Below are 230,686 nucleotides of genomic sequence, written 5' to 3'. Positions count from 1 at the left end.
CACCAGATCGATGGCGGCGCAATCGTCCTTGTCCCATTGCAGGACGCTGCGACCGGGCATGCGCGCCCATTCCACCGGGCAGACGTCGGCGATCGGCCGGTCGCAGATCACCATGCCGCCGGAGTGGATGCCCAGATGCCGGGGCAGCCCCTCGATCTCGGCGGCCAGTTCCAGCACCTCGGCGGGGATGTCGGTGTTCGTCTCGGCGCCGACGCCCGTCCAGCGGCTCACCTGCTTGCTCCACGCGTCCTGCTGTCCGGGCGAGAACCCCAGCGCCCGTGCGGCATCGCGCACCGCGGACTTGCCGCGATAGGTGATCACGTTGGCCACCTGCGCGGCGTACTCGCGGCCGTACTTGCGGTAGACGTGCTGGATCGCTTCTTCGCGGCGGTCGGATTCGATGTCGACATCGATGTCCGGCGGCCCATCGCGCTCCGGGGAGAGGAAACGCTCGAACAGCAACTGGTTGCGTACCGGGTCGACATTGGTGATGCCGATCGCGTAGCAGACCGCCGAGTTGGCCGCCGAACCGCGGCCCTGGCAGAGGATGTCGTTGTCCTTGCAGAAACTGACGATGTCGTGCACCACCAGGAAGTAGCCGGGGAACTCCAGGTCGTTGATCACCGCGAGTTCGTGCTCGATCTGCCGGTAGGCCTCCGGGTTCCGCTCGGGGGAGCCGTAGCGCGCCGCGGCGCCGGTCAGGGTCAGTTCGCGCAGCCAGGACTGCTCGTCGTGCCCCGCCGGCACGTCGAACGGCGGCAGGTGGGGGGCGATCAGCTGCAGATCGAAGGCGCATTCGCGGGCCAGGGCCGCCGCGTTCGCCACCGCCTGCGGGCAGTCGGCGAACAACCGCGCCATCTCCGCCCCGGATCGCAGGTGCGCGCCGCCCGCGGGGGCCAGCCAGCCCGCCATCTCGTCCAGGCTCTGCCTGGCCCGGATCGCCGCGAGCGCCATGGCTCGGCGGCGCTGGCTCGGTGCGGCGAAGTGCGCTCCGGTGGTGGCGAGCACGGGCAGGCCGAGACGGTCGGCCAAGGTGATCAGGTGGGCGTTGCGCTCGTCGTCCTCCGGGACGCCGTGGTGGGTGAGTTCCACGCTCACCCGGTCGGCGCCGAAGCGGTCGGTCAGCTCGCGCAGCGCGGCCTCCGCCCGCTCCAGCCGGGCGCTCCCCGCGCGAAGGTCGAACTCGAGGGCCTGGCGCAGGTGTCCCTTCCGGCATCCGGTCAGGATCTGCCAGTGTCCTCCGGCCGCCGCGGTGAGCGCATCGAGGTCGTAGCGCAGGATGCCTTTCTCACCCGCGGCCAGGTGCGCGGCGGCGATCTCGCGCGACAGCCTGCGGTAGCCCTCCTGGCCGCGAGCCAGCACCAGCAGGTGCGGCCCGGCCGGGTCCGGCGCTCCGGTGCGCGGCGCCGAGTCGGGGGCGGCGGCGTGCCCGCGTTCGGTGCCGGGAACGCGCGGCTCGAGTGCCGTGCCGAGGGACAGTTCGGCGCCGAAGACGGTGGGCATCCCCCATTCCTTGGCCGCCTCGGCGAAGCGGACGGTGCCGTAGAAGCCGTCGTGGTCGGTGAGCGCGATCGCCGCCAAGCCCAGCCGCACCGCCTCCTCCACCAGTTCCTCCGGATGACTCGCCCCGTCCAGGAAGCTGTAGGCCGAGTGCGCGTGCAGCTCCGCGTACGGGACCGACGGTCCCTCGGCGCGGCGCACCGGCTCGGGCCGGTACTCCTCGCGTTTACGCGACCACGCCGGGCTGTCGCCGCCGTCGCCCGGATACCTCGCGTCGGGGTGCGTCCGCCCGGACAGCACCCGCTCCATCTCCGCCCAGCTGGGCGGACCGTCGCTCCAGCCCACGACTCACCTCCTCGCCTCGAACATACATTCGAATCCAGGGGATGTACAGGCAGGTCAGGACGCCCGAAGCCGTTCGACGGACCCCGCGGCCAGGGCGGCCTCGACGCCCTGCAGACGACCCCGGATGAGCGCGCCGTAGGCATCGGAAGCCAGGACGTCGAGATGCCCGCGGGCGATGGCCAATTGCATCCGGGCCACTTCGAACTCGCCGACCCGGCGATGACTGTCGGCCAGGTTCAGATAGAGCGCCGGCAGGAAGCCGCGCAGACCTTCGTCCAGCGGCACGCCGGGCCCGAACACCGCCGCCAGCGCGCGCTGATCCCAGCGCAGCGCCTCGGCCGCATTCTCCTGAAGGTCGGCGAGATGATGCGCGACCACGCAGCGTTGCAATGCTCCGCCGTGTTCGCCGAGTTCGTCCCAGAGCTTCTCCAACGCCCGTCGCCCCGCCGCGGGGTCGACGCCACCGAGCCGCACCGCGGCAAACACCTCCGCCATCCGATCGTCCGACATGCGCCGAGTATCGCACATATGTTCGAACGTTTCGAGAGTTGTTCGATGCGTTTCGCGCACCCGGAAAACCCCACGCCCGTGCGGTTCTCGAACATGCCCGCCACACCGGACGGCGCGCCGCGGCGGCGGGAGCGGGCATTCTCGACTGTGACCAGGACCACTTGGCAGTTAACTTACTTAGGAGTAAGTTTTTGGCCACAAGACCTGCAAAGGAGCAGCGATGACCGACGCAGCCGCGGAGCCCGCTCGGCGCCGCAACCGTGACCTCACCGGACGGCACGTCCTCATCACCGGAGCGTCCTCCGGCATCGGCCGGGCGGCGGCGGTGGCCGTCGCGGGCAAGGGCGCCACGGTGTTCCTGCTCGCGCGCCGCGGCGAAGAACTCGCCGCAGTGGTCGACGAGATCCGGGCCGCGGGCGGCTCGGCGTACGGGTATGCCTGCGACATCACCGATTCCGACTCCGTCGACCACGTCATCAAGACCATCCTGGACGAACACGGCCAGGTGGACATGCTGGTGAACAACGCGGGCCGCTCGATCCGCCGCGCCATCCACCGCTCCACCGACCGGCTGCACGACTTCGAACGCACCATGGCCGTCAACTACTTCGGCGCGCTGCGGCTGACGCTGGCCCTGCTGCCGCAGATGCGGGAACGCAAGTTCGGGCACATCGTCAACATCAGCAGCGCGGGGGTGCAGATGGCCACGCCGCGATTCTCGGCCTATCTGGCCAGCAAGGCGGCGCTGGACAAGTTCACCGAGGTGGCGGCCGTCGAGACCATGGCCGACGGCGTCACGTTCACCACCATCCACCTACCGCTGGTGCGGACGCCGATGATCGTCCCGAGCGGCGATCAGGGCCCCGCCGAGTCTCCCGAGTGGGCGGCGGCGACCATCGTGCGCGCGCTGATCGAACGGCCCAAACGCATCGACGTTCCGCTGGGCACCATCGCCGAGTACGGCGCCCTGCTCACCCCGAAGATCCGCGACCGCGTCCTGCACCGCTACTACCGCTCCCTGCCCGATTCCCCCGCGGCCAAGGGCGAGCAGACCGAGCCCGACGACGAACCGGCCGAATCCGCCGTTTCACTTCCCACGCGGCGGCCCCGGTCGGCCGCGCGGCGAGTCACGGGCACGGCCTTGCGGCGCGCTGCCCGGTGGGTGCCCGGCACGCATTGGTGACCTCGGCGGTGCCGAGAACCTGAGCCGAGCGGTCCGCTCGGAAGACCCCGCTAGGGCACAGGTGCTCTGGAGATGCGGACCTGACGTGACGACCGAGCCGCCGTCGGTGGACAGGCGTGGGAAGGCCGCACACCTCTCGTCGGCCGACTCAGGGAAGCGGCTGGATGTCGTCCGCGATCAGCGCGGTCACCGCCTTGGGCGCGGCGTTGCAGCTGGCCTGCCGCGGGGCGAGCGCCCGGGCGCGAACAATGACGCGCCAGCGGCGGCCGTCGCGGTGGGTGACGATCGCGGCGCCCGCGATCGTGCCCTCGGCCGGGTCCGGCTCGGATTCGACCGTGAGATCGGCGGCGCACGCGGAGATGCGTTCGCGAACGGCGACTTCCGCCACCTGCTCGACCGGCCGGTAGCAACTGCGGCCGCGTAGACCGGTCATCGCCACCGCCCCGCGGCGCGCCGCCTCGACCACCTCGGCAGCCGCCCGCGCGTCGAGGCGACCGTAGGTCAGACCGCTGGGCAGCAGCACCAGCGCGGGCGCGAACCGGTGGCCGCCGGTGTGCGAGCATTCCCAGACCTGCCCCGGGTATCTCCTGGCGAGGTCCGCGGCAATGGGGCGGCCGAGCAGCGCGCAGCACTGATCGCGCTTCCCGTGCGCGCACACCAGCACGAGCGGATCGTGCACGGGCGCACCGATTCCCGGCGGTGGGCCGTTCAGCAGTCCCAGGTCGAGTTCGAGCAGCTGGGTCAGGTCGGTGATCTCGATGCGCTCGCACCACGGGTCGGCTCGCCGCGAGCTCGCCAGCAACACCGTTCGGCCGCCGCTGAACTCACGGCGTCCCGGGCGGCGGATCAGCATCGGCCGGACGTGCGCCGCCGCCGTGCGGGCCGTCAGTCCGGCAGTGATCTCGGGGCCGAGCACCTCGTCGCCGAGCATGTCCCGGCCCCACGCGCCGGGGTGTTCCACACACAGCCATCCGGTCACCCGGGTAGCGGTGCCCGGCAGCGGAACGTCGACCGCGGCGGCGGCCGAACAGAGCATCCCCTCGAACCCGCTCACCAGCGACGACCTGCCGGTCGCGGCGCGTTGTCGCCCATCAGCCGGGCGCGCAGGGGCCGTTCGGCGAGGCAGAACAGAACCGGACGGCCGTGCGCGGACATTCCCTCACTCTAGATCCGGACGGCGCGCACCTCGTCAGCCCGCCAGGAACGGCCGGACGGCCGCGGCGAACTCCCGGTAGCGGTCGCGGTGGATGCTGTGGCCGCAGGTAAACGTGGTCACCGTGCAGTCGGGAAGACTGGCCTGTAGGACGGCGAGCTTGTCCGGATCCACCATGCCGCCCGGTCCGCCGCACAACACCAAGGTGGGTGCGGTGATGTCGGAGAGCCGGTCCCACCACTCCGGGTTCGGCTTGCGGAACTGCTCGAGCGCCGTCTTCGTCATGGAGCGGTCGAACGCGAGCACCGCGCGCGGGTGCCGGGCCAGGCTGGAGGTGGCGTGCCACAGCTCGGGCACGGTGGGAAAACGGCGGGTCAGGCGCAATTCCTCGGCGCCGGATTGCAACGGGAGCGGACACTCCTCGATGACCAGCTTGCGCGCCAGCTCCGGCCGCTCCTGCGCCACGCGCGACACCGCGTAGCCGCCGAGCGAATGCCCGACCAGGTCCACCGAGGGCAGCTCCAGTTGATCGCAGAGGCGCAGCAGATCGTCGCCGAAGTCGTCGAAGAGATAGGAATCGGTGTGCGAGCTACGGCCGTGTCCGCGGAGGTCGGGGATGATCACACGACGTCCGGATTGCACCAGGACACGCGCGAACCGGTCCCAGGTGTGCCCGTCGCCGCCCATGCCGTGCACCAGCAGCACGGGGATGTCGCTGACCGCGCCCACACCCGAATCCCGATAGGCGATCCGCACGTCGCCGAAAGCCACTTGGCCCACCCTCAGATCCACGACGAACGAGAATACCGGCTGTTATGCACTCGGCCTGTGCGGTGTAGCACGGATCACCTGCCGGTAAAAGTGTGGTACGAGTGGCGCTTGGGCCCGTAACTCGTGAACTCCCGCGCGGCCGAGGCTGTTTCGATCGGCTCGGTAAATGCCTGGCGCGGGAGTGAGCTCGGAACAATACTCGCGGCATGCCCTCCTTCGCCGATTTCGACCGCCGCGACTACCGCACCGTCGACGTTGCCACGGGGTACGACGGTTGGGCGCCCACCTACGAGCAGACGGTCCTGGACGAGATGGATCTCGCGCTGCTCGGGCGGCTGCGACTGGACCTCGCCCGAGTGCGGCGCGCTGCCGACCTCGGCTGCGGCACCGGGCGGACCGGAACTTGGTTGCGCGAGCGCGGAATCACGCACATCGACGGGGTCGACGTGAGCCGGGGAATGCTGGCGTTGGCCGCCGAACGCGGCGCCCACACCACGCTGACCCGCGCGGACGTGCGGGCCACCGGTCTGCCGGAAGGCACCTACGACCTGGTGATCGCCTCGCTGATCGATGAGCACCTCCCGGAGTTGGCGCCGTTCTACGCGGAGGCGTGGCGCCTGGCCGCACCTGGCGCCCGCTGCGTTCTGGTCAGCTATCACCCCCAATTCATCATGGTGTCCGGAATGCCGACGCACTACACCGATCCCTCCGGCGAACCGGTGGCGATCAGCACGCATCTGCACCTGATCAGCGAGCACCTGTCGGCGGGTCTCGCCGCCGGGTGGACCCTCACCGAAGTCGCCGAGGCAGTGGTGGACGACGCGTGGCTGGCGCGCAAGCCGAAATGGGCCGCCCTACGCGGACATCCGTTCACCTTGGCGACGGTGTGGTCACGTCAGGAGTGAATCCGGCGCCGATCACGACCCACTCGGCACTCCCGCATCTGATCGATGGATGCAGCCGAACAGAGCCGGCGCCTATCGATCACAGAGTTCTGCTGAGGCCGGTCAGTCGTAAAGTCCCTCGGCGCGCCAGGTTTCGTCGTGATAGATCAGCAGCAGGACTTTGTCGGCGGCGGGGGCGTCGTCGAGTTGGACTTGTGCGCGGGCGGTGAATTCCGTGTCGTCCGAATCGGGTGCCCACCAACGCTCGTCCACCGGCCACGGTCCCGCCCAGCCGGTCAGCCGCCACTGTCTGCTTCCCCAGCGCAGCAGGGCGGGGTCGGCATCGAACATGGCGCGATCGGTGACTTTGACAAGCGCGCCGTCGGCGGCTTCCAGCCGTACCGGTGGACGGTTCAGCAGGAGCACGGCGGGGGCGGGCTCGGGCAACCGGCCCGGCCAGGGCTGCGCGGGGTCGGCCGCGGGGACGAGTTCGTCACCCAGCGCGACCATGGTGATGCGTTCGGCGGGTCCGCGTCCGCCGCTGAGCACGCCGACCCGCACCGCTTCCCCGCCGAGCAGCCCTTGCACCCGGATCAGCGCCCGGCGGGCGCGATCGTCCTCCTCCCCCGCTCCGCCCCACAACCCGAGTTGCAGTGCGCCCGCCGTGACCACCTCGACAGGTTCCAGCCGCAGCACGGTGATCGGCGCGGTGGGCCGCGCGCCGTCACGCCGGGTGAGCCAGCCGTCCAGCTGCCAGCGCACCCGGTCCGCCGTGCCTTCCGGCGTGAGCGGCTCCGCACATCGCCAGATCCGCGAAAGGTCCTCCCCCGCCGCGGTTTCCGCGTGCACCGAGAGCCTGGTGCAGGCCAGCCCCGCGCCCGCCAGCGCGCTGTGCAGCCGGGTGGCGAGCAGGCGTCCGGCGAAGGCGGCCGCGTCGACCCGCTCGATCGGGGGATCACAGCGGTACTCCACCACCAGATCCGGCGGCGGCTGCCGCGCGGAGGGCGGGCGCTCCGGCTCGGCCCTGGCACAGCGATACGCCAGCACCGCATCGGTCCCGAACCGGGAAGCGACCTCCGTCGCGGAAAGAGCGGCGAAATCACCGATCCGGCGCAAGCCCAAGCGGTGCAGCAGGTCGACCAGGTCGGCGCGTTCCGGCGCGGCCAGGCTCGGCTCGACCGCGAGTTCCCCCACCGGCAGCGGTGCGAGAAACCGCGCTCCGGCGCCCGCGGGCACGACAGCGGCGCGCCGGGCCGCGATCACCGCCGTGGACAGCTCGTCGGCGATCCCGATCTGCGCTTCCGCCCCCGCCGCGGCCACCGCGTCGACCAGGCGCTCGGCCGCCGCCTCCTCGGACCCGAAGAATCGCGCCGCACCGCGCGCGCCGAGCACGAGCAACCCGGGACGCAGCACCTCCACGCCGGGCACCGTCGCGGCCACCGCCGCGACCACCGGTTCGAACAACCGCGCGTCCCGATCCGGGTCTTGTTGCGCGAGAAACAACTCCGGGCACCGCCCCTGCGCCTCTCTGCGCTTCAGGCCGCGCCGCACGCCTTCGGCTCGCGCGATCGCCGAACACGCCACCACCCGGTTGGCGAACAGCACCGCCACCGGCCGCGTCGCGGGCAGCCCCGCCATCGCCGCCGCGGCGACCGCGGGCCAGTCCGGGCACCACAGGGCCAGCACCCGCTTCGACCCCGGCCGGATCACGGCGACGCACTGCCTTCGTCCGCCACCACCCGCTGGTTCCCGCGATCGGCGAGTCCTCGAAGACGCGCCACCCCGGCGGAGCCGTGCGGGACATCGCACCAGAGACCCGGCTTCGCTATGCCGCGAGTCTCCGTGGCGCGTCCGAGACCGGCGGAACCAGCGATATCGAATCGCTCGATCGGCGAGCCGGTCAAGGCCCTCACGACACCGCCTCCTGGGTATCGATGGCTTCCACTGGCCGAGCCGCCTTTTCCCGCAGCACCCATTCCACGCGACCCGCGTTCGGGCACAGATCCAGCCGTCCGCGCCGGGGCGGGCCCGCCTTGCCCCGCACCTCGACGGTCAAGCCGAGCGAGCGCAAGCGTCCGCGCCCGCGGCCGAGACCGGTGTAACCCGCGACGCGGGCGTCGAGTTGGAGGGACGCGCCGGGCCAGCGACCGTCGGCGACCACGAGGGTGGCGCCCTTGTTGCGGGCGCGGGCTGCGATCACCCGGCTGCGGGCGGGGGCGACGGCGCCGCCCCCGAGCCCGAGCACGACCAGATCGAGCCCGTCGAGCAGCACCGCGGCCACCTCCACCGGGTCGGGGCCGGGGTCGCTGATCACGGCCAGCCGCCGCAGTTGCGCCCCCATTTCCACCGCGGCCAGCAGACCGAGCCGAGGCATGCCGACCACCGCGGCATGCCCACCCCTCTCGGTCACCGCGGCCAGCAGGCCGGCCAGCAGCGAACTCGCACCCGTGTACGCCACGACGGAACCCTTGACCAAGCCACCATCGGGCAACAGCGGAGCGAGCGCCGCGGGCACCGGCAACGCCGCTCTGGGCGCACCATTGTCGAGCGGGACGCGATGCGCTGCCGATTCACCGCGCCCCGGCACCGCTGCCATGCGTCTGCGCAGCTCATCAAGCGTAGGAGCACCCTGCCGCCCCGCACCGCGCGGCAGCGCGTCCCGATCCACCCCTCCCTGCGACATCGCATCCGAACCCATCTCAACCACCTACTTCCCACGATGGACCCGAGGCGAAGCATGCGGAGCAGCCCTCGCGATTCGAGCGGCAGCACCGATTCAGCTATCGATCGATATCGAATATACGTTCGATACGGACTCAGTAGAAACCGACCCCCGGGTTTCGTCAAGGGTTCAGTCCTCGTGTCGCGGCCGCGGCTCCTCTCGCGCAGTGGCATGGGCCGATGCGAGGCGCAACCGGGAACGCGGCGTGCACTCGGCTACGACGTCCGGCCCCCGTTTATCGGTATGGTGGGTGGCACGCATTCGAACCGAGAGTCCGAGGGCGGGCGCGGCGCGCGATTCGTGCTCATGTCCCTGGCATGCGCGAACACGAATCAGGCCAGCTAGCCCCATTTTCCGCTACCCTCGCACCGTGACCGAACGCGCTCGTCCCACTGTCGGCCCTCAATACCTCGTCGCAGGCCGCTACCGCCTCCAGTCGAAGCTGGGTGGCGGCGGCATGGGCGCGGTCTGGCTGGCCCACGACCGCCTGCTCGACCGGGACGTCGCGATCAAGCAGGTGCTCACCACGGCCGGGCTCGGCGAGGAGGAAGCCGAGGCGGTCCGCAACCAGATCATGCACGAGGGCCGGGTCGCCGCGAAGCTCTCGCACGACCACGCGATCGCCGTGTACGACGTGGTGCTCGAGGCCGGTGAGCCCTGGCTGGTGATGGAGCACCTACCCTCGCGCAGTGTCGCGAAGGCGCTCGCGCTGGTCGACACGCTGCCGCCGATCGAGGTCGCGCAGATCGGCGCCCAGGTCGCCGACGCGCTGGCCGCCGCACACGCGGTCGGCATCGTGCACCGGGACATCAAACCGGGCAACATCCTCGTCGCCGACCGCGGCCCCGGCGTTGGCATGGCGAAGCTCAGCGACTTCGGCATCTCTCGCGGTGCGGGCGAGGTGTCCGACGAACCGGACGGCGTGATCACCGGCACCCCTTCCTACCTGCCCCCCGAGGTGGCGCGCGGAGCGCAGCCGACCAAGGCCAGCGACGTGTTCTCCCTCGGCGCCACGCTCTACACCGCGATCGAAGGGCAACCGCCGTTCGGCTTCGACGAGGACAGCGACGTCATCGTGCACCGCGCCGCCATGGCGCAGATCATCCCGCCGACCCGCAGCGGCGTGCTCACCCAGGCACTGCTGCACATGATGGAACCGGCGCCGCAGCGGCGGCCCACCATGGCCGAGGCGCGGGACGAAATCCTCACCGCCGCTTTCGGTCCCGGCACCGGACCGTACATTCTCGGCGCGCCCGTCCGCACCGAGGACGGAACCATCCCGGCCTGGGCCGCGCGTAATTCGGCGTCCGGGATCCGCAGCCCCCACTCCACGCCGCTCCCCCGCCCGCACCGCAACCACGCCGGGGCGTCCGCGGCCCCACCCGCGCAGCGCGCCAAGAACCCGCAGCCGAGCAACGCCCCCTTGGCCATCGCCGTGGGTCTCCTGATCGGCCTGATCATCATCATCGCGATCATCGTCGCCGTGCTCTGACGTCCTCGCGCGTATGCGAAGCGCCGCGCGGCGTGGTCAGTCGATGCGGCGGCGGTGGGCCCAGCGGGTCAGTGCGTTGCGGTTGGACTGCTGGGTTTTGCGCAACACGTTGGAGGCGTGCGTTTCCACGGTCTTGACGGAGATGAAGAGGGATTCGGCGATCTCGCGGTAGGTGTAGCCGCGAGCGAGCAGGCGCAGCACCTCCAGCTCGCGCGGGGTCAGGGAGTCGAGTTCGGGGTCCAGGGGCGGTTCGGGTACCGGGGACTTCCCGGTGAACGAGTCCAGGACGAAGCCGGCCAGGCGCGGGCTGAAGACCGCGTCGCCACCCGCCACCCTGCGGATGCCGTCGGCCAGTTCGGCGCCCGAAATCGTCTTGGTCACATACCCTCTGGCTCCGGCCCGGATCACCGCGATCACGTCCTCGGCCGCGTCCGACACGCTCAACGCCAGGCACACCGGCCCCGGCTCGATACCGGCCAGCACCGCGACGCCACCACCGTCGGGCATGTGCACGTCGAGCAGGACGACGTCCGGACGCTCGGCGTTGATCCCGGCCACCGCCTCCGCCACCCCACCGGCCTCCCCGACCACCTCCATGTCCGCCTCCCGGCTGAGCTCGGCACGCACACCCGACCGGAAAACGGCGTGATCATCGACGAGAAAGACCCGCACGGCCACCTACTTCTCCTAACTGACCCTTGACCCCCCACCCGTACCACACCCATCCCCCACGCGCTCCCCAGCGCCGCGCGAACAAACAGAATCGGTAAGGAACCGACGACTAGCGAGCGGCTCGAGCCGGCTCTTCGTCCGGGAGCTGGCAACCGGAGTCCGTGCGCGGCATGGTGATCCGGACTTCGGTGCCGCGGCCCGGCGTCGACACGATGTCCACCTGACCGCCACGGCGTTCGATCCGGCCCCGGATGGATTTGGCCAGACCGCGGCGGTCTTCCGGCACCGACGCGAGATCGAAGCCCGAGCCGCGGTCGCGGACGAAGACGCTCACCTGGTGCGGCTCGGCCTCGGCGAACAGGTCGATCTCCGGAACGCCCGCATGTTTGGCGGCGTTGACCAGCGCTTCCCTGCTCGCGCCGAGCAGCGCGGTGAAGTGTTCCTTCGGCAGACCCGATCCGGAGCCCTCGACGTCCATCGATACGTCGCCGACGGTCACCGGCGTCACCTTCACGCCGTGCTGGTCCTCCACCTCGCCCGCGATGGTGCGCAGGGCCGCGGCCAGGCTCGACTGCGCCGGCCCGGAATCCTCGAACAACCACTTCCGCAGTTCCCGTTCCTGGCTGCGGGCCAGCCGCAGCACCTCCTGCGGGTCGTCGGCCTGGCGTTGGATGAGGGCGAGCGTCTGTAGCACGGAATCGTGCAGGTGCGAGGCGATCTCCTCGCGTTCCTCGTTGCGGATGCGGGCGGCGCGCTCGGCGTTCAGCGCGCGCATCATGCGCAGCCACAGCGGAACCGTCAGCAGTCCGGCGCCGATCAGCGTGACCGCCACCGCGAGCAGCGCCGACCCGAGCGAGCTCAGATCGATCCGCGCCAGCACCACCACGCCGAGGCCTGCCACGATCAGCGTCGCCCCGGCGACGATGCGCGACCAGGTCACCACCGAAGGCCGCGCGGGCAGCCCGAGCAGCGAACGCGGCCCGTCGACGTCGTACTCCCGCCACACCAGCGCCGCGCCGACCGCGACCACGATGATCGGCGCGATCACCTTCGCCGCGGTCCCGCTGAACACCCAGGACACAGCGACCGCGAGACCGAGACCGAGCATGGCGAGCCCGATCGCCTGCCGCCGCTCCGCACCCGAAGGCTTCACCTGGTCCGTGCCGCCGGGAGTGAATATCCAGAGCAGTCCATATGCCAGGATGCCCGCCCCGGCCAGCGCGGACAGCAGCACGAACGCCATCCGCACCTTGAACACGTCGACGCCGAGATGGTCGGCCAGACCGCCCGCCACCCCGCCGACGATCCGGCCACCGGAACGGCGGACCATCCGCACCTGCGGCGGCCCGGGAACCGGCGCGGGCGCGGATCCCAGACCGCGGGCAGCGTCGAACCCCCGAGTGTCGAACGCGGGAACAGACGGATACATGTCTTCGATACTGGCACGGTTTCGCAGCTGCCAGCCATCGGTAATCACCCTGATCTTGCTGGACGGCACCCGCCTCGACCAGGCCGAAACGACCGCGCGCCGCCATCCGCCGTGCATAGCTGAATGATTGCTACATCGGTGGATCGGTCCAAAGTGTTCAGGCTGTTTTTCAGGGTTCCCCCCGATGCGCCGACACGGGAATCGGGCACACCATGAGAAACATGACGAAAACGAGCTTCGGCGACCAGGTCCAGCAGATATGGCAGACCCGGCCGGTCCGATTGCCGCGGCAGGGACCCGTCGCGGGCGTCGCGGCGGGGTTCGCACGGCGCTACGAGATCGACCCGGTGCTGGTGCGCGTCGCGTTCGTGGTCTCGACGATCTTCGGCGGCGCGGGCATCGTGCTGTACCTGCTGGCCTGGCTGCTGCTGAGCGCGTCGGGCGACCAAGCGTCCGCGGCCGAGTCGCTGGTCGGCAAGGGCTCCAGCTCGCAGTCACAGACCAAGACCATCGTGCTGATCGTCGCGCTGGCCATCGCCGTGAGCACGATGGGCCCGGTCGGCGTCGGTCTCGGCGGATCCGGCCTGATCAGCCTCGCCCTGATGCTGGCGGGCTGGTGGATGCTGCACCTGCGCACGCCCAATCCGCCGCCCGGTACCGCCGAACTGTTCGGCGGATTCGTCCCCGACGGCGGGATCACCGCCACCGGCTACCCCGGAGCGGTCTTCCCGCCGGGAACGCCCCGGACCGTCGGCGACCTGTACGTGCCGCCGACCGCCGTCTACACGCCGTACACCAAGCTGCCGGATGCCTACGTCCCCGAGACGCCCGCGCATGCCGCGAACGGCGACGCGGCAACGGTCCCATTGAACAAGTTGAACAAGCCCGCGGCAGACGAGCAGGACCCGGCGACCGTGGTGCTGGACAAATCGGCAACCACCCCTGCTGGACCCGAACCGAGCGCGTCCGCCGACGGCAAGAGCGGATCGGACGCGGCTGTCCGCGGCCAGGCCGGTTCGCCCACCACGATCGGCGATCAAGCCGGGCCGCTCACGACCGACAGCGACCGTATCGATCCGTCCGGCAACCAGGCCGGATCGAACACGACCGACGGCGGCCGAGCCGATTCGGCCGCACACGAACCGGTGGCCGCGCCCATCGCGAGAACGTCGCCTGTCGCACTCGACAAAGACGCCGCCGACACACCGGGGCGCACTCCGAGCCCGTACCGCCCCGCGATCATCGGCGGCCCGACCCCACCGTCGTGGGACCCGCTCGGCGTCGCTCCGCTCGCCTGGGACCTCCCGGAACCCACCCCCGTCCGCACCGTCGTCACCCCACCGCAGAAGCGCCCGCGCTCGCGCCTGACGCCCGTGGTGATCGGCCTGGCCATCCTGGCGGCAGCAGGCGCGGGTGCGGCAGCGTCCTCGGGCGTGGAGTGGATGACACCCGGCCGGATCGCCGCGGCGGCGCTGGCCGTGATCGGTCTCGGCCTGGTGCTCGGGGCGTTCCTGCGGCGCGGCTACGGCTTGCTGGTGCTCACCGCGCCGCTCGCCGGGTTCGTGCTGCTCGCCTCCGCGGTCGGTCCGGTCGAGTTCGACCAGGCCGCGATGGGCGACCACACCTGGGCGCCGGCCTCCGCCGCCGAACTGGCGGCGAACTACAAGGTGACCATGGGCTCGGGCACGCTGGACCTGCGATCGGTGAAACTCACCGAGAACCGCACCGTGGACCTCGACGTCCGGATGGGCGAAGCCCGCATCCTGCTGCCCGCCGACATGACCGTCCGAACCAGCTGCACGGCGACCATGGCCGAGGCGCGCTGCGTCGACGGGATCAGCGGTCCGAATGCTCCCGGCGCGCCGGTGCTCGATCTCGACATCGACGTCCGCGCCGGAAACGTGGAGGTGCAGCGTGGCTGAAACCGAGAAGAACACGACCGAATCCCGTCGCGGTCCTGCCGCCTCGCTGCTCATCGCGGGTCTGCTGGCTCTCGCGGTCAGCGCGTGGGCCTTCGTCGGCCCCGCGTCCTGGCCCGCAACCAGCATGATTCCGATCGGTTGGATCGTCGTGCTCGCCGCGATCGTCATCGGCATCGTGCTGGTGATCTCCCCGCGCAAACGACCCTGATCACGCCGAACGGCCCGTCCATCCGGACGGGCCGTTCCACGTTCGTCCCCGAGGTGGAGCGATGGAAACCCGGACCACGCTCCCCTCGTCGTCGTACGACAGGAGAATCCGAATGAACCCCGGCGAACCCACCGATCAGGCGCCCCCGGACACGCGGACCACACCACCGGATCCTCGCCCCCGGCCCGCCACCACCCACGGCGCGCTGCTGGGCCATCTGATCCTGCACAGCGCCTTCCACCGCCCCCGCTGAGCTCGGTCACCCTCCCGCACGATGACGGTGGGCGGCTACCGACCGCCGTGCGGCCGGGAGATCACTCCCACTCGATGGTGCCCGGCGGCTTGCTGGTCACGTCCAGGACCACGCGGTTGACCTCCGCCACCTCGTTGGTGATGCGGGTGGAGATGCGTTCGAGCACCTCGTAGGGCAGCCGGGTCCAGTCGGCGGTCATGGCGTCCTCGCTGGAGACCGGGCGCAGCACGATCGGGTGGCCGTAGGTGCGGCCGTCGCCCTGCACGCCGACGCTGCGGACCTCCGCGAGCAGCACCACGGGGCACTGCCAGATCTGCCGGTCCAGACCCGCAGCGGTCAGTTCCTCGCGGGCGATGGCGTCGGCCCTGCGCAGCGTCTCCAGCCGATCCGCGGTGACCTCACCGACGATCCGGATGGCGAGGCCCGGACCCGGGAACGGTTGCCGGGCAACGATTTCCTCGGGCAGACCGAGCTCGCGGCCCACCGCGCGGACCTCGTCCTTGAACAGCAGCCGCAGCGGCTCGACGAGTTCGAATTCCAGGTCGTCGGGCAGGCCGCCGACATTGTGATGGCTCTTGATGTTCGCGGTGCCGGTGCCGCCGCCGGACTCGACGACGTCCGGGTACAGCGTGCCCTGCACCAGGAACTCGACCTTCGGCGCCGCGCCGTCGGCGTCGCCGTGCTCGAGCACCACCTCACCCACCGCGTCCTCGAAGGACCGGATGAATTCCCGCCCGATGATCTTGCGCTTCTCCTCGGGATCGGTCACGCCCTTCAGCTCACCGAGGAACTTCTCCACCGCGTCGACGGTCACCAGCTTGGCGCCGGTCGCGGCGACGAAATCCTGCTGCACCTGCTCGCGCTCCCCCGCCCTCAGCAGGCCGTGGTCGACGAACACGCAGGTCAGACGGTCGCCGATGGCACGCTGCACCAGCGCTGCGGCCACCGCGCTGTCCACCCCACCCGACAGCCCGCAGATCGCGTGCTTGTCGCCGACCTGCTCGCGTACCGAGGCGATCAGCGAATCCGCGATGTTCGCCGGGGTCCAGGTGGACGGGATGCCGGCCAGCTCGTGCAGGAACCGGCTCAGCACCTGCTGTCCGTGCGGCGAATGCAGCACCTCGGGGTGATACTGCACACCCGCGAGGCGGCGAGCGCGGTCCTCGAACGCGGCGACCGGAGCGCCCGCGGTGGTGCCCGTGACCTCGAAGCCCTCCGGCGCGTCGGTGACCGCGTCACCGTGGCTCATCCATACCGGCTGAATGGTCGGCAGGCCGCCGTGCAGCAAACCGCCGTCGATGTTGAGTTCGGTACGCCCGTACTCGCGGGTGCCGGTGTGCGCGACCGTGCCGCCCAGCGCCTGGGCCATCGCCTGGAATCCGTAGCAGATGCCGAAGACCGGCAGCCCCAGCTCGAACAAGCGCGGATCCAGCTGCGGCGCGCCCTCGGTGTACACGCTGGCCGGGCCGCCGGAGAGGATCACAGCGAGCGGCTGCTTCTCGGCGATCTCCTCCACCGTCGCGGTGTGGGGAACCACTTCGGAGTACACGCTCGACTCGCGAACCCGCCGTGCGATCAGCTGGGCGTACTGTGCTCCGAAGTCGACGACGAGGACCGGTCTCTGGGTTTGTGCCACCCACCCAGTTTAGTGAGCGGCGAAACGAGCGAATCATCGGCACAGCGGCCCCCGCGCGGGAGCCGAGCCGACCGCCCGAATCGTCACGCGCGGCCCGGCTCGCTGGTTATCCTTCTGCTCGTGCCCTTCGCCCGCGCGATCGATGCCGACATCCATTACGAGGACAGCGGCGGGGACGGCCCGGTGGTACTGCTGGCGCACGAGTTCTTCATGGACCGCACCATGTTCGCCGCCCAAACGGCCGCGCTCGCACCGGAATTCCGGATCGTCTCCTGGGATGCCCGCGGCCACGGCCGTACCAGGGACGAGGGCCTACCCTTCACCTACTGGACCGCGGCCAGGGACGCGCTGACCGTGCTCGATCATCTCGGCGCCGAACAGGCCGTCATCGGCGGCACCGCGCAGGGCGGCTTCACGGCGCTGCGCACCGCGCTGATCGCGCCGGAACGCGTCTCCGCGCTGATCTTGATCAGCACCGAGGCGCACGGCCCCACCCCCGAGCAGTCCACCGCCACGCAGAAGTTCCTCGAGCAGTGGTACGACGACGGTTCCCGCGAGCGCGCCGTGCACCAGCTGGCTTCCTGGTTGATCGGCGACGACGAGTGGTACCGCACGATCTGGACCCAGCGGTGGCTGGTGCGCGATCGCCGCGGCATCGAGGTCGCGGCGGGCTGCCTGCTGAGCCGGGACTCGGTACTCGATCGCCTCCGCGAAATCTCCTGCCCCGCTTTGGTGATCCACCCCACACACAGCGGCATGGACCGCGAGCGCGCCCAGGAACTGGCCCTCGGCCTGTCCGGCGCCACGTTCATCGAGATCGCGGACGCGCGCCTGGCGGTGACAATGACCCACCCCGAGCCGGTGAACCACGCGATCCAGCAGTTCCTGCGCGCCAGAACGAAACCGACCCGCGTCCGATGAACCCGCCCGCCACGCCCTCCCAGCCACCACTGGAGAAGCGAGTCTTACGAGCGCCGATCGCGACACATCCCAGCCACTCGGCGATCCCCGGAAAAGCGAGTCTTACGAGCGCCGTTCGCGGCCCGGCTCGCGTTCCAGCCGTCGAAGCGCATGCGCCACAGGCGCGAGTCTCGACCGCTGGAACGCGAGCCATCAAGGGGCCGCGAACACGCAGCGCCGCAGGCGCTGCAAATCAGACCCAGCGCAATCAAGCACGGACGCTCAGGCCGACCCTCTGGAATTCCTTCAGATCCGAGTATCCGGCCTTGGCCATCGAACGTCGCAGTCCGCCAACGAGATTCAGCGACCCGAACGGATCGTCGGACGGACCGAAGAGCACCCGCTCCAGGCTCGGGCGCACGGTGTCGCCGACCGTCTCGCCACCCAGATCCCACGGATCGTCGACGTGCAGCAGCGAACCGCGCGGCACCGACGGGTGCGCGGCCGCCGACGGCCAGTACCAGCCGCGACCCGGCGCCTCGGCCGCCAGGGCGAGCGGAACACCCAGCATGGCGGCATCCGCACCGCACGCGATCGCCTTGGCCAGCTGCCCGGAGGTGGCGACGTCACCGTCCGCGATGACGTGCACGTAACGGCCGCCGGTCTCGTCGAGGTAGTCGCGGCGGGCGGCGGCGGCATCCGCGATGGCCGTGGCCATCGGCACGCCGATGCCGAGCACCTCCCCTGTGGTGGTCGCACCGGGGTAGGAACCGTAGCCGACGATCACACCCGCCGCGCCCGTGCGCATCAGGTGCAGTGCGGTGCGGTGATCGCTCACGCCGCCCGCGACCACGGGCACGTCCAGCTCGGCGATGAAGGTCTTGAGGTTCAGCGGCTCACCGTCGCCGACGTGCTCGGCGGAGATGATCGTGCCGTGCACCACGAGCAGGTCGAGGCCCGCCTGCAGCAGCGCCGGGGTGAGCGTGCGCGCGTTCTGCGGGCTCACCCGCACCGCCACGGTGACACCGGCGGCGCGCACCTGTGCGACGGCGGCGGCGAGCAGATCCGGCTGCATCGGCGCGGCGTGCAGCTCCTGCAGCAGCGCCACGGCGCGCTCGTACCCGCCCTTGCCGACCAGCTCGAGCAACTGATCGATCTTCGCGCCGACATCCGCGTGCCGCGCCCACAGGCCCTCGCCGTTGATCACGCCGAGACCGCCGAGGCGGCCGAGTTCGATGGCGAACTCCGGCGACACCAGGGCATCGGTGGGATGCGCGAGGAACGGGATCTCGAAGCGGTAGGCGTCCAGCTGCCAGGCCAGCGAGACCTGCTTCGACGAGCGGGTCCGGCGCGAGGGGACGATGTCGACGTCGTCCAGCTCGTAGGTACGCCGGGCGGTCCGGCCCATGCCGATCTCCACCATGTCGCGCACGCGAAATCTCCTTAATTTCGGCAGCGCCTGCGGCGCTGCGTGTTCGCGGCCCCTTGATGGCTCGCGTTCCAGCGGTCGAGACTCGCGCCTATGGCGCATGCGCTTCGACCGCTGGAACGCGAGCCGGGCCGCGAACGGCGCTCGTAAGACTCGCGCCTCCAGTGGTTACGTTGTGGGGGGCAGGTGGGCAGCACAGGACGCGCCGCCAACTCCCGCGCGGCGTGCTCACCGCCACAGCCGGTGGGCAAGCTCAATCATGCACGGACCGGTTGGTCCTGTACATGAACCTAGCGGGCTAACCCCGTCCGGTGTAGTTAGGGGCCTCGACGGTCATGGTGATGTCGTGCGGGTGGCTCTCCTTGAGGCCGGCCGCGGTGATCTGCACGAACTGGGCCTCTTGCAGGTGCGCGATCGACTGCGAGCCGGTGTAGCCCATCGCCGCGCGCAGGCCGCCGACCAACTGGTGGATCACCTGGTTGACCGGGCCGCGGAACGGCACCCTGCCCTCGATGCCCTCGGGGACCAGCTTGTCCTCGGCCAGCACATCGTCCTGGAAGTAGCGGTCCTTCGAGAAGGACTTGGCCTGGCCGCGGCCCTGCATGGCGCCCAGCGAGCCCATGCCGCGGTAGCTCTTGAACTGCTTGCCGCCGACCAGGATCAGCTCGCCGGGGGACTCGGCGGTGCCCGCGAGCAACGAGCCGAGCATCACAGTGGACGCGCCCGCGGCGATGGCCTTGGCGATGTCGCCGGAGAACTGGATGCCGCCGTCGGCGATCACCGGGACGCCCGCGGGCTTGCACGCGGCGACCGCCTCCAGGATCGCGGTGATCTGCGGTGCGCCGACACCGGCGACGACACGGGTGGTGCAGATGGAGCCGGGGCCGACGCCCACCTTGACCGCGTCCGCACCCGCTTCGACCAGAGCCGCGGCGCCCGCGCGGGTCGCCACGTTGCCACCGACCACCTGGATCCGGTCGCCGACCTCGGCCTTGACCTTGGTCACCATCTGCAGCACCTGCGCCTGATGACCGTGCGCGGTGTCCACCACCAGCACGTCGACGCCCGCGTCGGCCAGCGTCATGGCACGCGACCACGCGTCCTCGCCGACACCGACCGCGGCGCCGACCAGCAGGCGGCCGTCGCGGTCCTTGGTGGCGTTGGGGTACTGATCGGTCTTGACGAAGTCCTTGACGGTGATCAGGCCGCGCAGGCGCCCGTTGCCGTCGACGATCGGCAGCTTCTCCACCTTGTGCCTGCGCAGCAGTCCCAGCGCGGCCTCGGCGGTCACGCCCTCCTGCGCGGTGATCAGGGGAGCCTTGGTCATCACGTCGGCGACGCGGCGGTCCTGATCCACCTCGAAACGCATGTCGCGGTTGGTGATGATGCCCACAAGCGCACCGGTCTCGTCCACCACCGGAAGCCCGGAGATGCGGAACCTGGCGCACATGGCGTCCACCTCGGCGAGCGTGTCGGTCGGACGACAGGTCACCGGGTCGGTGACCATGCCCGCCTCGGACCGCTTGACCGTCTCCACCTGGGAAGCCTGGTCGGCCGCCGAGAGGTTGCGGTGCAACACGCCCATACCGCCCGCGCGGGCCATGGCGATCGCCATCCGCGCCTCGGTCACCGTGTCCATGGCCGAGCTGACCAGTGGGGTGCGCAGGCGGATCTCCCTGGTCAGCAGGCTGGAGGTCTCCACAGAGCTGGGGATGAGATCCGAGGCGGCAGGCAGCAACAGCACATCGTCGAATGTGAGGCCGAGCATGGCGATCTTGTTCGGATCGTCGCCACCCGTAGGAGGGCGGACTGCGATTCGTTCGCCCGGTACGGGATTACTCATTCGGATCGACCCCTCCTGGACGTCGATAGCGACCGGCGCCGGCAGAACCGGCGCCGTGACGGCTGATGGGATGGACGGTGGTGTTCGGCGGCGATGCGGTGAAGACCCGCCGTAGCCTGTGCTCCATGGTATCTGTCCGGTGAACTCGCCGACGAAGTGAGCCCACCACCGAAACTGGCAGGCCGCATAGCTGGCGCAGACCACCCTGTTCTGCGTACCGTGGGGATGTGCGTGACCATCTACCACCTGGCTTGCCGCCGGATCCGTTCGCCGGAGACCCCTCCGACCCGTCCGCCGCGCTCGACGCCATCGAGCCCGGTGAACCGCTGGATCCCCACGAGCGCCTTGCGGTCGAGGAGGATCTCGCCGACCTCGCGGTCTACGAGGCGCTGCTGGCCCACCGCGGGATCCGCGGACTCGTGGTCAGCTGCGAAGACTGCAGGCAGGACCACTACCACGACTGGGACATGTTGCGCGCCAACTTGCTGCAACTGCTGGTCGACGGCACGGTCCGCCCGCACGAGCCCGCCTACGACCCGACGCCGGAAGCGTACGTCACCTGGGACTACTGCCGGGGATACGCGGACGCCTCGATGAACGAGGCCTTCCACGGCGACGGGTTCGACGGATTCGACGGCTGAGGCCTGCCCGACCTGAACGCACGCGGCCGATCCGAGGGCCGCGTATCGCTGCCGCTGTGATTTTCGACGCACACCATCACGGCGCCGATCGTTTGCCGAAACTTCGGCGCGCCGCCGAGTAACCCTCTGATGCGCGGATTCTCGAACCGTCCGGTCTGAGAAAGACAAAAGGTCTGAGAAAGACAAAAAAACCGATCGCCTGGCTGGCGATCGGTTCGTCTATTCGATATTCGGTCAGCGGCCGGGCGGCGTGAACGAGCCCGGGTTGGGAATCACCGGCACGCTGAAGGTCGGCGGCTGGTTGTTGTCCTGCGTCGGCGGCCGTGTGGCCGGCTGCGGCGGTGGCGGCGCCACCGTGGGATTGCCGGTATCCGCGGTGGGTTCACCCGTGGGCGGCTTGACCTCCGTGGTGGGCGGCTGCGCCGGCGGCGCGGGCTCCCCGGTCGCCGGCGGTGTGGTCGCCGCAGGCGGCGGCGTCGTCACCGGAGGCGCCGTGGTCGGCGTGCCGCCACCGTTCGTGGTGCCACCGCCGTTCGTGGTGCCACCGCCGTTCGGCGCGGTCGCGTCGGCCGATGGGGAGGGATTGTTCGTCGAGTCACCCGGCTGCTGCAGGATCGTCGTTCCCCCGCTGGTCGGGCTGGGCTTCGTCGTCGCGCTGGTGCCCGGGGTGGCACGCGGGTCGGTGGTCTTGGGCACCGTCGACCCGAGCTGGTCGGCCAGGTCCTTGTCCACCTTGCTCAGCTCCGCGAGCAACCGCTCCCACTCGGTCATCAGCTCGGCGCGCTTTTCCGGATCGCTGACCTGCGCGGCGCTCTCCTTCGCCCGCTCCAGGCGCACCTTCGCCTGCGTCGGATTCTGCGTGACCAGCGTCGAAGCCTCGTTCAGATCGTCGCCCGCCCGCTGCACGACGGTGGTCTGAGCCTGTTCGCTGAACACGACCTCCTTGACCCGCCACAGCGGATCACCCGGCTCGGCGTTGTACGAGAACGCCGTCATGCCGCCGATGACCAGGGCCAATGCGGCCGCAGTGCCCATGATCGGGCGTAGCAGCCGCAGTCGCCCGCCGCTGTGCGCCCCGATGCGAACCTGACGCGCGCCGATCTCCTGGTTGACCGCGGCCACGATCACGTCCAGGTCCGGTTCGGCCGGCATCGGAGCCGCGATCAGCTCCGCCCGCCAATCCGCGAGCAGCGTCGCGAGCTGATACTCCTCGGCGCTGTCGGTGTGCACCGGACCATCGCTGGCGATGGCGTCGATCAGAGCATCGTCGCGGCGTACCGCGGCGATGTCGACCGGGCCGGTGTCACCGGACGCCTCGGCGTAGGGACCGCTGTTCCGCGATCCAAGCCGCGCCTTCCAGTCACCCCGACCGCGCTCGCCATCCCTAGCCATACATTTCACCTGCCCTCGCCACTTGTGACTTGAGTTTCGCGAGTGCCCTGTGTTGGGCCACCCGTATCGCACCCGCCGTACTGCCCACGGCGACTGCGGTTTCTTCCGCTGACAAACCCATGACCAAGCGCAGGATCAAGATCTCCCGGTGCTTCTCGGGAAGCGTCGCGAGCAAACGGTTCATCTGTCTGCTCGTCTCGGACTCGAGAGCTCGTTGTTCCGGTCCCTGGTCGGTGGATATGACATCTGGTACTTCGGCCATCGCCTCCGCCTTGTTACGGGCGGCGTTGCGATGCGCGTCGGCGACCTTGTGCGAAGCGATTCCGTAAACGAAGGCCATGAAGGGCCTGCCCTGGTCTTGATACCTGGGCAAGGCTGTCATCACGGCCAGGCAAACCTCCTGCGCAACGTCGTCCGCGGAGAGCTGCCCACGCTCCGCGGCTCCGATCCGCGCGCGGCAGTAGCGCACCACCAGCGGGCGGATCATCTCCAGTACCTGAGCTAAAGCGGATCTGTCGCCCTGCGCAGCGGCAGCGACGGCGAGGTCCAACTCTTCGCCCGTGTGCGTCATCGTCAGAGATATTCCTGGCGTTACAAAGTGGCACGGTCCGGTGACGACCAGTGCTTCCACCGAAGGGGCGGAACGGATCTAACAATAGCGACCCGTTGCCGGGAACTGGGCAACACGGTGGTCTCCGGGATCACCTGCCCGCTACCAGGGGGCGCAATGTCCCGCCACCACGGGCGATTGCCGCTGCGCATTCGGCCGCCTCCGCCGCCGCGTTCTCCTCGCCCGATCCGGCGCGGAGCATGGCGCAAGCCCACTGCAGCGGCAGCAGCCCGTGCTCGCGGCACCGCTGGGCGACCTCCTCGGCCGACACGCCGGATCGCTCGCGCGCGCCACGCACCGTGTCGGCCGCGGCGACCAGCAGGCGTGACTTCACCTGGTGCCGCACCGAGGGGGATCGGTCGGCCAGCTCCAGCGCGGCCGCCGCGTGCGCCGCCGCCGACTCGGAATCGCCTGTCGCCAAGGCCATTTCCGCGGACACCCAGCACAGGCGAATCGCTGGACGCCAGCCGGCCTCGTACCGGCGCGCCGCCGCCGCGCTGCGCCGCAGCAGCCGATCCGCCAGGGCGAGCCGCCCGGCGCCCAGCGCGTCGGCGGCCAGCCCGGTGAGCGCGTCACAGATCGCGTCGGCACGGCCGGGTCGGTAGCCGCCCGCCTCGTTCGCCGCATCGCGGGCGGCGCCGGTCTGCGTCGCGACATCGGCGGTGAGGATCAGTGCGGCGGCACGGCCGTCGAACGCCGCCGCACGCTCGTGCCAGCCGAGCTGGCGGAGGAAAGAGGCCTCCGTACTTCTCGCCAGTGAGAGGAGTACGGGGTCGGAGCTGTGGTTGCATACCCTTCGCAATTCGGCGCGCGCCGCGGCGTAACGTCCCTGGCCACCGAGCACCACCGCGCGATACCACCGGCCGAGCGCGTCGGAAGCGGGCGGCAACTCGGCGGCGGCGCGACCCGGATCGGCGCCGAAGGCGGCCTCGGCGAGGACCGCGACGTGAGGATCTCCGAGCGGAGCGGGCGCGAACACGGGCGCACTCTATCCTGACCGCCGCGCGTGCCGGGACGACGAAAGGTGATCGACGACCCGATCGGCATCCGCTCCGCATTTCCGCGCCGAGCGGATGTTGCCATTAGGTAAATCTAGCCCCGGCAATCGCCCGGCTGCCGCGTCGGGAATTCATGCGCGTTTCGCGTTATTAACTTCCCGGCCCCGTTTCCGCCATCTTCGGATCCACGCGCCGCGAAGGCCGTCGGCGCCCTGGGTGACGGCCGCCATACGCCCGGCATCCCGGCCGAAGCGTCCCTACATCGCAGAAATCGCCGCTACCTGCGGAAACGCGCCGGTGCACGGCACAAGCAGGTCCGAGCCGCCTGCGGCCAACCGAACAGTATCGCCGGAACCGACACGAAAAGTAAACAGTTCGGAGGTTAAATTTGACAGCGCGAGATTTGGAAAAGTGCTGCGTCGAACTATTGACGGAATTTCGCGGCTGGACCTAACGTAGCTCATCGCCACGGACGGCGCCGCGCGAAATTGCAGCGACCGCGAAGGGCGAGCCCCCCGGGCACCCCCGCCGACACGGCGTCGTGGCCCACGAACTGTTGCAGAACAACTGCTCGACAACGCTGACGAGCTCGCACCACGAGGAGTTCACCATGCCCATGCCGACCCACCTCCCGGGACCCAACGCCGATGTCTGGGATTGGCAGATGCGAGGATCGTGCCGCGGGCAGGATTCCGCGGTGTTCTTCCATCCCGACGGCGAGCGTGGCCGAGCCCGCACCGCGCGCGAGATGCGCGCCAAGGAGATCTGCCGCACCTGCCCGGTGCTCATGCAGTGCCGCACCCACGCGCTGAAAGTCAGCGAGCCCTACGGCATCTGGGGCGGCATGTCGGAGACCGAGCGCGAGATGCACGCGCGGCGCAACCGCCGCCGCATGGCCGTCTGAACCAATCTCCTCCCATCCGCACGCCAACGGGCGTCGAATCCCTAGCAAATAACGGGCCACTGCAACAGTGCTTCGGCCGAGCCGCTCACGCGACACGGTGACCGGTTCCTCGCCGGAGGTCGGCGTGTGGGCTCCGATCGGTCACCATCGATCGGCCGGCCGCCGTAGCGGACGCCGGAAGCCGTGCACCCGCCGGTTCCGGCACAGTGCGACAGCGCTCGGCGTGTCACGGCGTGTCTCCTCCCGAGATCTCCGGCGTGTCGGCGCTTTTCGCCACGCGGCGCCGGCCCCTTGACGAGCTTGTGGGCACCCCACCGGAAGGGAGGTCATAGCGGCGCGCTACGGTAGTGACCGATGACACAGAATGGAGCGTTGTGACAACGCGGCCGCCAGCCGCAGAGGGCGACTCGTTCCGAAGAGAAGCCTTCCCACCCACGGTGGATTCTGCGGTTACGGCACGCGCAGCCGAAAGTATCGAGCTCGCCGCGCTTTTACATCGATGCGGCCGGGCCGACCAGGAAGCATTCGCCGAACTGTACGACCGGACGTCCGCGCGCGTCTTCGGTCTCGTTTTGCGCGTCCTGCACGATCCGGGATACGCGGAGGAAACCACACAAGAGGTCTATCTGCAGATCTGGCGGATGGCATCGAGTTTCGACCCGGCGAAGGGTTCCGCGGTGACCTGGTTGATGACGCTCGCGCACCGGCGCGCCGTCGACCGGGTGCGCGCCGAGCAAGCCCACACCCAGCGCGAGGTCGCGTACGGGATCCGGGTGCTCGGCAACGAATTCGACGAGGTCACCGAAGAGGTCGAGCGCAGGTTCGAACAACGGGCCGTCCTGGCTGGGCTCGCCACACTCACCGAGACCCAGCGGGAAGCCATCTCGCTCGCCTACTACGGCGGGCGCACCTATGCGGAGGTAGCCACCTACCTCGACGTAGGGTTACCTACGGTTAAGTCCCGGATTCGGGACGGATTGACACGACTGAAGAAAAGTTTGGGGGTGACGTGAGATGAACGAACGCCAGATCGATCTCGCGCACACCGTCGCGCTCGGATCGATCGACGACGAAGACCATCAGGAAGTGCAGGAATTGCTCGACAACGAGGACCCCGTGCTACGCGCGGAGTTCGTCAGGGAAGTCAGAGACACGAAAGAAGCACTCTCCGCTCTCGCCGCAGCCACGGCGGCCACTCCGCCGCCGTCGCTGCGTGCTCGTCTACTCGCGGCCATCGCCGCCGAACAGCCCCCGGTCGCCAGCTGAATCCGGCGCTCCGCCAGGCATTCCCGCTCCGCGCGTACGGGCCGAACCGCCCGGATCATCCCGTGATCCTCCGGTCCCGCGGCAGACAGCGCGTCGAGCTTCGGAAAACTCTCGCCTACCAGCGGTAGTCACGTCACGGCCCCGGCTTGTCGCCAGGACGGGCAAGGCCCCCGAACCACGTGGTTCGGGGGCCTTGTCGACGGTGTTGCCCCGCAGCGGCGCTCCGCTCAGTGCGCGTGGCCGTGGTGGCCGTGATCGTGCTGCTCCTCGGCGGGCTTGTCGACCACGGCGCTCTCGGTGGTGAGCACCATGCGCGCGACCGACGCCGCGTTCACGACGGCCGAACGGGTCACCTTGACCGGGTCGACCACGCCGTCGGTGAGCAGGTCGCCGTAGGTGAGCGTGGCGGCGTTGAAGCCCTCCTTGCCCTCGGCCACCTTGCTGACCACCACCGCGCCGTCCAGGCCCGCGTTGGTGGCGATCCAGTACAGCGGCGCCTGCAGCGCGGTGCGCACCACCTCGACGCCGACGGCCTCGTCACCGGACAGCGAGTCGCGCAGCTCGACGAGCTTGCCGCTCGCCTGCACCAGCGCGGTGCCGCCACCGGGCACGATGCCCTCTTCCACGGCGGCCTTGGCGGCGCTCACCGCGTCCTCGACGCGGTACTTGCGCTCCTTGAGCGCGGTCTCCGTGGCCGCGCCGACCTTGATCACCGCGACACCACCGGCCAGCTTGGCCAGCCGCTCCTCGAGCTTCTCGCGATCCCAATCGGAATCGGTGGACTCGATTTCGCGGCGCAGCTGCGCCACGCGCGCCTCCACGTCCGCCGCGGAACCGGCGCCGTCGATGATCGTGGTGTCGTCCTTGCTGACGACGACGCGACGTGCCTTGCCGAGCACGTCGAGGCCCGCTTCACGCAGGGTGATGCCCAGATCGGGGTTCACAACGGTGCCGCCGGTGACCACGGCCAGGTCGTCGAGGAACGCCTTGCGGCGGTCGCCGAAGAACGGGGCCTTCACGGCCACGGCCTTGATCGTCTTGCGGATGGCGTTGACCACCAGGGTCGACAGCGCCTCGCCCTCCACGTCCTCGGCGATGATCAGGACCGGCTTGCCGCTCTCGGCCACCTTCTCCAGCAGAGGCAGGAAGTCCGGCAGCGAGCTGATCTTCTCGCGGTGCAGCAGGACGAACACGTCCTCCAGGACGGCCTGCTGGCTGTCGGGATCGGTGATGAAGTAGGGCGAGAGGTAACCCTTGTCGAACTGCACGCCCTCGGTGACGACGAGTTCGGTCTGCAGCGTCGAGGACTCCTCGACGGTGACGACGCCGTCCTTGCCGACGGTGGTCAGCGCCTTGCCGACCATCTCGCCGATCTCCTCGTCACGCGAGGACACCGTCGCGACCTGCGCGATGGCCTGCTCGCCGGAGACCGGGGTGGCCAGCGCGAGCAGCGCCTCGGAGACCGCGTCGACGGCCTTGGCGATGCCGGAGCCGAGCACGATCGGATTCGCGCCGGCGGCAACGTTCTTCAGCCCGGCGCGGACCAGCGCCTGGGCCAGCACGGTGGCGGTGGTCGTACCGTCGCCCGCGACGTCGTTGGTCTTGGTGGCGACGCTCTTGACCAGCTGCGCGCCGAGGTTCTCGAACGGGTCTTCCAGCTCGATGTCGCGCGCGATGGTGACGCCGTCGTTGGTGACGGTCGGACCGCCGAAGGACTTCGCGAGCACGACATGCCGTCCGCGCGGGCCGAGAGTGACCTTCACCGCGTCGGCGAGCTTGTCGACGCCGCGTTCCAGAGCCCGGCGAGCCTTCTCGTCGAACTCGATCTGCTTTGCCATGAGGATTCGCTCCTGTAGTGGATTGCGGCGCTCCGGGCCGCCACGGGCCCGTCGCTCGCACCGCGTGTTTCAGTGCCGGGATGTCGGCGCCGAACGCGTTCCGCCCCGGGTCGCGAAAGACACCGGGGCGGAACGCATGCGTGCCCGATCGGCTACTTGGTGACGACGGCCAGCACGTCGCGCGCCGACAGGATGAGGTACTCCTCGCCCTGGTACTTGATCTCGGTGCCGCCGTACTTGCTGTAGATGACGGTGTCACCCTCCTGGACATCCAGCGGGATGCGCTTTTCGCCCTCGTCGTCCCACCGGCCGGGACCGACGGCGACAACGGTGCCCTCTTGCGGCTTTTCCTTCGCCGTGTCAGGGATGACCAGGCCGGAGGCCGTCGTCGTCTCGGCCTCGTTGGCCTGGACGAGGATCTTGTCCTCGAGCGGCTTGATGTTCACGCTCGCCACGTTGAGCCCTCCACTTTCAGGGGATTCGGTCGTCCGGGACTGTTGCCCCGGACTCATCGGTTGGTCACGGTGCTGACCCTGCGCATAGCCCCGTCGTCGCGGGTGCCGGGACCCCTGCCCAGTGGTCAAGCTGCTGGCACAAGCACTACACACAGTGCCGACTAGCACTCTATACATGAGAGTGCCAGCGCTCAAGGCTGGGCGGTGCCAACTTTGCGCGGCGCGCCGAAGACGCTCCGGCTTGGCGATAAGTTCGGAGAAACAGTAACGTTCGGATAACGGATTGTGACACTATTGACGACGGTCGCTGTCCGGCCGCCACGTTCGTCGCCCGCGGGCGGCGGCGAGGCCGCACACCGGTACCACAGCGCCGCCGAAACACGCAGCGTCGCAGCACGATCGTCGCACTACCAGCTTCACCAGAGAGCAATACACACGTGATCCATGGCCGGTCCCCGCGACCCACCCGGACGAGGGGCCGGTTCGTTTCCCGGTCCGGGTCGCGCGTCATCCACACGGCGGTCCGGCAGTCCATTCGAGATGGTCGGCGACACCATGACCATCCGCTCGAAGGGAGGTGAACATGCGAACATCCCTCGGCATCTCGGCCGGGGCGGAGGTGGTGTGCTCGGCGTTGGTCGCCACCGCGTCCAACGGCGCGCAGAGCTTCGATTACCGCGTCGTCTCCGCCGACGCGGCCCATTCCGATCTCGGTGACCTGGTGGCCTCCTCGATCGAGCTGATGACCACCCAGCTGCCGACCACACAGCCGCCGCGCGAGATCATCGGTCCGGTCGGCGGGCGGTTCGCCGGCGCGCCGCGCGATGCCGAACCGATGACCGGTCATCCGCCCACCAGTGTCGCGGTCGCCTACCGCACCAAGGAGCAGGCGCAGATAATCCGTTCGGCCACCGGCAAACAGCGCGACCTGCGGCTGATCCCGGAGGCCACCGCCGCCCTGACCTACCTGAAGCACACCGGCCTGCTGGACCGCTACGACACCGTCGCCATCGTCGACCTCGGCGCCTCCGGCCTCAGCGTCACCGTCGCCGACCGGACCGATGAATCGGTGCTCCGTTCCGATCGCACCGCGGTCGTCAGCGGCAAGGCGATCGACGACCTGATCTACCACCATCTGGTGGACATGCACTTCGCCCGGCGCGGCACCCGGCCCAACCGCGGCATGCTGACCAACCGGGGCCGCGCGGCGAAGGAGCACCTGTCCATCGCGCCCGCGGTCACCATCGACCACGTCGCCGGGCGTCCGCTGAAGCTGACCAGGGCCGACTTCGAAGAGTTGATCGCCGACCTGCTGCGCGACCTGGCGCTGTTCGTCACGGCGGCGTTCGCCCGCGCGCCCAGGCAACCGCAGGCGGTCGCGGTCATCGGCGGCGGCGCCAACATCCCGGCGGTGCTCGACACACTCACCGCCGCGCTGGAGGTCCCGGTGTTCACCGTGCCGGACCCCGAGGCGGTGACCGCGAAAGGCGCGGCGCTGGTCGCGGATTCGGTGCAGCCTTCGGTGTTCCCGGTGGGCGCGCTCGGCGGCGACGCGCCGGCGGGGACGGTCACCAAGGTGTTCGGCACCCTGGCCGGAGCTCTCGTGGTCGTCGGCCTGATCGTCGGTTACGGCGTGAAGACGTTCGCGCCCACCGCGGACGACGAGGTCTCACCCGCGGGCACCACGAGCAGCGCTTCGCACCTGCCGACCCCCACATCCGCACCGCCGTCGACCGCGGCGGCCACCACGCACGGCCACACCGCCGACAGCGCGGGCAGCGCAGACAGCGCGGGCAGCGCGCCGACGACCACCGAACGCGGGCCGCAGAGCGCGACCGGCGTTCCGCCGACCACGCAGGTGATCACGCCCACGCAACCCACGCTGCGGCCGGACCCGAACCTCCCGCCGATACCGTTCCCCGAACTGCTGGGTCCGCTGTTCGGCAATCCGAATGCGTCGCAGACCGCTTCGCCCGAGCCGCCGTCGAGCCGGACACTGTCGCCGACGGCGCCGAGCGCCGCGGCTCCCGGCGCGAACTCGGCACCGAATCAGGCGCCCGCGCGGTCGAGCCTGCCGCTTCCGCCGCAAGGGAACTCGGGGTCGGCGTCGAACCCGAGACTTTTCCTCCCGAACTGAGGCCGTAGTTCGCCTGCTCCGACAGCCCGGGATATGACGGGCGAGGGCCGCTCGCCGGGATCGAGCAGGTCAGCGGACCATGCTCACCGACACCGGTAGACCGGGATCGGTGGCTACCGTCAGCGGTGAAGGCGCCGCGCCGCCCGCGATGACATGCGCGCCCAGTGCGGCGATCATCACCCCGTTGTCCGTGCACAGCCGGGGCTTGGGCACCCGAAGGGTCAAACCGGCCGCCTCGCAACGCTCCTCGGCCATCGAGCGGATCCGGGAGTTGGCCGTCGCGCCTCCGCCGAGCACCAGCGTGCCGACACCGACGTCCTGGGCCGCGCGAACCGCCTTCATGGTGAGCACATCCGCGACCGACTCCTGAAACGAAGCCGCGATATCGGGGATGGGCAGATCCTCGGCGGCGACGCCGTCGCGCTGGGCCGCCTCCACGTAGCGGGCCACCGCGGTCTTGAGTCCCGAGAAGGAGAAGTCGTAGCGCGGATCGCGCGGCCCGGTCATGCCCCGGGGGAACGCGACGGCGCGCGGATCACCGCTCGCCGCGGCGGCATCCAGGGCCGGACCGCCGGGGAAGCCCAGCCCGAGCAGGCGCGCCACCTTGTCGAACGCCTCGCCCGCCGCGTCGTCGACGGTGCTGCCCAGCTCGACGATCGGCTCGGACAGATCCGTGACGTGCAGCAGGTGGGTGTGCCCGCCCGACACCAGCAGGGCGACGCACGGCGGCATCGGCCCGTGTTCCAGGGTGTCCACCGCGACGTGCCCGCCCAGATGGTTGAGCGCGTAGAAAGGCACGTCCCAGGCCGCCGCATACGCTTTCGCGGCGGCGACGCCGACCAGCAGCGCACCGGCCAAGCCGGGGCCGATGGTCACCGCCAGCGCGTCCGGCTTCGCGATTCCCGCCGCCGACAGCGCGCGGCGCATGGCGGGCACGATCGCCTCCAGATGAGCGCGCGAGGCGATCTCGGGGACGACGCCGCCGAAGCGCGCGTGCTGCTCCACGCTGGAGGCGACCTCGTCGGCGAGCAGCTCGCACGTGCCGTCCGGGTGGCGGCGGACGATGCCGACTCCGGTTTCGTCGCAGGAGCTCTCGATGCCCATGATGATCACGACAACACCTCGTCCGGCGTGCGCCACCGCCGGTCCTCGCTGCTCAGCGCGGGCCTGCGCATCGTGTACGCGTCCGCGCCACTGGGGTGGTAGTAGTTCTTGCGCAAGCCGATGATGTGGAAGCCGTGCTTGGCGTACAGCGCGATCGCGGCCGCGTTGTCGGTGCGGACCTCCAGGAACACCGGCCCGCCGCGCCTGCCCGCCTCGGCGAGCAGCGCCTCCAGCAGCAGGGTGCCCACGCCCGCGCGGTGGCAGCGGGGATCGACGCCGATGGTGTGCACCTCGGCCTCGGGGTGTTCGGCATCACCCAGCAGGGCGATACCCGCGTAGCCCACCATTCGCCCGTCGTCGTCGCGTGCGGTGATGTAGCGGTTGTGCCGGCCGGCCAGCTCGGACCGGAACGCCACGGCGGCCCACGGATCGTCCTCCGGGAACAGCAGCTGCTCCAGTTCGACGCAGCGGGTGATGTCGGCGGCCACCATCGGCTCGATGCGGAAAGCCACGGACGTCACGCTCCCGTCCGGTCGAGTCGGCGGTAGGCGTTCTCCACCGCGTCCGGCCTGCGCAAGTACAGCGGAACCAGTGGCTCGGGAACGCTGCGCGACAGCAGCTCGGCAGCCGCGACGCGCACCAATCCGACGGGCGACGGCGTCTCGGCGGGGACTACGGGAAGGTCGAAGAAGTCGACGTGCGAAGCAGATCCGGCGATGGCCGTGGCCTGGTCGGTGTCCAGGTCCGAGGGCTTGCACACCTCGGGTCCCGCCACCCGCACGCCTCGGCGGTAGCGCGCCCAGTACACCTCGCGCCGCCGCGCGTCGGTCACCACGAGCAGTTCGGCGTCGGCCGGGAGGTCGACCGTGGGCGGCACGGCAGGGTCGGCGGCAGCGTCGGCGGCGATCGCGTCGAGGCTGCACACGCCGTAGACCGGGATGCCGAGCGCGTCACCGAACGCGGCTGCGGTGGCCATGCCGACGCGCAGACCGGTGAACGGCCCCGGACCCACCCCGACGACGATCGCGTCGACTTCGGTCCTGGAACGGCCTGCCTCGGAGAGGCATTCGAGGATCTGCGGGGTGAGCACCTCGGCGTGGGCACGGGGGTCGACGCGCACCCGGGAGGCGACGGTCCGTACCCGGACGGGATCCGCCACGTCGGCGCCCGGCTCCAGCTCCACCAGTCCCGCTGTGACGGCGGGTGTCGCGGTGTCGACGGCTAGTACAAGCATGATTGGCCCAACGATACCGGGTGGTAAGCGTCACCGACGCATAGCTACCCGATAGCTAATCCACCCATTCCCAGATCGCGGTGCGCACATCCGAATCCGGCGTACGCGACAGCAGCACGCGCAGGTGGCGCTCCGCGAGGTGCTCCACCACGCCGCGGCCCCACTCCACCACGACCACCGCCTGATGCAGATCGGTGTCCAGGTCCAGTGCGTCGAGCTCGTCGAGGTCGCCGCCGAGCCGATAGGCGTCCACGTGCACCATGGGCACCGGCGGCCCGCCTTCGCGCTGCCCGGCGCGGTGCTGGCGGGCGATGATGAACGTCGGCGAGCTGACCCGCCCCTGCACGCCGAGCCCCGCCGCGATGCCACGGGTGAGCGCGGTCTTGCCCGCGCCGAGCGGCCCGTCCAGCACCACCAGATCACCGGCGCGCAGATCCGTGGCCAGTTCCCGGCCGAGCGCCTCGGTGTCGGCGACGGTGGGCAACACCCGATACCCCGGATCAGCCACCGGCCACCTCCGAAGCGTCCCCCGCCACCGGCTCGATCGCACCGGCACGTACCAGCAATCGCTCCAGCGCGGCGTTGACGATGTCCGGGTACTGCATGTGCGGCATGTGCGCCGCGCCTTCGAGCCGGATGAGTTCGCTGCCCGGCAGCGCCTCGGCCAGCGCGCGCGAATTGCGGAACGGGATCACCAGATCGCGGTCGCCGCCGAGCACCAGCACCGGTGTGCCCGCCAGAGCGGGCAACGCGGCCGACTCGTCGTGCAGCTCGATGGACTGGAGGAACTTCACGATGGTCTCCACCGGCGTCCGGTCGATCATCAGCGTCGTGAAACGCGACAGGGTCGGGCTCACCGGGCCGTGGAACGAGCTGACGTGCAGGATCGGCGCGATCACGTGCCGCGCGGTGACGCGTCCGGCCTGCACCAGCGCGGGCGCGGTGTGCACGGCCAGCCGGAAGCCGTCGATCGCGGGATTGCGCAGCAGCTGCCCGATGCCGGCCGCGGTGACCTCGGCGGCCGCGGTCGACAGCAGTGCGACCCCGATCACCCGCGCCGCGAACAAATCCGGGAACCGCGCGGCCGCGGCCAGGATCGCCATCCCGCCCAGCGAATGCCCGACCAGCACCACCGGCCCGTTCGGGGCAGTGGCGCGCAACACTGCCGCGAGGTCGCACCCGAGCTGGGCGATCGTGCAGCTCGCGGCGCTCGGCACGCCGGAGCGACCGTGCCCGCGCAGGTCGAACAAGACCATGCGAACCCGTGCGCCCCACCGCTTTTCCAGGTCACGCCGCTGAAAGTGGAACGACGCCATGCTGTTGCAGAAGCCGTGCACGAAGATCACCGTCACCGGCGCGTCGTCGGGGCCGCAGGTCCGGGTGGCCAAGGCGACGCCGTCATCGGCGAGCACCGTGCCCGCGCGGTCGGCATCGATCAGCCCGAAATCCTCGTCGCGATAGTCGTCGCGGCGCGCGGGCCACAGCACGCGCGCGCCGGCGCGGCGCAGCGCATGAGCGCCCGCCAGCGCACCGACGACGCCCACGGTGGCCAGCCCGCCACGCAGCGGGGTCACCCGGAAGCGGCTCATCGCACGTCACCGGTGAAGCGCCGGGTGACCCGGCCGCGCGGCGAGCACACCACTTCGTAGTGGATGGTGCCGAGCAGGTCCGCCCATTCCTGGGCATGCGGTCGTGCGCCGAAGAGGATCGCGGTGTCGCCTTCCCGGACACCGGCCGCGTTGTCGCCCAGGTCGACGACGAACTGGTCCATGCACACCCGGCCGACATTTCTGCGCCGCGCCCCGCCGAGCCAGACGTCGAATCGTCCGCTCAAGGGACGGAACACGCCGTCGGCGTAACCCGCTGGGATCAGCGCGACCGTGGTGTCGTGCGGCGCGATCCACTGGTGTCCGTAGGAAACGCCTTCACCTGCGGCCACCCGCTTGACCTGCACTACCGCGGCCTGGAACGTCATCGCGGGGCGCAGGCCGAAATCGTTGTCCGATATCGGCGACAGGCCGTACACCGCGATCCCCGGCCGGACAAGGTCGAAGGCCAGATCGGGCCGGGTCAGGGTGGCGGCGGAGTTGGCGATGTGCACCAGCTCCGGCTCCAAGCCGTGTTCCTTGGCGGTGGCGATCGCCTCCAGGAAGCGGGCGCGTTGCACGTCGTTGTTGGGATGCTCCGGCTCGTCGGCGTGCGCGAGATGGGAGAAGATCGCGCGGAAACGCACCGCCTGCTCGTCGACCAGCGGGCGCAGCGCGGCAAGCACCTCCGGGTACTCGACCGGCGACACGCCGTTGCGGTTCAGGCCGGTGTCCACCTTCACGGTCACCGTCGCCGTACGGCCCGCCGCACGCGCCGCGGCCTCGACCGCTCGCAAGTGGGCGAGCGAGGAGATGCCGATCTCCACATCGGCGGCCACCGCGGCCGCGAAGTCGGTGTCGGTGTTGTGCAGCCAGCACAGGATGGGCGCGGTGATCCCGGCCGCGCGCAACTGCACGGCCTCGGCCACCGTCGTGACGCCCAGCTCGGCCGCCCCCGCCGCGAGAGCGGCCCTGCCCACCTCGACCGCGCCGTGGTTGTAGCCGTCGGCCTTCACCACCGCCATCACCGCGGCATCACCTGCGTGTTCCCGCAGGATCCGCACGTTGTGGGCGATGGCATCCAGGTCGATGACCGTTTCCACTTGCGCATTCACGGCAGTGTGTTCCGCCTCTCTGTTCCGCCTCTCCGGGGATTCAGGTCGTACCGGTGGGTGGCGCGAGATTCGTGCTCGGGTCCTGCGTCCGGTGCCACCTGAGTTCTGGGTTTACCCGGCGAGTTACCCATGTGTTCTCGAGATCGGTCGTTGCGTCGGTTGCGGTCGAGTCTATTGGCGCGCTCGGTTCTGGTTCCAATCGGTTTGCGCGCCGGTCGGCACACGTGATCGGCGCCACCACCGGCGCCGATCACGACCGCGCGACACGCGGACCTCGGCACAACGGTTCGCTGGGTAACCGTCGATGCCCTTCGATCGCGCGCCGAACTCCGCCGGTGGACCTACTGACCGGCCGGCTGTGGTGTAGCGCCCGGCCGCCCCGATACTTCGGCGCGAGAGGCACACCACGTCGTTCCTCTCTGCGGAAAGAGCTGCGGGACAGGTCAGAAGGGGTGCGCGAGGCGACGCAGGACACCGATCGCGGGACGGACGTGAGCAGCTAGGGCGGTCGCGGAGATGGGGGCTCCCGAGGGCGCGTCGTCATGTGCGGCGAGGTTCGCGGCCAGCGCGTGCACCCGTGCGGCCGCGGCGGCGGACCAGGCAGGGTCGCGGCCCGCGGCGAGCAGCGTTCCGATGATGCCGGAGAGCACGTCACCCGCGCCCGCCGTCGCGGCCCACGAACCGCCCGCTTCGTTGACCAGCACGGGACGGCCGGGCGCGGCGACGAGCGTGGCACGGCCCTTGAGCAGCACCGTCACCTGCCAGGAATCTGAGAGCTCACGGACGGCAGCCACCCGGTCCGGGCCGGTTTCGCGCCCGGTGAGACGAGCGAACTCGCCCGCGTGCGGGGTCAGGACCGTCGGGGCCGCACGGCCGTGCACCAGTTCCGGTTCCGCGGCCAGGAGGGTCAGGCCGTCGGCGTCGACCACGACCGGGAGGTCGGTGGCGAGGATTTCGGAAAGGCGCTGCCGGGCGTCGGCGTCGGTGCCCGCGCCGGGTCCGAAGACCCAGGACTGGACGCGACCGGTATCGGCGATCCGCTGGGTGGCGATCACCTCGGGAAAGTGGTTCAGCACCTCGGCCGCCGCGGTTCCCGCATACCGCACCATGCCCGAAGTCGCGGCCACGGCGGCACCCGCGCACAGCACCGCGGCGCCGGGATACGTCGCGCTGCCCGCACAGATCCCCGTCACACCCTGTGTGTATTTGTCGTCGGACGGGCCGGGAACCGGCCACGCGGCGCCGATCGATGCCGGCTCCAGCGCGACGAGACTCGGCGCAGGCAGATCCAAACCGATGGGAACCAGCTCGATTCGGCCACACTGCGGCGCGGCGAGTGCGTGCACCGGCTTGTACGCGCCGAAGGCCACGGTGACCTCCGCACGGACGGCTGGGCCGTCGATCGCGCCGGTGCCCGGGTCGACGCCACTGGGCAGGTCGGCCGCGATGATCGGAGCGTGCAGCGCCGCAACGATTTCCGCCGCGCGCGGCCGCAGCGGGCCACGACCGGAGATGCCGACGATGCCGTCGACCGCCAGGTCCGGGTCGCCCGGGTCGTCGGCGATCCGTCCGCCCGCGTCGCGCAGCGCCGCAAGTCCTTTCGCGTGCGCGCGCTCCGGGTTCAGCAGGACCGCGGTGACCGCGACGCCGCGGCGGCGCAACTGCGCTCCGGCCCAGAGCGCGTCGCCGCCGTTGTCGCCGGACCCGACCAGCAAGGTGACCGCTCGTCCCGCGACGCCGCCGGTGCGCTCCCGGAGTTCGCCTGCCACCACCGTCGCCAGACCGTGCGCCGCACGCCGCATCGGTACGCCGTCCGGCACCCGGGTGAACAGCTCGGCTTCCGCCGCGCGCACCTCCTCGACCGTGAAATAGCCCCGCTGCGTGGACATCGCCGCTCCCTCCGTCGGTGTGGGCTACTACGCTTGGCCATCATGCCAAGCGTCCGTCACCGCACCGGGACCCTCCGCGCCATCACGGGAGCCGCCCTCGCCGGGGCGCTGCTGCTGTCCGGCTGCGGTGGCGACGAATCCGATTCGGCCGCCACCACCACGAGGAAACCGGCTCGGCCGACCACCACCGCCCAGCAGACCGGCGAGCGCAAGCCCGCCGCCGCCACCGTCGCGGTGGACGACATGAAATTCTCCCCGGCGGAAGTCACCATCAAGGTCGGCGACACGGTCACCTGGAAATTCGACGACAAGGTCCCGCACAGCGTGCAGGGCATCGGAGACAAGGCGATGGGCATCAACAGCCCGATCTTCGACCGAGGTGAGTGGAGCTACACCTTCACCACCCCGGGCAACTACCGCTACCTCTGCTCACTGCACCCGGAGATGCGCGGGTCGGTCACCGTCCAATAGCGCGCACGTGCCGAACGAACCGGAATCGCCGGTTCACACCGGGCGGTAGTCCCGAGGACGGGCGCCGCGGGCCGAGCTGGTGTTCAGGGCCTCGACCGCGGCTACGAGGGGAGCCAGTTCCGAGTTGGCGGCGGCTTGGCCGAGAGCACCGGCCAACGCGGCGTCGTGCGTGGGACGGGCCTGCTCGAGCAGTTCCAGGCCGGCCGGAGTGACGTCGGTGTAGATGCCACGGCGGTCGTCGGGGCAGAGGTAACGCTGGAGCAGGCCGCGATCCTCGAGCCGGGACACCAGGCGAGTGGTGGCGCTCTGGCTCAGCACCACGGCCTCGGCGACCTGATTCATCCGCAGGTGCCCGCCGGGTCCGTCGTGCTGCCTGCTCAGCACGAGCAGCAGCGAGTACTCCCTAACGCTCAGATCATGGCCGGATTGCAGCGCCCGTTCGATATGCGCCTCGATCCGGTCGTGCAGCAGCGAGAGTGCGTACCAACCATCGGCCAGGCCGGTCAGGGCGGCATCCGCGGTCATCGGCGTTCCTTCGCGTCGGGGATCGTGCCTCCAGGATAGACGGGTTTCACAATAGCCCGCGCTTGCAATTAATGTGCGTCTGCAATTATTGTTGCCGCTTGTAAAGTTTGGACGCAACGTTCCTGGAGGCTCCTACATGCCCCTCGCACTCCTCGCCCTCACCCTCGGGGCGTTCGGGATCGGGACGACGGAATTCGTCGTCGTCGGTCTGCTGCCCGACATCGCGGGCACCTACGCGGTATCCATCCCCACCGCGGGCCTGCTGGTCACCGGGTACGCGCTCGGCGTCGTGGCGGGTGCGCCGCTGATGACCGGGCTCGGCACCCGGGTATCGCGCAAGCGCATGCTGCTCGGCATGCTGGCGCTGCTCGTCCTCGGCAACGTCTTGTCCGCCGTCGCACCGACCTTCGGGCTGATGCTCACCGGGCGGATCGTGGCCTCGCTCGCCCACGGCGCGTTCTTCGGGATCGGCGCGGTCGTCGCGGGGACGCTGGTCAGACCCGACCGGCGCGCCGGTGCGATCGCGATCATGTTCACCGGGCTCACCGTGGCCACGATGGTGGGCGTGCCGCTGGGCACACTGCTCGGGCAGTATTTCGGCTGGCGGCTGACCTTCTTGTTCGTCGCGCTGGTCGGGCTGATCGGCCTGGTGGGCGTCGCCGCGCTGGTTCCGGAGCAACCCGCGCCCGCGGATGCCGCGCTGCGCACCGAACTCGCGGTGTTCCGCAATCCCCAGGTGCTGCTCGCCATGGCGATGACAGTGCTCGGCTTCGGCGGCGTGTTCGCCGCGATCACCTACCTGGCACCAATGATGACCGAGGTCACCGGCTATGCGGAAAGCTCGGTCACCTGGCTGCTCGTGCTGTTCGGCCTCGGCTTCTTCCTGGGCAACCTGATCGGCGGCAAGTTCGCCGACCGGCACCTGATGCCGATGCTGTACCTCACGCTCGGCGGGCTCGCGATCGTCCTCGCGCTGTTCACCGTCACCGCGCACAGCAAGGTCGGGGCCGCGGTCACGGTCGTGCTGATCGGCGCCCTCGGCTTCGCGACCGTCCCGCCGCTGCAGAAGCGCGTACTCGACCAGGCGGCGGGCGCGCCCACCCTGGCCTCCGCGGTCAACATCGGCGCGTTCAACCTCGGCAATGCCGTGTCCGCCTGGCTCGGTGGCGTGGTGATCGCCGCGGGTCTCGGCTACACCTCACCCAATTGGGTCGGTGTGGGCTTGGTCCTGGTCGCGTTGGTCCTCGCGGTCACATCCGGCTACTTGGAACGTCGCGACGCGCCAGCCGAGCCGGAGCGGCCTTTGGCCACCGTGGGCGCATAGACGCATGATCCGCGGAGCAGCGGCCGCGCACTCGAGGGTGCGCGGCCGCCGAACTATTCCACGGTGACGGATTTGGCCAGGTTGCGGGGCTTGTCGACGTCGTAGCCGCGCGCCTGGGCCACCTCGGCGGCGAAGATCTGCAGCGGGACCGTCGACAACAGCGGCTGGAACAGCGTCGGCGCGCTGGGGATCTCGATGAGATCGTCGGCGAACGGGCGTACCGTGTCGTCGCCTTCCTCCGCGATCACGATGGTGCGCGCGCCGCGCGCCTGGATCTCCCGGATATTGCTGAGCAGCTTCGAGTGCAGTACCGCGCGCCCCTTCGGCGACGGCATCACCACGATCACCGGGAGGCCGTCCTCGATCAGCGCGATCGGGCCGTGCTTGAGCTCGCCGGCCGCGAACCCCTCGGCGTGCATGTAGGCCAGCTCCTTGAGCTTGAGCGCGCCCTCCAACGCCACCGGGTAGCCGACGTGACGTCCGAGGAACAGCACCGTCGGCACCTGCGCGAGCTCCCGCGCGATCGCCCGCACCTGCGGGGCGGTCTCCAGTACGCGTTCGACCAGCTTCGGCATCGCCTCGAGTTCGGCGAACTCACGAGCGACCTCGTCCGGGTACTTGGTGCCGCGCGCCTGCGCCAAGGCGAGCCCGACCAGGTAATTCGCGGTCACCTGGGCCAGGAACGCCTTGGTGGAGGCGACGCCGATCTCCGGCCCGGCCCTGGTGTAGAGCACCGCGTCGGACTCGCGCGGGATCTGCGCGCCGTTCGTGTTGCAGATCGCGAGGACGCGCGCCTTCTGTTCCTTCGCGTGCCGCACCGCCTCCAGCGTGTCGGCGGTCTCGCCGGACTGGGAGATCGCCACCACCAGCGTGGAACGGTCCAGCACGGGATCGCGGTAGCGGAATTCGCTGGCCAGCTCGACCTCGACAGGCAGCCGCGTCCAATGCTCGATGGCGTACTTCGCGAGCAGACCCGAGTGATAGGCGCTGCCACACGCGACGACGAACACCTTGTCGAAATCGCGCAGCTCTTGGTCGGCGAGGCGCTGCTCGTCCAGCACGATCCGGCCCGCACTGTCGTGGTCGGTGCTGAAATGCCCCATCAGCGTGTCCGCGACCGCGGCGGGCTGCTCCTCGATCTCCTTGAGCATGAAGTAGTCGTGGCCGCCCTTCTCGGCGGCGGCCAGGTCCCAGTCGATGGTGAACGGGCGGGTGCGCGAAGCGGCGTCGTTGCCCGCGAAGTCGGTGACCCGGTAGCTGTCCAGGGTGATCACGACGGCTTGGTCCTGGCCCAGCTCGACCGCCTCGCGGGTGTGCTCGATGAACGCCGTGACGTCCGAGGCGATGAACATCTCCCCTTTACCGACGCCGACGACCAGCGGCGTGGACCGGCGCGCGGCCACGATCATGTCCGGGTGGTCGGCATGGGTGAAGACCAGGGTGAACGCACCCTCGAGTCGGCGCAGCACGGCCAGCGCGCTGGCCGCGAAGTCACCGGCGGTCGGGCCGTCGGCGTACGCACGGGCCACCAGGTGCACGGCGACCTCGGTGTCGGTGTCGCTGCTCAGCTCGACACCGGCGTCCTCCAGCTCGCGCCGCAGCGGAGCGAAGTTCTCGATGATGCCGTTGTGCACCACGGCGACCTTGCCGGTGTCGTCCCGGTGCGGATGCGCGTTGCGGTCGGTCGGCGCGCCGTGCGTGGCCCACCGGGTGTGTCCGATTCCCGTGGTGCCCACGTAACGGTCCATCCCGGATTGCGCGAGTTCGGCCTCCAGATTGGCCAGGCGACCCGCCTTGCGTTCCACCGCCAGCGCGCCCGCGCCGTCCAGGATCGCCACACCCGCGGAGTCGTATCCGCGATATTCCATGCGGCGCAACGCGTCAACGACGACGCCGAGCGCGTCTCGGTACCCGACGTACCCCACGATTCCGCACATGGCTCACCACACTACTTATCGGATAACGTTCACGTCGTGTCGGCGTCTGTGAAATCGCTACTGAGCACCCTGACCAGCCGTGGCCCGCACCGCGTGTTGCGTGGCAATCTAGCCATCGCGGGCCAGCCGGGGGTGGTGTTCACGCCTGAGTCGGGGCGGAATCTGCCTGCCGTCGCGTTCGCACACGGCTGGCTGACCGGCGCGAGCCACTACCGCACCCTGCTCGAGCACCTCGCTTCCTGGGGAATCGTGGCCGCGGCGCCGGACACCGAGCGCGGGCCGATTCCGTCACATCTGGGCCTGGCCGCCGATTTGCTCACCACGCTCGACATCTGCACCGGCGTGCGGCTCGGCGACGGCGAGATCAGCGTGCATCCGGAGCGCCTCGCCCTGGCCGGACACGGCATGGGCGCGGGCGCCGCCGTGATCGCCGCGGGCCGTCGCGACGTCGCCACGGTCGCGGCGCTGTTTCCCGCGCCGACGGCGCCCGCCGCCGAGGCCGGGGCGCCCGACCTCGACATTCCGGCGTTGATCCTGGCCGGCGCGACCGACATCACCTCGGTCAGCTCCAACGCCATCCCGCTGGCCACCGCGTGGGGCGGCAGCGCCATCCTGCGCGCCGTCGACAAGGCCTCGCACAACGGCATCATCGAGGGCCGGCGCGTGCTCGCCGCCGTGGGCGCGGGCAAGCACGAATCGAAGACCGCCCGCACCACCCGCGCGCTGCTGGCCGGTTACCTGCTCGCCACGCTGGCGGGCGACAAGACCTACCGCGCCTTCGCGGACCCGGACGAGGTCATCCCGCACACCACCGTCGTGGACCCGGACGCGCCCCAGGAGGAGGCGGCACCGAAGCTGAAGGTGGGGCAGCTCGCCGCACTGCTGCGGCGGTAGCGCAGACGCCGTGGTCCGCCGCGCCGGTCAGATCAGCCAGCTCTTGCGTCGGTAGAACTTGGCCTCTTCGTCCTCCTCGTCGACCGGGGCAACCGTCTGATTGGCCCGGCGGGCGGCCATCGACCGGGCGATGGCCTCGCGCTGCTCCCGCGCTTCGTCTTCCAGCCGTTGTTTCTCCTCCGCCTCGGCGGCGGCCTCGTCCGGATCGCCCGCCTGCGTAGCCCAGAATTCGTTCATGTCGGCGACCAGGCGGTCGGCGAACTCCCGGCCGGTCGCCGCGGTCTCCTCGTTGATCGTCTGGATCTCGTCGAGCAGCAGGGACATTCGGCGCTGGTTCTCGGCACCGAGTTGCCTGGCTTCCTCGGCGTAGTTCACCATGCCGCGCCTCCTCGCTCGTCCGGTGTGGCGGCAGTCATCCGGCCACGCTCACAGTGGGCCCGCCTCCGCGAGTTCCGCACCCAGCGGCCCCGCTTCGGCCAGTTCCGCGCCGCTGTCCCCCGGCGCGTCCGATTCCGGCTCACCCTGTCCCGGCATCGGCTTCGGGTAGTGCTCGCCGTCTTCTTCGCGCCGGGCGCTCGGCGGGGTTGCGCCCGGCAGACCGGGTTGCTCCGCATCGGTGTCCGGCGTCGGAGCCGAGCCGGGTGCCTTCTCCTCGGCCTCCGGTGTCTCGGCCTCCGGTGTCTCGGCCTCCGGTGTCTCAACCTCCGGTGTCTCAACCTCCGGCGCCTCGGCCTCCGGCGCCTCGGCCTCCGGTGCCGGAGGCTGCGCGTCCTCGGCCTCCGGTGCCGCGGGCTGCGCGTTCTCCTCTTCCAGCTCGGTCACCGAGATGATCGGCATCCCGTGCTCGTTCAGCTCGACGGTGAACTCCCGCACCTCGCCGGTCGCCTCGGAGAGGAGAAGTTTCACCTCGCCGTCCGGCCCCATCTCGAACTGCACGTGCTTGTCGCCGAGATCGAATTCCGCTGTCGGCCGGTGAGTTTCGTCCTTGCCGTCATCGATGTCGTCGTCGGCTCGGGCGCTGTTCGGATCCCCGCTCTGCATGAGCCTTTCGATCGCGTCGTCGACTCCGCTGGTGATGGCGCCGCTCAGCGCGGACAACCCCGAATTCAGCGCTTGGCCGAGACCCGTTGCCACCGAGGTGAACTCCCGCGCCACCTGACTGAGCGCCGCCAGTCCGTCCAGCGACGGCAGCCTGGACTCCGGGGTGGTGGGCATGCTCGGCGTCGCCGGTGTGCTGGGCGTGGCCGGAGCGCTGGGAGTGGCCGGAGTGGCCGGAGTGGGCACGCCGCTCGGTGCGGTGCTCGCCGGGGCCGTGGCGGCGGGCGCGCCGGGCGGCCCGGGAGATCCCGTGGCCTCGGGCTCGTCCTGGACGACGGGCGCCCCGGGCTGCGGTGTCGCCGGGACTTCCGGGCACGGGTAGGCCCGCTCGGCGACCTGCGCCAGCGCATCGGTCAGATTCTGGTACTGATCCTTGAACAGGCGGTCGACCTCGGCGCAGACGTCGACATAGGACGCCAGTTTCCGATCGAAGTCGGGTCGGAAGGTCTTGGTCAGCCACTCCTCGGTGACGCTGCGGACCCGGTCCCCGTACGCGCCGGTGAGCAGATTCCTGCTGTCGGAATTGATGAAGCCGAGCACGCTTTTGTTGATCTTGTCCTCCGGCACGGCCAGCGCCGGGAAGATGCGACCGAGTGCGCGGACCTGGTCCGCGTCGATCCACTCCCGCGCATTGTGCACATCCACAACGACTTTCACGTCCTCGGGAGTCTTGCCGTCGATCCGGACGACTTTGCTGCCGCCCACCGGGCCCTCCAGCAGCTCCCTGGTGGCGAACGCTTTCGCGGCGACCGCCGAGCGCAACGCAGCCGCCATGTCGGCGATCACGGCCATGGCCGCTCGGGCGTGCTGCCGGTCCTCGTCGGCCAGAACCGACTGTTTGCCGAGCATGTCCAGCGCGGCGGTGGCCGCCACCCCCTGCCACAACTCGGGCAGCCGACGGGCGTAGCCCTGCTGCGCATCCCATTGGCGATCGGCCTCGGACAGGGCGACTTTCAGCGCCTCGCCCGCCTGCTCCAGCTTCTCCAGCCGCATGCCGCGTTGCTCGTCGTACATCGCCAGCAGTTCGGCGACATTCCCGGGCGCGCCATTGCCGCCGAACGCCGCCTCGCCGAACGCCGCCTCGTACAGCGGCACGAACTCGATCCAGTACCGCAGTCCCGCGGTGCCCTCGTCCAAGAGGGTGTCGATCGACTTACCCTGCCAGGAAACCGTCATGATTCCGACTCCTCGAATGTGTGGCGTCGCCGGTGCGAACACGTGCCATTCGGCGGTCTCATGTCTTGTTCGTTTCGCCGGCGCGCTGCTGGTCGGTCTCGGCGTAGGCCACTACGGCGGCCCCGAGCGCGTCCGCGGTCGCGGTGGTGGCATCACTCCATGTGCGTAGCCACGTACTGATCCGTTCCAGTCCCTGGCGCACCGCGATTCCCTGCGGCGCGTAGTTGCGGCCCGCCTCGTCGCCGATGCCGAACGGATGGTCGTCGATTCGCTTTGCCTGGTCGCGGACCGCGTCCGCCGATCTCCGGTAGTCACTGCCCAGGGCACCGAGCTCCCCCGTCCGCACACCGACCGTCTCCGACCCGCCCACGATTCCCCTCCGTGCTCGTAGTGTCTTTGCGCCGACGCGAATCCCATTCGCGCCGGATGCCGCCGTACTTCCTTCGACGCACCACGCCGACACCCGGTTCCCCCGAATTCCGCTCCTGCGGCGAAGACTAGCTGCCGATCCTGCCCCGGTCGGTGCGAACCCACTCGGAGGTGCCGTCCGGGTGGCGATGGAATTCCCATGCGGCGTAGTCGCCGTCCTTCTCCACCACGGTGACGTGGTCGGCGAAGCCGTCGTGGTCGTAGTCGGTCCAGACCTGCATCGCCTCGTCACCCGTCGTGGTGATGGTGTCGAGGGTGCCGTCGCCGTCGATGTCCTGGGTCGGGTGGTGCAGTTCGATCGCACCCAGCCCGTCGAGTGACGAGGACGCGTCGATGCCGGGTATATCCAGTCCGGGGAATTCGCCCGAGGTGATCATGACTCCTCCTCAGCGGGACTCATACGGTGATGCGGTGCCGCTCGAGCGGCATCGTTCCATCCTGACACTCGCGCGAGCTCGACGCAGCCTCCCAGCTCACTTCTTCGGCATCAGCAACCACAGCACCAGGTAGATGACGAACTGCGGACCGGGCAGCAGGCACGACACCACGAACAGCAGACGGACGACGTTGGCGTTCCAGCCGAGGTACTCGGCGAGGCCACCGCAGACGCCTGCGATCCACTTGTCGTGGGTGGAGCGGGCGAAACGGCGTGTCGGTGCGGTCATTGGTCTTCCCTCTCTGGCGGTAATCGCTACGACCTCCACTGTGCGCCGCTCCGCGGGCCCCGCCATCGGCCCGGCGGCCGATACCGACCCTGATTTCTCCCGGGGGCGACCTCAGGGTGCGACCCCGAGCACGGCAGACTCGTGCAGGTGAGCACCACTCTGCATGCCCGCGGCCTGTCGGCCGGTCACGGCGAGCGCACGCTGTTCGCCGACCTCGATCTGACCCTCGCGCCGGGCGACGTGATCGGCCTGGTCGGCGTGAACGGCGCGGGCAAGTCGACCCTGTTGCGCATGCTCGCCGACCGGCACGCGCCAACGGGCAGCATCACGCTCAGCCCCCCGGACGCCACGGTCGGTTACCTGGCCCAGGAGGCACAGCGGGTCGACGGCGAAACCGTCTTCGAATTCCTCTGCCGCCGAACGGGGGTCGCCGAGGCGCAGCGAACGATGGACGCCGCGGCCGAACGCCTCGCCGAAGGCGGGCCGGACGAGTACTCCCCCGCCCTCGAGCGCTGGCTCGCTCTCGGCGGGGCCGACCTGGACCAGCGCGCCCACGAGGTCGCCGCCGACCTCGGCCTCACCGGCAGCCTGCCGGGCGGGCTGGACACCCCGATGACCGGGTTGTCCGGTGGCCAGGCCGCGCGCGCCGGACTCGCCTCCGTCCTGCTGTCCCGCTTCGACATCCTGCTGCTGGACGAGCCGACCAACGACTTGGACCTCGACGGGCTGGCCCGGCTGGAGCAGTTCGTCGCGGGCGTCCGGGTGCCGCTCATGGTGATCAGCCACGATCGGGAGTTCCTTGCGCGCACCGCGAATCGCATCGTGGAGCTCGACCTCGCCCAGCAGCAGGTCGGCCTGTACGACGGTGGGTACGAGTCGTACCTGATGGAGCGGGAGATCGCCCGGCAGCACGCGCGCGAGGCCTACGACGAGTACGCCGACACCAAAGCGGGCCTGGAGGCCCGCGCCCAGATGCAGCGCAACTGGCTCGAACACGGTGTCCGCAACGCACGCCGCAAGGCGCGTGACCCGAGGAAGCTGGACTCGGACAAGGCGGGCCGCAAGATGCGCGCCGAATCCACCGAGAAACAGGCCGCCAAGGCCAGGCAGACCCAGCGCCGCATCGAACGACTCGACGTGGTGGAGGAACCGCGCAAGGAATGGGAGCTACGCATGAGCATCGCCGCGGCCCCGCGCAGCGGCTCGGTGGTGGCGACGCTGTCCCAAGCCAGTGTCACCCGCGGCGACTTCACGCTGGGCCCGATCACCACCCAGGTCGACTGGGCCGACCGCATCGTGCTCACCGGGGCGAACGGCTCCGGAAAATCCACCCTGCTGGCGGTGCTGCTGGGAAAGATCCGGCCGGACAGCGGATCAGCGAGCCTCGGCTCCGGCGTCGAGATCGGCGAGGTGGACCAGGCGCGCGGACTCTTCCGCGGGAACACCGCGCTGGCCGACACTTTCAGCGCCGAACTGCCGGACCTGCCGGAGGCGGACATCCGCACGCTGCTGGCCAAATTCGGTCTGCGCGGCCCGCACGTGCTGCGCCCGTGCGACACCCTCTCCCCCGGTGAACGCACCCGCGCCGCCCTCGCCCTGCTCCAAGCCCGCGGGGTGAACCTGCTCGTGCTGGACGAGCCGACCAACCACCTGGACCTCCCCGCCATCGAGCAGCTGGAACAGGCCGTCGAATCCTTCGACGGCACACTCCTGCTCGTCACCCACGACCGCCGCATGCTCGACACCGTCCGCACAACCCGCCGCTGGCACATGACCGCGGGCGTACTCACCGAAACACTCTGACCGCAGCGCTCGCCCTCTGGCGAGACCGCCTGTGCGGCACAACCGAAGTCAGCATCCGCCCCCACCGGCGATAGCCGAGCCGCAGACCCGACGACTCACCAGCACCGTCAACCAGCCACTCCAACCGCGTGCACTAGATCCTGAGCCCAGAAACCAACGCGCCCCGCGCACCTCAACCCCAGGTTTCGAGCGAAGCGAGACCGAGCATCCGCCGTTCGCGCTGGAAAAATCACACAGCCGCGACCCGCTTGGCCAGGTCGTCCGCCAGTTGGCGCGCCTGGGCCGGGTCGGTGGCCTCCACCATCACTCGCACCAGTTGCTCGGTGCCGCTCGGCCGCAGCAGCACGCGCCCGGAGTCGCCGAGCGCCCGCTCCGCCTCCAGCACCGCGTCTCGGATCTCGGGTGCGCGCGCGACCACGGCTTTGTCGCTGACCGGGACGTTCACCAGGATCTGCGGCACGGGCTGCAACACGCTCGCCAGATCGGCCAGGGTGCGCCCGGTCTGCGCCATCCGCGCCATCAGGCGCAACCCGGTCAGGATGCCGTCGCCGGTGGTGCCGTAGCGCGGGAACACCACGTGCCCTGACTGCTCGCCGCCCAGCGTGAAGCCGCCGCGCCGCAACTCCTCGAGCACGTAGCGGTCGCCGACGGCGGTGGTGCGCAACGTGATTCCGGCCGCTCGCATGGCGATGTGCAAACCGAGGTTGCTCATCACCGTGGCGACCAAGGTGTCAGCGGTCAGTTCCCCCGCCTCGTGCATGGCGAGGGCGAGGATCGCCAGGATCGCGTCGCCGTCCACGACATTGCCGTAGGCGTCGACGGCCAGGCAGCGGTCGGCGTCGCCGTCGTGCGCGAGGCCGAGATCGGCGCCGTGCTCCACCACCGCGGCCCGCACCTGGTCGAGATGGGTCGAGCCGCAACCGTCGTTGATATTCAGTCCGTCCGGCTCGGCGTTGATGGCGATCACGGTGGCGCCGGCCTCGCGGTACGCGGCGGGCCCCACCTCCGAGGCCGCGCCGTGCGCGCAGTCGACCACGACGGTCAGCCCGGACAGATCCCGCCCGGTGGCCTCCACCAGGTGTTCCACATAGCGCTCATGGGTGCCCGCGAGGCTGTACTGGTCCGGGATGTCCGACCCGTGGTCCCGCGCGCCCGCCGCGTTGCGCACCCGTCCGATGCCGGCGCCGGTCGGGCGGAACGGCGTCTCCGCGGCGACGAGCGCCTCGATCCGGTCCTCGATCGCGTCATCGAGTTTGTGCCCGCCCGCGGCGAAGATCTTGATCCCGTTGTCGGGCATGGGGTTGTGCGAGGCGGAGATCATCACGCCGAGGCACGCGTCGTACAGGCCGGTGAGGTAGGCGACGGCCGGCGTCGGCAGCACCCCCACCGAGAGCACGTCCACACCCGCGGCGGTCAGCCCCGCGGTCACGGCGGCTTCGAGCATCTCGCCGCTGGCCCGTGGGTCGCGGCCGACCACTGCGAGCGCGCGCTTCTTGCCTCGGCTCAGGATCTGCGCGGCCGCGCCGGAGACGCGCAGCGCGAACTCCGGACTGAGCGACTCGTTGGCAAGCCCGCGGACTCCGTCGGTGCCGAACAACCGTCCCATACCTCGCCCCTCATTGGTGATCTGTGGCGTGAGCGTCGGCCCTGGAGGCACCGGCCTGTGCACCACGAAGGCCCCGCGAACGCCGCGTCTTCATACAGCGCGAGAGCAGGCGACCAGCTGTTCGCTGGGAGCCTGCTCTCGTACAGCTGCCGCGACGACCGTACCGTGTCCGGCACCGCGAGGGTGCCGGACGCGGAAGGTCGACGATGCCGAAATCAGCGCTTCGAGTACTGAGGCGCCTTACGCGCCTTCTTCAGACCGTACTTCTTGCGCTCGGTGGCACGCGGGTCACGGGTCAGGAAGCCGGCCCGCTTCAGGGCGGGACGATCCTCCGGGGTGACCTCGATCAGGGCGCGGGCGATGGCCAGCCGCAGGGCGCCTGCCTGGCCGGACGGGCCGCCGCCGACCAGGCGGGCGTGCACGTCGAAGGACTCGGTGCGCTCGACGGTCACCAGCGGCGACTTGACCAGCTGCTGGTGCACCTTGTTCGGGAAGTAGTCCTCGATGGTGCGGCCGTTGAGCACGAAGTTGCCGGAGCCGGGCAGCAGGCGCACGCGCACGACGGCCTCCTTGCGGCGGCCGACGGTCTGCACCGGGCGGTCGATCACGACCGGGGTGTAGGACGCCGAGACCTCGGAGTCCTCGTAACCCGCACCGTCCTCGACAGGCTCGGCAGCGTCGAATTCCTCGACGAAGTCCTCGTTGAATTCCTCGGGAGCGGTCACTGGGCCACCTGCTTGATCTCGAACGGAATGGGCTGCTGGGCGGCGTGCGGGTGCGTCGGGCCCGCGTAGACCTTCAGCTTGCCCGCGATCGCGTTACCGAGCTTGTTCTTCGGGATCATGCCCTTGACGGCCTTCTCGACGAGCCGATCGGGGCGGGTCTCCAACACCTGACCGACGGTGCGCGACTTGAGGCCGCCCGGGTGCCCGGAGTGGTGGTGGATCAGCTTGTCCTGCCGCTTGTTGCCGCTGATGGCAACCTTGTCGGCATTGATGATGATGACGAAATCGCCACCATCGACGTGCGGGGCGTAGGTCGGCTTCGTCTTGCCACGCAGCAGATTCGCTGCCTGGACGGCGAGACGGCCGAGCACTACGTCAGTGGCGTCGATGACGTACCACTTACGGGTCACGTCACCCGCCTTGGGGCTGTACGTAGGCACAGTGCTTCCCTGTCTGTCGTCGGTGTTGCCAGCCGAGCGTGTGGTCGAGCTGTTTCCCGGCGGCCGGTGGAGACCCGGGACTCGGTGGACGCTCGGCGATTCACCAGGAATCGACCGGACGTTCCACACGCCAACGAGCCACGATACCAGCGGGGTATCGCGGGAAGAAATCGCGTCAGATCTCCATCGGCGGGCCGAGGTCGATGGCGCCGGGCGGGCCGGGGACCAGGTACCGCAGGGTGTCGACCTCGGGCCGCCCGCACTCCGCGACGCTCTCCTGGGCTTCCCGCTGGTTTCCTCGCGCGGTGATGACCCCGGATCGGGGTTGGGTGATGGTGTACGGAACGGCCGGGCACGCGACGGGCTCGGCGAGTTCGTCCGAGACCACCGATTCCGCGTCGAGGACGACCGGCTGCGCGGTCAGCTCCACCCGCTCACCCCCGGACGGAAGCGCGACCACGGCCAGCGCTACCGCTCCGACGAGGGTATTGGCTCCGAACAAATTGCCTTTCATCTTGTTCCAGAGCTTGCCTTTGCGGTGCCGGTCCTCGTCCTCGGACTCCGTGCCAGGGGCCTGCCAGGCGCCTTGGTGCTGTTGCCCGGGGTAGGGCTGCTGCTCCGGCGCTCCCGGATAGGGCGGCCGCGGGCCGAGCGGCGGCACCGGCCCGCCGGGCGGGGGCCCAGACGGCGGGCCCGCGAGATCGCCGGCCGGAGCCCGACCGGCCTGATCATCCGGCGAGCTCGGCGGCCGGGTGAAGCGACTGCCCAGCTCGGCGAGGTTCGGCGGGAGACCGCGCGGCACTTCGTCGCGCCCGATCCTGGTCGTCGACTCCTCGGGCTGGGTGGGGTACCCCGGCCCGTACTGAACGCCGGGCACCGGCCGGACCGGCGGCTGCTCCGGGGAGCGCTGACCGGTTTCGGCAGGGCCCGGCGGCGCCGGTTGCTGCGGGGCGTACTCGGCCTGCGTCCGGGCGTCCATCGGGCGCTGCGAGGCGGGCGCGGGTTCGGCGTGCCTGCCCGCAGGCTCCGGTTCGTCTGCTTCGGTGTCGCTCACCAGCAGGTGCGCCGCGCCGAGCACGAGCGCGTGCATCGGATGGTCGGCCACTTGCAGTCGATGCCCGAGATGGTTCTGGAAGGCCAGGCGCAGCGCGTCGTTGAAGCGCACGTTGCCCGACAGCAGGACCGTCGAGGTGTCCGCGCCGATCGAACGGGCCGCCGCCATCACCTCGATCACCACGTCGTCCGCCGACCGGGCATCGCGCATGGCCTCGGCGTCCACCGGGACGTCGACCGACTCGGTGGGCTGCTCGTCGTCGCCGTGCACCGCGACCACCAGCATGCTGCGCCCGTCGGAGTACACGCCCGTCGCGCCGATGCCGCGCGGCATCGTCCGGTCCGGCGGCTGCACCAGTCCGAGCGCACGGACGTAGCCGGACAGCGCGACGCTCTCCGGCAGCGGCTCCACGACGACGTCGAGCTGTTCCACCATCGCGGCGTACATCTCCACCTTCTCGTCCGGCCAGTTGTCCGGGAAGGGCAGCGCCACCAGATCCGGTTTGCCGCGCAAGTGCTTGCCGATCTCCGCGAGCGGGTTGTACATGCGCGCGCGGAAGACCAGCTCGGCGGGCCAGGTCGCGCCCGCCACCACGATCTGCGGATGTCCGAGGATGTCGCGCACGTCGGCGATCGCCATCCCGAGATCCGGCCTGTTGCGTTCCACGCCTGCCGTATGCAACCGGCCCGACGAATCCGCCAGCAGATAGGCCGGCGGCGTCCACATGCCCTCCACCTGCACCGGGCGGATGGGAATCCCACCGCCACCGGCGGCCACGGACACCACATCCCAGCCGAGATGCACTGCCCCTACTCGCACCGTCACAGGCATAAGTGTGCCCGGTCCGCGGCCGAGATGCTCGTCGTTGCCTTCCCGCGCCGCTCGGCGCCGTTTCGGCGCACCGGGGCGCTCGCGAACCGTTCGGACCGCGTCACGCCGCCGACTTCTTCAATCGCAACCGGCGCCAGGTGAAGATCGCGAGCACCAGGGTGATCAACAGCAGCACGCCGGCATCCAGCGCCCAGATCTCCGGCTTGTGCTGCCAGAGCGTGTCGGGCTGCGCGTTCAGGAACAGCTCGCGGATGTTCACCGTCGAGGCGCCCGTCGCGTATCCCCAGCGAGCCGGGAACAACCAGGACACCTGCTCGAGCACGACGCGGCCGGTGACCGGGATCAGGCCGCCCGCCATCACCAGCTGGGCCATGATGGCCACCACCAGCAGCGGCATCACCTGTTCGTTCGATTTCGCCAGCGAGGAGAGCAAGAGGCCGACGACCACGCAGCAGATCGCGGTCAGCGCGATATCGATGTACAGCTCCGCGCTGCCGGAGGCCAGCACCGCGCCCTCGCCCGGACGCTTCTTGCCCGCGAGCACGATGCCCACCAGCACCGCCGATTGCAGCAGCGCGGTCAGGCTGAACACCGCGATCTTCGCCATCAGGTACGCCGAGGGCAGCAGTCCCACCGCGCGTTCGCGGTAGAAGATCGTCCGTTCGCCGACCAGGTCGCGCACCGTGAGCGTGGAGCCCATGAAGCAGGCGCCCAGAATCAGCACCACCAGCAGCTGCTGCGTCTCGCTGCCGCCCTCGGGCACGAAGCTGCCGTCCGGCAGCGCTTTCAGCGCGCCGCGCTGGAAACCGTTCTTTCCCGGCACCACCAGCGAGAGCCCGCCGAGGATGAACGGTAGGAGCACCAGGAATGTCAGATAGCCGCGATCGGCCAGGATCAGCCGGACCTGACGGCGCGCGAGGGTGGAGAACTGCTTGCCGCGACTGGACTGCGGTGGACTTCCCGCGGACCCGTACGGCTGCGGGGGCGGCGGGGGCGGCGGCGCGAACGCCTGCCGGGAACGATAGGCCGCGAACGCCTGATCCGGATTGGCCGCGACGTTGGCGAAGATCTCCGCCCAATCGCTGGTCCCGAGCGCAGCGCCGACGCCGGCCGGGTTGCCGCAGTAGGCGGTCTTGCCGCCGGGCGCGAGCAGCAGCACCTGATCGCACATGTCCAGGTGCGCCACCGAGTGGGTCACCACGATCACCACGCGGCCCGCGTCGGCCAGTTCCCGCAGCATGACCATGACCTGGCGGTCCAATGCCGGGTCCAGGCCGGAGGTCGGTTCGTCCAGGATGAGCAGCGACGGACCGGTCAGCAGTTCCAGCGCCACCGAGGCGCGCTTGCGCTGGCCGCCCGACAGGCGGTCGACCCTGGTGTCGGCGTGCTCGGTGAGCGAGAGCTCTTGCAGCACACCGTCGATGACCTTCTGCCGGTCCGCTTTGCTGTTGTCGCGGGGCAGCCGCAGCTCGGCCGCGAAACCGAGCGCCTGGCGCACCGTGAGCTGGCGGTGCAGCACGTCGTCCTGCGGCACCATGCCGATGCGCGAGCGCAGCGCCTCGTACTCGGCGTGCAGATTGCGCCCCTCGAAGGTGACCACGCCGCCGGAAGGCCTGGTGGTGCCCGCGATCAGGCGCGACAGCGTCGATTTGCCCGCACCGGACGGGCCGATCAGCGCGGTCAGCGTCCCGCGGCTGGCCGACATGTTCACGTCGACGAGCAGTTGCTTGTTCCCCTCGACGGTGAAGCCGACGCCGTGCACCGCGAGCCCCTGCTCGGCGACCGGCTTCTGCCGGTGCACCAGCGCACCCTGCTGGACGACGAAGTCGACATTGCCGACGGTGATAATGTCCCGCTCGCGCAACACCGCCCGTTGCTGGCGGTGCCCGTTGACGAAGGTGCCGTTCGCCGACCCGAGATCCTCGATGACCAGCCCCTCCGCGGAGGAGACCAGACGGGCGTGCTTGCGGGAGGCCAGCGGATCGTTGACGACGATCTGGTTGTCGGTGGTGCGGCCGATGCTCAGACCGGACTGGGGAATCCGGTCGGCGCGGGCGATGGGCGCGGTGCTGGCCCTGGCCCGGACCGGCGGCATATTCGAGGTATCGGCCCTGGTCGTCATGTTGACGTTCAGCGCGGGCGCGGGGGCTGGCACGTCCTGGGGCGCCGGGTACTGCGGACGCTGGAACTGCTGCGGCGGCCGCCGGACCGCGTGCGGCGGCGGCCCCGGCTGCGCAGGTCCGGGCTGCGGCGCCTGCTGCGCCGGGCGCACCGAAGGCCGTTGCGGGGGCTGCGGGTTCGCGGGCAGCAGGTGCAGCAGCGGGCCGCTGATGGCGTCACCGAGCCGGACCTGGGTGGGGCGGTCGATCGACACCGGCTGGGTCAGCCTGCGCGCGTCGACGAACACCCCGTTGGTGCTCTTGTTGTCGGTCAACACCCAGGCGCTGCCCTGCCAGGCCAGCGTCGCGTGCACACGCGAAACGAGCGGGCTGTCGACGAACAGCGTCACCTCCGGCGCGCGGCCCATCGTGACCTGCTGGCTCGAATCGAAAACTCGTTCGTTTCCATCATGGCGCACGGTGATGGTCTGCGCCCCCGGTGAAGACATGCAGCGGATACTATTCCATCGCCCGGACATCGGCGGTGCCCCCGATGCGCCAATTGCCCCGATCCGGCGACCGATGTGAACGCTGTGCCGGCCGACCGAGGGGGAGCCTTGCCGAGAGTCGACGCGACCGCGCTTGTCGCCGCTCTGCTGGGAATTCTGGTGCTGGCCTGCGGGTGCACCCGCTCGGTCGACGGCAGGGCGGTCTCCATCTACGACGATCCGTTCAAGGTCGCCGGACTGCCCACCACGAGCGGCCCGAGCGGCCCGCGCACCGGCGTGCCCGACAGCACGCTGACCGCGTCCAACGGCGACAGCGGCCCCGTGGACACACTGGCGCTCAACGCCGTCGACGACATCCAGACCTACTGGCGCGACGCCTTCGGCAAGGAGTTCCAGGGCGAGTTCAAGCCCGTCGAGAAGCTGCTGTCCTGGAGCGCGAAGTCCGCCCGCGGCGACGCGGTCGAGTTCTGCAAGGAGACCACCTACCGGTTGGTGAACGCCGCCTACTGCCGTCTGGACAATTCCATCGGCTGGGACCGGTCGGTCCTTCTTCCCACCATGGAGGAGACCTTCGGGAAGATGGCCGTGGTGATGGTGCTCGCGCACGAGTACGGGCACGCCGTGCAGACCATGGCCAAGCTCGTCGGGCCGAAGGACCCGGTGATCGTCAAAGAGCAGCAGGCGGACTGCTTCGCGGGCGCGTTCATGCGGCACGTGGCCGAAGGCAAGGCCGCGCACTTCACGATCAACACCTCCGACGGCCTCAACTCGGTGCTCGCCGCCACCGTCGCCATCCGCGACTCCGACCCCGACGACCCGGAGAGCGTGCACGGCTCGGCCTTCGAACGGGTCACGGCCGTGCAGATCGGTTTCACCGACGGTCCGCGCGCCTGCAAGGGCATCGACATCGACGAGATCAATCAGCGCCGCGCCGACCTGCCGCAGACGTTCAGCGACGACGCGGGGCACGGCGAGCATCCGATCACGAAAGAACACCTGATCGAGCTCACCAAAGCGCTCAAAGCGATCCTGCCGGTCGAGGACGAGCCGACCTACAACTATTCCCGGGCGACGATCGAATGCCGCAACGGCGTTGTCACCGCACCGGTCTCGTACTGCCCGGCCGAGAACACGATCGCGACGGATATACCGGGCCTGGCCGAGCGGGGCACTTCCAGCGTCGACGAGGACGACCCGCTGCCGCTCAAGGTGACCGGCGACTACAACGGCTACGTCGTGTTCATCTCGCGATACACGCTGGCCGTCCAGCAGAGCCGCGGCCAGAGTCTGGTCGGCGCCAAAACCGCACTGCGCGCGGCCTGTCTGTCCGGAGTGGTCACCGGCAAGCTGGCCGAATCGGGGCGGCCGGTCGACCAGGGCGATATCAAACTCGCCGCGGGCGATCTCGACGAAGCGGTTTCCGGCCTGCTCACCGACGGCCTGGCCGCGAGCGACGCGAAGGGCAAGACCGTCCCCAGTGGCTTCTCCCGTGTCGATGCCTTCCGCGCGGGAGTCCTCAACGGCGAAAGCACCTGCATGGCGCGCTATTCGTAGACCGCTATTCGTAGACAAGGCACCGCAACCCGAACGGCTGGGCTCTACCTGTCGGTAGCCGCCCACATGGTTCATGCGGGCGCCGGACAGGTCGTCGGCGAGCGTCAGCGGCCGAACGGCGGCGGCGCGGCCAGTTCGAAGCGGAGCACGCGGTTGCCGAGCATGATCTCGGTACCCGGGACGAGCACCATGGACTGGTGCGGCGCCAGGCGCACCCAGTCGCGGTAGCCCGGCAGCCGGGTCCGGGTGCCATTGGTCGAACCGCTGTCCACCACCATCACGTCCCAATTCACCAGGCGTATCTCGGCGTGCGCCCGGGACATGCCACCGGAGGTGTCGTCGACGCGCAGCGGGACCAGTCCGCTCTCCGCGGCGGGGGAACGCTCCGGATCGCGGCCGATCACCGCGTCCGCGGCGAGCATGTAGGTCATGCCGTCGTCGAGGATCAGCATGCCCAGCGGCGGGCGGACCACTTCGATCAGCGCCTGGGTCTGGTCCACCGGCATGCCGCAGACGGTGCAGAACGCCGACCGCGGATCGCTGGGATGCGCTCGCGCGCACTTGAATCCCATCACCTTGACGGTGAGCGCGGTGGCCTTCGCGGTCGCCTCCAGCCGACGCTGCAGTGCCGGGTCGGGCCGCGGCGCGGGATTGGTGCCGCCCACCTGGGTGGGCGCGTGGTGCGGGTCGATCGGCGTCTGCTCGGCCTCCGCGTCGAGCATCGCGGTGGACGGCGCGGTGGGGTACCGCGGTTGTCCGGCCACCTGCCGCGGTTGCGGCGCGGGCTGCGGCTCGGACCGCTCGGATTCGGCGCGCTGCTCGGATTCGATGCGCGCCGTCGGCAGCGGCGCCGTCTCCGGGCGGCGATGCGCGCCCGCGGGACGGGACGCCCGGCCGTCGCTCCACGCGTCGGCGCCGGAACCCTCCGACCAGACGATCGCACCACCCGCCTGTGCGATGCCCTCCACCAGCCGGCCGATGCCGCGCTCCGGGGGCAGATCCGGGATCCGGCCCTTCCCGTCGTCGACGAACAAGGCCGCCGCCCGCGCGGGCACCGCCGCGACCCGATCCACCGTGAACGCGGCGTCGCTGCCGCGGTATCGCTCGAACACGCGGTCACCGGCCAGCACGGCGGTGACCGCTCCGTGCAGGAAGATCGCCACGCCACCGTGCTCCGCGGTGGAGAGGATGCCGAAGTCGATCGGTTCGCCCGGGCTGATCCGCTCGGCGTGTTTCATGAGCCAGCGCGTCGCCTGCCGCGCCACCAGGGCGCCGGGTCCGTCCGGCTCCCGCTCGGTCGCGTCGCGCACCAGTTCGGACAGTGATTCGAGGGCGACGGCGGCGGGCGAGTCCCGGGTGGGCCTGCCCGGTCCGCGATGCGCGACGACGACGACCGCGCCCGCGACCCTGGCCACGGCGTGGCTGCCCACGACGACCTCGACCTGCCGATCTATCAACGGTATCGGCCTCCGCCGGGGGTGCGGTGCGGGGTCGTCGTCACACCGACAAGGGTATTGCAATACGAACACCATCGGTCCCCCTCCCCGCCCTCCGTCGGGTAACTTCATGGTCAGCAACGGGAGGAACGAGGGGCCTGAGATGGTTCGGACGCAACGCATCGCACTCACCGCGTCTTGCCTGGCACTGGCAGGGATGCTGGCCGGTTGCGCCGGGGTGCAGGGTACGCCGACCGCGGGTGAGATCGATGTGCGCATGCTGGAAGTCGGCACCTACCCCGTCGACAAGCACGAGTACAGCCAGGAGTCCAGCGGCAAAGGCGCGCTGCTGGAAGGCATGCGGATGTCCGACGCCGTGGTCCCGACCGTGCGTATCGATCCCGCGCTGAAATTCGGGCGCGGCAGCACCGTTGTCGTGGACGCCGAGCAGGCGCTCGACTTCGTCGCCAAGGTGTCCAAGCCGGTCTTCGACAATCGCAAATTGGTCGTCGGGTACGCCGCCAGCGGCGCCGACCGCCCCGATCCCGCGGGCCAGACCAACCCGGCGCCGGACACCACCGCGGTCACGAACGCCGTGTTCCGCTTTCCGGACGAGGCCAGTGCAAGGCTCGCCGCGCGCGAACTCGAGGACGTCGACATCGCCGTCTCGCCGGACAACCGCAAACTCACCTCGACGAAACATCCCGACGCATTCATCCACTGGCGGCCGGGCGTCGCCAATGTCGGCACCTTCATGGCGCACAAGGAATTCGTCATCTCCTTGTTCATCCAAAGGCCCATCGCAGACGGCGACGACCTGGTGAAGTGGGTGGACAAGACCCTCGCCGCCGAGGTCGCGCAGCTGGACAAGTTCACCGCGACCCCGGTGAACAAGCTCGACACCCTGAAGGTCGATCCGGACGACCTGCTCGCCCGCGTGGCGGTGGCCGACCGCAAGGATCGCGCGCCCGACCCGGCGGCCTTCGCCGTCTACGGCGGCTACCACACGGTGCACCGCGCCGACGACGAGTCCGTCCACCTGCGCCTGATCGAGGACGCGGGCGTGGATCAGATCGGCCTCGTCGACGACAGTTACGTCGCCCGCACCCGCGACGCGGACGCCGCCCAGAAGCTGCTCACCGGCCTGCAGGAGAGCGAAGGCGCCCACTACGACCCCATCAGCGCTCCCAAGGACGTCCCCGGAGCCAAGTGCCTGCAACTCAACAGCAAGGGTGACCCGGACCGGGAGTACAAGTACCGGTGCTACGTCGCGTACAAACGGTACGTCGGAGTCGTCACCAGTGATAAGGAACCCGACGTGCGACAGAAGGTCGCCGCGGAGTATGCGCTGTTGGCGAACAGTTTCTGAGTTCAGAACCGGTAGGCGCCCGCGCGCTCGCGGTCCCCGATCGCGGGTGGGCGAAGTAGGATTCCGGCGCAACTACCGCAGTTAGGGGAGGGAAGTGCAGCACGGCGTCATGTCGAGATCGATTCGAACCGCCTGTGCCCTGGTGCTGGCCGGAGTCGTCGTAGTCGCGGGTGGTGCGTGCGGCGACTCGGAGGCCGGACCCGAGCAGTCCGCGCCGCCCGTCGACTTGGCGCAGCTCGACGTGGGCAACTACGCGACTCAGCCACGCGCGTTGGGGACCGCGAAGAATCCGGAGCAGGCGCGCATGATCGAGGCGGAGCGGCTGGCGAACTTCGTACCCCTGCCGTCGGACATCGACCCCGCGTTCGTTTCCGCGAATCCGTCCATCGCCAAGGTCTTCCTCGAGCCGAAGGGTTCGCTCGGGCGAATCATGGACGTCTCCCGGTTCGCGGAGGCGGCACCGGATTTCGTGTCCGGGTTCCTCAGCAGCGCGGGCAGCGCGCCGGACAACCGGGGGACGGACCTGGTCAACGCCATCCTGATCTTCCCGGACGAGCAGAAGGCGGCCGCCGCGGCGGCGGCCCTGGAACGCGTCGACTTCGAGGCCAACAACCGCAACACACCCGTGCAGATCCCGAAGTATCCCGCCGCGCACGCGCACTGGCAGCCGACGGACCAGTCGATCGGGTCGTGGTTCGCCACCGGGAAATTCGTCATCTACACCTGGGTCTACGACTACGCGAAGGTCTATCTGGAGAAGGTCGACCTACCTCAGCTGCTCACCCTGGTCGAGAAGAGTCTCGACACCATCGTCCCGGCGATCGGCCGCTTCACTCCGACGCCCGTCGACCAGCTGATGACCTTGCCGATCGATATGGACGGCATGCTCAACCGCGCCTTGCCACGGCCACGGGAAGACTCCTGGATCGACCCGCCGGGGGCGTACACGGGCCAGGGCGCTCTGCACTTCACCACCGATTCGGCCGAAGACCGCAGGATCATCGAAGCGGCGGGAGTGGACCGGTACGCCACCGACGGGACCGATCTGTTCCGCGCACGCGACACGGCAGCCGCCCTACAGTTGCGGGAAGAGCGCGGCGGATTGTCGAAGAAGTTCCGCGCGGCCCAGTCGCCCAAAGGCCTGCCCGTGGCGCGCTGCAAGGAGTACATCGGCAACAAGACGGTCGTCGTCCGGTTCTACTGCTCCGTGAGCTACGACCGCTACACCGCATTCGCGTGGTCGCATCAATTACTCGATGCGCAGCAACGCATCTCCGCTCAATATGCCCTGTTGGTGAATGCCGCATGACCATATTCCGCACCGCCACCGCGGCCCTCGCGTGCACACTGGCCGCCGCGATCCTCACCGGTTGTGGTTCCACCGTGCCGGGCACCGCGAATCCCGGCGAGATCGACGTCCGCCGTCTCGACGTCGGCAACTACCCCACCGAGCCGCCGAACGCGCACGACGACGACTACCAACCGCTGTTCATCGACATGGGCAAGGTCGCGGCGATGCGGCTGGCCGATCACGTCGCGTCCGCCTATGACATCGATCCCCGGATGAAGTACAGCTGGACGCCCTCGAGCGTCAGCAAAGGGGCGCTGCCCGGCGAACTCGGACGGCCGGAGGACATGAGGCCGATCGCGGAGCGGAACCGGATGATGTACGGGTTCCACACCAACGGCTCCGACCAGAACATCAGCCTGTTCGCCTCAGGGTGGCCGACCAAGCCCCGGCCCAATTCCACGACGGTCGCCACGACCGTCATGCAATTCCCCGACCCGGAGCGTGCCCGCCAGGCCGCGACCGAGTTCCACGACGCCGATCTCGGCGCCTACCGCGAGCAGAACGAACCGGTCACGCTGCCGCGGCAGCCGCAAGCACGAGCGCACTGGCGTCCCGGCTCGCCGTTCCTGCGCGCCGTGCTCGCGCACGGTCCCTATGTGGTGGCGTTCCTCGTCTCGACGAACGCACCCGACCGCAACGCCCTGATCGCGTTGGCGGAGAAGGCGTACGACGTCCAACTGCCGATGCTGGACCAGTTGCCTGCGCTCACCGAAGAAGAGATGCTGCGGCTGCCCTGGGACCCCGACCATCTGCTGAGCCGTACCCTGAACCCGGCCAAGGTCCAATCCCCAAGCTACGACGACTCGCACGCCCTTTTGGGTCTTCGCGGAATCATCCAATATGCCGAAGACCGCGATTACGCGAAACAACGTTTCACCGCGATGGGCGCCGAGAAATTCGCGGTCTCCGGCGGAACGCTGGTCATCCGCACCGCGAGCCCGGAGGCGGCGCGCCGGGTCGCCGCGGAACGCATCACCCCGACGGTGGTCGCCGCAGCGGTGGAACCGCCGCAGCATCTGCCGGATTCGGCATGTGTGGAGAACCGGTCCGGGCTTTTCGACGACCGGCGATTCACCTGTGTCGTCGCGTACAAAGAATACGTCGGATTCGTCGCCGCGAATCAACTGCTGGACGCTCAGCAGCGCGCTGCAGCACAGTATTCCATTTTCGCGAACAGCCGATAATGCCGCACTTTCGTCACGACCCGGTTCCGATATGCTGCGTGGCGAACGCAGCGGCCCGCGTCCAGTCAGGAGATCGTGAAACATGGCGATGAGCCCCGGGACCATCGTCGGCGGGTACCGCATCCTGCGGGTGCTCGGCGCGGGCGGCATGGGCACGGTGTATCTGGCCAAACATCCCAGCCTGCCCAGGACCGACGCGCTGAAGGTGCTCGGTGGGGAACTCAGCCGCGACTACGAGTTTCGTACCCGATTCGAGCGCGAAGCCAATCTCGCCGCCGGGCTCGATCATCCGAACATCGTCTCGGTCTACAACCGCGGTGAGGAACACGGCCAGCTGTGGATCGCCATGCAATACGTGGACGGCACCGATGCCGCCGCCGAACTGGCCCGGGATCCGCACGCGATGAATCCGCTGCGCGCCCTGCGTATCACGACCGAGGTGGGTAAGGGCCTCGATTACGCACACCGCAAGGGTCTGCTGCACCGCGACGTCAAACCGGCGAATTTCCTGCTCTCCACCCCCGCCGACGGTGAAGAAGAACGCGTCCTGCTCACGGATTTCGGCGTCGCCAAGGCCAATGACGACACCACCGAACTCACGCAGACCGGCAGCTTCGTCGCCACCATCGCCTATGCCCCGCCCGAGCAGCTCACCGGGAGCCCGCTCGACCACCGCGCCGATGTCTACAGCCTCGCGTGCTCGTTCTTCAAACTGCTCACCGGCCGCAATCCCTACCCCGGAACACAACCCGCGCTGGTGATGATGGGGCATCTGCACGAGCCCCCGCCGCTGGTCACCGCGGTCAGCCCCGGCCTGCCGCCCGCCATCGACCACGTCTTCGCGCGAGCCATGGCGAAGAACCCGGCCGAACGCTTCCACAGCTGCCGGGAATTCACCGACGCGGCCGCGAGCGCTCTCACCCCCGGCTACAACCCGGTGGCCACGAATACTTCCCCGACCTATCCGATCCAGGTTTTCGATTCGCGACCGCGGACCGATCCGCGCGTCGCCGTCTCCGGGCAGGGCAGCACCAGCACGCCACCCGCGCGGAGGAACTGGCTGCTCGCGGCCGCCGCAGGCATCGTGACGGTCGCCCTCGCGGCGGGAATCGGCATCTGGGCGCTGAATCGGGACGGCTCCGCTCCCGGGGCCGCGGGCGCCACACCGACCAGCACGACCGCGCTGTCGCCGCTGGACCAGGCGCGGGCGGACAACCCGGTGTTCCGGGGCAAGACGATCACGATGGTGGACGTGCCGCGCGGCACACAGGTCTCGATCTTCCTGAGCGGCACTCCACAGACCAAGTTCCTGGAGGACCTCGGGTTCGTCTACAACTTCAACTACGGGCGGCAGGGCGACGAGGCGTCGCCGAGGGAACTGACGGCCTCCACCAGGCTCGAGGTCGCGCCGGACGGCTACGTACTGGCCGTGCGCAGCGACGAAAAGGCTGGTGGTGGGGGGTTGCTCGGTCTGCCGTACCAGGTGGCGGGTACGCGCGCGACGGTGATTCCGCTGGACGATCCCGCAGCCGTGGCCGCGGTGCGCAATTGGAGCGAGTCCTCGCAGCAAACATTGCTCGACCGTCTGGTGCCGGTGCTGCGCAATCGGGTGAAGTGACCGACTCGCGACTTGTTCGTCGACGCAGCCGAGAACACCGGTAGCTCGTCGGAGGAGACCGGCTTCGTTCCCAGCACCGGCTTCGATCCCTAACGGCGCAGGAGGTCCACGACGCCGGTGGTCGACTCGTTCCCGCCGCCTTCGGCGACCCGGCGCTCCATCAGTGCCATGAAGGGCGTGAGGAGTTCGGGGTTGACGCCCTGTTCGGCGGCGGTACGCAGCAACGTCGCGTTCGTCGTGACCATCATCGCCAGGTTCGACTCGACTCCCTCGGCGTAATCGCCGCTCGCCAGCTGCGCGGCGGTGCCGTACGCGTATCCGGCCATCGCCTGCTGGTAGCCGACCAGCAGGGGCGCGAACTCTATCGGTGAGATGTCCTCCCCACCGATCAAGGCAAAGGCATGCGCGGCACCGGCGAACATGCCCCACATCCCGCTGAGGAGAGCGATGTCGTACAAGGCCGCGAAACCGGCGTCCGCGCCGACATACGTGACCCCGGCGGGTACGGCCAAAGTCTCGGCATGGGTCTCGTGCAGCTCGGCCGAACCGCTGTAGAAGACGTACCCGCCGGAGTCCGCGACACCGATCATAGAGGGCACCGCCATGATTCCGCCGCCCAGGAAACGTCCGCCGCGCGCGGCGATCCAACCGGACAGCTCGCGGGCTTCGGCGGGGGTGCTGGTGGTGAGGTTGACGATGTCCCGACCGGTCAGGTCGACGCCGTCCAGGGTCGCACGGACCGAGGCGTCGTCGAGGAGGCAGACGACGACGAGAGCATTCGCGGCGGTGGCTTCAGCGGCGCTGGCCGCGACCATCGCGCCTTCCGGAACCCGTCGGGCACTGCGGTTCCAGACCGTGACGGCGTACCCGGCGGCGAGCCAGGAGCGGACCAGGGCCGAGCCCATATCGCCGAGGCCGAGGACGGTGAGCGACTTCTTCGCGTGATCGGACATGAGAGCTACTGTTGGCGAGGCATCCGGGTCGATCAAGTACGCACATGGAAGTGGGCACGTACTTCCGGGTAAGAGAACAGGCAGCTGGAAGGAACGGTCGTGCCGATCACACGCAGACCTGGCGCGTACACGTGCGGGCTCGATGCCACACTGGCGGTACTGAACGGCAAGTGGAAGATGCTGATCCTGTGGCCCCTGAGCGAACGCCCCCACCGCTTCGGTGAACTACGCCGCCAGGTACCGGGCGTCACCGAGAAGGTCCTCACCACGCAACTGCGCGAACTGGAGGCAGACGGGATCGTCCACCGCGAGGTGTACGACGAGGTGATCCCGCGTGTCGAGTACTCGCTGACCCCGCTGGGCGAGCTGCTCAACCAAGCCTTGCTCCCGTTGGAAGCGTGGGGCCGTGAACACCTCATGAATGAGTCCGTGCCCGCTGATCGTCACTGACGATGCCCGGCTGAACAGCGGACAGCAACATTCGAGCCACGTCGGATATCCCCTCGGGACACCCGAACCCGAACGGCCCGAGGGGAATCAGGACGGGGACCGCGTCCGCTTCGCGAGCTTTTCGAGGTTGCGTACGACCGGCTTTCGCCGCAGTCGAACTGCAATCTGCTGGTAGCGGCGGACTTAGGCGTTCGGTAAGGTGTACCGCAGCCAGCCCACTCGCCGATCATTTCAGCAGCGAGCAGGGGGAAGGAGGGGAGCCGAGCGCTGGCGTTGACAAGTCATGCAGACCCGGACCGCATCGTGGTCTTCCGAGCAGGCCCGTGCGTGGCCGCCGAAACCACGAACGAGCCGGGCTCAGGGGCGCAGTGCCCTGATCCCGTGGGGCGAAACCGAACTTTCTCGAGGCCGAACTTTCTCGAGTCGGATGGAACCGATCAGACCCGCACCGCGTCCAACCAGATGTACAGGCCAACTGAGGCTTCCGCCGTTGGCCGAGACGGGAACCGAAAGGAGCCGAAATGGCAGGACAGCTCGAAGCGAGCGAAGAGGCGATCTCGAAGTTTGTAGACAACTGCCGGCAGCGGCATCAGGATCTGCAGACCGCGATCACCGCACTGAACAGCAAGTCGGATCAGACCACCGCCACCTGGAGCGGTGCGGCGCGTCAGGCGTTCGACACGTTCATGGACAGCTACTTCGCCCAGGCGCGGAAGCTGAACGACCAGCTGGATCAGACCTCGGACAAGCTCGCTCACGCCGGCCGGAAGTTCGCGGACCAGGACCAGCAGTTCGCCCAGCAGGTGGCGGCACAGTCCTCCAGCCTGGACCTCCCCTGATCCGATAGCCGTACCACAGACAACAAGGAGCTCCCCATGGTAGCGAACGACCCCGGTCGGATTGCCTCCAACTTCGGCGAGGTCGATGCGGGCGCACAGGCCATCGTGGCCGAGGCGCGCAGCGTCATGACCATGCTCGAAGATTTCCACAAGCAGGTCACCGACTTCGTGACGAACTACTGGAAGGGTGACGCGAACGATGCGTTCGCCTCGCTGCAGGCCCAGTGGAACACGCAGGTCACGCAGCTGAACACCACGCTGGAAAGCGCGGGCAAGCTGGTCAGCAGCGGCAACTCCGATCTGCAGGGCACCGACACCGCGCTGGCGGGCCTCTTCTGAGATCCCGTCTCGGCTGATTCGAGCCCCCGGTGCCTTCGGTGCCGGGGGCTCGAATCGTCTTATGCTCGAATGCTTTCCATGCGATATTGCCGCACGACAGGTCACGGGACGACGCGAACCGAGTCTCCGAAATTCGAGCACGGGGTTTCCAACTGGTCCCACCCGTCTCCCGCGTACTGACAACCGATGCTGACCTGGATCCCGTTCTCCAACAGAACATGCCACCGGACGGTTGATCCGTCGCCCGGGCGTTCCGAGTAGGCCAGGCCGGAGCGGCCCCCGAACTCGACGTCACGTTTCAGGTCGGTCAGCACCCCTGGGGCGCGTTGCGCGATCTGCGCCTCCAGCTTCGCGGCGACTTGTTCATAGCCGGTATTCGCCGCCAGCGACGACTGCATCACCGTAATCCGCTGTCGGGCACCGGCTTCGGGCACCAGATCGACACGGGCACGTGCGCCTTCGGGCGACGGAGCAACGCGCCAGCCGGGCGGAACCTGAAATCGGATGCGGCCGAAGGCTTCAGGTGCCGCCCCGATCGAGGTGACCGCCGGAGGAGTGGCGCTGGTCGACGCCGCCTCGGCGCCCGGCGCGATAGCCCCGTCATCTTCGCGGCCGGACAAGACGACCGCACCGACCATCGCCAGGGAGACGGCCACCACGGCCGCGACCGCGAAACCGGCTGTGCGAGAGCGCGGCTGACGCTGCGCCGCAGCGCGCTCTCGCAGCGGCTGCATCCATTCGGTGGGCGCTGTCGCGGCCGGCGATTCCGGTGAATCGCCCGGATCGAGCCGGCGGCCACGAACGAGATCGGCACCGGCGACCGGACGCAGCTCGACGACAGCGCCCGCGGCCTGCTCGATCGCGGACCGGAGAAGGTCGAGTTTCGCGGTGTCGGCGAGGCCGACCACCTGGGCAAGGTCGATCGGGCCGCCGTCGAGCAGCCGAGCCACAAGCGCGCGCAAGCCTGCGAACCCCGGTGATTCCGCGGCGATGTCATCGAGCGCGAGCGTGGGCTCGAGTTCGCAGGATTCGACATGCACGCCGCGATGGCTCCGGATGACAGCGGACGCGGTGGTGGTCAGCGTGCCGAACTCCAGCACCAGCGTGCGCCGACTGTGGCTGGTGCCTTCGTCCGACGCTACCGAGCGCACCGCGATCTGCTCGAACACGACCTTCTGCGTACAGTGGCGAGCGGCGTGTTCCAGCACATCGCGACGGTCGGCGCCCCATTCGGTGGGGCAGATCAAAGTCATCCGGGCACAGGGGGCCGGGATGCGCAGATTCTCCAGCACCTTCGCGAACACGGCCGCCATCGCGTCCACCACCGAGGGTGTACGGGGCGGCAAGGCAATGGCATCGGCGGGCACGAACTGGACCACCGAGCCGACCTGCATCCGCGGATTCAGCGGCTGCCCCACCACGAGATCGAAGCCGTTGCTGCCCAGGACGATCGAGGGCGGCACGTCCCAGTGTGTGTCGGCGCCCCGCGCCCAGATACGCGCCTCGGTGACGACGAGCTCGACCTCGGACATCAGGGCGACGGCAGCCAAGCCGTCTGCACCAGGCCCTCGGTGTTACGAGTGACGTAGGTGCCTCGGCCCGGGGGCATCGGGCTCGGACGCTTGGTGCCCATCAGGACACCCTCGTCCTTGCTGCAGCTCAGAATCAGGCCCGCGGAGCCCAGATCCCGCATCCTGGCCAGTGTGGCCTCGAACATCGCCCTGCTCGCGCCACCGGAACGCCGGGCGATGATCACGTGGAAGCCGAGATCGCGAGCGTGGGGCAGGTGCTCGAGCAGCGCCTGGACCGGGTTCCCCGCGGACGTGGCGACCAGGTCGTAATCGTCGATGATGATGTACAGCTCAGGCCCGCTCCACCACGAGCGATCCCGCAACTGCTGCGGAGTGACGTCGGGCCCCGGAGTGCGCTTGCTGACATAGGCGGCCAGGTCGTTCATGTTCTGGGTGAACTGGGGCGCCGTCGAGCCGTAACCGGCCAGGTACCCCTCCGGGACCAGGCCGAGCATGCTGCGCCGGTAGTCGCCGAGGATGAAGCGGGCTTGGTCGGGAGTGTTGGACGCGGCGATGCCCTCGATGAGCGAACGCAGCAGCGTCGTCTTTCCCGATTCGGTGTCGCCGATGATGATGAAGTGCGGGCTCTCCGCGAAGTCGATGTGCACCGGCGCCAGTTCGGACTCGTTGATGCCGAACGGGATGCGCAGGCACTTCGTGTTCGGGTCGACCTGCGACGGCCAATCCCCCGCCAGGTACAGCAACTGCTCGCGAGGAAGCCGCTCGGGCAGCATGCGGACCTGCGGTGCATGCCGGCCCGGCGTCAACCTGGCGATGGTGGCGACCGCGTCCGCCACGGCCCGGGTGAGGTCGGTGGGGTCGGCGCTGCCGTCGATGCGGGGCAGGCCGGTCAGCATGTGCAGGCACTCGGGCGTCATACCGCGGCCCGGCCGCCCCTGCGGCACCAGCGAGGCGAACTTGCGGCCCAGATCGGAATCCATCGGATCGCCCAGGCGCAGCTCGATCCTGGTGCCGATCTGATCCTTGAGTGCAGGCCGCGCCTCCGCCCAGCGATTCAGCGCGATGACCACGTGCACGCCGTAGGACAGACCCTGCACCGCGAGATTCATGATGATCTGCTCGAGCATCTCGAAGTCTTGGCGGATCGAGCTGAAACCGTCGATCACCAGGAACACGTCGCCGAACGGATCCTCGTGCGCACCGGCGGCGCCCGGGCTCGCGGCCGGGTCCATCGCGCGCAGCCTGCGGAAGTCCGCCATCGATTCGATGCCCAACTGGCGGAAGCGCGCCTCGCGCTGACGGACGATGGTGGTCATCTCGGCGATGGTGCGGCGGACCTGATCCTCGTCCAACCGGCTGGCCACCGAGCCGACGTGTGGCAGGCCCTGCAGGCTGGCCAGGGTGCCGCCACCGAAGTCGAGGCAGTAGAACTGCACCTGTTCGGCGGTGTGCGTCAACGACATCGCCATGATCAGGGTGCGCAGCGCGGTCGACTTGCCGGACTGCGGGCCGCCGACGATGGCGACATTGCCGCGGGCGCCGGACAGGTCGACGACCATCGGATCGCGACGCTGGTCGTAGGGCCGGTCGACGATGCCGATCGGGGCACGCAGCGTGGACACCGCGGAGTACTCGCCGGTGAGGATGGAGCGCGGGAGGAGCTGGTCGAGCGTGGGCGCCTCGTCCAGCGGCGGCAACCAGATCTCGTGCGCCGGGCGGCCGTGCCCGCGGATCCGGGAGACCAACATGGTCACGTTGGACAGCTGCTCGCCGTCCTCGTCCTGGTGTTCCTGCTCCAGGCTCGGTTCCGGTGGCAGCGGAACGCGGTCCGCGGCCCGGAAGTCCACGTGTGTCGCGGTGAACGGCCGGGCCTTGACGTCGATCTCGCCGGACTGCGTGGCCACGATCATGTCCCGCTGCGATCCCCCACCGACATACGGGCCGGAGACATAGGAAGCCTGGAAGCGCTGGATCTCACCGGAGTCCGCCTTCAGGTAGCCGCCACCGGGGTTGTTCGGCAGGTTGTAAGCGTCCGGCACACCGAGTACCTGACGCGATTCGTTGGCGGAGAACGTCTTCAGACCGATCCGGTAGGACAGGTGGCTCTCCAGGCCCTTGAGCTTGCCCTCCTCGAGCCGCTGCGAGGCGAGCAGCAGATGCACGTGCAGCGAGCGGCCGAGCCGGCCGATCATGACGAACAGCTCCGCGAAATCCGGATGCTGGGTGAGCAGTTCGGAGAACTCGTCCAGCACCACGAACAGCGCGGGCAGCGGATCCAGGTCGGCGCCCGCGGCCCTGGCCTTCTCGTATTCCGAGACGTTGGCGAAGTTGCCCGCGGCACGCAGCACCTCCTGACGGCGGTTCATCTCGCCGGCCAGCGCGTCCTTCATGCGGTCGACGAGGTCGGCCTCCTCCTCCAGGTTCGTGATGACGGCGGCGACATGCGGCACGCCGTCCAGGCCGAGGAAGGTCGCGCCGCCCTTGAAGTCGACCAGCACGAGGTTCAGCTGGTCGGGCGAGTGCGTGGCCAGCAGGCTGAGCACCAGGGTGCGCAGGAACTCCGATTTACCGGAACCGGTGGCGCCGATGCACAGACCGTGCGGGCCCATGCCGTTCTCGGCGGCCTCCTTGATGTCCAGTTCCACCGGAAGGCCGTCGGCGCCGACACCGAACGGGACGCGCAAGCGCTCCCGTCCGTAGCGCGGCCGCCAGGCGTGCTCCGGGTTGAAGGCGCCGATGTCACCCAGGCCCATCAGCTGCGCCCAGGTCGAGATCACCTCGGAGTCATCGGTTTCCACGTCGCTGCTGCGCTGTGTGGCTGCACGGTACGGCGCGAGCCTGCGCGCCACCTGCTGCGCCTGCTCGGGGCTGATCCGGTCGATGAGCGCGAAGCGCTCCTGATTGCCGGTGGCGCCGCGGCCGACGCACTCGCCGTTCTCGACGATCATCTTGATACCGCGGGACACCGCGAGGCGCGGCGCGTAGCCGCACAGATCGATGATGGTGACGCCCTCGTACCCGGATTCGCGCAGCTGATCGTCCTCGGCCTCGAGCAGGCCGCCGTCGACCACGAAGACGATGTGCACCATGTTCGCGTTGGCGGGCTGGTTGCGCGAGTAACGGACCCGGTTGCCCAGCAACGGGTGCAGCCCCGTCATGGCCTCCCGGATCGAGCCGTAGAACATGCGCTGGGTGCCGATGCCGTCCTGCGCGTCGGGGTGCTGCGTGTGCGGGAGCCACTTGGTCCACTCCCATTCCGCAGCGGTGTCCGGGCCGCAGACGACCGCGACCAGCACCTGGTCCGGCGCCTGGAACATGCACAGCTGCACCAGCATCGCGCGGGTCATGTCCCGCGCCTGGCCGCGGTCGCCGTCCAGCGCGATGGTGGCGAAGCCTTTGACCGCGATGGCGGTCGGCAAGTCCGGCACGGTCGAGTGCGCGCGCACGAAGCGGCGCAGCGAGACGGCGGCGATCGGCTCGAGTTCCTCGACCGGGCCGGTCTCCGGGGCGACCAGCCTGGTGGCCAGGCGCTGGCCGCCGAGACCGATGCGGGCGTGGCAGAAGTCCTTGTCCCCCGCGCGGCGCTCCCACATGCGGCTGGTGCCCGCGAGCATCCAGACCAGGCCGGGCTCCGGGTGGCTCCACTCGACGGAAGCGCGCTGCTGGCCCGCGGTCTCGTTGACGTCCTTACGAACCTGGTCGAGGTAACGCAGGTAGTCCTTGCGGTCCTCGTTGGCCTCCGCGGCCTTCTGCCCCTTGCCGCCGCCCTGACCGGCGAACATGCCGACCATGGAGAACAGCATCATGAGCGGGAACATCATGCTCATCGGATTGGAGGCGATACCGCCGCCCTGAGTGAACAGCAGGGCCATCATGCCGACCATGCCGATCACCATCACGACCGGCATCAACTTCATCACCAGGTTTCCCGGTGTGACCCGGGGGATTTCGGGTGGGGGCTGCAGCGTCACCTCGCCACCGGGCGTTCGAGGCATCTCGCGGCGCGCACGGCGCTGGAAGCGGACAGTGCTCATCGACGAGAATCCCCCTTCGGCCAGCTGTGATCCGGCCTCAGTGTAGAGGTCACAGCCGACATGTCGTACAGTTCGACCAGCATTCTGCTGCCCGGACCCTGGGTTCGCAAGCTCGCACTCGGCCCGCGAGGCTGCGGAATCACGAGGTAGAAGACCGAGTTGGGGGAAGCTTGACGCACGCGCGACTTGACCACATCGACGAAGAATCCTCGCGCGGGATCGTCCGCGCTCCCGACCTCGCCCGGGTGACGATTCTGGCCAAGCACACTCAGGTCGATATGGCCATACCGGTCGACGTGCCGGTCGCGCTGGTCATTCCGAGCGTGGTCGACATGGTTGCCCAGCACAGCCGCACCAACGACTTCGACAACGAGGGCGAGCGCTACGAGCCCGCGGAATGGGTGCTCGCCCGGATCGGCCATCCGCCGTTCTCCAACTCGCTCAGCCTCGGCGAGCACGGGGTCCGCGACGGTGAACTGCTGATGCTGGAAAGCGCTTCGCATACCGCGCCGACGCCGCTGTTCGACGACATCATGTACAACGTCGCGATCGCCGACACCGACCATTACCGCAGTTGGACACCGCGAGTCGCGCGGATCACCGGCTCGGTGCTCGCGGCGGTCACCATGATCGTCGGCTGCCTCGGCCTGCTGCTGTCCCCCGGCTCGCTGCCGATCGCGGTGGGCGGTTCGATCGCGCTGGTGGTCGCGATCCTGCTCGTCGTCACGGCGATGGTGCTGAGCAGGATGTACGGCGACACCGGCACCGCACTGGTCCTCGGTGGCTGCGCGCTGCCCGCCGCGTTCAGCGCGGGCATGCTCTTCGTGCCGGACCATTACGGCTGGGCGCACGTCCTGCTCGGATCGGTTCTGGCGGGCGCGACGGCGATCCTGGCCTGGCGGGTCACCGGCGTCGGTCTCGCGCTGTTCATCGGCGTGGCCACGCTCGCCGCCTACGCGGTGCCCGCCGCGCTGGTCGGCCTGCTCACCGGCCAGCCGGAGCGCGCGATCGGCGCCGGCGCGGCGGCGCTCGGGCTCGCCGGGCTCTCCCTCGCCCCGCGGATATCCATGCTGCTGGCGAAACTGCCGCTGCCGCCGGTCCCTTCGCCGGGCACCCCGATCGACCCGACCGAGGACGATCCGGACGATCACCGCGCGCTGCCGACCATGGAGGTGCTGCGGGTGAAGTCGGAACGCGCCCGCATGTATCTCGCCGGTCTGGTCGCGGCGACCACGCTGGTCACCGCCATCGGCGCGCTCGCGGCCACCGACCCGGCGTCCGACGACCCGTACTGGCCGGGCATCGCGCTCGCACTGGTCTGCGCCGCGGTGCTGATGTTCCGCAGCCGCACCTACGCCGGTGCGGAGCAGGCCGTCGTGCTCATCGCGGGCGGCGCGGCGATCGTGCTGATCATGCTGGTGGGCGCCGGTTTCGCGATGCACCAGCCGCTGGCCGTCTTCGGCGCGGCGATGGTCGCCCTGGTCGCGGCGCTGATCCTCGGCATCATCATCCCGAACCAGTCGGCCACCCCGCCGATGCGCCGCGGCGTCGAACTGCTCGAGTACACCTTCGTCGCCGCCGTGCTGCCGCTGGCCTTCTGGGTAGCGGATCTCTACTCACTCGTCCGCGGCCTGTGAGCTGGACTCGATGATCCCGAAATCTTTGGGCGGCACTTGTTTCCGTGTGGTTCGAACGGGAACGGCCGCGTGCGTTCTCGCGCTCAGCATATCGGTCGGATTCGGCGCGACCGCCGCAACCCCGCACGCGCACGCGGAGAAACCGACCGTGAGCCCGAATGCGGCGCCGCCGCCGGGCGATCCGGCCGCTCCACCGGACAAGACCGAGCGGGCGTCGAACACACCGTGCGTCAGCACCGGGTCCGGCGGCAACGGACCGTCCATCCCGGAGGCGCAACGCGCGCTCAACCTCGAACACGCCTGGCGATTCTCCCGGGGCGCGGGACAACTCGTGGCGGTGATCGACACCGGTGTCGCCCGGCATCCGCGACTGCCGGGCCTGATCGCGGGCGGCGACTACGTCAGTAATGGCGACGGAACCGAAGACTGCGATGCGCACGGGACATTGGTCGCGGGGCTGATAGCGGCGACCGAGGTCGACGGTCAGGGCTTCTCGGGGGTCGCTCCGGAAGCGCAGATACTCACCATCCGCCAGACCAGCAGGCTGTATCAGAAGGAGGGAGCGAACCGGGACAAGGGTCCCGACGCACTGCCCCAGGGGTACGGCACCACTCGCACGATGGCTTCGGCGATCCGTCGCGCGGCGGACATGGGCGCCACCGTCATCAATATTTCCGAAGTCGCATGCAGGCCGACTTCCGAACCCTTCGAAGACACCGATCTAGGCGCGGCGGTCCGGTATGCGGCGATCGAGAAGAACGTGGTCGTTGTGGTGGCGGCCGGCAACAGCGGCGCCAACGACTCCGACAGCTGCAAGGGCACCAATGCGGTAATCGATCCTCTCGACCCCGCGGCAGACCCATGGAGCAAGGTAGACCTGAATGTGTCGCCGGCCCGCTATGACGACTACGTGCTCGCAGTCGGTTCCGTCAACGGGAACGGGCAGCCGTCGACGTTCACAGTCCCCGGGCCATGGCTGGGCGTCGCGGCGCCCGGCGAGAACATCACTTCCCTCGATCCACTGTTCAACGATCCGAACAGCAGAGGAACCGCGGTCCAAGTCGGCAGCGTCAATCAACAGGGACGGCTCGGACCGATTCAAGGCACCAGTTTCGCCACACCGCTGGTATCGGGTGTAGCCGCCCTTGTACGAGCGCGTTTCCCGGAGTTGAGCGCGCTGGAGGTCATCAAACGGATTCAGGCCACCGCCCACGCCCCTGCGGAGGGATGGAGCCCTTACATCGGCTACGGCGCTGTCGATCCCGTTCAGGCGTTGACCGCAGAAGTAGGCCGTGCATTGCCGCCGAAGCGACCGTCTCCGGCCAAGAGTGTTCAACTCCCGATACCTGCGCCGACTCCGCCGCCGAACAATCGCGCCCGCGATGTCGCGCTGATCGGAAGTGGGGCCGTCACCTCACTGCTCGTCTTGGGAATGCTCGCATCGTTCCCCATCCGGCGCCGATTCGGCATCCACGGCGACGAGACGTAGCCGGCCGAGCGTGATCAGTGGCACATGGCTGCGCTATTTCGCGACAACAGATCTCCGCCATGTGCCACTGATCTTGAAACTCGGGCGGACCTACTGTCCCGGTGCGAGCTCCAATTTGTAGTACCCGTAGCCGTCTCCGACGCAGACCGCTTCCTTGTGGTACATCCGCCGGAAGCTGTCCTTGCCCGTCGTCATGCACTCCTTGTAAGTCATGCCGTGCTTGGTACGCATCGGTTGGGCGGCAGCGGTTCCCGCGGTCGACGCGGCGACGGTGCCGGCCACGATCGCGGCGGTGAACCCGATCGCCAATTTATACGCGGTGCGCTTCATCTTGGTGAATCCCCTCCATATCTGCGGCGAGAACTCCCTCTCGCCGACTCGGAGGGTACCGGAATCGGCACCGGCTACCAATCCGGGTACGTGCTGTTGTCCCCCTTCAATTTTTGTTTCTCCCAAGCCTTTTCACGAGGTGCCTATCCGGCGTCATAATGGGCCACCATCACGTCCTGCTGAGGCTTGTATCCGAGACTGGTGGCGGCTGTCCTGGACCAGCCGGGTTACGGGCCGCCGGCCGTTCGAGCGCTGCTTGCCGCACCCCGGTGACACCGCGCACGCCTGGATCCGACCGGCCGCGTACTCGCCTATTCCTCCCCCGAACGGTGCTCACGTTCGCCGAACGCAGTACAGTTCCCGGGGACTGTTGTTCAGCTCGGCCACGGTGGAGCGGCCGATATCGGGTACTTGGGGGACGACGATGGCGGAACCGGCCGGCGCGGGACCACGACCGTTGCTCGGGCGTATCTCGATGCAGAACTTGCTGGTCGCGCAGAGCATCGGGATGGTTGTCGGAGTCGTCGCGCTGTTCGCCGGTCTGCCGGGGCTTCCCGCGCTCGGCGTTGCGGTGGTCGTCGCGCTGATTCCGCTTGTTCCCGTCGCCAAACGCACTCTGCTGGACTGGATCGCGACCTGGTGGCGCTACTTCACCCGCCGGGACTACGAGATCGGTGAAACCGTCGACTTCCGCGGCACGGACGGACGTTCACTCGGCCTGTACTGGGACGGCAGCCGCGTGGTGACAGTGGTCGAGGTGCTGCCCCCGCCCGGCGGGCTGACCAGGATCGCTCGCACCACGGTGCACGCCTCGCACCTGCTTCCGCTGGCGGAACTGGCGAAATGCCTGAACCAGCACGACATTCTGCTCAGCGGCATCGACATCATCAGCCACGGGCATCGCAGCCGTTCCGGCACGCCCGCGGGCAAGATCTACGAATCGCTGCTCGGCCCGCTGCCCGCCACCGCCCACCGCACGGTGTGGCTGGCGATCAGCTTCGACGCGGTGGCATGCCCGGAGGCCACGGACCGCCGCGGCGGCGGGGCGGAAGGCGCCTCGCGGGCAGTCACCATCGCCACGCAGCGGATCATGCGCACGCTCGAGGACGCCGACTGCAACGCCCGTATCCTCACGGCGCCCGAGATCCGCAAGGCGGTCCTGCAGATCACCAGCGGCTACGACCCGCGCGCGCTCGAACACCGCTGGCGCTATGCCGAAATCGGCAACAGCGTGAACGTAGGCAGCGCCGTCGACCCCAAGCGGCTCGACTCCGATCTGCTCGCCCAGCTGTGGGTCGCTCCGTCCCGGGGCACCACCGTGGCCGTGCGCCTGCGCCCCGGCAATTCGGCCGAGTCGGTGAACATCGGCGCTGCCTGGCGGCTGACCGCCCGCGAGCTGCCGGAGCGCTCCGAGCTGCCGGGCATGGTCTCGATGAACGGCCGCCACCGCGACGGACTGCTGGCCCACCTGCCGATCGCGGTTCCCGGAGTGGACGACACCGTCCCGATGATCGAGCACCTGATCGACGTGGTCGACGATCTGCACCTGCCCTCCTCCGGCTGCGGACAGCTCATCGGATCGGACGACGAAGGCAACGGTGTCGCGGTCCGCATCGTCGGCGCGGGCATCTCGACGGTGTACGTCGCGGGTGAGCTGTACCTGGCGCAGCAGCTGGTGTTCCGCGCGCTCGCGGTCGGCGAACGGATTCTCATCCGCACCGACCGGGCGCGGGCATGGGAGAACTTGGTCACCACGATCGGAAATCCGGAGCGGCTGACCATCGCGGTCGAAACCCACCAGTCCGATGCGGGATTCACCGCCACCGTAGTGGACGGGGTGCTCGCCCCGGCCCCGCACGCGGGCGTCACCACCATCTACGCCACGGGCGATCCGATGGGCTGGCCCGCCAGCCGACCCGACCTGGCCATCCATCAACCGGGCGCGATCGGTAACCACGTGGTGCTGCGCACCGGCACGGCGCAGGTCGATCTGACGCTGGTGTCGATTCCCAGCGAGGCCACCTACATCGGCCAGCCGCGCGGCCGCCGCCCCGTGGCGACCCACTAGCGGCTAGCCGGGGTACGGATCCGCGGCCCGCGCGGCCCGCAAAGTGCGCGCCCACCAGGCTAATTGGTGCAACATCCGTTCCGCCGCATCGATAGCAGCCCCGTCGCGTGTGTCGCCGGTGTCATCGAATCGCTTCTTGGCCTGGTGAAAGCTGACTGTCTCACGGACGGAGACCATATGGATCTCGGCGACGACTTGGCGCAGCTGCTCCACTGCCCGCAGGCCACCGGAGAGGCCCCCATAGGAGACGAAAGCGATGGGCTTGGCGCGCCATTCGTGTTTCGCGGTGTCGAAAGCCGTCTTCAGCGACGCCGGGTAGCCGTGGTTGTACTCGGAGGTGACGACGACGAACGCGTCGGCATCCCGCAGTCGCCCGCGATAGGCCGCGGTCTCCTCGTTCTCGGTGAGCTCGACCGGCAACGGGGTGTACGCCAGATCGATGACGTCCGTGTCGAATTCGGGATGGGCGCGCACGGTACGCAGGAACCAGTCCGCGACCACCGGCGCGAACCGCTCCGGACGCACACTGGCCACGATGACCTCGAGCCGCAACGGGGTATCCACCGCGCGAGCCTAACTCCGGACCTGTCCACAACAGGGCACCGCCGCACACGGAAGCCGGACTGGAAGGTCAGGTGCTCGAGCTCACCGGCTCGCAGGCGTTGCGACCGGCGGAGCAGGTCGCGGTGTTGGCCGCGGTGCTGAACCGGCCGCTGGTGGCGCACGAACTCGGCGACGACGAGACCGAGGCCGAGCTCGCCGCCACCATGCCCCGGGAGTACGTCGACGCCTTCCCCAGCTTCTTCGTCGAGGGCAGGCTGGACGAGGCCGACGCTCTATCCGACCGTCGAGCAGGTGACCGGCCGATCGCCGCGCACTTTCGAGCAGGGGGCGAACACCCACGCCTGGGGGTTCGCGGCGACGCCGAGCTGAGCGGCCGCATCCGGCCGACGGGGTGACGACGGGTCAGTCGGCGGCCGCGAACTCGGCCAGTCCCTGCGCGGGTGCCACTGTGGCCGTGAAATCCAATGCGCGTCTCGCTCTTTCCGGGTCGGCGACGAAATGCCGGACGTCGCCGATCCGGTATCGGCCGGTCACCACCGGCGCGGGGCCGCCGCGGGCGCGCGCCATGATCGAGGCCACCTCCCACACCGTGATCGGCCGCCCCGAGGCGATGTTCAATGCGACGAAGCCGGGCAGCGCCCGTTCGACCGCCGCGACGGTGGCCGCGAGCGCGTCGCCGACGTGGACGAAATCCCGGACCTGTCCGCCATCTTCGAACACCTGCGGCGCGTGTCCCTGCGTCAGCTCGGCGCGCAGCCGCCCCACCAGTCCCGCGCGTGCTCCGGGGCCGTAGACGTTGTGCATGCGCAGCGCGGTGACCGCGCCGCCGGTCGCCAAGCCCCAGGCGAGCGCGTAGTGCTCCTGCGCGACTTTGCTCGCCGCGTAGGGGCCGCGCGGACGCAACGGCGCGTCCTCCCCGACCGGCTCCCAGGTCAGCACCTCGCCGGTGCGCGGAGCGCGATGGTCGAACATGCCGCGGTCGAGATCGGCTCTGCGACGCAAGGTGGGGAAGAACGGGCCGCTGTGCGCGCCGCGATAGCGGCCCTCGCCGTAGACGGCGATCGATGAGGCGAGCACCAGGCGGCCGACCCGGGCCTGCTCCATGGCTCCGAGCAGCACGGCGGTTCCGAGATCGTTGTGCGAGGCGAAGTCGGCGGCCTGCGCGCCCGCGGTGACGCCCGCGAAATGGCAGACCACGTCCACCCCGTCCAGCAGCGGGGCGAGCGCTTCGGCGTCGCGCACGTCGACTCGCGCGACCTCTTCCGGCGCTCGCACGTCCGGCCCGTGCACCTGGTCGAGCAGCAGATCCACCCCGGCCACTCGGTGCCCCGCGGCGGTCAGCGCCCGGGACAGATGCCCGCCGAGGAACCCGGCCGCGCCGGTGACCAGCACCCGCATCGGACTCAGGGCAGTTCGAACGGCAACGACACTCCCGCGTGGACGCGGCACCGGTCACACGTCTCGGTGCCGTCCACGGCGGCGACCGCGCGGCGGACGAGCTCCTTGAACGGCGCGAGATTGCGTTTGAACTCGGCGAAGACGTCGACGGCGTGCACTCCCTCGCCCTCCTCCAGCCCGGCGTCCAGATCGGTGACGAGAGCCACGGCGGCGTAACACATTTCGAGTTCGCGGGCGAGCACCGCCTCCGGGTGACCGGTCATGTTCACCAGTTCCCAGCCCTGCGCGGCGAACCACCGGCTCTCGGCGCGGGTGGAGAAGCGCGGTCCCTCGACCACGACCATGGTGGCCGCGTGCATCATGTGCAGCTCGTCGGACGCGGCCTTGATGGCGGCGGCGCGCAGTTCGTCGCAGTACGGATCGGCGAAGGACACGTGGATGCCGCCGCCGTCGAAGTAGGTCTGCGGGCGGCCGGAGGTCCGGTCGACCAGTTGATCCGGCACCGCGACCGTGCCCGGTCCCCAGTCCGCCCGCAGGCTGCCGACCGCGCAGGGCGCGAAGATCCGGCGCACGCCCAGCGAGCGCAGCGCCCACAGGTTGGCCCGGTAGGGCAGGGTGTGCGGTGCGAATTCGTGGTTCTTGCCGTGCCGCGGCAGGAACGCTACGGGCCTGCCCTCCACCTCTCCGACCGCGATGCCCGCACTGGGGGCGCCATAGGGGGTCTCGACCTCGACGGTGGTCGCCTCGTTGTCGAAGAAATCGTAGAAGCCGCTGCCGCCGATGACGGCGAGCGCGGGCCGGGGGTGCGAACTCATACCTCGATTGTCTCGTCCCGCCGCGTCGCTCGCGCGGCGGGATCGGCGTTACCCTGCTTCCATCCGGCGGCCAGGCCTGGTCACCGGCCGGGCCGCCTGGCAGGCTGGGCGGGCACAGCGCCGCTCGACCTGACAAGCCGGGCCGCACACTGTACCCTAGGGGGGTATTGATCCGCACTTCCGGACCGGCAGGCAGCGAGGAGACATCGGTGGCAGCTTCCCCCCACGACCCCACGGCGGCCGACCACGCGACGCACGGCTACATCACCGCCAAGGACGACTACCTCAAGCGGCTGCGCCGCATCGAGGGCCAAGCGCGCGGTCTGCAGCGGATGGTCGAGGAGGAGAAGTACTGCATCGACATCCTCACCCAGGTGTCCGCCATGACCAAAGCCCTGCAAGCGGTGGCGATGGGCCTGCTGGAGGACCACATCAGCCACTGCGTGGTCGACGCGGCCGTCGCGGGCGGCCCGGAGGCCGAAGCCAAGATCAAGGAAGCCACCGACGCCATCGCCCGCCTGGTCCGATCCTGACGGTGCTACCCGTGCCAGCGGCGGTAGACCGCGGCCGCACCGGGGTGCAGGGGGATCGAACCGGTGCTGATCAGCGACCGGCCGTCGAGGAACTGGGTGCCCGCCGCCTCGGTGGGCACCAGCGCGTCGGCATGCCGAACCAACAGTTCGACGATCGCGGCGGCCACCTCGTCGGGCATGGTCTCGGCCGCGAGCAATAGATTCGCCACGCCGATGGTGTGCACCGAGGTACCGCCCGGATAGGCGTCCGCGGGGATCGCGACCCGGTCGTACACCGGCCCGAACCACTCCCGCATCGGCGCGGCCAGCTCGCCCATGTCCACCAGCCGCATCCGGCTCGGCACCGCGAGCAGCGCGGTCGGCACACCGCCCGCCCACAGCAGCGCATCCGCCCGGCCCGCGGTCAGGGCGGCCACCGCCTCCGCCAGGGGCCGATGCGAAACCGCCACGTCGACGGCCGGATCCAAGCCCGCGACGCGCAGGATCCGTTCGCCGGTCAGCGCCGCGCCCGACCCTTCCGCACCCAGGCTCACCCGCGTTCCGCGCAGATCCGTGACCGAGCCGATCGGACTGTCCGCGCGCACGACCAGTTGCAGGTAGTTCTCGTAGACCCGGCCCAGCGCCGACACCCGGCCGGGGTTCTCCCGCAGCGAATCCGCGAGCGTCAGCGCGGCATCGACATCACCGCGTGCGAGCAAGTTCAGGTTGTCTTGTGATCCGGAGGTGGGGACCCGCTCGATCCGCACGTCGCCGATGTCCGCGGCGGCGAGGCCGAGCAACCCCGCGAAGGCGTAGTAGAAGCCGCCGACCTCGCCGGAAGCCAGCCGCACCGTCGCGCCCCGGCCGTTGGGGGCGCAACCGGCGATACCCGCCGCGGCGGCCAGCGCGAGGAAGCCCCGTCGGCCGATACCGCGCCGGACGATCGGTTCTCGGCCGGTCATCGCGCCTCCGCCGCAGGCAATCGCACAGTCACAGCGAGGCCCTGGGGATACACCGGCGCCACGGTGAGAGTGCCGCCGCGCGCCTGCGCCAGCGCCGCGGCGATCGGCAGGCCGAGCCCGGAACCGCCGGTCGCGGCCGAGGAGCCGCGGAAGAAACGCGTGGTGAGCTTGTCGATCTCGTCGGGGCGGACGCCCGCACCGTCATCGCGGACGGTCACAGTGACCCAGCCCGGCTCGGTGTCGACGATCAGATCGGCGTGCGCGCCCGCCCCCGCGTAGCGCGTCGCGTTGCTCAGCGGGACGTCGAGCATCTGCGCGAGCACGTCGGCAGGCACCGCCACGTCCGCGCACTCGGCGGGCGTTACCCGCAATCGCTGTCCCGCGGCCTCGAACGCCGAGCACCAGGCGTCGAATCGGTCGGCCACCACCTGCACGGCGTCGCACTGGTCGTCGTCCTCGGCGGTGCGCGCGACGTCGAACGCCGCGGGGGTCTCGGCCACCGCCAGGTCGAGCAGGCCGTCGAGCAGCGCGGTCAGGCGGTCGACCTCGGCGCTCGCGCTGCGAAACGTGCCCGCAGCGCTCGCCGGGATCGCCGGTTCCAGGGAATCGAGCCGGATGGTCAGAGCGGCCAGCGGGTTGCGCATGGCGTGCGCGGTGTCGGCCACCAGCTGGCGCTGCGCGTCCGCCGAATCGGCGACGGCCGCCGCCATGGCGTCGAAGGATTCCGCCAGCGCCCGCATCTCCGGTGGCCCGCCGTACCTACCCGAGATCGAAACCGGAGCGACGGTGTCGGCGCGCGGCTTCGGCAGCGTCGCGGTCAATTCCGCCACACCGTGCGACAGCGCCGCCAGCGGACGCAGCACCCAGCGGCCGATCGTCACCGCCAGCAGCACGAACAGCGCCATCGCGCCGACGCCGCCGAGCACGATCACCGCCCAGGCCCGCGCGATGTCGCCCCGGGCGCGCGCTGTCGACGCCTCGATCACCACGGCGCCGTTCACTTGCACACCGGTGCCGACCGGCCGCGCCACCAGTACGGTCGGCGCGCCCCACGGCGTCAGCTTGTCCACCGCGTGCGGGCGCTGATTGCGCCGTGCGGCCACCACCGCGGCGGCGATGCCGGGATCGTTCACGTCCGCGCCCGCGTTCACCGTCGCCGCGCCTCTCGCGTCGACCACCAGCACGTTCTCGCCGTACAGCTCGTGATAGCGCAGTACCTCGTCGGATAGGGCGCGGCTGTCCCGCGCCGTGACCGCGTCGTCGGCGAGGGTGGCGAAGCGGTCGGCGTCCCCGGAGCGCGCGAGCACCAGCTGCTGGGTGCGGTTGGTCGCGATGGTCAGCGAGAGCGGCACCGCGAACGCCAGCACCGCGATGGCAGCGAACAGCGTCAGCGCGACGAGCAAGCGACGCCGCATGGCACACCTCCGGCCCTTCGGCCCGCGCTCACTGCCCCCACCGATATCCGTACCCGCGAATGGTGGTGATCAGGCCGGGCCGATTCAGCTTCGCCCGCAAGCCCGCCATGTGCACGTCCAGCGAACGCGAGACCGCGACGAAAGCGTCGCCCCAGATGCGATCCATCAGCAGCTGGCGGCTCACCGCCGCGCCCGGCCGTTCCACCAGCGCCTCGACCAGCTCGAACTCCTTCTGGGTCAGCGACACCGGCGCACCGGCGACCTCGACCACGCGGGCGCCCAGATCGACCCGCACGTCCCCGGTGACGACCACCGACGGCGCGTGCTGAGCGGCGGCCGCCGCCCGCCTTGCCACCGTCTCCAGTCGCGCGACCAGCTCCGCGATCCGCGGCGGCTTCACCAGATAGTCGTCGGCGCCGCCGCGCAGACCGCGCACGATGGAGCGTTCGTCGCTGCGCGCGGTCAGGATGAGCACCGGAACCGAACTCACCTCGCGCAGTCTGCGCAGCACTTGGAGACCGTCGCCGTCGGGCAGTCCGAGGTCGAGCACGACCGCGTCGTAAGCGCGATGCGCGATCAGCAGATCCGCGCCGCGGCGCATGCGTTCGGCGCGGTAACCGCGGGCGTTGAGCGCCTCGACCAGCGCGTCTCCCACGCCGTCGTCGTCCTCGACCACCGCAAGCCGCACGCGCCGATCCTCCCACAATGGGCGGACCGGCGCGTGTGCCGGGCGGTCAGTCACGCAGGGTGACCAACGGCCGTCCCGGCTCGGCCGCCGCGGCGCCGGACCCGGTATCGGCGCCCGCGGCGAGTTCATCCGCGTCGATCGTCGACGAGGCGGAGGTCTCCCGCATGAAGTAGTAGGTGACCAGCGAGATGGCGATGCATCCGGCGACGTACCAGAAGTACAGCGACTCGTGGCCCGCCTTCTTCAGCGCCAGCGCGATCGTCTCCGCGGTGCCGCCGAAGATGGCGACGGTCAGGGCGTAGGGCAGCCCGACGCCGAGCGCGCGGATCTTCGTCGGGAAAAGCTCGGCCTTCACGATCGCGTTGATCGAGGTATAGCCAGTGATGATCACCAGAGCCCCCATCATCAGCCCCCACGCAGCGACCGGATCGGTGGTGCGCGCGAGCACCGTCATGATGGGCACGGTCAACAGGGTGCCCGCCACGCCGAAGAAGATCAGCAGCTTGCGCCGTCCCACCCGGTCCGACAGCGCGCCCGCCAGCGGCTGCAACACCACGAAGACCAGCAGCGCGACGAAGTTGATCCAGGCGACGGTGGACTTGGAAATGCCGGAGGTGTTGATCATGAACTTCTGCATGTAGGTCGTATAGGTGTAGAACGCGACGGTTCCGCCCAGCGTCAACCCCACGACCAGCAGGCATTCCCGGGGGTACTGCAACAGGATCCGCAGCGAGCCACGCGACTGCGGCGCACCGGAAGTCGCGCCCTTCGCGTCCTGCTTCGCCGCCCGGCCGGACTCGGCGCGGAACTGCTCGGATTCGTCCATGCCGCGTCGCAGCCACATCACGATCAGCGCACCGGCAGCGCCGATCACGAACGGGATTCGCCAGCCCCAGGCGTTCATCTGGTCGGCGTCGAGGAACTGCTGCAGCACGATCTGCACCCCGAGCGCGACGAGCTGGCCGGCCACCAGGGTCACGTACTGGAAACTCGAGTAGAACCCGCGCTTGCCCGCCGAGGCCACCTCGGACAGATACGTCGCGCTGGTGGCGTATTCACCGCCGACCGATAGACCTTGCAGCAGCCGGGCCACCAGCAGCAGAGCCGGAGCGGCCAGGCCGATGGTCTGGTAGCCGGGCGTCAGCGCGATCATCAGCGAACCGGCCGCCATGACGGTCACCGACAGCGTCAGGGCCGAGCGCCTGCCGAACCGGTCGGCGTACCGGCCCAGTGCCCAACCGCCGATCGGGCGCATCAGGAAGCCGACCGCGAACACGGCGGCGGTGGACAACAGCTGCGCCGTCGGATCGTTCTCGGGGAAGAACGTCTTCGCGAAGTACACGCTGAACGCGGCGTAGACGTACCAGTCGTACCACTCGACGAGATTGCCGATGGATCCGCGCAGAACGTTCGCGACCACCCGGCGCTCATTCACGGGCTGTGTCGTAGTCACAAGATCTCCTCCTCCGACGCCTCATCACGTCGTCGCAGATCAGTGTGTCGGCAGTCACAAGCTCGCGGAACGGCTCTCGATGCTTCCTAACAGTCCCTTAGGACGATCACCACGAACGGCTCCGGCCCCCGGCAGCAGCCGGGGGCCGGGGGGTGCGCGCGGAATCGATCAGGAGCGCGTGGTCAGCAGCGGCGCGAGGGTGCGCAGCGCCGGGAGGTAGTTGTCGCCGAGGATCTGCACCGCGACGTGGCCTGCGCCCGCATCCAGGTGCTCGGACAGCCGGGCGGCGATCCGCTCCGGCGTACCGTGCGCGACCACGGCGTCGAACAGCCGGTCGGTGGGCGGGACGGCGAGGTCGGCATCGGTGAAACCGAACCGGCGCAGGTTCGACACGTAGTTGGTCAGGCCGAGGTAGAACCCGACGGTCTGGTCGGCGACGGCGTGCGCCGTTTGGGCGTCGTCGGTCAGCACCACCTTGTGCTCGGTCGCCAGCAGCGCGTCCGGGCCGACGATCTCGCGGGCCTTCGCGGTGTGCGCGGCGGGTACGAAGTAGGGCAGCGCGCCCAGGGACCGCTCGGCGGCCAGCTTCAGCACGCGCGGGCCGAGCGCGGCCACCGCGCGGCGCTCGGCGGGCACGCCCGCGGCGTCGAGGTCGTCGAGATACTCGACCAGCGCGTCGTAGGGCTTGCGGTACTCACCGGTGTGCTCGGGATGGCCCGCGCCGATGCCCAGCAGGAACCGGCCGGGGAAGCGCGCCTCGATCCGATGGAACGAGTCGGCGACCTCCTTCGCGGGCGCCGCCCAGATGTTCACGATGCTGGTGGCCACGGTGATCGTTTCGGTCGCCTCCAGCAGCGGTTCGACCACTGCCAGATCCGCCGGGGGCGAGGCCCCCAACCACAGCGCACCGTACCCCAGCTGCTCCAATTCCCGTGCGTCCTCCGGGCTGAACCCGTTGTACGCCCGCCACACTCCGAACCGTCCGAGACTGTCGAATGCCATGTTCCGAGCCAACACGTGCCTGCGGGCGGCTATTCCGGCTCGGCGGATCCCGGCCTTCTTCGACCCGTCAGGTCGATGCCGTTCCGAGCGAGGAGGGCTACCGTGGCGATTGCACAGCTATCGGCGCCCGCCGCCGTGGCGGGCGTCGCCACTAGCGAGATGGAGGTGATCACTGTGCTCAGATTCGATCCATTCCATGACATCGACGCCGTCGCCCGGCAATTGCTCGGTGAAAGCGCAGGAACCGCTCGCGCACCCCGATTCATGCCGATGGATCTGTTCAAAGCGGGTGATCACTACGTCCTGAACGCGGACCTGCCCGGTGTCGACCCCGGCTCGATCGATGTCAGCGTCGACAACGGCACGCTCACCCTGCGGGCGCAACGCACCGTGCCGAGCGAGGAAGGCGTCCAGTGGATCGCCTCGGAACGCTTCGCCGGCACCTTCATGCGCCAGCTGTCGCTCGGCGAGAACGTCGACGTCGACAACATCAACGCCACCTACAACAACGGCGTGCTGTCGGTGACGATCCCGATCGCGGAGCGCGCCATGCCGCGCCGCATCCAGATCTCCGGGGCGTCCCAGGAGCCGAGGACGATCGAAGCGCAGACGAGGCAGTCCGAACAGTTGTCGCCGACGCAGCAGGAACAGCAGGGCGCGCAGCAGCAGTACCCGCAGTCCTCGAAGTGACCGCGTCGCTACCCGCACCCCGCGCACGGTGCGGGTAGCGCCGGGAACAGTCTCAGTCGCCGCAGCAACCCGTGTCCGGGACCGGCACCGACCGCATCTCCCGCGTCTGCGCGTTGCGGGCGGCGAGTTCCCCGTCGGCCGGATAGTCGACGCCGATCAGGCTCAAGCCGTGTGCGGGAGCGACGGTGACCGAGCTGGAGCGCTCCGTCTCCCGCAACAGGTCGGCGACCCATTCCACAGTGCGTCGCCCCTCGCCGACGGCGAGGACCGCGCCGACCAGACTGCGGACCATCGACCAGCAGAACGCGTCGGCGCTGACGTAGGCCACGAGCAGGTCGCCATCGCGCGCCCAGTCGAAGCGCTGCAACTCGCGAACCGTCGTCGCGCCCTCTCTGCGTCGGCAGAACGCGGCGAAATCGTGCAGCCCCAGCAGTTTTCGCGCAGCAGCGCGCATGGCCTCGACATCGACGCCGGACCGGCAGGCGACCACACTACGGGCTTGCAGCGGCTCCGCTCCGTACGGCGCGGTGGTCAGTCGATAAGCATAGTGGCGGCGGACAGCGGAGAACCGGGCGTCGAACTCGGGCGCGGCCAGGCGCGCGTCCTTGATCCGCACGTCCTTCGGCAGGAATCGCGCCATCCGGTGCACCAGTTTTCCCGCATCCAGGTCCCCGGCGGTGTCGAAATGCGCGACCTGCGCCTCCGCGTGGACACCCGCGTCCGTTCGACCCGCCACGGTCAGCTGGATCGGCTCGCGGAACACCTTGCTCAGCGAGTCCTCCAGCACTCCCTGCACGGTGCGCAGCCCCGGTTGACGTGCCCAGCCGATGAAATCCGTGCCGTCGTAGGCGATGTCCAGCCGCACCCGCGACACCCCGGTCCCGGGCTCGCCCTCGCGCGGCCGGTCCGCACTCGATCCCACCGATTCCTCCACGGTCACATGATCCTCTGGTCGAAACGAACGAGCCCGCCGACCCAGTGCGGGTGGCGGGCTCGTACGCGAACTCCGACGCTCAGCGTCAGGCGTCCTTCTTGTCCTCGGCAGCCTCGTCGGCAGCAGGAGCCTCGGCCTCGGCGGTCTCGGTGTCGGCCGCTTCGGCCTTCTCCTCGACGACCTCGGCGGCCGGAGTCTCCTCCGCCTTCTTCGACGCGGCCACGCGACGGGCGCGATCGGCCTCGTTGGTCACGGTCTTCTCCCGGACCAGCTCGATGATCGCCATCGGCGCGTTGTCACCCTTACGCGGCAGCGTCTTGGTGATGCGGGTGTAGCCACCCTCGCGTCCCTCGAACGACGGGCCGATCTGCGCGAACAGTTCGTGCACGACGTCCTTGTTGCGGATGACCCGCAGCACCTCGCGACGGTCGGCGAGAGTGCCGCCCTTCGCCTTGGTGATCAGCTTCTCCGCGTAGGGGCGCACGGCCTTGGCCTTGGCCTCGGTGGTGGTGATCCGGCCGTGCTCGAAGAGCGCCGTCGCCAGATTGGCGAAGATCGCCTTCTGGTGCGACGCCGACCCACCGAAGCGGGCACCCTTCTTGGGCTTGGGCATTGTGGTGTTCTCCTGTGTGTCTTTTGCGGCGCTCCCGGCGCCCTGCGTGGTTACGCTCTGCTACCGCCTCCGGGCGCGTCGCTCACGCCGCGGGTACGAGGCCGGCCGGGGCGCCTACCCCGGCGGCCTAGAGCTGTTCGGTCTCGGCGTAGTCCTGCTCGCCGCCATCGGTGTCACTGAACGTGCCGCTGTCGCTCCACGTGCCGGTGCTCGCGTCGTAGCCGACCACGCTGGACGGATCGAACGACGCCGGGCTGTCCTTCAGCGAGAGGCCGAGCGCGTGCAGCTTGACCTTGACCTCGTCGATGGACTTCTGGCCGAAGTTGCGAATGTCCAGCAGATCCGACTCGGTGCGGGCCACCAACTCGCCCACGGTGTGCACACCCTCGCGCTTGAGGCAGTTGTAGGACCGGACGGTGAGGTCCAGGTCCTCGATCGGCAGACCGAACGAGGCGATGTGATCCGCCTCGGCCGGCGAGGGGCCGATCTCGATGCCTTCGGCTTCGACGTTCAGCTCACGGGCCAGGCCGAAGAGCTCGACCAGGGTCTTGCCCGCCGAGGCGAGCGCGTCCCGCGCGCTGATGGAGTTCTTGGTCTCCACGTCCAGGATGAGCCGGTCGAAGTCGGTGCGCTGCTCGACGCGGGTGGCCTCGACTTTGTAGGTCACCTTGAGCACCGGCGAGTAGATCGAATCCACCGGGATCCGGCCGATTTCCGCACCGGAGGCCTTGTTCTGCACGGCGGGGACGTAGCCGCGACCGCGCTCGACGACGAGCTCGATCTCCAGCTTGCCCTTGTCGTTCAAGGTCGCGATGTGCATGTCCGGGTTGTGCACCACGACGCCGCTGGGCGGGACGATGTCACCGGCGGTGACGGTGCCCGGGCCCTGCTTGCGCACGTACATCGTGACCGGCTCGTCCTCCTCCGAGGACACGACCAGACCCTTGAGGTTCAGGATGATGTCGGTGACATCCTCCTTCACGCCGGGAACGGTGGTGAACTCGTGCAGGACGCCGTCGATGCGGATGCTCGTGACCGCGGCCCCCGGAATCGAGGACAGCAGGGTACGCCGCAGCGAGTTGCCGAGGGTGTAACCGAAGCCCGGCTCGAGCGGTTCGATGGTGAACTTCGAGCGGTTCTCGGCGACGACCTCTTCGGTCAGCGTCGGACGCTGTGAAATCAGCATTTGGATCATCCTCCTTTTTGGGCGCCCGCTATTTGACGCCTCGTCTCAGGGGTTGTGCGTGGCCGCCCATCCAGAGCGACCACGCACCAGCAGCACGTGTGCCGTGTTACTTCGAGTAGTACTCGACGATCAGCTGTTCCTGCAGTGGCACATCGATCTGGGCGCGCTCGGGCAACTGGTGGACCAGGATCCGCAGCCGGCCCGGGATCACCTGCAGCCAGCCCGGAACCGGGCGGTCGCCGACGGTCTCGCGCGCCACCTGGAACGGCAGGGTGCCCAGCGACTTCTCCTTGACATCGATGATGTCGTACTGGGTGACCTGGAAGCTGGGAACGTCCACCTTCTTGTTGTTCACCAGGAAGTGGCCGTGGGAGACCAGCTGGCGGGCCTGCCTGCGGGTACGGGCCAGACCGGCGCGGTACACCACGTTGTCCAGCCGGGTCTCGAGCAGACGCAGCAGGTTGTCACCGGTCTTGCCCTTGAGGCGGTTGGCCTCCTCGTAGTACCGGCGGAACTGCTTCTCCATGACGCCGTAGGAGAAGCGGGCCTTCTGCTTCTCCTGCAGCTGGAGCAGGTACTCGCTCTCCTTGATCCGCGCGCGGCCGTGCTGGCCGGGCGGGTAGGGGCGACGCTCGAACGCCTGGTCGCCTCCGACGAGGTCGACGCGCAGACGACGCGACTTGCGGGTGATAGGGCCTGTGTAACGAGCCATTGTTCGCTATTCCTTTCCCGCTAGACGCGACGCCGCTTGGGCGGACGGCAGCCGTTGTGGGGCTGCGGGGTGACATCGGAGATCGTGCCCACCTCGAGGCCCGCGGCCTGCAGCGAGCGGATCGCGGTCTCGCGGCCCGAACCGGGGCCCTTCACGAACACGTCGACCTTCTTGACGCCGTTCTCCTGCGCCTTGCGGGCGGCGTTCTCGGCGGCGAGCTGCGCGGCGAACGGGGTCGACTTGCGCGAACCCTTGAAGCCGACGTGACCCGACGACGCCCAGGAGATGACGTTGCCGTTCGGGTCGGTGATCGACACGATCGTGTTGTTGAACGTGCTCTTGATGTGCGCGTGGCCGTGCGGGACGTTCTTCTTTTCCCGGCGACGCGACTTCTGGGTCTTCTTGGGGCCGGAGGCCCGGGACTTCGGAGGCATCGGTTATCCCTACTTCTTCTTGCCGGCGACGGTGCGCTTCGGGCCCTTGCGGGTGCGCGCGTTGGTCTTGGTGCGCTGGCCACGGACGGGCAGGCCACGACGGTGGCGCAGGCCCTGGTAGCAGCCGATCTCGATCTTGCGGCGAATATCGGCCTGCACCTCGCGGCGCAGGTCACCCTCGACCTTGAACTCCGAAGCCTCGATGTAGTCACGCAGCTTCGTCAGATCGTCGTCGCTGAGATCCTTCGAACGCAGGTCCGGGCTGACGCCGGTGGCCTCGAGGATCTCCTGGGAGCGGGTACGGCCAATGCCGAAAATGTAGGTCAGTGCGATCTCCATGCGCTTCTCGCGCGGGAGGTCGACGCCCATGAGACGTGCCATCTGGCAGTTTCCTTAATCGTTGCGGAGGTCTGCTCCCTGTCCGTCCCCTCGTCTTGGTGGGGCACCGGCCTCCGAACCGGTGGTAGGCGCGCACGCCCAGGGCGAACCCTGATTTCCGCAGCGTGCGGCTGGTGCTGGGAGTTCTTCTTGCCAATCCGAACTGCGGTTCGGTGCTTGGCTGGTGTCGCGTCGAGCGGCGCCTTCGGCAAGCCTCGGGCGGGTGGGGACGAGGTCTCCCTCGCCTCCGCTCAGCCCTGGCGCTGCTTGTGGCGCAGGTTGTCGCAGATCACCATGACCCGGCCGTGACGGCGGATCACCTTGCACTTCTCGCAGATCTTCTTGACGCTCGGCTGAACCTTCACGTCCGTCCAATCTGTTGTGGTTCACAGGGGTGTGAACACAGTTTTTCCCCAGTCGGCGACTGGGGAAGCTCTGTAGTGAGTCTTTCGACTCGGCCCCGGCTCACGCCGGAGCTGCCGGTCCGCACCGACCCGATCGCAGCGGGCGCGATCACTTGTAGCGGTACACGATCCGGCCGCGCGACAGGTCGTAGGGCGAGAGCTCGACGACCACACGGTCTTCGGGGAGGATACGAATGTAGTGCTGCCGCATCTTCCCGCTGATGTGCGCGAGAACCTTGTGCCCGTTCTCGAGCTCGATCCGGAACATCGCATTGGGCAGCGGCTCGACAACTCGACCCTCGACCTCGATGGCCCCGTCCTTCTTCGCCATGTCCTCCGCGATCCCGGTTACGCTCAACCTGGTTTGTTTGCCTGGTCTGCCCGGATCGACCGGCCGCTGGAGCGGACCGCTCGCACACGAACAGGCGGCGCATAGGTGCACCGCCGCTCCAGCTTACCGATCAGTTCCGGATCGGGCAAAAATGCCTCCCTGTATACCCGCGTCGCCAGGGGTTTCGCAGCCGCCTTCCCACCTGTGGCGGGGGTCCGGTCCTGGGCCACGACGACGGCGGGTTGTCGCGTAAACTGGCCGCTGTCCAGGTATTTGGGTCGACAGATCGAGGGGGATGCGTGAGCCGGCGAAGCGAGCGAGGCACCGGCGCGGCGCCCTTGGTCACGGCCGAAGCTAGCGGCAGGGAGGCGAGGCCGTGAGTAAGCGTAGCGAGCGAGTCACCGGCAGAGCACCCCGCACCAGGACCCAGCCGAGCGGCAGTACGCACACGACGGAGCCGAGCGGCAGCGAGGGGACGTCGTGAGCCGTAGTAACGACGGCCTGCCGATGCTGCCGCCGTGGCTGTCCGAGAGCGAGGTCACCCAGAGCGGGTACGAGGCGCCGGTACAGAATCTCCCGCACGACGAACTGATCGAGGAATCCTCCGGCCGCAGACGCGGCCGGTTCAAGAACCGGTCCCCCGAAGCGGACCGCCCGGAGGCCGCGCGTCCCGAGAAGCGCCGCAAGGGCTGGCGCAGGGACAAGCACGAGGGGCCCGCCGAGGACGACCGAAGGCCGAGCGAGACCGGCCGCGCACCCGGGCCGGACGTGCCCGGTCAGCATCCGCCCGCCGCCTGGGGGCAGCAGCCCGGCTACGACCACACCCCGCCCGTTCAGGAAAGCGCGCCGCCTGCGCAGGACAGCGCTTGGGCGGCGCCGCCCCAGCGCAACGCCCTTCCGCAGTCCAGCCTGCCCACCCGCAACCCCTCGCAACCCTCACCCGGGTTCCAGCCGCTGGGCAGCAGGGTCGCGGAGCAGCCCGGTGCTCAGCATGCGCCCGCGCAGCACCGCAGGCCCGATCTGCCGCCCCCACCGCCGCTGCCCGACCCACCCCGGCAAGCGGTCGAGGAGCGACCGGCCCCGGCCCCGCACGAGGAACCCGCCCGGTCGCCGCAGAGTGAGAGCGGCCCCGGCCAGGCCACCGGGACCGGCCGACCGCCGTTCGCTCCGCAACCCGGCGGGTGGCCGTCCACCGGTAACCCTCGGCTCGACGCCGCGCTGTCGGCGGTGCGCCCGAGCCAGTGGCCGGGCACGCTTCCGCCCGGGCAGCAGACCTCGCCGCCCAGCAGTGGCCAGCCCGTCGCACCGCCGACGAGCCCGAATCCGGGATGGCTTGCGGGTGCCGACACCGCGGCGCCGACCGCCGGTGACAGGTCCGCGCAACCGCCCCACGGCGGACAACCCACCGCACCCGCGCCGGGCACCGATCCGGCGGCGCGACAGAGCACGGACTCGACGTCGCCGACCGCCGCGCCGTCGACCGGCGCCGATCCGGCAGCCCGCACCGGCGCCGTACCATCGGCCACCACCGGCCCGGCCCACGCGGCGGCGCAAGGGAGTGACCTGCCGACCGGCACGGGTTCGACTCCGGCCGGGGAGCACTCGGGAATCCCGATCGACGACCGGGCACGGGAGCACCACGATCCCGCCGCGCCCAGCAGCGAAAGCCCGGCTGTCGGCAGCGACGGTGCGGTCCGGCAGGCGGGAAGCCACCAAGCCGCCCCGGACGCGTCGGCAGATGTGGCGTCCGGTCACCGGCCCACTCCGGGAGCCACCGGAATCACGCCGTCGATCGAGGCACAGCCCACGGACGCGGGCCCCACGCCCGAAGCGGGCGGTCGACTCGCCTTCGGTCAACCGTGGCCGGCCGCCTTCGGTCCGGATGAACCGTCCGCGGGGTCCGATGCCGGTTCTGCCGCGCCGCAGGCCGGGGACGCCCCAGCACCGGCTCGGCACGATCAGCCCGCGACGCCGACCGATCCCGCGACCGGCACCGGCACCGGCACCGGCACCGAGGGTCCGCCGCCTTGGCTCGCCGGACCACGGCCCGAGGACGCCGAGGCATCCACGACGGGTGCGCCGCGCCGTCTCCCGCCGCTGCCCGACCCGCCCGCGCCTCACGAGCGGCCGGACCGGGGTGTAACCGGCACGCAGACACCGTCGCACGACGAGCAGCGCCTGTCGCCCCGCGGCGGGGACGGTCCCCCGCCCTGGCTCGGTCACACCGCGCCGGAGCAGGCAGCTCGGCCCAGCGCACCCGGACTTCCACTCGCGCCGAACGCGACTGCGGCCCAGGGTGTTCAGACGCCCACCGACCCGGCGCAGGAACAGCGATCGACGTCGGCCGCTCGGCCGACGGAGAGCGGCGCTACCGGAACGCCTGCCGCTGCATCCACGCCCGGTCCGCAGGCAGGACAGAGCGGGGTCGGTCCGGTGCCGCCCGTACCCGGCAACGCCTTTGCCGCGGGTGGACCGGCTGCTGTGCAGCCCACCCAAGCCTCCGGACAGCCCTTCCCTGCCGTGCCGGCGAATCCGCTCGAGTCGCAACGGGATCCCGGCGCGGCGTCGGGCTGGACCGCCGCCGCCGTAGCCGGTGGCGCGGCCGCGCGACCGATCGGTGGACGACACCGGCTGCCTGCCGAGCCGAACGCGCCGGTCGATCCTCCGGCATCCGCCGCGCCGACACCGGATTTCGACCAGGTACCGGTACCTCAACAGCGGCCCGCCCCCGCCCACAACGAGCCGGGCATTCCGCGGCCCGCTCCGTACGCCGCGAGCGGCGAGCACGCCGGATTCTCACCGCAGTTCGCGGGCGGGCAGGCGCCGGGTTCCGAAACGCAGGCCCCGTCCGACCAGTGGGCCACCACGGGACACCCGGGCGCAGCAGCGATCGGCCCCGATGGCCGTCCGGCTCAGTTCGCCGGCGGTCCCGCTCCCGTCGAGCAGCCCGCGGACCAGTGGCGCAGCGTCGCCGAGCGGAACTCCGCGCCCGAATCCGGTCAGGTAGCACCGCATTCCGCGCCACCACCGCAGCACCCCGAACCCCAGAACTACGGGCAACCAGGCGGTCAGCAGTGGGGCACGCCGCCGGGCTACGCGCAACCGCAGGCCCAGCAGCCGGGCGGCCAGTTCCAGCCTTCACTGGACAACGTGCCGATGCGCCGGGCCAAGCGCGCGCCCGGATCCGGGTGGCGCAAGGCCGTGCATCATGTGTCCGGCGGCGCGATCAACCCCGGTATGTCCGCCGAGGAACGCAGGCTGCAGGAACTGGTCGCGCGGATCAGGCAGCCGGTGCGCGGTGACTACCGGATCGCGGTGCTCTCGCTCAAGGGCGGTGTCGGAAAGACCACCACCACAATGGGTATCGGCTCGATCTTCGCCTCCATCCGGGGCGACCGGGTGATCGCGGTGGACGCCAATCCCGACTTCGGCACGCTGTCGCAGCGGGTGCCGTTGCAGACCAGGTCCACCGTGCGCGATCTGCTCCTCGACTCGTCCATCCAGCGCTATTCGGACGTGCGCAGGCACACCTCGCAGGCAACGAGCCGCTTGGAAGTGCTGGCCAGCGAACGTGATCCGGCCGCGTCGGAGGCATTCAGCGAAGAGGAGTACCGCGCGGTCGCCCGGATCCTGCAGCGGTTCTACAACATCATCCTCACCGACTGCGGTACCGGACTGATGCATTCGGCCATGTCCGGTGTGCTGGATCTGGCGCACTCGCTGGTGCTGATCTCCTCCCCCGCGATCGACGGAGCCCGCAGTGCCGCAGCGACTTTGGACTGGTTGTCGCTGCACGGGCACGACCACTTGGTGCGCAACGCGGTGGTGGTGATCAACTCGCCGCGGGCCGGATCGCCGAATGTCGGTATCCAGCAGCTACGGGAGTACTTCCTGTCCCGGTGCCGCGCCGTGCACATCATCCCGTTCGACGCGCACATGTCCGAGGGCGCCGAGATCGATCTGCACCGGCTGCACAAGCAGACCAAGCGGGCCTACGTCGAACTGGCCGCGACCGTCGCCGACGACTTCGCCACCGATCACCGCCGGTACCGTCCCTGACACCCGCCGGGCCGTGGCCCGGCGGGCAAGGGCGAGCGGATCAGCCGCTCACCACTCGGGCAGACGCCGCCTGCCCGCCATGACGTCGCGCACGAGATCGTCGTAGGCGTCCGCGAGTTCGGCGAGATGGTGCCACGCGTTGTGCAACAACTCGTCGTGTGCGTCGAGAGTCATCAAGGCGTGGTGCGCGCGCACGGACGACTCGGCGAGGCGGTCGATCACCGCACCCACCGTTTCGGTGTGCAACGTGGCGCCGAGCCGATGCTGCGGCACGCTGCGCATCACCCAGTCGTCGATGGCCATCACCAATTCGACTCTGCGACGCTCGATTTCGCGGATCACCGCCACGGCGGTGTCCACCGAACCACCGCGGCCGACCAAGCGGCGCTCATGTAGCACTGCCAGATCACGAGCGAACCACAGAAGCGGACCACCGACCACGCGGTGCCCGCGACACGCCCGAACCAATAGGTCGGACGTGGGAAGCAATCCCGATGCCGAAGAGCGCACCGAAGGATCGACACACCTGGATGTGCCTGGGGGGGCCATTACGACCGTTGTATCCGAACCTGCCACGTTGCCTCGCCGTCATCGCCGCACAACACCGGATCAGGACGTTCATTACAATAAACCTCTGAAGGCCCCTGTCAAGCGTTACCCGGCCGTAGGGAGTCACGAAGAGTACACTTCGTTACCTGCACGACCAACCGAGGAGCAAGATGGCGGACGGTCCGACGTATCACCGGATCGCAGACCTCCTCCGCGAGGAGATCCGCGCAGCCAAGTGGAAGCCGGGCGATCGTCTGCCCAGTCATTCCGAGCTCGCCGATCAAATGCAGGTCTCGATCACCACCGCTCGCAACGCGATCCAGGTTCTGGTGACCGAAAATCTGGTCTATACAGCTACTTCCCGCGGGACGATCGTTCGAAACCAAGAAGTGCTCGAATCCGTTGTGACCGACTCTATCCGCCCCGACCGGCCGCAGACCCCGCACGACATCTTCGTGGAGATCGCGCGGGCCGCGAACCGGGAGCCGTCGAAGGAGTTCAGCGCGAAGATGGAGCCGGCCAGTCCCGAGGTCGCGTCTTGGCTGGGTGTCCCCCCGGATTCCTGGGTGCTGGCCAGGACCGTGGTCCAGTATCTCGACAACGAACCGTGGTCGTGGGAGGTCAGCTTCTATCCTCGGGATCTGGCCGAGGCCACGGGAATCGACTCCCCGCACGACATTCCGGAGGGCACCACCCGCCGCCTCGCCGACCGCGGCCATGCCGAGACCGCGCACCGCGACACGCTGGTCGCCCGGCCCGCGAACGCGGAGGAAGCCCTGGTGCTCGGCGTCGCCACCGGCACCATCCTGCTCGATCATCTGCGCATCGGGGCGACCCACACCCGAGTCACCCGGGCCACCCGGCATCGCTCGCTCGCCACCGGCAACCGCCTCGCCTACGAGCTCGGCGACGCCGAAGGCACCGCGGTCATCCGGACCACGCTCGCCGACTCGCCCGGGTCCGGTCCGGCCTAGCCCCATGACGATCGCGCTCCGTCAGGCAACAGTGGGCGATCTCGGCATGATCTGCCGTCTGCGCGTGCAGCGCACGGCGTGGCTCACCGCGCGTGGGTCCGACCAGTGGACGGTCGCCGGGCGCGGCCTGCCCATCGAGATCTTCGCCCGCGCCGTCGGACACTCGCTGGACGCGGGCGAGACCTGGATCGCCGAGGTCGCGGGCGAGCCCGCGGGGACCATCACGGTCAACGACCGCGCCGATGCCGGTCTGTGGTCGCGGTGGGAACTCGACGATTCGGTGATCGTCCATTTCATGATCGTCGACCTGCGCTTCGCGGGCCAGCGCGTGGGCCATCGCATGCTCGCCCACGCGGGAATGCTTGCCCGCCACCAGCAACGCGGGTGGGTGCGGCTGGACGCCTGGACCACCAATACCGACCTGCACGACTACTATCGCTCGGCGGGATTCCGGATGGTCCGCGTCGCGGGGCCGCTCGTGCTGGGTCCGTCGCGCGCGCTGTTCGAGCGACGGGTCGACAGCTGGGAGCCCGAACTGCCCGTTCCGGTCCCGGCGGTCGTGCGCTCGGCTGCCTCGGCGATGTTGCGACCACCGCAGCCGAACAACTGACGCCCGCCACAGCGGATCGTGAGTAGACGATGCAGCAGTACGGGTTCCGACGCCCGCAGGAGGTACCCGACCGCGCGCCGGTCAGACCGGCGGCAGGTGCGCGATGTGCACCATCTCGATCCCTCGGCTGCGCGACACCAGGGTTCCGCGGCCGGGCGGCAACTTGCTCGGCCGCACGTCGCCCATCAGCTTGCCCTCGTCCCGCGACCCGCTCATGATCAGCGTCTCCACCGACAGGTTCTTCATGGTGCCCAGGACCGGGTCGTACAGCGCACGGGACACGCCGCCGCTGCGGCGCGTGACGACGAGGTGCATGCCGATGTCGCGGGCCTGCGGCAGATATTCCAGCAGCGGCGCGAACGGGTTCATGCCGCTGCCGGTCACCACCATGTCGTAGTCGTCGACCACGATGTAGATCTCCGGGCCGCTCCACCAACTGCGTTCCCGCAACTGCTGTGGCGTGATGTCCGAACCGGGGATCCGTTTGGCCAGATATCCGGCCACCTCCTGGAGCATCGGACCGCAGGTCTGCGACGAGGTGGAGTATCCGGCCAGGTGGTCGCCCTCGACCACGCCGAGCATGGTGCGGCGGTAGTCGATCATGATGATTCTGGCCTGCTCGGTGGTCGACTGCTCGACCACGCCCATCACGATGTTGCGCAGCAGGGTGGTCTTGCCGCATTCCACGTCGGCGAACGCCATGAAGTGCGGCTCGGCACCGAAATCCAGGACCAGCGGCTGCAATTCGGACTCGCCGAGCCCGACGACGACCCGGGTGGGGCCGAGCTCGATCCCCTGGGCTCGCGCGGAGGCCAACAGCTCGTCCCTGCCGAACCGCAGAGGCAGCATGCGTACTTCCGGCGCGCGGCGGTTCGGGTACAGCTGCTCGAGTTCGGTGCGCGCTCCGGCGACGCCTTCGGCCATGCTGCCCGGATCGGAGTCGGAATCCAGGCGCGGCAATGCGATCAGCATGTGCAGCTGGTCGGGTGTCATACCGCGGCCGGGGCGCCCGACCGGAACCTGGTGCGCGGTGCGCCTGCCCATCTCCGAGTCCGACGGATCGCCGAGCCGCAGCTCGAGGCGGGTGCCGATCTGGTCCTTGACCACCGGGCGGATCTCGGCCCAGCGCGAGGCGGCGATCATCAGGTGGACGCCGAACGACAAACCCTGCGCGGCGATGGCGTTGATCTGCGGTTCCAGCACGTCGAACTCTTCGCGGATCGCCGCCCAGCCGTCGATTACCAGGAACACGTCGCCGAACTTGTCGTCGGCCAACGGGTTTCCCCCTCCGGAGGTGCCGTCGGGAACGCGCTGGTCATCGGTGAACTTGCGGCGCCGGAACTCGGCCATCGACTCGATGCCCAGTGCGGCGAACCGCTCCTCGCGCTGACGCATCAGCGTGGTGAGCTCGGCGACGGTGCGGCGCACCCGGTCGCTGTCGAGGCGACCGGCCACCGAACCCACGTGCGGCACCCCGGACAGGCCCGCCATGCTGCCGCCACCGAAGTCCAGGCAGTAGAACTGCGCCTGTTCGGGGCTGTGCGTGGCCGCGGTCGCCATGATGATGGTGCGCAGCGTCGTCGACTTGCCCGACTGCGGTCCGCCGACCACGGCGACATGGCCCTGTGCGCCGGACAGATTGATGGTGAGCACGTCGCGCCGCTGCTCGTACGGCTTGTCGATGACGCCGATCGGCATCCACAACTGGCCGTGCCGGTTGACCGGTGAACGCCAGTCCGGGTCCGGCAGCAGCATGTCGACGGTGGGGGATTCGTCCAGGGGCGGCAGCCAGACCTCGTGCGCCGGGCGGCCGTGCCCGGTGAGCCGCTTGACGACCACGTCCAGCAGCGTGTCCGGGATGCCCTCGTCGGCGCCGGGGACTGCCCCGGCGGCCGAGGGCGGCGGCGGCAGTTCCAGCAGCGGGTTCGACGGGGCCACCGGTTGGGCTTGCGTCTCATCCTCGATCGGCTCGGGCAGTTCCACCGGCGAGGCGGTGAACAACGCGGGACGGTGCCCGGCGACCGGGCTGCCGTCCTCGCCGGTCACCGTTCCCTGCGGCGCGACGTACGGCCCGGACACGTAACTCGCGTTGAACCGCAACGGATCCGACGCATCGCTCTTCAGATACCCCGAACCGGGCACGCTCGGCAGGTGGTAGGCGTCGGTGATGCCGAGCACCGCGCGCGATTCGTTCGCCGAGAACGTGCGCAGGCCGATGCGATAGGACAGATGCGATTCCAGGCCGCGCAGCTTGTTCTCCTCCAAGCGCTGCGAGGCCAGCAGCAGGTGCACGTGCAGTGACCGGCCGAGGCGACCGATCATCACGAACAGTTCGGCGAAGTCCGGCTTCTGCGAGAGCAATTCGGAGAACTCGTCGACGACGATGAACAAGGCGGGTAGCGGGTCCAGCGGCACACCGGCGGCGCGCGCCTTCTCGTAGTCGGTGACGTTGGCGTAGTTGCCCGCCGAGCGCAGCAGCTCCTGGCGGCGGTTCATCTCACCGGCCAGCGCGTCCTTCATGCGATCGACCAGCGACAGTTCCTCTTCCAGGTTGGTGATCACCGCGGCGACATGCGGCAGCGAGTCGAGGCCGAGGAAAGTCGCGCCGCCCTTGAAGTCGACGAGCACCAGGTTCAGCGCGTCCGGCGAATGCGTGGTGACCAGCGAAAGCACCAGGGTACGCAGGAATTCCGACTTGCCCGACCCGGTGGCGCCGATGCACAGACCGTGCGGGCCCATGCCGTTCTCGGCCGATTCCTTGATGTCGATCTCCACCGGAGTGCCGTCGGGGGTGATGCCGATCGGCACCCGCAGCCGCTCCCGGGCCGTGCGCGGGCGCCACACCCGCGCCGGATCGATCTGGGCCGCGTCCGGGATCTTCAGCAACGCCATCAGTCCCGGGTCCGTCGTGGTGCCCTCACCGAGGCTGACGATCTGCGCCGCCGTCGCGAGGCGATACCTGGCCAGCGAGCGGGCGAAGGACTCGGCCTCGGCCGTGCTCACCCGGTCCGCGGTGGCGAACTTCTCCACACCGGCAGCGCTGCGTGCCGACACCTCGCCGTCGGCGGCGACCAGTTGCAGCCCGCGCCGCGCCGCGAGCCCGCCCTCCGGTGCGGTGAGGTCGAGCACCGTCACCGAATCCAGACCCGATTCGCTGACCAGACGTTCGCTGCCGCTGACGTAGCCGTCATCGATGACGACCACCAGGTGCAGCCGCCCCTGGGTCGGCTGCGGGTTGCGCATGAACCGGCCGCGCTCGAGCAGCTCGGCCGCCAGCGCCGTCTCCAGCTCGCCGAGCGAGTGGTACATCATCCGCGCCGAGCCCATGCCGTCGCGCTGGGTCGGATGTTGCAGCTGCGGCAGCCATTTCGCCCAGGACCAGGCAGGACCGTCGGGGTCGGCGCAGACGATCGCGACCGCGAGATGGTCGGGGCCGTGGAAGGTGACCAGCTCCATCAGCATCGCCCGCACCAGCATGTGCGCGTCCTCGGTGGGACCGCTGATGTTGATCGCGGGGAACGCGCGCAGCGACACCGCGGTCGGCAGCCGATGCACCACCGAGTGGGTGCGCACGAAGCGGCGCAGCGCCACGGTGGACACCGGTTCCAGATCCTCCAGCGGCCCCGTCTCCGGGCGCGCCAGTTTGGTGGCCAACCGGTGGCTGCCGACCCCGACGCGCACGTGCCCGAAATCCGGGTCGTTGGGCCTGCGTTCCCACATCCGCCGCGTCCCGATCATGGAGGGCAGGTCGGCGGGTTCGGGATGACTCCACCGCAGCGTCTCCAGTTGCTTGCCGCCGGTGCGCCGCACGTCTTTTCGGACCTGGTCCAGGTAACGGAAGTAGTCCTTGCGTTCCTCGTTGAGCTCGACCGCGCGCTTGGGACCGCCGCCCCGGAAGCCCGCCATCATGCCGACCATCGACATGAGCATCATCATCGGGAACATCATCATGAACGGATTGGCCAGCATGTTGCGGCCCATCATCGCCATCATGGCGATCATGCCGACCACCGCGACCACCATGACGACGGGCATCAGCTTCATCATCAGCGGCGCGGGCAGTGCGCGCGCGATCTCCGGCGGAGCGGTCAGCGCGACCTCGCCGCCGGGTGCCCGGGGCGGTGCGATGCGGGGGCGGCGCACAAAGCCTTCGGTAGCCATGATTCCTTCGTTCGGTCGGCGAGAGCGGTCCGAGAGCGGTCCGAGAGCGGTCGGAGCCTCGCCGCGCTACGGATCGAACTCCGCGTTCAGGTCCTGCCCGGAGCGGCGGAACGGGATCGCCACCGCGGCGCCGATGGCCAGACAGGCCAGACAGGCGATGGAGCCGATGACAGCGATCCGGCGCGGCCGCGGGTCCGGGCCGGGCGGAATCACCGGCGCGGCGACGACCCGTGGCTTGTCGGCCCCCGCGCTGACGGGCTGTTCCGGCAGCTGCGCGGTCAGCGCCGCGAGCGGATCGATCAGGCCGTGCCCGATCCGGTCGTCGCGTCCGGTGCCCGGCCCGTGGGCGGTGCGGATGATGCGGTCCATCACCTGCTGCGCGGTGAGTTCCGGGAAACGCGACCGCACCAGCGCCGCCAGCCCGGCCACGTAGGGCGCCGCGAAGCTGGTGCCCTCCACACCCCTGATTCCCTCGGTGGTCTGGACGCCGTCGACCAATCCGTTGCCACCGGGCTTGCTGTCCAGCGACACGATATTGCGGCCGATCGCGGCGACGGCCACCCATGGGCCGTGCAGCGAGAGTTCGGATACCTGGCCCGTCGAGTCCACCGAACCCACCGAGAGCACGTAGGGCGTGAACCAGGCCGGGCTCGCGACCGTGACCACCGAGCCCCACCCGGAGCCCTCGTTCTGTTTCGAGCACGCGCCGTCGGGCTGCAGATTGCCCGCGGCCGCGACCACGACGACATTCCGTTCGTAGGCGTACTTCACCGCCGCGCCCAGCGAGGCGTCGGCGGTGTCCGAACCTGCTGTAGTGCAAGCGACTTCGGAGATGTTGATGACGGTCGCGCCGAGGTCGACGGCGCGGACGACGGCCGCTGCCAGCGTGAGCACGCTGCCGTAGCCGTCGCTGCTGATCTTGCCCGGCGGGTCGCCCCGGCCGCTGCGGTCCTTCGGCTCGTAGGCCAGACTCAGCTGCCGGATGGTGAGCAGGTCCGCGTCGGGCGCGACACCGGCGAAGGCGTCGCCGGGACTCGGCTGGGCCGCGATGATTCCGGCGACCAGGGTGCCGTGACCGTCGCAGTCGACCGTCCCGTCGCTGTCGGAGACGAAGTCACCGCCCGGTTGCAGGGAGCGCAGCCGCGGATGGGGATTCACCCCGGTGTCGATGACGGCCACCTTCTGCCCCGCGCCGCGGCTGAACTGCCACGCCGACGGGAGATCGAGCACCCGCTGCGCCATCGGAGGTTCGCTGGGCGGACTGCCGGTGAGCACGGGTTCGGCGCAGACGGCGCGCTGTTCGGTCGGTTCCAGCGGTGCGGGCCGCCCGCTCAAACCCTGTGCGGCGCCGAGCGCGCCGGAATCTATCGCGGGCGGCGCGATCGCCTGCGCACTCGGCCACGGCATGCCGATGCCGGCGCCGACAACCGTTGCGGCGCAGACCATCCGCATGATTCTCCGGCGGAAGGCGCTGCCGGTCATATGTTGCGGGCCATCGAGTAGATGTTCATCACCCACAGCACCAGCGGAATCACCGCCACGATCAGCAGGTACTCGAAGATTTCGATCATGCGCCTGGTCACCGGGGTGACCTCGATGTGCGGGCCGATCACCCCGAAGCCGATCACACCTATCGCGAACGCGAGCAGCACACCTGCCGCGAGCGGGGTGTACGCGGTATCGCCCGCGGCCAACCCGACGACCAAGGCGATGGCGGTCACGCACCCGCCGCCGATCATCGTCGCGGCCTGAACGAGATCGGCGAACGAGCGGCCGCGCAACGCGAGGATGATCGCGGTCAGGATCGCCAGCGTGATGCCCTGCCAGCGTTGCGAACCCAGCGGATCGGCCACGCCGAACGCGCCGATGACGGCGCTCGCGGTGCACGCCGCGATCAAGCCGGACTGGAACTGATTGGCCGCGCGAGCCCGTTCCCCGAGCCCGGCCGCCGAGGGCAGAGCGCTGGCGCCGATCGCACCGATGCCCTCGATGGTCGGTCGCGGTTCGTGGTCGGCCGGGTCGATCGCGCCGCCCGCGGTCGGCACCGGTGGAATCGGCAGCCGCGCGAGCACGGCCGCCAGCCGCGGCACCGCCGAGATGATCGCGATCCCGGCCACCAGCAGGCCGGCCGACAGCTTCGGCAGGCCGGGATGCCAGATCAGGTAGATCGCCGCGGCGACACCAGCGATCACCGCGAGCGCCGCGGCGCAGGAGAACAGCGTGGCGCCGATGCCGGTGAGCCGATAGCCCAGCAGCGCCGCGACCAGCAGCACCGAACTGCCGAGCAGCAGATGGGGACTGCCGAGCGTCCCCGGCACGATCAGCGCGGCGCCGCCGAACAGCAGCAGCAGTCCGTCCAGCGACAACCAGGTCGCGGTGACCGGGTCGGTGTACTTGCGCGCCGCGATGCCCGCCGCGACGAATGCCGCGACACCGCTGCCCAGCAGGGCGAGTGCGGGCGCGAGCGGATCGCCGTTCCCGCGCGAAACCACCAGCACGGCCAGCGCGGTGAGCACGGTCAGCGCGGAGACGACCGAGCCCATCCAGCGGGCGGCCGTACCGGACCAGCTCTGGAATTCCTCTGCGGTGAGCCGTGATACCGCGTCGATGACGTCGTCGAAAAGCGCGGGCGCTTCCTTCGCGGCGACCGACCGCAGCACCAGCAGCTCACCGTCGTAGACCTCGGCCTCGGTGAGCGTGCGGCTCGGCGCGATCGCCTCCCTGCCCAGCCGGGCCAAGGTCCAGTGCTGCGCCTCCAGCGGCGCCGCCTCGTCCTCGGCCTCCGGCCGTTCCGGGTTGCGCGATTCGATCAGCGCCACCAGGTCGCCGATGAAGGTGGCGATCGGCACGGTGGCAGGCAACCCGACATCGACCTGCGTGTTGCCACCGATGACCGAGACACGACTCAATACCGGCTCGGTGGCTCGTGTACCGCTCGCCGACTCGATCAACGGAAACCATCCCCCGCCCTCATCCGGAACACCGATTCACGCCCCGACAACCGCATTCGACGGAACACGTCCTGAGTGAACGACTTCACCACTCGTCAAGCACTCTCACACATAGACGACTCTTGCGTTCAAACGACTCTTGCGTTCAGACGACTCTTGCGTTGCGACCTCCCGGCAGCTGAACCTAATGTAACGGACGCACCGGGCCACGCGCGATCGGTAGTCTGGTATCCAGATGAACGTCTCTACTACGAGAAACGAAGATTTCGGGGTTCGACAGCAATGACCGGCAACCGCCAAGCACAACGCGCATTCGATGCCGGAATCCTGTCGCTCGGATTGTCCATCGAGGGGCAAGAATCCGCACGTGATCTCGACTATGCAAAACTCGCTTTTCAACGCGCCACGGAGTGGGATCCCACGATGTGCGACGCCTGGCTCGGCCGCGCCGCCGCCGGAGAGCTGACCAAGGACGTTCTGTTCAATCTGCACAAGACCAGTGCGAGCACGCTCTATCGCGAGCAACGCAGGCTCGGTCTGCGTCCGCGTGAGCTCGCGGGCCGCTTCCTGCCCGGCCTGTACATCGACTATCCGCTGGCCAACCACACCGAGATCACACTCGCCTGGGCGGCACACCTGATCGCCGACAAGGAGTACGGCGAGGCCGAGCGGGTGCTCGACGACCTCGACACGTTTCGCAAAGGTCAGCTCAGCAACACCGAAGGCGAGATCGACAACCGCATCTGCGCGTATGTGCGTGGCGTACTGCACTACAACACCCAGCGCTGGCCCGATGTGATGGCGGTGCTCGCCGGTTCGGCGGACTGGGAGGACCCGTACCTGGCGGCGGGCGCGCACGTCATGGTGGGCACCGCCTGTGCCCAGCTCGGCTTGTTCGGCGAAGCGATCCGGCGGATGCAGCAGGCCGAGGCGGGCCCGATCCCGGCCGCTCGTTCCACCGCGATGTTCTGCCGCGGTCTGTGCCTACGGGAATCGGGCAACGAGGAGGAAGCCCAGGCGCTGTTCGAGAAGGTGTACTCGCAGGCGCCGGATTTCGAGGCGAACGCGGCCGCGATGCGCGACCGCACCTACCGGATCACCGTCACCAGCCGCGAGGCGATCGACGCGCGGACCGACAAGTGGGACCCGGCGTCCTCGCCGTCGATGGAGCAGATGGAGCAGGCCGAGAGCCAGGATCGGGCGAAGAAGATCCTCGTCGAAGCCCGCGCCGAACTGGACTCGCAGATCGGCTTGGCCTCGGTGAAAACCCAGGTGGCCAAGCTCCAGTCGTCCGCGCAGCTGGCGAAGATCCGGGCCGAGAAGGGATTGGCCAGCCAGCCGCGCGGCCAGCACCTGGCCTTCACCGGACCGCCCGGCACCGGTAAGACGACCATCGCCCGGGTGGTCGCCAAGATCTACTGCGGTGTCGGCCTGTTGAAGACCGACAAGGTGGTCGAGGCCAAGCGCGTCGACTTCGTCAGCCAGAATCTCGGCGGCACCGCGATCAAGACCGAGAAGCTGATCGACACCGCCATGGACGGCGTGCTGTTCATCGATGAGGCGTACACGCTGATCCAGACCGGCCTGCAGGGCGGTGACGCGTTCGGCCGCGAGGCGGTGGACACGCTGCTGGCGCGCATGGAGAACGACCGTGATCGCCTCGTCGTGATCATCGCGGGTTACGACGGCGAGATCGACCGGCTGCTCACCGCCAACGACGGCCTGGCCTCGCGTTTTTCGAAGCGGCTCCAGTTCCCCTCCTACACCCCCGAGGAACTGGGCCGGATCGGCCAGGTCATCGCGCGCAAGCGCGACTCGGACCTGTCCGAGGGTGCGCTCGAGCAGCTGGTGCAGGCCTGCGAGCGCCTGTACGCGATGCAGAGCACCGACCAGAGCGGGCAGCCGCGCCGCGGCGTCGACCTCGCGGGCAACGGGCGCTTCGTCCGCAACGTGATCGAGGCGGCCGAGGAGGAGCGCGAATTCCGGTTGGCCAACGACGAATCGCTGGATCTGACCGACATCGATGAGGCGGTGCTGCGGCGCATCGAGGCGTCGGATATGAAACTGGCCCTCTCCGGCCTGCTCACCTCGTTGAACGTCGGTTGGACGGACTGAAACCGAGCCGGTGAATCCCGCTGCCTCGGCGGACCCGGCTCCGGGTCCGCCGGACGTCATTGCGTGGGCAGCGAGTCGTGACTTACCAGCGCTTCGCGCGCGGACAGCGTGGGCCCGGGGACCAGCTGGCCGATGATCGCCCAAGGTGCGAGGCGCGGGGCGTTCCCGAAGCCGAGCACGTTCGCGGCGGCGGCATCCGGAATGCCGTAGCGCACACCGGTGTCGGCGACGTAGAACAGGCTGCCCCGGCGCGGGCTACCCGGCTCCATGCCGGTCACCTGGACATACTCCCCCGAGCCCGGCGCCAGGTAGACCGCGTCGACCCGGTCGCCGACGCCGTCGGAGGTGGACAGATCGACGGGTTTCGCGGATTCCGGAATCGGCAGACGAGTGCCGACCAGCAGGCCGACCGTCGCGCGTTCGCCGGGGCCGTCGCCCGCGTCGTCCTCGCGCTGCGCCGGAGCGGTGCCCGGCGACTTCGCCCAGGCCACACAGGTGACGGGCGCGTCCTCGGCGGGCAGGATCTTGGGGTTGCGCACCGGAAAGTCGTCGATCGGCAAGCGCCGCACCACGGGAACCCGGTCCAGCACGTCGGGCGGTACGGTCGCGATCTCCCGCATGCCGTGCGAATCGGCGTACCTGATCACCTGTGCGGTGAACGGCGACACCGGCTGCACGCCGTCGGCGAGCACGACAAACAGCGCGGAATTGCCGTCCCGTCCCACGCCGGACACCGAGATGACCCCGCCGACCGGGATATCCGCCAGCGGGCCGGGACCCCGCTCGCCAGCCTGCGGGATCTGCGGTGGAGTCAGCGGGGGCACCTGCGTCGTCGCACCGAGCAATCCGATGCCGACCGGACGTGGCCGGTGCGCGGTGAGCTCCAATGCCCTGCTCATCACCGAATTCGCCGGGTCCACCTCGGCGCGCTTGCCGTCGTAGACCAGGTAGGTCTTCTTGTCACGGCGCACCAGCAGCGCCTCGTCCTGACCCGCGGTCCTGATCCGGTCGGTGAGCGCGGGCGTGCCCGCGACCACCGTGGTCGTCGCCCCTGCGGAAGCGGCGGCGCTACCGCCCTCCGACAGCGGAATCGTCTCGCACAGTGACCACTCCGAGTCGTTGCCCTGCGCGGAACCGGGCAACGCGCCCGGCGCTCCCGGAATGCCGAGCAGCGCTCCACGCGGCAGATCGTTCAGCTTGTCGTCCTTCACCGCGTGCGGCTCGGCATTCGCGCCGGTGATCAACCGCGCCGATGCCAGGTTCAGCACCGGATGCAGGGTCTTGCCGCCGTCCTCGCGCTGCACCACCACGTACAGCGCGCCGCTCTGTTTTCCCGACACGATCAGGGCATCGCCGATCGCGCCCTGCGGACGCAGGAAGGCCAGGATCGCGGCGCCGGCCACCACGAGCACCCCGAGCACCGCGCCGACCAGCAGCGAGCGAATCTGGGAACGCATCGGGTCGTGCAGCATGCGCACGTCGCGACGAACCAGTGCGTGATCGAGCCTGCGCAACAGGAATCGATATCCGTTCACCTGGGCGCGGGTGGTCAGCTGTGCAGGCACGTGGTCTCCATCGAGCTATCGATCACCATCTCTTTCGACACGGTACCGTAATTCTCCGACGGCCCTGAACCGATGGAATCCGAAGCCGATCAATGGTGGCCGCAGCTGGGCGAGGCAGGGGATAAACAACTGTGGACGAGACGATGAACGGCGAACAAACCGGCAGCGAAATTTCGGATGCGCCGGAGCCGGGAATTCGACGCCGGTCGGCCTACGACACATTGCGGGATCCGGAATTCTGGTTGTTTCGAATTTTTCCACTGCGCGTGATCGTGCCCGTCGCGTTACTCGCCGCCGCCGTCGCCTGGATTGTTCTCGCGCTCAGCGATTCGATCTGGGGCGCGTGTGCCGCGGGCGCGGTGGTCGGGCTCGCCGGTCTCGCACCGATCGGTGGCCGTACGCCCGCCGAACGCGTCGGCAGCGCGATCGCCCGCCGCCGCCAGGGCCTGCGCCCGGCCGAACGCCTCGCGCAAGCACCGGCCCTCGACGTGCCGCTCGCCGAGGGCGGCGGTTACGGCGTGCGCTGGGACGGCGATCTGCTGCTCACCATGCTCCGGATCGATCCGCCGCCCGACACGCTGACGCTGCTCGATCGCGGTTCGCTGAGCACCGACCAGTTGCTCCCGCTCCCCGAAATCGCCCGCTGCCTGGATCAATTCGATCTGACCCTGGCCGGCATCGATGTGGTGAGCACCGGTGCGCGCACTGCGGGCACCGGTGTCGCCGCCCAGCTCTACGACCGCATACTCGGCCCGCTGCCCGCTATCGCGCACCGCACCTGCTGGCTCGTGCTGCGGATGGATCCGCTGGCCAACGCCGAGGCGGTGGACAACCGCGGCGGCGGCAGCAGCGGCGCGCTGCGTACCGCGATCATCGCCACCCGCCGGGTCGCCAACCGGCTCGCCGCCCACGACATCGCCGCCTCGGTGCTGACCGCCACCGAAATGAACACCGCCGTGCGCCAGCTCACCCATGGCTTCGATGTCGACCAGCTCACCGAATCGCCGAAATCGCTGGAGTTCCAAGGACGATTCCTCACTCAGTACCAGATCGCGGCCGACATGATCGGCCCGCGCGGACTGGCCGACATCTGGGCGGTGCCCAGCCTGTCCACCACGGTGACGTTGCGCTTGCGGCCGGGCGCGAGCCGTCATGATCGACACGCCGATCTCGCCGACACCGTGGTGCTCAACGCCATCGTCCGCTTCGACACCGTCGCGCCGCCGGAGCAGCCGCCGCTGCCCGGACTGCGTGAACTGGTCGGCAACCAGCTGCGAATCCTCCTGGACACCTTGCCTATCGGTTTCGCGGGCCGCTGGGGCAGTGACATCGCCTATCGCGGCACCCTGGACGCGCTCGCCGGGTTCGCGGTGCCGACCGCTGGTTGCGGTCAGCTGATCGGCGCCGACGAGCGCGGACAGGGCATCGCGGTGCCATTGATCGGCGACGGCACCCGGCACCTCGAGGTGATCGGCAACCTGGACCTGGCCCAGCAAGTGATCCTGCGCGCCACCGCGCTCGGCGCACACGCCATCGTGCACACCGCCCGGCCCGAGGCGTGGCACACCATGGTGGCGAATCTCAACGCGCCACACGTACTTTCGATCGCGCCACGAGCCGCGGGCGCGAGCTATCACCCGCCTGCTCCCCCGCCGCCGCCCGCCGCGCCCTATCCGAGCACCACGGTGCTGGTCTTCGACGGCATCCCGCCGATCGCACACGCCGGCGGCGCGACGATCGTGCACGTGCGGCGGCCGGACGATCCCGGCACGTCGGTCGACGCGGACGTCACGCTGGTCCAGGATCCACAGGCGCCCAACCGGATCACGGTGCGCACGGCCGCACGCAGCGCGACGGTGCTCATGGTCACCACTCCGGACGAGATGCACTACATCGGGGAGTCGCTGGCGGCGCGATAACCGGCGGATACACGAAACGGCCGGCTGGAACCCTTACCGTTCCAGCCGGCCGTCGGTCTGCGCGATCAGAAAGCGGCGAAACCGTCGCCGACCTTGCCGTCGGCCTCGATGGCGCGACCGAGCGCGTTCTCCACCTTGGCGGCGAGGTTGTCCAGCTTCTGGAGGGTGTCCTCCAGCTCGGTGGTCAGGTTCCGGTGCGCGGTGTCGAAGTTCGTGACCGCCTGCTCACCCTGCAGGTTCTCGCGGAACGCGGCCGCGGCGCCGTTGAGCTCGTCGATCTGCGCCTTCATGTTGGAGCCGTACTGGTTGAGGTCACCGACCATCTCGGTGATGGCGGGCGAGTTGTACTTGATCGTCATTGGTGTTTCCTTCTGGTCGTGAGGATGGCGATCCGGTTGGACGGCAACACCGTCCAGGTGTCACAGACCGCCCTGGTCGGAGCCGACGATGGTGTTCTTGCCCGAAGTCACGGCCTGCGAGAGCCGGTCGAGCTTGCCGTTGAGCGCGGTGACCTCGTCGTGCCAATCGGTGGCCGCGGTGTTGAATTCGCGGTGGGCGTCACCCTGCCAGCCGCGCGCGACGGCCTGCACCGACTCATCGATCTGGTTGATCGAGGTGCGGAGGGTGGAGATCGAATCCTCCATGCGGCTGACGACGCTGTCGATGCCGCCCTCTTCGACACCGTAGGTCTGCCCCGAGCCGTCGCCGAGAGTTGTGTAAGACATATCGTTGATCCTTCCGTCAGAACTTGTGGTGGTGAGATCCGGACGATCTCACCGAGCAGTGAGGCAACCGAGTTACTTGCGACCCGAGAGCTACGGTGGCAGCCACCTCCCCCCGGGCAGCCCTTCCAGCAATGTGGCGACCGCCTGAGTCACCCGGTGGTCGGTGCCCGTCGTGACCGTCGACCAGATCTGCTGATCCGGCGAGACCGTGGGAGCGACGACGATGCGCCCCCGGCCGGTGTCGTACACCACCACCGCGCCGGGCGCCCGGCTGGTCAGCCCGTCCTGGTGGGTATAGGCCACGATTTCGGCGTAGGCGCGGCAGGAGCCGAACGCCAGTCCGAGCACGGCGGCGTAGCGTTCGCCGACGCCGACGGCGTACATCGCGTCGGCGTATCCGCTGGAGCCTTCGGCCGTGTCCAGCCGGTCGGCCAGTTCGGCGGCCGGAGCGCTGAATCCGGCGATCTCGGCGGGCTCGCACGGCCCGAGCGCCGCCAGCAGCGGACGAGCCAGCGACACCTCCGAGCCGTCGGCCCAGATCGACTCCACCTCGAAACTGTCGCCCGAGCGCACGGCGAGCGCGTGCTGTTCTCCGCGACGCGCCAAACAGAGGCGGCGCGAACCGTCTTCGGTGTAGATGCGGGCGACCAGCTCGCGATCCGGCTGGGCCAGGACGAACAGCGCGCCGGCCAGTTCCGGCTCGACTTCGCCCTCCATGTCGAGCACACCGTCACCGACCAAACCGGCTTCCGCGCGTTCCTGGGCGGCACGGTATTCCTCGATCGAATCTTGTTGCGGTCCCACCGACAACGCCAACGGCAGCGTCTGCACCCCGAGCCGTTCGGCGACGACGAGCAAGGCGTCGTTCGTCAGTGACGTCACTGCGCGCCTCCCGTCTCCGGCCGGGTTTCCGCCGGCGCCACGGCGCGAGCGGCGGGCTCCGCACCGCCGAGTACCGCGGGCGCCGCCTGGATTTCGCCGTCGGCCCCGATCTGGTCGCTCACTTCTCCCGGGAGGCCCGCGCGAGGAAATCGAGCCGAATCCTGCGCAGCCCCGGCGGAACCCATGGCGCCTGGAGCGATCGGGGCCGGCTGGCCTGCGCTCACCGTCGGTACCGGCGTCGCGCGCGGCACCACTTCGGACGTCACGGCCGACTGGGCGTACACCGGTGCGCGGTAGGCGGTGGGCACCCGTGGCATCGCCTGGACGGGCACCATCCCGATCGGCACGGCACCGTACGGCGCCGCAGTCGATTTCGCGACCTCGGCCGGTGACGCGGTGCGTTCGGCGGTCAGCGCCTGGTCCGGCGCCACCACGGGCGGCTGCTGGTGCTGCCACGGCACGGCCAGCGGTTCGGTGGCCATTTCGTAGTTCTGCATGACCCGAGAGGCCACCGCCTTCGCCATGTCCTCGTCGGCGTCGGTCTGCGCCGCGACCGCCCGGATCGGTGCGCCGAGCATCCCGCTCATCGACTCGAGCGTGCGCTGGACCTGCTGGATGGCTTCGAGGTCAGCGGTGTTCGGCATCGCGAGACGGGCGATCTCGTACGCGGTGACCTGGGCCTGGAACCGGGCGGCGTTGGCCGCCGCCGCCGCGGCCGCGTCGACCAGCCAGTCCCGCAGGGTCGTCACCCGGTGGATCACTTCGTCGCTGCGCCCCGACTGCCAGGCGCCGCGCATGTCCGCGAGCACCTTCTCGTACTCGACCACAGCGGCGCCGAACGACGCGGCCAGGCGCGACCATGCGGTGACGGCCTCGGCCATCGGCACGGCGCCCGGCCCCGTGGTGAGGTCGCGCGCGAGCCGCTCGGGCGGTCGCGCGGTCCACACCACGCCGGTGAAACCTGGCTGCGGTGGTTCGATCATTGCTGGGGACGACCTTTCGGTTGCTCGACGACGCGGGAGCCGATCAGACGGACCGGCCGCCCGTGGTGTCGAAATCCGCGATGTTGGCGGATTCCATGCCGTCGAACTGGTTCGAGTGCAGCCGCAACGTGGCCGCCAGCTTGCGCATCTCGTGCACGCTGGCCTGCGCGCTCGCCAGATACGACGACGCCACGTCGTTCGCGGTCTGCGCGGCCCGGCCGGAAACCTCGTCGCCGCCCGCGGGGACGACGGTCAACGCTTCCTCGGCGGAGCGCAGATCCGCCGCCAACCGGTCGGCGAGCGCGTCCAGCCCGGACGACGCCTTACCCGCCGTGACCGCGTCGAATTGCACGCTGTCGTACACGTCACCCCTCGCGTCACTCATGAGACCCTCCTGTGTACTGCTCGGCACCCGCGTCAGAGCGTGAGTTCCTTATCCGGCGGTGGTTCCGATGTCGTGTCGGCCGCGCCGACCACCGGCAGCGAGACCCCTTCGATCCGGCCGACCACCTCGTCGCCGTGCTGGCCGGTGACCATCTGGCCGCGCAACGCCTCGGTGGTCGATTCACCCTCGCGGGCCAGGCCCGCGCCCATCGCCCCGGCGCCCATCGGCATGTAGCCGGTGCCGGTCGCGCCGGTGCTCGTCGCGGCGGTGGACGCCGCGGACGACGTCCCCGTGCCGGTACCGACAGCTCCCGGGGCGCCGATGCCGCCGAGCGATCCACCGGCGACGCGGGTTCCCGGCCATGGATTCAGCGGGGTGGCGGCCGCGGCGATCGCACCGATCCCACTGCCGATACCGCCGGCTCCACCGGAACCGCCCGCGGCCGAACCCTCTTTGCCTTCGTTGCCTTCTCCCGGCTCACCCGTGCCCTCGTGCACGCCAGGGCCCGCGATGGGTTTCGGCGCGAGCAGCGACGGATTCGCCGCCGCCAGCTGCCCCAGCGACTGAACCACCTGGCCCGCCGTGCTGATCAGCGGCGTGATCATGCTCATCAGCTGGGTCAGCTGTTCGGCCGACTTCACACCCGTCGGCGCGTTGGTGATCGGAACCTTCTGCCCGGCCTGCGTCATGGTCGCGCTGTGCCCGACCATTTCGGCCTTCGTCTTGGCGGTGATCGCCAGTGCCTCGGTCATCGCCTCGATCGCGGAGGCGACCAGGAATCCCTGTCCGCCCGGCGAAGCCGCCAGCAGCGGCGCGAACGCCATGGTGGTGGAGAACTTCGCCACCACCGCCGACATCAGGCCCGCGCCCGTGAAGACGCTGCCCGCCGCGTTGACGAGCACCGACTTCTCCTGAGTGCTCTGCGCGGCCAGCTTGTCCGCGTCGGTCTGCGCCTCACCGGCCTTCTTCGCGGCCTCCATCGCCGCCATGCCCTGCCAGACCGTCATCAAGGTCTGCACCAGCGACGAGCCGACCTGCATCACGGTCTGCATCACGGTGGACACGTTCTGCAGCAACTGGGTCGGGTCGACCGGTGGCGCAGGCGGCGCGGCGGCAGCACCGGCCTGTGCGGGCGCGGGAGCGGGCGCGCCGAGTTGCCCGGTGCCGAACGCGGAGGCCAGCTCGGTCAGCGGGCGCATGAGCGCGCCGAGATCGATCGCGGGCAGCGGTGGCAGGTCCGGCAACTGCACGAAGGCCGGGACTTCCGGCAGGTGCGGTAAACCCATGCTGTGCAGGACATCGTTCACCGGCATGTCCAGCATGGGCGCGAGAGCGCTGCCCCGCAGCAATTCCAGAACTGTCGGATCCAGCGGATCGGCGCCGGGCGGCGGAGTGGCTCCTGGCGTCGTCATGACTGCGTGCGGATAGCTCCGATGGCCGCGCCCGACGCGGTGTCCGTGCCCTCGTACGTGGCGGCGGCCTGATGCGCCGTCACCGCGGTACCCGCGTGCACGGCGGCGAGCTGCGCCACCGACGACAGGTGGTTGGCCTGCGCGAAGGCGTACGAGACGAGGAACTCCTGGCCGATCAGGCCGAACACCGGGACCACCGCGGCGACCGTCGCGGCTTGATCGGCCGCGGCGATCGCCCCCACACCGGCAGCCATGGCCGCCGATTCGCTTCCGTACACACGCAGCGCATCCGGGACTACTTCAATGTGGCTCATGATCATCGTCCAATCCCGAAACATCCCCCGACGTTTCGTATTCAACTTTACCTAGCCGAGACCGCATTTTGCGATCGCGTCGTGGTTAACATCCGGTGACTACCCGGTGGCCTCCTCGTTGAATGCGGTGATAAGTGCACCGCGTTCCGAAAAGGCCCGGTGCGCGGCCGCTCGCGCGGTGTCCACCACCGTTTTCTCGAACTCCTCCGGTGAAAGCTTCGATACCGCCCCGGAAAAACTCAGACCCACCAATGCGGCGTTACCGTCCACTTCCGCGGTCACCGCGCCGTCGGGCGAAGTCTCGGACACCCGGATCCCATTCATGGCGTCGTTGAGATCGGTGAGCCGGTAGAGCTGATTCTGTACCCGAGCGATGAGCTCGTCCATCGTTTCGACCATGACTACCTCGCGAATTCTTTTGCCGCTCAGACGGATCGCAGCCAGCTCTGCGGTTCGGTGTCGTACTCCTGCTCGTCGATGATCTCCTGCCGCGCCACCTGCTGTTCGGTGGGCAATCCGGTCAGAGCCAGCATCTCCGAGGTGAATCCCAGTTGCTGCAAATGCGCCCGCCGCGCCAGGCCGGCCCGGTTCGCCGCCTGTTTGCACAAACGCAGAATCTCCCCCGCCAGTGCTTCCGGATCGCGGCGCAACTGATCGGAATCCACTTTGACACCCAATGGCAGGCCCATCTCGGTGGTGCGCACCGAAATCGAGCCGGCCACCGACGTGGCCACGAATTCCGTGGGAAATTCACCCGCCTGCCCCGACTGTGTTGCGGTCATCGGCCTCCCCCTATCCTCGTTCGTCTTTGATGGCACGGACGACTTCGGCGATGCGCGCGTTGATCACCGTGACAAGTCGCCGTTTATCGGCCGCGGTCGCGACCGGAGGATGCCCGTCATCGATCACGTAGCGGCCGTCGTCTTCGAGATCCCGCCATTGCAGGCGATGGCGGGTCATGCCGCGCGGACCGAAGATCGAATGTGCCTGGATCACATCGATGAATCCGAAACGCTCGGCCGGAGCGGACAGAAAATCGACCGAGCGATCGTGTACGGATGCCTCGAACGAATCCCGCACTGCCGAGGCCCCGTAGTCGTAATCCAAGTGCTCGTCTTCGGTTTCGTCGGCCAGCACGATATCGGCACGCTTTCCTGGCTCGGCCTCGGGCAGCGCCCGCACGACGACATCGGCCAATTCCACCGCGGAACATTCGGTGACGACGAATCCGCCACTGTGGCCGACGGTTTCCCCCGGCAATTGGGTGACCAGGTATCCGCGATCCGCACGACGTGCCGCCATCAACCGCACATTGTTCGCCACGTCGGTGTGATCCCGCCCGTCGAAGGAAATCACACGGATGCGAATGTCCGGGCGGTAGAGATCATCGAGCATCTCTTTTCTCGCCGGAGTCGAGGAGGCGAGCAAAGCGGCACGGGTCCGGTCCTGCTCCACGAGATAGTCGTCCATCAACGGCGTACGGCTGGTGAAGGAGAACGGCCTCGGTACGCCGGCCTCGCCGAAATCCTCCCAGAGCACCACGAACTCGAGGTCGGTGAACTTCCACGTGTGCGACATCAGCCCGGCCGTCATTTCTCGACAACCGGTTTCGCCACGACCGGCGCCTCACCGATCGCCTCTTCCAGATGCTCGGTGGAATCGAGATAGTCGGCGCGCTTGTGCTCCTTCTGCTGTCCACCCGCGGCGGCCCCGGGACCGCCCATCGGCATGCCACCCATCGGGGCGCCCGCCATTCCGGTTCCCGGCGCGAGCCCCGCGCGCACGCCGGCCGCCGTGGCCGTGAGGTCCGTCGTCGCTCGGGGGAAGAGCTTGGAAGCCCGCTCGAGGTTCTGGCCGGTCGGCGGGGTGGCACTGCCGATTCCCGGCCCAGGCCCGCCGGTCGCGCCTTTCCCCGCCGCGCTCATCTTCTTGGCGGCGTCCTGGAAATCCTTCAACCCCGCAGGCAGACCCGGCAATCCGGCGAGCGCGCTCTGCTGTGCGATCTGTTGGGCGGCCTGTTGCGCCGCCTGCTGCGCGGCACCGGCCAACTGCTGGCCGATCTGCTGTGCCTGCTGCGCGGCTTGTTGGGCGGCCTGCTGCGCCGCCTGTTGAGCCTGCTGCTGGGCCTGCTGCTGCTGTTGTGCGGCGGCGCGCTGCTGGGCCTGCTGCTCCGCTGTGCGCCGCGCTTCCTCCAGCGCGTTCTGCTGCTGCAACAGCGCCTTACGCTCTTGATCGGACTGCTGTTGCGCGGCACGCAGCGCTGCCAGCTGCTGCTGCGACGCTCCCGGTGCCGCGGTGCCGGGTGCGGCCGTTCCAGGCGGACCGGGCGGCCCCGGCGGCGCGGGAGGCTGCGCGGGCTTCACCGTCGGGGCGGGAAGGACCGGGATCGCGGCATTCGTGTACTTCATGCCCTCGGCGTACCAGTTCCGAAATCCACGCCGGTGCCACAGATCCAGACAGCTGTCCTCTTGTATCTCGCGGTCTACGTAGCCGCCCTTGTCCCGGGTCTCGCCGGGCATGAACTTCTTGGTCTCGGCCAACCAACCGGCGGTATAGGTGAGATTCTGACTCAGCGCCCGCATACTGGTGGTCAGCGCATCGGCCTGGGATCGATAGGTCTCCGCGGCCGTGATCGCCGCATTGATACCGCCCTCGCCCTGCGGGGATTGCCAGGATCCCTCGATCGGAAACCGCGCCAGACGATTGTTCAGGTCTCGGAAGGTTCCGTCGAGTTCCTGGGCCATCCAGTCCCACACCAGAGCGTCGCTGACGACCGCGACGGAATCTATCCCCGTTTCGAACGATTCGAAGAAGGGATGATCTTTCTCATACGCGTTCTCGACTTCGATGGGGGTGGTGTCCCGGCCTTCCCGCGCGTTCGAAAGTGCGTCCATTTCGGAGAATTGCCCGCTCGAATTGATGCGCTCGTTCGATGGCTTCTGCGCCATGTCACCGAAGTACTGCCGGTCCTGCAAGAAATCCGGGATGTGATGCGATCCGCCCACCGGCGGCGTGGCAGGGTTTCCTCCTTGACTCGGGTCCCCACGCCGCGGCGTGTTGTCCCGAATCCTCCTGAACTCGGTCCCCGAATCGGTATCGGTTTCGTTGTACTTCTTTCCGGCGGCCAGGAAGGTCTCGCCCATGGCGTTCAAGATCTCCAGGAACCGCCGCAGGATGTCGTCCAGATCGCCGGCCGCCCGCGCGAACTTCGCCTGCAGCAGGTAGCTCGACTGAGCGGCGCCGAAACCCCTCGGGTTCTGGACATCCGCCACATGGCGCTTGACCAACTCCACGGCGTTCGCCGCCGCGGCGGCCAGCGCGGCCGCTTCCCCGGCCGCGCTATCGCTGAGCTGCAGCGTGCCGTTGTGCGCCTGCTGATTCAGGTTCGCCCACGGGTTGTCGGTCTCAGGATTAGGGGGTGGCATGGGGTCACGCTCCTGACCAGGTCGAGGATCCGAACACGGCTGAGGCAGACCTCCACCGGTGGGAATAGTTGCCGGACCGCGCCACGCGGAATGGCGATACGATGCCGAGGTCCGATCCCGGAGACACAGACTCCGACCCGCACAACTGAATCCACCCCTGACGTGGGCGCCGGCTATGCGCGCGCCACGGCGCAGTGACCTGTTCGCCCCCGCGCTCGGGATCACGCTCCTGCGCCCGGCAATTCATACGCTGACGACCCTCCTCATCGCTGGCGCGCCGCGACCGGCGGCGCGCCACACGTCAATATGGCAGCCGGTTCTTAAGGCACGCCAAATATTGTCTTACGAGGCACCAACGATTCTATGGGAACTCGGGTTGCCCCCGCATGTACAGACCCGAATCATGGTGGCCCATCGGCGCTGCCCACCCCGCCCGACCAGCGGGTTCGCGCTCGAACCTTGGAAGCACGCGGATTTCGGCGAAACGAGCCCAGGTGAACGAGCGCGCTCGCCTGGGTGAACGACGACACATGCTCGTGGACCCTACGAGCCGAGGTTCGAGCACCCGTGAGGTCGACCGACTGCGGCTCAGCGCTTTTCGTCGTGCGCCCTGAGCGCCCCCACCGGGCCGTGCCGGTCCTGGAACCGCCGCTCGAACGCGGCGATGTAGACCGACGGCGCCACCGAGGACGAAGATCGTTCCAGCACACCGTCATCGGCGATGTAGAAGATCGCCCGGCCGATCGCGATCTCGCCCGGTTCGACCGGGACGTACACCATCCAGCCGACGCTGATCCGATCGGCGCGCAATTCCTCGGGTGGGTAGTTCGCCGTGTCCACGCCACTGTCGCGGATGAACCGCGCCACTCGCGCGATCGCCTCCTCCTGCGCCATCGGCTCCGGCGCGGCGGTGGTCACCCCGGCCATGGTGAGCTGGAAGAAGGCGCCGTCGACATCGAATCGGTCGTCGTCATCGAAGACGCTCACGAGGGTGTCCCGCGTGACGATGCCCACCTCGGCCGCGGACACCAAGGCGCCGACGGCGGCGCGCGGCGGCGCGGTCGAGTCGTCGCCGAGCAGCCCGGTCACGATGTCCACGACGCTGTCGGACGTCCACACGCCCGGCACTGCTTCGACGAACCGGTCCGGACCGGGTGACTCGCCGCGGTACCAACGGCCGTTCTCCCACCAGTAGCAGAACGACAGCAAACCGCTGGCGGCGCGGTGGTTCAACACCTGACCGGCCACCCACTCCGGCGCACCCGCGTACAGATCGGGCAACCGGGCGCCTTCGTTGTAGGCCGCCGCGAGTTCCGGCGCATTCCACACGCCGCCGGAGAGCACCGCCCGCCCGCCGGGCAGCGCGTACAGCGAGCAACCGCTGCGCTTGGCGCCCTCGAACCAGCTCAGAGAGGGCAGCAAACGGGGGCCCCAAGGGGATCCGACCGCGACGAACGCCGCGGCCAGCACCGCCCACCGAGCCGCCATCAGCGGGAACGAGGGCAGATCGTCCTCCGACGGCACGGCGCGCACACCCGCTTCCTGATCCGCCCGCGCTTGCGCCGCGGCAACCCGCGGCGGCCGCGACTGGCGATCGCCGTGACCGACATAGGCGCCGAGCCACACTGGCAGCGAATCCCGGGGAAACACCGCCAGATCCGCGAGGTAGACCTCGGGCGGGAACAGCTGATCGTCCGGGAACGGCTCGTCGCCGTAGTCGTAGTCGACCTCGATCCGGCCCGCACTGGTCAGCGTCAAAAGCAAACGCCACCAAGGTCCGTCGCCGAAACCGGCCGCAAGCTGCCGATGCTCCCGGACCAGCGCCATGATGCCGGGATCGGGGTTCACCCGCACGACGCGCTCCCCGTCGTCGGAGTAGGCGGCCAGCGCCACCTCCGCGGCCACCGTCAGCGCGAAGACCGCGTCCACTCGCTGCCAGCCCGGCGGACCGGCCGCACCGAGCTCGCGGGCGACCTGGTGCATGAGTGCCTTGGCTCGTTCGCCGACATCCGCCACCGGCGCTTCGGACAGGGTGAAGCCGACATCGGGCTCCTCCCCCGCCTCGGCGTCCCCCGCCGGATCGGCAGCGACCGCGTCGGCCGTCCGCGCCTCGGCGGCAGGCGGCGTCACGGGGGTCTCGGAATCGCCGTCGTCCACGGCGTCACGGGGCATGTCGTCGGACGCCTCGCCGCCTGGTCTGGTCACGTCGCGGAAATCCCCTCATCTACCGCATCGGAGCCGGTGCGCACACCACGATGCCTGTGCTCTGTTCGCGGTCCATCCTGGCACAACGCCGGTTCGAGCGCGGTCCACGTCAGGGCTCCTGCCGCAGGCCGAGCAGCGGCAGGTCCAACGCGCGATTCTCCGCACGTTCGTTCCACGCGGTGTAGGCCAGGACGGTGGGGGCGTCGATGCCGAACCCGTCGCGCAAACCGGTGACAACCATGTCGGCCAACCGCCGGTAACCGGCCGAGGGGCTCGGCCAGGGCAGCTCTGTCCACCAATTGTTGTGGCTCGCATCGCGTTCCCGCCAGCCCGCGTCGGCGATCACCGCGCGGCCCGCGGCGCCGGCGCGCAAGGCTGGATCGAGCCATTCGTCGTCCACCAACTCGGCCGAGAGCAGGTCGTCGAGCTGGAGGAATTGGGCGTACCGCCGCCGCGGCCCCGTCTCGGACTCGACCAGCTTGACGATGGAACCGGCGCGCAGTGCGGCGAGTTCCGCGGCCAGCCCCGCGGCGAAGTCTCCCCACCCGGTCAACTCTGCTCCCGCTCCTCCAGCTCGATGGCCTGGTCGTGCAGTGCGAGCCAGGAGTTGGCCACCAGGGACAGCTGCACCGAGCGGCCCAGATCCTCCAGCACCAGGGTGGCCTCCGGACCCGCCCAACGGACTTCGGCGGTGGCGCCGGGGATCCGGGCGGTGGGCGCATCGAGAGCGCCGGTCAACGCGGCGACCATCGCGGCGAAGGTGTCCCGCGAGCGTGCCCGGCCTTCCGCGTCGTCCGGGGCGAAATCGGTGACCCGCACCTTGACGTCCACGATCAGGCCCTCTCGCCCGTGGATCTTGCCGCTGCCCATCCCGAAACCGACGTCCAGCAGCGCCCGGTCCGAATGGGCGGTCAGCACCTTCCAGCCGAACGACTCCGCCAGCCGCGGTAGCGCCTCCATCGGCTGGGAGCCGTCGAGCGAACGCAGGCCGGTCGCCAAGGCGACGATTTCGCTGTCGGTCAACGCGCGCCATTCCGTCATGCGCCCACCCTAGGCCGTGACATCGGAGACCACCGGATGATCACCGCGCCGACCGGCGACGATCGAGCTCCTCGATCTTGCGGGCCAGCGCCTCTTTGCGCTCGCGGGCATTGGAGCCGTCGAGCTGACCGGCGAAGGCCGCGCGAGCCGCGTCGACCAGCGCGTCCGGCACGTCGGGATACGCGCGGGCGATCGCCCACAGCGCGTCCTCGGTCTTCATGTCGAGGCCGGTCTCGGTGTGGATGCCACCACCGGTCAGCACCGAGCGCAGCATTTCGTCGAAGTTCTGCCGCAGCTCGTCGTCGGTCGGGTAGTCGATACGCATCATTCCTCCTCGCGTTGATGATTACTCGTTCGCATAGTCGGCTCGGATCATCCGGCGAAGATCTCGGTGCGCCGCACGGGATCGGCGACCACGGCCCGGACCAGTGCACCGATGTCCATCTCCTCCGGCACCGAGCGATAGGTCAGCTCGCAGAAGACGGCACCGTCGACGAGCACCGCGAACCGGGTGGTCCGCCACCCGACGGTGCCCCATTCGACGCTGACGGGCCCGGCGAGGTCGACCGTGCGGTCGCCGACTCGCAGGGTGAGCGCGCCGCCGTGTCGGTAGAACACCACCGGCACCCCACCGAGTTCACCGTAGACGCCGCTGGGCGGCCCCGCCTCCGACGGGTTGGCACGCAGCGCGCCGGTCATCGGGTCGAACTCGGCGGGCACACCGAAGCCTGCGAACGGACGAACGAAGAGAGTCTGCCCGGGATCCCGGCCCCGCTGCCCGTTCCCGTTCGGACCGCGGTGGTCGGTGCGTCGACCGTTGCCCGTCGGTGGGGGCAATGGCGGCGGGATCGGAGGGGGCACGGGCATGCCCGGCGGGACCGTGCCGTCGGGGTGGCCCCGGCCGTCCGGGTAACCCGGCCAACCCGGTGGGGGCGGTGGGTACGAAGGTGCGGGCGGTCCCGGAGTTGGCGCCGACGGATACGAGGGCGGGGTCGACGGGTACGGCGGCAGTGGCCCCGGAGGCGTGGGCGGGTACCACGGCGTGGGCTCGCCAGGTGTCGGAGGGCCGGGCGGCACCGGAGGCGTCGGCGGAGCCGGCGGAACCGGAGGCTGCGGCGGCTGCGGAGGCGTCGGCGGAACCGGAGGCTGCGGCGGCTGCGGAGGCGTCGGCGGAACCGGAGGCTGCGGCGGGACCGGAGACACCGGAGGCTGCGGCGGGACCGGAGACACCGGAGGCTGCGGTGGGTCCGGCGGCACTGGCGGCACCGGCGGGTCCGGCGGCACCGGAGGCGTCGGCGGAACCGGAGGCGTCGGCGGCACCGGCGGCACCGGAGGCACCGGCGGCACCGGCGGCACCGGCGGCACCGGCGGATCCGGAGGCACCGGCGGCTGCGGCGGATCCGGAGGCTGCGGGGGATTCGGCGGCTGCGAGGGTTGTGGCTGCGGCGGCGGGACGGGCCACGGCTCCACCTCGTTGTGGAACGGTCCCGGCATCTCGAACTCGTAGTCCTTCGGTGGATGCGGAATGTGCGAGCGCAACGCCCAATTCGGTGGCATGCGACGGGAACGCGTGCGGCCCGAAGCCGACGGATCCTCGGGCGGCTCCGAATCATCGTCGCGGTTCGAACGGGCACCACCCGACGACTCCTCGTCACCGTCGCGATTTGCCCGAGCACCGCTGTTCGACGAATCCTCGCCACCGTCACCCTCTGGACGCGGCGTCTCCCCATTCCTGTCCGCACCACCGCGAGCCGCCCGCGACCCGGGCTCCCCCTCCTGCGGAGAACGATGCGTGGAGTGCTCGCGATCGGCCTCGCGCACCGCTTCCTCGGCCTGGGCCAGCTCGTCCTCAGCATCGAACACACGCCGAGCAGACCGCTCCAACTCCGCAACCCGGTCCTGCCACGGCCCCTGCTCATCCACCCGCATCGTCCGCGAACGCAAACCGTCCAGCCCATCGTCCAACACATCCCGCGCCAGATCCTCATCGTTCACCGGCAATCCACGCCGGGTCTCCGCGAGATCTGCCTGGGCATCGGCCAATTCGCGCGCAGCCGCATCCCGTTCAGCGGATAGAAGCGCACGCTCCGCATCCGCCTCGGCACGCGCGAACTCCTCGGCCGCACGCGCCGGTTCTTGTGCTCGGTTATTCAGGAGCTGGTCGGCTTCCCGTGCGGCCTGCGCGAGGGCGTCATCCAGCCGAGCTACTTCATCCTCGGCATCGAACACGCGCCTGGCGGCGCGCTCGAGTCCGGCGAGCCGCTCCTGCCACGACTGCTGCTCATCGACCCGCATGGTGCGTCCACGCAACTCGTCCAGCGCGTCATCCAACGCATCCCGCGTCAGATCCTCGTCATTCAAAGGCAACCCACGTCGAGTATCCGCAAGATCTGCCTGCGCATCGGCCAATTCGCGCGCAGCCGCATCCCGCTCCGCGGTCAGGCGCGCACGCTCCGCATCCGCCTCGGCAGGCGCGGGCTGTTCGGCTGAACGTGCCGGTTCTTGTGCGTGGTCGTTCGAGGGTTGGGCGGCTTCCCCGGTGGCCTGTGCGAGGGCGTCATCCAGCCGAGCTACTTCATCCTCGGCATCGAACACGCGCCTGGCGGCGCGCTCGAGTCCGGCGAGCCGCTCCTGCCACGACTGCTGCTCATCGACCCGCATCGTGCGTCCACGCAGGGCATCGAGCGCATCGTCCAACACATCCCGCGTCAGATCCTCGTCGTTCACCGGCAGACCATGGCGAGCGTCCGCGAGATCTGCCCGCGCGTTCGCCAACTGTTGTGCTGCCGCAGCCCGTTGGGCGGACAGGCGTTCCAGTTCGGCTTCGGCGTCGGCACGTGCCGATTCGTGGGCCGCTGCCTGCGAGGCAGGCGAATCCGGCTCTCGGGTTCGATCGTTCGAGGGCGGATCGGCGGCTCGGGCGACCTGATCGAGGGCGTCGTCCAATCGAGCCAATTCCGTAGCGGCGTCGAAGACGCGGCGCGCGGCGCGTTCCAACTCCGCAACCCGGTTCTGCCACGGACCCTGCTCATCCACTCGCATCGTGCGCCCGCGCAGACCATCGAGCGCATCGTCCAACGCGTCCCGCGTCAGGTCCTCGTCGTTCACCGGCAGACCACGGCGAGCGTCCGCGAGGTCTGCCCGCGCGTTCGTCACTTCGCGTGCTGCCGCGTCGCGTTGGGCGGACAGTCGCTCCAGGTCGGCGCGGGCGGCGCGTTGGACGAGGTCGGTGAGGGTTGCGATGTCCTCGGCGCGCTGGACGACTTCCGCGCGCAGCTCGGCCTGGACCTCGGCCAGCTGTGCGGGGGTCAGTCGCTCGTTCTGGTCGAGTTTGCCGTCGCGGTAGACCTCGTAGACCTCGGCCCACCGTTCGGGGCTCGCGTCGGTGAGGTCCACGCCCACCAGGCGCGCGAAGTCGCGGCTGGCCCCACGGTCCGGGCCGGGCGGGATGTCGGTGTCGCCGTCGAGCATGCCGAGGCGGCCGGGGGCCTCGGTGAGGTGGGCGACATCGCCGATGACGTCCAGTAGATGCCGAACGGCTTTGTCGTGCACCGGGAATTCGATATCCGACACGCGCGGATCGATCGCCCGATCGCCGTGTGCGTCCGGATCGAACACGTCGGCCGCGGCAAGAGCGTCCGCATAGTCGGTGAGCGCGTCGACCAGGTTCGGGTGCAGGTTCGGCCGCTGTGACAGATTGGCGATCACCTCGCCCAGCTGGGCGATGCCGGTGATCCGCACCGTTCCCGGCAGGGCGTCGAGGCGCCGGACCAAACGGTCGTCGGCGGCGGCGATCGCGTCCGGGTCCATGCCACGCAACAGCTTCGCGTACTTGATCAGCGCCTCGGCCCGCTGCTGACGCAGCGCGTTGCGGGTGTCCGGATCCGCGATCGTCTCGGCGAGACGCCGCGGTGTCATCTCCCCGGCCTCCAGGCCGAGCCGGTGCGCCAGCAGATTTCGCGTGTCGCCGACCTGGTGGTAGGTGTCGATATCCCATGCGGTGCGCGCGTAGTCGATGATCGCCTCGATCTGGCCCGCGCGGATCGCGTTCTCGTCGCGCAGCGCCGTGAGCCGTTCGGCGAGCAGCTCCGGGGAACCCAGCTCGGCTTCGGTGATGCCTAGGCGCGCGGCGAACTCGTCGATGGCGGTGCCGATCTGTTCCCGCGACAACGATTCCGGCGCCTCGGCGGGGAGCGCGTCGGAGTCCACCGGAGCGTCGGGCACGACGCGCCAGCCGTCGCCGTCGTTCACCACCGTCGCCTCCAGCCTGCGTCCCTCGACCGCACCGGTGAAGTGACGCACCTGGGTAGCCCCGCCGTCGACGATCGCTATCCGTTCCGGAGTGAAACCGCCCTCGGGAAGCGGACGCCCCGGCTGCACGTCGCTGATCAGGTAGTGGACCTCGACGAAGCCCTCGTTCACGGCCTCGGCGAGGCGGGGGTGCTCCGCGAGCGCGTCGGCGATGACCCGGTCGTGGTCGAGCCTGCCGTCCACGACCACCAACCGCATCGGCTCGCCGGGGACCAAGCCGATCCCGGTGCCGTCCTCGAGCAGTACACCGCCCTGCGCGAGCGCCCACTCCCGTCCGGCCGTATCGCCGATCAGGCCGGTGAGCTCGTCCACCGCGGCGTCGGCCGACAAGAACTCCTCGGCGTCGGCGAGGAAGCCGGTCAGGCCGCGCGCGTGCTCGCGGATGCGGTCCATCTCCTCGGCGAGCGCGTCCGCCAGCTGATTCGGGTCGAGCACATGCAGGTCGGCGCCGAGCAGCTGCGCCCACACGGAGCGCTCGTCCATGATCTGGTCGCGGCGCAGCGCGTTCTCGAAGAACGCGCGCAAACCCTGGTCCTGTCCCGGCTGGTCGGTGTCGTAGAGGTCGCCCCACTCGCGGCTCGGCTCGCCACCGTTGTTGACGCCCTCCCAGTTCAGCAGGGTGGGATTGCCGCCGAACGCGCGCACGACCTCACCGAGGAACCGGTTCATCGGGTTGGCGTCGAAGAAGCCGATCTCCTCGCTGTAGGGGATCCGTTCGTGTTCGGCGTTGTACCGGCGGGACGCCTCGGCGAGGCCGGTGAGCGCACCGATCCGGCGGACCTGCTGATACCGCAGCAGATCGACGGCCCGGCGGACGTTCTCGGCGTTCGGTTCGCCGAGGTCGACGCCGAGAGCGTCGGCCGCGGCCGCCAGGGCGTCGGCCAGTTCCTGGCGCCGGACCGATGCCTCGGACAGCTCGTGCAGCCAGTCCGCGAGCTCACCGGTGCTGGCGGGCAGCTCTTCGCCGGGCCGCGGCGACTGATCCGTTGTGGCGTCGGATGTCTCGCCGTCGGTCAGTTCCGGCCTGGTCTCCGGCGCCGCGAGCGCACGGGCGGCGTCTGCGGCCTGTCGCTTCAGATCCTCGAGTTCGACACCGAGTTCCCGGCGCACCAACTCCGGATCGGCCTCCTCCAGCCAGTACCGGTACTCCTCGCCCTCGCGGGTGGTCGGTGTGCCGTACTCGGCGGCCCGGCTTTCGACCCGGGAGGTCAGGCGCTTCAGCAGCGGGATGAGTTCCCGCTTCCGCCACATGGTGACGGTTTCCTTGAGGATGCGGGCCGGGTTGAACTTGGTCTGCAGCACGTCGTATTCGTCGCCCGGGGTGGGTGTCGGATCGTAGTGCTTGGTGAGCGGCAGGCCCGCTTCGTGGCCGAGCAGCGACTGGCCCGCGCTGTCGACGCCGGAGCCGGACGGGTACTTCGGGTTCTGTCCACGGAATCCGGCCTTCAACGCCTCCCAAAGGCGACGCAGCCGCGACATCGGCCGCTCCGGTTGCCGCGGTGCGGGCACGTTGGTGTCCGCAGGCTCGGGCGCGTCGAGACGTTCGGGTATCTCGACCCGCCAACCGTCGTTCTCGTCGGCGACCAGCCGCGCGGGCACCCGTTCGTCATCGACCTCGAGGGTGTAGCGGCGGGTCTCGCCCGGCTCGGGCGGCTCGGCGCCGGTCTGGCTGCGCGCCGCTCGGGCGGCGTCGGCGAGGTCTGCGATGGCTTGCGCGTCGAGACGCACCGCGGTACGGGCCCGCGCCACCGTCGCGTCCGGTTCGCGGTCGAGGTCGGCGGGATCGATGCGGAGCCGCCGCGCCCAGGTGTCGCGGGTCGCCGTCGCCTGTGCGCGCAGGTCGGGGTGAACCGTGTCGCGGGCCCGCTCGGTCGCCGCGGCCAGCGCCTCGACCACGCCCGCCCGCAACAGGTTCCGGTAACGCAGGTCGGCGATGGTCGAGCCGAGGTTCTCCGGCGAAAGATCGTCCTCGTCGAGGGCGAAGCGGCGCGCGAGCCGGTCGCGAGTCTGGTCGATGGGTTCGGGGCGCGGGGCGCGGGATGCTTGCGCCTCTCCCGAACGGGCCGACCCTTCGGACGCATGCCGCGTCTGTCCCGATTCCAGTTCTCGGCCCGGATCATTCGACTCGGCTGGCCGGGTGGGCTGTGGGAGGGCATCCAGCCGGGCTACTTCGTCCTCGGCATCGAACACACGCCGAGCGGCCTGCTCCAGCTCCGTGAGCCGCTCCTGCCAGAGGCCCTGCTCGTCCACCCGCATCGTCCGCGAACGCAGAGCATCGAGCGCGTCATCCAACGCATCCCGCGTCAGATCCTCATCGTTCACCGGCAGACCGCGCCGCGCCTCCGCGAGAGCGGCCTGCGCATCGGCCAATTCGCGCGCAGCCGCGTCCCGCTGAGCGGACGGATGTGCAGACTCGCCACTGCGAGCCTCCGCACGGCCGGTCTGCGTGTCCGCCAACTCTTCCGACGCCGCAGCCCGCTCCGCAGACGGGCGTTGCGGCTCGGCAGGAGCCGGGTCGGTGGAAGCGGCCCGGCCGGCGGGATCGGTGGGGGGAAGGGAACGGGGGCCGGTGGGAGCCGTGGGCAGTTGCGGTGGACGCGGCTCCTCGATCGGCAGGCCCGCGCGGCGCAGGTCGTCGCGGACTTCGCGCAAGCCTTCCTCGGGCGCCTCGGCCAGCCAGAACTGTTCGTCGCCGTAGCGTTCGTCGCTGGTGAGGGGCTCGAAGTCGTCCGGGTAGCGCATGCGAGGGCCGTCGGCGTCATCGAGGAACCCTCGCGCTCTGGCGAGTTCGGCGAGTTCGGCCAGGGCCGCCAGCGGATCGCGCAGCACAGTGAACGTCTCGTCGAGATCCAGCGCCTCGGCCAGCAGGCGGACGTGCTCGACCTCGGCCTCGGTAAGCGGACCGGTCTCGCGCTGGTTGGGCCAATCGCGCTGTTCCCTCAGGAACTCGACCACATCGCGCACGGGATTCCCAGTGCGGGGCCCTTCCGGGCGACCGCCGGTAGGCGGCTCCGCGTTCGCGGGCGGAGTCGGCGGCCCGGACGGAGGGTTGCCCCCCGCGTCGCCTTCGGCCCGCGGGTCCGACGACTCACCCGCTGCCGCATCCGCCTGGTCGGCCGAGCGCTCCCGCTCAGTACCGGCCTCGGCGGGCGCCGAGACCCCGGCGTCAGCATCTGCCACCTGCGAAACCGTCTCTGCACCACGGTCCTTCGAGGACGACCCGGCACCTTCGGCAACTCGAGCGGGATCGACGTCGGCCGCACGCGCAACCGATTCTCGTACAACGTCGTTCGAGGGCGCTTCGACGGCTCGCGTGTCCTGCGCGACGGCGTGATCCAGCCGCGCGAGCGCGTCCTCCGCGGCGAACACCCGCCGGGCGGCGCGCTCGAGCTCCGCGAGTCGGTCCTGCCAGGGCTGTTGCTCGTCAACCCGCATCGTGCGCGAGCGCAGAGCATCGAGCACGTCATCCAACGCATCGCGCGCCAGATCCTCGTCATTCACCGGCAAACCACGCCGAGCCTCCGCCAGACCGGCCTGCGCATCGGCCAATTCGCGTGCAACCGCATCCCGCTGAGCAGACGGGCGTTCCGGCTCGCCATGCCGAGCATCCGCAAAGCCCGTCCGCGCGTCCGCCAACTCCCCCGACGCCGCATCCCGCCGAGCGGAAGGCCGCGCAGGCTCGGCGTCGGTACGCGCTGGTCGTTCGGCCGCGCGGTCAGCTGCGCGCGAAGTCGGATCGCTGCCGCGCGTGGCACTTCCCGTGACGGGTTCGCCGGGCTGCGATGGCAGCTGCGCGTTCGGGTCCAGCGGGTCGGCGGTGGATGCGTCGAGTTCGCGTTCGAGTTCGGCGAGGCGGTCCGTGGCGCGGCGGTGGATCTCGTCCAGCTCGGCCAGCAGGCGCGCGTGCAGTTCGTCCAGTGCCCGCGCCTCGGGGGAGGTGTGCGTGGCGGCGTCCTGCCCGGCGGCCAGCTGGTCGAGTCGGGCGACGGCGGCGTCGAAGCGCTGATCGAGGTCCGCCGCGATCCCGTCGAGCTGGGCGAGCGTGTCACGGAGCAGATCATCGAACCGCTGGTCGGTGCGGCGGGCCGCGTCGTCGAACTCCTCGCGGATGCGCTCGAGCGCCGCGTCGGCCGAGTCCTCCGGGCTCGCGTCGGTGAGCGATTCGAGCGGCGTCTCGCTATCGGCGAGCGCACCTGGGTCCATATCCAGCTGCGCGGACAGATCGTCGAACCGCTGCGCTATCGCGTCTTCGAGATCGGCGAGACGGTCGAGGGCGCGCTGCCGGCTCCGGTCCAGATCCGCACTCGCCCGGCGCAACAGATCATCGAGCTGCTGGTCGATTCGACGGTGCAGCGCGTCGAGTTCGGCGAGCATTCGGTGCGCATCGTCGCGCGCGGACGGAGACGGTGCCGACTCGACCGGCGAATGGGACTGCGCCCCTGGCTGTTCGGCTTCGCGCTGCTCGTCTTCCGTACGCGCAGCGGTTTGCGAGTCCGGCGCACGGTTACCGGTCACGTCCCGACGCGCGCCGCTGGGCCCCAGGCCCGATTCACCCTCCGGAGGCACGACCCGAGACTCCTCCGGCACGGCTAGCTCGCCGTCACCCGGCTCGTCGGGCTCGTCGGGCTCACCCTGACGCGCGGTGGGGGGTGGATCCTCCGGAGGCTTCTGCGCACCACCGCCGACGCTCGGCACATCCCGCTCACCGTCGCCGGACTCATCCTGACGCGCGATGGTCGACGGATCCCCCGGAGGCTTCCGCACACCACCGTCTGCGTTCGGCACACCCCGCTCACCGTCGCCGGACTCATCCTGACGCGCGATGGTCGACGGATCCCCCGGAGGCTTCCGCACACCACCGTCTGCGTTCGGCACACCCCGCTCACCGTCGTCGGACTCATCCTGACGCGCTGCGGCCCACGGACCCTCCGGAAGCTGCTGTACACCGGGGTCGGCGCTCGGCCCCGGACCCTCGACCTCGTCCTGCGAACTCGGCTGCTCCCCGGTGGGCAGGCGGCGGTCGGCGCCACCGGTCGGTCCCTGGGGCCGTGGGGGCGTCGCTCCCGAGGCGCCCGGCGCGGGCGGTAGGTAGCCCGGGTTCGGCGGGAGGGGAGCCGGAGCGTATGGGATGCCCGCGCGCCATCCGGTCAGCGGCGGGCGGTCGGCGTCCCAGTGGAAGCCGAGCGCGATCGCGTGGGCGTTGGCCTGCTGCCAGCTCGCGCCGGGGTTGGCGGCGAGGAATCGGGCCTCGGCGAGCATGTCGCCGAGCAGCACGAAGTCCTGCGGCAGCGGTGCGCCGTCGATCAGGCGGTTCCACGCCTCGGCGACATCGGCGAGGCGATCCATCCGGGTGTGCACGTACCGGCCGTGCGGGTCGGCGTGGTCGCGCACCCGATGCTCGTCGACCATCAGGTGGTTCTTGATCCGCGCCAGCTCCTCGCGCGTGAACGTCGGCACGTCGACGCGCATGTGCTCGGCCAGCGCGGCCGCGATCCGGTCGGGATCGCGGCCGCTCGCCAGCAATTCGCGAATGTCTTCGACGGTGTCGCGGACGGCGTCGGGATCGTCGGCGGCGAACCGGTCCGCGAGTTGACCCGCGACCCGGTCGATTTCGTCGTGAATGCGCCTCAGCTGGGCGTCGACGTCGCCGAGCGGGTCGACGCCGGGCTGCCGCTGGACCAACTGCCGCGCGACGATGTCCACCACCTCGCGTGCGCGGGCGTCCTGCTCGGCGCGCCGATGACGTTCGATGCCCTCGGCGATCCCGTCGAGATCGGTGTCGTCGGCCAGGAAACGCTGGTATTCCGCGTTCGCCCAGTCCTGGACCCGCTGCCAGGCCGCGATGTCGCGGTCCCATTCGCGCTGCACGCCCTCCGGGATGTCGACCCGGTCGCCCGGCGGCACATGATCTGCGGCGTTCCACGGCCGATGCATCGGCTGAATATTGCGCTGCGGTGGGGCGAACCACGCATAGTTGCGGAAGACCGTACCGAACGGCGGCAGGTGCTGCAGCCACGGCCGCGCCTGCACCCACTCCCCGATCTCCGGATGACGCTGGATCCACGCCTTCACCGCCGGATGCTTGGGCACCTGCGCCGCCATCAGCAGCAGGCGCACCACGTTGTAGGAATCCGCGCCCCAGTGCTGGCTGAACAGATCGTTGGGGTCCACACCCGACGTGTCGTATTGCGAAGGCGCCTGTGGCATGTGCACCGGCAGGGTGCTCTCCGGGACTTTGCCCGGCGGTACGTCGTCGGTCGGCAGGGTGATGTCGTTGACGACGTCCTCCATCGCCCACCCGCTGACGCCGTCCGGCGGATCCTTCGGCGTGAACTTCTTGGGCAGCTCGCTGCGGTCGCGCCCGAACTCCCAGTCCGGACGGGTCGGGTCGACGTGGTGCCGGACGCCGTCGGCGTCGCGCCAGGAGGTGATGTCCAGGCGGCGGCCGCCGATCCATCCGGTGCTCAACCGTTCGATCTCGGGCGGATCCATCTCCTCGACCCGCACGTTGTCCTCGCGGTCGGCGAGCACCCGCCGGTATTCGACGGTGGTCTCCGGTCGCACGATCGCCTGCGCCACATCGGAGTTGCGGCGCAAGGCGTCGGCCAGCGCGGCGTCGTGATCGGCTCGCGGAGCGGCCGGGTCGGGGCGGGGACCGAACACGATGACGCGTGGTCGCTCGCCGTCGACGATGCCGACCCGGTCGGTCACCATCCGGCCTCCGCCGCGCTCGACGAGGTCGCGGTACGCGCCCGCGACCTTCGCCATGTCGTCCTGAATGCGGCCGATCGCGTTGTGCGCGGTATTCACCTCCCGCGCGACGGCGTCGAGTGCGTCGATGTCGCGGCGGCGAGCGGCGGCCTCGTCGTCGGAGAGTGTTCCGTCCGAGAGTCCGTCGCGGACCGCAGCGCGCAGGTCGGCCACGGTCCGGTCCAGCCGGTCCGGCTCACTGGCGGCCTGATCGACCCGGCCCTCCGGATCCAGCAGGCCGAGGCGGGCGGCGAGGTCGTCGCGCTGGTGGCGCAGCGGCTTGACCTCGCGCAGCGCGTCCGCTCGCTGCTGGGCAAGCTCTTCCAACGCGTCGATCACGTCCTGCGGACGGGATCGTTCGACTCCCACGCCTGCCCTGCGCAACTCATCGATCTGCCGGTCGACCTGGCCGATCTGCTCATCGAGCTGGTTGACCTTCTCGGCCGCCGCCGCGAGTTTCTCGATCACCCGCCTGCGATGCTCGAGTTCCAGCGGCTCCGGCGCGACCCGGTCGGTGTGCGGCGCGTCGTCGAGGCCGCCGATATCGTCGATCGTCCGGACGTTCGCGGCTTCGTACAGCTGGAGGACGGTGGCCTCCAGCTGATCCCCGCGCAGGGCCGAGTCGTCCAGAGAGACGTTGTCACCCCAGAAGTCGCAGCGCGCGGCCCGATCGTCGCGCTTGGCCCGCCAGAACTCGCGTTCGCGGGTCAGCTTCTGACGCTGCTGCACGAGCCGGTCGTATTCGCCCAGCGGGGTGGTGGACAGCTCCAGGTTCGCCACTTCCGTCTCGAGCCGGGCGACTTCGGCGTCGACGTCGGCGAAGTCCCGCGCGGCCTGTTCCAGCGCGTCGATCCGGGCGAGCCGTTCCGGCATCTCGGTGACCGGCATGGTCCGGCCGCGCAGGTCCTCCAGCGTCCGGTCCAGGCCGTCCGGCCCGGGGCGCAGGGTCGCCCAGTCGTCGGCGTCGTCGATCGGGAGCCGCCCGGCGAGGTCGTCGCGCTGCCGACGCAATTCGTCCCGGCGGGCCTGCGCCTGCTCGAGTTCCGCTGCGAGCCGGTCGTATTCCGCCCGGATCTCGGGGGACATCCGGTCCCGCGCGTCTTCGGACCCATCAGTGTCGCCGGTCCGCGACTCGTCAGCCGTGCGCTGCGATGTACCCGGTTCCGGGGTGTCGGCGGCCGATGGCGCGAGGTCGAACCCCTCGACGTCACCGGTCCGCGACTCGTCCGCGTTGCGCGGTGGTGTGCCGAATTCCGGATTGGCGGGCGAATCGGCCGATGGCGCAGAGTCGGTCCGTGTCGTGGACGCCGAGTCCGTTGTGCCCGCGCCCGAATCGTGCTGTGGCGTGGTCCCGATCGGCGTGTACAACCTGCGCAACCACTGCGCCCGGTCCTCCGCCATCCGGGCGTTCCATTCCGCCTGTTGCGCGTGGAGTTCGGCCCACGGATCGTCGCGGTCGGCGTCGGCGGCCCGCCGCAACCGATCCGCTTCGGCGGCGGCGGTCCATGCCTCGTGCCGCGCCTGCTCCAGTCGCAGCCAGGCCGCGCGGTCGGCGGCCATCCGGGCATTCCATTCCGCCTGTTCGGCGCGCAATCGTGCCCACCGGTCATCCGGGCGGCCGTCGGCCAGCTCACGCAGCCAGGCGGCGTGGTCGGCGGCCATGTCCGCTTCCCAGTCGGCCTGTTCGATCCGCATCTGGAAGTACCAGTCCGACCGCGGGCCCGGATCGTCGCCGGGTTCGTCGGCCGAAGCTGCTGTGGTGGGCGGCTTTTCGGCACCGCCGTCGCCGGAAGCGGGTTGTGCGGTGTCGGCGCCGCCCGGCTCGGCCGGGACATCGGCCCGCTGCCCGCTCGCCGTGTGGTCCGGCTCGGCGGTCCCGGAATCGGTCGAGTCCGCGCGGGGGGCGATCGGCACGAGCCTGATGGTGCCGTCCGCGTCGACCCGCAATTCGCGCGGCCGGGCGCCCCGATCGAGCGCCTCCGCCACCTCCGGATACCGGGCCGCGGCATCGGTCAGCGCGCGAGCGGGATCCGTACCGCCGAGGTTCACCACCAGCACCATCGGGGGCTCCCCCGCGAGGATGCCGACGCGATCGGTGATCGGCCGGGCATCGGCGCGCAGCAGCGCGTCTCGTTCCAGGGCGGTCGCCATCGCCCGGTCCAGCCGCTCGACGCGCTCCTCGGCTCTGGCCAGCCGGTCCGGATCGCCCGCCGCTCGGGCGGCATCGCGTTCGCGCACCGCGGCCCGATTCTGCGCGGCCAGCCGGTCCAGCACCGCCTGCCGCCGGTCGGCCTCGGCACGGCGGCCTTCGTCGGGATCGGGCGGACGCGGCGGATCGAATTGCGGTGGATTCCGGTCGGTTCCGCCCGCATCGATCGCGCGCGCGGCATCGTCCTGGCCGTTGCGCGACCCGAAGGACAGCCGATCGGCCACTCGCCGCAGTGGTCCCCGGGGTTCGCGCCGGATCAGATCCGCCCCGCCGTCGTCGAGCAGCCGGGTGATCCGCTTGACCAGTTTCTTCTCGCTGGTGTCGGACATGCCGTGGAACAGCATGGCCAGCGCGTCGTCGAGGCTGCCGTCGCCGTTCGGGGCGGGCACCCGCCATCCGCCGTTGCCATCGGCTTCCAGCACGATGCCGAACGAATAATCCGCGAGGTCGATCGTTCCCAGCGTGGTCCGCGGCCAGGACACGCCCCGTCCGCTGCCGCCCAGCGGCACCTGCCTGGTGGCCATCCGGTGCGCCACCACCGCCGGATGCGGTTCGCCGACCTCCGGTTCGGTGCGGAAGTTCTTCAGTGCGTCGTGCCGCAACGTGCCCTTGTTCTGCCTGCCCTCGTAGGCCTCGCTCCCGGCGACCTCCCGCTCGTCCTTCTTGGTGTAGAACATCTCCGGACCGAGCTGGCGCAGCCAGGCCTCGAAGCCGAGATCGGTCTGCCGGGCCACCCGGTAGCGCAGATACTGAGCCAGGAACTGTTTCATCGTCTCGTGGCGGTCCGGCGCACGATATGGTCCCTCCGCTTCGCGCGAGGAGAGCCAGCGGGCGGGTGCGTCGGCCTCGCCGGGCGAGACCGCCAGGTACTCCAGGCGATGGGTGCCGCTCCACAGCACGTCGGCGTATGCCGAATTGCGCACGGACAGTTCGCGCAACGCGTCGATGTGCCCGCCTCGCTCCGCCGCGACGACCAGCCGACGCCCGCCCCGCTCGCCGGACAACAGCGCGATGCGTTCGGTCAGGCGGACGCCGGTGGGATCGCGGTCGAGCAGGGCGTTGATCGCGCGCCGCGCCGCCGCCGCGTCGGAGACCTCGGCGGCGGCGACCCGGGCGGGCGCCGCCGGATCGTCGGCCATCGGGAACGGCTGGTACTCCTCATGGTTGTCCGCCGCGGAGCGGGCCACTTCCATGACGATCTCGGCCTCGGGCAGACCGACCTTGTCCACGTATTTGCGCAGAGCCGCCAGCCCGGCGTCCATCGCGCGCCGCTCGGGCGGCACGCCGTCATCGGCGTTCGACGCCTTCCGGTATGCCCGGTCGTAAGCCTGGGTGTAGGCGGTCTCGGCGGGTCCGACCGGAACGAAACGGCCCGAATCCCGCAGCACGCGCAGGGTTTCGAGTTCCACCGCGAAATCACCGGTGCGCATGCGCCGCAGCTCGGGCGAGTCCGCCTTGTTCGAGTTGGGAGCGTGCTCCAGGTCGGCGGCGGTGAACCCGTTGGCGCGGTCCCATTCCCGGGCGTAGTGGGTGGCGTAGTCGACGCCGTCGATCAGCGGCCCCTGTTCGACCAGCGCGGCACGCACATCCCGCACCGCGGCCCGGAACGCCGCGGCGTCGAGCATCGGCGGCCGGACCGAGGAGTTGCCGCGATAGGCACGCGCGGCGATCTTGCGTGCTTTCTTGCGCGCCTCGTCGAATGTCCGGCGCAGCCGGTCGTCGTGCTCGGTGGTGCGTGCCTCGTCCGCGGTGAGGTCGTCCGCGCTGATCTCGTACCGCTGGCGCATCTCGCGCACCCGGGCGAACTCGAAGGCCCTGGCGTGCGCCTCGGCCTGGCGGTCGAGCATGGTGCCGATGTACTCGTCCCGCGACATGGTGAGCCGATCGAGCAGCCCGGCGCCGGCGCGCGCCTGCTCGGCCATCGCTGCCGCGTGGACGATCGCCTCGGCAAGTTCGATCGTCGACGCGTTCTGGTGCAGCACAATGACATCAGCCGACGGGACGTACCCGGCGTCGGACCGCAGCACCTGTCTGCCGTCCCGCGCGGTCGGTTGGTCGTCGAACGTGAACCGGAGATCGACGCCGAGCCGGTCGATGACGCCCATCGCCCAGCGGCCCACGGAATTGCCGCCGCCGCGCACCCGCTCGCCGCGCATGTTCATGTAGACGCGCAGGTTGTCGCCGTCCAGCACACGCAGCACCCGGTCGACCCGGGCGGTCGAGTGGTCGGCCGGTGCCGGCTCGTCGCCGACCGGACGGTCCACGCCGACCTGTCCCGGCTTCCGCTCGCGCATCCAGCCGCCGTCGGCCTCGGACCAGACGTCGCGCGGATCGGTCTGCTCGTGCCGCAACCGCACCGCGCCGGAGTCGTCGACGTCCACCCAGACCCGGTCGGCGACCACATCCTCGACCGCCAGGGTGTGCCGCAGGGACGTTTCGGGCGCCTCGTCGCCGGTCACCCGCGTGAACCGGTCGCCGGTCTCCGCGACGAACACCTTCGGCGGTGATCCGGGCAGCCACGCCACCCGGTCGGTGAGCCAGCTGCCACCGGCCTCCCGGACCTGCCTGTCCATCAGGTCGTGCCCGACGCGCGCCGCGAGCTCGAGGGCCACCTGGTCCCGCGCCGCGACGGCGCGCCCACGATCGGCGGCCAGTTCGCTCAGCACCCGCACCTGGGTGTCGAACAAGGACCGCTGCTGCTCGCCGAGTTCGCCGCGCACGCGTACGAGCTCGCGCAGGTGCGCGAGCACAGCCGGGCGGTCCTGCGCGAGCGCCCGGCGGTCGAAGACGTTGTTCTCGGGATCGAATCCGTCCAGCCCACGGACCAATTGGTCCCACACCGCGTCGATGCGGCCGATCTCCCTGGTGTGGGCCGCGTACCTGCGCACGAGTTCCTGCGTGTCGCGCGCGGCCGCCCCGGTCGCGGGACGGTACTCGTCGGCCGCGCGTTCGTGCTGCTGCGCGGCGTCCCAGTCGCGGCCGTGGATGCTGCGCGCGCTGGTGCTCTCCTCTGTGGACCATGGCGCGTCGAACAGGTCACCGGCCAGCAGCGCTTCGACGCCCGCGGCTCGTCCGCGTTCGCGAAGCCGCTCGGCGTCCAGCGCCGGATCGGCCTCGCGCGCCCTGGCCACCGCCGCGTCGTAGGCGTCGAGGTATTGCTCGCGTACCGCGCGCTGGTAGTTCACCTCGACCGGCGCCAGTGCGGTCGGTCGTCCCGGATACCCGGCGTCCTCCAGCTGACGGAGGAATTCCGCCTGCCTGCCGGTCGCCACGGCATCGGCGCGCAACTGGGCCGCGACATATTCTTCGCGCGCCGTTCCCCGGATCCGCGAGGGCGTGACCTCCACCTCTCCGGCGCGGATCACCTCGGTCAGCGCGGCAAGCCGCACCAGTTCGCTCGCCAGCTCCACCTGCCCGCGGTCATGGGTGTCGATGAGGATGTCCATGGTGCGCCGATCGAAGGCGTCGGCCTCGCCGATCTCGTCGCCGAGGTCGGCGAACCGCACCCGGGCGCCCTCCGCACGCAGCACCTGCGCCGCCTCGCGACCGACGGCGGAGTGTTCGAGCAGTTGCCACACCTCGGTCGCGGTGACGTCGATCCGGCTCAGCTGCCACAGGTCTTCGCTGCGGACGTCTGTGCGCTCCGGCTGGTCGGCCGTGCGGTCCGCCTCCGGCGCGTCGTCCGGGGCCGGTTCCCGCTGGTTCTCGTCTTCGGTCCGCGGCTCGATGTCGTCCGGCGTCGCGCGAGTATCCACACCGGTGAACTCGGGCTCGGTGAAACGCACAGTGGGCGCGGTGTTCTCGCCGGAATCGGCCGCCTCCACGCGGACTTCGGTGAAACCGTGTTCCGCGGCCAGCTGAGCGAGGAAGGTATCGAGCACCGCTTCCTCGGGCGTCCGATAGAGATCAGTGCCGTCGGCGGGAAGATCGCCTTCCCGGCGCCACTCACCCCGGATCTCGGTCACCAGGTGCCCGAGTTCGTCCATCGCGTCCCGGAACATGGTGGCGCCGTCGGCGGGCTCGGTCTTCGGGTGCATCCGCAAGCGCAGAACACCCTCGCTGTCGACGGTGGCGTAGATGCCGTAGTCGTCGGGACCGCGCAAGAAGTAGACCTTGTTGTACTCGCGGACCACGGTGTGGCCGTCGTCGCCGGGGGGTGTGGTGAAGTCCGGCGACTCGGACGGCGGCGGCGCGGGAGCGAGGTCGCGCGCGTGTTCGCGCACCTGCGCCAGCCGTTCCATGACCAGGTCGTGCCATGCGGCGCGGCCGTAGCGCTCGAACTCCGGCCGCAGCGCGGCGACCCGTTCGGTCAGGATGTCGACGGCCTCGCGGGTGAGCGCGTTGTCGCGGTAGCGGACGTTTCCGTGGTCGTCGCGGCCGAGGAATCCTTCGGCGAACGGGCTCACGGCATCGCGGGCCTCGGCGCTGTTCTCGAAGGATCGGCTGTGATCGATACCGGCGAGCTGACGGTCCGGCCCGGCGAGCCATCCGAGGCGGTCCCGGTCCGGAAGGCGCACGAGCGTGTCCAGCAGCCCGAGGGCTCGGCCGGGAAGCGAATCGGCGTAACCGAGTTCGTGCGGATCGGCGAAGTCGCGATGCCGGTCTCCGGCCGGTTCACCCGCCATCACCTGCTGGTAGACGACGGTCGGCTCGTGCAGCACCGACTCCGGCACCGGCGCGTCGACGGCGCGGCCGAGCACCCCCGTCAGCACCTCGGCGACGGCGTGGCGAGGATTGACGACGATCTTGCGGATCAGTTCGGTGCCGTTGCCGAATCGGACCAGCTCGACGCGCCGGGCGCTGTGCATCGAATCGCCCTCGCGCAGCACGGTCACCTCGGCCTCGCCCGAGGCCAGCGCCTCCGCCACGATCCGGTCGAACGAGCGCTCACCATGGGCGGCATCCCAGGCGTCGCCGTAGAAATCGGCGTAGGTCTGGTCCGGTCCGAGGAGCTGGGCGTCCAGCAACGGACGCAGCGCCTCGAACGCGGCCGCACGCGCCTGATCCTCGTGCTGCTCGGGCCAGGCGTTCGGCTCGGCCGCTTCGGCGGCCGCGTGCGCGGCGTCGTAAGCCTCGGTGTACACCCGCTCCAGCTCGGTTTCCGGGATGTCGTGCCCGGCCCGCAGCTCGCGGATCGCGGCGAACTCCATGAGGCGCGCCGCGGTCTCCAGGTCGAGCATCGCGCCGACGTAATCGCGGCGCGAGGACTGCGTCCGTACGCGAGCGGCGTCGGGCATGTCCGGCGCGTGGGCCAGGTCGGCGAGCGTGCCACCGCGCACCAGCGCGAGCATCTGTTCGGTGTCGGTCAGCCCGGGATCGAGAACCAGCCGCCGTTGCGCGGGATAGTAGCGATCCGGCGCGCCCGATTCGTACTCGATCCGCACCTTGTGCGTGGTCAGCGCCCGGTCGATCTGCCTGCCGAGCTCGGTCCTGGCCAGCTCCGCGCGGAGGTTGGCGGTCCGCTCGGCCGCCGCGGTCGCGGCCAGGTCGCGCGGCGTGGCCTCGCCGATCGGCTCACTCGGCGCGATCCGCTCCGGCTCGGCCGCTCGGACCAGCACGCGGCCGAAGTCGTCGATCTCCACCTCGAGGAACCTGCGATCGACGTCGTCCCGGCCGAGCAGCGCGGCCGCGAACGGGTCGCGTTCGGCGTCCCGCATAACCCGTTGCTGGTCACCGGCTTCCGCGGCGATCACCAGCCGGTCCGGCTCGCCAGGAACATAGGCGAGGTGATCGGTGAGCACCCGCGCGCCCGGCTCGCCGCGAACCGCCGAACCCAGCACGCCACGCGCGGCCAGCGCGGCAAGGCTGCGCCGCTGTCCCTCGAACCGGGTCTCGGCCTGATCTCGCAGATCCGCCAGGTCGGCGAGCACGCGCAGATCGTGCTGCCTGCGCCGCAGCTGTGCGCCGCGATCGGCCTGAGTGGTCGTGTCCAGCTCGGTCTCGGCCGCCCGCAGCGCCCACTCGATCTCCGAGCGCGAGACCGCACGCGTGCCGAACATGGCTTCAGCCTGTCGGGCGAACTCCGCGGCAGCCTCCCGCGCCCGCAGCCCGGCGTCCTGACGGTTCAGCGCACCCTGCCACAGTTCGTCCGCGGTCATCGGCGAGAACGGATGGTGCCTGCCCGCGTCCACCGCGCCGTCCCGGCCGATATGGGCCTCGTCCCAGATGTTCCCGTAGTAGTCGGCGTAATTCCGGCCGTTGTTCCATTCGGTCCGGCCGAGCGGCTCGCGCAGCGCCGCGACGCCACGATCGTGGGCCTCGGCGCGCGTCCCCGCATTGTCCCAACCCCGGTCGGCCAGTTCCTGCTCGAACGCCTCCCGGTAGTGCTGCTCGAGCGGATGCTCCGCGATGTCGTAGCCGAGCGACCGCAGTTCGGCCGCCAGCCGGAAGTGCCTGCCGCCGGCGGCGGCTTCCTCCTCGACCATCGCGTCGACGAATTCCTGGCGCGTCATCGCGCGGATGCGCTCGGGGGTGTTCGGCGTCGTGCGCTGCAGATGACGTTGCGCGTGCAGCGATTCGTGCGCCAGGGTCAGGGCCTGCTGCACGTGCGAGTTGCCCGAGGTGAAGGCCAGCGCCGCCAGCTCGCGGCGCCGGAACTCGCCGGTCCGCCCGTCCGGCGCGGTTTCTTCGAAGCGAGTGCGGATCGGGCCGTTGTCCAGGCTCGCCAGGATCTGTTTGCCGAAGTCGGTCTGGCGGAGCAGATCACGGACCTGGTCGTCGGGGGTGTCCAGCACCAGGCGGTCGTTGGTCGGCGCGTCGACGTCCGCCCCGACCGGATTCTGCGCGTGCCGCAGCAGTAGGTCGTGCAGCGCGCGCACGGGTTTGCTCGCCGGGCCCTCGCCCAGCTGGTCGCGCATCACGACCTCGGCGAACGCTTCGGCCACCGCCTCGTGATCGTTCAGCAGGCCCTCGTCGTCGAGGCTGTATCCGCTGAGTTCCCGCAGCCACTGGCCGAAATCGCCGTCGGGGTCCTCGGCGGCCAGCTCGAGCAGCAAACGCTCGGCCCGCATCCGGGCGGCCAGGCCGCCTGCGTGATCGAGCGCGTGACCGTATTCGTGCACTGCGACGGCATAGGCGGGCCGCCGCAGCATCATCGGCTTGATCTGGTCGTTGCCGACGGCGTTGTGCACCGCGGCACGGAAGCCACGCGCGCTCGTCGCGTGCTCGTAGCTGAAGACGATCGCTCTGGTGAACACCGCCTTCGTGACCTGGTCGATCTGCCCGTCGGCCCACCCCAGCTCGCCCCGCTTCAGATCACCGATGCCGACACCGCGCAGGTCGACGTGCGGGAACCGCTGGTACATGTCGACCATGGCCCTGGCGTATTCCCGCACCACCTCGGGGTCGAGACCGGGCAGGTCGAAGCCGAACACCTCGAACTCGGGTTCGTCCATGGCTTCGCGCAGCAGATTCCGCAGCCGCTCGCCGACCTCGTGCGGACCGAGCGCCGACCACTCGTCCGGGCCGGGGACGCCGAGCGCCTCGGTGTCGGGCAGGTCCGCGGCGATGTCCTCGGGCGGATGTGCCGGGCGCGCGGACTCGTCGGCCATCCGGTCCCGGTCGAGGTTCGGGTGGTTGGCCCCGTCGGTGGACCGATCGTCGCGGCGCAGGCCATCGCCTTCCGACGGACCCGGCCTGCCCGGCGTGAGCCGATCGATGAACCGGCCGAACCTGCTGCGCGGTTGACCGCGATCCGACAGGTCCGCCGAGCCGTCGTCGAGCAGCTCGATGATCCGGGCGATCAGCTTCTTCCGATCGGGCGCCGCCAAACCCTGGAGATGCGTGGCCAGCACGTCGGAGTTCGATCCGGTCGACACCGGTGCGGGCACCCGCCAGCCGCCGTTGCCGTCGGGTTCCAGATGAATACTCAGATGCGTTGCGCCGACCTGGAAGACCTCCAGCTGGTGATGCGACGGGCGGCGGATACCGGGGTCGCTCGGCAACGGGATCTGGCGGGTGTACAACCGATGGGCGACCTCGGCCGGATGCGGCGGTGTCAGCGGCGGGTCGGCGTCGGCCGCCGTGCGGTGTCCCGCCTCGTGGAAGCCCTCGACCAGCCTGCCCGGCACATGCCGGCCCTGGCGGCGGGTGCCGCGGGCCTGCTCGGCATCTTCGGAGGTGTAGAACGCCTCCGGGCCCAGCTGTTTCAGCCACTCGTCGAATCCGAGACGGGTCCGGCCCTCCGCCCGGTAGCGCAGGTAGTGCGCCAGCATCTGCGTGCGCGCCTCGTCCGTGCTCGGGTGGCGGTACTGCCCCTCCGCCGCCGTGACCGTGATGTGGTGCATGGTCGGTAGGCCACCGGCCCCGCGCACCGCGTTGCGGTAGTCCAGGTAGTGCGACCGGTCCCAGAGCACATCGGCGAGTTCCGGGTGACTCGCCGCCAGTTCACGCAGGGCGTCGATGTGCTGACCGGGCTCGGCGACCACGACCAGGCGCGGACGCCTGCCCGGCTCAGAGTCGGCCGGATACCGCGCGACGCGGTCGCTGAGCCGCTCGGGCTGCGGGTGGCTGCCGAATTCCTGGTCGAGGACGCGCCGCGCGAGGTCGGCGTCGTCGGGGCGGCCGATCTCGCGGTTCGGCGTGTCGTCGGCGAAACCGTCGGAGTCCGGCGTGATCGCGTCCACGGGCGTCTTCGGATGACCCCACCGCGACTCGTCGTGATCGCCCGCGGCGCGGACCACGTCGAGGGCGATCTCGGCCTTGTCCGATCCGACCCGGCCGAGATAGCGGCGTACCGCCTCGCGGCCCGCCCGGTAGGCGACCTCCTCCGGCGGCGGTGCCGCCGGGTTGCGCCGATGCGCCTTGTCCGCCTTGGTGTACGCCTTGTCGTACGCCTCGGTGTACGCGCGTTCGGCCGGGCTGACCGGGACGTACTCGCCCAGAGCACGCAGCTCGCGCAAGGATTCGATCTCCAGCGCGATGTGTCCGGCGCGCTCGGCGACGCGGGCCGGGGTGTCCTCGCGGGACGCCGGGGTATCGGTTCCGGCGGCGCGGTCGGTCGGCACGATGCCGTGCGCGCGGTCCCACGCCGCGCCGAAATGGTCGCCGTAGCTGCGCCAGTCGACCATCGGGCCGAGGTTGTTCAGATGCTCGCGCACGGCACGCACACCGGCGCGGAAGGCGGCCCGGTGGTAGAGCGGGTAGGACCGGACGACGCCGGACTTCCAGTATGTCTTCTCCGCGTACTTCAGCGCGTCGTCGTAAGCCTTGGCGTAGGCGCGTTCCAGGTCGTCGACGCCGATCCGGTTCAGATCGATCTTGCCGGTGAAATCCGCGTTCCCCGCGTACATCAGGGCGTACGCCTCGGCCATCCGATCCAGCATCAGGTCGACGTACTCGTCGCGGGACATGGCCAGCCGGGCCAGCGGTTCGCCCGCGGCTTCGCTCACCTGCTCGGCCAGCCGTGCCGCGCGGATGAGTTCCGCGGCATGCCGGTCGGCTCCGCCGTCGGATTCCAGCACAACGGTATTGGTCACCGGGTCATAGCCCGCGGCCGGGCGCAGGCCGTAGCGGCCGCTGTCCAGACGGACGATGCTCGCCTCGGACTCGGTGGTGAACCGGATGTCCACGCCGAGCCGACCCAGCAGGTCCGCCGCCCATTTGCCCTGGTCACTGCCGCGCAGTGCGCGCAACGCCCGGTCGAGCAGCATGCCCGCGTGCTCGGTGATCGTCAGCGGGTGCGTCTGCTCGGCCCTGCGCGGAAGCGGATCGGGCTTCCCATCGGTCACGGGCGCGTCGGCGGCATCCCGGAATACCTGCGGGACACCGGATTCGTCGAGGTGGACCCGGATGCCGGTGGGTGGCGGATCACCGGCCCTCGCGGCCCGATCCGACAGATCCCGCGCGACAACGTCGGTGATCTCGCCGAGGAGCCGGGCCCGGTCCGCGCTCGCGCGCGCGTGCTGAGCGGTCAGTTCCGCGAGCAGCAGCACATAGCTGGTGCCGTTCCAGATATCGATGCGCTCGGAGCGTTCCCGGAACAGGTCGAGAATTTCCTGCCGGGTGGACGGGATCTCGTCGTCGGGCAGGTTGTACGCATTCTTCAACCGCCGGAACGCGCGATCCCAGTCCGCCTCGATGCGCGTCAGCTCGCGCCGGGCGGCCGACTCCGCCCGCTGGAGTCGCTCCAGCTCGCGGGCCGTCGCGAGATCGGAGGGAGCGTATTCCTCCGCTGCCTCGGGTGTGCGCGGGCGGTGCGCGGCGTCCCACTCCTCGCCCGCTTCGTGCCGGGCGCTCAACCCGTCGCGTGGGTCCTCCCGCGAATCGAACCGCGGGTCGGCCAGCAGCTCGTCCACGCCTGCCGCGCGCCGCTGTCCGAGCTCCGGGGTCGAATCCGGTTGGCGCGAACCCGCGTCGAGCACGTGACGCAACTGCGCGTCGGCCCCGGCCAGCACCTCCTCGAGGTCGATCACCCGCAGCGCCGCCCGCTCCAGCTCCGCCAGGCGGTCCTGCCGGGCATGCAACTGGTCGACCCGTGTGGTCCGGCCGTGCAACTGCTCCAGTGTGTCGGTCAGCGCGGCTCGCGTTCGCACATCCGCTTCGCTCGCCAGGCCGCGTAGTGCCTCCGCGCGCCGGGCACGCGCCGCGTCGACCTCGGCGGCCACCGCGTCGCGCCGAGCGGTCAATCGGGCCGCTTCCGCGTCTCGGATCGCTTGGCGCGACGGCTCAATTACCGGCGGGCCATCCGTCCGATCGACGCCCCCGGTCGCGTCGAAGGCGTCCAGATAGGCCGCTTCCAGCGCGCTGCGCTGTGCGGCATCGACCAGATCGCGCACCGGCCCGCCGTGCGGGTCGTAACCGGCTTCGCGCATCTCGCGGTGGAATTCGGCTTGGCGGCCCAGCGCCTCGGCCTCCACGCGCACGCGCGCGGCGACGTGATCGGCCCGGTCCAGCTCGCGGATGCGGGCCGGAGTCACCTCGAGCCTGCCCTCGACGACCGCTCCGGCCAGCTCCGCGGCCCGCACGACCGCCGCTGCCTGCGCCAGTTGGTCGCGCCCGCGGGTGCCGATGAACACTTCCATCGTCCGCCCGTCGAACCCGTCCGGCTGTCCAGGACCGTCGCCGGATTCCTCGAACCGGATCGCGGCGCCGAGATCACGCAGCCGGGTGAGCGCCTGCCTGCCGATCTCGCTGCGCGCCAGCACTTCCCGTACCTCGGCTGCGGCGATATCGATCGGCCGGTACTGCCAGCCGGCCGGTTGCCCTTCGTCCGGGCGCACGAGGTCGCGCACGACGGGCTCGTCACCACCGGGAGCGCCGGACTCGTCACCACCGGAAGCGACGGGCTCGTCGCCGCCCAGGCTTTCGAGATCGGCGGGTTCGGCGTGCGGTGCACCGGGTTCGCGTCTCGGTTCGTCCCCGCCCCCGGGCTGCTCGTCCTCCACCCGAATCGCATGCCGCTCAGGAGCCCTCGGGGCTTCGGCGGCACTGCCTTCGACTCCGCCCGTCTCGTTGCGGAAAAACAACCGCTCCAGCCGGAGCCCGTCGAGGAACCGGCCGAGCCACCCGCGATAGCCACCGCGGGCGACCGCTTCGCGCAGCAGGTCGTAGGCCACGCGCACGGGCTCACCGACCCGGCCGCGCCCACGCGATTCCACCTGGGCGAACGCCTCGGCCAGTGCCTCCGCCGGGTTGAGCAGTCCGGACTTGTCGAGGCTGTACCCGCTGAGATTGTCCTTCAGCCACGCGAGGTAGCCCTCGGTGGTCGGTTCGCCCAGGTGCTTGGACATGTAGTGGTCCAGCAGCGCGGCGTCGAGTTTGCGCCGGGCGTAACCGCCACTGGTGATGTCGAGAATGTGGCCGAACTCGTGCAGCGCCATCGCATGGACGGGCCTGTGCGCGGCGCTCGGCTGAAGCCAACCGGATTCGACGCCCTTCTCCACGTCCTTGCGGAATTCCGTCGCGCTCGCGGCGTAGTGCGCGTTGATCAGCAGAGCGTCCGCGAATGTCTTCCGGTTGCCCCGCTCGATCCCCTGCCCGGTTTCGGCGAACACGCCGCGCGGCAGGTCGCCGATGACGATCCGGCGCAGGGCCGCCCGCGGGAACCGCTCGAACATCTCCACCATCGACCGGGCGTATTCCCGCAGCACCTCGGCATTGAGGCCGTCCCGGTCGAAGCCCGTCACCTCGAACTCGGGATTGCCGGTGATCCGCCGCAAAGTCTCCCGCAGCTTCTCCCCCACCTGCGCGGAGCCGAGCCGCGACCACTCGTCGTCGAACGGCGCGCCGAGCAGCCGCGCGTCACCCTCGACCGCGTCGACCAACCGGTCGTACAGCATCCGGACGGGCTCGGCGACGTTGTCGCGGCCGTGCGCCACCACTTGGACCAGCGCTTCGGCCAATGCCTCCGACGAGTCGAGTCCGCTGGACGTCAGGCTGTAGCCGCTGAGGTGGCTGCGCAACCAGTCCAGGAAACCGTCCATCGTCCGGTTGTCCGGGTGGTTGTCCATGTAGTGGTGGAGCAGCTGGTCCTCGGCCCCACCCCTGGCCGCGTTGTCACCCGCGTCCTCCAGCGCGTGCCCGAACTCGTGGACGGCGATCGAGTACGCGGGCCGCCGCAGGACTGCCGAGGAGTGCAGCCCGTCGTCGACCCGGTCGGTCATCGTCCGCCGCAAGTCCTGCGCGCTCGCCAGGTATTTCGCGCTGATCGTGATCGACTTGGTGAAGGCGTGTCCGTTCTCGTATCCGGAGTTCGCCTCCGCGATCACCTTGCCCGCCAGGTCGCCGATACCGATACGGCGGATGTCGACCTGCCGGAACCGGCCGTGCAGGTCGACCATTGCCCGAGCGATCTCGCGCACCGCCTCCGGGTTGAGACCCTCGCGGTCGAAGCCGAACACCTCGAACTCGGGATTTCCCGTCACCTGCCTCAGGTGCTCGCGCAACCGCTCCCCGACCTCGGCCGGGCTCAGTCTCGACCACTCGTCGTCGGCCGGTGCGCCGAGCAGTTCGACGTCGCGGGCGTGCGCCGCGGAGTCCGCGTCCGGCGCGCGGTGCGGCGGCGCGGTGTCGCCTGTCCGCTGCTTCGAGTTCTGCTGCGCCACGGGCTCGGGATTCGCGTCCTCGCTGAGGTGTCTGGTGGCCCGCGCGTCGGGCAGCGTCCCCTGGATGAGCACCTGGGCGAACTGGTCCGGCAGGTCGAAGATCGGCTTGAACTTCCACGACGCGCCCTCCGGCGGCAACCCCGTGCGCCATTCCAGGATCACGCCGTCGCCGTTGGTGAAGGCCTCCGCCGAAGATCGCGTGCGCGACCACGACGTGGTGTCGCTCTCGGCGGCGCGACGCTGACCGATGTGCTCATCGGCGGACAGGTTCACGGTTCCCCTCGGCACCGCGCGACCCGAAATCGCCTCGGTGTAGGCCGGATTGACCGATCCGTCGGGCAGCAATCGGGGGATGCCGCGGTAGAGCGGTGTCCCACCCTCCGGCAGATTGCCCTCGAACAGGACATCCCCGTCGCGGCCGATCGAGTCGTCGGGTCCGCCGAGCAAGTCGGGCCGCTCATCGATCGGCCCGTCCCAATCGGGACGCCACGAACCATCCGGACGCCGCGGCTGATCCGGCGTGCCCGGTTCGTCCGCCGCCCGCCCCGGCGTCGACGGCGGGTCGGACGGAGGCCCGCTCGGTCGCACCCCGCCCGCGGCTTCAGGACCGTCCTCCCCGGGCTCCCGCGCGGCCTCGGCAGCTTCCCACTCCGCATCCATCCGGCGCATCCGCTCGACGGTCGCCTCGAGATTCCCGAGCATCCCGTCCAACTGCTCGCCGCGCACTACCGGTTCCGCACCCGAATCCCGCTGCGAGCCGGACTCGTCCGACAATTCGGGCGCGCGATCGGCCGCTTCCCAGTCGGCGTCCATCTGACGCATCCGCTCAACTGTCGCCTCGAGCTCGGCGAGCATGCCCTCCAGGACCGGATCCCGCACCGACTCCGCGGCCGGAACACGCTGAGAGTTGGACCCTTCCGGCTCGTCCGGTCCTGCCTCCGGCACGGGATCCAGCGCAGCCCTCGCCTCCGCGTCCATCCGACGCATCCGCTCGACCGTCGCCTCCAGATTCGCCAGCATCCCGTCCAGCACGGCATCCCGTATCGGCTCGGCATCCGAATCCGGACGAACGCCCTGCTCATCCGGCGCAGGGTGGGACGCGGCTTCCCACTCCGCATCCATGCGACGCATCCGCTCGACCGTCGCCTCGAGCTCGGTGAGCATGCCCTCCAGCACCGGATCCCGCACCGCGTCCGGAGGCCGCTGTGCGGCAGAGGTTTCCGGCGACCGCAGCCCGTCGGTCAGATGGGCGGGTAGCGGGGGCGCATACGGGATGTCGGCGCGCCAGTCCGACAGCGGTGGGCGGCGATCGTCCCAGTGCGGCCCTTCGAGCCGCGCTACGGCCTCGTAGATCTCGTGCCAAGTGACGTTGTAGTCGCTCTCCTCGCGGAACCTGCGCGCCAGCTCGGACCACGCGTGCGCGTCGGTGATGAGCCGGAAGTCCTCGGGCACGGGATCGCCGTCGGCGAGCCTGCCCCACGCCTCGGCGACATGGGCCAGCCGATCCAATTGCCGCCACTCGAGCTGCCCGGTGTCCGGATCGAGCATCAACAGCTCGTCCTCCATCAGCAGCTTCTTGATCTGCCGCAGGTCGTCCGCGGTGAGATCGGGCGTGCTCGCGCGCATGTGGTCGTTCAGGGCGGCGCGCAGGGCATCGGCATCCGCACCCTCGACCATCACGTCGACGACGTCGCCGAGGATTCGCCGTCGCTGCTCCGTATCGAGCGGGCCACCGAAGTGTCGCTCCAGTACCGCGTCCGCCACATCGATGGCGTCGCGCAGCCGGGCCACCTGCGCGTCCAGATCGCCCGTGGGGTCGAGCGCGGCATGCGGCAGCACGCGGCGGCGGAGTACATCGATGACCTCCCGCGCGGCCGCATCGCGCTCCCGCTGGTGCTGCTCGCGCACCCGCTCGGCGATCCGGTCCACGTCGTCGGCGTCACCGAGGAAACGCTGGTACTGCTCGTCCGTCCAGCGCTGGACGCGAGCCCAGTCCTCGCGCCGCTGCCGCGCCCGGTCGCGCAACTGCTCCGGGGTGCCTCGGTCGTCGGTGACGTCGTCCGCCTCGACGGGACGGACGAACGGCTGGTGCTCGGACTTCGGCGCGCGGAACCACGGATGGCCCTTGAAGCCGGGGCGGAGCCGGCCCGGGTTGTCCCGATCGGCGAACCAGGTGAACCCCGACAGCTTCGCCGTCTCGATGATCACCCGCATCACCTGCGAAATCGCGTCCGCGAACGGCATTTCGTAGGTGGGGATGTTGTTCGGGTTGGCCGGTGAGCCGCCACCCACGATGTGCGGCAGCAGATCCTGGTTCACCGGTTGCGGCGGCGGGGGGCTGTTCGGATCACGGGGCGTCGGTTCGGGCGGCGGCGGGTCGGCGAGCCAGTCGTGCACCGTCGCCTGGATCTGGTCCACGGCCCAGCTGCTGACGCCTTCCGGCAGGTCGCGTTCCTTGTAGTCGTGCTCGGCCACGCCGCGACGGTTCTGCCGCCAGTCCGGCCGGGACGGATCGACCTGCTGCCACTGCCCGTTCGCGGCCCGCCACATCGCCATGTCCAGGCCGCGCGGCGGCGTGCCGCGGTCCCTCGCCCCGAAGCTGCCGCCCAAGTGACGCAGTTGTGGCCCGGCCAGGTCTCCATCGATCGTCCAGTCGCCGACCCGGTTGGAGGTGACCCGGCGGTACTCCACCGTGACGTCCGGCCGCATCATCGCGCGCGCCACGGCTTCGGAGGAGTGCAAGGCATGCTGCAGCGCCAGATCGTGGTCGCTCATGCCCCGATCGGCCGAGGGCGTCAACGGTTCCCGTGGTCCGTAGACGATGATCCGGGGCGGGTCGCCGTCGACCACGCCGACCCAGTCGGTCTCCATCCGGCCCCCGGCGGCCTCGATGTCCCGGTGCCCGGCGCCCGCGAGCTGCGCCATCCGGTCCTGGATCCGGCCGATCCGGTTGTGCGCCTCGTCGACCTCGCGGGCCACCTCGTCGAGCATGCCGATCTCGGCGGACCGGTCGGGATGATCCGACCCGAGCCGTTCGATCGTCTCCGCCAACCGATCCGGGCCGAGGGCGGCCTCGTCGACCATCCCGTGCTCGTCCACCGAGCCGAGCCGCTGGGCCAGATCGTCCCGCATGCCGCGCCGCGGTTTGATCCGCAGCAGCTCGCGGGCGCGCTCGGCGGCCGCTCGATGCTGCTCGGCAAGGGTCTCCGCCAACAGCGGCCTGCCCTCGACGGCGCCGTCGCGGACCAGTTCCCGCAGCTGACTGTCGACGACCGCGATCCGCTCACGCAACTGGATGACGTGCTGGGCGGCCTCCTCCAGCTTGTTCAGATCCCGCAGCCGCCGCGCGCGATCGGCGGCCGAGCGCTGTTCGCTGACCTGCCTGCCCGCTTCCTCGCCCAGCGGAGCGATGTCGACGGTCCGGCGGGCGGCCGCCTCGTCCAGCCGCCGCATCGTGTCGGCCAGCGATTCGCGGGTGCCGAGGGCCCGTTCCGGATCGGGGACGTCCATCAGCCTGGTGATCCGGTCGTCGCGCTTGGCCTGCCAGAACTCCATTTCGCGGGTGAGCCGGTTGCGTTCGGCCAGCATCCGGTCGTACTCGCGGTTCGCCCATTCCGTGGCCGCGGCGACATCGCCCGGTTGCCGCGCGCCGTCCTCGTTCGACGGCTCGTTCGCCGCCGACTCGTCGTCGCGGTTGTTCGCGCCGTCGTCCGGTTCGTCCGGCGTACGGGCGGGCGGATCGGCGGGCGGTTTGTTCGCCCCGCCGTCGGCGGCCGAGGTCTGCGGGGGTTTCGCCGCCTCGTCGGTGGAACCATTGCGGGCCAATGGCGCGACCTTGCGGTCGCCCGGCTCCGGACCGCCGTCCGGCTCGTCGGGTGCGGGAGTGGTCCGCGGCGGACCGTTAGGTCCATCGCTCGGCAGGTCGACGTGGTCAGGCTCGAGCGACAAGGGCGCGTCACCGATGTCCGGCGGTTCGGCGGCCAACCGGGTCAGCAGGTCGTGTAGCGCACGGGCGGGGGCGCCGGCGGGGGCATCGTCGTCGCCACGGAGCACGTGGTCGGCGAACGCCTCGGGAAGCGCCTCCTCCGGCCGCAGGTTGCCGTCGCGGTCGAAGCTGTGGCCGCTGAGCTGGTGCAGCCAGTCCTCGAAACCGAGATCCGGGGGGTGGGTGTCGTCGTCCCGATAGCGCTCGTACAGGTATTCCTCGGCCCGCTGGCGCGCGCTCTGCTGACTCGCGTAATCCAGCGCGTGCCCGTATTCGTGCGCCACCACGGCCCGCACCGGACGCCGCAGCACCTCCGGGGAGAAGCGGCCGTTGTCGACGCCGAGCTGCATCCGGTCGCGGAAGGTCTGCGCACCGGTCGCATGGTCGTAGCTGAGGATGATCGACTCGGTGAACATGCGGCCGGCGGCGTCCAGCCGCGGCTGCGCCATGCCGATCACTTGAGGCGGCAACCCACCGATCCCGATGCTGCGCAGGTCGACGCTCGGGAACCGGCCGACCAGATCAACCATCGCCCTGGCGTATTCCCGCACCACCTCGGGGTTGAGACCCGGCAGGTCGAACCCGAAGACCTCGAACTCGGGATTGCCCATCTCGGTGCGCAGGTGCTCCTGCAGCCGCGCACCTACCTCTTCCGGATTCAGACGCGACCAGTCGTCCTCGCCAGGTACGCCGAGCAACTCGGCGTCGCGAGCGGCCGCGTCGCTGTCGCCGGCCTGCGGGGAAAGAGCCGATTCGGCGGCATCACGGGCCGATTCGTCCGCGTTATGGGCCGATTCATCGGCATCGCGAGCCGACGCGGCGTCCCGTGCCGATTCGTCGGCGTCCCGTGCCGGAGCGGCAGCGTCACGAGCCGGGGTGGCGTCCGGTGCCGGAGCGGCAGCATCGCGAGCCGACGCGGCGTCCCGTGCCGGAGCGGCGGCGGCGTTCGCGTCGCGGGCCGGAACGGCGGCGGGCGGGACCTGATTCGGCGTCCGCACCAGCGCGGGCGATTCGATGCCGCCGATGACATCGATCCGCACGAGCTCACCGTCGCGTTCGAGATTGAACTCGCTGACGGTCACATCCCCGTTCTTGGCGACGTGCACCAGGTGGTATTCGACCTCGAGCGTGCCGTCCCGATGCGCCGCGAGCAGTTCTTCCCGCGCCCGCAGCAGCGCCCGCCCCGCGGCACTGTCCGGATCGACGCCGCGCGCTCGCATCTGCTCCGGAGTCTCGGTCAGAATTCGCCGCAGATTCTTGTCGATCGCGGCCGTGCGGCGCAGATACTCCGGCGAACCCTGCTGCGCCTCAGCGACTTTGGAGCCACCTAGCTGCGAACCGACACCCTTGGCCTCGATCACCACCAGCCTGGGCGGCCCACCGTCCACACCGGGGACCAGCACCGCGATGTCGACGGTGTCGGCGCCATCGATCGCGCCGACGAAAGGCGACAGCAGCACCGCGCCCGGCCGCTTGTCGGCATCGAGCGCGAACGCTTTGCCGCCCAGCTCGCCGAGCGTCTTCGACGCGTTCACCAGCAACGGCCCGAGCCGGTTGAACTCCGCTGCGTTGCGCTCCATCTCGGCGAGGCGATCCAGTTTGGCCAGCTTCTCCGCATCGCTCAGCGACGACTCCAGGATCGCGGTTTCCAGATCCTGCACCCGCGGTTGGAGCTTCTCCTCGGCCAGATCGCTGATCTTCTCGATCCCGAACTCAGCCATGTGCCGCTTGACCGCGTCATTGGCTTTGTCGCGTTGGGTCTGCAATGTCGCCCGCTCGGTGACCACCTTCGCGATCTGACGGGCGATCACCTCATCGACCACCGCGTACGAGTCCTCGGGTCCGGGATCGGCCAGGAACCGGTAGGGCCGCTTCGTCAGATGATCGGGGAGGAATTCCTTGGTCAGCGCGTCGTGCAGCCGGAAGGTGTCGTCTCGGTAGGTCTCCGGAGCGTCGTCCCGGTGATGCCATGTGCCGTCCGGATCACGGTAGGAGTCGGGACGATCACCCAGCTTGTGCAGCAGTCCGTCGGCGTCGCGGTACATGCCGGCCGGAACGTCGTCTGCCCCGTGCTCCGACCGGTGCTCGGCCTCGTCGGACTCACCGAGGAAGTCCGGTGACTCATCGAGTGTCCGGCCGCGCTGGGGCTGCGCCGAGTCCTCGTCCACAGAGCCGCTGCGGTCCAGCGGCGGAACCTTCCGATCGCCCGGCTCCGGCACGTCGTCGGCAGCGCGCGGCGGCACCCTCCGATCACCCGGCTCCGGCACGTCGTCGGCGGGCCGCCCCCCGGCGACCCGCCACCAGGTGTCGGCATTCTTCCGGTGTTCGCGGGCATGCCATTCCGCCTGCGATGCCCGCAGGCGCAACGACCGTTTCGTCACTCCTTCCGGCAGGTCCGAATCATCGATGCGGTCCACCAGGTCGCGCAGGCGCCGCGCCTGCTCGGCTTCCCTCCGGGAGTGCATGTCGGCCATCTCGGCCCGCATCCGCGCCCGGAACTGCTTCGGCGTCTCGTCGCTGCGCCGACCGGCGATCTCGCCGTCGCGGCCGTAGATCGGGCGGTCGTCGGTCGGGCGCACCCGCGGATCGGACCCGCTCGGAGGCACCGTCTTGCCCTGACCGTCGAACAGGATCGCCGACACCGCCCGGAGTTCCGCGGGCACGTCCGGCGGGAAGCCCCTGCGCATCTCCGCCCCCGGGTCGGACACCTCGATGCGGAATTCGCCGGTGTCCGGGTTCATTCGGACGGTCAGGGTGTACGCGTGAGCGCCGACTCCGTGCTCGTCCACCGGGCCGGCGTATTCGTCCACCACAAGGGCGCGCGGTGCACGGCCTTCGGCGATATCGCGCGGATCCATCCCCGCGGCCATGCGCAGCAGTTCGTCGGCGACGCCCTGATGACGGGACTGGTCCGGCCCGCCGTCCGGGTAGTCCCACAGGCGTCCGCCCGCGGCCTGCTGGATGTCACGCAGTGACATGCCACCCTCACCGACCGGTTCGTCCGGCGGCCGGATGGTGTCGCTTCCGGTGGCCTGCTGGATCTCCTCGAGGGAGAGCCGGGCGCATTCCCCGCGGTTTCTCGGATCCCGCTGTGGTTCATCGGGTTCCGAATCGTTCCGGGAGGTGTCGTCGGAATCCCTGCGACCATCGGTCTCGGGACCTGGTCGGCGCGCCGTCCTGGAATCGCCGGAGTCACCGGCGACCGGCAACAGGACCGGTTCGGCAGCGTCCCGCCTACCGTCTTCGGACTCCGGAGTACCGCGAGATCGCGACGTCTCCCCCTCGGACCGGTCCGCACCAGCCTGGCGTGTCTCACCAGGCGGCCGTGTCTCACCAGTCGGCCGGCTGTCACCGGTCGCCCGCGCCTCACCTGTCGGCCGTGTCTCACCTGTCGGCCGTGTCTCACCACTCGGCCGTGTCTCACCAGTCGGCCGCGTCTCACCAGTTGGTCGACTGTCACCAGTTGGTCGACTGTCACCGGTCGCCCGTGTCTCACCACTCGACCGCGTCTCACCAGTCGGCCGACTGTCACCGACCTGCCGGGTCTCGCCGGTTTCACGCCTGGATTCGGCTCGCGGCGCCTCGGAGTCGGCCCGGCCCGCCTGCACCGCGGCCCTGTCTCCGGTCGCGGCGGGGCGATCCGCGACACCGGCCCGGGCCCTGTCGACGGGCGTCTTGCGAGCCCCGTCCTCCGGCGTGGCAGGTTGGGTGCGCGGGTCCGCGGACGACGCGGTGCGTGCGTCGCTCGATCCGGGCGAAGCGGGCGACGCGGATGTGGCCCCCGGCGCCACACCGCTCGACGGAGGCGCGCTCGCGGTGGTCGGCCCGGCGGGCGGTGTCGCCGCCGGGCCGGTCAGCGGGACGCCCGCGACCGGTGTCACGCCTGTCGGCGGCGTGTCCGACACCGACCGCGTCTCCGGGTTCTGCACACCGTCGACGGTGCCGCGCTGCGTGCCCGCTGGGTCCGTTACGGCGCTGTCCTGCTGTCCGGCAAGGATGTTCGGCTCCTCGGACCGGTCGGTACCGGCCTGGCGGTCGTGCCTTCCTTCGTCGGCGAGCCCCGCGCCGGTGTCGGACGTGGAGCGCTCACCGGACGAGGACTGCTCCCCGGACGACGCACGCTCACCAGACGAAGACTGCTCACCCGTTGCGGACCGCTCCCCCGGCGAAGACTGCTCACCAGACGAGGACTGCTCCCCAGACGACGCACGCTCTCCCGACGACGCACGCTCTCCCGAGCCACCGGGCTCACCGGACGTTTGCGCCGAGTCGGACTCACCGTTGCGCGCGGCCTGGTTCCCGTCCGACCGCGTCCCATCGGCGTCGCCGTTCGAAACCTGGTCTCCGCCAGTTGAAGTGGGGCCGGAACGCGATGCGTCCGAGCTCGCGGGGCTCGTCGAGGTATTCGTGCCGTTCCCGGCCGCGGCGGGCATTCCGGCGCGGGGAGCGCCCGCACCGTTCGACGCACCCGGACTGTTCGACGTACCGGCGGGGTTCTGTGCCCCAACGCCGGGAGCCAGGCCGCTGCCGTCGCCCGCACCGGGCGCGCCCGCACCGTCGGGCCGGAAACCCACTCGCGGGCCGCCCACGTCGGCGAAGAGATTGTCCAGGCGAGTTCCCAGATCGGGCCGGCTCATCGTGGTCGGCATGATCTTGTTCCACATCTGCGCGGAACCGACCTTGGCGACGCTGGTCATCGCGCCGTTGGAGGCGCCTGCGGTGAACATCCGCCAGTCGACCGGGGTGTTCCCCAGGTTCTGCAGCGCCTTGTCCAACCCGTCCGTGGCCACGTCGAAGCCGAACTGCGTCGCGGTCGCGGCTACGAAACCCGCTCCCGCTCCGGCCAATCCCGCCGTGGTCCCGGTGATCGCGCCGTGCAGGAACGGATTGAAGTCCGGACCGAATCTCCGGGTCAGCGCATCGCCCACCTTCTCGCCGAGCGGTCCGGCCGCGGCGCCACCCGCCGCGGAGCTCACGGCGGTCACGATGACCTGTTCGACGTTGATGTTCTTGCGGTGCCCCTGCTCCACCTGGTAGGCCTGCACGCCCAGTTCCTGCATGGTGCCGAGGATCGTGTCGATCGCCATGTGCCGGAGCAGGAACCGCACGAACCGGTTCGCGACGATCCGCCCGACCCGCTGGATCACCGCCTGCACCAACCGCTGGCCGATGATGCGGACCGCGATCCGGGTGAGCGCGATCGCCGCCGCGTCCACCGCGGGCTTGAACGGACCGGAGAAGAACGACGCCGCCAGCTCGGCCGCCAGCAACGCCAGCGACGACCAGTACATCAGCTTGCCGTACTCGATCTCGGTGCCGACGTCGTAGGCGCCGTCGCCGATCTCCTTGAAGTAGTCGGCCAGCTTCGACAGCGTCTGGTCCTCTTGCGGATTGCTGCCGCTGAAGGTCAGGAAGCTGTCGAAGGCCTTGACCATCTCCTCGTAGCCGTCGCCCGAGGGATAGGCGGTCATCGACGCGCTCTTGGCCGCCTCGATATCGGGAATCACCGAGCGCAACTCGGACGCGGCGGTACGCCAGTCCCCGCCCAGCCCCCACATCTGATCCTCGTTGCCCTCGGGCCACTCCATGCCGACGATCGGCTCGAGGTACTTCAGTGCGGCAGGCAGCTCGATAGCCATGGGCAGCTACCTCGGTCGCCCGGTCCGGCTACCGGGTTCACCAGCTCGAATCGGTGACCGATCCACCACGATCGCGTTCTACGGTCTCGGTATCGGTGAAGCGCATGCCGCTGCCGTCGGAGAACTCCCTGCGCTCGCGCGCGTTCGGCGGCGCCGTCGGTGCGGGCACCGGCTCCGGCGCCCGCAGGTCGGGCATGCCCTCGACCAGGTCGGACAGCTTCGGCATCCGTGCCCGATGGGTGTCCAAGGGCGCCATCAGGTCCCGCGTCTTGCGGGCCACATCGGCGCTGGCTTGCTGCGCGGCCTCGGTGATCGCCTTGGCGATCTCGGCATAGCTCAGGTCCTCGATGTTCGGCCCGAACTGGGTGTCGATGACCGTGTTGTCGGCGTTCACGACCACCGTCACCCGCTTACCGCGCACCGTCGCGCGGCCGGTGAGTTCGGCGCGCTCCTGCTGCAACCGGGCGATGATCCGCATCTGCTCCTGGACGCCGTCGAGGATGTCGGCCAGGTCCGCCTTGGCTTGCTCGTTGGTCATGGTCGGTAACCCCGGGCTCAGCGGATGCCGTCGCGGTTGCCGTGCTCCATGTCGCGCAGCAGGTCGGCGGTCTCGGTCTGTCCTTCGCTGAAGTTCTCGAATGTTCCAGCGACGTTGCGAGCGCCCGAGATCAGATTGTCCCGAGTGGTGGTGTAACCACCTTGACCGTCGGGCCCGTTGGCGAAGTTGCGGCCGATAGTATCGTCGCCCCAGCAATTTCCCCGCGCGGCGATCGACGAGCTCAGCCTGTCGATGATGCCGTTGACCCGGTCCTGCACATGCCCCGTCTTCCGGGCCGCCTTGCGGAACAGATGCTCATCGAATTCGACATTGTCCGCCATCGCGTCCGCTCCTCCACCCTCGACTCCTTCCCAGCCACGGTAACACCGGATGACTAATCACCAGTGACGCCAACGTGAACGGGATCTTCCCCGGCGCTTGCGGGTAGACGCCGCACCAGGTCGGGCACGGTCCGGGTCATGAGAATCCGTCGGTGCCCGCAGTTTTCGGGGCAAGACGCCGAGAGCCCGACACGCGGACTCACAACTCCAGCAAGAGGGTGACCGGGCCGTCGTTCGCCAAGTCGATCCGCATGTGCGCACCGAACCGCCCGGTGGCGACTGTTGCGCCGAGTTCGCGCAACGCGTGCGCGAAGGCGTCGACGAGGGGTTCGGCGACGGCGCCGGGAGCGGCCGCCGACCAGGACGGGCGCCTGCCTTTCTTCGTGTCCGCGTACAAGGTGAACTGACTCACCACCAGGATCGGGGCGTTCAGATCCGCGGCCGAACGCTCACTGTCGAGGATGCGCAGCCGCCATACCTTGTCGGCCAGCGCCTTCGCGGTCGCCTCGGTGTCGGAGTGCGTCACGCCGACCAGCGCGACCAGGCCGTGCGGGATCCCGCGGGCCGCCGGATCGATCCGGCCGACGACCTGGCCGTCGACGGTGACCTCGGCCGAACTCACGCGCTGCAATAGGGCTCGCACAACCCTCGATCATGCCTTCCCGGCCGGCACGGACGGACGGATGGGTAGCCGCCGACCGCACAGCCCGGTCAGCCTGGCCGGATACAGGTGCGCGCGGGCGGCAACCATGACAAACTCGGTGCGCAGAAGGATGCGTAGCGCGGTTGCCGCGCGGTGGCGGAGGATCATGCTGGAAACGAGGAGCGCGATGGATCTGGACGCGATGGAGCGTCAGATCGCGGCGGATCGGTATGCGGCGCTCGACCGTACGGTCGAATCCGAATTGCGCTTGGCCACCTCGCTCGGCGAACTCGCCAAGGGGCTGATAGCCACCAAGACCAACGGCTCGACGCGCGACCGCACCAGGGAAGCGCTGGCGCCTGCCGAGGAGGCGGTGGCGATCCGCCTGCGCCTGCTGTCCAGGGGCCAGGTGCTGACCGCCCGCCTGGCGGGCGAGTTGAACGACGCGCTGCGCTCGTTCGAGCAGGCGGCGCGGCACAGCGGCCGCAGGGAACTGGCCACCACGACGATCCGCCGCGCCTGCGACGTCTACCGCCAGGTCGCGCGGGACCATCCGGAGGTCGCCGGGCCGTGCGCCGACGGTCTGTCCAAGTGCGGTGTGTGGCTGGGCAGGCTGGACCAGGACGCCGCGGTAGCCGCGACCGAGGCGGCGGCCCGCATCCGCGCAGGCCTGGCCGCGGCCAATCCGGAACTGTCCGGTAAGTACCTGGCCAGCCTGAGCACGCTGCTGCGAACGCTCATGGTCGGCCGGTCGCGCAAGCAGGCCATCGCCATGTACCGGGAGCGGTACGCCGCGTTCACCTCGACCAGCATGTCGATCCGGTTGCGCGCGTGCGGCATCCAGGACCTGGACCTGACGCCGAAGTCGCACCGGGCGTTGGTCGAACTGGGCTGCCGCACCCTGGAACAGGCGGGGCGGCTCACCCAGCAGCAGGTGATGTTCAAGTCCTCCGGTGACCTGTCGACCGTCGAGGAGATCAACTGGAAGCTGGCCCTCGTCGGCCTGCGACCGCTCACGCCGGGCACCGAGCAGGATCAGCCCGCGACGCCCGTGCAGATCGGCTCCACCTTCGGCGCGCTGAGCGTGTACCTACCGGAACGGGACGCCATCGCCCAGGTGCGCGCCGCGATCATCGCGGCCTATGCCGTCGACGACGCCTACCCCCTCGACCGCGAGAGTTACCTCGGTACGAACGAGTCGAAGTTGAAGAGCCGCGAACCCCGGCTGAACACCTCGACCACCCTCGGCGACGACATCGTGCTGATCGATCAGCCCTACGGCGGCTGGGTGACGGTCATGAGCCTGAACTGGGAGCTCACGCCGGTGGCGAAAAACCCGCTGGCACTGCGCCTGTCCCAGGACTGGCCGGTCGCGGCCATCACGGTCACCGAGAACGTGGCCTACGAGCTGTGCTGGTACGAGCGCGGCGCGGCCACCCAGTACGCCGCGCTCGGCCGTCCGGCCGGGCAGGCTCCGCTCGACAAGCCGCTCGCGCCCTTGGACTTCGAGACGCTGGCGTTGTACAACCCCGACCGGGCGACCGAGACCAAACTGCGCGCGGCCTTCGGTAACACGAAAGTGTTCGCCAACCTCACTTATCTGCCGGACTGCGGCCTGCGCCAGATCAGTGTCGACACGCCGTTGTCCGAGCACGGCGATCGCGTCCTGTTCTTCCGCACGACGCCCTGAGGCGCGCCGGGACACCCCTGTCGCAGGACGGATTTGCGGCAAGGTAGCACGCATGGTTGCGGCGGTGGTGAACAAAATGCCCTCCGTTCCCGCCTCCGCATCCACGCAGGTCATTTGACCAGGAAATACGTCTGCCGAAGTGAACGCGGAGCGGTCCATCGAATCGTGCCGGTAACCGCACCCACCGGTAACCAGCAGGCAAACGAATTTCTCGAGAACTAATTGAACGGAATGTTTGATCTGTTCCATGGAGTGCTCTACTGAGACAACGCCCGCACGGTGTACCGGATCACAGCACTGATGCCGCAGCACCGGCCGGGCGGCTTGGAAAAAGTCGAACGAAGTTACCCGAGGGCCCCATGGACCAACTGGCGTTGGCGGACACCCCGACCGCCCGATGCGCCTACTATCGACACACCTGCGATCTGCCCGCCGGAGTTCATCCGGAACTCGGCCGAATCGTCGTCCGCGCCGGATTCGTCGGCGCGATCACGATGCCGGCCGCGTTGGGGCAGAAAGTTCGCGACGATCTCACCCAGCGCCGAATCGGGCTGGGTCCGATCGTCTTTCACGTCCGGTCCAAACGGTGGACCTTTCTGACCCGTCCCGATCTACCCGACGACGTCCGGCTGTTCGCCGAGCTGTTCCGCCTGAACGTGTCGATCGTGCCCAGCGGCGGCGAAATCGCCCTGCCATCCCCCGCCGATACCGACGCGGGCTACCGGCACTGGATCGTGGCTCCTCAGAACGGTTTCCGCCCGGCCGGCTCGTCCATCGTCGACACCGTCCGGTCCTGCACGAGAACGGGTAGGCGATGACGACCGGGGCACTGCCCGCGAAACATCAAGTACTGCAAGCTTGTCGAGGTGAACTACAAGAGAGCAACCCGCTGCTGCGCGGTGCGCACGAACTCACCACCCTGCACGAACGCAGGCTCAGCGCGGCGCACGATTCGCTCGATGAGATCGATGCGTTGCGTGCGAGCCTGATCCGCGACATCGATCGCTGGATCACGGTGCAGCTGCCACCCGCGCACGGCGCGGCGCACGTGCACACCGAAACGGTCGGCGCGGTGATCGACCGTCTGGCCCAGTTCACCGCGAACGCCTACGCTGCGCTGGCCAGCGCCTCGGAATGGGATCTGTGGGACGCCTGGCAGCGCTTGGCCGAGCTGGCCGTCGGCTACGACGACCTGGCCGCCGAGGTCTGCGCGGGCGTGCGCAGACTTCCCGGCGCATCGTAGGTTCCGTCGCCGCTCCCCATCCGTGATGATGGACGTATGGTCAGTCCGGCCGACCACGATGACGAAAAGCTCGCCCTGCACGCCGAAAGGGCGAACTCGTTCGGCGCTCATGCCGCCGCGTACGCCGAACATCGTCCCGACTATCCCGCCGCGGCCATCCGATGGGCGCTGGCCTCGGTCGCCGACCGGCGGCCGCTCACCGTTCTCGACCTGGGCGCCGGAACGGGCAAGCTCACCGAGGGCCTGCTCGAAGCAGGCGCGACAGTGATCGCCGTCGAACCGGACGAGCACATGCGCGCCGAGCTGACCCGCCGGTTACCGAGCGTCACCGCGCATGCCGGTACGGCCGAGGCCATTCCGCTCACGGACGCTTCGGTGGACGCGATCGTCGCCGGGCAGGCGTTCCACTGGTTCGACCTCGACCGCGCGTATCCGGAATTCGTCAGGGTGCTGCGACCCGGCGGCGTTCTCGCCGCCTTGTGGAACACCGACGACAACTCGGTCGACTGGGTCGCCGGACTGAAGCAGGTCGCCGGGTCCAGCGTGTCAACGGCGCTGCCACCGAGCGGACAGGTCGAACTTCCCACCCACCCGCTGTTCGGCGAGCACGAGATCGAACGGTCGACATTCCCGCACCGGCATCGGCGCACCGCCGAATCCCTGACGGCGACCATCGGCACGCAATCGCACACACTGGTGATCTCACCCGAGGAGCGGGCCGAAGTGCTCGGCCGGATCGTGGGCTATCTGCGCGGCAGGCCGGAGACCACCAGAGGCGAATTCGATTTTCCCATCGTGACTTCGGCACTGCGATCCACACTGCGCCCCGCGGACTGAGCGGCTACTTACGCAGACCGAATACGCAGGCCACGACGTTCCCATCACCCGGACAGGAGCTGCGGACAGGCCCGATCGCCACGAACTGCGGCGCGTGCCAACCCAATTCGAGTAGCGGCCTACTCACGTCCGCCCCACCTGCCCGGCCATACGCTGACGGCATCGTTCAAAACAGTGTCGAACCAAGGAGAAAGTAAACGTTCCACCCGCACGGGCACCGCCCCGGGCTCACCGCTTCGGCTGAACACGCAGGACGCGGGTGCAAGGAACGACGTCACCGATCCAGCGAAAGCTGGGTATCGCCCGGTGGTCGTGTCGGCGCAAGGTGTCGACACGCGGACACGCGGCGAGATCGACCAGGAACCCTGGCGTCGGTGCGGCTCGTTTCCTCGCCGCGCAGTGTTGCCGAACCGGACGGCCCGACGGCCGCGCACCCGCCGTGCGCTACTCCGGACGCAACGTCAGGATCCGCGGCCCGTCCTCGGTGACCGCGACGGTGTGCTCCCAATGTGCGGCACGGCTGCCGTCCACGGTGACCACGGTCCAGTCGTCGTCGAGCACCTTGGTCTGGGTGGTGCCGAGCGTGAGCATCGGCTCGATCGCGAGCACCGACCCCACCACGAGTTTCGGACCTTTACCCGGTTCGCCCTCGTTGGCGAGGAACGGGTCGAGGTGCATCTCGCGGCCGATGCCGTGCCCACCGTAGCCGTCGACGATGCCGTAGGCGCGCCCGTGCTCCTTCTCGGCTGCCCGGGTGCCCTGCTCGATGGCGTGCGAGACGTCGGTGAGCCGGTTACCAGGCAGCATCGCCGCGATACCCGCTTCCATCGACAGCTCGGTCGCCACGCTGAGCAGCCGGTCGGCCTCGATGATCGTGCCGACGCCGAACGTCCACGCCGAGTCACCGTGCCAGCCGTCGAGAATCGCCCCGCAGTCGATGGAGACCAGGTCGCCCTCGGTGAGGATCTCCTCGGCGGTCGGGATCCCGTGCACCACGCGATCGTTCACCGAGGCGCAGATGGACGCGGGAAAGCCGTGGTAGCCCTTGAACGACGGCACCGCGCCCGCGTCCCGGATCACCTGCTCGGCGACCTCGTCCAGTTCCAGGGTGGACACCCCGGGTTTGGCGGCCGCACGCACCGCCACCAAGGCGCGGCCGACGATCGCGCCTGCCGCCGCCATGGCGTCCAGTTCGCCTGCCGTCCGGAACGGCACGACCTTCTTCTTGCGGTTGAAGACCATCCGGCCTCAGTGCTCCATCGCGAACCGGCTCAGTGGCCCAGCGCGCGTAGCGCCCGCGCGTTGACGTCATCGACCTCGCCGACGCCGTCCACCGAGACGACCAGGCCGTCGTAGTGGTCGAGCAGCGGCTCGGTCTCTTCGCGGTACACCCGCAGGCGGTTGCGGATCACGCCCTCGTTGTCGTCGGTGCGGCCGCGGGCCAGCATCCGCTCGACCACGGTGTCCTCCGGCACGACGAAGCGCAGCACCGCGTCGAGCTTGGTGTTCATGTCCTTGAGGATCTTCTCCAGCGCGTCGGCCTGGTCGACCGTGCGCGGGTATCCGTCGAGTACGAACCCGTTGGCGGCGTCGGGCTCGTTGACCCGCGCCTCCACCATGCGGTTGGTCACGTCGCTGGGCACCAGGTCGCCCGCGTCCATGTACTTCTGCGCCTCACGGCCCAGCGGCGTCTGCTGGCTGATATTCGCACGGAACAGGTCCCCGGTGGAGATGTGCGGAACGCCGAGCTTCTCCGACAGCAGGACAGCCTGGGTGCCTTTACCGGCGCCCGGCGGACCGAGCAGTACAACTCTCACTTGAGGAACCCTTCGTAATTTCGATTCATCAGCTGGCTCTCGATCTGCTTCACCGTGTCCAAACCGACGCTCACCATGATCAGCACCGCGGTACCGCCGAACGGGAGGTTCTGGACGCCACCGGAAGCACCGATATCGAGGAACAGGTTCGGCAGCACAGCGACCAGACCGAGATAGATCGAGCCGGGGAGGGTGATACGGCTCAGGACGAAGTTGAGGTAGTCGGCGGTCGGCTTACCGGGCCGGTAACCCGGAATGAAGCCACCGAACTTCTTCATCTCGTCGGCGCGCTCCTCCGGGTTGAAGGTGATCGCGACGTAGAAGTAGGTGAAGAACACGATCAGACCGAAGTAGATGGCGATGTACACCGGGTTGCCCGGGTTCACCAGATACTTCGCGATGATCTCCTGCCACCAACTCGGGTCCGGGTTGTTCTGCGATCCCGTCAGCTGCGCCACCAGGTTCGGCAGATACAGCAGCGACGAGGCGAAGATGACCGGGATGACACCCGCCTGGTTCACCTTCAGCGGCAGATAGGTCGAGGAGCCGCCGTACATCTTCCGGCCGACCACGCGCTTGGCGTACTGGACCGGGATCCGGCGCTGGCCCTGCTCGACGAAGATCACCGCCGCGACGATCGCCAGCGCGGCGACACAGACCAGGCCGAACACCAGACCGCCCCGGCTGTCCAGGATGGCCTTGCCCTCGGTCGGGATGCGGGCGGCGATACCGGCGAAGATCAGCAGCGACATGCCGTTGCCGATGCCGCGCTCGGTGATCTGCTCGCCGAACCACATGACCAGCGCCGCGCCCGCGGTCATCACGAGCACGATGATGATCATGCCGAAGATGCTGGTGTCGGCCAGGATGTCCTGCTGGCAGCCCTGCAGCAGCTGGCCGCGGGCCGCCAGTGCGACCAGACCGGTGGCCTGCAGGATCGCCAAGGCTATCGACAGATATCTGGTGTACTGCGTCATCTTGGTCTGGCCGGATTGGCCTTCCTTGCGCAGTTCCTCGAACCGCGGGATGACGACCGTGAGCAGCTGGATGATGATGCTCGCGGTGATGTAGGGCATGATGCCGATCGCGAAGACCGACAGCTGCAACAGCGCACCACCGGAGAACAGGTTGATCAGCTGATAGATGCCAGCGGACTCACCGCCGGAGACCAGGTCGATACACTCCTGGACCGCCTGGTAGTCGACGCCGGGGGACGGCAGCGAAGCACCCAGCCGGTACAACGCGATCAACCCCAGCGTGAAGAGAATCTTCCGCCGTAAGTCCGGAGTCCGGAAGGCCGATACGAAGGCGGAAAGCACTGATCCTCCTGGCGAACGACATGGTCATGACATGGATGTTCAGCGATGTCCCTGCTCGACACAGAAGGGACGCCGAAAACCACGACGAGGCTTGGCAGACAACAATTGAACTCTAACAGTGGCACCGGACGAGCCTTCACTCGTCCGGTGCCGCTGTAATGCAGAGTACCGTCAGCCCAGCTCGGTGACGGTGCCACCGGCGGCGGTGATCTTCTCTTTCGCCGAGCCGGTGACCTTGTCCACGGTCACCTGGACCGCGACGCCGATCTCACCATCGCCGAGGACCTTGACCAGCTGGTTCTTGCGAACCGCGCCAGCCGCCACGAGCTCGGCCTTGCCGACCTCGCCGCCCTCGGGGAACAGCTTCGCGATGGCGCCGACGTTCACGACCTGGTATTCCGTGCGGAACGGGTTCGTGAAGCCCTTGAGCTTGGGCAGCCGCATGTGCAGCGGCATCTGCCCGCCCTCGAAGGCGGCAGGCACGTTCTTGCGCGCCTTGGTGCCCTTGGTACCACGGCCCGCGGTCTTGCCCTTGGAGCCCTCACCGCGACCGACGCGGATCTTCTCGGTCTTGGCGCCGGGAGCCGGACGCAGGTGGTGCAACTTGATGGTCATGTCAGACCTCCTCAACGGTCACGAGGTGGCGCACGACGTTGATCAGCCCGCGGTTCTGAGGGTTGTCCTCGCGGACCACGGTCTTGCGGATACCGCGCAGACCCAGGGTCCGAAGGCTGTCGCGCTGATTCTTCTTGGCGCCGATCGAGCTCTTGATCTGGGTCACCTTGAGATCTGCCATTACTTGACACCTCCGGCAGCCTGAGCGCGCGCACGCAGCATGCCGGCAGGAGCGACGTCCTCGAGCGGCAGGCCACGGCGAGCCGCGACCTCTTCGGGACGCTGCAGCTGCTTGAGGGCAGTAACAGTCGCGTGCACGACGTTGATGGCGTTGTCGCTACCGAGCGACTTCGCCAGAATGTCGTGGATACCGGCGCATTCCAGCACGGCACGAGCCGCGCCACCGGCGATCACACCGGTACCCGGCGAGGCCGGACGCAGCATGACCACACCGGCGGCCGCCTCACCCTGGACCGGGTGCGTGATGGTGGAGCCGATCATCGGGACGCGGAAGAAGTTCTTGCGAGCCTCTTCGACGCCCTTCTGGATGGCCGCGGGAACTTCCTTGGCCTTGCCGTAGCCGACGCCGACCAGACCGTTGCCGTCACCGACGATCACCAGGGCGGTGAAGCTGAAGCGACGACCACCCTTCACGACCTTGGAGACGCGGTTGATCGCGACGACACGCTCGAGCTGGTTCTTCTCGGCGGCGCTGTCGCGACGGTCGCCGCCGCCCCGACGGTCGCCACCACCGCGACGATCGCCGCGGCCGCCCTCGGGGGCGCTGCCATTCTGTCCGGCGGGTCCGCTTCCGCCGTCACGCCTCTGACGTCCCGGCATCAGACGTTCCTTCCGTTCATGATCAGCTGAACGCTCAGCTGTGTTTCCTGGATGCTCCGCAGGCTACGCATCAGAATTTCAACCCACCTTCGCGAGCGGCATCGGCCAGCGCGGCGATCCGGCCGTGGTAGTCGTGCCCACCACGGTCGAACACGACGGCCTCGACACCGGCGGCCTTGGCCCGCTCGGCGAGCAGAGCGCCGACCTTCTTGCTCTTGGCCGACTTGTCGCCGTCCAGCGCGCGCACGTCGGCCTCGATGGTCGAGGCGGCGGCGATGGTCTTGCCGATCGAGTCGTCCACCAGCTGCGCGTGCAGGTGCCGCGAGGAGCGGTTGACCACCAGGCGCGGACGCTCGGTCGTGCCTTCCACCTTCTTGCGCAGGCGGAAGTGACGGCGCGTCTTCGACAGGCGACGCTGCGTCGACACGTCCTTGCCCAGGGGGATGCGCTTGGCCTTCTGGTTTTCGGTTTGCGCCATGATCACTTACCCGTCTTTCCGACCTTGCGGCGAACGACCTCGCCGGCGTAGCGGATGCCCTTGCCCTTGTACGGGTCGGGCTTGCGCAGGCCGTGGATGACCGCCGAAATCTGGCCGACCTTCTGCTTGTCGATTCCGGACACGGAGAACTTGGTGGGCGATTCCACCGCAAAAGTGATGCCCTCGGGCGCCTCGATCGGCACCGGGTGGCTGTAGCCGAGGGCGAACTCGAGGTTCTGGCCCTTCAGCGCGACGCGGTAACCGACACCGAAGATTTCCATCTTCTTCTCGTAGCCCTGGGTCACACCGACGATCATGTTCGACACAAGGGTGCGGGTCAGGCCGTGCAGAGCGCGGCTGCGGCGCTCGTCGTCCGGGCGAACGACCTCGAGCTGGCCGTCCTCGCCCTTGGCGACGGTGATCGGCTCGGCGATGGTGAGCGACAGGGCGCCCTTGGGCCCCTTCACCGAGATGTCCTGGCCGTCGATGGCGACATCGACACCGGCCGGGATTGCGATGGGCTTCTTACCAATACGCGACATTGTCCTGACCTCCCTTACCAGACGTAGGCGAGGACTTCGCCGCCCACGCCCTGCTTGGCCGCCTGCTTGTCGGTCAACAGGCCGGAGGACGTGGAGATGATCGCCACGCCGAGGCCGCCGAGCACCTTGGGCAGGTTGGTGGATTTCGCGTACACGCGCAGACCGGGCTTGGAGACACGGCGCACGCCTGCGAGGCTGCGCTCACGGCTCGGGCCGTACTTGAGGTCGACGATGAGCGTCTTGCCCACCTGTGCGTCCTCGGTCCGGTAATCGGCGATGTAGCCCTCGCGCTTGAGGATCTCGGCGATGTTCGCCTTGAGCTTCGAGTGCGGAGCCTTCACCTGATCGTGGTACGCCGAGTTGGCGTTGCGCAGACGTGTCAGGAAGTCTGCGATCGGATCAGTCATGGTCATGGTTCGACCTGGACACCTTTCTCGCCGCGGTTCCCATACAGCGCCGTCGTGCACATCGGCACGCCCGACGGTGGGCCTACGACAATTCGGATGGTCCGGCCGACACTTGCCGACCGGAGGAGGTTCGATCGCCCGAGCGCACGCATGCGGACATGGAGGTGCCCAGGCAACCGCTCTAGTGTAGGCAAGGGGTTCACCGGGGCAAAATCGGGGTCTGTGAGCAGTCCGGTTCGTCCCGCTTATGACCAGCGGAAACGGCCGGTGACCGGGCTAGCATAGGAACCATGTCGAGTCCAGGCGTCGAACGCCCCGACCTGCCGGAGTTGATGACCTGGGAGGAGCTCGAGCAGCTACCCGAGGAGATCGCCGGGCAGATCGAGCTGTGGAACGGGCGCGTCGTCTGGCGGCAGCGCGGACCTGCCGAACACCAAGCCTTCACATTCGCGCTGACCAGCGCACTCAAGCGCTGCGCACGCGATGGCATGGCCGAGCAGCCACAAAGCTGGTGGCGCGTGGACTTCGAAACCAACGTGTTCCTCGGCGACATCGGGAAGTCGGACTTCGTCACCCCCGACGTCGTCGTCTACCGCCGCCTCGACGCCCCCTACCAGGACATCCACGCCCAAGACGTGCTACTCGTGGGCCGAATCCATTCTCCGTCGAGCAACGAGATCGATCCTTTCGACGAGCAGAGGCGTTACGCCGATGCGGGCATCCCCTGGTACTGGGAAGTGACGCTCGCTCGCAGGACGAACACCATCGCAATGGTCCGCGCGCACGCACTGGAAACCTCCCCCGGCAAGCTCCCACACGACGTCCAACCGCTGCATCCGGCCAACTACCTCCTGATCGGCGAGTGGTCACCGAACAACTCCGACGCCATCACCATCGACTTCCCGTTCCCGATCCACATCCCGTGGTCGGACCTGGAGTTCTGATGTCGCCGGCGGTGGGACCACCCAAGCGAAAAATCTCCCAGGTACCCCGCCGTATCCTCGTGGCGGCTTTCGCTCGCGCGTCCGCGACCGCCTCTGCCACGGTGTGCACATGCCTCTCGAGCGGATCACGGTGTACGCGGATGCCGACGACTTGGCCGTCATCGAGGACGCATCGGCGCGAACCGGCGTCAGCGATGCGGAGATCATCCGCCAGGCGATCCATGCGGCTGCACTGCGGCTACGCCGCAGATCCCAGCGTCTGCGTCTGGGGCGTTTCGCCAGCAACGATCCCACACTCGCCGCACGCGTCGACGACATCCTCGCCGGTGACTTCGGCGAGAACCCAGACCGCCGATGAGGCGCGCCCTTCGCGAGTGGCACACCACTGCGCCATCGGCCGAGTAGACCTCTCGATGGTGTGCCACTCGCGAAGCCCCAGCGCAGGGGAGCTGGTGGTCATGGTCGGACTGGCGATTGGTCAGCGCCTTCACGGCTCGAGGTAGAGGCGTTCGCACGGCAGTCGCGGCAATCCGAGCGCGCCGCCCGGAACCACGATGAGGTCGGCAGCGGCGCGCACAGCGCGCCATTCCTGAATGAACCGCGTGGCTGCGGTGTGGCAGGCGGCGAAGTCCAGACTCATGCCGTCGAGCAGGACGCGCAGGTGGACATCGGGCTCCTCTGGACGCGGAGTGGTCACGCCCTCTCCTGTGGCCCGGCATCCGAAAACGCGTGCCGCGCACTGTGCGGAATCTTCGGTCGCACTCTCCCGGCGGCCACCGCGTCCACCATGGCGTTGAACCCATCCCAATGCCGCACGTGGTGAAGAACTTGATCCTCGGTGATTCCGCCGGGTTGCCGTTCCTCTCGACGGCAGCACACGAAATCAGCGGTGAGCAGGCTGACCATCTCGCCGTATGAGTAATGCATCTCCTGGGCGTCCGAAGCAGGCCGATAACCCTCTCGGCCCGCCGTTTCGAGCATGTCTTCCACATATCGGTCGATCGCCCAAATATGCAGGTCCATCAGGTAGGCAAGCCGTTGGCCCATCGGACGTCCAGGCTTGCGGCTCTCGTAATGCCGGACCCACACGCCGAGCAGTCCCACAGCCGACACCATCATCGCGTCCGCGGGCCGCGTCCGGCCGTTGAAAATATCGAAGAAGGCTCGAGTACCGGGCAGGCACAGCGCACGAGATCCGTTCTCGTGCAGATGCGTTCGCGGGTCGACGGTCATCGCACTCCCCTGGTGGGCGCGGAAGCTCCTGCGGCGCCGAGCACCGACAAGTCGATCGCTCGCGGCGGAAGGCATCGGCTGATCGCCGTGACCACCACCATCGCCGAGGGCCGGAAGCCGTCCCGAGGCCGCTCGACCCAATGCCGCACCGCCGGAGGACGGTCGGCCGGAGACGGCAAAGCGATCACCCGGCCGTGACCATAGACCGCGATACCGGCCCGATACAGCTGGGCGAACACCGTGGGAGAGTCGGGTAGATCGGGTCGCACAAGGAAGACCCAGCTTCGCGATCTCGGGTACGACACGATCGGTCCCGTCGCACATCCACGCCGCCGGAGTTCCTCGCGGACCTCATAACCGAGATACCCAGCCATCCCCAGTCCCCATACGCTTCCGGCCGGGACCGTGATGCGTCCGGTGTGCGGGTCAACGCCCGCAGCGAGTCCGCCTATACGGCGGTAGAACGCGCACCGGGCGGTCGGGGTGTCTCGAAACGGGCCTTCCTGCATGGTGATCCCCCTGCCGTCGAGTAAGTCGGAAGTGCGCCCTACCGCGGAGTGCTTCGCCGCTTCGAACCGACAAAACCCTGTTCAGCGGCCTGGCGCACGCACAGCACACCAGCCGGACCACGGCCTCACAGACCAGATCCGCATATTCAGGACAACTTCTCCGAAAGCCCAAGACCGCATCGACTTTTGGGGTATCAATGGATGCAGTTCAGACCGAGTGCTGGATTCATCTATTTGGGGGAAGACCGATGACCGAGATCGAGTCGCCGACGCTGCTGCGCCGACAGCTCGGCAGATTTCTGCGCGAGGCGCGCGAAGGCCGTGGTCTGACGATCGCCATCGCCGCCAAAGAAGTTCAGCTCAGCTTCAACGGACTACAACGCCTGGAAACCGGCCGCGCCGTGAAGCCCCGCCGCCAGGACGTGCGCGAGCTGTGCATGTTGTACGAGGTGAACCCCGAACAGACCGAACAGGCGGTGGGGTTGGCATCGCGCGCGGCAACGGCACGGGACGAGGACGGGATCACTCCGCTCGGCGGGTTGTTCTCGGATGCCTTCAACATGTACGTCGGCATGGAGCGGTCAGCTCGGCGGCTGACGTCTTACGCCGTGCAGGTGCCTGGATTGCTGCAAACCGCCGACTATGCACGGGCGCTGATCAGCGCTTTTCTGCACGACGGTCCCGCCGAGGAAATCGAACAACGCGTCCGGGTGCGCCTCAACAGGCAAGTGGCCGTCACCCGCAAGACGCGCCCTGTGGACCTGCACGTGCTCCTCGACGAATCAGCGCTATACCGGGTCGTCGGAGGACCGAAAGTGATGTCAGAGCAGCACCGCTACCTAGCCGATGTCAGCACACGGCCGAACGTCACCCTGCGCATCCACCCATGCTCAGCCGGATACACGCGCGGCATCCTGCACGGCTCGTTCGTGCTCCTGGACTTCGGCACTGACAACAAAGGCAGGCCGATCGAACCGCCGGTCGTCTACCTCGACGGTGGTATGAGCAGCGATCTCTACTTGGAAAGGCCCGAATTGGTGCAGCGTTACACTGAAATGGCCGACGCCATCCGGGAGACGGCCCTGGACGAGAAGACCACGCGCGACCTGCTCCGCCGGGCAGCAAGGAGTTTTGACGGTGACCGTTGACCTATCCGGAGCAAGCTGGTTCAAGAGCAGCTTCAGCGAGTCCAACGGCCAGTGCGTAGAGGTCGCCCACCTGGACGACGGCATGGTCGGCACACGCGACTCCAAGAACCCGACCGGCCCGGCCCTGACGTTCACCCCCGCCGCATGGGACACCTTCCTGGCCGGAACCAAAGAGGGCGAATTCGACCACAGCCGAACACGTTTCGATCCCTAAATCGCACTACACCCAACGGGCTCGATGATGAAGTCACCGGGCTCCGCGGTCGGAAGCGCGCCCCGAACGAACCTCCCTCGGCAGCAACCCGTTCGGCGAGGGAGTCAAGTTTCAGCTGTGGGCGTTCCCGCAACCTGCACGACGGCTGTGAGTGGCACACGGCAGCGGCAAATCGCGAGTAGACCTCTCGGCGATGTGCCACTCGCGGGAGGATGGTTGGCGAGGCGGCTCGATTTCGGTCTCAGGCATGCAAGTAGGGATCATCTGCCCAAGGATCGCCGTAGTTCTCGTACGGATCACCCAATTGTTGCAGTCGACGTCGACCATCCTCAGTGAGCTTCGCCCTGAACACCTCATTGGAGCCGATCTCGTCGTCGCGTATACCTAAATATCCAGGAACTCCGTTATAGCCGTGAGAGACACGCCTGATCGCTTCCTCCGTACCGACGGCCCAGGCCTCCCACGACCGACCGCCGCCCGGGAATGCACCGAAATCGATGTAACCTTTGTCAGCCAACTCTCGGAGTATTGCGAGAACGTATGCACGCGAATATTCTTCGGGGGCGATCTTCTCAACCGTGCCGTCGAATTCACCGATGGCCGCCCAATCGTCGGAGACATTGTAGAGAAGAAAATTTTCCAGCTTCTCGATCACGGCAGATGCACCTTTACTGGCCTCTTACTTCCCGGATAAAGGATGTCGATGGTCACACCACCCGATTCACTTTTGTCTCTGATTCTTATCTCCGTACCGTCTTCCAAGCGAGCACCCCTGCCGGGATAGTTACCGACATCCAGCGTATCAGCGCCCCTGGTCAAGTCCTCGTACAGCTGCCTGATTTCGGCATCGGAGTCCAGTTGCCTGTTCGGCTTGTTTCTCCCGGGCGCCGTTCTGGAATCGAGTTCATTTCTTACTTCGTCCGCATTCTTGGGCCCCACCTTAGGTGGCGCCTTCTCGACGTCGTCGATCTTCTTCCGCAGGCGATCGCGTAGGTCGGTGACAACTTTCCTGGCCTTGACAACGGCATCCTTCGCCTCCTGTCGGATGCCCGCGATCTGGAGCGCCTTACGGGCTCGCCAGGCGATTACACCGTCCTTGATCTTTCCGGCCCATTTCTGCACTGTGAGCAGAGCCTTGCCGGCGGTGACCGTTCCTGCCCCGAAGCTGATCAGCGAGAGGCCGACCGTGATCGCGGCGTCGATGGCGAGATCCTGAGCTAGAGACTTCAGGAAGCCCTTGATCTCGTCGCGGAGTTCCGTCAGCGCGTCCTTATACGCGATGCAGGACTGGCTGATCTGCGTGCAGGCGGTCAGCAGTTGATCAATCGAGTTCGCGAGGGATTTGAGGTCGTCTCGGATGTAGCCTGCGTCGTCGGCAGTGACGCTGTCGAACAAACTCGCCGCGATCGTGATCTTGTCGCGGGCATTCGTGTTCTGGTAGATCGTGCCGAGACGGTCCCAGGCATCGGCCGCCTTGGCGAGTTTCCCGGTATCGCCGTCAGGGGCAGGTATGCCGATGTGGCTGATGATATTGATGCCTTTGTCCACGATGCCCTGGCCAGGGCCGCCTGCGGAGGCGGGGACCGAAAAGGGTCCGAAAACCGGCATGCCCGGGTCCGTGGGCCGGTCCGGTTGCGGCGCGCCCTTCACGGTGGCGTCGGCTCGAGCATGAGTGAAGCCGATGTCGTTGAGGGCGCTGCCATATGCGTACAGGGTGGAGTGGACATCCTGGAAGAAACCCACGGCCTCGTAGGCCGAGGTGTTGTACGAACGCGCCCACTCCTGGCCGTTCTCGTCCACGCCCGCCATCGATCCACATGCGGACAGCTCCGCGAAGATGTACAGAAAACTGTCGCGAAGCGCTGACGCGGCGTCGAAACAATTGGTGGCCGCTTGATAGTAGGCCTTCGGATCGACAGCCAGCGCCGTCATATGCCGAGGATCCGCAGGCCCTCGGCTACAGCGCCGGTGTAGCCCTCATGGGCCAGCCGCACAGCCTCCTCCAATGCCGTGAGCCCTTCCCTGATATCGGTGGCACCGGCCAGCCACTCGTCGTGCGCCTCGCGGTAGGCCACCATCGCCGCCCCGGCCGACGCGGCATCTACCTCTTTGGCTTTCTGATCGATTGCCGCCAGCTGATCGGACAGCAGCCCGGCGAAGCCACGGATGCGGGCAGTCAAGTTGTCGAGCTTGGCGAGATCCACTGAGAAGGCTTGTGCGTCCGACATACGGTGTCCCGCCCTCTCAAGGAAGATCCAACGAGCTGACGCCGGTGGCGAAAGCCTGGTCGGTCTCACGAACGGTGTCGGCAGTGACACCGAGCTTCTCCGCCAGCTCGAACAGCGCATCCCACACCTGCACCGCCCCCTGGTGGAACTCCTCCCACCCGACCGTGAAAGCGCCGGAATTGTTCCCTGTCCAACTCTCCAACATGTCTCGCACGTCGGTCTCCAGCGCGGAGTACCCGTCCCGGCATTGAGTGGCAACATCGAATGCCAAGCGTCCCAATGCTTTGACCTCAGCGGTGTCGATCGACAGTGATGGCTGTTCCCCCGCCACGCCTCTGTCCCCCTCTACCAGCGGATGATTCAGACGAATGTACCCCAGTCGCACATCCGCCGTCACTCATCGGATCTGGCTTCCGTCCGCACGAGGAGATTGTCACGCGCCTCTGCAATGTGCCGTCGCCGCAACGTGCGAGGCCCACGCAGGCCTTGCTGTGGCAGTGTCCGCCGTCCTGCCCCCAACTCCGCTGTGGCCCTCGGTCAGCGGTCGGGCGGCATATTCTTCGACGGCACCGGACGTGCTGGGTCGGATGTTTGCGTGTCTCCATCCGGGCTGGCGAGACGCCGTTCCAGGGCGGTGAAAGCACTGATCGCCTCGGGTGACTCGAAGGCCCTGTTGCGGCGGCCCACGCTGAGCTGGCGGAGAATTCCGGCTTCGGCCAAACGCTGCACGGCGGCGTTTGTAGCGGGAAAACTGCGTCCGATGAGTGCCGACGCCGTGGCGACGGTGAGGACCGGAGCTCCGACCAGTTTGCCGAGCAGCAGGTCCAATGCGGAGTTCGCCCGCACCGGAGCCACTCGGTCCCGCCACGATCTCTGCAGATCGGCAGCCTTCATCTCGAAGTCGGTCGCATCCTGCGCCGCACGAGTGCACGCGGCGGCGAAACGCGCCACCCAAATGTTCAGATCGTCGGTAGCTTGATCGGAATCGGGCGCACCCACGTGCCGAAAGCGAGTCAGACCGTCGATGTAGCTGTCGCTCCACGTGGCGAGAATCAGCGACACAGGCGCGACGACGCGTTCCGCCACGCCGCGGCGGCGCAGTATCAGGTGGATCAACGCGCGACCGGTTCGGCCGTTGCCGTCGATGAACGGGTGGATCGTCTCGAACTGTGCGTGCGCGATGGCGGCCTGCGCGACAGCGGGCAGATCGTCGCTATTGCAGAACGAGATCAAGTCCTCCATCAACTCGGGTACGAGCTCCGGCGGTGGCGGAACGAAGACGGCCGAGCAGGGATTGAAGGAGCTGCCACCGATCCAGTTCTGTACGTCTCGTAAACATCCGCCGTGCTGTGCGAGCCTGGTGCCCGCGAGCAACCGTCGATGAATCTCGAGCAGAACATCTTCGGTGATCGACTCACCACGGCCAACCGCATCGGCGGCCACAGCCATGGCATCGATATTCGCCAGCACCTCGGCGGCCGTCACATCCGATGATTCTCCTTCGAGCTGACGCGCCGCCTCCGCGCGCAGCAGTCGACGCGCGCCGACCACCAACCCCTCGATCCGTGACGATGCGATGGCCTCGGCGCGCAGCAGCAACCGAGACAGCGCTTCTGTCTCGACGAGCGCCACCGCCTCCGTATCGAGACGGGTGATCGCCACCTCCGCATCGACGACGTCGGCGGCGGTTTCGCTGGTCAAAACGATGCGGCGACCAGCCAACGAATCGGGCAGATACGCGTGGTACGTGCCGGAGCCACGATCTCGTCGAGACAGGCCACCACCATCCAAGTTGCCAACCCACCGCCGCTGCGCAAACTTAGCCATGCCACCTCCTTATTAAAGGTTAACAGATAACCTTTAATAAGGATGTCGTAGTTCTATCCAGGCCACACGCGGGCGATGACCCGGTGGACCGACTCCCACGAATTCGGCACCGGTTCGCATCCTTGATCCAGCAGCCTGGCTCGCACCCTCGGTCACCGGCCGACTTGTCGACTTCGCGCCGCCCACCTCCGCACCGCGCCGTGCCGGCGACTTTCCGCCATATCGACTGATCACGTGGTCCGGTCGGATATCGAATTGCTGCACCACGCCGAAACGCACGGGTAGACCGGGACGCACTGAACGATGTCGACCTGCTCGTCCGGGGCAGCGCGTCTGGACAGCGCCGAACAAGAGCTTTGCGGCAGTCTCCCGATGAGGCGGCGGGGGCCGGCGACAGCATTCGCTCTTGATGCCGAGCCTCATGCCGAATCCAAATATCCTGCGGCTCAATCGGTTCCCCAATGTCGACAATGTCACAGAACTTGCCTTGTCGACGGTGCGATCGCTACCAATAGTGCGTTCACATCACACGATCGGCGTTCGATTCGTCCACGTGGGGGTGTCGGGGGTCGGGGAGGAAATGAATTCAATGTTCTATCGCGCTGCAATGCAGATCGGTCGTAAGGCTCTCATCGGTGCGCTGCCGCTGGCCGTGGCGACCACATTCGCCGGTGCCGGAGCCGCATCGGCCGCCAACTACGCCGAGCAGCAGGCGCAGTTGGCTCAGGCGATTTCGACGACGGGCACGTCCGCGGACATCGGCTACCACGCCACGGTCGCGCCGGACCTGAGCACCGTCTCCACAACGCTGGATGCCGGCACGTTCCAGCTCGGCGAGACCTCGATCAAGGTCGTGAACAAGGCGGGCACGGCGGTCACCGAGGTTCCGCGCACGCTGGCCACACCGTCCGGTACCACCATCGCCCTGGATGCCAAGGTGTCCGAAGACGGCCGCACGCTGTCGGTGACGACACCTGAGGTCTCGGCAGCGACGGGCGCGGAACTGAAGGACATCGCGACCAATCCTGGGGCGCAGTACCCGGATCCGGTCATGAACGGTGCGGCCGCGGGCGCGGGCGTCGGTGCGGTCACCGCCCTCATCACCTGCATTCCGACCCTGGCGATCTTCGTCGTCGGTTACGCGCTGTGCGCCGTGGTCGGCGTGGTGACCACCGCCATTCTCGGTGCCGTGATCGGCGCGATCGTGGGTACGGTCGCACCGGATGTCATTCCGCAGGTGCTGCCCTGACGATCGGCGATCGACCTGCTGAGCTGAAGTAGCGAAAGGCGCTGCGGCGGAAACCATCCGCCGCAGCGCCTTCTTCGGGTTGTGTGACAGCGCTCGGCATGCCAGACGCCCAGGGCGGAGTCAACGGGAAGATCACATCGGGTACACCGGGTGCTTGCGCGGGTTGAACTCCGGCTTGACCGGCGGCTTGTCCCGCAACAGGCGCAGCGCGTTCCGGATCTCCAGACGGGTGCGCGCCGGTTCGATGACCGCGTCGATGTAGCCGCGTTCGGCGGCGATCCACGGGGTGGCGATCGTCTCGTTGTACTGGTTGATCATGAACTCGCGCGCCGCTGCCCGATGCTCCTCCGGCACCGCCGCCAATTGCCGCTTGCCGATGAGGTCCACCGCGCTTTCGGCGCCGATCACAGCGATCCGGGCCGTCGGCCAGGCGAAACTGATGTCGGCGCCCACCTGTCGGGCCGCCATCATGCCGTAAGCGCCACCGTAGGACTTGCGCACGACCAGGTTGATGATCGGGACCGTCGCCTCGATGATCGCACGCGGGACCCGCCCGCCGCGGATGATCACACCGGAGGCTTCCTGCTCGAGGCCCGGCAGCACGCCCGGGGTGTCCGCGACGAACACCAGCGGGATGTTGAACGCGTCGCAGAGCCGGATGAAGTAGGTCGACTTGTCCGAGCAGGCGGCGTCGATGGAACCACCCAGCACCAACGGCTGGTTGGCGATCACACCGACCGGAGAGCCGTCGACCCTGGCGAACCCGGTGATCAGATTCGGGGCGAACGCGGCGCGGATTTCGTGGAATTCACCGTCGTCGAAGATCCGCAGCAGGATCTCGTGCATGTCGTAACCGGCGCGATCGGAATCCGGGATGATCGTGTCGAGCTCGCGATCGGTAGCAGTGATCTCCGGCTCCAGGCCGGGGTTCACGATCGGCGGGTGCTCGAGACAGCTCGTCGGCATGTAGCTCAGGTAATTGCGCGCCCACTCGTAGGCTTCCTGCTCGGTGTCGGCCACGTGATGCAGGGTGCCGCGTCTGGCCTGTACCTCGGCGCCACCGAGCTCCTCGGCGGTGACGTCCTCACCGTTGACGGCTTTGATCACCTCCGGCCCGGTGACGAACATGTAGGAATCCTTGGTGCCGATGAGCACGTCGGTGTTGATCGGCCCGTACACCGAACCCGCCGCACACTTGCCGAGAATGATCGACACCTGTGGCACATACCCGGACAGTTTCTCCAACACCCGGGAAATATCACCGAACGAAGCGATCGAACCCACCGCGTCCTGGATGCGCGCGCCGCCGGAATCATTGATCGTCACCACCGGGCATGCGTTGTCGAACGCGAGTTGCAGCGCCCGCATGAACTTGCGGGCGGACGTGATACCGACCGACCCGCCGTACACGGTCTGATCGTGGGCGATCACGACCACCGGACGGCCCCCGATCAGACCGCGACCGGTGACCAGCCCGTCACCGTAGAGAGCATCCGGCCGGTCGGGCTGACGAGCCAACGCACCGGTCTCGATGAACGTTCCGGGGTCGAGCAGCATGTTCACACGCTGGCGAACGCTCGGAACGCCCTTCTTCTCCCGCTTGGCGGCACCGGCCTCACCCGCCGGTTCCGCAGCGATCGTCAGGATCTTGACCAGTTCATCGAGCTTCGCCTCGGTACCTGTCACGCTCGCCGCCACCTTTCGAACCAACTGTTGCGCCCCCGCGACGTTAAGCGCTGTCGACACAAAACGCGTCATCGAACTGGATATCCGGGACAAATCACAGCCGAGGTCGGCCACACATCAGATCCTCGACAGTCAGAGGAACAAAGGACTGGCAAGACGCCGTTCCATGGCGGTGATCGCCTCGGGGGACTCGAAGGCACGGTCGCGGCGGCCGACGGTGAGCCGGCGCAGGATTCCAGCTTCGGTCGAACACTCCACGGCGGCGTTCGCGGCGGGAAACCGCGTCCGATCAGTGTCGCCGCGGTGAAAGCGCCTCCATGGAAAGGCGAGGGCACGGACTCGGTGTGAGTCCGTGCCCTCGGTGTCTTGCTATCCGGGTGCGCTCACGAGGAGCGCGAGCTCACCAGGAGCTCTTGTGCACGCCGGGCAGCTCGCCCTTGTGCGCCATGTCGCGCAGGCACACGCGGCAGAGGCCGAACTTGCGGTAGACCGCGTGCGGGCGACCGCACCGCTGGCAGCGGGTGTAGGCGCGGACCGCAAACTTGGGCTTGGCGTTGGCCTTGTTGACCAGTGCTTTCTTTGCCATGTGCTCAGTTCTCCTTGAACGGGAAGCCGAGGTGCTTGAGCAGGGCACGGCCTTCTTCGTTGTTGGTCGCGGTGGTCACCACGGTGATGTCCATACCCCGCGGACGGTCGATGCGGTCCACGTCGATCTCGTGGAACATCGACTGCTCGCTCAGGCCGAACGTGTAGTTGCCGTTGCCGTCGAACTGCTTCGGCGACAGGCCGCGGAAGTCGCGGATACGGGGCAGCGCGATGGAGACCAGGCGGTCGAGGAACTCCCACATCCGGTCGCCGCGCAGGGTGACCTTGGCGCCGATCGGCATGCCCTCACGCAGCTTGAACTGCGCGATGGACTTGGTCGCCTTGCGGATCTGCGGCTTCTGACCGGTGATCAGGGCCAGGTCCTCGACGGCGCCGTTGATCAGCTTCGCGTCGCGGGCGGCGTCGCCGACACCCATGTTGACGACGACCTTCACCACGCCCGGGATCTGCATCACGTTGGCGTAGTTGAATTCCTTGTTCAGCGCGTCCTTGATCTCTTCGCGGTAGCGCTGCTTCAGCCGGGGCTGCACTTTTTCCGTGGTGGTCATATCAGATGTCCTTCCCGTTCTTACGGGAGATCCGGACCCGCTTGCCGCTCTCCTCGTCGGTCCGGTAGCCGATACGAGCCGGCTTGCCGTCGGAGTCGACGACCATCACGTTCGAGACGTGGATGGGGGCTTCCTGGGTCACGATGCCGCCCGAGGAGGCGCCGCGCTGGTTGGCGGAGTTCGCGACGTGCTTCTTGATCCGGTTCACGCCCTCGACGAGGACCCGGTTCTCCTTCGGGTAGGCCTGGATGACCTTGCCCTTGGCGCCCTTGTCCTTGCCCGAGATGACGAGCACGGTGTCACCCTTGTGCACCTTCATGTCAGAGCACCTCCGGAGCCAGCGACACGATCTTCATGAACTTCTTGTCGCGCAGTTCGCGGCCCACCGGGCCGAAGATGCGAGTGCCGCGCGGGTCGTTGTCCGCCTTGATGAGCACGGCCGCGTTCTCGTCGAACTTGATGTAGGAACCATCCGGACGACGGCGCTCCTTGGTGGTGCGCACGACGACGGCCTTGACGACGTCACCCCGCTTCACGTTGCCGCCGGGGATGGCGTCCTTCACGGTAGCGACGATGATGTCGCCGATACCGGCATAGCGACGCGACGAACCGCCGAGAACGCGGATGCAGAGAATCTCCTTCGCACCCGTGTTGTCGGCGACGCGCAGTCGCGACTCCTGCTGAATCACTTCAGCGTCCTCCTTGACCTGGACGTATGTGCACGCCGGATTGCCGACCCGACGGGCATGGTCGGTTGCCCTCCGGACGCGCGCCTGCCAGCGTTTTCCTCGGTTCGAGCAAGAAACGCGGAACCAACCACTGGGGGTTCACTGCCGGATTGCGGGCACAGCTCCCGCAGGCAACCGGTCTAGTGTATGGGAATCCGCAGGTCGTTCCCAAATCGGGGCCACACGGCAGTGCCCATTCCCCAATCCGGGCTGGACTGCCTCCGCGCCGGTAGCCTCGTGTCCTGCAAGGCTGCCTTCGTACATCTGCGGCGACGCCGCGTCGGGGAGAGGATTCTCGTGACATCTACCGGTGGGCCAGCGAAGCTGGATCGTCGTGCCTTCCTGATCGCGCTCGGCGCGGTCCCGGCCGTCGCCGCGCTGGTCGCGTGCTCGGACGACGCCGAACCCGCGAGCAGGACGCTCACCGGCGTCGATCTCACCGGAGCGGACGAGACGATCCGGCCGCAGGACGACCTGTACCGGCACGTCAACGGCAAGTGGCTGCGGGAGTACCAGCTGCCGCCGGACAAGGTCGCCTTCGGCTCGACGAGCGAGGCGGCCGAGCGCACGCAGCAGCAGTTGCGGGAGATCATCGAGGGGATCCGCGATCCGAAGCCGGGCTCGGAGGAGCAGCAGATCAGGGACCTCTACGACGCGCGCGTGGACTGGGACGAGATCGAACGCCTCGGCATGACGCCGCTGGCGCCGCTGTTCGCCGAGATCGACGGCGCCGCGACCAAGCCGGACCTGGCGAAGGTGATGGCCGAACTGCCGATCGGCGGACTGATCGGCCTCGGCATCGGAGTCGACCGGAAGAACTCCGACGCCTACATCCCCTCGGTCGGCCAGTCCGGTCTCGGGCTCGGCGAGCAGTACTACCGGAAGCCGGAGTACGCCGCGGTGCTCGAGCAGTACCGGATCTTCCTCGAACGCCTCGCCGCAGGCGCCGGGCTGGCCGACCCGGCCGGTACCGCCGGGCGGGTGTTCGACCTGGAGAAGCGCATCGCACCCGCACACTGGGACAACGTGCGCAACCGTGACACCGACGCGACGTACAACGTGTACGGCTGGGCGGACATGACCGCACTCGCCCCGAGCTTCGACTGGGATCCGTGGCTGGCGGGGAACACCGATCGCCCGCGCGAGCTGTTCGCGACGATGGTGGTCAACCAGCCGTCCTACCTCACGGCGGCCGGTCAGCTGTGGACCGAGGTGGACATCGCCACGTGGCGGGATTACCTGAAGTTGTACGTGCTGCGGGAGTTCGCTCCCTACCTGCCCAAGGCCGTCAACGACGCGAATTTCGAGTTCAAGGGCAAGGTGCTCAACGGGCAGGACGAGCGTCCCGAGCGGTGGAAATACGGGGTCGGCATCGTCGATGAGCATCTCGGTGAGCAGCTCGGAAAACTGTACGTGGCGAAGCACTTTCCGCCGGACGCCAAGGAGCGCGCCAAAGAGATGCTGGCCGACGTCGTCGCGGCCTACCGGGAGAATTTCACCAATTCGACCTGGATGTCGCCCGCGACCAGGACCGCCTCGCTGGCCAAACTGGACAAGATCGATACCAAGATCGGCTACCCGGACAAGTGGGTCGACTACTCCAAGCTGAAGATCACCAAGGGCAAGCTGATCGAGTCCCTGCTCGCCGTCAACGAGTTCGAGGTCAAGCGCGCGTTCGCCCGCCTCGGCACCCCGGTCGACAAGTCCGAGTGGGTCATGTCGCCCCAGACGGTGAACGCCTACTATTCATCGACTTCCAATCAGATCGTCTTCCCGGCCGCCTACCTCCAGCCGCCTTTCTTCGACAAGGACGCCCTGCCCGCGGTCAATTTCGGCGCGGTCGGCTCGACCATCGGACACGAAATCGGCCACGGCTTCGACGACCAGGGCTCCAAGTACGACGGAGACGGCAACCGGCGCGACTGGTGGACGCCCGAGGACCGTGCCGCCTTCGAGGCCAAGGCCAAGCAACTCGTCGACCAGTACAACGTGCTCGTACCGGAGGGCCTCGAGCCGAGCCAGCACGTCAACGGCGAACTCACCGTCGGCGAGAACCTTGCCGATCTGCGCGGACTGCAGATCACGCTGGCCGCCTTCCGCATCGCGGAGAAACGTCGCGGTATCGACGATCCCGACTACCGCACCATGTTCCTGTCCTGGGCTCGCAGTTGGCGCGAGAAGCAGACCGAGGAACTCACGGTCCGCTCCCTGGCCGCCGATACCCACTCCCCCGCCGAATTCCGCTGCAACCAGGTGGTGCGCAACCTCGCGGAGTTCTACAAGACCTTCGAGGTGAAGGAAGGCGACAAGCTGTTCCTGCCGGCGGACCAGCGGGTGACGTTCTGAGTCGACCGGCCGCGTTCCGACTCGGCGCGAGGTGAGTTCGAGCCCGTCCGTTGTGGCGGGCTCGAACTGTATTCGGACCGAGAATGTGAATCGGAACGGCCGCATCCGCTCACCGAGTCCGCAGCAGTCCCTCGATGAGGGCTTCGAGGCCGAGTTCGTAGGTGTCCAGCGCGGCGAGGGACAGGTAGCCGGAGCCGAGAGCGGCCAGGCGTGGGTAAGTTTCGGCGTCCAGGTCGGCGAAGACCTGCGCGCGGAAGGTGGGGCGATCGTCCGCGGCCCGGCGGGCGGATCGGGCGCGCACGATGAGGTTGCCCGCCGTGTAGTGCCAGACGGCGCGATAGGCGGCGACGGCGCGGTCCAGCGGCAGGCCGCCGGCCACGAATCCGTCGATGATCGATTCGCTGACCCACAGTGCCGAGACGCCCAAAAGGTCGTCGGCGGCGAGGATTTCGACGATCCACGGGCGTGCGGCGAGCACGTCGTGCATGGCCAGCGCCGCGACGCGGACGCGCTCTTTCGGCTGCTGCGGCAGATCCGGCCACACCACCTGGTCGGCGTAGTCGTCGAGCAGCAACCGGAGCAGGTCTTCCTTGTCGCGGACGTGGTGGTACAGCGCCATCGCCGTGCAGCCCAGCTCGGTGGCCAGGCGGCGCATGGTCAGTTTCTCCACACCCTCGGCATCGATCACCGCGTTGGCCGCCGCGACGATCTCCGTGCGAGAAATACGCGCAGGTCGGCCGGTGCGCTGAGGCTGTGACGAGGAGCTCGGCATGGGTCCATCATCGCCCATGCGCCGAAGCGGGTATGGACACGGAGCGACCCACGCGGTTAGTTTCTATACATGTATAAAAACTCTACCGGGCGGCCCGGCATCACCTTGACCGCGGCAGCCGTCGCGCAGTTCATGGTCGCGCTGGATCTCGCGGTGGTGAACGTCGCGCTACCCGCCATCCGGACCGAGCACGACCGCACGACGCCGCACTAGAGAGCAGGGCGCCAGCCGACGCGCACGGCAGCCGACCTGCGCACCAGCCGACCAGCGCAGCGGCCCGGCCCGGTCGTCAGCGCCCGCCTTCCGATCCAGCGCACCGAACCCGACCCGAGAACTTCTCCGCAGATCACAACGAAAGGACGCGTCATGACCCACGCACCGATCGACTTGTTCCGCCGTGCCATCCATTTCGACCCGGATGGTCACGTCACAGCCGGTGAACGCCGGATGAGCACCGGTGACGGCGGCTGGCAACTCGCGGCCTTCCACGTCGAAACCGACGCCGACGTGCACGCCGACCACTGGGAAGTGCACCCCGGCAGCGACGAAGCGGTGTGCTGCCTGACCGGCGCGCTGCGCCTGTACCTGCGGGCGGAACGCCCCGGCGACGACGAGACGATGGTCCGCCTCACCGCCGGAACAGCCTTCGTCGTCCCCCGAAGTCGTTGGCACCGTATCGAACTGGACGAGCCGTCGGACGTCATCTCTATCGGCCTGCGCCACGACACCCGCCAAGAGCCTGTCGCCGCGGGCTGATCCTGCCGCCATGGTTCCCGCGCATGCGACGCGTGCGCGGGAACAGGCTCTATCGGGCGAGCACCGCGACGTCCGATTACCGCCGGTCCCGCTCCCGCCGCGCAATCAGACTGGCCGCATGACACCGACCACGACCGACTCGATGGCCGTACTGACCGGAATGTACGCGGCGGAAGCGGAATACCTGGCGGCAGGCGGACCGGGGAGCGCCTCGTTCGAGCTGCTCGCACCGTTCTTCCACCCTTCGGTGGTGCTCCATCAGGCCGAGAATCTGCCCTATGGCGGAACCTGGCGCGGCCACGACGGCATGGAGCGGTTCTTCCGCGCCATGAGCGACACCTGGGAGACTTTCGATCTGCGCGACCAACGTTTCCTGGCGACCGGGGAAACCGCCGTGGTGCATACCGAAGTCCACGCACGAGCACGCGCGACCGGCCGCGAACTCACCTTCGCGATCCTGCAGACGCTCACCTTCGTGGACGGCCGCATCGCCGAGGTGCGGCCGTTCTACTGGGATACCGCCGCAGTGGCGGCCGCTTGCGCGGTATCCGGTCCATAGCCGACCATCGCGACAGCCTTCGGCCATTCGCGAGCCAACCCGATCAAGAACTCCAGTTCCGCCGCGCGATCGCGTCTTTCGGCCCGCGCGTCGCCTCGCGTGGAGACATTGGGTGCCGGTGCGTTGCCGTGACGCTTCGCTCGCACGGCCCACGCCGCTCGAAACGCGAAGGCGCGCACCTCGTCTCCGCTCATACCGGACGAGCCGAACTCCTCGGCGTCGGGCGTGTACGGCTTCAAGTGCAGGAGCGCGTCCCAGATCTCGACGGTCATCCGGTAGAGCTGTGAGGCGGGGTCTCGCGGGGCGGTAGGGTCTCGGAGTAGGACGACTTCCGGCACCGCCGTGGTCAATTCGCGCCACAACGGGCGCAGCCGACGACAGATCCGGCCGGTCCGATCCCAGCCCGCTCGCGCCAACAGCACAATGAACAGCGGGATCGCGGTCAGCAGCGTGATGGCGCCCAGCATCAGGACGGCCACCACGGCCAACACGGGCCCCGGTCGGCTCGGTGGCGTGCCTGCGAGCGCTCGAACGAGCAGGATCGGCCACGAGATCGTCCAATAGATCGAGAACGCCAGCAACAGGGCGTAGGTGAGCTTCTCCCGTGCCGGGGAGTCCGCGACACGCAGTTCGCGGACGCAGGCACGGCCGAAGAGAAGGCCCGAAATGCATCCGGGAAACGCCGAGACGGCCCAGACCACTTCCAGGTAGTCGACGCGAAAGACGCTGTGCGCGAGAGGTACGCCGATGATCAGCGACGCGGCGACGGCAGCCGCTGTCGAATCGTATCGGCGCTGCCGCTCTCGCGCGCCCTTCGCGTCGGCGCTGTCGACGAGCCGGGCCAGCCCGTAGAAACTCGCGAGTGCCATCATGTCCAGCCCTAGGTACAGGCACTGAGCGAAGTACGGATGACCCAGTGCTGCCACGATTTGGTACACCAGTACCCCCGCCAGGTTCCAGCCCCACGTTCGGTTGATCAGCCGGTCGGAGTTCGTCTCGTTGACGAACAGGCACCGCCCGATCGTCATGGGCAGGACGAAGACGAAGACCGCGAGCACCAACGAAACCGGTACAGCGTCCATCGTGGTGACTGTAAATCCTCGGGACGGTGCGCGGCCACCGCGCCCAGGACAGTGATCGAGATATGGCCGCTCGGCTGGATAGGTTAGCCTTGGCTGACTTATTCTGAGTCGGGCTCCACGGAGCCGGATCGAGGGCGTTCCTCGACGAAGGAGGGTGACGATGAAGGCTGTTCGGACCCGGCGCGGGTTGGCGCGCACGGCGGTGGCGGCACTGGCGGGCGCGCTCGCCCTCGGCCTGGCGGGCTGCGGGTCGGACACCGGCAACGGCGGCTCCGGCGGCGAGTCGATCACGATCACCCACGCCAGGGGCGAAACCACTGTCGAAGGCACCCCGAAGAAGATCGTCACCCTCGGCAACCAGTGGCTCGACACCGCACTTGCCCTCGACACCGTCCCCGTCGGCTACATCGACAATGTCGCCATCGCCGCGCAGTCGGTCCCGCCGTGGCAGCCGGACAAGCTCGGCTCGGCGAAATCGATCAGCAGTATCGCGGCCATCTCCGAGCAGGTCGCCGCGCTCGAGCCGGACCTGATCCTGGTCGATCCGTTCATCGCGGACCAGAAGACCTACGACGAACTGTCCCGCATCGCGCCCACCGTGCCGGGCCTGACCAAAGATACGGTCGGTGCGTGGCAGGAGCAGGTCACCACTCTGGGCAAGATCCTCGGTAAGCAGGATGCCGCCGCCAAGGTGATCGCGAGCGTCGACGACAAGATCGCGGGCCTCGTCGCGGCCAATCCCGGCCTGAAGGGCAAGACCTTCGCCAGCACCTGGCTGGGCAGCCCCTCCCAGCTGATGGTGCTCACCGACCCCAACGACGGCTCGGCTCGCGTCTTCGGGCAACTCGGCTTGGGCATCCCGCGGAACCTGGTCGAGCAGCCTTCCAGTGGGGGCCGCCTCGCGCTCTCTACCGAACGCATCGACGAGATCACCGCCGATCTGCTGCTCGCGGGCTACTCCGGGACCATGGACGAAAAGTACCGTCAATTGCCGGGATACGCGGATCTGCCCGCGGTGAAGAAGGGCTCGGTGGTGTTCCTGACCACCCAGGAGATCACCGCGGTGAACCAGCCGACCGCGCTGTCGGTGCCCTACATCCTCGACAAGCTGACCCCGGCGCTGGCCGCGGTCGCCAAGTAAGAGTTGCCCGCCGTGCCCACCCTCACCTTCTCCGATCAGACCCGGCTCGCGTTGCGGGCCGGGGCAACCTGCCTGACCACGCCCGCCGGTGCGGTGCTGCTCAATCCTCCGCACAACGAGAAACTGACCGGCCTGGCCAAGGGCCAGCTGCTCGCGCTCAAGACCCTCAACCGGGGACCGGCGACCGTCGCCGAACTGTCGCAGGCCGCGAACGGCGACGACGTGGCCGAGCTGATGGAACGGCTCGCCGCGGGGGGCTGGTTGTCCGTGACGGTCCGCGACGGCGGCCGCGACCTCTACAGCGTGCATCCGTTCGGCCGGCCCCGCCCGCAGCCCGACAGCAGGCCCGCTTGGTCCGCGACGCTGTCGAAGTTCGCTGTGCTGCATCGTGATTCGGAGGGGTTCGTGCTCGAGCATCCGCTGTCGTGGTGCGACGTGCGCATCCACGATCCGCGACTGCTCGCGCTGCTCGACGGGCCGGGTGCGGCCGACAGCACGCTGCCGATCCCGGTGAAGACGCAGTTCGCCGACGATCTGTTCCGGTGCGGATTCCTCGTCGCCGACCCCGACGCCGAGGAGCGCGAATTCACCACCCGCAGCTGGAGTGCGCCGGACCTGTGGTTCCACCGACGCAGCACCCTCGGCGAACGCACCGTCACGTGGGAGCATTTCGGCCCGACCAAATGGGCGAAAGGCCGATTCCCGCAGCCGCCCGCCCGCAAAGCGGCCTATCCGGGCGAGCCGGTCACGCTACCCACCCCGGACTTGGCCGCACTGCGCGAGGCCGACCCGCCGCTGACCGCGGTGCTCGAGGACAGGGTCTCCACCCGCGCCTTCGACGACGCCGACCCGATCACCGTGACCCAACTGGGTGAGCTGCTGTATCGCACGGCCCGGACCAGGAGCACCCGCTCGGAGATCGAGGGCGAGGAACTGGTGTCCAAGCCCTACCCCAGCGGGGGCAGCGTCTACGAACTCGAGCTGTACCCGGTGGTGCGCAATGTCGAGGGCCTCGCACCGGGCATGTACCACTACGACTCGGTCGAGCACGTGCTGCGTCCGGTGGCCGCCGCCGACAGTCCGGCGGTGGCGAAATTGGTGAAGTCCACCTCGGCGACCCTGTCCGACGGCGCCGAACCGCAGGTGCTCATCGTCATGGGCGCACGTTCCGGACGGGTGATGTGGACCTACGAGCAGGTCTCCTACGCCGTCATCCTCAAACACGTCGGTGTGCTGATGCAGACGATCTACTTGGCGGCCACCGCCATGGGTCTGGGAGCGTGCGCGCAGGGTTTCGGCGACACCGCGGCCTTCGTGACCGCCGCCGGTGTGGACGAACTCGAGGAATGCAGCGTCGGCAACATCATCATCGGCTCGCCCGCGCCGCGCTGAGACCCGGCGACCGGTCGGCGGCCAGGTAGGCGCGTTTCGCCTCCGGCCACCGGTCCGCCATGTCCAGCAGGTAACGCAGTTCCAGGTCGTGGCCTGCGGCGACATCCGTGTGGGCGGCGGCGAGTCCGGCCTCCGCCTCGCGCACGATACGCAGTGTGTGGCTGCGGATATCGTCGGGTGGATAGTCGGACGCATGCCTGCGCAGTTGCAGCAGCGCGGCGCGAATCTCGATCGCCATCCGGTAGCGACGCAGCGCCGGGCCGCGCGGGTGGGATTCGTCGACCAGCACGATATGCGGGACCGCGGCGGTCAGATCGGCCCAGAGCGGTTGCAATGTCCGGCAATCGCGGCTGTCACGGTCCCATCCGAGGCGGACCAGCAGCATGCGCACCAGCGGAATCGCCAGCAGCGCCGTGATGACGGCGAAGAAGACGAATCCGCTCAGCGACCATCCTTCGCCCTGATCGGTCGGCGAGACTCCCATGGGGACCCGCACGAGGACGATCACCGCATAGCAAATCCAGAAGGCTCCGACACAGATCAAGGCCACGTAGGTGATCCGCTGGGCGACCGGAGTTTCGGCGGAACGGATTTCGCCGATCCCGGCACGGGCGAGCAGGAAGCCCGCACCGGCCAGCGGCAGGCAGGCCGCGGCGGCGCTGAAGGCGTACCACCGCGAGGAGGTATCGGCCGGCAACAGTTCCAGGGCGATCGCCACGTCGATCAGCACGGTGAGCGCCGCCGCGGTCACCGCGACCGAGTCGTAACGGCGCTGCCGCCGGGCAGCGCCCTGGGCATCCGCGCCGGCCAGCAGGCGTGCGACACCGTACACACTGCCCGCGGTGAGGAATCCGACCATCGCGCCCAGGTGCGTGACGACTGCCGGGGAGCCGGATCGAATCGACACCACCGCGAGAAGCATCCCGATCCCGGCCAGCCCCAGTGCCCGGTTGATCAGACGATCGGTCGCGCTGTCCCGGACGAATATCCAGCGCAGGACCGCTACCAGGACGGCGAAACACGTGATCGCCACCGTCGGAACCAGCGGTACCGCCGTCATCTCCGCCGGTCCCGGTGGGTAGCGGCCCCGATGTCGTGCTTCCCGGTCCGATCGCGCATGGAACGAACGATAGGGGCCGCGCGGCACCGAGGCCACTTGCCCGTGGATACCGGCGGCCCCGCTCTCACGCCTGTGCCAGGATCTCCTCGTCGCTCATCGACGCGACCTCGAGATAGAGTCGCGCGACCGCGGACAGCCGCTCCGGGACGCCGCGATCGGCTTCCCGTCGGGTGAGCCGCTCGGCCAAGCCCGCCACGGTTCGCGTCGCGAAGACGTCCGCGACCAGCGCGTGGTCGACCTCCAGCCATTCCCGCACCCGCGCGATGACCGTGGTGGCCAGCACCGAATCGCCGCCGAGGCCGAAGAAATCGTCGTGCACACCGACGGCGTCCACGCCGAGGACCCCGGCCACGATATCGGCGAGCGCGGCCTCGACCTCGTCGCGCGGCGCGCTGTTCTCGGCAGCTCCCGCGCCGGGTTCGAGCAGCGCGATCACCGCGCGCCGGTCGAGTTTGCCGTTGTCGGTCAGCGGCATCTGGTCGAGGAATTCCACTCTGGTCGGAATCATGTAGGCGGGCAGCAGATCCGCGACGGCGGCGGTGATGTCGCCGATGTCGTCCCGCTCACCCGCGACGGCCGCGACCAGTTTCGGCGCGCCCGCGCCGACCACCGCCGCGACGGCATGGCGCACGCCGGGCACCGTGCGCAACGCGCTCTCCACCTCGCCGAGTTCGACCCGGTAGCCCCGGATCTGCACCTGGTGGTCGGCGCGACCGAGGAATTCGATGGTGCCGTCGGGCCGGTATCGAGCCATGTCGCCGGTCTTGTACCACCGGATGCCCTCGAATTCCACGAATCGCTCGGCGGTGCGTTCCGGGTCGTTTCGGTAGCCCGCCGCGACATTCGCACCGCCGACCCAGAATTCACCGGGCACCCAGTCCGGACAGTCGCGGCCGGCCGGTGAGACCACTCGGCAACGGACATTGCGCAGCGGAACGCCGAACGGCACCGTCACCCACTCCGCGGGCGGCTCCCCCACCACCTCGCAGATGGTGTTGTGGATCGAGGTCTCGGTGGCCCCGCCCAGCCCGGAGAAGCGGCAGCCCGGTACCTGGACCGCCAGCCTGCGCGCCAGATCCGCGCCGACCCAGTCGCCGCCGAGGGTGACCGCACGCAACGAATCTCCCAGCTGATCGCCGCCGATCTCCAGAATCATGTCGAGCATGCTCGGCACACAGTTGAGGATCGAAACTCGATGGTGGCGAAGCAGTTCCACCCAGGTCGTCGCTTCCGCGCGCTGCCCGGGATCGACCGCGACCACCGAGCCGCCGACCGAGAACATGCCGAAGATGTCGTAGACCGACGCGTCGAACTCCAGGGCCGACAACGCCAGTACGCGGTCGGCGCTGCCGACCTCGAACCACTCGTTCACCGCGTCGATGGTGTTCATCGCGCCACGGTGCGGCACGTCCACGCCTTTGGGCACACCAGTGGAACCGGAGGTGAAGATCACGTAGGCGATCGCTTCGGTATCCGGGAGAACCGGCGCTGCCAGCGGGTTCGGGTGCTCGCGCGCCGCATCGATGCAGACGCACGGGATCGGCACACCCATATCGACGCCGGAAAGGGTCACCGCCGCGACGATGGCTCCGGTTCGCAGGATCTCGGCACGCCTGCCGACCGGCTGATCGAATCCGATGGGCACGTACGTCGCGCCCGCGGCGAGTACACCGAGTACCGCGAGGATCTGATCCGGCCCCTTCGGAAGCTGGACCGCCACGGCGTCGCCGGGCCGCACCCCCTCACGGTGCAGCGCGCCGGCGACGGCGAGCGCGCGAGCCGCGAGTTCGCCGTAGCTCCACTCCCCCGCCTCCGCGCCGAGACCCCACACCACCGCGGGCGCGGCGGGATTCGTGGCGGCGTAGTCGAAGAACCCCTGGTGCAGGCAGCGACCGCTGACCGGCCCGTCGGTGGCGTTGACCGCCGCGCGCACCTCGGCCTGGGCGACCGGCAGGCGCACCGCGGCCTCGGCATTCCAGCCTGCGTCGCCTTCGCCGAGGCGGCCGATGGCCTGCGCGTAGCGGGCGAACATGGCGTCGATCATCCCGGCGGGGAACGCCGATTCGCGGACGTCCCAGTTGAGCAGCAGCCCGCCGCGCACCTCGGTGACCTGGGCGTCCAGCAGCACCTGCGGGCCTTGGGAGATGATCCACACCGGATCGCCGAAGGTTTCGGTCACCCGGTCGGCGAACAGTTCGCCCAGATTCAGCGCGCTGGTGTAGACCACGGGGGCCAGCACCGGCTCACCGCGGTGCCTGCCCAGGTCGCGCAGTACCTCGAGTCCGGAATAGGCCGTGTGCGCACCGCTGTCGTGCATGCTGCGCTGCAGGGCACGTGCCCGGTCGGCCACCGACATGTTCTCGGTGACATCCACCTCCAGCATGATCGACGAGGTGAAATCGCCGATCACCCGGTCGATTTCGGGATGGACCGGTTCACGATGGAACAGCGGGACGTTCAGCAGGAACCGGCTCTGCGCCGACCAGCCTCCGATGGTTTCGGCGAAGACCGCCGCCAGCGCCATGGCCGGGGTGATGCCGCGCTGATGGGCCGCGGCGAGCAGACGCTGCTTGGCCTGCGGCGCCAGCCAGTGGTCATAGCGCACCGTGCGGTGCGGTGCGCCGCGCTCGCCGACGGGCACGGTCGGAAGCTCCGGCGCACCGGGCAGTTCCGGCAACCGCTGCTGCCACCACTGCCGGTCGCGCTCGCGGGCGGCAGTGTCCTGCTGACGTTCGGTGCGGTAGCGGCGATAGGTGTAACCGGGGGCGGGCACGGTCGCGCCGTGGTAGAGCTCGGCGAGGTCGGAGATCAGCACCCGGTAGCTCATCGCGTCACCGGCCAGCATGTCGACGTCGAGATGCAGGCGGGTGCTGTTCTCGTCGCGCAGGGTGAGCGTGATGTCGATGACCTGACCGTCCTCGATGGCCAAGCGCTGATGGGTTTTCCGGTCGCGTAATTCGGCCAGCGCCGCGTCGGCCGCTTCCGGCCCGTGCGACCGCAGGTCGACCACCGCGAAGACCGGCCTGCCCGGTTCGGGCATGGTCTGCTGCGTGCCGTCGGGCAGGAATCGGGTGCGCAACATCGGGTGGGCCGCGACCAGATCGGCCACCGCGCGCTCGAGTCGCGCGGGATCGATCCGGCCGCCATCGAATTCGACGTACAGATGGGCCGCGACGCCGCCGAGTTCCTGCTCGTCGGAACGGCCGATCCAGTAGGCGTGCTGCATGGTGGCCAGCGGGAAGGGGTCCTCGTCGGCCTGCGCTCCGGCGGAAACCGGTTCGGGAGTCTGCTCGACCTGCGCGCCGAACTCCTCCGCCCCCAGCAGACCGTGCCACGCGTCCACCGTGGGGCTGGCCGCGAGCTGAGCGAAGTTGATGTCGACGCCCCGTTTGCGCCAGCCACCGGCCAGCTTCATCGTGCGGATCGAGTCGAGACCCAGCTGGATCAGATCGTCGTGATCGGCGACCTCGCCTGCGGCGATACCGAGCTGACCGGCCACCGCGGCCCTGATCTCCTCCTTGGTGATGCCGACTCCGCCGTGGCCCGGCTGCTGTGCCGACTCCATTCCGCTGTCACTCCTTGCCTGATCCGACATGATCGCCTCCACTACCCCCGGCCGCGCACGGCGATGAAAACTCGCTGGTCGAGCAGGGCGACCGGATGGTCGCCCGCGGGCAGGACCAGCTCGGGCGTGAGGCCTGCCGCGACCAGTTGATCCCGCCATTCGCGCTCGGTCAGGAAGATCCGGTCGGTGCCCGCCCGCACGTCGGTCAGGCCGGCGTGCGGCTGATCCTCCCGCGGCGACATCAGGAAGTGCACGGAGGTCAGCTGCTCGCAGTGCGCGTGGCAGGTCTCGATGATCACCACCGCGCCACCGGGTCGGAGCAGATCGTGCAGTTGCCGGAGGGTCACCCCGATGTCGTAGGCGTTGTGCAGCACATTCGCCGCGATCACGATGTCGTGGCGCGGCTGATCTCCCAGGTTCGCGTTCATGTCGACGATCCCGTAGCGCATCCACGGATAGTCGGCGAACCGCCGCTTCGCGGCCTCGAGGAAGAAGCTGGACACGTCGGTGAAGTGGTACTCGACCGGCAGTCCGGACAGCGCGGCCGTGACGTCGTCGGTGGTGCCGCCGATACCCGCGCCCAGTTCCAGCACACGCACCGGCGACCGGTCGCCGCGCAGGCCGTCGACCAGATCGGCGACCGCCCTGCCCGCCGCCAGGTTCAGATAGCGGCTGCTGAGGTTGTCCCGGTAGGCGGCCTCGGCCGTAGCCATGTCCCCGTTGGGGAACAGCAATTCCTGGACACGCATGCTGTCCTGAGCGAGTTCGGTCAGGTGGTCGTCGGAGGCTTGCAGGAAGGTCGCCAGCGGACGCGGATATCCCAGGTCCGCGCAGACTTCGACCAGGCTCGGCCTGGTCGGCGCCTGCACCGGCCGCACGTACCGGTAGCCGCGATCCACGTCGCCCTCGATGGAGCCGTTCGCGGCCAGCGCCTGCAACCATTGCCGCAGCAACCACCGGTGCCGCGGGGCGAATCGCATGCGCGTCGCGACATCGTCCACGGCGCGAACCTCGTTGTCGGACAGATACGGTCGCAGCGCGGCCAGCATGGCGCGCAGTCCGAACAAATCCATATCGTGCCGCGCGGAACGGAAGCGGTCGGCGTCGAAATCGCTCGGAACGGCCTGCTGGGCAGCCTCTTTCGCCCTGGCGACACGATCGGCGGCACTCGCCGTCGCACCCGAAGGCAGACTCCGCACCATCGGCGCCGACCGCGTCGGTGGCGCCACCTCGGCGACGACCGCCTGCGGCCCGGCGCCACCCGATTCGGCCCCGATGATCCTGACCACGTCGTCGAGCGAGGCGCCGCCGATGAGGTCGCCCACCGGCACGTCGGCGCGGAATTCGCTCTTGACACGCCTGCGCAGCTCCAGCGCCTGGAGGGAGTCCAGGCCGATCGCGACCAGCGGCCTGGTGCTGTCGATCGTGTCGGCATCGTCGGCGCCGATGATCTCGGCGAGCAACCGCACCATGCTGGCGGGCACGTCACCGGTCACCTGCGCGCCGCTGACCTCGCGGCCGGAATCGGCCACCGGGGCGGACACGGCGATCGGTGTCTCCAGCCCCGACAAGACGGGCCCGTAACCGAAGGCGCCGAGCACGGTGCGCCCGCGATCCCAGTCGAAGGCGGCGACGATCGCGTTGCCACGCAGCCCGCCGAGGCCGAGGGCGACGGCATCCGGCGAAGCCATCGGCAGATACCCGACCTCGGCCAGTTTCGCGAGGTCGGCATTGCCCTTGCCCTCGAAGACGTCCCACTGCCCCCACTGCACCGACACGCACCGCAGACCGTCGGCGTCCAGGCGCTGCGCGATCGCGTCGACCATCCGGTTCGCCGCCGCGTAGACGACCGTGCCGCGTCCGCCGAGTGTGGCGGCGAGAGAGGAGCACAGGACGATCTCGCAATCGTCGGCTCTGGTCAGCGCATCGAGCACATGCCCGATGCCGACGACCTTCCCGGACAGGGCTTGCTCGACCTGACCGTGGGTGATCTCGGTGAGTTCGAGTTCGCCGATCACCGAATTGTCCGCCGCCGCGTGGATCACCAGGTGCGCCGGGGCGTCCCGGAGCCGGTCGGCCAGCCGCGCGACGGACGCCCGGTCACCGATATCGCACGGCACGACCGTGACCTCGGCCGACCCCAGCGCACGGATATCGCGCAGTCGCCGCGTGACCGCCTCGGTCTCCCCCGACCGGCTCAGCAGCGTCACCCGCCGGGCCCCGTTGCGCACCACGTGCTCGCAGAACTCGAGCCCGAGACTGCCGGTGCCACCGGTGATGACGACATTCGCCGGGTTCGACGGTCCGCGCAGCAGCGCGGAGTGATCCGCTTCGACGAGCCGCTTGGCGTACAGATTGCCGTCACGCAGCGCGAGCTCGGGCTCCTCGGCCGTGTGCAGCGCGGTGACTATCGACGGTACCGCCTGCGCGTTCGCCTGGTCCGGAGCGAGATCCAGATGACGGAACGCGATACCGGGATATTCCGTGCTCGCCGAACGGAAGCCGGCGCTCGCGGCGGCGTGTACCGGATGCGGTGGCGCGTCACCCGGCACCGCCGCTTCACCGCCGACGGTGAGCAGCCAGTACTCGGTCACCCCCGCATCGGGCTTCGACCACCAGCGCCGCGCGCCGAAGAACTCGGCGACCTGCGCGACCGCGGCGGAACCGTCCAGCTCGGGAAGGCTGGGCAGCAACACCACGACGGTATCGATATCGCCGTCACCGCTGCCCGCTCCGATATCGAGCAGTCGTCCGCCCAGCCCCTGATTCGTCGCGTATGCGACCAGGGCAGCGGCGAGTTCGGCGCACTGACCGGTGTGATCGACGATGCCCAGCGCGCGTGGCGCGGTCATCGACCGCCGCACCAGCCGGACCCACTCTTCCACGAGCAGTTGCGGTTTCGGGGCGGCTTGGGCCACCGTGGCCGATTCCGGCTGTGCCGGGGCGGCCTGCGCACGCGACGCGGTGCGGGCGGACGATCTGGCGCCCCCGAGGGTGACATCGTGGGGAAGCCACAATGTCACCTCGTTCATCCGCACATTCGGGAAGTCCGGCAGCGGCAGCCGAGCGGGCGCGTCGGGGTCGACGCGCAGGCTCTCCCAGCGGTAATTCAGGTCGTTGACCGCGAGAACCGCCAGGTTCCTGGTGAATTCGGTCAGATCGGTCGCCGTGCGGCTCGAGGTGCCGCTCACCGTGGCGGCGCGATCGGCCGCGAATTCGGCGAGACTCTCCTCGACGGCCAGCTGCAAGGTCGGATGCTCGGCGAGTTCGACGAAGGTGTCGACCTCCCGCGCGATCGCCGCCGCGACGGCGCGGTCGAATCGGACCGGGTTGCGCAGGTTCCAGAACCAGTACTCGTCGACGGGGAGATCGGGAGTGATCGCATCGCCGAGCGTCGCACCGAGGCAGGCGATCTCGGAGTCGAGGAAGCGGGCGTTGTCCAGCCTGCTGTGCACGGCGTCGCGGATCACGTCACGGAACTCGTTGAGCAGACCGGTATGCGCCGGGTAGCGGACCCGGATCACGCGGGCGAACCGGCCGCGTTCGGCGAGCACATCCACGACGGCCCGCACGGTGTCGCGATCGCCGGAAATCCCCACCATGCGGGGCGAGTTCACCACCGACACCTGCGCCCACCCGGACTGACGCGCCAGCACGCCCTCGCACTCGTCCCGGTCGGCGGCGACGACCGCCATGGCATAGCGGTCGGAGGCGATCTTGTCGACCGCGCGGGCCCTGGTACCGACGACGACGATCGCGTCGGCGAGGGTCATCGCCCCCGACAGGTAGGCGGCGGCGATCTCCCCCTGGCTGTGCCCGATCGTGGCGGCGGCCTCGATGCCGACCGACCGCCACATCGCGCCGAGACCCACCATCTGCATGAACAGGGCGGGCTGGACGATCGTGGCGTTGTCGTCGGCCTCGGTCTCGGCGTCGAGCAGGTACGGCAGCGGGGATTCGCCGAACAGGTCACCGAAGACCGCGTCACAGCGATCGACCTCGGCGCGGAACGCCTCCACCCGGTCGTAGAAGAGTCTGCCCATGCCGGGGCGCTGGCTGCCCTGGCCGGGCAGCACGTACGCGAGCCGGCGCGCGGCGGCTGGTTCGGTGGTTCCGACCACCGCCGGGTGGTCGGAACCGTCGCGTACCGCCGTCAGGGCCGCGTCGAGATCGTCGCGGCCGGTCACCATCAGCAAGGCGCGGTGACGCCGCGCGACCCGGGTGCGCAACAGCATGTCAGCCACGCGATCGGCGGTGACGGCGGGGCGATCCGAGACGTAGGAGAGGATGGACGCTGCCTCTTCACGCAGCGTACCGGGGGTATCCGCCGACAGGAGAACCGGAATCGATCCGTCGGGCAGTCGATAGCTAGAAATCGTCGTTCTCCTCACGAACGGGCATCGCGATGATCGCGTGCGCGTTGGATCCACTCGCGCCGAACGAGGACACCGCGCCGTAGCGGACGCCGTTCTTCGGTTCCCATGACTGGAGTTGCGTGGCCAGCCGCAGACTCGACCGGTCCCAGTCCACGCGGGTAGTGGGCTTGTCGGAGAACAAGGTCGGCGGGATCTGTCCGTGCCTGCCCGCGAGCAGCAGCTTGATCAGACCCAGCATGCCCGCGGCCGCCTGCGCGTGGCCGGCGTTGGACTTCACCGAACCGAGCAGGGGTCGGGTACCGGCGGCGCCGTAGGTGTTCTGCAACGCGATCAGTTCGACCGGATCGCCCGCGCGGGTGGCGGTGCCGTGTCCTTCGATCATGCCGATGTCGGCCGGATCGATACCCGATTGCGCGATGGTCTTGCGGATCAGCCGTTCCTGAGCATCGGTGCGCGGCACGAGGATCGGTTTGCCCTTGCCGTTGTGATTGTGGTTGGAGGCCAGCAGGCGGCCGTAGACGCGGTGCCCGAGTCGCAGTGCGCGCGATTCGCGTTCGACGACGACGATGCCCGCACCTTCCCCCCACAGCGTGCCGGTGGCGTCGTCGGAGTACGCGCGGCAGTGACCGTCGGTCGACAGCGCGTTGAGCTTGGAGAATTCGTAGAAGACCCCGGGACCCCCCATGACGCAGACCGCACCGGCCAGCGCCCATTCGCAATCCCCGTCGCGCACGGCGGCAGCGGCGAGATGAACCGCGGTCAGGGAGGAGGCGCAGGCGGCGTCGACGACCATCGACGGGCCGATCAACCCGAGGCAGTGCGACACTCGTCCCGCGGCGCTCAGCAATCCGTAGCCGATCGTCCGAACCCCGGTGTACTCGTTGACTTCCGCCGCCACCGGTCCGTATTCCATCGGCGAGCAACCGATGAAACATCCGGCGTCCTCGCCCGCGAGCGAACCCGGATTCATTCCCACGTTCTCGAGCGCCCGCCACGCGACGCGCAGCGCAACGCGCTGCTGCGGATCCGTAGCAAGGGCCTCGCGCTTACCGATTCCGAAGAAGGCCGGGTCGAATTCGGCTGCCCCGTCCAGGAATCCGCCCGCGTCGCAGACGTTGCTCCATCCGTCGAGTTCCGATACCGACAGCAAATCCTCGACCGGCCAGCCGCGGTCGCGCGGAAAAGGCCCGACCAACTCCCTCGATGCCTCGAGCGCGGACCAGAACGATCCGGGACTGTCGATTCCCCCCGGCGCCTCGACGGCCATCCCGGAAATGACGATGTGATCGACGTCCTGCGCCGTTGCTGATGTCACCGCTGATCCTCGTATTTCATACCGCCGGTGCGGGATGCGCCTGTTCGGCGAGCAATTCCGCGATGGCATCGACGTGGTTGTGCAGATAGAAATGCCCGCCCTCGAACATCGTGACCTCGACGTCGTCACCGTGGCGGTGCCAGCCGTGCAGGTCAGCCATCGAGACGATCGGGTCGCGATCACCGCCGATCGCGTGGATCCTGGTGGCGACGCGGACCGTCTCCGGGCACCGGTAAGCCTCGGAGGCCTTGTGATCGGCCTTGATGGCGGGCAGCGACAGCCGCATGATCTCCCGGCTGGCGAGCACGTCGGAGTTGATGCCCTCCAGCATGATGAGGTGGTCGAGCAGCTCGTCGTCGTCTTCCGGTGTGGGCTTGCGATATTCGGCCCGCGACGGGGCAACCGCCGCCGAGATGGTGAGCTGCCGTACCTCGACACCCGCGGCGAGGGCGAGCCTGACGAATTCGAAGGAAACGAGCGCGCCCATACTGTGCCCGAATGCGACGATCGGCACATCGCGGTTGTAGTTCGACATCCGGAATTCGGCGAAAGCGCCCGCCGCAATTTCTTGGAGCGAGGTCAATGCCGGTTCGCCGGCACGGTCCTGACGTCCGGGATACTGGAAGATGATGACGTCGTAATGCGCACTGAACGCTTTGGAGAGTGTGCGATACGCGGACGCTCCCGCACCGGCGTGCGGAAAGATCAACAGCGGCAGCCGCTCGGGCGAATCCGGCTTGTGAAACTTTCTGATCCATCCCGGTTTGTGCTGCATAGTGCTACCCACTTTCGAAACTCCCGCCGACAACCACAGCGGAAGCAAACCCGCGAACCGTTCGATACATGGTGCAACGCAGCAGTTATCGGCATATCTTAGGTAAGGCTACCATAACTTTATGTATCGCACCGGCCGAGCGCCGCCACCAGAACCGCGACGCTGCGATCCCACAGCGCAGCCAGGCGGTCGATCTCGGACTGCGTGAACAACGCCGCACTCCAGCGCCACGTGATCATCAGCTGCGGTCCGCTCTCGGTGGTGTGGACCGCGGCGATCAGACCGAGGCAATAGCGCAGCGGCAGGTCGGGTTCCGGCGCGATCGGCACGGCTGCGGTCAGCGCCGGATCGGTGATCATCGACCACGTTCGGTCGGCCCGGCCGCCGAGATCCACCCGGCCCAGATAGTTGAACTCCACCTGAGGTTCGGGGGTGCCGGACAACTCCGGAACCGCGAGCACCGATTGCAGCAGCCCGAAATCGAGCCCTTGTTCCGGCACCGACGCGATGTGCGCGGCAACGGATTCCAGCAGTGCGCGGGCCGATGCCGGTTCCGCCTGCGCCCGGTCCACGTCGATGGCGTTCACGCCAGCGCCGAGCCGAACCGGGTAGGTGGCCGAGAACCAGCCGACGGTGCCGGAGGTGTCGGCCCCCACGACCGTGTCGGCCCGGCCGTGGCTCTCCAGCCCGATGAGCGCTCCGGCGTCCCAATCCTGGCCGCGCTCGCGCCGCCAGGACACCAGCGTCATCGTCAAGGCCGACAGCAGGAATTCCCGGACACCGTCGGCCCTGGTCAGCGCGGCGAGAATCTGCGCGGTGGTCGACGCGGGGACGGTCGCCGAGGTGAGCCGCAGCGATGACCACGTATCGCCAGGGAGCGGTTTGCGCTTCCCCACAGCGGGATCCGGGCCGCTCACCTGCTCGACCCAGTAGTCGCGCTGGGCGAGCACATCGGGCTGCGCGGCCCGCTCCCACATCAGCTGACACCAGCGCCGGTAGGAGGTGGGTTCGGCGATCGCCTTCGGCACCGCGCCGGACACGACCTGATCCCACGCCGCTGCCATGTCGGCCAGCAGGATTCCCCAGGACACCACGTCCACCGCGAGGTGGTGAACGGCGAGGAAAAGGCTGTCGCCACCGGGAGCACCGCGGAACCACACCGCGCGCACCATATCTCCGGCCACCGGGTCGAGCTCGTCGATCGCGAGGCGGCTGGCCGAGGCCAGCAGCTCGCCGAAAGAATCCGCTGGACCGTCGAATGCCCGACTCGCGAGCACGTCCGAGGCGGACACGCATCCGGGTTCGCGGGTGACGAGGCGCGGGCCGTCCTGCGTCTCGTCCAAGCGGGAGCGCAGCGTGTCGTGCCCGTCCAGCACCGCCTGCAACACCGCTTCGAGGTCCGCCCCGGTGATGCCCTCGGGCAGCGCGACCAGCACATGCTGGGCCAGGCGCCGGTACCGGGGCTGGCGGTGCATCCACGAAACGATGGGCAGCGGCAGCACCGGGCCGTAGTCGTCTCCGCTCGGCACACGCGAGGACACCTCGCCCGCCCGGCTGTCGATCGCGGCGGCGAGATCACGAATCGTCGGCGCCGCCAGCACCATGCGCACGTCGATCGCGATGCGGTGCCTGCGAGCCTTGTTCACCAGCGAGATCGCGACGATGCTGTCCATGCCGAGCGCGAAGAAGTCGTCCGTCACCCCGGGGGTGCGGCCGTCGAATACCTCGGTGAGCACCGCGGTGAGAGCCCGTTCGGTCTCCGTATCCGGCTCGGCGGAGCCCGAGACGCCCTCCCCGGTGAGCGATCGCTCGGCGAGCACGGCGAGTTCGCGCACGTCGAGTTTGCCGTTGGCGTTCACCGGGAGCCGCGGCAGCACCACCAGCCGCGCGGGAATCATGTACGCGGGCAGGCGATCGGCCAGCGCCGACCGCAGGGCGACCGGATCGGCGGCGCGGCCGGGTGCGCACACGACGAATCCCACCAGGGTCACCGCATCCCCCCGGCGCACCACGGTCGCGGCGGCGGCGGCGATTCCCGGCAGGGTTCGCAAGGCCGTTTCGACCTCGCCGATCTCGATGCGGTACCCGCGGATCTTCACCTGATCGTCGGCACGCCCCAGGTAACCGAGGTTGCCACCGGGCAGTCGGCGCACCAGATCGCCGGTGCGGTACATCCGCCTTCCCTCGGCGAAGGGGTCGGCGACGAAACGACCTGCCGTACCGGCCGGACGTCCGACATAGCCGCGCGCCAGCTGCGGACCGGCGAGATACAGCTCACCGATCACGCCGACCGGCACCGGGCGGAGCCTGGAGTCCAGTACGTAGGCGGTTGTTCCCGCGGTCGGCCTGCCGATCGTCGGCACATCGAGACCCGTGGCCGCGGGTGCGGTGACATCGGCGACCACCGCTTCGACGGTCGTCTCGGTCGGGCCGTAGCAGTTGTGCACCGCGACGTCGGGCAGGCCGCGCAGGCGATCCCACAGCTGTGTGTCGATGGCCTCACCGCCGAGGGCGAGCACGGCGGGCGGCCGGTCGAGCAGTCCGGCGGCCACCAGCTGCCGGAACATCGACGGGGTGGTATCGATCATGTCGATCCCGTGCCGCCGCATGCCGTCCACGAGGCGCTGCGCGTCGCGCATGGCCGCCTCGTCGAACAGGTGGATGCGGTGACCGTCGAGCAATCCGACCATCGGCTGCCACGAGGCATCGAAGCTCAGCGACCAGGCGTGCGCGATCCGCAGCGGCCGCCCCAGCCTTTCCACCGCGGGCCGGTACACCCGCTCCCGGTGGTCGGCGAAATACGCGGCCAGGGCCGCATGGGAATTGACCACACCCTTGGGTTCGCCGGTCGAACCGGAGGTGAAGATGACGTAGGCGCTGCCGGACGGATTCCGCGCGACCGGGGGCAATTCGGCGGTGGCGCGTCCGACGATGTCGAACTCGTCGAGGTCGAGCACGATCGCCGGGTCGAGATCGGCGCCGTGACCGGCGGAGACGAGTACCAGCTTCGGACCGGCCTGCCGGAGAATGGATTCGATCCGGGCCGCGGGCAGTGCGACGTCGACGGGCACATAGGCGGCGCCTGCCGCGAGCGTGGCGAGCACAGCGATGATCGCGCGCTCGCCACGCGGCAGCTGAACGGCGACGACGTCTTCCGGCCCGACACCGCGCGCGAGCAGCTCACCGGCCAGTCCCTTCGCACGTTCGGACAACTCCCGGTAGGTCAGAGCGGATGCGTCCGTGGTGAGGGCGACCGCGTCGGGAGTGGCGCTCACCTGACGCTCGAACAGCTCGAAGACCGTCACCCCACCCTCGCGTCCGGGTACTTCGGGCGTGGTCTCGAACAGGCGTGCCTCCGCGCGCGCCGCATCCGGCAGCACGTCGAGATCATCGGTGCGCAGATCCGCCGAGTCCGGCAGACGCCGCAGGACGGCCAGCATGGCCGCGCCGATGTCGTCCGGCAGATACGGCACCGATTCCCGCACGGCCTCGACGACGACGGCCAGTTCGTCACCGTGCACGTGCGAGACCGCGGTGAGCGGGTAGTGCGTCAGATTCTTGGCCATCATCGGCCGGAAAGTGACATCGCCGACGGTATTCGCGCCGACCGCGTCGTCCATGGGGGCGTTCTGGAAGACGAACATGGTGTCGAACAGCGAGCTGTATCCGGCCGCGCGCTGCACCGACGACAGACTCAGATATCCGACGTCGCGCATGGCGGCCGATTCGCGCTGCAGGCGCGCGCATTCGGACGCGACCGGCGCCGCCGGATCCGTGCGGAACACCACCGGGATGGTGTTCAGGAACAGGCCGATCATGCGTTCCACGCCGGATATCTGCTCCGGACGGCCCGTGACGATGGTGCCGTAGACGACGTCGGCGCGATCGGTCAGCCGCGACAGCAGGATCGTCCAGGCGAACTGCACGACGGAGTTCAGCGTCAGTCCGTGCTGCCGCGCCCAGCCGCGCAGCCGCGTGGTGTCGTCCGCGGACAGGATGAAGCGGGTGACCTCGGCCGTCGCGGAGGTCACCCCCCGGGCGAGTCCCATGCTGGTTCCGCCGTCGGCGATCATCAGGGGTCCGCTGAGACCGGCCAATTGCTCGCCCCACCAACGCTGTGCCGCCGACATGTCCTTGGCGCCGAGCCAGCCGATGTAGTCGCGGTAAGGCCGCACCCGAGGAAGCGCATCGGCCGAGCCCCCGGCCAGATACAGTGCCCGCAGCTCACCGAACAGCAGCCCGAGCGACCAACCGTCCAGCAGGATGTGGTGGATCGTCATGATCAACCGCCACCGCGCGGCGCCGTCCTCGCCCGGCGGCAGTGTCACCAGCGTGGCGCGCAGCGACGGTCCCTTGCCGAGGTCGAACGGGCGTGCCAGCTCCTCGGCTTCGACGTCGTCCAGTTCCTCCACCCGCGCTGCGCGTTCGATCCACGGCAGTTCGATCCGGCGCGGCACGATCTGAACCGGCTTGGGCACGTCGCGATCCCAGAACACCGCACGCAGATTCGGGTGGCGGCGCAGCAGCGTCTCGAGGCAACGGCGCAGCAGTGCGGCGTCCAGCGGTCCTTCGATGTCGACGACGAACGGGATCGTGTACACATCCTGCCCGGCACCGCTGAGCTGGGCCAGCGAGAACAGCCCCTCCTGCAATGGGCTGAGCGCCAGCACATCCTCGATCTCCGCAATGGCCTGACTCATACCCGTTCTCCTGCCTCGCTGCCTGCGCCGCGTCGTCGACACCCGGTGATCCCGGCGTTCCGAGCGGCGTATCGCCGACGCCACGAATTCGCCGGCGGCACCCGTGGATGGCGCCAGCACGTCGTCGCTGTCGTCGATACGGCCTTCACCCCGCCAAAAAGGCAAGGCTTGCCTAACTCAGAGTGATGGTAACCCACGCCGCCGCCGAGATATAGAGATGTGGTTTGGCTAACCTAATGTGTCCCGAGCGCATGTCCCGCAGACCCGACCGCCCCCGCCCACACGGCGAATCGTGTGAGCGAGGGCGGACGAGATCCGTGCCGCGACAGCGCGATCAGCGTTGCGCCGCCCACGAACTCTGGAGAGCGGCCAGCGTGTCCGCGTCGAGCCCGGAGGCCGACATCGGGGCGTGCTCTTGTTCGTCCCCGGCGTCGTCGGGCGATACCGCGGGCGGATTCGCGATGGCCTCGTCCACCGCCGCGGCCAATTCCGCGATCGTGAAGTGCTCGAAGATCATCTGCGGGCTCAGCGGCAGACCGGCCTCCGCGGCCCGCGCCGCCCATTTGATCGCGATGACGCTGTCACCTCCGAGGCCGAAGAACCCGTCCTCGCGGCCGACCTCGGTGATGTCGAGCAGTTCCTCCAGGATCGCCGCCAGCGTGCGCTCGGTCTCGGTCTGCGGTGCGACATAGCCGGATTCGAGCGCGGCGGGCGCGGCGTGCCGGACCACCGAGCGGCTGGTGTCCCAGCCCTCCGGCAGGACGTCGATCTCGGTGAAGGCCAGGTCGGGCTGTTCGGCGAAGGCCCGCAACACCCCCACCAGCACATCGGCGAAGATCTCTCCGGTCTCCGCGAGGTACAGGTCCGGATTGACCACCACGCGCGCGACGAGGTCACCGTTGGTCTCCACCGAATAGTCGAGGTGGAAGTCCATGAACGAGACGTCGTAGTACCCGGCGATACCGGTGAGCACGGTCGACCCGTCTGCGGTGAACGGCACGGGCACGGGGCGGTGCCGGAAGTGCATCATCACCTGGAACAACGGATTGCGCGACAGCGAGCGGGCCGGATTCAGCGTCTCCACCAGACGTTCGAAAGGCACGCCCTGGTGACTGATCGCGTCCAGCGCCGCGTTGCGCACGCGCTCGAGCATGGTGCGCGGGGTCGGATCGCCCGCCACGTTGTGGCGCATCACCACCACGTTCGCGAACAGGCCGACGAGTTCGTCGGTCGTCCGACCGATCCGGTTGGCCACCGCGGCGCCGATCGCCACGTCCTCACCGCCGCCGAGAATGTTGACGACCGCGGCGCTGACCGCCTGGCAGAGCATGAATTCGGTCGCGCCGACCTCGTCGGCCCTTGCGCGCAGCGCGTTCCAAGTCGCCGCGGGGAGCACGCGGGCCGCGCTGAGGCCGTTGCGGCCGAGGACGGGCGGACGCGGGTGATCGTGGGCGACGGCGATCTCGTCGGGCAGGCCGTCGAGCGTCTTGCGCCAGTAGTCCAGCTGCGCCTGTCCGTAGGCACTGACCTCGCGGTTGGCGCCGCGATCGAAGATCTCCCGCTGCCAGATCGCGAAATCGGCGAACTGGATGGGCAACTCGGCCCAGCCCGGGGCGGCCCCGTTCGAGCGGGCGCGATAGGCGACGGTCAAGTCGTCCAGGAAGATCTGGCACGACCGCATGTCGGCGATGATGTGGTGCATCAGGATGGACAGCACGTGCGTCCGCGCATCGAGTCGCAGCACCCGCAACCGCACCATCGGTTCGGCAGCCAGATCGAAGACGTAATCCCAGTCCGCGGCCAGCTCTTCCTGGAGCCGGGCGTCGACATCGTCGGCCTCGCCGATGTCGACCAGCGGCACCGGCACCGGGGCTGGGGGCGCCACCAGCTGATACGGCGTCCCTTCGTATTCGGGGAAGGTGGTCCGCAACGATTCGTGCCGGGCTACCACGTCATCGATGGCGGCGCGCAGCGCAGCCACGTCGAGCGGACCGTCGAAACGGACCGGGTAGCTGACGTTCTCGCCGTCGATCGCGCCCTCCAGCCTGCGCTGGAGCCAATAGACCCGCTGCGAGTAGGACAGCGGGATTCGTTCCGGACGTTCCCTGCGCACCAATTCGGGCTTCACCACGCGTGCTTCGACGATCGGCGCGGGCTCGGTGGCCTCGTCCTCGTCGAAAGCATCGATCTCGTCGAGGTCGATGTCGAACTCGTCGCGGAAGGCGGTGACCAGATGGGCGGCCAGCGCGGTGACGGTCGGCTTGTCGAACGGGACGCGCATATCGATCTCGATGCCGAACTCGGCCCGGATCATGGTGATCAGCCGCGCCGCGAGCAGCGAATGGCCGCCGAGTTCGAAGAACGAATCGTCGGCGCCGACCTGCTCGCGGGTGAACAGCGTGGCGAACAGTCCGGCGATGCGGGCCTCGGTAGGCGTCCGCGGCTCCCGGTACGCGCGGGTTTCGGCGAAGGCGGGCGCGGGCAGCGCTCGCCTGTCCAGCTTGCCGTGCGCGGTGAGCGGAACCTCGTCGATGACCGCGAACGCCGAGGGAACCATGTATTCCGGCAGCGTCACCGCGACGTGCGCGCGGACCTTGTCGAGGTCCACCTCGGCGCCCGGAGCGGGCACGACGTAGGCGGCCAGGACCGGGCCGAGCATCTCGTGCTCCGCGACGATCACGACACAGTGCGCGACCGACGGGTGGTCGGTGACGGTGGCCTCGACCTCACCGAGTTCGATCCGGTGTCCGCGCACCTTGACCTGTTCGTCGGCGCGGCCGATGAATTCGATCTCCCCCGCGGCGTTGCGACGAGCCAGGTCGCCGGTGCGGTAGAGCCGCCCGCCCGCCAGGAAGGGATCGGCGACGAAACGTTCCGCGGTCAGGCCGGGCCGGTGCAGATAGCCGCGGGCCAGCTGGCGTCCGCCGAGGTAGATCTCGCCGACGACCCCGGAAGGCACCAGCTGCATGGCGTCGTCGAGCAGGTAGAGGTACACATTGCGGTTCGGCAGTCCGATCGGCACGATGCCGTTGCCCTGCGGGCCTTCGACCTCCATGTGCGCCGAACACACCACCGCCTCGGTGGGGCCGTAGTGGTTGCGCAGGTCGGCGTCGAACTGGGCGGCGAACCGGTCGGCCACCTCGCCGGGCAGCGCCTCGCCGCCGACCGGAACGCGCCGCAGTGTGCGCCAGTCGTTCACCTCGGGCAGCACCAGGAAGGTGGCGAGCATGGACGGCACCATGTGCAGCACCGTGACGCCGTGGCGAGTGACCAGATCCGCGACGTAGGGGATGTCGCGGTAGGCGTTCGGCTTCGGAATCACCACGCGCGCGCCGGCGGTCAGCGTGACGAAGATGTCGAGCAGCGATGCGTCGAAACTCACCGAGGTCGATTGCAGCACCCGGTCCTGCGGGGTGAGATCCCATTCCGCGTTGAAGCCCGACAGATGCTCGGCGATCGCGTCGTGCGGCACCGGAACGCCTTTCGGCTTGCCGGTGGAGCCGGATGTGTAGATGACGTAGGCGGTATTCGACGGGTGCAGCGGCGTCGTGCGGTCGGCGTCCACCGGGTCGCGGTCCGGCAGCGCCGCGGCGTCCTGTTCGGCCGCGGCCACCGTCCCCGTGTCCAGCGTCAGCACGGGACGGGCGTCGTCGAGCAGATATTCGGTTCGCTCGGCCGGGTAGGCGGGGTCGATGGGCAGGTACGCCGCGCCCGCCTTCTGCACGGCCAGGATCGCGACCACGAATTCGACCGAGGTGGCCATCCGCAACGCGACCAGGTCTTCGGGGCCGACGCCCTGCGCGATCAGCCAGTGCCCCAGCCGGTTCGCGCGTTCGTTCAGTGCGCGGTAGGTCAGTTCGACCTCGTCGGAGACCATCGCGATGCGCTCCGGCGTCGCGCCCACCTGCCGCTCGAACATGGCGATCATGGTGGTCGGCTGCTCGTCGACGAGTGTGCCGTGCGAGATCGCGAGCAGATTCCGCCGTTCGGTAGCGCCCAGCAGGTCGAGATCGCGGATCAGTCGCGCCGGATCGCGCAGTGCGCTGTCGAGCAGTTGCACGTAGTGGTCGAGCAACTGGACGACCAGCGATCGTTCCAGTTCATCGACCAGATAAGTTGCCTCGACGCGGGCACCCGCGCCGTCCTGGACGACCATCAGGCCGAGCGGCTCCTGCGCGACGACGCTGCCGAGGGCAAGTTCGCTCGCTTCGATTCCGGGCAGGTCGAATCCGTTGGCCGCGCCGCGCACACTGAAGCTGAGCTGGACCAGTTGCGCCATGGCGTCGCTGCCCGCCACCCGCTCCGGGCCGACCGCCTGGATCACGCGATCGACGCCGACGTCCTGGTGGGTGAAGGCGCCGACCACGGTCTCCTTCGTCCGATCCAGCAGCGCCGCGAAGGTTTCCGCACCCCGCGGCGTCGCGCGGATCAGCAGCGTGTTGCCGAAGTATCCGATCAACGCCTCCGCCCTGGCGTCGCGACGGTTGGTCACCGGCATGGAGACCAGGAAGTCCGTTGCCGCGGTGTAGCGATGCACCAGCGCTTGGAAACCCGCGAGCAGCACCATGTACGGGGTCGCCGACCGCGCCCGCCCGGTCGACGCCACCAGCTCCATCAGCTCCCGCGGCAGCTCGCGAACCACGCGTTCGGCGTTCTTGGATCCCGCCCCGCCCGCCCGGCGGCTCGGCAGTTCCAGCCGTTCCGGCAGGGGGGTCAGCGCGTCGCGCCAGAAATCCAGGCCGGCGCTCTCGTCGCCCTCGGATCGCCCGAGCACCTCGACGTCGACGTACTGCGCCCTGACCTCGGGCAGGTCACCCTCGCCACGGTAGGCCGCGTTCAGTTCGGTGAAGAACACCGGCCACGAGTCGTCGTCCCAGCCGATGTGGTGGACCACGAGGACGAGCACGTAGGACTCCGCGCCGACCCGGATCAGCGTCGGCCGCAACGGCAGATCGGTGGTCAGGTCGAACGGGCGGGCGAATTCACGCCGCGCCAGGACCTCGACCCGCCGCTGCAGCACGCTGTCGGGCAGGTCGCTGAGATCGTGCCGCTGCCAGGTGAGTACGGCATCGTCCCGGGAGACCTGGTACGGCTCACCGTCGTCGCCGACGTGGTAGGTGGTGCGCAGCACCTCGTGCCTGGCGACGACGGTCGCGAACGCGGCCTGCAACCGTTCCGGATCTGCGAGTCCGTCCAGCCGGTAGGCCACGCAGACATTCAATGTGGTGTCGCTGGGATCGAGCCGCTGGACGAACCACATCCGCTGCTGCGCCGCCGACAAGGCGCTCGGCTCGCCGCCGCGCCGGGCCGGTGCGGCCTGCTCCTGCGGCGATGCCTGCACGCCCTGCTCACGCAAACGTCTCTGTAGTAACTGCTTGCGGCGCTCGAGAATGTCGTCTGCCATGTCCGTCCTTCGAATCGTCTGTCGGGCCCGATGTCCGGACATGCCGGACGGGCGGTGGTCTGGCGATCAGGTCACTGATCGGTGAGATAACCGCCGCGCGCGAAGAATTCGGTTCCGTCGTGTTCGACGCCCGACGCGGTGCGCACCCGGGTGATCACCAACGCGTGGTTGCCGCCGCGGTGGGCGGCGGCTCCCGTCACCACCGCGCCGCCGCCCTCCTGCACGATGACGCGGCCGGGCGTGCCGCCGTAGCGCGCTTCGGAGACCCGCGCGGCCAGTACCTCGATGCGCTCGCCGCGGTAGTGGGTGAACGCGCGCGGGTACGGCGCGGACAGCGCGCGCACGAAACGCTCCAGGTCCTCCGCCTGCCAGGTCCAGTCGATCCGGCTGTCGCGCTCGGAACGCTTGTGGAAGTAGGTGCGCTCGGCCTTGTTCTGCGGTCGCCACACCGCGGTACCGGAATCCAGCGCGGCCAGCGCCTCGCCGAGCGCGCCGGGAATCAGCTCCATCCCGCGCATCACCAGTTCGGTGCCGGTATCGGTGGGGCCGATGGGAATCGAGCGCTGCACAAGGATGTCGCCGGTATCCAGACCCTCGTCCATGCGGTGCACGGTCAGGCCCGTTTCGGAGGCGCCGCTGATCAGTGCCCACAGCACCGGCGAGAACCCGGTGAACTTCGGCAGCAGCGAATCGTGCAGGTTCAGGGTGCCGTGCGGCGGCAGGTTGTACAGCTCCGCGGGCATCCAGGTGTACCAGCTGTTCACCACGATGACATCCGGTTCGACCCGCTTGACGAGATCGATGGTCTCCGCGTCCGCCCGTTCGGTGAGGTGCACCGGAATCCCGTGTTCGCGCGCCAGTTCCTCGACCGAATCCGAGAAGATCGCTTTGTAGGACTGTTCGCTCGCCGGATGCGTGACCGCGAGCACCACCTCGTGTTCGGAGTCGATCAGGGCTTGCAGAGTCTTACGACCCCAGGTCTGGAAACCGAACGACACGATACGCATGAACCGAAAACCTTCCTTCAAAAAACAAAGGTTAGCCTAGCCTATCTCAAGCGCCCGTGCGTGCCGACCTGATCAATCGACCGGAAGGGCCGCGTTCCCGCGTCGCGCCGCGACCTGCCGAACCGTCGCCGTCTGGAGCACCCGGTCCGAAAGTGCGCCCAGGCAGCTGAGATTCGGAAAGCCGGGGCCTTGGGCAAGCGCGGCCAGGTTCGGTAGATACAACTTGCTGTCCAGACCCGACACCGCGAGGTCGTATCCGATGGCGGCCTCGATCCGCGCCTGCGTCAGCTCGCCCCCGACCGCGAGCTCGAGCAGATCCGCGGCATTCGCGTCGAACAGTTCGAGGAACCACAGCGGACGGCCGCCGGTCGCGTCGATCACCAGGTCGGCGGTGTGCACCTGATCCGGGCGCATCTCGTTGCGCAACGTCAGCGCGACGGCGCCGTCCTGATCCGCCACCCGGACCACCCGGCCCTGCATGTGATGCACGCGATTGTCGGCGAGCAGACTCTCCTGCACGCGAACCGAGAACACGCCGCGGTCGGTCCGTCGGATGACATCCCTGCGCTCGTCGACACTCAGCGCCCCCCATTTGATCGGGTCGCTGAAAAGCGAGTTCTCGAAATAACTCTCACCGCGGGTGTAGATCGTGGCCATCGGCGAGATCACCGAGATCGACAGCATGCCGTGGCGGATCAGTTCGTCCAGCGCCGAACCGGCGGTCTCGCCGCCGCCGATCACGGCGACCCGGGAGGCGACGGGCAGACTGCGCTTACCCGCCAGATCCCAGAATTCGGCGATGCTGAGCACCTTGGGATGTTTGGTCAGCGCTTTCTCGCTGCGGCCCGGCCCGGTGATCATGAGGCCGTCCGCCTCGATCTCGGTCGGGCGACCGTCCGCGTCGACCGCGGTGACCTGCCATCCGTCGGCCGCCGCCGCGATGGATCGCACTGTGCCGACGACGAGTTCGAGGTCGATCGCACGAGCGACCCACTGCAGGTACTTCGCCCAGACATGATGCTGCGGACTCGGCCTGCCGCGGTCGATCCACTCGGCGTAGGTGCCCTGATCGACCAGGAACGAGGTCCAGCTGTAGGCCATCATGGCCTCGTTGATGGCCCGGTTGCGACCGCGGGCCCACGTGGAGTGATAGGGGAAGCCGATGTCCTTTTCCGGACTGGTGCCGAGCCGATGCTGCCCATCGGTCCAGCCACCGCTCGGCAGCCAATTACCGCCCACGGCGTGGGCTTCCACCACTACGACGCGCGGCGCGGGCAATCCCAGTTCGCGCAGTACATGGGCCTTGGCCGCCACCGCCAACGCCTTCGGACCCGCACCGACGACAACAAGCGTTCCCACTGTTTCTCCCACTCTCGACTCGCGCCGCACCCGTGGGCACGCCCACATCGACCGAACCTGCGCGTCTATGTTTGCATAGGCTTACCTTACAGTGAAGGCGCGCGCTTCACTCGACCATGAGTGAGCGCACACCGGAATGATTGGAATGAACAGATGATCGGAATCAGCCGAAAGACCATCGGCGCTATCGTGGTTGCCGCCTCGGTCCTGACCGGCGCCCTCGGCACGGTCGCCATGAGCACCGTCGCCCAGGCCGCCCCGCTCGTCACTCCGCTGCGCACCAAGGCGCCCGGCACCGGCGAACTGCGCGCCAAGATGGCCGTCCTGTTCAACGCGGGCGCTTCGCGCTCGGCCAGGGCCGCGGAACTGGAGAACGGCGAGGCGGGCCTGCCCGCCTTCGATCGCGCCGCGGCGCTGATCGCGGTCGCACCCGCGAGCTGGCGCTGGGATGTCGTCGGCCCGGTGAGCGTCGACGGCGACGTGGTCTACGCCAAGCTGCTGACCTCGACCGAGGGCTACGAACCGTGGTACTTCGACGTGTCCTGGCGGCAGGTCGACGGCAGCTGGAAGCTGACCCGGGAATCGGTGTGCACCATCGGCAATTTCGTCGGAACGGGCTGCTGAACATCGTCCGCCGCAACCGAAGTGCCCCGCCTCGGGCGGGGCACTTCGGCGTTTCGGGCCGAATGCTTCCTAGCGCGTGACCGCCAAGTATTCTTAGGCTAACCTCAGTTGCATGAGCAGAGGATTCAGCGGCGTCGTGGTCAAGGCGTGGGGCGGCAAGGACTACCGGCTCACTGTGACATCGACCGAAGAGGTTACGGACAAATTCGTACGGCTCGGCTTCGATGCCGGTGGGCTGCTGACGGATCACCCCGTCCATCCCACGCAGTGGATTCGCGTATGGATTCCCCAGGAGGGGAGCGACAAGCTGCATCACCGAGCGTTCACCCTCGTCGACCCGGATCCCGAGGGCGACCGGTTCTGGATGGAATTCGCCCTGCACCACGGTCCGGCCGCGGACTGGGCCAGGAACGCCGCGGTCGGCGACCCGCTCGACGCCAGCGTGCTCGGCTCGAAATTCGAGCTGCCGGAGACCGCGCCGAGTGAATACGTGGTCTTCGGCGACACCGCCTCGCTGCCCGCGATCAATTCTCTGCTCGACGCCATCGGCGATGTCCCGGCCCGGGTCTGGCTGGAATGGCAGTACGAATCCGACCGGACGCTTCCCGTTCGCAACAAGCCGCATCATCAGGTCACCTGGTTGCAGCGGGTGGACAACGGCAGGCTGCTGCGCGAGCAGGCACAGGAGATCACCTGCGCGAAGGACGCGTTCGGCTGGGCCGCCTGCGATTTCGCCACCACCCGCTCGATCGTGAAGACCCTCAAGTCCACGCACGGACTGCCCAAAACCGCGATCAAGGCCCAGGCCTACTGGAAGTAGGCCCCTCGGCCGGAACGATCGCCGCCCGCTATCGGAGATAGCGGGCGGCGGCGTATGCCGGGACCGTCAGACCGCGGCGGGTTCCAGACGCCAGCCCGCTGCGCGGGAGCGTTCGTTCCAGAAGTCGGCATAGCGACCCCCGAGTTCCAACAGCTCATCGTGCGTGCCGCGTTCGACTATCCGGCCGCCGTCGACGAACAGGATCTGATCGGCGTGCGCGATGGTGGCCAGTCGATGCGCGACCACGATCACCGTCTTGCCCCTGGTCACTTCGTGCACACCGCGCACCACCACCGCCTCGCTGTGCGGGTCGAGCGCACTGGTCGCCTCGTCGAGCAGCACGATCGGGGCGTCCTTGAGCAGTGCCCGGGCGATCGAGACCCGCTGCCGCTCACCACCGGACAGCGCCGCGCCGCCCTCGCCGACCAGTGTGGCCAACCCTTCGGGCAAGCGCCCGACGATCTCGTCCACGCTGGCGGCCTGCGCGGCACGCCACACCTCGGCATCGGTCGCCTCCGGCTTGCCGATCCTGATGTTGTCGGCCACCGAGCGATCGAACAGGTAGACGTTCTGGAAGACCAGGGAGAGCTGGTTCAACAGTGTCGCCGACGGTTGTTCGCGCACGTCGTGTTCGCCCACCACGACGCGACCGGAGTCCACGTCGTAGAACCGGGCGGCCAGCCGCAGCAGCGTGGTCTTCCCCGCGCCGCTGGGTCCGACGATCGCGGTCGTGGTACCGGGCGGCACGCTGAAGGTCACCTCGCTGAGCACCGGCTCGCCCGGACGATAACCGAAGCTCACATTGTCGAAGACCACCGCGGGCGCGCCCGGGGTCACCGGCGATTCCGCCTCGGGAAGAACGGGTTCGGCAAGCAGATCGCCGACCCGCCCGACGGCGGCGGCCGCGGCGCGCAACCCGTTGCCCAGCTGCGCCGCCTGATTCAGCGGTTCGATGAACCGCGAGCTGACCGCGATCAACGCGATCGCCGCGGCCGCCGAGATCGCCCCTCCGGTCGCCCTGCCGACCACGACATAGGCCAGCACCAGGAAGACCGCCTGGACCGACAGCGCGAACACGATCAACCCGGGAACCGCGGTGAACACCTGACGCGCGGTCGCCGACCGTTGCCGGTGCAGCGCCGCCTCCAATGCCCGGTTGCCCGCGCCGACGGCGCCGAAGGCCCGCAGAACCGGCTGTGCCTGGGCGAACTCGAGCACGCGGGCGTCGGCCTCGGCCGCGGCGGCGTGGGCCTGTTCGTCGGAGCTGCGGTACGCGCGCGAGGCCAATCCGTTCACCAGGAACAACACCGGCGCCGCCAGCAGCATCGCCAACGAGATCCGCCAGTCGATGAACAGCATGCCCACGGCGACACCGAGCGGAACGACGATCCCATTGAGCACCCGGGCCACCAGATACGCCACGGCGCCCTGGATTTCCCGCACGTTCTCCACGGCCATGCGTGACAGCGGGCCCGCGCTGTGGGTTTCGAACCAGCCCAGCGGCAGAGCGTTGAGATGATCGCCGATCCTGGTCTGCAGACCGCGTTGCATCCCCACCGCGATGCGCAGTCCGACCGAGGTCTGGAAGTAGCCGAAGATCGCCATGGCCGCGACGGCGACCGTCATCAGCAGCGCCCACGTCCACGCCCGGCCGAGATCGCCGTCGAACAGCGACTCGAGCACCGGCACGAGCAGCAGGTAGGCGACGGACTGGCTCAGCGCCTGGGCGATTATCACCGCCAGCAACGTGGGGGTGAGCCCGGCGTATTCGGCCGGGACGAGTCCGAGAAGCTTGCGGATCATCGAGTCTCCTCGCTTTCCACGAGCGCGACCGCGTCCAGCGCCGCCTCGTTGATCTCCCAGAGACGCTGATAGGTGCCGCCGGCGTCGCGCAAACTCTGGTGGTCTCCCTGTTCGACCAATATTCCGTTCTCCAACACCAGGATCCGGTCGACGCCGGTGATGGTGTGCAGGCGGTGCGCGATCACCAGGACGGTACGTCCGGCGACCAGCGCCGCAAGCGCGTCCTGCACCGCGGCCTCGGACTCGGGATCGGCGAAGGCGGTGGCCTCGTCCAGCACGAGTACGGGACTGTCGGCGAGCAGCGCCCGGGCGATCGAGAGCCGCTGGGCCTCGCCGCCGGAAAGCGCCGCGTCGACGCCGATCTCGGAGTCGTATCCACGCGGCAGCGACACGATCCTGTCGTGGATCTGCGCGGCGCGCGCGGCGCGCTCGAGTGCGTCGTCGGTGGCGTCCTGCCCGGCCATCCGGAGGTTGTCGCGGATCGAGCCGCGGATCAGGCGGACGTCCTGGAAGACGAATCCGACCGTCCGATAGAGCTCTTCGGTGGAGTGGTCGCGAATATCTCGGCCGCCGATCGTGATCCGCCCCCCGGTCACGTCGTAGAACCGGGGCAGCAGCTTGGCCAGCGTGGATTTACCGGAGCCGCTCGGACCGACCAGCGCGGTGATGGTGCCTGGAGCGAGTTCGAGATCGATGCCGCGCAGCACCTGGCGATCGTCGCGGTAGCCGAAGGTGACCGACTCGAAGCGGACCACCCCCGCCCGATCCGGAACTCCCGATTCCGCCGCCGTCCCGGCCGCCAGTTCGGGAGTCTGCTGCAGTTCGTGCAGGCGCACCGCCGCGGCGCCCGCCACGCGCAACGCCTGCCCGCCGTAGCCGAGACCGAGCAGCGAACCACCGAGACCGAGTCCGACGAGCAGGAACGGCAGCACATCCAGCGGCGCGACCCAATCGAGTCCGACCGCGGCGAGTCCGGACAGCACGATCACCAGCATCATGAAGACCGGCGTGATGACGATGTCGGAGACCGCCTGCAACCGGATCATGGGCGTCTTCCACCGGTCGAAGGCACGGGCCTGGGCGTCCACCGCCTCCTGGTATTCGGTGTGCGCCTTGCCTGCCTGCCCGAAGGCACGCACCACCTGGATGCCGTCGACGAATTCGACGGTGCTCTCCTGAACGCGGTTCTCCCACCGGCTGTATACGGCGAGCCGGTCGCGGCTGTCCTGGTTCATCATCCTGCTGAGCGCCACGGCGTAGATCACCAGCGGGATCAGCAGTACCAGGGTGAGCCGCCAATCGACGCCGAACAGGTAGCCGAGGGTCACGATCGGAACGACGAGCGCCCCGACGAATTCGAGCCTGGCGTGCGCGACGAGATAGTGCAGCGCCTCGACGTCGTCCTGCAGGTACTTCTTCACCTCGGTCGAGTTCCGGTCGCCGAACCAGCCGAGCGGCACCCGGGTCAGCTTGGCCGCCAGCGCCCGGCGCACGTCGAGCTGATACTTCCCGTCGAGCAGATGCGTCCAGGTCAGCGCGCCGGCCTGGAGCAGGGCGCGGACCACGAGGACCAGCACCGCGATCGTCAGCAGACGCCACACCCGATCGGTGTCCACCTGCTCGTCGAGCAGTTCGCGGCAAGCCTCCACGATCAGCACGAACGGCACGACCGTGCACACCGACGCGACCGCCATCACGACGCTCGCGACATTCAGCGGGCCGCGCACCGGCGCGAGGATGTCCTTGCGCGCCTGCGCCTCCTGCCGCTTGCGTTCTTTCTCGACCGCCTTCGGCGGCCGGTTTCCCGTCTCCGCCCCCGGCGGCGCGACCTCCACCGTCATCTGACCTCGCCTCCCGACCTTCCCGGCGCAGCTCGCCGACATCCGCCCATCGTCATCAACAAGGAAGGTTAGGCTAACTTACTAAGATGCGATAGGGGCGACCCCGCCCAACCCGGCGTTGTCCTGCCCGACTTATTTCGGCAATGTGCGAAAACCGTTCCGGACCCGAGGTTTTCGAACTGCCGACGCGCCGGGGAAACCTCCGTGAACGGCAGCGCATCCTGGTCCGATAGCCCGCGCACATCGCTAACTTCGAGCGAAAGCAGAACTGTCGAGGCGCAGGAGTATCCAATATGTATGGCACGGAAATTTTTTCGGTTCTGTCGAATTGCGCGCGAGACCCCGGTGAACTGACCGCGGGCCAAGCGCACCAGGCCATGCAGGTGCACTTGGATTGCAGCGTCGAACTGTGCCGGGTCCGCCGCCGCGCGCGCAGGACGCTGGTCGAGGCCCGCCTGATGGTGCTGGACGAGCGGGCCACCCCGTAATGGAACGCGTCGCGCGGTCGTGCCCGCGACTGCCCGGACGAGCGAAGGCCCCTTCCCACGGACCGGGTCGACTTCTGAGCGGCGAGCGGAATCGCCCGGGGTGCCGCGGCGTTGTCCCTGCCATGACCTCCACGGCATCCGATCGCTCGACCCCCGTCGTCGACACCGAGACCGAATTCGGCGCGAAAGTCGCCGAACGACTGAGCGGCGAGTCCGTCCTCTGGCTGACCACCGTCGGCCCCACCGGCACACCGCAGCCGAACCCCGTCTGGTTCCAGTGGCGCGACGGTGAATTCCTGATCTTCAGCAAGCCCGGGCAATCGAAGGTACGCAATATCCAGCGCAATCCCCGTGTCGCGCTGAACCTCAACAGCACGGAGCACGGCGGCGACGTCGTCGTGCTCACCGGCACAGCGCGCGTCGTCGAGCAGCGGCCGAGCGCGGCCGAAATCGCCTCCTTCACCACGAAGTACGCCGAGGGCCTGCGCTCGATCAACCTGACCGACGAGCAGTTCTACGCCGAATACTCGGTGGTCGTGCGGGTGACGCCGGATCGGCTGCGCGGATTCTGATCCGATGACCTTCGCGCCGCCGCCGCCCACCGCCGCCTGGCGGCATCGAACCGCACGCGAGGGGTTCGAGGTGGCCTATTTCCGGGTCACCGAACAGGGTGTGCTGATCGACGGCTGCACGACGGCCGTCGAGAACGGCGCGGCCTGGACGGTGGACTACCGGATCGCGCTCGACACCGAATGGCGCACCCGCCGGGCCCAGGTGGCCATCCGCAAGCCGGGCGGCTGGAACACGCTGGTGCTGGACGCGGACGGTGCGGGGTCCTGGCTGCTGGACGGCATGCCCGCGCCGCTGCTCGACGGCTGCCTCGACGTGGACCTGGAATCCTCGGCGCTGACCAACGCGCTGCCCGTGCACAGGTCGGCGCGGGAGGTCGGGGAGGGCGCGCAAGCACCCGCGGCGTATGTGTACGCCTCCGGCGCCGCGGTGGCGCGGCTGGAGCAGCGCTACGACCGCATCGGCGACGGCGAGCACGGACCGAGGTTCGACTACGCGGCCCCTGAGTTCGATTTCGCCTGCGTCTTGGAGTACGACAAGTCGGGCTTGGTGCTCGACTACCCGGGCATCGCGGTCCGGGCCCACTGAGGTCCCGGCGTCGCGGCCTACGGCAGGCCGGCGGCTAGGGTCGATACCGATGAGAAGGCGGCAACAACCGCCGTTGCCGAAGCGGCACGGCTTGGACCCGGCCCGGCTGCGACTACCGGAGCAGGGCGACTGGGCGACCATTCGGGACCATCTGGTGGAGCGCCTGCCCCGGGTGCCCGCCACACGGATCGATGAACTGCTGCACGCGGGCGGCATCGTCGACCTGGAGGGGCCGATCGCCCCCGACGCACCGTATGTACCTGGTGGCGCGGTCTGGTTCCACCGCGATCTCCCCGAGGAGACGGTGGTCCCGTTCGACATCCCCGTCGTGCATCGCGACGACGACCTGCTGGTGGTGGACAAACCACACTTCCTGGCCACCATCCCGCGCGGTCAGCACATCCTGCAGACCGCCCTCGTGCGGCTGCGCCGGGAACTGGACCTGCCCGACCTGATCCCGGCGCATCGGCTCGATCGCGTCACGGCGGGCCTGGTGCTGTTCGTGATCAACCCGGCCCGCCGCGGCGCGTACCAGACCATGTTCCACAAGCGCACCGTGCGCAAGGAGTACGAGGCCATCGCCCGCTTCGACCCCGATCTCACCCTGCCCCGGGTGGTGCGCAGTCGGATCGTCAAGGAGAAGCAGGTGCTCGCGGCCCAGGAGGTGCCGGGCGAACCCAACGCGGAAACCGAGGTCGAACTGCTCGAGCACCGGGACGGGCTCGGCCGCTACCGCCTGCGCCCGCACACCGGCCGGACCCACCAGTTACGCCTGCATATGAACAGCCTCGGCATCCCCATCCTCGGCGACGACTTCTACCCGGTGCTCACCGACAAGCCAGTGAACGACTTCACCAGGCCACTGCAATTGCTGGCCGCCGCGCTCGAGTTCACCGATCCGGTCACCCGAGAGCCACGCCGCTTCGAGACCACTCGCGCGTTGCAGGCCTGGACCGATCCGCAGGGTTGGGCCGGCTGACGGCACTGAGCAGCACCCCGGCTCAGCTTTCGCGACTCCGGGGCGCCGACCCGCGACGCGTTGCCGTGCTCGCGCAGGGCTCCCACCTCGGCAAACTGACACCGGAGGGGTTCAATTGACCTATCCATCAGTCGACCCCTGGCGGCTAGCGAACCTGTTGCAGATCCGTACACTGATCCGAGATGACTGAACCGGACCTAGCAGCAACACCTCAGCTACGGCACAGAAGGCGGGCCCACATCGACGTCGCCGTCGTAGTGATGGTCCTGGCGGGCACCAATCTGATCGCGCACTTCACCACCGCGTGGGCGAGCATCGTGACGGTGCCGGTCGCGGCGATCGCGCTGCTCGCGCTGATGCGCAAGCGCGGCCTGGGGTGGTCGGAGCTGGGCCTCTCGCCCCGGCACTGGCGGCGCGGTTCGCTCTACGCGCTCGGCGCGGTGGTGCTGGTCCTCACGGTGGTGGCGATCGGGGCGGCATTACCGCTGACCCGGCCGTTCTTCCTGGCCGATCGCTACGCGACCATCTCCGGCGCAATGATCGCCTCGATGATCGTTATCCCGCTGCAAACAGCGATTCCCGAGGAACTGGCTTTCCGTGGCGTGCTGCACGGCACACTCCACCGCGTCTACGGTGCTCGCGGCGTCTTCGCGGCGGGCTCCATGCTGTTCGGTCTCTGGCATATCGCGTCCTCCTTCGGCCTCACCTCGGGCAACCGCGGCTTGAGCGGCATCGTCGGCGGCGGCGTCGCCGGCCAGATCATCGGGATCCTGCTCGCCGTCGTAGCGACGGCCGCGGCGGGCGTGGTGTTCACTTGGCTGCGCCAACGCAGCGGCAGTCTGCTCGCCCCGATCGCCCTGCACTGGTCGGTCAACGGCGCGGGCGCGTTGGCGGCCGCCCTGGTTTGGCACACCACGTTCGCCTGATTCTGGCGACGGCCGGATGCGCGACGGACAAATCGGGTCCACGTCGGCTTCCATGACAGACGGTGCCCGAAGCGGCGAAAGTCAGCCAATGGCGCGGTAGGAATTCGAACGCAGTTTCGACACGCGGTAGCGCCGACGAAATGGCCGCTCATCCGGATAATCGAGCAACACCGCAGTTTTCGGCAGCTCGGCGTGTCGCCGTCGGTCACCTCTCCGCGACATTGACCACGGACAGAGGTCGGTTTAGTCTCACTCCGATCACACATATGTTCGAGCACTCATGTCTCCACCACCCGACATGACACCTGCTCCTGGGAAGGCTCGCCGATGCCCGACGAACTGTCGAACGGTAGTTCCGAGATTGCCGCGCTGGCACAGCAAGTCGAGACCGCGCGCGGCAAATTGCCCCTGCAGCTGGATCCCGCGCTGTTGCAGGTGCTCTCCGAACGCGAGATCGCAGCGGAGCGCGAACTGGCGGAATGGATTCGCGCGCAGCGACGCAAGCAGCGGCGCCGGGAGGTCGAGGCGGAACTGGCCGCCGAGCAGCGGGATCGCAAATCGGCGGCCGCGTTGCGCCGTTCCGACGACGCCGACGCCCGCTGGCATCGGCGCGCCCTGGCGGCGCGGCGGCGGGTGTCCAGCGCGGACGCGCGGCTGGCGCAGCTCTACCGGAGGGCGGAGTGGTCGTCACGGGCCTTGATCGCCGTCGTCGTGCTCGGCATGGTGTGGGCCGGGGTCAATGTGCAGCACAATCTGGTGCCCAGCGGCGACATGTCGGATCCGCTGTACTGGTTGAGCTACGGCATCGAGGCGATGATCTCGATCCCGATCATCACCATCATGGTCGCGGCGACGACGGCCGCCAGGTGGGGCCGGGAGCTGGCACGCGGCAAGGTGATCTTCTTCGAGGCGGCACTGCTCGGCACCACCGTCGCGCTGAACACCGGACCGCATCTGGCCGCGGGCGATCTCGGCCGCACCGTCGAGTACGCGATCGCGCCGGTGATGGTCGGCGTGGTGATCTGGCTGCACGCCTGGGTCTCGGCGCGGTACGCGGTGCTGATCGACGGCGCGCCGGTGATCGATCGCGATCCGCAGGCGATCCGGATCGACGCGCGACGTACCTCGGGCATGCCGGATGGCGGTGATCATCACTCGCTCGAGGGAGCGGGCACGGCGGCGAACGGTGGCCGATTTCATTGGGAAGAAGAGATCAGCACCGCGCCCCTGAACAGTGGCCGCGAGCCGGAGCACGCCTCCCCGGCCGGTCTCCGCGAGGTCCGGGGCAACCAGTCCGCCGGCTCGAACACGCCTGTTACGCCGCGCACCTACCACGCAGAGCCGTCGGCGATCAACGGTCACGCCATCGATTCGCCGATCAACGGCCATGCCGTCACCGCGCCGGTCGGTGGTCATCCCTTGGATCGGTCCGTGCTCGATCACGATCCGGTCGAGGCGGCGAACCCTGAAAGTGCCGAAGTGCACGCCCGCTACACCACTTCAGGCCCGGCGGAGCGGTTCACCGACGGTCATGCGGTCGAAACCCATCCGAACGATGCCGCATTTCCGCAGGCCCCGAACGGTTACCCGGTCGAACCCACCGTCGACGGCCATACCTACGACGTCTCGGTGAACGGCCACGCCGTCCTGCCGGTCGACGGAAGGACCACCAGGGCCGCTGCCAACGGCAACGCGTACCACCCGCCGACCAACGGAAATAACGGGCGTCCGGCCATCAACGGCCACACCCCGCCCAACGTCCACGCCCATCCTCTCCAGGCCAACGGGCACATCGTGCGTCCCACCACCAACGGCCACACCGTCAAGACCCCCACCAACGGCAACGCACACCCCGCTCAAACCAACGGGCACACCCTGCGCCCAAGCACCACCAGCCACACCAACAAGACACCGACCAACGGCAACGCACACCCTGCTCAAACCAACGGGCACACCCTCCACCCAACCACCACCAGCCACACCAACAAGACACCGACCAACGGCAACGCACACCCTGCCCAAGCCAACGGGCACACCCTGCGCCCAACCGCCAACGGCCACACCAACGAAACCCCAGCCAACGGCAACACGCACTCCCCGCAGACCAACGGACACACCGCGCCCCCGATCACGGATGGCCCCACCACTGATTCCTCCGCGAACGGCGACGCCCCCCATCGCCAGGTGGATAGTGTCTCGAGCGCCAACGGCCCGCGCGCATCCGGCCCCGGCGACGAACACCTTGGGCGGGTCGGCACCGTTCAGCCAGCCACTAACGGCCATGACGTCGATGGCGACGCACACTCCCTCCAGATCGACGGGCACAGCGTGCGCCCGACCACCGGTGTGCAGGCCGTCGACTCCTCCCCGACCGGCGACGCTCACGCTTTGCAGGGCGGCAATGTTCCCAGCACCGACGGCCCGCTCGTAAGCCGCACCAGAACTGGACACCACGGGCACACCACTGTGCGCGCCACCAACGGCCACACCGCCGAGATCACCACCGACATCGACGCGCAGGCCCTTCCGGTCACGAGCCACAGCGTTGCGCCCGGCGCCGAAAATCGGACAGACAACCGCGCTGCGGACGGAAGCCAGGATCCGTCTGTCGGCAGCGGTCAGGAAGTATCGACTCCGGCACCGAATCATCTGATCGCGTCCTTCGCCGATCCCGTCCCGGATGTCGCCGCCGAACCCATGACCCGACCGGCCGAACCCGCACAACCTTTCCCGGCGGACGCGGAGCGAGCAGCGCTCGGCCGAGCGGAAGCGCCCGCGTCCATCGACCCCAAGCCGCGCCTCGACCCCGCCCGGCCATCCGCGCCACAGCAGATCTCGCTCGACGACCTGCACGAGGGATTCGAATTCGACGAGCGGCCCGTGGCACAGGCTGGCAATGCGGCACCGCAGGCGAATTTCGAGAGAGGCGAACGCCCGCTTCGGGGCAACGACGCCGCCCGGCACCCCGGCTCCGGTGCCGCGGATCCCATGCCGGCGACCACCGACACGGCTGCGCAGGTGAACCCGAACGCCACCGCCCCGCGCGCGGCGCAACGCGGAAAGTCGCTGTCCGCCGAGCAGAACGACCGCTCCGCCGACGCGGAGAGCGAACAACTCGCGCTCGAGCAAGCCCCCCTGCGCACCGAAGCGCTGCCGATCCTCGACGCGGAAGACGACGAGGACGACGAGTTTCCCGCCGAGCCCGAGGAAGCGGCCACCGACGACGACGAGATCTCCGCGATAGCACGGGCCATCACCGGCCGACGTCTGTCCACCCTGCCGATCGAGGAGGTCAGAGAGATTCTCACGCTCGCCGACCAGGGCGGTTCCACCCCTGCCATCGCGAACGAGCTCGGCGTCTCCCGCTCCGCGGTCACTCGTGTGCTGGACTCGGCGATCAAGGTTCATCGCCCCTACGCGGTCATCGGCTGAGCGCGACCGCGTCCGTCGGCCCTCTTCGGCGCGCTGAAGTCGCCGGCGAACCTCCGACGGCTGCGGTGCGCAGCCGTGACAGCTGCGCGCTCCGTCGGCGAATCCGGCTCCGCGGCAACGACGGCGCGAACAACCGACCGGGTGCTCGGCGGCGGCGGCACGGTTCACTCGCGAGGTCACGCAGCATGCCTACCGAAGGCGCCGGTCTCTCAGCTGCTCCCGCCTCCACAGCTACTTCCCCCACCCCCACAACCACTACCGGAGTCACTACCGGAATTACCGCCGCGGTCCCCCGCACTCCACCCGCGTCCACGACGTCGTCGTTGCTGTGCGCTACTCGGGCGTCGTCGCTGCTGTGCGCTACTCGGGCGTCGTCGCTGCTGTGCGCTACTCGGGCGGCTACCGGAAATGCGGACAATCCCCAAGACGATAAGCGCGACGACCACTGCGCAGAGCAGATACTCCATGGATCAACGCTATCCGGCGATCCGAGGACACGCACCGTTCCTCGCCCGAAAAAGCTGTGCACCCGGCAATTCCGGGTGCACAGCTCTGTTCCGGTCTACTCGACCACGTCGATCGCCGGTGTTCAGCGGCTCCTATCCCGTTCGGCTCTCCACGGCGGCGGTCCCGACGACGGCGTCCGGTCCCGAACCAGCGGGCTTCTGGTCACCGTGACCCGGCCACCACGCCTTGTGCCCGATGATCGCGGTGAGTGCGGGCGTGAAGAACATCGCCATGACGAAGGCCGCGATCGCGATGCCCACCGAGATGGCGAAACCCATCTGCGCGAGAACATTGTTGCCCGCCAGCATCATCGACGCGAACGTTCCCGCCAGGATCACCCCGGCCGCCGCGATGGTGGGTCCGGTGTGCCGCAGGGCCAGCGCCGCCGCTTGTTTCGGCTCGTTGCCTTCGCGGGCTTCTTCCCGGAGCCGGGCGACCATGAGGATGTTGTAGTCGGTGCCCAGCGCGACCACGAACAGGTACATGATCACCGGCAGCGTGAAGATCAGCCCGGACTCGCCCTGGAAGTGCTGGAACACCAGCACCGCGGCGCCCAGCGTGGCGGCGAATCCGAGAAACACCGACGCCATCAGGTACCACGGTGCGACCAGACTGCGCAGCAGCAAGCCGAGCACGATCATGATCAGGATCGCCGCGACCGGGAACACGATCGCGTAGTCGCGCGCCATAGCGTCCTGGAAGTCGACGAACACCGAGGTCAGGCCACCGACGGCGGCCGTCGTACCGGCAGGCGCGGCCGAGTGCGCGACATCGCGCAGTGGTCCCTTGACCGTGTCCAGCGCGGCGTCCGACTCCGGCGCGGCGTCGAGCGTCACCGCGAAGTCGGCGATCGTCTTGTCCGCGGACAACTTCGGCTCGGCCACCTGCCCGACACCGGGTACACCGGCCAGCGCGTTGCGGTAAGCGGTGAGCTGCTCGGCGGTCAACGCACCGTCGGACCGCAACAGGACATCCGAAGGCTGGGTGGTCCCGGCGGGCATGCCCTTGACCAGTTCCTTGCTGTAGACGACGGATTCCGACGCCTCAGAGGTCGATCCGGAGCTGAGATCGAACGTCGGGTGGAAACCGAAGGCGAAGATCCCCAGCACCAGCAGCACACCGCCGGAGGCCACGGCGAAGACACCGGGCCGTCGGCCCAGCGCGTTGCCCGCCGCGGCGAACCGCGCGCCCTTCGGCTCGGCGCGCCACGCCTTGGACGGCCAGAACACCTTGGTACCCAACAGCGAGACCACCGCGGGCACCAGCGTCAGCCCGGCCACCAGCGCGACGCCCACCGCGATCGCCAGCGCCGGACCCAGAGCGCGAAACATGCCGAGCGTGGAGAGCAACAGGGCCATGAACGCGATGATCACCGCACCGGCCGCGGACGTGATCGCCTCACCGACCCGGGTGACAGCGCTGACCATGGCGGTCTTCGAGTCCTCGCCCGCACGCAACCGCTCGCGGTAGCGGAACATCAGGAACAGGATGTAGTCGGTGCCGACACCGAACAGCACCACCACCAGGATGGCATTGACCGAGGAGTCGATCTGCAGGTCGAAGGCCTTGGCCATCATGGCGATCAATCCGCCGACCATGGTGGAGACCGCGCCGATCACGACGATCGGCAGCAACGCGATCACCGGGCTGCGGAAGATGACCAGCAACAGCACGAGGATCAGCACGATGGTGGCGACGCCGATGATGGCCATGCCCTTCTCGCTGGATTCCGTCTGGTCCAGCACCTGCGCCGCCTGACCGGTGATGCCCGCCTTCAGATCGGTGTCCGCGACGCGTTCCTTCAGTTGCGTGCGCAGCGCCTTGACGGCGTCGCCCTGCGTGGTGTCGTTCGGACTCGTCACCTTCGTCATCTGCACCGCGATGATCTGGATCAGGCGGTTCTCCGACGGCGGCGTCGGTTGCATCCCGGTGACGTCCTTGACCTGCGCGTTGCGCAGGTCGTTGCCGATCGAGACGACCGAAGCCGCGTCCGCCTCGGTCAACGGACTGCCGTCCGCCCGGGCGAACACGATGATCGCCGCGGGGGCGGAACTCTCCGGGAACGCTTTCTGCTGCAACTCCAACGCTTGAATCGACTCGTAATGTGAAGGAAGGAAAGCGGATTGGTCGGTCGTTGATTTCAGTTCCGGCGCCGAGGCCACCACCGCGATGGCGAGCAGCACCCACAGGCCGATCACCTTCCACGGATTGTGGACGACCACGGCCCCCAGTCGTGCGAACATGTGCGAATAAATCCTTTCCGGATTTCGAGAAAGCGCGGTCAGATCGGCAGGTCTTGCGAGGTCGGGTTCTCGGCCACGTCGACGGCCGTTCGGTAGATGTGCTCCGGAATCCGGCCTCGCAGTTCGGCGGGCTCGTCCACGATCTCCACCGTGTAGTCACCCCACTCGCGCTCGCCGCTGCCGACCCCCAGCAGTTCGCGCCAATTCTTCCATTCGGTCCAGTCGATCGCGACGGACATTTCGCGCCAGGTCATCTCGTGCCGGTGCACCACGAACTTGCCTTTGCGGCTCACATAGACCCGCAGCACAGTCATCCCGACCTTGCTGTACTCGCGGGATTCGCCGAGCAGCCTGCCGGAGAAGCGCTGCTTGCGCCCGCCGCCCGGCCCCACCCGCAACACGATCTGGCGGAGGTCGCCCGCCTCACCCGGCGCGGCGGATTCCTTCACGAGAGCGACGCCGCCGGCCGACTGGTCGGCGGTGCCCTTGTCCGGATCGGTAGTCATGGTTTCCCCGTTTCATAGATCAGTGCGCATCCAGGCATGCGTCTACCGTGGACCGGCCCGCTCCGAATCCGGCTCTCCAGCTGCGGAATCAATGTTCCCAGAACATCCGGACCGACGTCTCACTATAAGTAGATGTATACGTATAACGCAAGCCCGAGCTGCCGTCCGTTCGGACGCGGCGCACCGCTCTACTGATCGACCTGCCCCAGCGGACGACCGTGCTCGAGGTACCGAGGGCAGCCGTCGAGGTGCGCCAGGTGCGCTTGCCGCACCCGCCGAGCCAAACGCGGTATCAGATAGTCATCGATGTCGGCGATCGAAACCCACTGCCAGGCATCGAGTTCCGACTCCTGCAATCGAATGGTTCGCTCATCGGCGCCCAGTTCACCGCAGTCGAAGACGTACAGGACCTTGTCCCCTTCACCAGCACTCGGCGCCCAGTCGTGCACCAGCAGCCGACGAGCGAAACGATCGATCCCGAGTTCCTCACCGACTTCCCGCCGACAGGCCGCCGCGGGCGCCTCCCCCGGCTCCACATACCCACCCGGCAGATCCCAGCCATTGCCATACGTCTTGCGCACAAGCAACACGTCTTCGCCGCGAACGAACAACGCCCCCGCGGCCAACCGCGCCCGGCCGAACTCCGACACCACCCCAGCCAACCACGAAACCCCTAGCCAAGGCTTCACCCCCGGAACCCAGGCGCGGCGAGCATGCTTCCCGAATTCGACACCGAACATGCGGCCCCGTTCGGTATCGATCCGAGCAACCGGCCGACTCGATGACAAGATCGGGTGGTGCGCGTCCTCGTCACCGGAGCGAATGGGTATCTCGGCCGGGTGAGGTTGCCCCGGTTTCCCGGACGGGTTGGGTGTGATGCTCACGCGGCTGCGTGAGTGGGGGTGTGGGCTTGTTCGTACTCTACGGGGCTGAGCATTCCGATCTTGGAGTGTCGTCTTCTGGGGTT

At 69.0% G+C, this 230,686-nt stretch carries 176 protein-coding genes (1 of these 176 cut by a window edge); 58 read left to right on the top strand and 118 right to left on the bottom strand.

The window, feature by feature from the left end; translation table 11 throughout:
• Both IU450_RS16155 and IU450_RS16150 read right to left on the bottom strand, forming a co-directional pair.
• Positions 1 to 1,845 carry the 5' portion of an error-prone DNA polymerase gene (locus tag IU450_RS16155; protein WP_195150601.1) on the bottom strand. The gene continues 1,509 nt to the left of window position 1, outside the view, so 1,845 of the gene's 3,354 nt are visible here — the first part of the coding sequence; the start codon lies at positions 1,843 to 1,845; its stop codon lies off the left edge, out of view.
• A 54-nt stretch (positions 1,846 to 1,899) separates the two neighbouring features.
• Positions 1,900 to 2,355: a hypothetical protein gene (locus IU450_RS16150; RefSeq protein ID WP_195150600.1), complete on the bottom strand. Its 456-nt coding sequence runs from the start codon at positions 2,353 to 2,355 to the stop codon at positions 1,900 to 1,902.
• Between the two features lie 220 nt (positions 2,356 to 2,575).
• Between IU450_RS16150 and IU450_RS16145 the strand changes: the two genes are divergently transcribed.
• Positions 2,576 to 3,538: an SDR family NAD(P)-dependent oxidoreductase gene (locus IU450_RS16145; RefSeq protein ID WP_195150599.1), complete on the top strand. Its 963-nt coding sequence runs from the start codon at positions 2,576 to 2,578 to the stop codon at positions 3,536 to 3,538.
• A gap of 148 nt (positions 3,539 to 3,686) precedes the next feature.
• Here the strand turns inward: IU450_RS16145 and IU450_RS16140 are convergent, their stop codons facing one another.
• Both IU450_RS16140 and IU450_RS16135 read right to left on the bottom strand, forming a co-directional pair.
• The gene (locus IU450_RS16140; protein WP_195150757.1) at positions 3,687 to 4,574 is read right to left on the bottom strand and encodes a sucrase ferredoxin; all 888 of its coding nucleotides are present in this window, start codon (positions 4,572 to 4,574) and stop codon (positions 3,687 to 3,689) included.
• A gap of 153 nt (positions 4,575 to 4,727) precedes the next feature.
• The gene (locus IU450_RS16135) at positions 4,728 to 5,483 is read right to left on the bottom strand and encodes an alpha/beta fold hydrolase (protein ID WP_195150598.1); all 756 of its coding nucleotides are present in this window, start codon (positions 5,481 to 5,483) and stop codon (positions 4,728 to 4,730) included.
• Between the two features lie 185 nt (positions 5,484 to 5,668).
• Here IU450_RS16135 and IU450_RS16130 point away from each other — a divergent pair, with 185 nt between their 5' ends.
• On the top strand, positions 5,669 to 6,367 hold the full coding sequence (locus IU450_RS16130; RefSeq protein ID WP_195150597.1) for a class I SAM-dependent DNA methyltransferase: 699 nt from the start codon (positions 5,669 to 5,671) through the stop codon (positions 6,365 to 6,367).
• Positions 6,368 to 6,469: 102 nt separating this feature from the next.
• Here the strand turns inward: IU450_RS16130 and IU450_RS16125 are convergent, their stop codons facing one another.
• The gene (locus IU450_RS16125; RefSeq protein WP_195150756.1) at positions 6,470 to 7,984 is read right to left on the bottom strand and encodes a DNA polymerase Y family protein; all 1,515 of its coding nucleotides are present in this window, start codon (positions 7,982 to 7,984) and stop codon (positions 6,470 to 6,472) included.
• 271 nt (positions 7,985 to 8,255) lie between these two features.
• Positions 8,256 to 9,044, bottom strand: a complete 789-nt coding sequence (locus IU450_RS16120) for a hypothetical protein (RefSeq protein ID WP_195150596.1) — start codon at positions 9,042 to 9,044, stop codon at positions 8,256 to 8,258.
• Between the two features lie 394 nt (positions 9,045 to 9,438).
• Here IU450_RS16120 and IU450_RS16115 point away from each other — a divergent pair, with 394 nt between their 5' ends.
• The gene (locus IU450_RS16115; RefSeq protein ID WP_195150595.1) at positions 9,439 to 10,560 is read left to right on the top strand and encodes a serine/threonine-protein kinase; all 1,122 of its coding nucleotides are present in this window, start codon (positions 9,439 to 9,441) and stop codon (positions 10,558 to 10,560) included.
• A 36-nt stretch (positions 10,561 to 10,596) separates the two neighbouring features.
• On the opposite strand, the gene IU450_RS16110 is transcribed toward IU450_RS16115, so the two are convergent.
• Together IU450_RS16110 and IU450_RS16105 are read right to left on the bottom strand one after the other, a co-directional pair.
• The gene (locus IU450_RS16110) at positions 10,597 to 11,232 is read right to left on the bottom strand and encodes a response regulator (RefSeq protein WP_043720224.1); all 636 of its coding nucleotides are present in this window, start codon (positions 11,230 to 11,232) and stop codon (positions 10,597 to 10,599) included.
• A gap of 109 nt (positions 11,233 to 11,341) precedes the next feature.
• A complete protein-coding gene (locus IU450_RS16105) occupies positions 11,342 to 12,661 on the bottom strand; it encodes an ATP-binding protein (RefSeq protein WP_195150594.1) in 1,320 nt (439 codons plus the stop codon).
• A gap of 212 nt (positions 12,662 to 12,873) precedes the next feature.
• On the opposite strand from IU450_RS16105, the gene IU450_RS16100 reads away from it, so the two are divergent.
• The 3 genes from IU450_RS16100 to IU450_RS16090 all read left to right on the top strand — a co-directional run bounded on the left by IU450_RS16100 (position 12,874) and on the right by IU450_RS16090 (position 15,044).
• On the top strand, positions 12,874 to 14,583 hold the full coding sequence (locus tag IU450_RS16100; RefSeq protein ID WP_195150593.1) for a PspC domain-containing protein: 1,710 nt from the start codon (positions 12,874 to 12,876) through the stop codon (positions 14,581 to 14,583).
• Complete coding sequence (locus IU450_RS16095) at positions 14,576 to 14,791, top strand: hypothetical protein (protein WP_195150592.1); 216 nt, start codon at positions 14,576 to 14,578, stop codon at positions 14,789 to 14,791. The genes IU450_RS16100 and IU450_RS16095 overlap by 8 nt, the downstream gene beginning before the upstream one ends.
• A gap of 112 nt (positions 14,792 to 14,903) precedes the next feature.
• Complete coding sequence (locus IU450_RS16090; protein ID WP_195150591.1) at positions 14,904 to 15,044, top strand: hypothetical protein; 141 nt, start codon at positions 14,904 to 14,906, stop codon at positions 15,042 to 15,044.
• A 61-nt stretch (positions 15,045 to 15,105) separates the two neighbouring features.
• On the opposite strand, the gene guaA is transcribed toward IU450_RS16090, so the two are convergent.
• A complete protein-coding gene (gene guaA, locus IU450_RS16085; protein WP_195150590.1) occupies positions 15,106 to 16,680 on the bottom strand; it encodes a glutamine-hydrolyzing GMP synthase in 1,575 nt (524 codons plus the stop codon).
• A gap of 120 nt (positions 16,681 to 16,800) precedes the next feature.
• Here guaA and IU450_RS16080 point away from each other — a divergent pair, with 120 nt between their 5' ends.
• Positions 16,801 to 17,601, top strand: coding sequence for an alpha/beta fold hydrolase (locus IU450_RS16080; protein ID WP_195150589.1), 801 nt, complete (start codon positions 16,801 to 16,803; stop codon positions 17,599 to 17,601).
• Positions 17,602 to 17,848: 247 nt separating this feature from the next.
• On the opposite strand, the gene IU450_RS16075 is transcribed toward IU450_RS16080, so the two are convergent.
• Both IU450_RS16075 and guaB read right to left on the bottom strand, forming a co-directional pair.
• Positions 17,849 to 19,012, bottom strand: coding sequence for a GuaB3 family IMP dehydrogenase-related protein (locus IU450_RS16075; protein ID WP_195150588.1), 1,164 nt, complete (start codon positions 19,010 to 19,012; stop codon positions 17,849 to 17,851).
• Between the two features lie 295 nt (positions 19,013 to 19,307).
• Positions 19,308 to 20,852, bottom strand: coding sequence for an IMP dehydrogenase (gene guaB, locus IU450_RS16070; RefSeq protein ID WP_195150587.1), 1,545 nt, complete (start codon positions 20,850 to 20,852; stop codon positions 19,308 to 19,310).
• 227 nt (positions 20,853 to 21,079) lie between these two features.
• On the opposite strand from guaB, the gene IU450_RS16065 reads away from it, so the two are divergent.
• Positions 21,080 to 21,493, top strand: coding sequence for a DUF5319 domain-containing protein (locus IU450_RS16065; RefSeq protein WP_039795739.1), 414 nt, complete (start codon positions 21,080 to 21,082; stop codon positions 21,491 to 21,493).
• 234 nt (positions 21,494 to 21,727) lie between these two features.
• Here IU450_RS16065 and IU450_RS40600 read toward each other — a convergent pair whose 3' ends face one another.
• From IU450_RS40600 to IU450_RS16050, 3 genes are all read right to left on the bottom strand, one after another.
• Positions 21,728 to 22,885 carry an anti-sigma-D factor RsdA gene (locus tag IU450_RS40600; RefSeq protein WP_195150586.1) on the bottom strand — a complete coding sequence of 386 codons (1,158 nt, stop codon included), beginning with the start codon at positions 22,883 to 22,885 and terminating at the stop codon, positions 21,728 to 21,730.
• Complete coding sequence (locus IU450_RS16055; protein WP_040864971.1) at positions 22,878 to 23,456, bottom strand: sigma-70 family RNA polymerase sigma factor; 579 nt, start codon at positions 23,454 to 23,456, stop codon at positions 22,878 to 22,880. Before IU450_RS16055 ends, IU450_RS40600 begins: the two co-directional genes overlap by 8 nt.
• A gap of 130 nt (positions 23,457 to 23,586) precedes the next feature.
• Positions 23,587 to 24,474, bottom strand: coding sequence for a hypothetical protein (locus tag IU450_RS16050; RefSeq protein WP_195150585.1), 888 nt, complete (start codon positions 24,472 to 24,474; stop codon positions 23,587 to 23,589).
• 629 nt (positions 24,475 to 25,103) lie between these two features.
• Here IU450_RS16050 and IU450_RS16045 point away from each other — a divergent pair.
• From IU450_RS16045 to IU450_RS16035, 3 genes are all read left to right on the top strand, one after another.
• Entirely contained in the window at positions 25,104 to 25,397 is a 294-nt protein-coding gene (locus IU450_RS16045) for a WhiB family transcriptional regulator (RefSeq protein WP_040865039.1), read from the top strand.
• Between the two features lie 437 nt (positions 25,398 to 25,834).
• A complete protein-coding gene (locus IU450_RS16040; RefSeq protein ID WP_195150584.1) occupies positions 25,835 to 26,410 on the top strand; it encodes a sigma-70 family RNA polymerase sigma factor in 576 nt (191 codons plus the stop codon).
• Between the two features lies 1 nt (position 26,411).
• A complete protein-coding gene (locus IU450_RS16035; protein ID WP_181722509.1) occupies positions 26,412 to 26,663 on the top strand; it encodes an RskA family anti-sigma factor in 252 nt (83 codons plus the stop codon).
• A gap of 227 nt (positions 26,664 to 26,890) precedes the next feature.
• Here IU450_RS16035 and groL read toward each other — a convergent pair whose 3' ends face one another.
• Both groL and groES read right to left on the bottom strand, forming a co-directional pair.
• Positions 26,891 to 28,501, bottom strand: a complete 1,611-nt coding sequence (groL, locus tag IU450_RS16030; RefSeq protein WP_195150583.1) for a chaperonin GroEL — start codon at positions 28,499 to 28,501, stop codon at positions 26,891 to 26,893.
• 152 nt (positions 28,502 to 28,653) lie between these two features.
• Complete coding sequence (gene groES, locus IU450_RS16025; protein ID WP_028479292.1) at positions 28,654 to 28,956, bottom strand: co-chaperone GroES; 303 nt, start codon at positions 28,954 to 28,956, stop codon at positions 28,654 to 28,656.
• Positions 28,957 to 29,539: 583 nt separating this feature from the next.
• Here groES and IU450_RS16020 point away from each other — a divergent pair.
• On the top strand, positions 29,540 to 31,093 hold the full coding sequence (locus IU450_RS16020; RefSeq protein ID WP_195150582.1) for an Hsp70 family protein: 1,554 nt from the start codon (positions 29,540 to 29,542) through the stop codon (positions 31,091 to 31,093).
• Positions 31,094 to 31,162: 69 nt separating this feature from the next.
• On the opposite strand, the gene tsaD is transcribed toward IU450_RS16020, so the two are convergent.
• From tsaD to IU450_RS15985, 7 genes are all read right to left on the bottom strand, one after another.
• Complete coding sequence (gene tsaD / locus IU450_RS16015) at positions 31,163 to 32,206, bottom strand: tRNA (adenosine(37)-N6)-threonylcarbamoyltransferase complex transferase subunit TsaD (protein ID WP_195150581.1); 1,044 nt, start codon at positions 32,204 to 32,206, stop codon at positions 31,163 to 31,165.
• Positions 32,203 to 32,709 carry a ribosomal protein S18-alanine N-acetyltransferase gene (gene rimI, locus IU450_RS16010; protein WP_181722517.1) on the bottom strand — a complete coding sequence of 169 codons (507 nt, stop codon included), beginning with the start codon at positions 32,707 to 32,709 and terminating at the stop codon, positions 32,203 to 32,205. Before rimI ends, tsaD begins: the two co-directional genes overlap by 4 nt.
• Before the next feature lie 5 nt (positions 32,710 to 32,714).
• Entirely contained in the window at positions 32,715 to 33,431 is a 717-nt protein-coding gene (tsaB, locus tag IU450_RS16005; RefSeq protein ID WP_195150580.1) for a tRNA (adenosine(37)-N6)-threonylcarbamoyltransferase complex dimerization subunit type 1 TsaB, read from the bottom strand.
• 55 nt (positions 33,432 to 33,486) lie between these two features.
• Entirely contained in the window at positions 33,487 to 33,939 is a 453-nt protein-coding gene (gene tsaE / locus IU450_RS16000) for a tRNA (adenosine(37)-N6)-threonylcarbamoyltransferase complex ATPase subunit type 1 TsaE (RefSeq protein WP_043687676.1), read from the bottom strand.
• Positions 33,932 to 35,020, bottom strand: a complete 1,089-nt coding sequence (locus tag IU450_RS15995) for an alpha/beta fold hydrolase (RefSeq protein ID WP_195150579.1) — start codon at positions 35,018 to 35,020, stop codon at positions 33,932 to 33,934. The genes tsaE and IU450_RS15995 overlap by 8 nt, the downstream gene beginning before the upstream one ends.
• A complete protein-coding gene (gene alr / locus IU450_RS15990; RefSeq protein ID WP_324197692.1) occupies positions 35,017 to 36,132 on the bottom strand; it encodes an alanine racemase in 1,116 nt (371 codons plus the stop codon). Before alr ends, IU450_RS15995 begins: the two co-directional genes overlap by 4 nt.
• A 443-nt stretch (positions 36,133 to 36,575) precedes the next feature.
• Positions 36,576 to 38,021 (bottom strand): NAD(P)H-hydrate dehydratase, encoded by a 1,446-nt coding sequence (locus IU450_RS15985; RefSeq protein ID WP_195150578.1) that lies wholly within the window; start codon positions 38,019 to 38,021, stop codon positions 36,576 to 36,578.
• 42 nt (positions 38,022 to 38,063) lie between these two features.
• Here IU450_RS15985 and IU450_RS15980 point away from each other — a divergent pair, with 42 nt between their 5' ends.
• Complete coding sequence (locus tag IU450_RS15980; RefSeq protein ID WP_195150577.1) at positions 38,064 to 38,492, top strand: cupredoxin domain-containing protein; 429 nt, start codon at positions 38,064 to 38,066, stop codon at positions 38,490 to 38,492.
• 33 nt (positions 38,493 to 38,525) lie between these two features.
• Here the strand turns inward: IU450_RS15980 and IU450_RS15975 are convergent, their stop codons facing one another.
• Positions 38,526 to 39,017 (bottom strand): MarR family winged helix-turn-helix transcriptional regulator, encoded by a 492-nt coding sequence (locus tag IU450_RS15975; protein WP_195150576.1) that lies wholly within the window; start codon positions 39,015 to 39,017, stop codon positions 38,526 to 38,528.
• A 136-nt stretch (positions 39,018 to 39,153) separates the two neighbouring features.
• Between IU450_RS15975 and IU450_RS15970 the strand changes: the two genes are divergently transcribed.
• Entirely contained in the window at positions 39,154 to 40,341 is a 1,188-nt protein-coding gene (locus tag IU450_RS15970) for an MFS transporter (RefSeq protein WP_195150575.1), read from the top strand.
• Between the two features lie 53 nt (positions 40,342 to 40,394).
• On the opposite strand, the gene glmS is transcribed toward IU450_RS15970, so the two are convergent.
• A complete protein-coding gene (glmS, locus tag IU450_RS15965; RefSeq protein WP_195150574.1) occupies positions 40,395 to 42,278 on the bottom strand; it encodes a glutamine--fructose-6-phosphate transaminase (isomerizing) in 1,884 nt (627 codons plus the stop codon).
• Between the two features lie 36 nt (positions 42,279 to 42,314).
• Between glmS and IU450_RS15960 the strand changes: the two genes are divergently transcribed.
• A complete protein-coding gene (locus IU450_RS15960; protein ID WP_195150573.1) occupies positions 42,315 to 43,172 on the top strand; it encodes a chlorophyllase/cutinase-like alpha/beta fold protein in 858 nt (285 codons plus the stop codon).
• A 27-nt stretch (positions 43,173 to 43,199) separates the two neighbouring features.
• On the opposite strand, the gene IU450_RS15955 is transcribed toward IU450_RS15960, so the two are convergent.
• The 5 genes from IU450_RS15955 to IU450_RS15935 form a co-directional block, all read right to left on the bottom strand.
• Positions 43,200 to 43,550, bottom strand: coding sequence for a hypothetical protein (locus IU450_RS15955; protein ID WP_195150572.1), 351 nt, complete (start codon positions 43,548 to 43,550; stop codon positions 43,200 to 43,202).
• Positions 43,551 to 43,598: 48 nt separating this feature from the next.
• Positions 43,599 to 45,446: a hypothetical protein gene (locus IU450_RS15950; RefSeq protein ID WP_195150571.1), complete on the bottom strand. Its 1,848-nt coding sequence runs from the start codon at positions 45,444 to 45,446 to the stop codon at positions 43,599 to 43,601.
• A 58-nt stretch (positions 45,447 to 45,504) separates the two neighbouring features.
• Positions 45,505 to 45,816: a type VII secretion target gene (locus tag IU450_RS15945; RefSeq protein ID WP_195150570.1), complete on the bottom strand. Its 312-nt coding sequence runs from the start codon at positions 45,814 to 45,816 to the stop codon at positions 45,505 to 45,507.
• 127 nt (positions 45,817 to 45,943) lie between these two features.
• On the bottom strand, positions 45,944 to 46,252 hold the full coding sequence (locus IU450_RS15940) for a DUF6802 family protein (protein ID WP_195150569.1): 309 nt from the start codon (positions 46,250 to 46,252) through the stop codon (positions 45,944 to 45,946).
• Positions 46,253 to 46,348: 96 nt separating this feature from the next.
• Positions 46,349 to 46,540 carry a PspC domain-containing protein gene (locus tag IU450_RS15935; RefSeq protein ID WP_195150568.1) on the bottom strand — a complete coding sequence of 64 codons (192 nt, stop codon included), beginning with the start codon at positions 46,538 to 46,540 and terminating at the stop codon, positions 46,349 to 46,351.
• Between the two features lie 147 nt (positions 46,541 to 46,687).
• On the opposite strand from IU450_RS15935, the gene IU450_RS15930 reads away from it, so the two are divergent.
• Positions 46,688 to 48,343 carry an ABC-F family ATP-binding cassette domain-containing protein gene (locus IU450_RS15930; RefSeq protein WP_195150567.1) on the top strand — a complete coding sequence of 552 codons (1,656 nt, stop codon included), beginning with the start codon at positions 46,688 to 46,690 and terminating at the stop codon, positions 48,341 to 48,343.
• A gap of 229 nt (positions 48,344 to 48,572) precedes the next feature.
• On the opposite strand, the gene glmM is transcribed toward IU450_RS15930, so the two are convergent.
• From glmM to IU450_RS15905, 5 genes are all read right to left on the bottom strand, one after another.
• A complete protein-coding gene (gene glmM / locus IU450_RS15925; protein WP_195150566.1) occupies positions 48,573 to 49,949 on the bottom strand; it encodes a phosphoglucosamine mutase in 1,377 nt (458 codons plus the stop codon).
• 215 nt (positions 49,950 to 50,164) lie between these two features.
• Positions 50,165 to 50,674 (bottom strand): 30S ribosomal protein S9, encoded by a 510-nt coding sequence (rpsI, locus tag IU450_RS15920; RefSeq protein WP_195150565.1) that lies wholly within the window; start codon positions 50,672 to 50,674, stop codon positions 50,165 to 50,167.
• Positions 50,671 to 51,114 (bottom strand): 50S ribosomal protein L13, encoded by a 444-nt coding sequence (gene rplM, locus IU450_RS15915; protein ID WP_040864934.1) that lies wholly within the window; start codon positions 51,112 to 51,114, stop codon positions 50,671 to 50,673. Before rplM ends, rpsI begins: the two co-directional genes overlap by 4 nt.
• Before the next feature lie 175 nt (positions 51,115 to 51,289).
• Positions 51,290 to 52,999, bottom strand: a complete 1,710-nt coding sequence (locus tag IU450_RS15910; RefSeq protein ID WP_195150564.1) for a hypothetical protein — start codon at positions 52,997 to 52,999, stop codon at positions 51,290 to 51,292.
• Between the two features lie 100 nt (positions 53,000 to 53,099).
• Complete coding sequence (locus IU450_RS15905) at positions 53,100 to 55,607, bottom strand: FHA domain-containing protein (RefSeq protein ID WP_195150754.1); 2,508 nt, start codon at positions 55,605 to 55,607, stop codon at positions 53,100 to 53,102.
• A gap of 108 nt (positions 55,608 to 55,715) precedes the next feature.
• Between IU450_RS15905 and IU450_RS15900 the strand changes: the two genes are divergently transcribed.
• Positions 55,716 to 57,161, top strand: coding sequence for a metallopeptidase (locus IU450_RS15900; RefSeq protein WP_195150563.1), 1,446 nt, complete (start codon positions 55,716 to 55,718; stop codon positions 57,159 to 57,161).
• Positions 57,162 to 57,265: 104 nt separating this feature from the next.
• Here IU450_RS15900 and IU450_RS15895 read toward each other — a convergent pair whose 3' ends face one another.
• Positions 57,266 to 58,618, bottom strand: coding sequence for an FHA domain-containing protein (locus IU450_RS15895; RefSeq protein WP_228834649.1), 1,353 nt, complete (start codon positions 58,616 to 58,618; stop codon positions 57,266 to 57,268).
• A 142-nt stretch (positions 58,619 to 58,760) separates the two neighbouring features.
• On the opposite strand from IU450_RS15895, the gene IU450_RS15890 reads away from it, so the two are divergent.
• The 4 genes from IU450_RS15890 to IU450_RS15875 all read left to right on the top strand — a co-directional run bounded on the left by IU450_RS15890 (position 58,761) and on the right by IU450_RS15875 (position 64,119).
• Positions 58,761 to 59,966, top strand: coding sequence for a DUF7373 family lipoprotein (locus tag IU450_RS15890; protein WP_195150561.1), 1,206 nt, complete (start codon positions 58,761 to 58,763; stop codon positions 59,964 to 59,966).
• A gap of 109 nt (positions 59,967 to 60,075) precedes the next feature.
• The gene (locus IU450_RS15885; protein WP_228834648.1) at positions 60,076 to 61,275 is read left to right on the top strand and encodes a DUF7373 family lipoprotein; all 1,200 of its coding nucleotides are present in this window, start codon (positions 60,076 to 60,078) and stop codon (positions 61,273 to 61,275) included.
• The gene (locus tag IU450_RS15880; RefSeq protein WP_195150559.1) at positions 61,272 to 62,501 is read left to right on the top strand and encodes a DUF7373 family lipoprotein; all 1,230 of its coding nucleotides are present in this window, start codon (positions 61,272 to 61,274) and stop codon (positions 62,499 to 62,501) included. The genes IU450_RS15885 and IU450_RS15880 overlap by 4 nt, the downstream gene beginning before the upstream one ends.
• Before the next feature lie 82 nt (positions 62,502 to 62,583).
• Positions 62,584 to 64,119, top strand: a complete 1,536-nt coding sequence (locus tag IU450_RS15875) for a serine/threonine-protein kinase (RefSeq protein WP_195150558.1) — start codon at positions 62,584 to 62,586, stop codon at positions 64,117 to 64,119.
• 89 nt (positions 64,120 to 64,208) lie between these two features.
• On the opposite strand, the gene IU450_RS15870 is transcribed toward IU450_RS15875, so the two are convergent.
• The gene (locus IU450_RS15870; RefSeq protein ID WP_195150557.1) at positions 64,209 to 65,072 is read right to left on the bottom strand and encodes an NAD(P)-dependent oxidoreductase; all 864 of its coding nucleotides are present in this window, start codon (positions 65,070 to 65,072) and stop codon (positions 64,209 to 64,211) included.
• Between the two features lie 99 nt (positions 65,073 to 65,171).
• Between IU450_RS15870 and IU450_RS15865 the strand changes: the two genes are divergently transcribed.
• The 3 genes from IU450_RS15865 (at position 65,172) to IU450_RS15855 (ending at position 66,700) form a co-directional block, all read left to right on the top strand.
• A complete protein-coding gene (locus IU450_RS15865; RefSeq protein ID WP_195150556.1) occupies positions 65,172 to 65,522 on the top strand; it encodes a winged helix-turn-helix transcriptional regulator in 351 nt (116 codons plus the stop codon).
• 521 nt (positions 65,523 to 66,043) lie between these two features.
• Complete coding sequence (locus IU450_RS15860; RefSeq protein ID WP_043720033.1) at positions 66,044 to 66,361, top strand: WXG100 family type VII secretion target; 318 nt, start codon at positions 66,044 to 66,046, stop codon at positions 66,359 to 66,361.
• Positions 66,362 to 66,397: 36 nt separating this feature from the next.
• Complete coding sequence (locus IU450_RS15855; protein WP_043687606.1) at positions 66,398 to 66,700, top strand: WXG100 family type VII secretion target; 303 nt, start codon at positions 66,398 to 66,400, stop codon at positions 66,698 to 66,700.
• Between the two features lie 101 nt (positions 66,701 to 66,801).
• Here IU450_RS15855 and IU450_RS15850 read toward each other — a convergent pair whose 3' ends face one another.
• Together IU450_RS15850 and eccCa (IU450_RS15845) are read right to left on the bottom strand one after the other, a co-directional pair.
• Positions 66,802 to 68,232, bottom strand: coding sequence for a type VII secretion-associated protein (locus IU450_RS15850; protein ID WP_195150555.1), 1,431 nt, complete (start codon positions 68,230 to 68,232; stop codon positions 66,802 to 66,804).
• Complete coding sequence (gene eccCa / locus IU450_RS15845) at positions 68,232 to 72,266, bottom strand: type VII secretion protein EccCa (RefSeq protein WP_195150554.1); 4,035 nt, start codon at positions 72,264 to 72,266, stop codon at positions 68,232 to 68,234. Before eccCa (IU450_RS15845) ends, IU450_RS15850 begins: the two co-directional genes overlap by 1 nt.
• 170 nt (positions 72,267 to 72,436) lie before the next feature.
• Here eccCa (IU450_RS15845) and eccD (IU450_RS15840) point away from each other — a divergent pair, with 170 nt between their 5' ends.
• Positions 72,437 to 73,903: a type VII secretion integral membrane protein EccD gene (eccD, locus tag IU450_RS15840; protein ID WP_195150553.1), complete on the top strand. Its 1,467-nt coding sequence runs from the start codon at positions 72,437 to 72,439 to the stop codon at positions 73,901 to 73,903.
• A gap of 148 nt (positions 73,904 to 74,051) precedes the next feature.
• Entirely contained in the window at positions 74,052 to 75,392 is a 1,341-nt protein-coding gene (gene mycP, locus IU450_RS15835) for a type VII secretion-associated serine protease mycosin (protein ID WP_324197691.1), read from the top strand.
• A gap of 90 nt (positions 75,393 to 75,482) precedes the next feature.
• Here mycP (IU450_RS15835) and IU450_RS15830 read toward each other — a convergent pair whose 3' ends face one another.
• Positions 75,483 to 75,722: a hypothetical protein gene (locus tag IU450_RS15830; protein WP_195150551.1), complete on the bottom strand. Its 240-nt coding sequence runs from the start codon at positions 75,720 to 75,722 to the stop codon at positions 75,483 to 75,485.
• 424 nt (positions 75,723 to 76,146) lie between these two features.
• Here IU450_RS15830 and eccE (IU450_RS15825) point away from each other — a divergent pair, with 424 nt between their 5' ends.
• On the top strand, positions 76,147 to 77,790 hold the full coding sequence (gene eccE / locus IU450_RS15825; protein ID WP_195150550.1) for a type VII secretion protein EccE: 1,644 nt from the start codon (positions 76,147 to 76,149) through the stop codon (positions 77,788 to 77,790).
• A gap of 3 nt (positions 77,791 to 77,793) precedes the next feature.
• Here the strand turns inward: eccE (IU450_RS15825) and IU450_RS15820 are convergent, their stop codons facing one another.
• The gene (locus tag IU450_RS15820) at positions 77,794 to 78,354 is read right to left on the bottom strand and encodes an NADPH-dependent FMN reductase (protein ID WP_195150549.1); all 561 of its coding nucleotides are present in this window, start codon (positions 78,352 to 78,354) and stop codon (positions 77,794 to 77,796) included.
• 71 nt (positions 78,355 to 78,425) lie between these two features.
• Between IU450_RS15820 and IU450_RS15815 the strand changes: the two genes are divergently transcribed.
• Positions 78,426 to 78,749 carry a hypothetical protein gene (locus tag IU450_RS15815; RefSeq protein ID WP_195150548.1) on the top strand — a complete coding sequence of 108 codons (324 nt, stop codon included), beginning with the start codon at positions 78,426 to 78,428 and terminating at the stop codon, positions 78,747 to 78,749.
• A gap of 7 nt (positions 78,750 to 78,756) precedes the next feature.
• Here the strand turns inward: IU450_RS15815 and IU450_RS15810 are convergent, their stop codons facing one another.
• Positions 78,757 to 79,752, bottom strand: coding sequence for an NAD-dependent epimerase/dehydratase family protein (locus tag IU450_RS15810; RefSeq protein ID WP_195150547.1), 996 nt, complete (start codon positions 79,750 to 79,752; stop codon positions 78,757 to 78,759).
• 5 nt (positions 79,753 to 79,757) lie between these two features.
• Positions 79,758 to 80,567: an S-methyl-5'-thioadenosine phosphorylase gene (locus tag IU450_RS15805; RefSeq protein ID WP_195150546.1), complete on the bottom strand. Its 810-nt coding sequence runs from the start codon at positions 80,565 to 80,567 to the stop codon at positions 79,758 to 79,760.
• 209 nt (positions 80,568 to 80,776) lie between these two features.
• Between IU450_RS15805 and IU450_RS15800 the strand changes: the two genes are divergently transcribed.
• On the top strand, positions 80,777 to 81,100 hold the full coding sequence (locus IU450_RS15800; protein WP_195150545.1) for a metal-sensitive transcriptional regulator: 324 nt from the start codon (positions 80,777 to 80,779) through the stop codon (positions 81,098 to 81,100).
• Between the two features lie 5 nt (positions 81,101 to 81,105).
• Here the strand turns inward: IU450_RS15800 and IU450_RS15795 are convergent, their stop codons facing one another.
• The 5 genes from IU450_RS15795 to IU450_RS15775 all read right to left on the bottom strand — a co-directional run bounded on the left by IU450_RS15795 (position 81,106) and on the right by IU450_RS15775 (position 86,599).
• Complete coding sequence (locus tag IU450_RS15795; protein ID WP_195150544.1) at positions 81,106 to 82,041, bottom strand: TAXI family TRAP transporter solute-binding subunit; 936 nt, start codon at positions 82,039 to 82,041, stop codon at positions 81,106 to 81,108.
• Positions 82,038 to 83,456 carry a sensor histidine kinase gene (locus tag IU450_RS15790; protein ID WP_195150543.1) on the bottom strand — a complete coding sequence of 473 codons (1,419 nt, stop codon included), beginning with the start codon at positions 83,454 to 83,456 and terminating at the stop codon, positions 82,038 to 82,040. Before IU450_RS15790 ends, IU450_RS15795 begins: the two co-directional genes overlap by 4 nt.
• A 28-nt stretch (positions 83,457 to 83,484) precedes the next feature.
• Entirely contained in the window at positions 83,485 to 84,144 is a 660-nt protein-coding gene (locus tag IU450_RS15785) for a response regulator transcription factor (RefSeq protein ID WP_195150542.1), read from the bottom strand.
• 46 nt (positions 84,145 to 84,190) lie between these two features.
• Positions 84,191 to 85,597, bottom strand: a complete 1,407-nt coding sequence (locus tag IU450_RS15780; protein ID WP_195150541.1) for an MFS transporter — start codon at positions 85,595 to 85,597, stop codon at positions 84,191 to 84,193.
• A 168-nt stretch (positions 85,598 to 85,765) separates the two neighbouring features.
• The gene (locus tag IU450_RS15775; RefSeq protein ID WP_195150540.1) at positions 85,766 to 86,599 is read right to left on the bottom strand and encodes an LLM class F420-dependent oxidoreductase; all 834 of its coding nucleotides are present in this window, start codon (positions 86,597 to 86,599) and stop codon (positions 85,766 to 85,768) included.
• 174 nt (positions 86,600 to 86,773) lie between these two features.
• Between IU450_RS15775 and IU450_RS15770 the strand changes: the two genes are divergently transcribed.
• Positions 86,774 to 87,289, top strand: a complete 516-nt coding sequence (locus IU450_RS15770; protein WP_324197705.1) for an Hsp20/alpha crystallin family protein — start codon at positions 86,774 to 86,776, stop codon at positions 87,287 to 87,289.
• Positions 87,290 to 87,341: 52 nt separating this feature from the next.
• Here the strand turns inward: IU450_RS15770 and truA are convergent, their stop codons facing one another.
• From truA to infA, 8 genes are all read right to left on the bottom strand, one after another.
• The gene (gene truA, locus IU450_RS15765) at positions 87,342 to 88,211 is read right to left on the bottom strand and encodes a tRNA pseudouridine(38-40) synthase TruA (RefSeq protein ID WP_324197690.1); all 870 of its coding nucleotides are present in this window, start codon (positions 88,209 to 88,211) and stop codon (positions 87,342 to 87,344) included.
• Between the two features lie 97 nt (positions 88,212 to 88,308).
• The gene (rplQ, locus tag IU450_RS15760) at positions 88,309 to 88,836 is read right to left on the bottom strand and encodes a 50S ribosomal protein L17 (protein ID WP_195150539.1); all 528 of its coding nucleotides are present in this window, start codon (positions 88,834 to 88,836) and stop codon (positions 88,309 to 88,311) included.
• 127 nt (positions 88,837 to 88,963) lie between these two features.
• Entirely contained in the window at positions 88,964 to 90,022 is a 1,059-nt protein-coding gene (locus IU450_RS15755) for a DNA-directed RNA polymerase subunit alpha (protein WP_039796155.1), read from the bottom strand.
• 106 nt (positions 90,023 to 90,128) lie between these two features.
• The gene (gene rpsD, locus IU450_RS15750) at positions 90,129 to 90,734 is read right to left on the bottom strand and encodes a 30S ribosomal protein S4 (RefSeq protein WP_043719990.1); all 606 of its coding nucleotides are present in this window, start codon (positions 90,732 to 90,734) and stop codon (positions 90,129 to 90,131) included.
• Positions 90,735 to 90,754: 20 nt separating this feature from the next.
• Positions 90,755 to 91,168 carry a 30S ribosomal protein S11 gene (rpsK, locus tag IU450_RS15745; protein ID WP_014981768.1) on the bottom strand — a complete coding sequence of 138 codons (414 nt, stop codon included), beginning with the start codon at positions 91,166 to 91,168 and terminating at the stop codon, positions 90,755 to 90,757.
• A 9-nt stretch (positions 91,169 to 91,177) separates the two neighbouring features.
• Complete coding sequence (gene rpsM / locus IU450_RS15740; RefSeq protein WP_043687550.1) at positions 91,178 to 91,549, bottom strand: 30S ribosomal protein S13; 372 nt, start codon at positions 91,547 to 91,549, stop codon at positions 91,178 to 91,180.
• 248 nt (positions 91,550 to 91,797) lie between these two features.
• A complete protein-coding gene (gene rpmJ / locus IU450_RS15735; protein WP_011207363.1) occupies positions 91,798 to 91,911 on the bottom strand; it encodes a 50S ribosomal protein L36 in 114 nt (37 codons plus the stop codon).
• Positions 91,912 to 92,059: 148 nt separating this feature from the next.
• On the bottom strand, positions 92,060 to 92,281 hold the full coding sequence (infA, locus tag IU450_RS15730) for a translation initiation factor IF-1 (RefSeq protein ID WP_003418601.1): 222 nt from the start codon (positions 92,279 to 92,281) through the stop codon (positions 92,060 to 92,062).
• A 480-nt stretch (positions 92,282 to 92,761) separates the two neighbouring features.
• On the opposite strand from infA, the gene IU450_RS40930 reads away from it, so the two are divergent.
• Positions 92,762 to 96,340: an AAA family ATPase gene (locus IU450_RS40930; protein WP_324197689.1), complete on the top strand. Its 3,579-nt coding sequence runs from the start codon at positions 92,762 to 92,764 to the stop codon at positions 96,338 to 96,340.
• A gap of 48 nt (positions 96,341 to 96,388) precedes the next feature.
• Here IU450_RS40930 and IU450_RS40925 read toward each other — a convergent pair whose 3' ends face one another.
• Positions 96,389 to 96,700 (bottom strand): DUF4254 domain-containing protein, encoded by a 312-nt coding sequence (locus tag IU450_RS40925; RefSeq protein ID WP_312884886.1) that lies wholly within the window; start codon positions 96,698 to 96,700, stop codon positions 96,389 to 96,391.
• A 359-nt stretch (positions 96,701 to 97,059) separates the two neighbouring features.
• Between IU450_RS40925 and IU450_RS15715 the strand changes: the two genes are divergently transcribed.
• Complete coding sequence (locus IU450_RS15715; protein WP_195150537.1) at positions 97,060 to 97,863, top strand: GntR family transcriptional regulator; 804 nt, start codon at positions 97,060 to 97,062, stop codon at positions 97,861 to 97,863.
• 4 nt (positions 97,864 to 97,867) lie between these two features.
• A complete protein-coding gene (locus IU450_RS15710) occupies positions 97,868 to 98,473 on the top strand; it encodes a GNAT family N-acetyltransferase (RefSeq protein WP_195150536.1) in 606 nt (201 codons plus the stop codon).
• An 81-nt stretch (positions 98,474 to 98,554) separates the two neighbouring features.
• Here the strand turns inward: IU450_RS15710 and eccCa (IU450_RS15705) are convergent, their stop codons facing one another.
• The 3 genes from eccCa (IU450_RS15705) to eccD (IU450_RS15695) form a co-directional block, all read right to left on the bottom strand.
• Complete coding sequence (gene eccCa, locus IU450_RS15705; protein ID WP_195150535.1) at positions 98,555 to 102,634, bottom strand: type VII secretion protein EccCa; 4,080 nt, start codon at positions 102,632 to 102,634, stop codon at positions 98,555 to 98,557.
• A 66-nt stretch (positions 102,635 to 102,700) separates the two neighbouring features.
• Positions 102,701 to 104,080, bottom strand: a complete 1,380-nt coding sequence (gene mycP / locus IU450_RS15700) for a type VII secretion-associated serine protease mycosin (protein WP_195150534.1) — start codon at positions 104,078 to 104,080, stop codon at positions 102,701 to 102,703.
• A 32-nt stretch (positions 104,081 to 104,112) separates the two neighbouring features.
• Positions 104,113 to 105,543, bottom strand: a complete 1,431-nt coding sequence (gene eccD / locus IU450_RS15695) for a type VII secretion integral membrane protein EccD (RefSeq protein WP_228834647.1) — start codon at positions 105,541 to 105,543, stop codon at positions 104,113 to 104,115.
• 324 nt (positions 105,544 to 105,867) lie between these two features.
• On the opposite strand from eccD (IU450_RS15695), the gene eccA reads away from it, so the two are divergent.
• Positions 105,868 to 107,700 carry a type VII secretion AAA-ATPase EccA gene (gene eccA, locus IU450_RS15690; protein WP_195150532.1) on the top strand — a complete coding sequence of 611 codons (1,833 nt, stop codon included), beginning with the start codon at positions 105,868 to 105,870 and terminating at the stop codon, positions 107,698 to 107,700.
• A gap of 56 nt (positions 107,701 to 107,756) precedes the next feature.
• On the opposite strand, the gene eccB is transcribed toward eccA, so the two are convergent.
• Positions 107,757 to 109,265 carry a type VII secretion protein EccB gene (gene eccB / locus IU450_RS15685; protein WP_195150531.1) on the bottom strand — a complete coding sequence of 503 codons (1,509 nt, stop codon included), beginning with the start codon at positions 109,263 to 109,265 and terminating at the stop codon, positions 107,757 to 107,759.
• 143 nt (positions 109,266 to 109,408) lie between these two features.
• Here eccB and eccE (IU450_RS15680) point away from each other — a divergent pair, with 143 nt between their 5' ends.
• Positions 109,409 to 111,184: a type VII secretion protein EccE gene (eccE, locus tag IU450_RS15680; protein ID WP_195150530.1), complete on the top strand. Its 1,776-nt coding sequence runs from the start codon at positions 109,409 to 109,411 to the stop codon at positions 111,182 to 111,184.
• A gap of 65 nt (positions 111,185 to 111,249) precedes the next feature.
• Here eccE (IU450_RS15680) and IU450_RS15675 read toward each other — a convergent pair whose 3' ends face one another.
• From IU450_RS15675 to dtd, 19 genes are all read right to left on the bottom strand, one after another.
• Positions 111,250 to 111,543: a WXG100 family type VII secretion target gene (locus tag IU450_RS15675; RefSeq protein WP_043719962.1), complete on the bottom strand. Its 294-nt coding sequence runs from the start codon at positions 111,541 to 111,543 to the stop codon at positions 111,250 to 111,252.
• A gap of 60 nt (positions 111,544 to 111,603) precedes the next feature.
• Positions 111,604 to 111,909, bottom strand: coding sequence for a WXG100 family type VII secretion target (locus IU450_RS15670; protein WP_043687506.1), 306 nt, complete (start codon positions 111,907 to 111,909; stop codon positions 111,604 to 111,606).
• Positions 111,910 to 111,999: 90 nt separating this feature from the next.
• On the bottom strand, positions 112,000 to 112,791 hold the full coding sequence (locus IU450_RS15665; RefSeq protein ID WP_195150529.1) for an ESX secretion-associated protein EspG: 792 nt from the start codon (positions 112,789 to 112,791) through the stop codon (positions 112,000 to 112,002).
• Positions 112,788 to 113,774, bottom strand: a complete 987-nt coding sequence (locus IU450_RS15660) for a PPE domain-containing protein (protein ID WP_195150528.1) — start codon at positions 113,772 to 113,774, stop codon at positions 112,788 to 112,790. The genes IU450_RS15665 and IU450_RS15660 overlap by 4 nt, the downstream gene beginning before the upstream one ends.
• Positions 113,775 to 113,817: 43 nt before the next feature.
• Positions 113,818 to 114,159, bottom strand: a complete 342-nt coding sequence (locus tag IU450_RS15655; protein WP_195150527.1) for a PE family protein — start codon at positions 114,157 to 114,159, stop codon at positions 113,818 to 113,820.
• Positions 114,160 to 114,191: 32 nt separating this feature from the next.
• On the bottom strand, positions 114,192 to 115,571 hold the full coding sequence (locus IU450_RS15650) for a hypothetical protein (protein WP_195150526.1): 1,380 nt from the start codon (positions 115,569 to 115,571) through the stop codon (positions 114,192 to 114,194).
• A complete protein-coding gene (locus IU450_RS15645) occupies positions 115,568 to 115,885 on the bottom strand; it encodes a type VII secretion target (protein ID WP_181725608.1) in 318 nt (105 codons plus the stop codon). Before IU450_RS15645 ends, IU450_RS15650 begins: the two co-directional genes overlap by 4 nt.
• 99 nt (positions 115,886 to 115,984) lie before the next feature.
• On the bottom strand, positions 115,985 to 116,272 hold the full coding sequence (locus tag IU450_RS15640) for a YbaB/EbfC family nucleoid-associated protein (RefSeq protein ID WP_228820423.1): 288 nt from the start codon (positions 116,270 to 116,272) through the stop codon (positions 115,985 to 115,987).
• 38 nt (positions 116,273 to 116,310) lie between these two features.
• Positions 116,311 to 116,667 carry a hypothetical protein gene (locus IU450_RS15635; protein WP_195150525.1) on the bottom strand — a complete coding sequence of 119 codons (357 nt, stop codon included), beginning with the start codon at positions 116,665 to 116,667 and terminating at the stop codon, positions 116,311 to 116,313.
• Positions 116,668 to 116,677: 10 nt separating this feature from the next.
• Complete coding sequence (locus IU450_RS15630) at positions 116,678 to 117,463, bottom strand: ESX secretion-associated protein EspG (protein WP_195150524.1); 786 nt, start codon at positions 117,461 to 117,463, stop codon at positions 116,678 to 116,680.
• Between the two features lie 11 nt (positions 117,464 to 117,474).
• On the bottom strand, positions 117,475 to 119,310 hold the full coding sequence (locus IU450_RS15625) for a hypothetical protein (protein WP_195150523.1): 1,836 nt from the start codon (positions 119,308 to 119,310) through the stop codon (positions 117,475 to 117,477).
• A gap of 588 nt (positions 119,311 to 119,898) precedes the next feature.
• A complete protein-coding gene (locus tag IU450_RS15620; protein WP_324197688.1) occupies positions 119,899 to 121,515 on the bottom strand; it encodes a hypothetical protein in 1,617 nt (538 codons plus the stop codon).
• A gap of 109 nt (positions 121,516 to 121,624) precedes the next feature.
• Positions 121,625 to 122,068, bottom strand: a complete 444-nt coding sequence (locus IU450_RS15615) for a TY-Chap domain-containing protein (protein WP_195150522.1) — start codon at positions 122,066 to 122,068, stop codon at positions 121,625 to 121,627.
• Positions 122,065 to 122,556, bottom strand: coding sequence for a DUF6301 family protein (locus IU450_RS15610; RefSeq protein ID WP_195150521.1), 492 nt, complete (start codon positions 122,554 to 122,556; stop codon positions 122,065 to 122,067). Before IU450_RS15610 ends, IU450_RS15615 begins: the two co-directional genes overlap by 4 nt.
• A gap of 40 nt (positions 122,557 to 122,596) precedes the next feature.
• On the bottom strand, positions 122,597 to 122,881 hold the full coding sequence (locus tag IU450_RS15605; RefSeq protein ID WP_043687523.1) for a hypothetical protein: 285 nt from the start codon (positions 122,879 to 122,881) through the stop codon (positions 122,597 to 122,599).
• Positions 122,882 to 122,928: 47 nt separating this feature from the next.
• The gene (locus tag IU450_RS15600; RefSeq protein WP_195150520.1) at positions 122,929 to 158,493 is read right to left on the bottom strand and encodes a hypothetical protein; all 35,565 of its coding nucleotides are present in this window, start codon (positions 158,491 to 158,493) and stop codon (positions 122,929 to 122,931) included.
• 37 nt (positions 158,494 to 158,530) lie between these two features.
• Positions 158,531 to 159,031 (bottom strand): YbaB/EbfC family nucleoid-associated protein, encoded by a 501-nt coding sequence (locus IU450_RS15595; RefSeq protein ID WP_195150519.1) that lies wholly within the window; start codon positions 159,029 to 159,031, stop codon positions 158,531 to 158,533.
• A gap of 17 nt (positions 159,032 to 159,048) precedes the next feature.
• Positions 159,049 to 159,372, bottom strand: a complete 324-nt coding sequence (locus tag IU450_RS15590) for a hypothetical protein (protein ID WP_195150518.1) — start codon at positions 159,370 to 159,372, stop codon at positions 159,049 to 159,051.
• Between the two features lie 199 nt (positions 159,373 to 159,571).
• Positions 159,572 to 160,015 (bottom strand): D-aminoacyl-tRNA deacylase, encoded by a 444-nt coding sequence (gene dtd, locus IU450_RS15585; RefSeq protein WP_195150517.1) that lies wholly within the window; start codon positions 160,013 to 160,015, stop codon positions 159,572 to 159,574.
• Positions 160,016 to 160,181: 166 nt separating this feature from the next.
• Here dtd and IU450_RS15580 point away from each other — a divergent pair, with 166 nt between their 5' ends.
• The 4 genes from IU450_RS15580 to IU450_RS15565 all read left to right on the top strand — a co-directional run bounded on the left by IU450_RS15580 (position 160,182) and on the right by IU450_RS15565 (position 163,785).
• A complete protein-coding gene (locus tag IU450_RS15580; protein WP_228834646.1) occupies positions 160,182 to 161,705 on the top strand; it encodes a hypothetical protein in 1,524 nt (507 codons plus the stop codon).
• A 359-nt stretch (positions 161,706 to 162,064) separates the two neighbouring features.
• A complete protein-coding gene (locus tag IU450_RS15575) occupies positions 162,065 to 162,523 on the top strand; it encodes a DNA-directed RNA polymerase subunit beta (RefSeq protein ID WP_195150516.1) in 459 nt (152 codons plus the stop codon).
• On the top strand, positions 162,520 to 162,948 hold the full coding sequence (locus IU450_RS15570; protein WP_195150515.1) for a DUF4254 domain-containing protein: 429 nt from the start codon (positions 162,520 to 162,522) through the stop codon (positions 162,946 to 162,948). The genes IU450_RS15575 and IU450_RS15570 overlap by 4 nt, the downstream gene beginning before the upstream one ends.
• Positions 162,949 to 162,984: 36 nt before the next feature.
• Positions 162,985 to 163,785 carry a class I SAM-dependent methyltransferase gene (locus IU450_RS15565; RefSeq protein ID WP_195150514.1) on the top strand — a complete coding sequence of 267 codons (801 nt, stop codon included), beginning with the start codon at positions 162,985 to 162,987 and terminating at the stop codon, positions 163,783 to 163,785.
• A 444-nt stretch (positions 163,786 to 164,229) separates the two neighbouring features.
• On the opposite strand, the gene map is transcribed toward IU450_RS15565, so the two are convergent.
• From map to rpsH, 9 genes are all read right to left on the bottom strand, one after another.
• On the bottom strand, positions 164,230 to 165,027 hold the full coding sequence (gene map / locus IU450_RS15560) for a type I methionyl aminopeptidase (protein WP_181722758.1): 798 nt from the start codon (positions 165,025 to 165,027) through the stop codon (positions 164,230 to 164,232).
• A 29-nt stretch (positions 165,028 to 165,056) separates the two neighbouring features.
• Complete coding sequence (locus tag IU450_RS15555) at positions 165,057 to 165,602, bottom strand: adenylate kinase (protein ID WP_043687391.1); 546 nt, start codon at positions 165,600 to 165,602, stop codon at positions 165,057 to 165,059.
• Entirely contained in the window at positions 165,599 to 166,921 is a 1,323-nt protein-coding gene (gene secY, locus IU450_RS15550) for a preprotein translocase subunit SecY (RefSeq protein ID WP_195150513.1), read from the bottom strand. The genes IU450_RS15555 and secY overlap by 4 nt, the downstream gene beginning before the upstream one ends.
• Positions 166,922 to 167,092: 171 nt before the next feature.
• Positions 167,093 to 167,536 (bottom strand): 50S ribosomal protein L15, encoded by a 444-nt coding sequence (gene rplO, locus IU450_RS15545; protein WP_051168540.1) that lies wholly within the window; start codon positions 167,534 to 167,536, stop codon positions 167,093 to 167,095.
• Between the two features lies 1 nt (position 167,537).
• Positions 167,538 to 167,717 (bottom strand): 50S ribosomal protein L30, encoded by a 180-nt coding sequence (rpmD, locus tag IU450_RS15540; RefSeq protein WP_043687386.1) that lies wholly within the window; start codon positions 167,715 to 167,717, stop codon positions 167,538 to 167,540.
• The gene (rpsE, locus tag IU450_RS15535) at positions 167,717 to 168,376 is read right to left on the bottom strand and encodes a 30S ribosomal protein S5 (protein ID WP_159922822.1); all 660 of its coding nucleotides are present in this window, start codon (positions 168,374 to 168,376) and stop codon (positions 167,717 to 167,719) included. The genes rpmD and rpsE overlap by 1 nt, the downstream gene beginning before the upstream one ends.
• A 70-nt stretch (positions 168,377 to 168,446) precedes the next feature.
• Positions 168,447 to 168,854 (bottom strand): 50S ribosomal protein L18, encoded by a 408-nt coding sequence (gene rplR, locus IU450_RS15530; protein WP_051168539.1) that lies wholly within the window; start codon positions 168,852 to 168,854, stop codon positions 168,447 to 168,449.
• 2 nt (positions 168,855 to 168,856) lie between these two features.
• Positions 168,857 to 169,396 carry a 50S ribosomal protein L6 gene (gene rplF / locus IU450_RS15525; protein ID WP_181722761.1) on the bottom strand — a complete coding sequence of 180 codons (540 nt, stop codon included), beginning with the start codon at positions 169,394 to 169,396 and terminating at the stop codon, positions 168,857 to 168,859.
• A 14-nt stretch (positions 169,397 to 169,410) separates the two neighbouring features.
• Positions 169,411 to 169,809: a 30S ribosomal protein S8 gene (rpsH, locus tag IU450_RS15520; protein WP_039795549.1), complete on the bottom strand. Its 399-nt coding sequence runs from the start codon at positions 169,807 to 169,809 to the stop codon at positions 169,411 to 169,413.
• 284 nt (positions 169,810 to 170,093) lie between these two features.
• Here rpsH and IU450_RS15515 point away from each other — a divergent pair, with 284 nt between their 5' ends.
• Together IU450_RS15515 and IU450_RS15510 are read left to right on the top strand one after the other, a co-directional pair.
• The gene (locus IU450_RS15515) at positions 170,094 to 170,747 is read left to right on the top strand and encodes a Uma2 family endonuclease (protein WP_228834645.1); all 654 of its coding nucleotides are present in this window, start codon (positions 170,094 to 170,096) and stop codon (positions 170,745 to 170,747) included.
• Positions 170,748 to 170,856: 109 nt separating this feature from the next.
• Positions 170,857 to 171,105, top strand: coding sequence for a ribbon-helix-helix protein, CopG family (locus tag IU450_RS15510; RefSeq protein WP_195150512.1), 249 nt, complete (start codon positions 170,857 to 170,859; stop codon positions 171,103 to 171,105).
• 129 nt (positions 171,106 to 171,234) lie between these two features.
• On the opposite strand, the gene IU450_RS15505 is transcribed toward IU450_RS15510, so the two are convergent.
• From IU450_RS15505 to IU450_RS15495, 3 genes are read right to left on the bottom strand one after another with little or no spacing between them, the layout of a single operon-like run.
• Complete coding sequence (locus IU450_RS15505; RefSeq protein WP_195150511.1) at positions 171,235 to 171,444, bottom strand: hypothetical protein; 210 nt, start codon at positions 171,442 to 171,444, stop codon at positions 171,235 to 171,237.
• Positions 171,441 to 171,980: a hypothetical protein gene (locus tag IU450_RS15500; RefSeq protein WP_195150510.1), complete on the bottom strand. Its 540-nt coding sequence runs from the start codon at positions 171,978 to 171,980 to the stop codon at positions 171,441 to 171,443. The genes IU450_RS15505 and IU450_RS15500 overlap by 4 nt, the downstream gene beginning before the upstream one ends.
• Positions 171,977 to 172,219, bottom strand: a complete 243-nt coding sequence (locus IU450_RS15495; protein WP_051168537.1) for a hypothetical protein — start codon at positions 172,217 to 172,219, stop codon at positions 171,977 to 171,979. Before IU450_RS15495 ends, IU450_RS15500 begins: the two co-directional genes overlap by 4 nt.
• Positions 172,220 to 172,737: 518 nt before the next feature.
• Between IU450_RS15495 and IU450_RS15490 the strand changes: the two genes are divergently transcribed.
• Both IU450_RS15490 and IU450_RS15485 read left to right on the top strand, forming a co-directional pair.
• Positions 172,738 to 173,637 carry a helix-turn-helix domain-containing protein gene (locus IU450_RS15490; RefSeq protein ID WP_195150509.1) on the top strand — a complete coding sequence of 300 codons (900 nt, stop codon included), beginning with the start codon at positions 172,738 to 172,740 and terminating at the stop codon, positions 173,635 to 173,637.
• Positions 173,627 to 173,851: a DUF397 domain-containing protein gene (locus IU450_RS15485; protein WP_195150508.1), complete on the top strand. Its 225-nt coding sequence runs from the start codon at positions 173,627 to 173,629 to the stop codon at positions 173,849 to 173,851. Before IU450_RS15490 ends, IU450_RS15485 begins: the two co-directional genes overlap by 11 nt.
• Before the next feature lie 241 nt (positions 173,852 to 174,092).
• On the opposite strand, the gene IU450_RS15480 is transcribed toward IU450_RS15485, so the two are convergent.
• From IU450_RS15480 to IU450_RS15460, 5 genes are all read right to left on the bottom strand, one after another.
• Positions 174,093 to 174,506 carry a hypothetical protein gene (locus IU450_RS15480; RefSeq protein ID WP_195067205.1) on the bottom strand — a complete coding sequence of 138 codons (414 nt, stop codon included), beginning with the start codon at positions 174,504 to 174,506 and terminating at the stop codon, positions 174,093 to 174,095.
• The gene (locus tag IU450_RS15475; RefSeq protein WP_195150507.1) at positions 174,503 to 175,783 is read right to left on the bottom strand and encodes a hypothetical protein; all 1,281 of its coding nucleotides are present in this window, start codon (positions 175,781 to 175,783) and stop codon (positions 174,503 to 174,505) included. The genes IU450_RS15480 and IU450_RS15475 overlap by 4 nt, the downstream gene beginning before the upstream one ends.
• Positions 175,780 to 176,079, bottom strand: a complete 300-nt coding sequence (locus tag IU450_RS15470) for a WXG100 family type VII secretion target (RefSeq protein WP_195067203.1) — start codon at positions 176,077 to 176,079, stop codon at positions 175,780 to 175,782. The genes IU450_RS15475 and IU450_RS15470 overlap by 4 nt, the downstream gene beginning before the upstream one ends.
• A 16-nt stretch (positions 176,080 to 176,095) precedes the next feature.
• Positions 176,096 to 176,476: a WXG100 family type VII secretion target gene (locus IU450_RS15465; RefSeq protein ID WP_195150506.1), complete on the bottom strand. Its 381-nt coding sequence runs from the start codon at positions 176,474 to 176,476 to the stop codon at positions 176,096 to 176,098.
• A 140-nt stretch (positions 176,477 to 176,616) separates the two neighbouring features.
• A complete protein-coding gene (locus IU450_RS15460) occupies positions 176,617 to 177,906 on the bottom strand; it encodes a Fic family protein (RefSeq protein WP_195150505.1) in 1,290 nt (429 codons plus the stop codon).
• A gap of 607 nt (positions 177,907 to 178,513) precedes the next feature.
• Between IU450_RS15460 and IU450_RS15455 the strand changes: the two genes are divergently transcribed.
• Entirely contained in the window at positions 178,514 to 179,155 is a 642-nt protein-coding gene (locus tag IU450_RS15455) for a hypothetical protein (RefSeq protein ID WP_195150504.1), read from the top strand.
• A 132-nt stretch (positions 179,156 to 179,287) separates the two neighbouring features.
• Here the strand turns inward: IU450_RS15455 and IU450_RS15450 are convergent, their stop codons facing one another.
• From IU450_RS15450 to rplN, 5 genes are all read right to left on the bottom strand, one after another.
• Complete coding sequence (locus IU450_RS15450; protein ID WP_195150503.1) at positions 179,288 to 180,841, bottom strand: acyl-CoA carboxylase subunit beta; 1,554 nt, start codon at positions 180,839 to 180,841, stop codon at positions 179,288 to 179,290.
• Between the two features lie 400 nt (positions 180,842 to 181,241).
• On the bottom strand, positions 181,242 to 181,427 hold the full coding sequence (locus IU450_RS15445) for a type Z 30S ribosomal protein S14 (RefSeq protein WP_067646866.1): 186 nt from the start codon (positions 181,425 to 181,427) through the stop codon (positions 181,242 to 181,244).
• A gap of 4 nt (positions 181,428 to 181,431) precedes the next feature.
• Entirely contained in the window at positions 181,432 to 181,995 is a 564-nt protein-coding gene (gene rplE, locus IU450_RS15440) for a 50S ribosomal protein L5 (RefSeq protein ID WP_039795509.1), read from the bottom strand.
• A 1-nt stretch (position 181,996) separates the two neighbouring features.
• Positions 181,997 to 182,314, bottom strand: a complete 318-nt coding sequence (gene rplX, locus IU450_RS15435; protein ID WP_040864865.1) for a 50S ribosomal protein L24 — start codon at positions 182,312 to 182,314, stop codon at positions 181,997 to 181,999.
• Between the two features lies 1 nt (position 182,315).
• On the bottom strand, positions 182,316 to 182,684 hold the full coding sequence (gene rplN / locus IU450_RS15430; RefSeq protein WP_039795505.1) for a 50S ribosomal protein L14: 369 nt from the start codon (positions 182,682 to 182,684) through the stop codon (positions 182,316 to 182,318).
• A 336-nt stretch (positions 182,685 to 183,020) separates the two neighbouring features.
• Between rplN and IU450_RS15425 the strand changes: the two genes are divergently transcribed.
• Positions 183,021 to 185,069 carry a M13 family metallopeptidase gene (locus IU450_RS15425; RefSeq protein ID WP_324197687.1) on the top strand — a complete coding sequence of 683 codons (2,049 nt, stop codon included), beginning with the start codon at positions 183,021 to 183,023 and terminating at the stop codon, positions 185,067 to 185,069.
• 109 nt (positions 185,070 to 185,178) lie between these two features.
• Here IU450_RS15425 and IU450_RS15420 read toward each other — a convergent pair whose 3' ends face one another.
• The gene (locus IU450_RS15420; protein ID WP_195150501.1) at positions 185,179 to 185,841 is read right to left on the bottom strand and encodes a TetR/AcrR family transcriptional regulator; all 663 of its coding nucleotides are present in this window, start codon (positions 185,839 to 185,841) and stop codon (positions 185,179 to 185,181) included.
• 69 nt (positions 185,842 to 185,910) lie between these two features.
• Between IU450_RS15420 and IU450_RS15415 the strand changes: the two genes are divergently transcribed.
• From IU450_RS15415 to IU450_RS15405, 3 genes are all read left to right on the top strand, one after another.
• Positions 185,911 to 186,054: a hypothetical protein gene (locus IU450_RS15415; RefSeq protein ID WP_195150776.1), complete on the top strand. Its 144-nt coding sequence runs from the start codon at positions 185,911 to 185,913 to the stop codon at positions 186,052 to 186,054.
• A gap of 153 nt (positions 186,055 to 186,207) precedes the next feature.
• Positions 186,208 to 186,597, top strand: coding sequence for a cupin domain-containing protein (locus IU450_RS15410; RefSeq protein WP_195150500.1), 390 nt, complete (start codon positions 186,208 to 186,210; stop codon positions 186,595 to 186,597).
• 118 nt (positions 186,598 to 186,715) lie between these two features.
• Entirely contained in the window at positions 186,716 to 187,156 is a 441-nt protein-coding gene (locus IU450_RS15405; RefSeq protein ID WP_195150499.1) for a nuclear transport factor 2 family protein, read from the top strand.
• On the opposite strand, the gene IU450_RS15400 is transcribed toward IU450_RS15405, so the two are convergent.
• Positions 187,105 to 188,238, bottom strand: coding sequence for an MAB_1171c family putative transporter (locus tag IU450_RS15400; RefSeq protein WP_195150498.1), 1,134 nt, complete (start codon positions 188,236 to 188,238; stop codon positions 187,105 to 187,107). The genes IU450_RS15405 and IU450_RS15400 overlap by 52 nt on opposite strands.
• A gap of 160 nt (positions 188,239 to 188,398) precedes the next feature.
• Here IU450_RS15400 and IU450_RS15395 point away from each other — a divergent pair, with 160 nt between their 5' ends.
• Together IU450_RS15395 and IU450_RS15390 are read left to right on the top strand one after the other, a co-directional pair.
• On the top strand, positions 188,399 to 189,379 hold the full coding sequence (locus IU450_RS15395) for an ABC transporter substrate-binding protein (protein WP_195150497.1): 981 nt from the start codon (positions 188,399 to 188,401) through the stop codon (positions 189,377 to 189,379).
• Positions 189,380 to 189,391: 12 nt separating this feature from the next.
• The gene (locus IU450_RS15390) at positions 189,392 to 190,771 is read left to right on the top strand and encodes a SagB family peptide dehydrogenase (protein WP_195150496.1); all 1,380 of its coding nucleotides are present in this window, start codon (positions 189,392 to 189,394) and stop codon (positions 190,769 to 190,771) included.
• On the opposite strand, the gene IU450_RS15385 is transcribed toward IU450_RS15390, so the two are convergent.
• From IU450_RS15385 to IU450_RS15345, 9 genes are all read right to left on the bottom strand, one after another.
• Positions 190,746 to 191,831, bottom strand: a complete 1,086-nt coding sequence (locus tag IU450_RS15385; protein WP_195150495.1) for a DUF6545 domain-containing protein — start codon at positions 191,829 to 191,831, stop codon at positions 190,746 to 190,748. The genes IU450_RS15390 and IU450_RS15385 overlap by 26 nt on opposite strands.
• Before the next feature lie 124 nt (positions 191,832 to 191,955).
• On the bottom strand, positions 191,956 to 195,456 hold the full coding sequence (locus IU450_RS15380) for a non-ribosomal peptide synthetase (protein WP_195150494.1): 3,501 nt from the start codon (positions 195,454 to 195,456) through the stop codon (positions 191,956 to 191,958).
• 41 nt (positions 195,457 to 195,497) lie between these two features.
• Positions 195,498 to 199,790 (bottom strand): nocobactin polyketide synthase NbtC, encoded by a 4,293-nt coding sequence (gene nbtC, locus IU450_RS15375; RefSeq protein ID WP_416382876.1) that lies wholly within the window; start codon positions 199,788 to 199,790, stop codon positions 195,498 to 195,500.
• A gap of 34 nt (positions 199,791 to 199,824) precedes the next feature.
• Positions 199,825 to 201,147, bottom strand: coding sequence for a polyketide synthase (locus tag IU450_RS15370; RefSeq protein ID WP_324197686.1), 1,323 nt, complete (start codon positions 201,145 to 201,147; stop codon positions 199,825 to 199,827).
• Between the two features lie 16 nt (positions 201,148 to 201,163).
• Positions 201,164 to 201,922 (bottom strand): thioesterase II family protein, encoded by a 759-nt coding sequence (locus tag IU450_RS15365; protein WP_195150491.1) that lies wholly within the window; start codon positions 201,920 to 201,922, stop codon positions 201,164 to 201,166.
• 119 nt (positions 201,923 to 202,041) lie between these two features.
• Positions 202,042 to 206,622: a non-ribosomal peptide synthetase gene (locus IU450_RS15360; protein ID WP_195150490.1), complete on the bottom strand. Its 4,581-nt coding sequence runs from the start codon at positions 206,620 to 206,622 to the stop codon at positions 202,042 to 202,044.
• 334 nt (positions 206,623 to 206,956) lie between these two features.
• Positions 206,957 to 212,026 carry a non-ribosomal peptide synthetase gene (locus IU450_RS15355; protein WP_195150489.1) on the bottom strand — a complete coding sequence of 1,690 codons (5,070 nt, stop codon included), beginning with the start codon at positions 212,024 to 212,026 and terminating at the stop codon, positions 206,957 to 206,959.
• 71 nt (positions 212,027 to 212,097) lie between these two features.
• On the bottom strand, positions 212,098 to 213,033 hold the full coding sequence (locus IU450_RS15350) for a methionyl-tRNA formyltransferase (protein WP_195150488.1): 936 nt from the start codon (positions 213,031 to 213,033) through the stop codon (positions 212,098 to 212,100).
• 72 nt (positions 213,034 to 213,105) lie between these two features.
• Positions 213,106 to 214,392: a SidA/IucD/PvdA family monooxygenase gene (locus tag IU450_RS15345; protein WP_324197685.1), complete on the bottom strand. Its 1,287-nt coding sequence runs from the start codon at positions 214,390 to 214,392 to the stop codon at positions 213,106 to 213,108.
• 153 nt (positions 214,393 to 214,545) lie between these two features.
• Here IU450_RS15345 and IU450_RS15340 point away from each other — a divergent pair, with 153 nt between their 5' ends.
• Complete coding sequence (locus tag IU450_RS15340; protein WP_228834643.1) at positions 214,546 to 215,016, top strand: hypothetical protein; 471 nt, start codon at positions 214,546 to 214,548, stop codon at positions 215,014 to 215,016.
• Positions 215,017 to 215,128: 112 nt separating this feature from the next.
• A complete protein-coding gene (locus IU450_RS15335; RefSeq protein WP_195150486.1) occupies positions 215,129 to 215,836 on the top strand; it encodes a siderophore-interacting protein in 708 nt (235 codons plus the stop codon).
• 66 nt (positions 215,837 to 215,902) lie between these two features.
• On the opposite strand, the gene IU450_RS15330 is transcribed toward IU450_RS15335, so the two are convergent.
• Together IU450_RS15330 and IU450_RS15325 are read right to left on the bottom strand one after the other, a co-directional pair.
• Complete coding sequence (locus IU450_RS15330; protein ID WP_195150485.1) at positions 215,903 to 217,639, bottom strand: ABC transporter ATP-binding protein; 1,737 nt, start codon at positions 217,637 to 217,639, stop codon at positions 215,903 to 215,905.
• The gene (locus tag IU450_RS15325; RefSeq protein WP_195150484.1) at positions 217,636 to 219,480 is read right to left on the bottom strand and encodes an ABC transporter ATP-binding protein; all 1,845 of its coding nucleotides are present in this window, start codon (positions 219,478 to 219,480) and stop codon (positions 217,636 to 217,638) included. The genes IU450_RS15330 and IU450_RS15325 overlap by 4 nt, the downstream gene beginning before the upstream one ends.
• 293 nt (positions 219,481 to 219,773) lie before the next feature.
• Here IU450_RS15325 and IU450_RS15320 point away from each other — a divergent pair, with 293 nt between their 5' ends.
• The 6 genes from IU450_RS15320 to IU450_RS15295 all read left to right on the top strand — a co-directional run bounded on the left by IU450_RS15320 (position 219,774) and on the right by IU450_RS15295 (position 226,463).
• On the top strand, positions 219,774 to 219,968 hold the full coding sequence (locus IU450_RS15320; RefSeq protein ID WP_195150775.1) for a hypothetical protein: 195 nt from the start codon (positions 219,774 to 219,776) through the stop codon (positions 219,966 to 219,968).
• A gap of 122 nt (positions 219,969 to 220,090) precedes the next feature.
• Positions 220,091 to 220,540, top strand: a complete 450-nt coding sequence (locus IU450_RS15315; RefSeq protein WP_195150483.1) for a TIGR03667 family PPOX class F420-dependent oxidoreductase — start codon at positions 220,091 to 220,093, stop codon at positions 220,538 to 220,540.
• 4 nt (positions 220,541 to 220,544) lie between these two features.
• Positions 220,545 to 221,126 (top strand): putative glycolipid-binding domain-containing protein, encoded by a 582-nt coding sequence (locus tag IU450_RS15310; protein WP_195150482.1) that lies wholly within the window; start codon positions 220,545 to 220,547, stop codon positions 221,124 to 221,126.
• Between the two features lie 49 nt (positions 221,127 to 221,175).
• Positions 221,176 to 222,105, top strand: a complete 930-nt coding sequence (locus tag IU450_RS15305) for an RluA family pseudouridine synthase (protein ID WP_195150481.1) — start codon at positions 221,176 to 221,178, stop codon at positions 222,103 to 222,105.
• A 182-nt stretch (positions 222,106 to 222,287) separates the two neighbouring features.
• Complete coding sequence (locus IU450_RS15300) at positions 222,288 to 223,031, top strand: CPBP family intramembrane glutamic endopeptidase (RefSeq protein WP_195150480.1); 744 nt, start codon at positions 222,288 to 222,290, stop codon at positions 223,029 to 223,031.
• A 327-nt stretch (positions 223,032 to 223,358) separates the two neighbouring features.
• Positions 223,359 to 226,463: a hypothetical protein gene (locus IU450_RS15295; RefSeq protein WP_195150479.1), complete on the top strand. Its 3,105-nt coding sequence runs from the start codon at positions 223,359 to 223,361 to the stop codon at positions 226,461 to 226,463.
• Positions 226,464 to 227,062: 599 nt separating this feature from the next.
• On the opposite strand, the gene IU450_RS15290 is transcribed toward IU450_RS15295, so the two are convergent.
• The 3 genes from IU450_RS15290 to IU450_RS15280 all read right to left on the bottom strand — a co-directional run bounded on the left by IU450_RS15290 (position 227,063) and on the right by IU450_RS15280 (position 230,369).
• Complete coding sequence (locus IU450_RS15290; protein WP_195150478.1) at positions 227,063 to 229,213, bottom strand: MMPL family transporter; 2,151 nt, start codon at positions 229,211 to 229,213, stop codon at positions 227,063 to 227,065.
• Positions 229,214 to 229,251: 38 nt separating this feature from the next.
• On the bottom strand, positions 229,252 to 229,719 hold the full coding sequence (locus IU450_RS15285) for an EXLDI protein (protein WP_195150477.1): 468 nt from the start codon (positions 229,717 to 229,719) through the stop codon (positions 229,252 to 229,254).
• Positions 229,720 to 229,907: 188 nt separating this feature from the next.
• Entirely contained in the window at positions 229,908 to 230,369 is a 462-nt protein-coding gene (locus IU450_RS15280) for an NUDIX hydrolase (protein ID WP_324197684.1), read from the bottom strand.
• Between the last annotated feature and the right edge of the window lie 317 nt (positions 230,370 to 230,686).

It is taken from the genome of Nocardia abscessus, assembly GCF_015477775.1.
Taxonomy (GTDB): domain Bacteria; phylum Actinomycetota; class Actinomycetes; order Mycobacteriales; family Mycobacteriaceae; genus Nocardia; species Nocardia abscessus_A.
Note: the sequence above shows the minus strand (reverse complement) of the source record. Positions and strands in the feature narration are given on the sequence as shown.

Coding starts and splice junctions, on each gene's coding strand:
- IU450_RS16150 (WP_195150600.1), bottom strand. CDS start 2,355: ATGTCGGACGATCGGATGGCGGAGGTGTTTGCCGCGGTGCGGCTCGGT.
- IU450_RS16145 (WP_195150599.1), top strand. CDS start 2,576: ATGACCGACGCAGCCGCGGAGCCCGCTCGGCGCCGCAACCGTGACCTC.
- IU450_RS16140 (WP_195150757.1), bottom strand. CDS start 4,574: ATGCTCTGTTCGGCCGCCGCCGCGGTCGACGTTCCGCTGCCGGGCACC.
- IU450_RS16130 (WP_195150597.1), top strand. CDS start 5,669: ATGCCCTCCTTCGCCGATTTCGACCGCCGCGACTACCGCACCGTCGAC.
- IU450_RS16125 (WP_195150756.1), bottom strand. CDS start 7,984: ATGGCGGGGCTGCCCGCGACGCGGCCGGTGGCGGTGCTGTTCGCCAAC.
- IU450_RS16120 (WP_195150596.1), bottom strand. CDS start 9,044: ATGGGTTCGGATGCGATGTCGCAGGGAGGGGTGGATCGGGACGCGCTG.
- IU450_RS16105 (WP_195150594.1), bottom strand. CDS start 12,661: ATGTATCCGTCTGTTCCCGCGTTCGACACTCGGGGGTTCGACGCTGCC.
- IU450_RS16100 (WP_195150593.1), top strand. CDS start 12,874: ATGAGAAACATGACGAAAACGAGCTTCGGCGACCAGGTCCAGCAGATA.
- IU450_RS16090 (WP_195150591.1), top strand. CDS start 14,904: ATGAACCCCGGCGAACCCACCGATCAGGCGCCCCCGGACACGCGGACC.
- guaB (WP_195150587.1), bottom strand. CDS start 20,852: ATGAGTAATCCCGTACCGGGCGAACGAATCGCAGTCCGCCCTCCTACG.
- IU450_RS40600 (WP_195150586.1), bottom strand. CDS start 22,885: ATGGCTAGGGATGGCGAGCGCGGTCGGGGTGACTGGAAGGCGCGGCTT.
- IU450_RS16055 (WP_040864971.1), bottom strand. CDS start 23,456: ATGACGCACACGGGCGAAGAGTTGGACCTCGCCGTCGCTGCCGCTGCG.
- IU450_RS16045 (WP_040865039.1), top strand. CDS start 25,104: ATGCCCATGCCGACCCACCTCCCGGGACCCAACGCCGATGTCTGGGAT.
- IU450_RS16035 (WP_181722509.1), top strand. CDS start 26,412: ATGAACGAACGCCAGATCGATCTCGCGCACACCGTCGCGCTCGGATCG.
- groL (WP_195150583.1), bottom strand. CDS start 28,501: ATGGCAAAGCAGATCGAGTTCGACGAGAAGGCTCGCCGGGCTCTGGAA.
- IU450_RS16020 (WP_195150582.1), top strand. CDS start 29,540: ATGCGAACATCCCTCGGCATCTCGGCCGGGGCGGAGGTGGTGTGCTCG.
- tsaB (WP_195150580.1), bottom strand. CDS start 33,431: ATGCTTGTACTAGCCGTCGACACCGCGACACCCGCCGTCACAGCGGGA.
- IU450_RS15995 (WP_195150579.1), bottom strand. CDS start 35,020: ATGAGCCGCTTCCGGGTGACCCCGCTGCGTGGCGGGCTGGCCACCGTG.
- IU450_RS15985 (WP_195150578.1), bottom strand. CDS start 38,021: ATGTCCACGCAGCGGGGCTATTTCACGGTCGAGGAGGTGCGCGCGGCG.
- IU450_RS15980 (WP_195150577.1), top strand. CDS start 38,064: ATGCCAAGCGTCCGTCACCGCACCGGGACCCTCCGCGCCATCACGGGA.
- IU450_RS15975 (WP_195150576.1), bottom strand. CDS start 39,017: ATGACCGCGGATGCCGCCCTGACCGGCCTGGCCGATGGTTGGTACGCA.
- IU450_RS15970 (WP_195150575.1), top strand. CDS start 39,154: ATGCCCCTCGCACTCCTCGCCCTCACCCTCGGGGCGTTCGGGATCGGG.
- glmS (WP_195150574.1), bottom strand. CDS start 42,278: ATGTGCGGAATCGTGGGGTACGTCGGGTACCGAGACGCGCTCGGCGTC.
- IU450_RS15955 (WP_195150572.1), bottom strand. CDS start 43,550: ATGGTGAACTACGCCGAGGAAGCCAGGCAACTCGGTGCCGAGAACCAG.
- IU450_RS15950 (WP_195150571.1), bottom strand. CDS start 45,446: ATGACGGTTTCCTGGCAGGGTAAGTCGATCGACACCCTCTTGGACGAG.
- IU450_RS15940 (WP_195150569.1), bottom strand. CDS start 46,252: ATGATCACCTCGGGCGAATTCCCCGGACTGGATATACCCGGCATCGAC.
- IU450_RS15935 (WP_195150568.1), bottom strand. CDS start 46,540: ATGACCGCACCGACACGCCGTTTCGCCCGCTCCACCCACGACAAGTGG.
- glmM (WP_195150566.1), bottom strand. CDS start 49,949: ATGGGACGGTTGTTCGGCACCGACGGAGTCCGCGGGCTTGCCAACGAG.
- IU450_RS15910 (WP_195150564.1), bottom strand. CDS start 52,999: ATGCCTGTGACGGTGCGAGTAGGGGCAGTGCATCTCGGCTGGGATGTG.
- IU450_RS15905 (WP_195150754.1), bottom strand. CDS start 55,607: ATGTCTTCACCGGGGGCGCAGACCATCACCGTGCGCCATGATGGAAAC.
- IU450_RS15890 (WP_195150561.1), top strand. CDS start 58,761: ATGGTTCGGACGCAACGCATCGCACTCACCGCGTCTTGCCTGGCACTG.
- IU450_RS15885 (WP_228834648.1), top strand. CDS start 60,076: ATGTCGAGATCGATTCGAACCGCCTGTGCCCTGGTGCTGGCCGGAGTC.
- IU450_RS15880 (WP_195150559.1), top strand. CDS start 61,272: ATGACCATATTCCGCACCGCCACCGCGGCCCTCGCGTGCACACTGGCC.
- IU450_RS15875 (WP_195150558.1), top strand. CDS start 62,584: ATGGCGATGAGCCCCGGGACCATCGTCGGCGGGTACCGCATCCTGCGG.
- IU450_RS15870 (WP_195150557.1), bottom strand. CDS start 65,072: ATGTCCGATCACGCGAAGAAGTCGCTCACCGTCCTCGGCCTCGGCGAT.
- IU450_RS15860 (WP_043720033.1), top strand. CDS start 66,044: ATGGCAGGACAGCTCGAAGCGAGCGAAGAGGCGATCTCGAAGTTTGTA.
- IU450_RS15855 (WP_043687606.1), top strand. CDS start 66,398: ATGGTAGCGAACGACCCCGGTCGGATTGCCTCCAACTTCGGCGAGGTC.
- IU450_RS15850 (WP_195150555.1), bottom strand. CDS start 68,232: ATGTCCGAGGTCGAGCTCGTCGTCACCGAGGCGCGTATCTGGGCGCGG.
- eccCa (WP_195150554.1), bottom strand. CDS start 72,266: ATGAGCACTGTCCGCTTCCAGCGCCGTGCGCGCCGCGAGATGCCTCGA.
- IU450_RS15830 (WP_195150551.1), bottom strand. CDS start 75,722: ATGAAGCGCACCGCGTATAAATTGGCGATCGGGTTCACCGCCGCGATC.
- eccE (WP_195150550.1), top strand. CDS start 76,147: ATGGCGGAACCGGCCGGCGCGGGACCACGACCGTTGCTCGGGCGTATC.
- IU450_RS15810 (WP_195150547.1), bottom strand. CDS start 79,752: ATGCGGGTGCTGGTCACCGGCGCGGCCGGGTTCCTCGGCGGGCATCTG.
- IU450_RS15805 (WP_195150546.1), bottom strand. CDS start 80,567: ATGAGTTCGCACCCCCGGCCCGCGCTCGCCGTCATCGGCGGCAGCGGC.
- IU450_RS15795 (WP_195150544.1), bottom strand. CDS start 82,041: ATGACCGGCCGAGAACCGATCGTCCGGCGCGGTATCGGCCGACGGGGC.
- IU450_RS15790 (WP_195150543.1), bottom strand. CDS start 83,456: ATGCGGCGTCGCTTGCTCGTCGCGCTGACGCTGTTCGCTGCCATCGCG.
- IU450_RS15775 (WP_195150540.1), bottom strand. CDS start 86,599: ATGGCATTCGACAGTCTCGGACGGTTCGGAGTGTGGCGGGCGTACAAC.
- rplQ (WP_195150539.1), bottom strand. CDS start 88,836: ATGCCCAAGCCCAAGAAGGGTGCCCGCTTCGGTGGGTCGGCGTCGCAC.
- IU450_RS15755 (WP_039796155.1), bottom strand. CDS start 90,022: ATGCTGATTTCACAGCGTCCGACGCTGACCGAAGAGGTCGTCGCCGAG.
- rpsD (WP_043719990.1), bottom strand. CDS start 90,734: ATGGCTCGTTACACAGGCCCTATCACCCGCAAGTCGCGTCGTCTGCGC.
- rpsK (WP_014981768.1), bottom strand. CDS start 91,168: ATGCCTCCGAAGTCCCGGGCCTCCGGCCCCAAGAAGACCCAGAAGTCG.
- rpsM (WP_043687550.1), bottom strand. CDS start 91,549: ATGGCACGTCTCATGGGCGTCGACCTCCCGCGCGAGAAGCGCATGGAG.
- infA (WP_003418601.1), bottom strand. CDS start 92,281: ATGGCGAAGAAGGACGGGGCCATCGAGGTCGAGGGTCGAGTTGTCGAG.
- IU450_RS15715 (WP_195150537.1), top strand. CDS start 97,060: ATGGCGGACGGTCCGACGTATCACCGGATCGCAGACCTCCTCCGCGAG.
- IU450_RS15710 (WP_195150536.1), top strand. CDS start 97,868: ATGACGATCGCGCTCCGTCAGGCAACAGTGGGCGATCTCGGCATGATC.
- eccCa (WP_195150535.1), bottom strand. CDS start 102,634: ATGGCTACCGAAGGCTTTGTGCGCCGCCCCCGCATCGCACCGCCCCGG.
- mycP (WP_195150534.1), bottom strand. CDS start 104,080: ATGGTCTGCGCCGCAACGGTTGTCGGCGCCGGCATCGGCATGCCGTGG.
- eccA (WP_195150532.1), top strand. CDS start 105,868: ATGACCGGCAACCGCCAAGCACAACGCGCATTCGATGCCGGAATCCTG.
- eccE (WP_195150530.1), top strand. CDS start 109,409: ATGAACGGCGAACAAACCGGCAGCGAAATTTCGGATGCGCCGGAGCCG.
- IU450_RS15675 (WP_043719962.1), bottom strand. CDS start 111,543: ATGACGATCAAGTACAACTCGCCCGCCATCACCGAGATGGTCGGTGAC.
- IU450_RS15670 (WP_043687506.1), bottom strand. CDS start 111,909: ATGTCTTACACAACTCTCGGCGACGGCTCGGGGCAGACCTACGGTGTC.
- IU450_RS15660 (WP_195150528.1), bottom strand. CDS start 113,774: ATGATCGAACCACCGCAGCCAGGTTTCACCGGCGTGGTGTGGACCGCG.
- IU450_RS15655 (WP_195150527.1), bottom strand. CDS start 114,159: ATGAGTGACGCGAGGGGTGACGTGTACGACAGCGTGCAATTCGACGCG.
- IU450_RS15650 (WP_195150526.1), bottom strand. CDS start 115,571: ATGACGACGCCAGGAGCCACTCCGCCGCCCGGCGCCGATCCGCTGGAT.
- IU450_RS15645 (WP_181725608.1), bottom strand. CDS start 115,885: ATGAGCCACATTGAAGTAGTCCCGGATGCGCTGCGTGTGTACGGAAGC.
- IU450_RS15640 (WP_228820423.1), bottom strand. CDS start 116,272: ATGGACGAGCTCATCGCTCGGGTACAGAATCAGCTCTACCGGCTCACC.
- IU450_RS15635 (WP_195150525.1), bottom strand. CDS start 116,667: ATGACCGCAACACAGTCGGGGCAGGCGGGTGAATTTCCCACGGAATTC.
- IU450_RS15630 (WP_195150524.1), bottom strand. CDS start 117,463: ATGTCGCACACGTGGAAGTTCACCGACCTCGAGTTCGTGGTGCTCTGG.
- IU450_RS15625 (WP_195150523.1), bottom strand. CDS start 119,310: ATGCCACCCCCTAATCCTGAGACCGACAACCCGTGGGCGAACCTGAAT.
- IU450_RS15610 (WP_195150521.1), bottom strand. CDS start 122,556: ATGACGGAATGGCGCGCGTTGACCGACAGCGAAATCGTCGCCTTGGCG.
- IU450_RS15605 (WP_043687523.1), bottom strand. CDS start 122,881: ATGCGTATCGACTACCCGACCGACGACGAGCTGCGGCAGAACTTCGAC.
- IU450_RS15600 (WP_195150520.1), bottom strand. CDS start 158,493: ATGGCTATCGAGCTGCCTGCCGCACTGAAGTACCTCGAGCCGATCGTC.
- IU450_RS15595 (WP_195150519.1), bottom strand. CDS start 159,031: ATGACCAACGAGCAAGCCAAGGCGGACCTGGCCGACATCCTCGACGGC.
- IU450_RS15590 (WP_195150518.1), bottom strand. CDS start 159,372: ATGGCGGACAATGTCGAATTCGATGAGCATCTGTTCCGCAAGGCGGCC.
- IU450_RS15580 (WP_228834646.1), top strand. CDS start 160,182: ATGCTGGAAACGAGGAGCGCGATGGATCTGGACGCGATGGAGCGTCAG.
- IU450_RS15575 (WP_195150516.1), top strand. CDS start 162,065: ATGGACCAACTGGCGTTGGCGGACACCCCGACCGCCCGATGCGCCTAC.
- IU450_RS15570 (WP_195150515.1), top strand. CDS start 162,520: ATGACGACCGGGGCACTGCCCGCGAAACATCAAGTACTGCAAGCTTGT.
- IU450_RS15565 (WP_195150514.1), top strand. CDS start 162,985: ATGGTCAGTCCGGCCGACCACGATGACGAAAAGCTCGCCCTGCACGCC.
- map (WP_181722758.1), bottom strand. CDS start 165,027: ATGGTCTTCAACCGCAAGAAGAAGGTCGTGCCGTTCCGGACGGCAGGC.
- rplO (WP_051168540.1), bottom strand. CDS start 167,536: ATGACCATCAAGTTGCACCACCTGCGTCCGGCTCCCGGCGCCAAGACC.
- rpmD (WP_043687386.1), bottom strand. CDS start 167,717: ATGGCAGATCTCAAGGTGACCCAGATCAAGAGCTCGATCGGCGCCAAG.
- rpsE (WP_159922822.1), bottom strand. CDS start 168,376: ATGCCGGGACGTCAGAGGCGTGACGGCGGAAGCGGACCCGCCGGACAG.
- rplR (WP_051168539.1), bottom strand. CDS start 168,854: ATGGCGCAAACCGAAAACCAGAAGGCCAAGCGCATCCCCCTGGGCAAG.
- rplF (WP_181722761.1), bottom strand. CDS start 169,396: ATGTCGCGTATTGGTAAGAAGCCCATCGCAATCCCGGCCGGTGTCGAT.
- rpsH (WP_039795549.1), bottom strand. CDS start 169,809: ATGACCATGACTGATCCGATCGCAGACTTCCTGACACGTCTGCGCAAC.
- IU450_RS15515 (WP_228834645.1), top strand. CDS start 170,094: ATGTCGAGTCCAGGCGTCGAACGCCCCGACCTGCCGGAGTTGATGACC.
- IU450_RS15510 (WP_195150512.1), top strand. CDS start 170,857: ATGCCTCTCGAGCGGATCACGGTGTACGCGGATGCCGACGACTTGGCC.
- IU450_RS15500 (WP_195150510.1), bottom strand. CDS start 171,980: ATGACCGTCGACCCGCGAACGCATCTGCACGAGAACGGATCTCGTGCG.
- IU450_RS15490 (WP_195150509.1), top strand. CDS start 172,738: ATGACCGAGATCGAGTCGCCGACGCTGCTGCGCCGACAGCTCGGCAGA.
- IU450_RS15475 (WP_195150507.1), bottom strand. CDS start 175,783: ATGACGGCGCTGGCTGTCGATCCGAAGGCCTACTATCAAGCGGCCACC.
- IU450_RS15470 (WP_195067203.1), bottom strand. CDS start 176,079: ATGTCGGACGCACAAGCCTTCTCAGTGGATCTCGCCAAGCTCGACAAC.
- IU450_RS15460 (WP_195150505.1), bottom strand. CDS start 177,906: ATGGCTAAGTTTGCGCAGCGGCGGTGGGTTGGCAACTTGGATGGTGGT.
- IU450_RS15455 (WP_195150504.1), top strand. CDS start 178,514: ATGCAGATCGGTCGTAAGGCTCTCATCGGTGCGCTGCCGCTGGCCGTG.
- IU450_RS15445 (WP_067646866.1), bottom strand. CDS start 181,427: ATGGCAAAGAAAGCACTGGTCAACAAGGCCAACGCCAAGCCCAAGTTT.
- rplE (WP_039795509.1), bottom strand. CDS start 181,995: ATGACCACCACGGAAAAAGTGCAGCCCCGGCTGAAGCAGCGCTACCGC.
- rplX (WP_040864865.1), bottom strand. CDS start 182,314: ATGAAGGTGCACAAGGGTGACACCGTGCTCGTCATCTCGGGCAAGGAC.
- IU450_RS15420 (WP_195150501.1), bottom strand. CDS start 185,841: ATGCCGAGCTCCTCGTCACAGCCTCAGCGCACCGGCCGACCTGCGCGT.
- IU450_RS15415 (WP_195150776.1), top strand. CDS start 185,911: ATGTATAAAAACTCTACCGGGCGGCCCGGCATCACCTTGACCGCGGCA.
- IU450_RS15410 (WP_195150500.1), top strand. CDS start 186,208: ATGACCCACGCACCGATCGACTTGTTCCGCCGTGCCATCCATTTCGAC.
- IU450_RS15405 (WP_195150499.1), top strand. CDS start 186,716: ATGACACCGACCACGACCGACTCGATGGCCGTACTGACCGGAATGTAC.
- IU450_RS15400 (WP_195150498.1), bottom strand. CDS start 188,238: ATGGACGCTGTACCGGTTTCGTTGGTGCTCGCGGTCTTCGTCTTCGTC.
- IU450_RS15395 (WP_195150497.1), top strand. CDS start 188,399: ATGAAGGCTGTTCGGACCCGGCGCGGGTTGGCGCGCACGGCGGTGGCG.
- IU450_RS15385 (WP_195150495.1), bottom strand. CDS start 191,831: ATGACGGCGGTACCGCTGGTTCCGACGGTGGCGATCACGTGTTTCGCC.
- IU450_RS15380 (WP_195150494.1), bottom strand. CDS start 195,456: ATGGAGTCGGCACAGCAGCCGGGCCACGGCGGAGTCGGCATCACCAAG.
- IU450_RS15365 (WP_195150491.1), bottom strand. CDS start 201,922: ATGCAGCACAAACCGGGATGGATCAGAAAGTTTCACAAGCCGGATTCG.
- IU450_RS15360 (WP_195150490.1), bottom strand. CDS start 206,622: ATGAGTCAGGCCATTGCGGAGATCGAGGATGTGCTGGCGCTCAGCCCA.
- IU450_RS15355 (WP_195150489.1), bottom strand. CDS start 212,026: ATGGCAGACGACATTCTCGAGCGCCGCAAGCAGTTACTACAGAGACGT.
- IU450_RS15350 (WP_195150488.1), bottom strand. CDS start 213,033: ATGCGTATCGTGTCGTTCGGTTTCCAGACCTGGGGTCGTAAGACTCTG.
- IU450_RS15340 (WP_228834643.1), top strand. CDS start 214,546: ATGATCGGAATCAGCCGAAAGACCATCGGCGCTATCGTGGTTGCCGCC.
- IU450_RS15335 (WP_195150486.1), top strand. CDS start 215,129: ATGAGCAGAGGATTCAGCGGCGTCGTGGTCAAGGCGTGGGGCGGCAAG.
- IU450_RS15330 (WP_195150485.1), bottom strand. CDS start 217,639: ATGATCCGCAAGCTTCTCGGACTCGTCCCGGCCGAATACGCCGGGCTC.
- IU450_RS15325 (WP_195150484.1), bottom strand. CDS start 219,480: ATGACGGTGGAGGTCGCGCCGCCGGGGGCGGAGACGGGAAACCGGCCG.
- IU450_RS15320 (WP_195150775.1), top strand. CDS start 219,774: ATGTATGGCACGGAAATTTTTTCGGTTCTGTCGAATTGCGCGCGAGAC.
- IU450_RS15315 (WP_195150483.1), top strand. CDS start 220,091: ATGACCTCCACGGCATCCGATCGCTCGACCCCCGTCGTCGACACCGAG.
- IU450_RS15310 (WP_195150482.1), top strand. CDS start 220,545: ATGACCTTCGCGCCGCCGCCGCCCACCGCCGCCTGGCGGCATCGAACC.
- IU450_RS15305 (WP_195150481.1), top strand. CDS start 221,176: ATGAGAAGGCGGCAACAACCGCCGTTGCCGAAGCGGCACGGCTTGGAC.
- IU450_RS15300 (WP_195150480.1), top strand. CDS start 222,288: ATGACTGAACCGGACCTAGCAGCAACACCTCAGCTACGGCACAGAAGG.
- IU450_RS15295 (WP_195150479.1), top strand. CDS start 223,359: ATGCCCGACGAACTGTCGAACGGTAGTTCCGAGATTGCCGCGCTGGCA.
- IU450_RS15290 (WP_195150478.1), bottom strand. CDS start 229,213: ATGTTCGCACGACTGGGGGCCGTGGTCGTCCACAATCCGTGGAAGGTG.
- IU450_RS15285 (WP_195150477.1), bottom strand. CDS start 229,719: ATGACTACCGATCCGGACAAGGGCACCGCCGACCAGTCGGCCGGCGGC.